Consider the following 230686-nt stretch of genomic DNA (forward strand, 5'->3'; position numbering starts at 1 on the left):
GGGGGGGGAGAGAAGAGAGTTGCTTTTAAGTCTAAAAATGATAGGGATTCTATTTGGATGATCTTTACGATTATTAGGACCTTGTGGGTTATGGTATCGCGAAAAAAAAAGGATTCAACTTTAATTAAAAAGTCAAATCCTATTATTCTTTTTAGCCTAGTCTCTTTTAGGGCTATTTTTCTTGTCTCTTTTCTCTTCTTTCTTTTCTTTTGCAGTTTTAAGAGGTTCTTTTTTTTGCGTTTTCTTCGCGTCTTGACTCTTTGCCATGATATGTTGCTTTAATTAGTATCCTGTTTAATTACAAGTAAATATAGGAACTATTTTTGGATCATTACCATGGTAGGGTATAAACCTTCCATTAGATTGTTATAGAGGTTTATTTAGAGGCTTGTTTGTACACTTCTATAGAATCTTTAACTAAGCGAATTTTGAGCCAGGATTTTAATTTTTTGTCCATTTCACGATCCAATTCTTTTTTGCTTTGGTATAAAACAACTGGAATTATTTTAGTGTTTTGAGCACTTTTATAGGAGTAGTTTCCAATGGTTAATGATGAAATAAAAGGGAATAGTACTTTTGATTCTTTTGTAATTTGCTCATTATTAAATTCATAATCTGCTAACTGGTGGCGAAGACTATTGATAATGATATCTTTTTTGTCGACTACATCTTTAGTGGAGTTGATTTTATTGAGTACGTCTTTACTTAGATTAAACGTGTCTTGTTGGATGATCAGTGTCGTGTTTAATAAGTTATAGTCAGCTAGTTTTTTGTTTAGAGCAACGATTTCTTGCTGGTTGAATTTTTTGGATAAAAAGGCTAGTTTTATTTTTTTTGGTCTTGAGTTATACTCGATTTTTTCATAGATGATTGGGTAATCATGGTCAGTGAATTCCTTTTTGATGAAATTTTCGGTTCTTTGAGTGTAGCTTTTTTCAATAAAGAGCTGATAAGCAAAATAAACACTAGGAACTATCATCAGCATAATAAGAATGGAGATGCCATATTTTACCTGTTTTTCGCGTTTGGGGTCTAATTGTTGGGCAATAGGGTATTCCAAGAATTTCACGATAATAAAAGTGGCAATGCAGATAAAAACGCAATTGATCGTGTACAAATACATAGCGCCAAAAAAGTAGCTAAAGTTTCCTAAGGCCAAACCATATCCGGCTGTACATAAAGGAGGCATTAAAGCAGTTGCAATGGCTACACCAGGAATTGGATTTCCTTTTTCAACTCTAGTTACGGCTATCACACCTACCAAACCACCAAAAAACGCGATTAAAATATCGTAGATGTTTGGAGAAGTTCGTGCTAGAAGCTCAGATTGGGCTTCTTTAAAGGGACTTGTGTAAAAATATAAGGTAGAGATCGCTAAACTAACAAAAGTAGCAATAAGGAGGTTTTTGATAGATTTTTTGACTAAATTAAAATCATACATCCCTAATCCAAAACCTGCTCCAACGATAGGGCCCATAAGGGGAGAAATTAACATAGCGCCTATAATAACTGCGGTAGAGTTCACGTTAAGACCTACAGAGGCAATAAGTATAGCACAAGCTAAAATCCATAAATTGGAGCCTCTAAAGGAGATCGCGCCAGTAATGTTCTCGATTACTTTCTTTTTGTTTTCTTCTCCTTTGTGAAGGTCGATGAAGTTGAGGACTTTATTGATGTTTTGTCTCATAAGAAAACGGTATTTATTTAGAGTTAAAGTACGATTTTATATCGTAAAGAAGGGTTTTAGGTATAAAAAAAATCCTCAGCTAATTTGGGTAGTGAGGATTTCGTTTTGGTAATATAAAGAGATTATTTTTTCTTTAGTATTTTGTATTGTTCATAACAACCGCTAATGGCGTCCATGATCTGTAAATCATTGGCAGATTGTATAAAAGAATCAGAATAGTTACAGCGCTGTAAGATCTCCGGAATTTCGTCTTTGCTAACTCCTAAAAGGACAGAAACGGTTTCACGATCATATTTGGATTCAAGTAAATTTCGCACCGTATCATCTTTTCTCATTTCCTTGAGTTTCTTGAGTTCTCGTCCTTTGTTTCCAAAGAAGTTATAGAGCATGTCTGCCGGATTGAAAATAGAGCCCAAGACTTTTCCAAAAGCATTTGGCGAGTATTCACCAGCCTCATAGCCTTGAGTAAGTCCAGATATGCTGTAACGGTAGTTTTCTTTGGTTGGAATTAATTTGGAATCAATTTCCAGATAGCCTGTTAGGCTGAAAGGTGCAATGACTACTTCTTCAAGTGCAATGGCTTTTTCGGTAAGCTGAATACGTGTGATTTTATTTTTGATCCAGTCATTGGTTACTCTAATACGTAATGATTGAAAACCTAGAATGGTGAAGTGTATCGTGTCATTCAACTGAACATCAATTTCAAAGTATCCTTTTGCATCAGATTTAGCACCGCGAACTTTGTTAGTGTTGATGATGTTTACATTGGCAAGAGGTTGCTTGCTGTTGTCGTTGATGATGTAACCAGAAACTCTTTGGGGAGTTGTAGATTCTGTGTCTTGTGCAAATACAATACTAGAAAGTAGTGTAAAAAAGAAAACTGCGAAATATTTCATATCCTGATTTAAAGTTCTAAAAGTACTAAATCGGGATTAAATATTTCGCAGTCTTCGAATATAATTATAAGAAAATTAACAAAGAGAATTAATCTCTTCTTGGTCTTCTTGGTCTTGGTGAATCACCAAAGCTTTCAGAACGTCTTGGAGCTCTATCTGAACCACCTTCTGTTCTTGGAGCAGAATTTCTAAATCCGCCTTCTCTTGGAGCTGAATTTCTATCGCTTCTGAAACCACCTTCTCTTGGAGCTGAGCTTCTGTCGCTTCTGAATCCACCACCACCAGAACCTTCGCGTCTTGGTGCGAAACTTCCTTCACGTCTTGGTCCAGCACTACGTCCACCACCACTACTACGTCCGTTATGGTCACGTCTACCACCACCGTCATTTTTAGAAATTTCAACATTAATACGACGTCCTTCTAATTGAACATTGTTTAATACTTCCATAACTTTATCAGTGTGTTCTGGATCAGTGTTAAAGAAAGAGAAACCTTCTTTTACATCTACTTTGAAAACGTCATCACGACCTAAGTCTAATGTTTCTTTCAAGTAATCTTTAAGGGACATCCAATCGAAATTGTCTCTAGAACCAATGTTTACGAAATAACGAACTGCTCCGTTATTGTTGAATTCTCTTGGTTCAGAATCACTTCTTTCACGTTTTTCACCTGAAGTTTGATTTGAAATATCTCTGTTCTTTTTGTAGTAAGCAATAAAACGGTTAAATTCTACTGAAACCATTTTCTTAATCAATTCTTCTTTAGTTAAACCTTCAAGAACATTGTTAATAGCTGGTAAGTAGTTGTCAATTTCGTGATCAACTTCAGTATCTTTAATTTTGTTTGCTAAGTGCAATAATTGAATTTCGCAAATTTCGATACCAGACGGGATTGTTTTTTCTTCAAACTTTTGTTTGATGATTCTTTCGATAGAAGAAATTTTACGCAACTCACTTTTTGTAACAATTACAATAGAAGTTCCTAATTTTCCAGCTCTACCAGTACGTCCAGAACGGTGATTGTATGTTTCAATTTCGTCAGGAAGTTGGTAATTTACTACGTGAGTAATATTATCAACGTCAATTCCACGTGCAGCAACGTCAGTTGCAACAAGCATTTGAATTTGTCTTCCACGGAAAGATTTCATTACACCATCACGTTGCGCTTGAGATAAATCTCCGTGCAATGCAGCAGCGCTGTATCCATCTTCAACTAATTTTTCGGCAACAGCCTGTGTATCTCTTTTAGTACGACAGAAAACCACAGAGAAAATGTCTGGATTTGCATCGGCTAAACGTTTTAAAGCTTCGTAACGATCACGTGCATTTACTAAGTAAAATTCGTGAGAAACGGTAGCTGAACCTGAGTTCTTAGCACCTACTGTAATTTCTACTGGATCGCTCATGAATTGTTTTGCAATTCTAGCAACCTCTTGTGGCATAGTTGCAGAGAACAACCATGTACTTTTTTGATCTGGAGTATCTGATAAAATAGATACGATGTCTTCATAGAATCCCATGTTCAACATCTCATCAGCCTCATCCAAAATACAGTAATCTATATTTTTAATGTTAACCAATCCTCTGTTGATCATATCTTGCATTCTTCCCGGAGTAGCCACAATAATTTGTGCTCCTCTTTTAATGTCTCTAGCTTGCTCTGTAATACTAGCCCCGCCGTAAACTGCTACCACGTTAATACCTTTTTCGTATTTTGAGTAGTTTTTAAGTTCGTTGGTAATCTGTAAACAAAGTTCTCGTGTTGGCGATAAAACTAATGCTTGTGTATTTCTGTTGTCAGCATCAATTTTTTGAATTAGCGGAAAACCGAAAGCTGCCGTTTTCCCTGTCCCTGTCTGAGCCAACGCAACCATATCTGTGTCTTTTTCCAATAATAGGGGAATCGCCTTTTCCTGTACCTCTGACGGATTTTCAAATCCTAGATCTAAAATCGCCTTCAGTAACGATTCATTCAATCCTAATTGTTCAAATTTATTCATATGTGTTTTTAAAATAGGGTGCAAAATTACTGTTAATTATTCAGATAAACTAATCGTATTTTAAGAATTATGTATTTGTTATGATTTGATTATCAAAAAGTTATGTTTAATGTAAAATGATTTTGATTACAAATTGAAGAATTTTGGCAAAAAAAACGTCTTGAAATATCAAGTTTGTGCTCTAAAATGTTGTATTTTAAACAATTATTTAGTTAGGTTCAGAAAATCAATTAGTTGCTCGGTTGCTTTTGCACGATGGCTAATTTTATTTTTCACCTCTGAGGATAAGGCTGCAAAGGTCTGCGTGTAATTTTCAGGTTGAAAAATGGGATCATATCCAAATCCATGTTCTCCTGTTTTATCTAAAGTGATGCTGCCTTTGGCAATTCCGGTAAAAAGATGCTGTTTTCCAGCCAAATTTAAAGCAATAACGGTTTTAAACTGTGCGCTGCGGTCTGATTGCTCACTTAAGGCTACTAAGAGTTTATCCATATTGTCATCCGAATTACGTTGCTCTCCGGCATATCTTGCTGAGTATACGCCTGGTTCTCCGTTTAAGGCTGTAACTTCTAAACCGGTATCATCAGCAAAACAATCGTAACCGTATTTCTGAGTTACATAATCAGCTTTTAAAATCGCATTTCCTTCAATGGTATCGGCTGTTTCAGGAATTTCTTCGTGGCAACCAATATCTTCTAAGCTTAATAATTGTATGGATCCCTTTAGGATGTTTTGTATTTCTTTTATCTTATTGAGGTTGTTGGAGGCGAAAACGAGTTGCATAATCGTATATTTAAAAGGTGTATGGTTCTGAGTGTTTTATAAATACAAATTTAGAATTCTTATATTTGATATGCGATCAAAAATTAAAATAAATGAAGATAGCACTACTGTATAAAAAAATCACCCCTTTTGTTAGGCCTTATAAAAAAATGGTAATGGCTACTTTGCTGTTGACTTTTCTAGGTTCCTTTGCCGCGCAAGTCAATGCCTTAATATTAAAGTATACGGTAGATTCCATTAGCGATTTAATGGTGGCTCATGAGCCTTTGTCGAAAGGATTTCATCTATTAGGGATTATCAGTATTGTTTTACTCTCCAAAGAATTGATTTATTCGGTGGTGCAATTTGGACAAAAATTTTATGGAGAAAAACTGCGTATTTTTATAACTCGTGATATTTCGCAAGCCATAGTGGAAAAAATATTGAGTTATCGCATGGAGTTTTACACTTCTAGCGATAATGAAAGTGGGAAACTTCAAACGAGGATTGATTTGGGGATTAGTAGTTTGACTCGATTGGTTCAGAACTTTTTTATTGATATTTTACCTTTGTTCGCTAATGCTTTTGTTGCCTTGGTGATTATGTTCTATGCTAATGTATATGTAGGACTAGTGAGTTTGTGTATTATTCCGATTTATTTTTACATCAGTCAGTTGCAAGCAAGCAAGTTGAGTGGTTTTAGAAGAAGAATGCGTCATTACCGTGAAACGAAGAACAATGGAATTATCGGTTTGATTGAATCGATAACGGTAATTAAATCCTTTGTCAGAGAGCCTATGGAGGCGGAGCGCCATCAGCAGATTCAGTTTGACATGACTGAAAATCAATTGGAAACTAGAAAGACGAGTTTTATATTTGAAAGTGTAAAAGGTTTTGTTGAGCAAATTGGAGTGGTGGTCATTATTATACTGACGGCTTATTTTGTTTTGAATAATACAATGACCATTGGAGCGATTATGTTTCATATCATGCTGTTTAATAATGTTTCTGCTCCCATTAGACAACTACATCGTATATATGATGAAGTAAATGATGCTTTGGTGTATTCCGAGGGTTTCTTTGATATATTAGAGGCTGAAAAAGAAAAAGAAATTAGCGGTAGTTATATACCTGAAAAAATTACAGGGTTAATAGAGATTAAAAATGTTGATTTTATTTATCCCAATGGAACTAAGGCGCTCTCGAATGTTGATTTTACCATAAAACCAAACGAAACAACGGCTTTGGTGGGGCTTAGTGGGGCTGGAAAGAGTACAGTGATTAACTTGTTGGATAAATTTTACTTGCCTTCATCGGGACATATTTATTTAGATGGAGTAGATTTAAAAGAGTACGATACCGATTTTCTGCGCAAAAATATAGGGTTGGTCTTGCAGAAAAACCACATTTTTAATGGCACTATTGCTGAGAATATTTTATATGGAAATCCGGCTGCTACTGTAGAGGAAATAAAAGCTGCGGCCAAGCAGGCCTATATTCATGAGCAAGTAATGCAGCTTCCGAAAGCATATGATTCAGACGCACATTTGCTTTCTGGAGGACAGCAACAACGAATAGCCATTGCGAGATTGTTTTTGAAAAATCCACCCATCATCTTCTTAGATGAACCCACAGCAAGTTTAGACGCCATTGCAACCGAGCAAATTAAAAAATCGCTAGACGCTATAAAAAAGGATCGAACTGTTATTATGATTTCGCATAGTATTTCTCAAATCATTGATGCGTCAAACATAGTGGTTTTAGAGGCTGGAAAATGCGTGGAGAAGGGAACTCATGATCAGTTGTACGAGCATAAATCAGCTTATTATCGCATATTTACCGCCATGGCTAATAGTTTGAATATTGATAAGATTACCCGAACAATGGATTAGATGTAGAGCAGAAGCCGATCACAAACGGATAAACCAAATAGGTTTGGTGGTACTGTTTGGGAGTATTTTTATATCTTAGTGGCGCTTTTAAAATGGGACATACTCAGCTAAAATTTAAACTAAATAAAGATCATGATTAAAAAAATAAGCAAGCTTGCCTTCACCATTGTGGTGTTATTGCTGTTGGTAGGGTGTAAAAATACCAAACAGAAACTTCAGGAGTATGTTACAACTTATAATAAAACGGCCGTGAATTTTAAAAGCGAGGCTGTGACGTTGACCACTGCTAGAGGGTATGTAAATGATAATAAAATTGAATTGCGTTTTGAAACCAACTTAGCACAAAATGAGGCGAATAAAGCCGCTGCCCTTGCTGCATTTCCTAAATTGCTTGTGGAGATGATGGAAAAAGAGCAGATTCCTAAGGAACTAGTAAGTGAGGGAGTACAATTTGATGCCTATTTTCTAGCCGATGATAATACTGTGTTGATGAAACAGATTATTAACAAGGAGGAAATGGCAGACTTATTGAAAAAGTAAATCTAGTTTTGATACAAATGAAAAGCCTCTTTGTTATGGGACAAAGAGGCTTTTTGTAGTTTTAGTGTCTAGTAACGTTCGTTAAGTTATCAGGAAAATAAAGGTCTGATAAATGAACAAATTCATCACCGCGCATAAAAATATTGATATCGACATCGGCAAAGTTTTTCTTGCCAGCTGCCGCTAAAAGTTCGTTAGCGGCATGTAAGGTATTTTTGTGGAAATGATAAACACGATCTGATTTATCAGTGACCACTAAGCCTTTAATGAGCATTTTGTTTTGGGTGGCTACTCCTGTTGGGCATTCGTTATTATGACAACGCAAGGCTTGAATGCAGCCTAAGGAGAACATAAAACCTCTAGCGCTATTGCACATGTCAGCTCCTAAGGCTACGGCATGTAAAATAGAGTATCCAGAGATGATTTTTCCACTGCCAATAATGCGAATTTTGTCCCGAATATTCAAACCAACTAAAGTTTTGTTTACAAAGATTAAAGCGGGCTGGAAAGGCATTCCAACGCCATCGGAAAACTCTAGTGGAGCAGCTCCAGTTCCGCCTTCAGCTCCGTCAACGGTTATGAAGTCTGGGTAGATATCTTCGGCAATCATTTCGTGGCAGATGGCTTCAAACTCTGCAGTATTACCGATGCATAATTTAAAACCAATGGGTTTTCCATTAGATAATTCGCGTAATCTTGCAATAAAGTGAACCAATCCTTTTGGATCGGAGAAAGCGCTGTGATTAGGAGGAGAAAGTATGGTGGTATGCGGTTCAACTCCTCTGATTTGTGCAATTTGAACCGTGTTTTTTCTTGCTGGAAGTACCCCACCATGGCCTGGTTTTGCGCCTTGAGAAAGTTTGATCTCAATCATTTTTACATTTGGATGATTGGCTTTTTCTGCAAATTTTTCTCCATCAAAATTTCCTTCGAGAGTTCGACAGCCAAAATAACCCGTTCCAATTTGCCAGGTAATATCACCTCCGCCCTCAAGATGGTAAGCGGTTAAGCCTCCTTCGCCAGTATTTTGATAAAAGTTTCCTTTTTGTGCTCCAATGTTTAAGGCGCGAACTGCATTTTCACTCAAGGAGCCAAAACTCATAGCTGAAATATTAAATAGAGAGGCCGAGTAGGGTTGTTTGCACTCGCTTCCCCCAACCAGTACACGAGGTAATTCTTCGTTAACTTTTGCTGGAAAGATAGAGTGTTTAATTCCTTCGTAACTATCGTGATTAAGATTTAGTTGTGTTCCGAAAGGAGAATTTGAATCGATATTTTTTGCTCTCTGGTATACTAAAGAACGTTGGTTTCTCGAAAAAGGCCTTCCATCGGTAGATCTTTCGATGAAATATTGCTGAATTTCGGGCGCAATCATTTCAAATAAATATCTGAAATAGCCTAAAACTGGAAAGTTTCTTAAAATGGCATGTTTCTTTTGGATGGAATTATAATAACCAATAACGAGTAATATAGGTAAAATGATCACCAGTAAAAAACCACGACCTGAATAATAGTAAACAGCAGCAACAAGTAGAAATAACAAGATTCCGTAGATGAAGAATTTTTTTCTCATGTTTTCAAAAGTTTAAAGGGGGTAATTGGTGATTAATTGAATCGTAAGCGTACGTATACGTGTTTGATGTTTTCCTTATCTGATTTTCTTTCGTCAATTTCAAGAATATCGGTTAGGGATTTTAACATTGGAGTTAGTTTTGAAAACCCATAGTTTCTAGGGTCAAATTCCGGTTTTTTCTTCACAATTAAGTTTCCGACATCCCCTAGAAAGGCCCAGCCATCGTCATCTTCAATATCTTCAATGGTCGCTTCGATGAGTTCAATGGTTTGTTTGTCTATTTTGTGTAAGGCTTTCTCTGCTGGTTTTTCTACTGGCTTTTTAGTATCGGTAGTAGTGGTGGTGTTTACTTTGGGTTTTTTCTTTTGAATGGCGCCATCTAGAACTTCTATGTAAATAAAACGATCGCAGGCTACAATAAAGGAGTTTGGGGTTTTCTTTTCTCCAATACCAATTACTTTCATGCCGGATTCTCTTAAGCGAATAGCCAGACGAGTAAAGTCACTATCACTAGATACGATGCAAAATCCGTCTAATTTTCCGGAATACAGTAGGTCCATAGCGTCAATGATCAACGCAGAATCTGAAGAGTTTTTTCCAACGGTATAGCTGTATTGTTGTATCGGGGTTATTGCGTGTTCCAATAAGACACCTTTCCATCCATTGGCGTTAGGTTTGGTCCAATCGGCATATATGCGTTTTGTGGTGGGCGTTCCAAATTTTGTTATTTCTTCCATCATACCTTTTACATTGCTGTAGGGTACATTATCAGCATCAATTAGAACAGCTAATTTTAATTCTTTTGAGTTGCTTAAAGCCATTATTTAGGTGTTAGAATTTGTAAGTCATCGGTTTAAAATGCTTTTAAAATTACTAAAAAATAAAACAAATATGACTTTTCTTATCGAATTTATAACAGGTATAAATTATCAATTCATTTGTTTTTAAGTTTATTTTGTCAAGTAATTAAAGGCCAGGCAGAATGTTTTTGTTTAAAAAGTGTAAGAAAGTGAGATTTTACATTCGAATCATTTTTAAATTATTATGATACCATCGAATAAATATTTATTTTTGCACGCTGATAAAATTAAATATAATACTTCAAATATATTATGGTAAAAGATTTATTCGAAAGAATGCAGGACAATAAAGGACCGTTAGGAAAATGGGCTTCTCAAGCTGAGGGGTACTATGTTTTTCCTAAATTAGAAGGTGAATTAGGTCCAAGAATGACGTTTCATGGAAAAAATATTCTAAACTGGAGTTTAAATGATTATTTAGGTTTAGCCAATCATCCAGAGGTTCGTCAGGCAGATACTGATGCAGCAATTCAATTTGGTGCAGCATATCCAATGGGAGCTCGTATGATGTCAGGTCATACCAAATACCACGAACAATTAGAAGAGGAATTGGCTGCTTTTGTGATGAAAGAATCAGCTTATTTGCTTAATTTCGGTTATCAAGGTATGGTATCTATTATTGATGCATTGGTTACTAAAAATGATATTATTGTTTATGATGTAGATTCACATGCTTGTATTATTGATGGTGTTCGTTTACACATGGGTAAACGTTTTACCTACAAACACAATGATCTTGAAAGTATGGAGAAAAACCTGCAACGTGCTACCAAAATGGCACTTGAAACAGGTGGTGGTATTTTATTTATTACCGAAGGTGTTTTTGGAATGCGTGGGCAACAAGGGAAATTGAAAGAAATTGTTGCAATGAAACAAAAATACAATTTCCGTTTATTAGTGGATGATGCGCATGGTTTTGGTACTCTAGGTAAAACTGGAGCTGGAGCAGGTGAGGAGCAAGGAGTACAAGACGATATCGATGTGTATTTCTCAACTTTTGCAAAATCTATGGCTAATATCGGAGCTTTCGTAGCAGCTGATAAAAACATTATTGACTATTTAAAATACAATTTACGTTCGCAAATGTTTGCTAAAGCGTTGCCGATGATTCAAGTACTTGGTTCATTGAAACGTTTAGAATTGTTGCGTAATTCATCTGAGATTAAAGACAAACTTTGGGTGAATGTAAATGCATTGCAAAATGGTTTAAAAGAAAAAGGGTTTAACATTGGAGATACCAATACTTGTATTACGCCTGTTTATTTAGAAGGAAGTATTCCTGAGGCTATGGTGATGGTAAATGATTTGAGAGAGAATTACGGCATTTTCCTTTCTATTGTAGTGTATCCAGTTATTCCAAAGGGTATTATTTTATTAAGAATGATCCCAACAGCTTCTCATACTTTAGCGGATATTGATGAAACTTTAACTGCTTTTGAAGCCATTCGTGAGAAATTGGTTAGCGGAACTTATAAAGAAATTGCTGAACGTACGACTATTGACGTTTCGTAATTGATTTTAAAAATAAATAAATTTCCGTAATGGGAATTATGTAAAAGAATCCACTTGTTAAACGAGTGGATTTTTTTTTATTTTGGCTACATTTATAATTGCTAATCACTAATAATAAGCATTATGAAAAAAGTACTAGTAATAACGATGATTATGTTAACTGTTTTTATTTCTTGTAAAAAAGCTGACACGAAACCCGTAGAAATGACACCAGGAGCTCCAAAAGAGGCGGAACTAGTTGAACCTGCAGGAGAGCAGTGTTATGTCTCTAGTGTAGATAATAATAGGGTCAGTCTGAGTTTTACTGTAAATTCTCATCAGGATTTTATTGGGAAACTAAGTTATGATTTAGTGGGTAAAGATAAAAGTGAAGGTATGATAGCGGGAAGTGTAGAAGGAGACACCTTGATCGCGGATTATACTTTTAAATCTGAAGGTATTGAATCGGTTAGAGAAGTAGCTTTTTTGCAAAAAGACGGTGCTTATATAGAAGGTTATGGGGATGTAATAGAGACAAACGGAAAGGTGAGTTTTAAAGATAAAAAGAAATTAAAATTTGATTCCAGTAGACCGTTGACAAAAGTAGATTGTGAAGTTAAATAGTATAAAAAAGAGAACAAACAAAAAGAGGTGCCTAAGCACCTCTTTTTGTTTGTTATTAAAGTTCTTTTCTATAGGTTTTTCTTTGGCAATGTACTTTGGGATCAAAGTTTTTCCAAAGCAAATGGATAGCTGTGTTTTCAGCTAGTTCTGGTGTTCGAATACAATTTTGAATTCCTTTTTCTGAAAAAGTTTTAAAGTACTCATCAAAAATAATGGCAGTAACACCTTTGTTTTGATAGTCGGGATGCACGCCGATAAGGTAAAAAACAACGTCTTTACTTTGTTTTCTAGCTTTTAATAAATGAAGGAAACCAAAGGGAAATAGTTTTCCTCTGGCTTTTTGTAAGGCTTCTGAAAAACTAGGCATTACAATGCTGAAAGCTACTAGATTATCCTCTTTGTCTACAACGAATTTGATGTATTCAGGATTGATAAAGCTGATGTATTTCTTTTTGAAATACTCTTTCTGAACATCTGAAATAGCAACAAAGGAAGCTAAATTGGCATAAGAGTCGTTAAATAAATCAAACATTTTGTCCACATGTGGCATAATGTCCTTTGTTTTGGTAAAAGTCAAGGATCGTAAGCTGTATCTTTTTTTAATTAGTTCCTGTGCTTTGACGAAAAATTCAGGTTTAACATTCGAAAACGGAAAAATACTCTCGATGTATTCTTTCTCAACTTGAAAACCTAATTGTTCAAAATGAGTAACATAATAAGGGTTGTTGTACCAAGTAATCATGGTTCCCATTTGGTCGTAACCCTCTGTTAGTACTCCTACTTTATCTAAATTCGAAAATCCCATTGGACCTTCTGCGTATTCTAGATTGTGCTGTTTCCCTAATTCGAATACTTTTTCTAGTAAAGCTTTGGTTACTTCAATATCATCCACAACATCGAACCAGCCGAAACGAACTTTTCTTTTGTGTTGATTATTGACCTCAGACCAATTAATAATAGCAGTAATCCTCCCTACAATTTCATTGTTTTTATAGGCCAAATAAAAGTATGCTTCTGCATTATCAAAAGCAGGGTTTTTTGTTTTGTCAAAGGATTCAAGTTCGTCTGCGATTATAGGGGGAACCCAATAAGGATTGTCTTTGTATAATGAAAACGGAAATTTAATATAGTCGGTTAATTCTTTTTTTGTTTTAGCTTCTTTAATTGTAATCATTAAGATTGGTATTGAAAAACATCTCTTTGTTTAGAGAAGTGGGGTTATTAATTATTATTCATATTTAGCTTTACGCTTTCTTTCTTTTGCTTGGTAATCAATGTCTTTTAGGTTGTCTTTGTTCTTGCTCGCTCTTTGATCGTGCTTAGCCTCTTCTTGTTTTTCTTTGTACCTTCCATCGTAACGCCAAGAAAGACCAACACCACCGTATAACATCGAAGGTGTATCTTTAAGGCTGGTACCTATAGAGGCGTCCACTTGAAGATTTGAGTTGAGTAAATAAGCAGCACCGCCGCGAACAATAGCGTCACTATAAAGGTCACTTTTATACCCTTGATTTTCGACAAAACCAGACCATTTGTTATTGAAGCCGTGTGTTAAGGTGACTACATATCCATAGTTTGGATAATCGGTAGTGATATAATCGGCGATAATATTGGTGACAAAAACCCATTTTCCACCTCCAAAAAGATTTTGAGTGATCAGGACCACTTTAGGTGAAATTGTAGCCTCTAAAGAGGAAAATTGCAAATTGTTAGAACCAAAGGCATAAGGGTTATTTGCGGCGGTAAAATTGGCCCCAGCAAATATCGAAACAGCTGGAATTAAGGAGTGCCAGTCAAAAGCATGATTGGCTTTATAGCTGTAGATGTTTTCTGTTCTTTGATAATTTTTATACGGATCGAAAATTAGATATTTAGCACCTAAGACCGTTTGTCTGAAATTATTTTTTTTAAAACTGCTGATCGGGGTGGTAAAGTTTTCCATTTGATATTGCAGATCAAGGACGAATTCTAATTTTTCCATGAAAGCACCATATCTCAGGGTTACATCTGTTCCCAAACCTTTGGCGTCATAATTTAATAAATCGTGTTTTTCTTTAACTCCATAAATCCCCATTTCAGCTTGAAAAACTGATTTTCCAACCGCATACGCAGACATGGTTTCACCAGGACGATTCGAGTTAATGATGTCCGTATATTGTGCAAAAAATAATTGAGGCGCTAAGAAAAGGGCTGTGAAGAATAAGTTTTTATTTTTTAACATAGATGTGTTTTTGGATTAAAAAGTAATAACGCATTTCAAATGTACTATATTTTATTATTTATTTAAGATTGATATTTTAATTTTGAACAACGGATTTATTATTTTTGAGCAAAAATTATATAATTATGCAAGAAGCATCTTTTTCAGGTTTAATAAAAGCGATCTTTTATATGATAGCATTTTATTATATTTTTAAATTTTTAGCTAGAATCTTTTTGCCAGTATTGGTTAAAAAGGCGGTTGAGAAGGCTGGGGAGAATTTTCAGAGACAACAACAACAGTATAGTCAGGATCGTTCATGGCAAAAAACACATACTTCAAAAGAGGAGATCATCATCGATTCGGCTAATGTAAAAAATCCTCGTGAAACCAAAAAGGTTGGCGACTATGTTGATTACGAAGAAATAGATTAAATTTGTGACCTAATTAGTAGGATTCATCATTTAACCCAAACCAACCTAAATTGAAAATAGTAAATAAGTTCTATCCACATGCCCTTGTTATACTGGGCTTTATTGTCGTTTCTTTGATTTATTTTTATCCTGTTTTACAGGGAAAACAAATTTTCCAGTCGGATATTGCTCAATATACCGGAATGGCAAAAGAGCAAAATGATTTTAGAGCAACTGAACATGCTGAACCTTATTGGACCAATTCTGCTTTTGGAGGTATGCCAACCTATCAACTTGGTGCTAATTATCCCAACGATTATATAGGCAAAATAGATGATATGCTGCGTTTTTTACCACGTCCTGCAGATTATTTATTTCTTTATTTCTTAGGTTTTTATGGCTTATTATTGGTTTTAAAAACGGATCCCTTAAAAGCTTTTATTGGTGCGCTAGCGTTTGGTTTTTCGACCTATTTAGTTATAATTTTGGGTGTAGGTCATAATGCAAAAGCCCATGCTATTGGGTATATGCCACTGGTTATTGCTGGATTTATACTGGTTTTTCAAAAAAAATATATTTGGGGAGGTTTGCTCACCATGTTTGCGGTGGCTTTAGAAATTAATGCCAACCACTTTCAAATGACCTATTATTTATTGATTTTCTTATTGATACTTTCGGGTTATTTTGCTTTTAATTATATTAAAGCCAAAGAATATAAGCCACTTTTGCTAGCAATGGGGGTTTTGGCAGTAGCTGGAATTTTTGCTATTGGAGCCAATGCCACTAATTTGATGGCAACGAGCGAGTATGCTAAATTTAGTACACGTAGCAATAGCGAATTGACTTTTAATCCGGACGGCTCTAAAAAGACCAATGAAAATGCGCTAAGCCGCGAATACATTACGGAATACAGTTACGGAATTCCAGAGAGTTTTAACTTAATTGCACCAAGACTTTTTGGTGGGTCGAACCATGAAAATGTAGGGACAGATAGCCGTATGTATTCTTTTATGATTGAACAAGGAGTACCCTCAGGACAGGCCCAGGATTTTGTATCGGGTATGCCTACCTACTGGGGAGATCAGCCTATAGTGGCCGCTCCAGCTTATATCGGTGTAGTGGTCTTCTTTTTAGGTGTTTTGGCCTTATTTATTGACGATCGAAAAATAAAATATGTATTTCTTTCCGGTGCACTAGTTGCTCTAGTGCTTTCATGGGGAAAAAACTTCGCAGTATTGACCGACTTTTTCATCGATTATGTACCGATGTACGATAAGTTTAGAGCTGTTTCATCGATTCAGGTAATTCTTGAACTGTGTTTCCCTGTTTTGGCAGTTATGGGATTACAGTCGTTTTTTAAAGCGAAAGAAGAGCCTAAAGTACAGCAAAAAGCCCTAATGCAAACGGGTGTTTTTGGCTTGGGAATCATCGTAATTTTAGTATTGGCTAAAGGTATGTTTCATTTCACAGGAAGCAGTGATAATTATTTCTTAGAATCTTACGGACCAGCTTTTGTTGATGCTTTGAAAGAAGACAGAAAGAGTTTGTACTCCGCTGATTTACTTCGATCAGGATTTTTTATCGTATTGACTTTTGGTATTTTATGGTTGTTTATTAAAAATAAATTATCTCAAAATACGACTTTGATTGTAGTAGGTCTTTTGATGATTTTTGATTTGTTTTTCGTGGATAAAAAATACGTTTCGGCAAAAGATTTTGTGAGCCCAGTGCAAATTGCAGCCCCATTTCAAGAAACCCCTTCTGATGCTCAAATTTTAAAAGATACTACACATTATAGAGTTTTTGAAGTAAATGGAAATATGTCTAGTGCTCGCGCGTCTTATTTTCATCATTCTTTAGGAGGATACCATGCTGCAAAACCAAGAAGAATGCAGCAGTTATTTGATTATCAGATTGCCAAAAACAATATGGAAGTTTTGGATATGTTGAATGTAAAATACATCATCCAAACCGATAAAGAAGGAAAAGAGTTTCCAACGGTAAATCCAAATGCTAATGGAAATGCTTGGTTTGTAAGGACTGTAAAATTGGTCAATAAACCAGATGATGTGATGAAAGCTTTAGATCATATTGAAACCAAGAAGGTAGCTGTTTTTAACGTTCGTGAACACGAAGGTAAATTTAGAAGTGCTCGATTAAAGAAACAATGGGATACAACAGGAACCATTAAGGTGGTAACCTATAAGCCTAATTATATTAAATATCAATCAGAGACTGAAAAAGAAGCCTTGGCTGTATTTTCTGAGATTTATTATAAAAAAGGATGGAATGCTTATGTAGATGGGCAATTAACAGATCACTTTCCTGTAAATTATGTTTTAAGAGCGATGGAAGTTCCAGGTGGAAAGCACACGATTGAATTTAAGTTTGAACCTGAGGTAGTAAAAACGGGAAGTACAATTGCTTTAGCGAGTTCAATTGGTATGTTATTACTTTTGATTGGAGGTATTTATTTCGAAAGAAAGAAAACGGCTGTTCAGTAATTTATTTTTAGGCGCAGTTTTAAAATATTAAACCCATTATTCTTGGAACCAAAAAAACTCTTAATCATTACCTATTATTTTCCACCAGCTGGAGGTCCAGGCGTGCAACGTTGGTTGAAATTTGTAAAGTATTTGCCCGAATTTGGCGTTCAGCCCATAGTCTATGTTCCAGAAAATCCTACCTATCCGATACTGGATGAAGGTTTGGTGAGTGAAATTTCAGATCAGGTAATAGTACTGAAGAATAAAATAATGGAGCCTTATCAATTGGCGGCTATTTTTTCGAAGAATAAAACAAAAAAAATCAGTTCGGGGATTTTTCCTCAAAAGAAAAAGCAGACTTTTTTAGATAAGGCATTTCTGTGGATTCGTGGTAATCTATTTATTCCAGATGCTCGTGTTTTATGGGTAAAGCCTTCCGTGTCTTATTTGGAAAAATACATCAGAGAAAATAATATTGATACTATAGTTACTTCGGGACCTCCCCATAGTTTGCATTTAATTGGTTTAGCTTTAAAAGAAAAATTGAATGTGAAATGGTATGCTGATTTTCGTGATCCTTGGACTACAATTGGCTATCACAAAGCCTTGCGATTGTCTAATTATGCCGCAAAAAAGCATAAAAGATTAGAGCACCAAGTGCTCAATACAGCCGATACCATTATCGTAACGAGTAAAACAACCAAAGCAGAGTTTGAGCTTATTACCAATAAGCCCATTTCAGTGATTACCAACGGTTATGATCTTGAAAATGTGGACAAGCAAACACTAGACACTAAATTTACTTTAGCCCATATAGGCTCGTTTTTATCCGATAGAAATCCTCCTTTTCTGTGGGAGTGTTTGGTTGAATTATTACAGGAGATCCCTGATTTTAAATCTCATTTAGAAATCAAGTTAATTGGTGCGGTAAGTCAAGAAGTTTTGGAAGCTATTTCGGAGTATAAGCTTCAAGATTATTTGAATTTGTTAGGTTATGTTTCGCATCATGAGGCGATTGCTCATCAAAAAAAATCACAAGTTTTGCTCTTAATTGAGATCAATTCTGAAGATACCAAAAGTATTATTCCAGGTAAGTTGTTTGAATATATGGTGTCCAACCGTCCGATCATCGCCATTGGCCCCCAAGGTTCTGATTTTGCCGATATTATAAAAGAAACCAATACGGGAGTATTTTTTGATTATTCTGAAAAAGCGAAGTTAAAAAGTGTAATTTTGGACTTTTATAATCAATTTCTGGAAGGGAAATTACAAGCGAATGGTGTTGGTTTACAGCAATATTCAAGGAAAAGCCTCACCAAACAATTAGCACAATTGATTAAGGAATCATAGCTTGCTAAAAACTAAAATCTAAATTCAGAAATCCAAAAATGGGTATTGTCTTAAATCAATCGTTCAAAAATACAATTATAACCTATATTGGCTTTGCCATTGGGGGGATCAATACACTTTATTTATATCCAATTTATCTAGGGGCAACCTATTACGCTTTAACGAACTATATTTTGTCCGCTGCCAATGTGATCATGCCTTTGTTTGCCATTGGAATGCAAAACACTTTGGTTAAGTTTTACTCTCAGTATAAAACGGAAGAAGAAAGAGAACGTTTTTTATCCTTTACGGCTTTATTTCCGATCTTAATGTGTATTCCCTTAGGGATTATCGGGATCTTTTTCTTTGATGATATAACGGCCTTTGTCGCCAAGAAAAATCCCGTTGTTAGAGAGTTTATGTACCTGATTCCCTTTATTGGGATTTGTATGGCTTATTTTGAAATTTTCTATGCTTGGGCAAGAGTTCATATGCATTCGGTTTTTGGGAATTTTATCAAGGAGGTTGGTTTGCGTTTGGTTTCTACGATCGCTTTGATAGGTTTGTATTTTAATTGGATCAGTCTTATTGGTTTTGTATACTTTACGGCAGGAATTTATTTTATCGCCTTTATAGTGACGATGTTTTATGCCTTCTACATCAAAAGGCCAAATTTTCAGATTAGCATTCCTAAAAATGTGAAAAGCGTTATGGAATATACCTTTTACATTATTTTGTCAGGAAGTGTAGCGAATTTGCTTTTAGATGGAGATAAATTGATGTTGAATCAATATATGAAAATAGAGAACATTGCGTATTACTCTGTGGCTACCTATATTGCATTAGTGATTTCGGTTCCGAGTCGTGCGATGCATCAAATTGTGTATCCGATTACGGCCAAATTAATGCACGAAAACAAACATGATGAATTGAACGTTTTGTATAAAAAAACGTCCATCAACCTTCAGATTGTAGGTGGGTTTGTGATGTTGTGCATTTTTGTGAACATCAACCAGCTGTATGAGATAGTTCCTAAAGAATACCGTGGTGGTATTCCAGTTGTTTTTATGATTGGTTTATCTAAGTATTTTGATTTGATTTTAGGAAATAACAATGCGATTATTTTTAATACAAAATATTACCGAACTGTACTGTTTTTAGGATTGGCCTTAGTGGTGTTGACCTTTGTTTTAAATGTGATTTTTATACCGCTTTTTGGTATTATGGGTTCTGCGTTTGCGACCTTATTATCCATTACATTCTATAGTTTGGCTAAGTTGCTTTTTGTGGTCAAGAAGCTGGATTTATATCCCTTTACGATACAAAATTTATATTCGCTAGGGGTTACAGCGGCGCTATTCTTATTGTTTTATTTCTGGGAGTTTCCAGTATATCCATTAGTAGGGATTACGTTGAAGTCTATTTTAGTAACGATTCTCTACGTGTATCTTAATTATAAATTTGCCATTTCATCAGATATTAATCAGGTCATAAACAATTTTGCTAGAAAATTAGGAATTAAAATTTAGTACGATTTTATTGAGAAATTTGCGTTAAGATCATTTCGAATCTATTTTGTTTTTATATTTGTTTCAAAGGATAATCTATTTAGTCCTGTTACAATATGAAAAAGAAATTTACTTGTTTTTTAGTCCTCTTTATCGTTTTATGTAGTCCAATTGCCCTAGCCCAAAACGAGAATCAACAAAAGGTAACAGCAGATCTTACCGTAGTAGCAAAAGTAAAAGGCTATCCCGTAGCTCCTTTTAAAGATACACTTTTTTATGTCTATAATAAAGTGGGTTCTTTTTCTGCTCCAAGTAGGGCTAAAGCCATTACAGAGAAGATTAGGAAGCTTTATGAAGATTCCTTTTTTGAGAAAGATTCCATTCATGTTGTTCCTTCTGATATTTCTGAGGATATCATGTATAAAGATGATTTTGTGATCATGTCTATTTTAGATGTTGATGGAAAAGCCGAAAATCAAACAAAGGCTTTTATTGCCAAAAGAAATCTCAATTATATAAAAAGAGCGATTCTGTATCAGAATGAAAATTATTCGTTGCTACCCAAAAGAATAGGGTATACGGTATTGCTTATTTTGATTATTGGATTGGTTTTGTATTTTGTTGGAAAAATTTTCAACCGAGTAAAATTACACCTCTTAAAGAACAGTGATACCTACTTTAAAGGTTTCGTCTATAATAATATCAGTATCCTTTCTCCTCAAAAGCAGCAATTTTTATTGATGCGATTGTTCAGCTTTTTAAAGGGGATTACCTTAATGTTAATCGTCTATCTTTCCTTACCTCTATTATTTAGTATTTTTCCGCAGACAGAAGCCTATACCACCACTTTGTTGAGTTGGATTCTCTCACCAGCAAAAAAAGCGCTGATGGGCTTTGTCAGCTTTTTGCCTAGTTTGGTGACTATAGTGGTGATTTTCTTAATTTTTAAGTACACCATAAGAGTGATTAAGTTCTTTTTTGATGAAATAAAAAAGGAGAACATTAAGATTGATGGTTTTTACAGTGATTGGGCGATGCCTACATTTAATATTGTCCGATTTTTGATGTTGGCTTTTATGGTAGTGGTTCTTTTTCCTTATTTGCCAGGATCAGACTCCGCTGTTTTTAAAGGTGTTTCCGTGTTTGTTGGGATTTTATTTTCTTTAGGTTCTTCCAATGCTATTGCTAATATGGTAGCCGGTCTCGTTATTACGTATATGCGCCCGTTTAAAATGGGAGATTTTATTAAAATTGGTGATGTCAGTGGGGTTGTTATTGAAAAAACGGCGCTAGTGACCCGAGTACAAACCTCAAAATTCGAAAGTATTACCATTCCCAATGCCACTGTTTTGTCTAGTACGTCAACGAATTACTCGGCCAATACTCAAGAGCCAACCAACGGCTTATTAATTCATAGTACCGTAACCATTGGTTATGATGTACCGTGGAAGGATGTTTACAAAGTCTTGATCGAAGCGGCTCTAAAAACAGACATGGTGGAACAAAACCCACCACCATTTGTTTTGCAAACCAGCTTGGAAGATTTTTATGCATCCTATCAGATCAATGCATATACGAAAGAACCTACAAAACAACCTTTAATTTATTCCTCGCTGCATCAAAATATTCAAGATGCCTTTAATTCGGCTGGAATTGAAATTATGTCCCCTCATTACAGTGCGTTACGCGACGGAAATATGACAACTATTCCGAGTAATTATTTAAAAGACGACTATCAAGTGCCGCCTTTTAATGTGAAAAACAATGGTTAATAGCACACTTGAGCGTTGTTGTGGGAAATTTTAACAGTGGTTTATTTTGAATTTAGGGCTATAAAATATAATTTTATCGTGAAACAGCCAGATCCTCTTGTAAGAATAGGGTGGAAAATAGTTGGTCATTTAGGCCAAAAGGGAGGGTAGTGTTTGTTCCGATTAGATTGCTTTACTGAAAATGTAAAATTAGTATAGTGGTATTCCAGTTATTTTTTAATTTACGATTATGAAGAACAATCAACTCAGTCAAGAACAAAGTTTACAAGCATTTTCCAATATGATATCCAATAAGATTCATAACGGATTTACCTTAGAGGAGCGAAACGATGAATTGCTTTTCGCCGTACTTTCCAAAGGAGGAAAAGTAGTGAATCATGGTTTAAATTTTACCATTTTTTGCTTGACCTTAGGTTTGTGGTCGTTTGCATGGTTGTATCTTACTTTAGAAGCCTCCAAACAAAAAAAAGTACTAGTAGCCATTGATGAAGACGGTTTTCCTTTTGAGGAAAGATGTCTAGTAGCCGAATAAAGAAAGCCATAAAGTAACATCTTAGATTTGGATGTCGTTTATGGCTTATTCTATAGGATTCGTTAGAAAGGCTTATAGTTTGTCTTTGAGATAAATTCCAGTAATGGATTTTTTAACCTTTACAATATCTTCAGGAGTTCCAACTGCGAGTAAATGACCGCCATTTTCTCCACCTTCCGGGCCTAAATCAATGATCCAATCGGCACATTTTATAAGATCAAGATTGTGTTCGATTACGATGATGGAATGTCCCTTATCAAGTAAGGCATCAAATGAAGCTAATAATTTCTTGATATCATGAAAATGCAATCCTGTAGTAGGCTCATCAAATACAAATAAAGCTTTGTCTTTAGTGGCGCCCTTCACTAAAAAGGAGGCTAGTTTAATACGTTGTGCTTCACCTCCAGAAAGTGTGGATGAGGATTGTCCTAATTGTACGTACCCCAAACCAACGTCTTGTAGAGGTTGTAGTTTTTGCGTGATTTTGGTTTGCTTATTTTTTTCGAAAAAAGCAATAGCATCATCGATAGTCATCGTTAAAATATCGTTGATGTTGTGATCGTCAAAAGTAATCTCTAAAACTTCTTTTTTAAATCGTTTTCCGTTGCAGGTTTCACAAGGTAGAGAAACATCGGCCATAAAGACCATTTCAACGTTTATAGAGCCTTCTCCTTTACAAGTTTCACAGCGACCGCCATCTACGTTAAAAGAAAAATGTTTAGGCTGATAACCTCTTATTTTAGATAATTTTTCTTTAGCATACACATCACGAATATCATCATAGGCTTTGATGTAGGTAACAGGATTAGATCTTGAACTTCTACCAATAGGATTCTGATCGACATATTCGATATGTTTTATTTGAGAAAAAGAACCTTTTATTTCACTGAACTGACCTGCTTTTTCAGCGGCATTCTCCAGTTTTTTTTGCATAGCAGGAAATAAAATTTTCTTAATCAAAGTACTTTTTCCACTTCCTGAAACCCCGGTAATTACGGTTAAAACATCTAAAGGGAAGGTCACATCAATGTTTTTTAGATTGTTTTCTCGGGCGCCCACTATATCGATGTGATTTTTGAATTTTCGTCTCTTTTTCGGAACCGAAATTTCTAAATCTCCATTGAGGTATTTGGCTGTAAGGGATTCGGATTTTAAGATTTCCTCATAAGTACCTTGTGCTACTAAGTTTCCACCAAAAGTTCCAGCCTCAGGACCAATGTCAATAATCATATCGGCCGCTTTCATAATGTCTTCATCGTGTTCAACTACGATAACGGTATTGCCTAAATCACGAAGGGAAAGCAAAACTTTAATCAAACGCTCCGAGTCTTTAGGGTGTAAACCAATGCTGGGTTCATCCAAAATATACATGGAGCCCACTAAACTACTTCCTAGGGAAGTGGCTAAATTAATACGTTGTGATTCTCCTCCTGAGAGGGTAGCGGAGTTTCGATTAAGTGTAAGATAATCTAAGCCCACCTCTGTCAAGAAAGACAGACGATTGTTGATTTCGACCATCAAACGTTTGGCGATTTGTTGCTCGTATACATCTAGATCGATGTTTTTGAAAAATGTCACCAAATGTTTAATCGGTAGATCCACTAGATCAGAAACCGTTTTACCGTTGATTTTTACGTATGAAGCTTCTTCGCGCAAGCGTTTTCCACGACAGGCATGACATTTTGTTTTTCCGCGATAACGCGAAAGCATGACACGATTTTGAATTTTATAATTTTTTTCTTCTAATTCTTTAAAGAAGTCATTTAGACCTTGAAAATATTGGTTTCCTTTCCATAATAAATCCCTTTGCTCTTCTGTTAATTCAAAGAAAGGCTTGTGAATAGGGAAATCAAATTTATAGGCATGTTTTACAAATTCATCTTTGTACCAGCCCATGCTTTCCCCTCTCCAGGGATAAATGGCGTTTTCAAAAACAGATAAAGAAGTGTTGGGAACCACCAAATCAGCATCAATGCCAATAATGTTTCCATAACCTTCACAGACCGGACAAGCACCATAAGGATTATTAAAGCTAAATAAATGGACGTTGGGTTCTAAGAAGGTAATGCCGTCAAGTTCAAAATTATTCGAATAGGTAAATCTTTTATCTGAATTTAATTCTTGTAGATAACATATGCCTTTTCCTTCAAAAAATGCCGTTTGTACGGCATCGGCCAAACGATTATAGAATTCTTCTTCTTCCTTAACTACTATACGGTCAATAATCAATAAAATATCTTTATTGTCTAGTTGATGTACGTCTGTAGGAGAGAATTCATCTAAACGCACCATTTCATTTTGCGCCAGTATACGAGCAAAACCTTGCTGTAAAAGAACTTTTAATTTGTCTTCTAGTTGTCTTCCTTCTTCTAGGTGAATAGGAGCTAGCAATAACCATTTGCTGTCGAGTGCTAAGTTTTTTACATCAGCAACAACATCGGTAACGGTATTTTTTTTGACTTCTATTCCCGAAATTGGAGAATAGGTACGACCTATTCTGGCAAACAAAAGTTTGACGTAATCGTAGATTTCAGTTGAAGTTCCAACGGTGGAGCGTGCATTGGTTGTGTTTACTTTTTGCTCAATGGCAATAGCAGGGGCAATACCTTTAATGTACTCTACTTTAGGTTTGTCCAATCGTCCCAAAAATTGACGTGCATAGGAGGAGAGACTTTCCACATAGCGACGTTGTCCTTCCGCATATAAAGTATCAAAGGCCAGGCTTGATTTACCTGATCCTGAAAGCCCTGTGATGACCACCAGTTTATTTCGAGGTATCGCCACATCTACATTTTTTAGATTGTGGACCTGTGCTCCTTTAATTATAATATTGTGTTTAGGGTCGAGTGTTGAAAGATCGATTTGCATAAAAAAAATCAGTTTTTACAAAAGTAATCAATTTTGATTGGAGTTTTGTTAAGGAGTTAGCTTCAATTTTTAACAGCTTCTTCGAGTGTGATTTTGTTTGGTACTCTTGTTTTTAGCCTTTTAAAAACAGCTTGTAAATTGGGAAATAAAGTAGTTAGGTAATGGTATTTTGGTAAAATAAAAAGGGCATTAGATTGGAAAACTAGAGTAGAGGTAAGGGTAAATAGCCAGAGGATTTTGCCCTAGTAACGAAAAACACGCTTAATTATTTTGTTTATCAGAATAAAAAGAGAGATTTTTATATCTAAGTATTTAATAATAAGGGGATTGCGTGTATTTTTTCTTTGTGAAAAAATTAAGCTGTTTTGAGCATTATGGGGCTTTTCGCAGTAAATCTTAACTTTTATTTAGTAAATTTGAGTTTTAAGTGTTAATTATTACACATTTAATTTGCTTTTTAAACTATTTATTTGTTAAATTTGGTCCATACTTATTAACATAACTCAAAAAGATACGCCTATACAATAAAATTACTTTTTAGAAAAAATTCCCGAAATTTTATATTAAAACTAAAAAAGTAGTTATTATGGCTGATCTGCATATTCCAGACGCTCTATTGGTAAAAAATTATATCGAAGGCAACGAAACTGCTCTTTCGATACTAATTAGAAGACACGAGTCTAAGATATATGGATTTATATATTCTAAGATTGCCGATAGAGATATTTCAAATGATATTTTTCAAGATACTTTTATAAAGGTAATCAAAACCCTAAAGGGTAATTCCTATAATGAAGAAGGTAAGTTTTTACCTTGGGTTATGCGTATTTCTCATAATTTGATTGTGGATCATTTCCGTAAAAGTAAAAAAATGCCGATGTATAGAGAAACCGAAGAGTTTTCGATTTTTTCTATTATGTCCGACGAATCATTAACTATTGAAAATAGAATGATAGTGGATCAAATCGAAATCGACTTAAAAAAGTTAATTCAAGAGCTTCCTGATGATCAAAAAGAAGTCTTAGTTATGCGTATGTATCAAGACATGAGTTTTAAAGAAATCTCAGAACTAACCGATGTTAGCATCAATACAGCATTGGGAAGAATGCGTTATGCATTGATGAATTTGAGAAAAATTATTGATAAACATCAAATTGTTTTGACTGATTAATACTATTTTGATTAATAGCTCGTTATACTATAATAAATCATTTTTCATAGTATGGCGAAAATTTACTCTAAAAAGGCATTAGCTTGTCAGAACTTAAAACCTAAGAAAGAAGTTATTTCTTTTTTATTAAGTTATTCACAAGCGCTAACAATTGTGAAAATTGATAATAAAAATTTTGAAATTGTGGCGAATTAAACAAGTCGGTAGTTTTATCGGATGTTTGATTAGAAAGAAAACCAAATGGTCGTTTTGGTAGAGAGCTCACTATTTGTATGGAAATACAAATAGTGAGTTTTTTTTTGTGCTCTTTTTATTTATGGGATGCCTTATGGTATTGTACGATTAGTTTTATTTATTTTAAATAGGGATACTGAGTGGGTGCTTTTACTTTCGAGGATTTTGTTATTATATTCTCATATTTTGTTGTTTTTTGTTTATTTATTCAATATTTAGTTTTATTTTGGTTAAAAAATAGTGTTTTGTTTAAGTAAATGTAGGATTTTTTAGATATGTATGTATTTTAAATCTATCATTATTTAGCAATAGAAGCCCTTTGTTTAACCCAACTAACGAACTAGTTAATGAAGAAAAAATTACTTTCTGTTTGTAATGTGTCTTAAGTCTCCCAAAGATGATTAAGATAAAGAGTGATGTTGCCGTGCGGTGGTATTAAGCGAGAATGTAATTTTTAGCTTGGCCATTTATGCTTAATACCTCAGTCCCGAAAAAGCCATTTAACAACCAAACCTACCAAAAAATGAAAAAGAACCTCAAGATAATAGCCTGGCTATTATTGATGACTACTAGTGCAATTGCGCAAAAAGACGAAATAAAAGATGCCCAATCTTACTATCAAAAAGGGAAATTTCAAGAGTCACTGACTATTTTAAAAAAAATCGAATATCTTATTATTAATGCCCCTAGCGAGATAAAGTCTGATTTCTTTTATCTAAAAGGGAATGTGTACAAGGATCTAGCTATTGCTAATATAGATGCTGTTAATAATTTTGCCTTGGCAGGTGCTGCTTATCAAGATGTGTTGTTGTATGAAAATGATTCTCGTATTTATAAATACGCCTTCAAAGCCAATTTGGCATTGAAAGATATGAAATCCAAGTTAGTGGATGGCGCCTATAATGATTTTAAAATAGGGAAGTTTAAAGAAAGCGCAGCTAAGAGTTATGAAGTCTATTTATTCGATAAAAAAGATACGTTGAATTTGCTCAATGCCGCTACTTCATCCTTAACTGCTAAAGATTATAGTACAGCAATTGTCTATTACGAAGAACTTAAAAAAATAAAGTATACCGGAAAAGGGGTTATTTTTTACGCGACCAATAAAAAAACAAAAGCAGAAGAGTCCTTTATTTCCATGAGCGCCAGAGAGTCTAGCATTGATGAGGGGTTTTATGAAAAACCTAGAAATGTGTTTCCACCTTCTAAAAAAGAAGAAATTTTGGTTTCCTTGGCTTTTTCTTATTTAGAGTCAAATGATTATACTAAGGCTGGAAAATATTTTGAGGAGGGCTTGCAAATCAATTCAAAATGTATGGACTGCTGTGTCAATCTGGCTTATATTAAAATGCAATTAAAAAAAGGATTAGTGGATCAGATGGCTGAGTTAGGAAACAGTCCGAAGGATATGCAGCAATATGAAAAACTGAGTATACAAAAAGACGAAGTGGTCAAAAGTGCCATTCCGTTTCTTAAAAAGGCATTGCTTATTGATCCCAATAATGAAAGTGCTTTTAAGTCTCTCTTAGGGATTTATAGATCGCTGGGGATGACAAATGAATACAATGCCTTAAAAGGCATCTAAAAAAAAAACAGATTGAAGCTACTAGATTTTCTTTTTAGTAGCTTCTTCAATTACTGATTTTTTACCCACTGTTCGGGTAATAATATCGTTATCCAGACTCCAACCTCTTGCTGGGGAATATTCTCGTCCGTACCAAATAATCTGAAGATGTAAATCATTCCATATTGCTCTGGGGAATAATCGTTTAGCATCTTTTTCAGTCTGTGTTACATTTTTGCCATTGGAAAGATTCCATCGATACATCAGTCGATGGATATGGGTATCTACTGGAAAAGCAGGGACACCAAAGGCTTGTGACATGACCACGCTGGCAGTTTTATGTCCAACGGCAGGTAATTCTTCAAGGGCTTCAAAACTCTGAGGAACTTTACCGTCGTGTTTGTCAATTAAGATATGAGATAAACCATGAATACCTTTAGATTTCATAGGTGATAAACCGCAAGGGCGAATGATTTCTTTGATTTCTTCTACCGACATTTTGATCATATCATACGGATTATCGGCTTTTGCAAAAAGTAAGGGCGTAATCTGGTTCACGCGCACATCGGTGCATTGGGCTGAAAGTAAAACCGCAATCAATAAGGTGTACGGATCCTTATGATCTAGTGGTATTGGTATAGTAGGGTAGAGTTCTTTTAACGTATTTATAACAAATTCTACGCGTGCTTCTTTATTCATTTCCGTATTTTTAATTCCGTAAAAATAGCATAATTTTGACGATGTGCCTAATCTAAGCATTAGCTTTATGTCCTTATGTTCCTAGGATTATTTGGTAATACTTAAAATGGATTCTCTGGTGGTAGGGCTAAGAAGACGAATCTAAAAGGATTCTCTCTGGGAAGAGATAGGAAACAAAACTAAGATCAACAATATAAAAAACAGATACATGACAACGTTACAAAAAGGAGATCAAGCGCCGAATTTCTCAGGTGTGGATCAAGACGGAAAAACGCATCAATTGGCGGATTACGCAGGAAAAAAACTAGTGGTTTTCTTTTATCCAAAAGCCAGTACGCCGGGTTGTACGGCTGAAGCTTGTGATTTGAGAGATAATTTCGAGCGTTTTAAAGCTAATAATTATGAATTGTTGGGTGTAAGTGCTGATAGTCAAAAAGCACAGGCTAAATTTAAGGATAAATATGAATTTCCTTTTCCTTTATTAGCAGATGAAGATAAATCAGTGATCCAAGCGTTTGGTGTTTGGGGGCCTAAGAAATTTATGGGAAGAGAATACGATGGTATTCATCGAACCACTTTTGTCATTGATGAAAAAGGAATCATAGAAGAGGTTATTGAAAAAGTAAAAACGAAGGAGCACGCCGCGCAGATTTTGAAGTAGTTTTGAACTTTGATAAATAACTAGGCGGCGGTAGTGAGCTGTTGGGCTCAAATAAAAAAAGCTCCAAAAAGAAATTTTTCTTTTTGGAGCTTTTTTAAATCGTATGGTTACTAGGTGTTTTTTTCGAGTTCTTTATGAGGATGATACCCAAAAAGGTGGTGTTCTTTTATAATTTCTGCAATACCAGCAGGAAGCATATGTTCCCAACCAGATTGTCCTTGATTGATCATTTTCAGGACCTCACGAGAGAATACTTCCAAGTTATTCGGGTCGTAATCTGCGATGTCTACTACTTTTCCATTGAATTTGAAGAATTTGTATAATTCTTTCATTCTAGGATGAACTTTCAAGTTGTTTGAGTTCATTAGGACTCCTTGATCATCTAACATTGGATATAAGAAAACTTTCATGTCTCTGTAGAATAATTTTCCAAATGCCTCTAGAATTCCTCCACTTAAATGACGGTAGTATTTCTCATCAAAAATGTCCACTAAGTTGTTGACTCCCATTGCCAATCCCATACGGGCTTTGGTATAATTAGCAAAATATTCTACTACTTTATAATATTCCTGAAAGTTCGAGATCATAACGGTTTGGCCTAAAGAACAAAGCAATTCAGCTCTGTCCATAAAATCGCGCTCATCAATTTCACCATCAGAACGTAAATTAGAAAGTGTAATTTCAAAAACGACCAATGTATTGTCTTTTTCTACTTTATTTTCTTCTAGGAACATCTTAAGGGATTTCTCGTACATGTCCATATTTACTTTCGTAACCGGACGAAAACTTCCTCTTAAGGCTAATAAGTTCTTTTTGTATAAAATTGCTGCCGGTAATATGTTTTTCCCTTCAGGGTTAAACATTACGGCGTCTGTCATTCCGTTTTTAACCAATTGCAAACTCATTAAACGATTATCAACATCTGCAAAACGAGGTCCTGAGAAGTTAATGGTGTCAATTTCGAGTTGGTCTTTATCTAAGTGGTCGTATAGATAACGAAGTAATCGTTTTGGGTCGTTGTACTTGTAAAAAGCTCCGTAAATTAAGTTTACACCTAAGATACCTAATGTTTCTTGTTGTAGTCTGGCATCAGTTTCTTTAAAACGAATGTGCAGAATGATTTCGTTATACGCCTCGTCAGGTTCAATTTGGTATCGAATTCCAACCCAACCATGTCCTTTAAATTGTTTTGCGAAATCTATAGTGGCCACGGTATTGGCATAACTAAAGAAGAGTTTAGTTGGATGTTTTTCTCTGCTTAAACGTTCTTCAATGATTTGCCCTTCAAGGGTTAACATTTTTTTTAAACGCTCTTCTGTTACATAGCGACCATCTCTTTCAACGCCATAAACGGCGTCACTAAAATCTTTATCATAGGCAGACATGGCTTTTGCAATTGTTCCCGATGAACCTCCGGATCTGAAAAAATGCCTAACGGTTTCTTGTCCAGCACCTATTTCAGCAAATGTTCCGTAAATATTCTCGTTTAAATTAATGCGTAGCGCTTTGTCTTTTATAGAAGGAATCTGTTCGATGACCTTGTCACCTTTGAGTTTTATTTCTGTACCCATTTTATTTTAAATAGATTTGTTACAAAGTTAGCAAATAAGGCTTCTAATGAAAGAGAAATAATCCTATTTTTGTAAAAAAAATTAAGTTCAATTGAAGGTTTATTTTTTAGGTACTGGTACTTCTCAAGGTATCCCAATTATTGGGGTCGATCATCCCGTTTGTAAAAGCACTGATGCTAAGGACAAAAGGCTACGTGTGGCCATTTGGATTACTTGGGATGAGTATTCATATGTGGTGGATTGTGGGCCTGATTTTAGGCAGCAGATGCTTTCTTGCGGCTGTAGACATGTTGACGCTATTTTGTTTACACACGAACATGCTGATCATACAGCTGGTTTAGACGATATTCGTCCGTTTAATTTTAGACAGGGTGAAATTCCTGTTTATGCACATCAACGTGTCATTGCTAATTTAAAACGTCGTTTTGACTATGTTTTTGAAACGGTAAACAAATATCCTGGAGCTCCAAGTGTTAAAACGATTGAAGTAATCAATAATGAACCTTTTGCAGTAGGCAATAAAAAGGCCATTCCGGTCAATGTCATGCACGGAGATTTGCAGGTTTTTGGGTATCGCATTGATGATTTTGCTTATTTGACCGATGTTAAAACGGTAGAGGAAGCTGAAATCGAGAAATTAAAGGGACTGAAAGTTTTGGTGGTGAATGCGTTGCGTATAGAGCCTCATGATACTCATTTTAATTTGCAGGAAGCGCTGGATTTTATAAATTTGGTTCAACCTAAAGTAGCGTATTTAACGCATATTAGCCACGTCTTAGGTTTTCATGAAGAAGTGCAGAAACAACTTCCTGAAAATGTTTTTCTGGCCTACGATAATTTAGAAATTACAATTTAATTATAGCTCAAAAATGAAAAAAACCTTAATGCTTTACCTTTTTATCCTAGCGATATTAATGAATGTTTTTACTTATATGTTTTATAGTAGGGAAGTTAAATTTGAGCAAGAAAGATATGTTAAAACCACTAAGAAGCTTAGAGATAGTATTAGTTTGGTCAAAACAAAATTAACCGAGGCGGATTATTTCTCTTTGGCAAATAATGAAAATGCACAAAACTATTTTGATAATAGCGCCTCAGGTGGCAAAATGATTCAATATGAAAAATTGATTCCTGTAGTCACAGAAAAATTATTGGATCTTAATTCGAATCCAAATGGGAATCCCTACACTGGTCAGGATAAAATTGGTCCCAATAAATTTGTAATCAATAAAGTGAAAATCTTAAACCACAGATGGATTATTGCGGACTATAGCAATGGTGAGCTTTGGGGAGAGGTATTGCTGAAGTATTTTGTGAACCCAGATGAGACGATTTCTTTTGAAGTGAATCAATCGCTGCTGTATCAAAAATAGATAAGGTATAGCCCTTGGGTGTTTTTTGTAACATAATAAGAGAACAGATGAAAAAAGTATTTTTATTTTCGATGATAATTGGTCTTTCCTTTTCCTGTGCTAAAAAAGTAAACAAAGAGCCTGAAGTGCCAAAACAACAAGAATCAGAACCTGCAATTGTGGTGGGAGGAGATGAGGATACGCATGGTTGTAAAGCTTCTGCTGGTTATACATGGTCTGTACTCAAGAAAGAATGTGTGCGTATTTTTGAAGTGGGCACAAAGTTAACAGCTGTCAAAGACGGGGAGGACTATACTACAGCGGCCTATGTTATTTTTAATGGCAATAAGGCCGAACTTTTTTTAGATACCCAAAAAGAATCGATTATACTGCAACGAAAATCCGAAGGAGAACCTTGGATTAAGGATGATTATCGCCTAATTCCCTGGAAAGGCTATGTGCTTAAAAAGGGAGAGAATATCATCTATACAGGGCAATAGCATTTATATTCCGTTGCGGTTTAGTTGAAAAACCGCAACTGGATATATATAAATTATTGTTCTAACCAATTTTTAAAATCAAAGAAGTTCTGCGGCGCTACACCGTGTCCAACAGGGTATTCCTTATAGACAACTGGAATGTTTAGGTTTTCTAAAATTGCAGGTGTTTTTCTAGCCCATTCAACTGGTATAACTTGATCTACAGTACCGTGTGAAGCAAAAATTTTCAGGTTTTTGAAGTCGTTATTTTCATAGCCATCCTTCATGATTTCATCGTTGAAATAACCACTCATAGCCACTACTCGCTGTACTTTTTCAGGATAAGAAAGGGCAACAGAATAACTCAAAATTGACCCTTGACTAAAGCCAATCAACGTGACGTTGTCGGCATCAATTGGGTAGTTTACTACTAATTCATCTATAAAAGAAGCAATGGCATCGCGTGAAGTTTTGGCTTGCTCGTTGTCCGAAAATTTATTTTGATCGGCATCAAAATTGATGGCGTACCAAGCATAAGCTCCATATTGCAAGTCATAAGGCGCCCTGGCTGAAATAATGTAATAGTGGTCAGGAAGTTCAGTGGCAAACGAAAACAAATCGGCTTCGTTGCTACCATATCCATGTAATAAAACTAAAACAGGATTTTTATCCAGGATCACTTTGGGCTCTTGTATTTTATATTCTAAAGATAGCGTCATTTGTGTTGTATTCATATTTTTGGGTATTGTTGCTTGTCTTACTTTTGGCCTTTGATAAGCGCTAAAGGGATTTGCTATTTTGAAAAATCGGAATTTTTAACCGATATTTTTAAACCATTTTTGAAAAAGTTCTCCCACTAAAGGAATAGGTCTTGTTTGTCCTTGAATAGCGCTAAAGATACCATAAGTCCACAGTATAGTGATGCAGATCCACATAGGGAAAGTGATCATAAAGGTGTCAAAGTTACTTATAATAGCACCAAAGGAAATAAAAGTTAGGGATAGACCTAAGGCTTGACGAATATGAAATGAAGCAAATTTGTTCTTGTTTTCAGAGTTCATAGACATGGCAATCAAAACACCAATAATTAAAATGTAACTGGTAATGGCGATTGATTTTCCTTCTTCGATTGAATTGTTCATTTAAATTATTTTGAGATAACGAGTTGATTTTGATTTACGATTCCGTAGACTGTACCTTTGATTGTCGCGCCTAAGAAAGCAGAATTTTTAGATTTAGAAAGAATGTTCGCTTTGGTGAAAGTGGATTGTCCTTCAGGAGTGAAAAGGGTTAAATTCGCTTTGGCGCCTTCAACGATGCTATTGCTTTCAATGCCGAAGAGCGTTTTCCCTAAAGTTAATTTGTTAATTATAGTCTCTAGAGGTAAAACGGTTAATAAGGCTCCAAAAACACTTTCAAGACCAATAGTTCCGTTTTTTGCGGTATCAAATTCCATTTTTTTGAATTCAATATCTATTGGGTTGTGGTCTGAAGTAATCATATCAATGGTTCCGTCTAAAACAGCATTGACAAGAGCTGTTCTGTCGGCTTCGTTTCTTAAGGGAGGTGTTACTTTATAGCGCGTATCAAAACCTTCTAATTTTTCATCGGTAAGGACCAAATGATGTACAGCAACACTACAACTTACTTGTAAACCTTTTGCTTTGGCTTCTTTGATTAAGGCCACAGTTTTGGCTGTAGAAACCGTTGGAATATGTAATTTTCCTCCAGTATATTCAAGTAAGAACAAGTTTCTAGCAATTTGTAACTCCTCGGCTAAATTCGGAATACCTTTTAAACCTAAGCCAGTAGAAACAATACCTTCGTTTACGACTCCATTTCCTTTGATGTTTGTGTCTTGTGCATAAGCGATAACTAAACCATCAAAATCCTGTACATATTGCAGGGCTATTTTTAGCAAATTGGCGTTGTCTATGCTTTTGTTGTAATCACCAAAAGCGACAGCTCCAGTATTTTTCATGTCAAACAATTCGGCCATGTCTTTTCCTTCACTGGCTTTTGTTAAAGCTCCAATAGGGAAGAGTGCTGTAGCAAAACCATTGGCTTTGTTTTTAACAAAATTTACTTGTGATTGGTTGTCGATAATAGGGAAGGAGTTCGGTTGTAAGGCAATAGCAGTAAAGCCGCTCTTTGCAGCAACAAAGAGTCCATTTGCAATGGTTTCTCTGTCTTCATAACCAGGCTCTCCAAAGGAAACACTACTGTCAAACCAACCTTGAGAAAGATGTAAATGATCAAATTTCACCTCGGTTGCATCATCAATTTTAGGAAGCGAAGTTCCTATTTTTTCTATTAAACCATCTGAAATTAAAAGATCAACAGTCTGATGGTGAAACGGACTCGTTGAATCAATAATTTTGGCGTCTCTGATGATTATTCTCATATGTAGATAAATTTATTTTAAATTGAAATCGTAATTTTAAACCGAACCTATCGCTTTGTTTAGTCTCCGCTAAATCTAAAAACAGCTGCTCATTTGCTTTTTACTTCGCTAATTGAATTTCAGATTCTGAAACACTTTAGTTTTCGTATTTGATTTTTTGCTGTTTTTATTTAGGCTGCGAAGCCTACGGTATTTCTTGGCTCAAAAAAACTGATTTTTATTTCACGAATTTGATGATCGCCATTTCTAATGCTAAAAATAACAGTGCAAAGATAACAAACCATTTCCAAATTTGACTGTCTGTTCGCTCTGTTTGTAAGCTGTTAAAAATAGTAGAAATGGTGTCTGCCGTTTTAAAATCGGAAACAAGATTGCTGTTGACTTGACTCAAATCACTTTCACTTCGTTTGTAATTGAAACTCAGGTTTTCAATGGATTCTTTTTTCTCGTAAATGGCGTAATTTCCAGCTGTATCAGGGAAATTACCAAACATTAATTTGACTTTATTGCTCAATAGTTGTTGCATGGGAATGAAGGAATCCTCGTTTCCCTTTACTTCTAAAATAGCATCTTTAGATAGCAATACTTCTACAAGATAAGGTTGATTGTCGCCAATGGTGAGTGCATTTACCCCTGTTTTTTGATTGTTTTGTGCCATTTTGTAAAAAAGTGGTACAATTAGAGGAGACTGCTGAAAGTTTGAATTGACTGTATTGATAGGTGCGGCAAAAAGACTTACTGCCGAAATCGGATTTTGAATCATAGTGATAAAAACACTTTGGTCTTCATACGATAAAACCGCTGGATAGGGACTAGATATCGCATAAGAAAGAGCCGTTTTTGGATATTGAAAATTCGTGATTTTGTTCTCAAAAACACCTGAAAATAAAGGATGGTCGAAGTTGATTTTGGTAATTAACTTGCTTTTGTTTTCCAGATTTTTAAATTCAATACTGCCAAAGGTGCGTAAAAATGAATTCAGGTTTGCAAGAGCGACTTTCGCAGAAGGAATGATCACTAGGTTTCCCCCTTTTAAGACAAAGGATTTTAATGTAGTTTGTAAAGCCTGTGGAACATCTTCTAACTCATTTAAAATGATGGTATTTTGGTTTTCTAGTGTATTGTAGTCTAGACTGCCAAGGGGATAATTGGTGTAATTGAATTCAGTTGGAGTATAAATTCGAGTTAAAAAGTTGCTTTTTTCGGCTGCTCCAATACTTATGACGTTGGTTTTCTTGGCTTTTGAAATACTGAAATAAAGCGTATTGTCGTAGGGTAATCCATTATCCTCAATAGCCACATAACCTTGAAAAGCCTCTTTTGGAATGGTAAAGTTGATACTCTTTTTTGGGGCATCAAAAGTAATAATGGTTTTGGCAATCAGTTTGTTCTGATTGTATAAGGCCATAGAAACGGGTTTGAAATCTGCTCCATAAGCAGATAATGTAACGCTGATTTCGTAAAAATTTTCTAAAGTTTGGTGGATAAAAACACTGTCTATCGCAATATTGTTTTTTTGTTCGGCTTCCGGTATGATAAAATAGGGCTTTTCATCAGTATCTAGGTTTAGGATGTCCTTTTGGGCTAAACCAACGGCGTCCGTAATAATGACAATATCCTTTTTATGAGCCGATTGATGTGCTTTTATTTTAGCCATAATAGCAGAGAGTTCAAAGGGAGTAGCGCTATAGTTTATGTTTTGTAAAGCAGCTCTAGAAGATTTAATATCGGTATTCCAGTAGTTTTCAGTATTGGTTAATAAAGAAAAGGTGGTGTTCTCAGGAGTGTTTTCAAGTAATTCTTGAACGGCACGTTTTAGTAATTCTCCTTTTTTGCCTTTGGCTTGCATACTGAAGGAATTGTCCAAGATGATGTACATTTCGTTTGCTGCATTTTTGCTGTCTTTGGCTTCAAAATAAGGTTGCGCGAAGGCAAGTATGATACAACTCAGTAAAAGTAAGCGCGTGGCTAATAGTAATCTTTTTTTGATTTTTGAACTTTTTCGAGTCTGAACGACTAGTTCTTTTAAGAAACGAACATTTGTAAAATAGGAGGATTTAAAACGACGTAATTGAAACAAATGAACCAAAATTGGCACAATCAATAAGAACAGAAAGTATAAAATTTCGGGCTGTTTAAAATGCATTCTGGCTTTGATTTACTTCACTACGTTTTGTTTTTCGTGAAGGTACTGGTCAAAAATACAAATTTTTAGTGAAAACCAAGAGTAGTAATTTAAGAGATTAGAGGGAAATTGTCCTTTGAAAAATAAATAAATGTAACCGTAGCACTTATAGTACTTAATAGGGGGGATAAAGTAAAATTTGAAATTTAACTTTTAGGGAAGCATTTGTCTTGAAACAAGGGCTTGTGGAAGATAATATTGTTTATTTTAGCGCATTATAAATACAAATAAAGAAAATATGAGAAGATTATATATAGCTTTTTTTTCCACTTTAGCTTTTAGTGCATTACAAGCTCAAAGTAAATTTAATTTATTAGTGGGGACCTATACCAATACCTGCAAAAGCGATGGGATTTATGTATACGAATTCGATGCTAAGACAGCTGATTTAAAATTAAAGGCTTCCTCAGAAAATGTAGTAAGTCCAAGTTACTTATCCGTTTCAGTTGATAATAAATTTGTTTATGCGGTGAACGAAAATGCAGATCAAAGTGCAGTGAGTGCGTTTGGGTATGATGCGGTAAGCGGAAAGCTTCATTTTTTAAATAAAAATAAGGCTTTGGGAGCGGATCCTTGTCATTTAATCAATGACGATAAAAATGTCATTATAGCCAATTATTCTGGGGGAAATATAGCGGTTTTTAAGAAAAAAACAGACGGTAGTATTTCTGAAGCTCAACAGCTAATTCAGCATGAAGGAAAGGGACCTAATGTGGCACGTCAGGAAAAGGCCCACGTTCATATGGTTGCTTTTTCCCCAGATAAAAAGTTTGTTTTGTCGAACGATTTAGGTTTGGATAAAGTGTTTGTGTACCGATACAATCCGAATTCTAAAAACGAAGTATTAACACTTAAAGAAGCTGTTGCGGTTAAATTGGGAAGTGGACCAAGGCATTTGACTTTTAGTAAAGATGGTAAATTTGTATACCTAATTCAGGAATTAGATGCTACTTTGACCACTTTTAGTTTTGATAAAAACGGAAGCTTAAAAGTGATAGCGGAAACGAGTATCCTTCCTAAAGATTTTGTAGGAGCGACGGGTTCAGCAGCGATAAAAATTTCTCCTGATGGAAACTTTTTATATGTGTCCGATCGTGGCGATGCGAACACTATAGCGGTTTTTAAAATCGGAAAAGAAGGGCGTATCACTCAAGTGGAGCAAATAAGTACTTTGGGTAAAGGACCTAGGGATTTTGCAATTGATCCAACGGGGAACTACCTTCTAGTAGGGCATCAATACACCAATGATATCGTAATTTTTAAAAGAGATAAAACCACAGGAAAACTTGTTGATACTGGAAAAAAAGTAGAATTGTGTTCGCCGGTAGGCTTACTTTTTACTAAAATATAAGGTTTCTAAAAGAAGCAAAAAAAAAATCCAAATTCCAGTTTTATAATTGGAATTTGGATTTTTACGTTTTAGGATTTTAACTCCTATTTGTTTTTGTTTTTATCTTTTCTTTTCTTGTCTCTCGTTTTTAACATGTTTCGATTGACAGATCCGTGAGTTTTCTTTTTCGTTACAGAGGGTCCTCCTAAATTGACTTTTTTATTCTTTTTATCTTTTTCATGAAAAGCACCATCTCCAGAAAGTTTTTGTTTTTTCATTAAAAACTTAATCGGTTGTTTGTCTTTTTCAGGTTCAATCAATTTCGTTGAGATTTCCACTTCTTCTGGGAATTCAGCTATCTCTAGTTCTTGATTCATCAATACTTCTACTTCTACTTTAAATTCTTCTTCACGAGGAGTGATGAAGCTTATAGCAGTTCCAGTAGCATCTGCACGACCAGTACGTCCAATACGGTGCATATACAATTCAGGAAGTTCAGGAAGTTCAAAGTTGATAACATGGGTGATGTTCGAAATATCTAAACCTCTGGCCATAATATCGGTCGTAATCAAACCACGAAGATTTCCTTCTTGAAATTCAGCCATCGTACTCAAACGGTAATTTTGAGATTTATTCGAGTGAATAACACCAAATTGACCTTCAAAATCTTCTTCGATACGGGTATGAAGCATATCTGAGATCTTTTTGTTATTAACAAAAACCAGCACACGACTCATGTCCTCGTTGTTTTCTAATAAGTGTTTCAGTAAGTTTACTTTGGTATTAAAGTTAGGAACATTGTAGGTGATTTGCTCAATGTTTTCTAAGGGTGTTCCTGAGGCTGCAAGGGTAACTTCTTCTGGAAAATCAAAAAAGTCATTTAAAACCGCATCCACTTCATCGGTCATAGTAGCCGAAAATAAAATGTTTTGACGTTTGGTTTTCATCATCGCCAAAAGCGCTGTTAATTGCGTACGGAAACCTAAGTTTAGCATTTCATCAAACTCATCAATGACTAATTTTTGAGTTTCATCAAAACGGATCACAGCATCTAAAGCCAAATCCATTGTTCTACCAGGTGTTCCTACTAGAATGTCTACACCTTCGTAAACTGCCTTTTTTTGTGTATTGATGTTTACTCCACCAAAAATACCAAGAGTACTAACCGACATGTATTTGGTTAGTTTTTCTACTTCTTCTACCACTTGAACGACTAATTCACGAGTAGGAACCAGTATAACAATTTTTGGGGTATTGGTTGGGGTAAATTTGTATAATTTTAAAAGAGGTAATAGGTAGGCAAAAGTTTTACCAGTACCCGTTTGGGCAATTCCCATCATATCTCGACCAGACATAATCACGGCAAAAGATTTTTCCTGAATAGGAGTAGGCGTAACAAAGCCTAATTCGTCGATTGCTTTTTGTACTGATTTTGGAAGATTGAATTTTTCGAAAGTGCTCATTTGCATTAAATTTTGTGCAAATGTACGTTAAATTCATGGTTTTTTCGTTGTATTTGTATTTTGATCGTATAGGGCAGGCTTGGTCTAGGGGAAAAGCGCTGCTTTTTAGCTGGGTTTGACTGAACAAATGTCAAGATTTAAGAAAATCTTTGATCGGCCTAATGGTACCCAATTGAAGCTTAAAAACCTTCAAAAACACCCAGTCCGAAAAGGGCAAAATCATACTTTACAGGATCTTGAGGATCCATTTCTCTTAATTTTCCATCTAATTCAGCTAAGGCTTTGGCGTCGTTTTGTTTCCGGCTCAGCAAGCCTAATTTTCGGGCTACATTACCCGAATGGACATCGAGTGGGCAAGATAGAGCAGCTGGTGAAATGGTTTTCCAAATTCCTAAATCAACTCCTTTTGTGTCCTGACGGACCATCCAACGCAGGTACATGTAGACAAGGGTAATTAAGGTAGTATGTTTTTTGAAATGATAAATAACTATATTTGCGTAAATATAAAGCCTTAAAACCAATAAAACATGGTCATCCCTGAAAATGAGTTGAAAGATTTCCTTGATTCAAAAGTACTTCAGTATAATACAATTGACTTTATTGAACCTGACCCAATTAGCGTAGCTCATCGTTATTCATTAAAAGAAGATATAGAGATTGCTGGATTCCTTGCTTCAACTATTGCATGGGGTAACAGAAAAATGATTACTAAAAATGGACATCGTATGATGGATATATTAGGTAATTCGCCTTATGATTTTGTTATGAATCACGATGACTCTCAATTGGAAAGATTAGAGGGCTTTGTTCACAGGACTTTTAATTCAGATGATTTTAAATATTTTATTAAAGCTTTGCACAACATCTATAGCAATCATAACGGTTTAGAATCTGTTTTTTTAAAACATCAAACGGAGGATTCTCTTCAACCAGCAATTCATGCTCTTAATAAAGTTTTCTTTGAAATTCCCCATTTAAGCAGAACAAGAAAACACGTTGCTGACCCTTACAAAGGTTCAGTTGCAAAACGAATTAATATGTGCCTAAGGTGGTTTGTAAGAAACGATAATTCAGGAGTAGATTTAGGTATTTGGAAAAGTATTTCTCCTTCAAAATTATCTTGTCCTCTAGATGTACATTCGGGAAATGTAGCACGTAAATTAGGGCTTCTAGAAAGAAAACAAAATGATGGAAAAGCGTTACTGGAATTAGATACTAATTTAAGATTACTTGACCCTCTAGACCCTGTGAAATATGATTTTGCTTTGTTTGGCTTAGGTATATTTGAAGGATTTTAATATTTAAATTACTTTTTAATACGGTAGCTTTTTTTATTTAGTTCGCAATCTAAATCTAACAAAAAAAGCCACTTCAATAACGGAGTAGCTTTTAGTTAATAAGAAGAAATGATATTATTACGGAATAGCCGTAAATGTCCCTGTGGTGATATTGAATCTTTTTTCTACTATTTTAGTACCGTCACAGTAACCTAATGGAAAACCATTATCATTGGTTAAGTTACTAATATTGAATTCCCCTTTTAAGGTTTTTCCATTAAAACTAGTGATTTTTATTGTTCCTGATGTTTCATCTGTATCCCAAAGACCTACTTCTTTATAACAAAGTGAGGAGTCATTCAGAGGTAAAAAATAATAGGTGTTTTTTGTGTACAAATTGTATGTTTTATTTACAACTAAGACATTATCAGTTGTCCTGATTGTCAAACTAAATATTTCTAATATATCAGAAGTTTTTCCTTTTACTTTTGGAGATGCAGTTATTTCAAACTCATTGGTACTAATTGTTGTATCATCGTTTTTTATCCAATTTACTTCAGACATCAAGTAGTTTTGTTCGTACTCGATTTGGTTTATTGTGAAATTTATTGCGGATATTTTTTCGGAGTTGTTGGTATCATCATTAGAGTCATCAGAATTTGAGCAATTGACAAAAAGAAAGCTGACTAATAACAGCGATAAAATTTTTTTCATAAAAGTTTCTTTAAATTTGATATTAAGAGTTAAAATGTTTTATCAATATTCCCAACCTCTGTCCAGCTTACCAGTATGAAAATCATTTTCACTAGTAGTAATGTCCTTAAAAACTAGCATGTTTCCTAAACCTTCGCTATATTCAAACGTATATGTTCCGTAACTGCAATTTCCCAGTGTTCTGATTGTTTTATCATATTTACTTGAACTTCCCGCTTGCATTTGGACACTTCCAATTGATAAAGGAACAGGAGTCTGTTCAGTCCAATCGCTAGTTATGTTATCTGATGAACGTCCATTATCAGACAAGATAAGGTTTGATTTCCAGCATCTTATTTCTGTATTGGTTATCTCAAATCTGTAATATGTTATCAAACCACCTCGACTAACAATTTCATCATGCCATTTTCCTTGAATGAAGTCCTTTACTTGTTCTGGTGATTCAATGGCTTTCTCACAGCTGGTCAGTCCAATAGCTAGGAAAAGAAGAAAGAATAGATTTTTTTTCATTTTTTTGGTTTTTAGTTTGATTTAAAATTCTGGCAAATTTAATACTAAATACTCAAATCGGCAAATATGCCGATGATTTAAAGTGTCATTATTCGACTTTTGAATGATGTCAGAAGAATTTTTAATAAAACTAGGTCAGAATATAAATGTAAGAGCAAAAGCTAAATTCAAAACTAATTTAGAATTTGCTGATGCATGTGATATAGATGAAACTAGTATTAGGAGGATTTTAAAAGGAAGGCAAAACTTTTCAATTAAAATCTTTTTAAAAATCTGTAATGCACTAGAAATTAAAATGTCGGAATTACTTTCAGAGTTGAATCTTTAATATTCAATACTTAATCTATTTTTTTCATAATCATAATAATTCGAGAACATTCACTTATCAGAGCAGAATCATTAATCTGTGATGTGGTGTATGGCTTTACTGATGAAAGACTAGGTTTAAGTCTATCAACTTCTCGCCCAGATTGTTTTTTTGTAGATGCTCCAGTTGGATGGTCTGTATTTGCTCTTATTTTATTAGAAAATTCCTTTTTCGTGTTTTCATGTTTTGTCCAGTTCTTTGCAAACACTATCATTTTATCTAAAATCTCAATTTTTTCTTTGTCTTCATCATTAGATAACGAATGATTATTTGAAAATGAATTAAGTTTTGCTAATTGTGATTTTGTTGCTTTTTCAAGTGCAACATACCTAAGAGCCTCTTCAAATCCTTCAGGTTTTTTGTCTTTTAAAATATACTTATCAATGTTCTTTTTAAGTTGGTCTAATACACTTGGTGGTATTGTGATTAATTCATTTTGTTCCATGTTTCTCTTTGATTATAAATATCTAAGAAAAGTTGATAAGCCATTTTTTTTAAGTCAAAAAAAATCCAAAAAATATTTTTGATTTTGGATTCTTTTTCTTGAATTTTGGAAAATTCTGGAAAAAATTAATTTCTCAAAATTTAGATATAAAAAATAAAAATATTTTCGCACACCTAATCGTTGGTGTACACTTTTTAAATACTCGTTGAAAAAGTGGAGTCATGGATTCTCTGGAGAATCATACTTTTAGTAGAGTTATTTTGAAGAGAGTATTGAAGGACTTTTCTTTTTTCTAAAATTAGTAATTAACATAAATGAATTTAATTTAGACTCATCTTTATTATATTTAGTACGAATACATACCTAGAGGAAGTATTCTAAAGGTTTACGGAGTTCGTATTGATTTTTCGTTTATGGATTAAGAAGAATAGATTTTGTAAAAAATTAACCCTTTTGTAAATTATAATACTTGCCATTTACAAAAAGGGCTTTAACCCACATTTTAATACATATCCGATTTACATCAGCAGATGTAAGCTTATCAGCATCCTTCACTTTAAAAGTATAGTGAATTTTATCCTCTTGATGTTGAATTTTAATTTGCATAGCTTCTAATTTTGCTTTTGAAGAACACAAATGACTTTTTTAACAGTATTGGGAGAAACATTAGTTAGGGTTCCAATTTTTCTTAATGATAAATTTGGATTTGCTTTTAACTCCTTTACCACCTTTTTATGCTTAGCTAAAATTACATCATCCGATTCAAAGGTGTCTTTTTGACGCCCTTTATATGCCCCCCTCAAACGAGCTTGAATTATCCCTTCAGCCTGTCTTTCAAGAAGGGACGATTTTTCCAAACTCGAAAGCTCAGAAAGGATAGTCGTAATTAGGTTAAATACTGGATTGGCTTTACCGTTAATCATAGATTCAAGACCTAAATTATCAATCTTAACAATCACACCCTTATCAAAGAAAAATTTTAGTGTTTGTAACACGTTTATGGTTGACCTTCCAGCTCTATCTATTGCGTGGAATGAAACGTAATTCACTTCTCCAGCCTCAACAGCCTCAATAAGTTTTTTCCCAGCGGGTCTTTCACTAAATGGAACAGAACCACTAACAATATCAATAAATAATTTTTCTTCTGGGTGGGCTATTGCCAATTGGCGATAATTTTTTTGCCCACTAGTACTTTGTCTGACATACCTACCTTTAATCATAATTTATTCTTTTTATGTGCAATATTAGGATGGTATATTTTGCACGGTTTTTTTAATGAATTTATTGAGCTTAAGTTTTACAGTGCCATTCAAGTATAAAGTATAACCTAATTTTGCACAGGATTGAAGATTACTTACCTTCAATCCAATCTATAACAGGAACCAACATATCACAGTAAGCACCTTCAAAAGTTTTAACGACCTCACGATTTTTGTTGATGAATATTATTGTGTAATCATCAACCCATCTTAAACAAATTTTTACCCAGCCTTGGTGAAGTAAACCATTGATTTGGAAAGCCAACCCACCTTCATAATCTTTACTTTCGTTAATTGCTGAAAAGTTTTTAGCTCCCCAAGCCATTAAAGCACTTCTATCAGCATATTTAATTTGGTCTAAAATTGTTTGAGCTATTTCCATTGTTCTTGATGTAGTTTCCATGTTTTCTTTTTTTAATTGTTAATCTAATGCTCCAAAGCTTCTAATGTATTCTTCTGTTGTACTGCAATTGAAAAAACTTTCAAATTGTATAGCAGTTACTGATTCTGTTTTGATTAATTCAGTAAGAGCTTTAATTGATTTCGCTCCAACGATTCCTGCTTTAGTCCAAACTTGATTAATTCTGAAATCATTTCCTTTTTTCTCTTCTTCTAAGATTGCATTACCAAATTCTTTCAAGTTAAAATATGGTCTATAACCATTTCTAGTAACCAACTGAAGAGTTAAACCTCTCAAATTTTCTTTGATGTCTTTAATTTCAGATTTAAATTCAGTTGCTTTCATAAATCAAGTTTTACTTTATTAATACAATGCAAAGTAAAGCATAGCTTGATTAAAAAGCAAATAATACTTCATTTATTTTATAAAAATTAAGTGACACTTTATTTTTGTTATATTTGTAAAAAATATAAGTATGGAAATTTTAAGATTAAAGGAATTGATGGCTCAAAAAGGAGTGAGCCGTGAAGAATTAGCAAAAAAAGTTGGGGTCTCGATGACTACGATAAGTAATATAAATTCGGAAAAGAATTTACCGACAATACATTTGCTATTGCAAATAGCTGAAGGCTTAGATGTGGATATACGAGAAATGTTTGTTCCAACTAAAGGAAATTTAGTTGTACAAAGTGAAATTGATGAAGCTAGAGACCTAATTAAGAAAGGACTTGAAAAATTGAGTGCTAAAGAAAATTAATCCAAGTTAATAGTAATCGATTTTAAACTACCGTTAACAAATTTACCTACTCCTAAAAAGTCAAAAGGAAGTCGTTCATGTAAACTTTGTGTTAGAGTGGTATTTTTGTAATTTTCTCTCCCCCTTGCATATACAGAAATTTTATGAATACTATCATTAGGTTCTACAAAATAAGCTTTTCCATTTCCTGTATCAGTATTGAATAAAAAAACTTGGAAAGTATAATCTTTAGGTTTTTCATCTATAAGAATTATATCTTCCGCTTTGAATTCGTCTAAATTGAAAAGTCTTTCATCAATGGTAAAGACCAATTCATCATTAATTGATGCAAAAGGTATTTCGTCTCCATTATCAGATATGTTAATAAATTGAATGTTTTCAAAATCACTATTATATTCGATGTTTTTTAAACCATCTATGGAATAATTAATTAAATCAATTAATTTATGTTCTACACCAGCTTCTGGAGTAATTCCTTTTCGGTCATACAATTCTTTAAGCTCATTTTCCAGTGTTTTAAATTTTTCCGAATCAACATTATCTTTTTGAAATATATCAACATTTTCGTTAGGAAGTTGATTGAAAACATAGTTAAAGTAATTATTAAGAAATAAATTTATTTCTTCTTTTGGAAAGTCTAAAAGACTTGTTTGTATTGGTTCTGAAACTTCTATTTTAAAATTTATTTTAAAACTACCTGTTTTTAAAGCTTCAACATACACAACTCTCTCGAAGTCCAATTCATTAATAAACTCTGTTGAGGATTTTAAAAAATCATTAAACGAGGAACTTACCGAAATTAAGCTTTTTGTAGAAATTTTATGTTCATCAGCTAAACCACCTTGCATGCTAACAGAGTAATTAAAAGAAGGTTCAAATATGATATCAGGACAGAAAGAATTTTCTAGAGGATGGAACTCTTTAGGTATTTCATCCAAATTAACTAGATTACTGCTCAGTTCTCTCAATCCATAATCATAATCAACAATAAAAAAACTATCGTTTGTTTGTAGAATGTTTAGAAGCGATAATTTTTTATTCATAAACTCTTCATACTGAATTTCAGTAATTAAAGCATTTATAAATCTCAGAAATCCTTCGTCATCATCATCAAACATTATGCAACATAAAATCCTATTACCAAAACTATTGGTTCCAGTGTAAATTATATCATATTCTCCATCATTATAAAGCACAAGTTTGTTATTTACAATTTTATGTAAATCCTTAATAAGCGTTTTATGTCCTTCTATTTTAAACATTATTCATTAAGAGGAATTGAACCTATATAATTTATTTTACTTATATCAAATGCATCACATTTGTAAAAATCATGATGGAACATATTATTTTGGCTTGGAGTACTTTTCACTAAGCCATTTTTGTCCCCTAAAGTTACAATTGAACAAACAGGTTTATATCCAGGAGCAAGAGGGAATATTTTTTTATAAATATCGACAACATCATTTAAATTACTATCATCTGGATGAATGGCACTAAGCGAAACGCCTTTTTTTGAACAAACTTTTTTACATTCGGTATGATTATCATCCCCCTTTTCCCATTTACTTTGAAAATTTGCTTCAGCGATTTTAGCCTTATTTGTTTTCAAAGCGAATTTGGAAGTACTGTCTTCAATAGCATCTTCTAGACAATTACAGTTTGGATTTTTAATTATTTTATCGAATGTCATTTATTGAATTTTCCTATTTATGTTTTTTAGTGCTGTCCAAATCTATGAATTAAATATTAATTTATAAGAATTTATTTCTAGTTTAGAGCATAATCTTCAATATCTGCCAATTCAGTAGCAACAATCATTTTACTTCCAATGGCATTAAAATGTCTTTCTCCGCATTTTATTTTTCCAGCTTCTTTTGGTCTTAAGTCAAATAGCCCTGTACTACCTTTTGATTCTACAACAAAATATAGCTTTTCATCATCTTGGTCTTTCCACATGATAGCCCAATCAGGATTGTATGTTCCAAGTGGGGTATCAATCTTAAACCAATCTGGAAGTTTCGCATATACAGATATGTTATCACTATTTTCAAACTGCTTTGCCAGATTTGATTCTACATTGGAATCATAAACAACATAATTGTAAGGAGATTTTGAACTCTCCTTTAAATTGCTTTTTAGATAACCAAAAAGCTCTTTGTTTTCAAACATTTCTTGACTGTAATATTCTGCATCCCCAATTTTTTTATAGCTAATTCCATCAATGATGTGCAAGTTCATTTGTTCGTTGATGATGTCAATACAGCCTTCAATAAATTTTTGAGGATTGATTTTGAAGTAATCCAATTTATTGATTTTAGTCAAAATCGTTACAATTGACTTTCTGGTCAGTTGTGTTTCATTCTGAAGGTAGCTTACGATATCTGGTAATCTTTCTACCTCATCTTTGATACTTGTAGTCTCGCTATTAGGGCTTATTTGTGCATCAACTCCACCAGCATTAATTGAGATAGAAGCTTTAGTATAAATTAGTTTACCTCTAGTAATTTTTAAACGGTCATTGATAGCATTAATACATTCTTTAACCAAAGAATCAGAATCAAAGTTTACCGAAAATGTAGTTTTAAATTTTACCTTTTCCCATAGTTCTCTAAACTCTGGACTGTCTAAAATTCTTTTATTTACGGTCACTAATTTTTTATCTGCTTGGTTTTTTATTTCAAGTCTTCCAGCAGTTTCTTTTAATGTGTTGATGATTTGATTTAGTACGTGTTCCTTAAATTCTTCAGGAATAACAACAGTTTCATCCCTTAAATCAATTTTCAGCTTGTCTAGAACTTTTCCCTTTTCATCAATATAACCTTGGCTTATAAGATGTTTGAAGAGTTCTTCTGATTTTTCTTGACCTAGATAAACTGTGTCCTCGTCATTAATTTCCACTACAATATTTCCGAAACTATGTTTCTCAAGGATACCAAATTTGATACCTGTTTCTTTTTCAATCTCTTTCTGGAAATTATCTACAAATTCAGCATAGGTTTCCGTTGCCATAACCGTTAAAGTATTCACTTCATGTCCATATACACGTTCTCCTAATTGGTTTACACACAAACGTAATCCACGACCTATTTCTTGTCTTCTTCTAATTTCGGAACCACCAGCATCTTTTAAAGTACAAATCTGGAATACATTTGGATTATCCCATCCTTCTTTTAAGGCAGAATGCGAAAAAATGAAACGTAATTTTGAATCGAAACTCAAAAGCATTTCTTTGTCACGCATGATAAGATTGTAGGTGTCCTCATCTGCATTGGTGTTTCCTTTTGTATCCTTAAAGTATTCGTATTTATCTTTAGAACTGCTTTTTTTAGATTTTTTATCAATAGAGAAATAACCGTTGTGAACTTGATTTACCTCAACATCAACGTCATTTATCTCTCCAAATAAACTAGCGTATTTTGGTTTAGCTATTAACTTCAAATACTCTTTTTCGAAAATTTCAGCATATTCACCATTGGCAACATTTCCATCTTCATCATATTGACGGTATTTGCTAACAGAATCGATAAAAAACAATGATAGTACTTTGATTCCTTGAGGGTTCAATACTAATTCCTTGTTTAAATGCTCCTCAATTGTCTTGCGAATTAAAGCGGTTTTTATTTGCTTATCATCCACATTTCCTATGGCTTCACCTAGCTTTATAACTTCGTCTTTACTGGTAAAATCGATATATTCATTTAAAGCTACGGCATAAATATCTTTCACAATGTAGCCTTCGTATTCAGCTCTATCAGTAATTTGTTCTAAATCTTCATTTTGTTTTACCAGAACCATTTTTCTCGAAATACTTCCGTTTTTAAAAATATCCAGTTCCAACTTTGCTACTGGAAAACCTTTTGAGACTTTTACCTCAACCAATCTGATGTAAGCATTGTTGTTGATTCCTTCAGTTTGTACCGAACCAACTTCAATTTGTTTAACCAACTTCTTTTCATAAGCATCTACAGCATCAAGCTTGTACATCATGTTAATTTTCTCGTCTTTGCGGTGAGTTGCTGAGTATTTTACTACTGCTAACGGGTTTAGCCCTTGAATTGCTCTTTTTCGAGTTTCTGTACTTGTTGTAGTTTGGGGTTCATCAATATAAACGACTGGATTAGTATTTCTAATTAAATCCAAAGGTTTATATCCTAATGAGTCGTTGTATCTGTGAATTATGTTTGCGGTTTTCTTTTCGTCTTCTGGTTTGTCAAAACTTTTTGCGAAAGCATCAATATTGATGACCATAATTTCTAAACGGTCATTGGTTGCAAAATCCCTCACTTCATTTAATTTACTGGAATCGTAAACAAAGAAATTGTAGTTGATGTTATCATACAATTCTCTTAAATGCTCCTTGGTAATTTGTAGTGATTTATAAACCCCTTCTTTAATTGGGATTGAAGGAACTACAATGATATGCTTAGAAAAACCATATTTTTTATACAGTTCAACTATGCTTCTCAGGTAAACATAAGTTTTACCTGTACCAGTTTCCATTTCAATGGTAAAATCTAATTTTTTTCTATCTATTTCAGCTCTAGTTGAAGGTTTTAATCCATTGGACAATTGAATTCTCTGCGTATTTTCAAGAATTTGTCCTTCTGTTAAAAGTAATCGGTTTCCATAACCAATTTCGGTAAATTCCAGATTCTGCTGTTTTGCTAAAAATTCTGGGGAATATACCGTAAAATTAGATTCACATTTTTCTTGTCCACTGAAAATATCAACGATAGCTTCAATGGCTTCTTGCTGGTAGTTTAACGTACTATCAAATTGTATTTTCATTCTTAAATACTCTTAATTTCGTTAATACCAAAGCGCTTCAAAGTTTGAACTGAATTTGTTTTCTCAACATCACCGAAACCTGAGTCCTTAAAGATAACTCTACATACTTCTGGTTTTAAGACTTCTTTCCAAGCTCCAATTCCTTCTGCTACTTTACTAGTAATTCCATCGGAAAGGCAAATAAACAAGGCTCCAAAACCAACACTAAATACTTTTTTACTTTCGATGATTTTTACTTCGATTGGTAAGGTCAAATCCAGGCCGTATTTTAATAATATTTCAAACAATACATCTTCTTCTGTGCGACCTGCTTTAATATTGTCTTGAGAATCAAATAAATTATCTACTAGATTATCTGGATTGCCATCCCAACCCTTAATATTAGAACTATCTAATTTAAAAACTTTGAAACCTAAGTCTAAATCTCTTGCTTTTTCAGGATTTTCTTTTGCAATTTTTATTCCAGCTTTACGAATACGTTCTTTGCCAATCTCAGCTATTGTTTTATATCCAGCATTATTGGCTTCACTTTTTTCATCGGTTAATTCTGGAAGTTGAACCTGAATAAATCTTAAATTATTTAGTTCTTCATTATTTAATTCAAAAGTAGCATGTGCCGATGCACTTGACCCTGAAAAAAAATCAAGAACAATATCATTTTTAATACAAATTAACTTTATTAATCTTTTTAATAAATTAGTTGGTTTAGGAGTATCAAAAACATTAACACCTTCAAATAATTCCAGTATTTGTTTTTTTCCTTGTTTATTAGTTGCGGTGTTATCCCAATAGTTAGTAGTAGGTTGACCTTTGCTTTGATGGGCATAGATTACTCTTTGTGGAACACCACAACCATCTGCTCCATAATAAACCAACTTTTTACTAACTAGTTCATTAAAACTATTTTCTGGATATGCCCATAATCGGTTATGTGTCGTGCCATTAGGATTTGTAATTTGATAAGAGTATCCGCCTCCAGAAAGCCCCATAGAAACTGTAATAGGTACTGGTCTCCATTTGCCTTCAATAAATTCTTTTGTTGGTTCTTTATAACTTTTATCAATGTAATCCTGTGATAGAGACTCACTATTTAATGAAGTTAAACTTGACTTTCCATATGCTAATATATATTCTCCTTGTATAGCTACATTTTTAGAATCACTTGATATTTCCTTTTTTCGTTTCCATTGAATACAAGTGATGAAATTTTCTTCTCCAAAAATCTCATGTCCTATTTTTTTTAAATTTTCTACTTCATTATCATCGATACTTATAAAAATCATCCCATCATCTTTTAAAATATTGCGTGCCAATCGCAAACGAGGATACATCATATTTAGCCAATTGGAATGATAACGTCCGTCACTTTCTGAATTGGTAGTAAGCTTATTACCTTCACTATCTACTTGACCTGAAATCTGTTGATAATTTTTGAGATTGTCTTTATAATTGTCTTTATATACAAAGTCTTTTCCTGTATTATAAGGAGGGTCTATATAAATCATCTTCACTTTACTAGCATAACTTTTTTGAAGTAGTTTCAAGACTTCTAAATTATCACCTTCGATGTATAAATTTTCGGTTGTATCCCAATTTACACTTTCTTCTTTTGCAGGTCGTAATGTTCCTGTACTGGGTTTATGGGCTTCTCTACGAGCTTGAGCTTTACCAGCCCATGTAAAACGGTAATATTCATCTTCGTCTTCTATCTCATTGCCTAAAATATCTTGTAGCACTTTAAAATCAATTTTACCTTCAGTAAGTACTTCAGGGAAAAGTTCCTTTAATCGTGCAATATTCTCATTTACTATATCTAAACTTTGAGTCAGATGGTCTCCTTTTTTTATCTTTTGCATCTTCATTATTTTTTCCAAATTGTTATTGATAAAGATGATAAATCCTTAGCTCTATCCTCAATACTTATTTCATTCCAACTATCAAAAGAAGTATATTTTGTTGTGATTGGCAAAGTCGAAAATTGATTTAAAATAGTTTTTTTATTTAACCATGCTGAATTACGCAATTTACTATTCAAATTTTTTGTGATAATTGTTAGATTTCCAAGTGTCAACAATTTGAAGTTTCTATGATTTATTTCATCTCTAGTTGATACATCGTTCCAGTTTTGTTTCCATTGTTTTGGCATCATATGCTCAACAGAAAAAGCTTGTGAAGACAAAGCGGTCAAATCATTCAAAACGGTATTAATTTGAAATAAGGTTATAACAAACAAAATTTCTTTAGCATGTTGATTACTCAAAACTGAATTAGCAAAACCCGTTTTGAATTCCTCATCATCTGGAAATTTGCTCGTATCTTCATTGTAACCGTGTAAAATACCAGAAAGTCTTTCCGTGATTGACATTTCATCAGTCTCTTTTAATTGCTTAATAAGTGATATAAATAGATTATTATAATTTTTAGTCGTGAATCTACAAACTGCTCTGCGTACTAAATAGCTTTCTAATAAAGCTAAGCATTTTTCACGTTCAAATAAATCGGTTATATTATTGTAAACAAATAAAATCAGCGGATAAATCGTTGTTATATTTAGATTTTCTATTACATGAAAAAACCTTTTTTCATTATCGCTAAAACGCATGTTATTTAACTCAGTACCTGAAGGTAAATTAATATAAATTTCAGCATAATTTTTTAAGGTTTCTAAAAACAGTTTTTTCTCTTCAAAATTCTTTGAGCTTAGCCATCCCTTATAATCTTTGAACAAATGTTCTAACGAAACATCTTTTTCTTTTTCTATAAGTAAATAACAGTAAAGCAATACATCTATGTTTTCTCTATAAACTCTACCAGCTGTTTTTTTAGTGTTCCAAAATTTTACCGTTTCTTCATCAGCTTCAAATACATCTTCCCAATATTCTTTATATAAGTTTTTAGTTTCAGTATCATTAAAAATGTAATTTTTCAATAGTTCTGAAGTTGTTAATTTTACGCCTAAAGAATTAATCGTGTCAAAAATTTCTTGCTCATCATCATGTAATTCTAAAACCATGTTGATTGCTGGAAATTTATGGAGCAATGTGAAATTCAGATTAAGAATTTCTTCATTTGTCAACGGGCTAAATTTTTCTCTAAAATATAAATAAGTATCTACAATTTTACTGTTAGTAGTATCTAAAATATCATCATTATTTCCGTCAGATTGCATTATTAAATCAAAAGATTTCCTGTCCAATCTGTTATGAATTATTCTATAATGAATCTTTCCATACGCATCTTTAAAAAACAGTGTGCTATTTAAATTTTCGAAAAGATTTTGAGCGTTTTCTTGACTCATGTCAACGCTATTAGCTAAAGCTTTAATTAATATTGAAAATGTTGTCATTCTCTGTTGACCATCAACTAAATCATATTGAGCAGTCATTTGCGTACTTGAAAGACTATTTTTTGTTATAATTGTTCCAATAAAGTGTTCTTTTTGTGGATTTACTTTATTTTCTTCTCTAGTCTCAATTAAATCTTCATAAAGAGTTTCGCAATCTTCTTTTTTCCATACATATGGTCTTTGAAAAAAAGGTATTAAATATTGGTTTGTACCTGTATTAAATAGTTTAATTAGATTTTCTTTACTAATATTCATTTCTTGAGATGTTTATTTTAATTTTTTCAATTTCGTTTCTTTTTTTCTGGATTTCAACATTTAAGGAAACTCTAGTGTTGAGTTGTGTCTCCTTTTTAATTTGGTTTGACAAAGTAATGATTTCTTTTTCGATTCTTTGTATTGTTTCCAGATGTTTTAAGTCATCTTCGGTTCTTGTTGAACTTCGTTTGTTGAAGGTTCCCGTAACCATTGCTGCTTGAAATTGCACAATAGTACTGGTGTAATTTTTATAGGTTGTTTCTAAGTTAGTTTTGTCTAATACTGCAAAATCCAACCCTTTAAAAAAAGCATCGACTAACTCATTTTTGTATAATTTTGAAACAATGGGTGAGTTGATAAATGCCTCAATAGTTCGTTTTGATTTATCATTTTGATTTATTTTTTTGTCGCAAACGTTTACTACAAATTCATCAGCATTTTCAATCACCAAAACAATTGGATATGGAATATGTTTCTGGAATAAATTAGTCACTTTATCAATAGTACCTTTTAAAATACTTCCTGATAGTGTACAAATCATTACTTGAATTTCTTCGAAAATATAGATTTCATTTTGGAATAAAGCAATATTAGAGTTGGATGGTTTAATAGTTGCTAACCATTCCATCATGATAATTTCATTCAATATTTTTTTGTCAGCAGAACTCAATTCAAAGTTTCTTATAAAGAACGCTTTGCTTATTTTCTTGCTGATAATTGCTCTATCAGGTATGTTTAGTATTTTATTGTAACTAAAACTCATCGCTTATTTAATAATCAGATAGCTGATTAATTCTAAATTTTCTTCCTGATTAATAACTGAACTCACTAAACTAGTTCCACCAGCAGTAGCCAATGAATCCAGTCCTACTTCTTCCTGTACACCAATCACTTCTTGAATAGCGGTTTTTAGAAGATTGGCATAAACCTCCATTTTTTTACTTGATTTGGTTTCTTTGTCAAATTCGGCAATTAATTCTGGAATGATTCTATCATTACCCATTGCTAATTTTCTAAAATAGTCTAAAGCGATTTTGGTTTGGGAAGCTTTGATGATTTCGGTACCATCAACACTAATATAAACCAAAAAGAAAGGGTATAAGATATTATTTTTAAGTTTAGAAGCAAAGTCTTCACTATTGCCTTTTAAACAGAAAACAACACCTTGTTTAACATGTTCAAGATTTGACTTAACTATTGCGTATGATGCTTTTGGTATGTGTTTCAATTCTTCTAATTCAGAATCGGTGCTTTTCTCTAAATCTATTTTAAAATCATTAAAGGTTAAATCCGTAATTGATATGTTTCCGTGAACATCCTCAAGGTCTATAACCTGATTTTGTAGTTGTTTCAATTGTTGCTTGCGATAATCTAAATCTTGCATTTCACGACTATTTTGAGAAATAATATTATCTTCTCCAGTAGCAGAAACATCTAGCATAACCATTCTTCCCTGAACACGAGCCACCAAATCTATAAAACTATCTAGCTCCATACTTGGGAAAAAATTCACCAATTGGATATTATCATTTTTGGAACCTATACGGTCAATACGTCCAAAACGTTGAATGATACGAACTGGATTCCAGTGTATATCGTAATTGACTAAATAATCACAATCCTGAAGGTTTTGACCTTCAGAAATACAATCGGTACAAAACAAAATATCTATTTGATTTTTCTCATCAGGATAAATTTCAGCTCTCTTTTTTGACAACGGAGAAAAGTTAGTCAAAATGGTATTCAAATCGGTTTTGCACTTTGGCATATTGGTCTTATTAGTACCAGAACCAGTAACCAAAGCAGAATTTAAACCGTGTTCCTTTTTTAACCAATCGTGTAATTCGTTATATAAGTAATTTGCAGTATCAGCAAAAGCCGTAAATACAATTACTTTCTTGTTATTATCATTGATTGGGTTATGTAGTTTTTCTTCAATTATATTTTTAAGCTCTAGTAATTTAGCATCTCGTTCCACATCAATCAACTTGATGTTTCCCATTAATTTAACCAGAACAGCCTTGTCTTGTTTCAGGTCTTGCTTCCATGCAATATTGTCTAAATCCTGAATCAATACTTTGGTCTTACCTCCAACCAATAGGTCTTCTAAATCAGTATCATCAATATCAATATTGTTGATATCTAAATCAAAATCCAAAGTTCCAGATTGATGATTCTCTATTTGTTTTAAGTTGGAATCTATAAAATTAATTAATTTCTCAACCGTTAATCCAAAGGAATGAATGGAACTTTCCAAACGTTTTAAAAGATTTACACGCATCAAATAAATTAAACTCTGCTCACGGTCAACTTGCTTAAAAACGCTTCCAGTACCTGTTTCCATGTCATATCTGGCTTCGTATTCCTCTCTTTTATCAGCTCTTACATAAGCTAGAGGTGTATAAGATGCTAAAGTAAGGGTACTAATTTCATCATAGATTTGCCCTATATCGCTAAATTGATTTTTAGTATCAATTTCGGGAGTTAGAGTTATTGGCATTAATCTATTTGGAAAATTACCAATATCTGACATGTCATAGTATTTCTCAATATGTTTACGAGACCTCGCAATGGTTAACATGTCTAATATTCTAAAGTAGGAACCATCCAAGCTTTCCATTAATCCATTGACATCAAGATTGTTTGGGTCTCCATTTCTATACCATAAGGTGAATTTTCTTTGGGCATCCTTCATTACCTGACTGATACTATCAATACCATATTGACTAAAATAGCGGTCATTCCCTTCCGTAATAAAAGCGACTTGATTTTTCAAATCGTTCATTTTATTATTTACAGGAGTAGCCGATAACATCAATACTTTTGTTCTGATATTCGCTTTTATCACCTGATTCATTAAACGCTTGTAACGAGTCATTCCATCCCTTTTATTGGGATTATTTCTGAAGTTATGGGATTCATCGATAACAACTAAATCGTAATTTCCCCAATGGATAGTCTCTAAATCAATATCACCTGATTTCCCTCTTTCTCTGGTCAAATCGGTATGATTTAAAACATCAAAATTTAAACGGTCTTCAGCAAGTATATTCCTCTTGTCGTTGAGGGTATAAACCGTCCAGTTTTCTCTTAGTTTTTTAGGTGCAAGAAGTAAAACCCTTTGGTCATTCCTCAAAAGGTAATATTTTATTACTGCCAAAGCTTCAAAAGTTTTTCCTAAACCAACAGAATCAGCAATGATACAACCACCATAAGTTTCTATTTTATCAATGGCACCAATTACGGCATCCTTCTGGAAATTGTAAAGTAAACTCCAAATTTTAGAATTTTTAAATCCTGTTTTTTCTAACTTTTCATCGGCTCTTTCATTTACTGTTGAGTAATGAAATATTTCACGAATACTGTACTTGTAAATTGCTTCTGCTGAAATAGTATTGGTTCCTTTCTCTAATAATGCTTTTACTGCATCATTTAAGACAATCTTGCTACTGTTCCACGCTCCATTAAAATAATTCAGATATTGATTTTGAATGTCTTCAATGTTATTTATAAAAATTAAATTCTCATCATTGATAGTTCCCAAACATACTGAATCAAGGTCTAAAGGTGTTAAGAAGAAACAATTAGATATCCCATCATTTTCCACAATCAGAATGTTTTGATTACCAATTCCACCTTTTCTAATTTGAATTTTATCATCAATTAGCCCAAGCACTTGGTTTATTCGGTACTTTCGGTCTAATAAAAGGTTTAATTTATTTTCCTTTTCATTTTGAATAAATCGAAAATCATCTTCAGCATCAAAATTATTACTCAACAGTAAATGAATTTGATTTGACTTCGAGAACATGTCAACTAATTCAAATAAGGCAAATGCTGTAAAATGGTTGCAACTTATATAAATATTTGAATTTGGAGTGATTAAAGTCTGAAGTTCTTCAAGTAGTAATCTACTTTTGTTGTCTATAATATTCATTATCAAGGTTAAAATTGAGAATAATTTTTTGGATGTAAGCATATAAATGTAGTGTGTTTTGTATGTTTTTTTGAATTTTTCTCTGTTTTTTTTGGAAACAAACCATTAAGTTATTAAAATTCAGAGTTTTAATTAAATAGTATATTCATTTAAAAATTCACAAATGGAAAACGCAATCATGTTACATAATTTGGCTCCCAGTGATTTGGAGGAATTGATTAGGAAAGTTGTAGATGAACAATTGGAAGCATTTAGAAAAAATAACTCTATTGAAAAGCCTGATGAGTTATTGACCAGAGAGGAAGCTTGTTTACTACTTAAAATTAGCCTGACTAGTCTTTGGAATTGGACAAAAAAAGGAAAAATTATAGCCTATGGAATTGGCAACAGGGTTTTATATAAAAAATCTGAGTTGATGGAGAGTTTGGTTAGGATTAACTAATTGGGTAAGTGATATTATAGGTTAAATAATTTCAAATGTAAAAAAATATAGGGAGTTTGAACACAGTTTCATAATATTAGATTGAGAATTGACTAAAAAGGGCAGTTGAAGGGCTAGAATCGATGATTTGTATCAATCGATGACTCGCTTTTACAGGAGTGTGTGAGGGAATAAGGGAGGTATATAACGGCTTAATTGTTTAGTTTGGTACAAATAAATAATAGTTTTTTTTTAAAAGTATTGACAATTCTTTTCATGTTTAGTATATTTATTAATAATGGTAGTAATACCGTTAGCTGGGTTCCAAATGGTAGCTCCATTTGGTTCTCTCCCCAGCCTAAACAATGAGAGAGAGAAATAACAAAGAGAGAATACTATATTTATGAGTGTTAAATACACAAAATACAGAAGTTTTTTACTTCCTAAAGAAGTAGTTGAAGTACTATTTTTAACAGCACATCACATACCATTACAAGACAATAAAGAATCTGAAATCATTGTTGGATTGTCAATCATTAATGAAATACTATCAAAATCTAATCAAAACAGAAATTTAGATGATGATTATGGTTTTCATTGCATTCCAATGGATTCAAGATTCCTTAAACCAAAATATGGAAATGATTACAATAATTATATTACATGGTTAATAATTCATAATGTAATTTGGAAAGACTTTTATTTTGACAATAGAACCACACACTACTATCTACAATCAAATGAAACCTACATTTCTAAAATCAATTCCTTATGTAGGGAAAATGATATTCCAGTAGAATCTATAGGAGAGGTTATAGATACCTATTGTTTACGAGATAACATTGAAATATCGCTGGAGAGCCATGCTATTAAAGGAATTAGTGTCAATCAAAAAAATAGGATTTTCAATACATGGTACCGAATTAAAGTACCGATTACAAAAACAAATAAGAAGTTTTTGACCAAGGATTATGAGGTGGACTCTACCTATATCAATAATGCTCCAAAGCATATAAAAAAAATGGGGAGCCATTATCGAAAAGGATTGAAAATACAATATGAAGAAGCAATTGAACATAGTGAAAATCGTTATTTAAAGGAGTTATCTGAAGCTAAAAACAGTAAAGAAGAAGTTTCTGCATTCAAACGCTATTCTTCCCGTATTTCAAGCATAAATGCAATTCACAATGGGAGTCTAAATAAAACGCTCCGTTTCAAACGTAATTCTAAAAACAAAAGATTGGATACCAATCTAACTAACATGGCTTCAGATTTGAGACCTTTCCTTGTTGGTTACGATGCTATGAGCTATTTAGACCTTTCTAATTCCCAACCTGTATTATTTAATATTTTACTTCAATCATATCGTAAAAATGCTTCAGAAGCTTTATTGAACGAAATTGACAATTATTTCTCAATTACCACATCTGGAAAGTGGTATGAATGGTTGCAAGGTCTTTATGGTCTAAGTAGAAATGAATGTAAAGAAATTTGGATGAAAATTGCCTATTCTGAAAATCCTCATAATAAAGAAGTAAAGAAAATATTTCAACAAGAATTCCCTCTTATTTATGCTCATATAGCAGAGATAAAAAAAGAAAATCATGCAAATTTTGCTATAGAACTTCAGAAAATAGAAAGTAAAATTTTTATTGATGAAATTTGTAAAGAGTTGGTTTTTAATAATATTGTACCTTACACATTGCATGATGGACTATTGGTTCCAAGTGAACATGAGAAGGCAACACTGAAAATTATGCAATCAATATTAAAAGAACGACTTGGAGCCATACCACTTATAAAAATTGAATAAATAAGTAATATTTTTTGCTACCTTAATTACCCTTTTTAAACATTTTATTATCTTCGTTAAAAAATATTTATATGCTTGCTATTTATTGTCGTACATCCAAAAATAAAGTCGATGGAACCGATTATTCAATAGAAACCCAGCAACAGGGTGGTCTAAAATTGGCTAATCAATTGGGTTTGGAATATAGATTTTATGTGGATGAAGGAATGAGCGGAACTTTGGCTATTGAGGATAGACCATCATTAGCTGATATGATGTCTGACTTAAAAAAAGGAACCATAACAAATATTTATTGTATTGACCAGTCAAGAATTGAGCGTAATTCAATAGTTTGGGATATTTTTTCAGCTGAATGCATAACTCATCAATGTAAATATTATCCAAATGGAATCGAATTTGACTTGACTAATGATGAGAGTGTTTTTAATTCAAAATTGATGTCGTTAGTCAATTCGTACTATGCTAAAATTACATCTAGAAAAGTAAAACTAGCCAATCATAACAAAACATTAAAAGGTAAAACACATGGTATGAAGCCGTACGGCTATAAACGTGATGAAGAAAACAATTTTAAAATTTTTGAAGAAGAAGCTCAGTACGTCCGTAAAATGTTCGATTTATCACTTCAAGGAATTGGTAGCTATACGATAGCCAATATCCTAAACGATGAAGGAGCACCAACAAAATTTAATAGATTTAAAGGAAAAATAAACAGGAAAAATAAATTCACAAAAAATATTACAGAATTTGAAAAAAGCAATGTAAAATGGAGAGGAAATGTAATTCATGACATGCTAAGAAATCCTATATATAAAGGGATAAGAGTATGGAATAAGGGCGATATTGATAGACGAATTGATGTGAAAATAAATGTAAAAATAATTGAAGATGAATTATGGGATAAAGTAAACGAGAATCTCCCTAAAAACATTAAAAATGTTGGGAAGAGAGCAGAGTATAATTATTTATTAAATGGAATAATTATATGTGGACATTGTGGCAATGAAGTTCTGGGAAAAAAAAGACCTAAAGGAAATGACAACTCATATAAATGTAAAGGAAAAAGACCGCCACACAAAAATTGTAATGAAAGTCGAGCAATTTCGCTTCCTAAACTTGAAAATTTTATTATTCATCATCTATTTAAAACAAAAAACTTAAAAGATTTATTGATTGAAGCTCCAAAAAGTAACTTATCTATTCCGCTTAGACAAAAATTAGAACAAAAAAAGAACGAACTAATTGGACTTGATAAACAAATTGACCGTTTAGCAAAATTACTAAAAGACCCTGAATTAGAAGATGATGAAACTTTCATAAATGACTATAAATCATCTAAAGCAAAAAGAATAAAAATAAATTCTGAAATTGAAGACTTACAGATGAAAGTTTTAGAGATTGAAAACGAAACAAGAAATTCAAGAACTAAAACTTTAATAGAAACATATACTGATGATATTCAATTTGCTGAAATAAAGCGTTTAGTACATTCACTAATTGAAACTATTGTAATAAAGCATACTAAAGAAGAAAAATCTGGATATTACTCTATAGAAATAAAATATAAAAACTATTCTGAGAAATCTTTGTTTATGACAAATTGGAAAGCTCTAGATTGGATATGGCGTTTTTATTATAGAGAAAAAGCTCTTTCAGAAGAACAACTTACTCAAGACATTGAAGATTTAAAAGCTACTTATGAATTTAAAGGAATTCCTTTTGATGAAAATGTAGATTTAGTAGATTATGAAGGAGCCAATGTCGTATCCTCTATGCTTGGAGATGATGGTATCCAGCTAAATCCAAGTGAACTAATTTTATTTGATTAATTAAACATCCTAATTACCTGTATCTACATATTGATTCTCTTGGCTGCCGAATTATTCAAAGGGTCTGAAATGTGTTTCTGTGTTCGGGCTAAATGATCGATTTCAAAGAAGGCCTTTTTGAATTCGTGTATGCTTTTTTGCAAGCTGTGTTGTTCTTGGTTTTTGGCAAAAAGAGCTTCTAAACCCTGATGATTTGTATAAATGTGCTGTAGGCCTTTGATAAAACCAGCAAAATCATTTCCATTAAAGGTGCGATGAACAAAATTTTCAAGTCGTGCTAAATCCTCCTCCGTATGAGACATCACAAAGTCGTAGGGTGTATTACCCATTAAATCCATCATCTGAAGCGAATTCTTGATAATCATTTTGCGATTACCCCAAGCAATAGTAGCACTTAAGAAACCAGCTATTTCAATGTCTTCTTTGTGAGTGTATAAGTGAGGGATTTGAACAGGGTCACTCTCAATAAAATCAAGATTGTTGTATTGAGTGACTTTTTCGTCAAGAAATTCTTTAAGCTCTGATGGGGTCATTTGGGTAAAATTTTTAGTGTAAAAGAGAACTTTTACGTGTAAGCCATGAGGAGTAATGTGACTGTCTTAAAAATATTAAGAGAGAATTTGTCCATCGGACATGACTAATTTCCTGTCGGCCATGTTGGCTAACTCTTCATTATGGGTTACAATGACAAAAGTTTGTCCAAATTCATCGCGAAGTTGAAAAAACAATTGATGTAGATTTTCGGCAGAATGGGTGTCTAAATTTCCAGAAGGTTCATCGGCGAAGATGACGTCTGGTTTGTTGATTAAGGCTCTTGCTACGGCCACACGTTGCTGTTCACCGCCCGAAAGTTCATTAGGTTTGTGATCAATACGATGTGATAAGCCTAAAAAGTCTAATAATTTTTTGGCTTCTGCTTCAGTTTCTGCTTGTTTTTTACCTGCGATATAAGCAGGAATACATACGTTTTCCAGAGCGGTAAACTCAGGTAAGAGCTGGTGAAATTGAAAAATAAAACCTAAATTGAGATTTCTGAATTTTGACAAGCCTTTATCATTGAGGTCTAAGATATTTTCTCCGTTTATAATCAACGAGCTATCCATTTTTGATTTTGACGGTTTGTCGAGTGTTCCTAAGATATGCAATAAAGTTGTTTTTCCTGCACCAGAAGCGCCCACTATTGAAACAATTTCTCCTTTTTTAATGTGCAAATCAACTCCTTTTAAAACCTCAAGTTGATCGTAGAATTTATGTATGTTTTTTGCGTGTATCATTTTGAAACTGTTTCTACAAAGAAACAAAGATTAAATCGATATTAAAATGAGTTATAACAGAATTTTGGGAACATTTTTTGGGATAAACTGCCAGGAAGCAAAAGTAAATCATTAAAATGAAACGGCTTAAAAGGAGGTGTTCTACTGGTTATACAATTTAGGAACGAAATTTGATTTGTGAGTCCTACATCGCTGAAATAGTGATAAGAATATAAGTAAATAGCTTATAATGCCTTATATTTGAAGTAACTCAAATTTTAATAGTAGCTAAAATGGAAGATAAATTGTTAGTAAGAGACGATAAAATGAAAAAGCTTCTTTTGGGGTTGCTTTTTGATGGTATAGGGATGCTTTCGTTTACGATTCCTTTTCTGGGTGAGTTTTCGGATGTGGTTTGGGCACCTGTTGGGGCTTTTTTAATGACCAGAATGTATAAAGGAAGAGTAGGGAAGATAGCAGGAATTTTAACCTTTGTGGAAGAGATAATACCTTTTACCGATGTGATTCCTTCTTTTACCCTAACCTGGATTTATACCTATTATTTTCAAAAAGAAAATAAAGAAATTTAGTCTTTGAATAAAAAGCCAAGCCCCATACTGTTGAGCATTTTCTTTTCGAAGTTCCAAAAGAATCGAAATTGTCCAAAAAGGGTTCCGATGGCCACTAATAACACCTGGTAAATTGGAAAAATGACAACCAAACGAATCAGAGTGAACCAAAATCCGAAATCTTCTTTGGTTATACCTAACCAAACGCAAAACGGTTTCGATAACCAAGCTGAAGTGGAACCGGTGACGGCAAATACAATAAATATGAGGGTGAGTTGTAGATTAGAAGTAATTCCCCAGCGCTGTTTTAATTTATTCATTTCTATTTATAATGATTACAAATATAAGAACATTATCTCAAAGGGACATAGCCAGCAAGCTTTTGTTTGTAGGTGTTTTGAAAGTAAATCATATAATTATAAATGAGATAATTGACCTCATAGCCATAATTGATGTTGGGGCTATAGTCGATAGTCATCTCGTATAAACTAGGATTGAAACGTTGTGGTTGTGCCACACGACTGTTCCATTCTGTTACAAACATTTGATTTTTGCTTTCCAAGTAGGATTGGGTATAGTAGTTTCTAGGAAGTGCTCTTGAAGCCAACCAAGTGCTAAAGCCATTGTCTATAATAATCACTTCATATTGTAAGGAATCATTTTTAATTCGTACGGTATCGTTTACCCCTAGAGATGATTTAGGATCAGTAAATCCTGTAGTTTTGGTGCTTTTTGAGGCAGTTGAACAGGCGACTATCGTCAACAATAGGACTAATATGCAAATGATTTTTTTCATGGTACTTTGAATTCAAACTTAAATTTACGAATAAATCAGGAGAATCTTTTACTATTTAACAATAGCTTTAAGAGTGTTGATTGAAGCGTTTTTTTTAGTTTAGTTGAATTAAAGAATAGCAAAAGCTTTGCCATTTTAGCTTTTTTGAGAAAAAACAAAGCCGTTTACCGATATACAGTAAACAGCTTTTTCTATTTTGTGTTGTAGTAAACTCCTTGTTTAGCAGTTTAATTTGATTGCCTTTTTCTTGTTGTTTATTTGCCAAATAGTTTACCTAGTAAGCCACCTAATCCTCCGCTTTTGGTCAAAGCCATGGCGTCACTGATGTCTACTTTTCCATCTGCATTTTGGTCCAATCCAAATTGCATACCGTATTTTGAAATGGTGTCCATAATACCTGAAGCTTGTCCGCTGTTTCCTGCAATGGCGCCTATGATATCTGAAATTTGAAAACTACTATCGTTTGGATCTTTAGCTTTATTTACTAAAGAGTTTAATATTTGTGGAATGGCACTGGCTGCTAAGCCTGAAGTGGTATCGCTGCTTAATCCAAATTTTTCACCAAGACTTCCTGTTACTTGTTGTGTAAGCTGTTGTACTACTGGGTTAGAACTGTCGATAGGTGTTTTTCCACTAAAAAGACCAGCTAGTTGTTCTGCTCCGCCTTCTGAAGCAATTTTTTGCAGTCCAGCGAATATAGAAGAGCTTGTTTCGTTTACTACAGCTTCATTGTCTTCATTTGGGATCGCACTGTTATTGGTAACCGCATCACCTGCGTATTGCTGTACTAATTGTGTTAATTGATCAAACATGATGTAGAGTTTTTTAAGATTAGATGTATCAAATTTAATAAAAAAAAGAGAGGTATTTATTACCCTTGTAATAAATACCTCTCCTTAATTATTTAAGACTGTTTTGATTAGCTCAAAAGGGTGATAATTTGTTGTGCTAATTCAGTTCCAATTCTATCTTGTGCTTCACCAGTAGCGGCTCCAATGTGTGGAGTTAATGAGATTTTAGTATGCATTAAAATCGCCATTTCTGGTTTTGGTTCGTTTTCAAAAACGTCTAATCCTGCAAAAGAAACTTTTCCTGAATCCAATGCTTTTACTAAAGCTACTTCATCAATAACACCACCACGAGCGCAGTTTACGATTCCAACTCCGTCTTTCATGATTTCTAGTTCTTTCTCTCCAATGATATAACCATCTTGAGCAGGAACGTGTAAAGTAATGAAATCTGCTTCTTTGAATAAAGATTCTAATGATTGAGAAACGATAGTAGTAGTGATAGATTGACCATCAAAAAATTCTACTTTTACGTCTACTGTAGGGATAAAGCTATCGGCAGCGATTACTTTCATACCTAAACCTAAAGCCATTTTTGCTGTAGCTTGACCAATACGACCAATACCTACAATTCCTAAAGTTTTACCTCTTAATTCAGTACCATTTGCATAGGCTTTTTTCAAACCATCAAAGTTAGTATCTCCTTCTAAAGGCATATTTCTGTTAGAATCATGTAAAAAACGAACACCATTAAATAAGTGTCCAAACACCAATTCTGCTACAGACTCTGAAGAAGAAGCTGGAGTGTTGATCACATGGATCCCTTTGCTTTTAGCGTAATCAACATCGATATTATCCATACCAACACCACCACGACCAATAACTTTTAATCCAGGGCAAGCATCAATAATATCTTTACGTACTTTAGTTGCGCTACGAACCAAAACTACGCTTACGTTGTTTTCGTTAACAAAATTAGCTACTTGTTCTTGAGCTACTTTTGTAGTTATAACTTCAAATCCACCTTTTTCTAAAGCTAGAATTCCACTTTTAGAAATTCCATCATTGGCTAATACTTTCATTTTGTGTTGTGTGTTTATGTGTTTCATCCTGCAATGGCAAAGATTAGAGGATGAACATATGTTATCATTTTTTCTTTTTTAATACAAAGTAGTATTGCTTATACTTTGCTCTCTAGTGCTTTCATTACGTCAACTAAAACCTGAACACTTTCGATTGGCATAGCATTGTAGATAGAAGCTCTGTAACCACCAACTGAACGGTGACCTGGCAATCCTGAAATTCCAGCTTCTTTCCACATCGCATCAAAAGTAGCAGTATGATCTGCATTGTTCAATAAGAAGGTTACATTCATATTCGAACGATCCTCAGTAGCAGCTGCTCCTTTGAATAAAGGGTTTCTGTCAATTTCAGCATAAAGTAAAGCTGCTTTTGCGTTGTTTAATTTTTCAACAGCAGCAACTCCACCTTTATTTTTGATCCATTGTAGGGTTAATAACGAAACATATACAGCGAAAACAGGAGGAGTATTGTACATACTTTCTGCTTTAATATGTTTAGCGTAGTCTAACATACTAGGAATTGTTTTTCCGTTTTTTCCTAAAATATCTTCTTTGATTACTACCAAGGTAGTTCCAGCAGGACCCATGTTTTTTTGAGCGCCAGCATAGATTAAATCAAATTGAGAGAAATCTAGGTCACGAGAGAAAATATCAGAACTCATATCGCAAACAACAGGAATGTTCGTTGCAGGGAATTCTTTCATTTGAGTTCCAAAAATCGTGTTGTTACTTGTACAGTGAAAATAATCAGCATCACTAGGTATTGCGTATCCTTTTGGAATATGGTTGTAATTTTCTTCTTTTGAAGATCCTACGATAACAGTTTCTCCAAAAAACTTAGCCTCTTTTATGGCAGCAGTTGCCCAAGTTCCTGAATCTAAATAAGCGGCTTTTCCGTTTTCTTTCATCAAGTTGTAAGGAGCCATTAAGAATGCTGTACTGGCACCACCTTGTAAAAATAGAGCTTGGTATCCTTTTCCTGTAAGGCCTAATAATTCTAGAGCAAGGGAACGAGCTTCGTCCATAACGGCAACGAAATCTTTACTTCGGTGCGAAATCTCCAAAATAGATAGTCCTGAATCATTAAAGTTTAAAATAGCTTTTGATGCTTGCTCAAAAACTTCTTGAGGTAAAATACTTGGTCCTGCGCTGTAGTTGTGTTTTTTCATGGTTGTTGTTAATAGTCCAAAAAATTAAAGATGCAAATTTCGGCAATAGGAGCTGAAAAACCGATAAATTATTCGAAATAATTGAACATATTTTTACTTTGTTGTTAACAAAAACGTTATAGTATCTATGTTGTCTGCATAATCCCATAATTGAGGATTTTGAGTTTGCCCAAAAGAAATGCTGTTTTGGATTAAATCCTTACTCACAATGCATTGAATTTGTTCGGTATCCTTTTCAAGACGTGTTTGTAAATCGTCGATGTTTTCATAAAATTCATAAAAGACACTTGAAATGGGAGAGGCGTAACTCGGATCTTCTTTTAAAGTCAAAAAGCCATTGTCTAATAATTTGAAATTACTCATTAGAAAAACCGCTTTGTTGTAATCGTAATTATTGGCGTATTTCTCGTAGTGAATTACCTCTTGGTATTTAAAAATAGCTTGAAAAAAAGCGTCAAAAGTATAGCCTTTGGGAACAAAAAGTTTAGAGACATTACGGCAACCCAATCCAAAATACCTAAAAATATCTTCGCCCAAAGCTTCTAACTCTTCGTGGGTTTCTTTTCCATTTAAAACCGCTACAGAGTTTCTGTTTTTGCGAATAATCGACGGTTTGTCTTTAAAATAATATTCAAAATAGCGCGCTGTATTGTTACTTCCAGTGGCAATTACGGTGTCGAAGTTTTCTAATTTACCTTCCGCAAAACTGATGTACTCTTTTAAGCTTTCGTTGGTGAAAATTAAATATTTGGCTAGAAAAGGCAATAAATGTTGATCGTTTGAAGAGGTTTTTATCAAGGCCTTGTTCCCTGTGATTAAAACGCTGAGGAAATCATGGAATCCAACTAAAGGAATGTTTCCTGCTAAGATTAAAGCAACCGTTTTGGTGTTTTTCTGCTCTTGAGCAGCGTCGAATGAATAGGCGCAAAGCCATTTGTCAATGTTTTCTTCTGTTAAGGCAGTGGCCCATGATTTTATAGCAAAATACACTTGTTCAGGTGTATACCATCCATTGTGTGATTGTGATAAATGTATCAGTTTGATAAAATCTTCAAAAAACAAGTCATTCCCTAAAACCGATTCATTTTTAGTGTTTTCTTCTTCAGAAAATTGACTTAAAAATCGACCTAGTGCTATAAAAGATTGTTTTTTTTCGTTTTGTAACATAAGTAATTTGTTTATGAAAGGTTTTGATTGTAATTTTGCACAAAAATAAGCTATATTAAGTTATAAGGCAAAGCAGAATAAGATGTTTGACATTTTTAACGTAAATCCTGTAACTTTTAACTCATAACCAAGAATAAAATGGCAATAATTATAACTGACGAATGCATAAACTGTGGGGCTTGTGAACCAGAGTGCCCAAATACAGCAATTTATGAAGGAGCTGATGATTGGAGATATAAAGATGGAACTAGGCTTTCAGGTAAAGTAATTTTACCAGACGGAACAGAAGTGGATGCAGAGGATGCTCAAACACCTATTTCAGACGAAGTCTATTATATTGTTCCAGGAAAATGTACAGAATGTAAAGGATTCCACGATGAGCCTCAATGTGCTGCTGTGTGTCCTGTAGACTGTTGTGTTCCTGATGAAAATCATGTAGAAGATGAAGAGACTTTATTAAATAGACAAGCGTTTTTACATAACGAATAGTCTTTTTAAAGAAAATAATAAAATCCTGAGTGTTGAGCTCAGGATTTTTTTTGCTTTATATCAAACGGGTTAAAGTTTTTTTTTGGATTTAAAAAGTAAAGCCTAGACGTGCATAATAATAAGCTCCGCTGAAGCCCATTTGAACAGCATCCCAATAACCACCAGCTTCGGTATTGCCTTGTTCGTCTTGTTTGCTTGGGTATACATTGAAAAGGTTGTTGCTTCCAACACTTAGTTTTAAATGCTCGCTCAATTTATAACCTAGGGTTAGGTCTGTCACCAATCTAGGGTTGTAAATATCCTCTTCGTCTGCATAATCCACTAAAACAACTTTGCTGAAACGAGTAAAGGCCAGACCAGCATCGAACTTATTGATACTGTAGTTTAAGTTTAAGCCCAGTTTGCTATCAGGGGCAGAGGATAATAAAAAGGCTTTTTCACGGTTTCCAAAAAAGGTAGCTTCATCAAGGGCGCCACTTTTTACGCGGTCAATTTTCATATCATTAATGTTTCCTACGAAGGTGGCTCCCAATTGTGAGGCTCCGAATCTTTTCTTCCAGGCAAAAACTAAATCTAAACCATGTGTTTTGGTATCCACACCATTAACGAAAAACTGTGCTTCAGAAACACCAAGATTTAAGGCACTGGCATCGAAGTAACCCGTTAAAACGATACGGTCTTTTACTTTGATGTAATAACCATCAACTGTTGCGGTGAAATCGCCGAAGGTAGCAGTGAATCCTAAAGAAGCGTTTACCGCTTTCTCTTCGTTTAATTTTTGAATACCAAAAGCTTTGGTAACCGGGCTGTTGTTAGGGGCCAGTAAAACTTCGGTAGCGCCACTAGCATTGAAATTTGTAAAACGTAAGTTATAATAAATTTGAGCCAAAGATGGGGCGCGGAAACCTGTGCTTACAGAGCCTCTAAAATTAATATGATCGCCGGCTTTAATTCTAGCAGCTAATTTTCCGTTTACCGTACTACCAAAATCGCTGTAGTTTTCAAAACGCACGGCACCGCTTAGTAAAAAGGCTTCTGTTACGTCTAATTCAGCATCGGCATATAAGGATAAGTTGGTACGGCTTTTGTCTACTGTATTGGCAGGACTGTATCCAGGAAAACCTTGCGAGCCACCCGGTCTAGGGATTGTTGGGGACGAAGTAGGGTCTGTTGGATCGTAGTCAGGATTTGGAACGCTAGGCGCGCTTTGGTTAGCGGGATCAGTTATGGGTCTTCCGCTGGTATCATAAGTGGCATAAGAACCTTCTTCTCCAGAAAAAATAGTAAACTTTTCTGTTCTGAATTCTGCTCCAAAGGCTAGATTTAAACCGCTTAATACGGTGTCGTAGTTTTTAGAGAGATCAAAATTGGTGGTATTTTGTGCTAAACTATGTCCTCCAGCGTCAAATTCAGTTGGAGATTTATCTTCTAATGAAGCATTGATAGTCCCTTTTATAAAATAATGAAACAAATTTTTTCCAAAAGTGTTGCTTAGGTCAATGTTCCATCCGCTATTGGTTTTGGTTCTAAATCCAGCCGCAACAGAATTGTCTATAATATTAGAAGTTATTCGGGGCGTGTAACCGCCTGGATATACCGATTCTACCACTCTTTCTCCATCATTTCGAGTAAAAGCATAAGCATCGGTATCCCTGTAATTTCTGCCTCCAAAGGCATAAAACTCCGTTTTGTCGGATATCGGAATAGCCATATTGGCAAAAAGGTTGAAACTTTGGATCTCGGCATCTCCAAATCCTTTTCTGAAGTCATAGGCAGGACGAAGTGTTTTGTTTTTGTTGATGTATTCTGTAGTGAAATTAACAAAACCTCCTTTGTCGCCAAGGGCAACACCGTAATTGGCGGCTACTTTTACAGAACCACCGTCAAGAGATTTGTTTTTTCCATAAGAGTTTCCATTGCCATTTTGGTCCAATCTAAAATCGGTTGTATTGGGTGTTCCAGGTAAAAAATCTCCTTTGGCATGACTGTTAAAAACACCATAGGTAACCGATCCAGTTAATTCATCAACTGTGTCATTTAAAACAATATTGATAACCCCAGCAATGGCATCAGAACCATATTGTGCGGCTGCACCATCTCTTAAAATCTCAATGCGTTTGATGGATGAAGCAGGAATTGCATTCAAGTCTGTTCCTGTATTTCCTCTCCCACGGGTGCCAAATAAATTGATCAGGGAGGATTGATGTCTTCTTTTACCGTTGATCAAAACCAATGTTTGATCAGGACCTAAGCCTCTTAGAGAAGCCGGATCTACGTGGTCAGCGCCATCTGAACCAGATTGTTTGTTGGCATTAAAAGAAGGTGCCACATATTGGAGTAATTGGTTGATTTCTAATTTACCACTTTGGGTAGTGACGTCTTTGACATTAATAACGTCAATGGGTACTGCTGAATTGACCACGGTTCGTTTGCTGTTTCTGGAACCGACCACCACGACGTCGTTTAAAACTTGTCCACCACTTTGGTCTAAAGTGATGTCGGTTTGGCTGTTTGTGGCTTGTTTTTCTTGGGAGGTATAACCTACATAGCTAAAGATTAAGATGGCTCCCTCTTGTACTTTGATGATGTAACCGCCTTCAAAATCGGTAGATACGCCATTTTTGGTTCCTTTTTCCAGAATGTTTACACCGGGTATCGGTGCTCCTGATTTGTCTTTTACCACACCAGTGATTTGTTTTTGAGCAAAAAGAAAGACTGTGTTGAGTAGAAATAATAATAACGTAATCTTTTTCATGGTTGTTTGAATTTGGTTTAATGTTTCGTTGGCTATAGTGTTAAAAGTAATTATTTTTAACAAAATATTAGTAAAAAGTTTTATTTTTTTTAAGAGATCGGATAAAAATAGATTAATCGTCAATTTTACTTCGCTTACGAGCTATTAAATCTTATATTTGCAAAATTTTAAAGCCAAAATTTTTCATTTTGGAGAAAAAAACAAATACAAGAAATAAATCATAATCCATTAAAGCTATGCTTGATATATTCGAGTAATAGGATCGATGGAGAAACCTGAGTAATTCAGGATCACATATAAATAAATAGTAACTACATATGAAAGCAGGAATTGTAGGATTGCCAAATGTTGGAAAATCAACATTATTTAATTGTTTATCTAATGCAAAAGCGCAAAGTGCTAACTTTCCGTTTTGTACTATTGAGCCTAATATTGGTGTTGTAAACGTTCCAGATCCAAGAATCAACAAATTAGAAGAATTGGTAAAACCAGAGCGTGTTCAAATGGCTACTGTGGATATCGTAGATATTGCAGGTTTGGTAAAAGGAGCAAGTAAAGGGGAAGGACTTGGGAACCAATTTTTAGGGAACATTAGAGAGTGTAATGCTATCATTCACGTGTTGCGTTGTTTTGATAACGATAATATTGTTCACGTTGATGGGAATGTAAATCCAATTCGTGACAAAGAAACTATTGATATTGAATTACAGTTAAAAGATTTGGAAACGGTTGAAAAACGTTTAGAAAAAGTAAATCGTGCCGCTAAAACTGGAAATAAAGAAGCGCAAACTGAAAAAGCGCTTTTAGATAGAATCAGAGAATCCTTATTGCAAGCTAAATCGGCTCGTACAATTACACCTCAAGGTCTTGATGAAGAAGTGTTGATGGAATCTTTTCAATTAATTACGGCTAAACCCGTTTTATACGTTTGTAATGTGGATGAAAATTCTGCAGTAAACGGAAATAAATATGTAGATCAGGTTCGTGAACTAGTAAAAGACGAAGAAGCTGAAGTGATTATCCTTTCAGTAGGAGCAGAGGCTGATATTACAGAATTAGAAAGTTATGAAGAACGTCAGGTTTTCCTTGAAGATATGGGATTAACTGAGCCAGGAGCATCTGTTTTAATTCGTGCCGCTTACAAATTACTAAAACAACAAACTTATTTTACTGCAGGAGTAAAAGAAGTTCGTGCTTGGACGATCAATATTGGATCAACAGCGCCACAAGCCGCTGGAGTTATCCATACTGATTTCGAAAAAGGTTTTATTCGTGCAGAGGTAATTTCATACGAAGATTACGTGCATTACGGTTCAGAAGCAAAAGCGAAAGAAGCGGGTAAATTTAAAGTAGAAGGAAAAGAATATATCGTAAAAGATGGTGATGTAATGCACTTCCGTTTTAACGTATAGTTTTTTAATCGATTATAAAATACAAGAAACTGCTAAAGAAATTTAGCAGTTTTTTTTATGCTCAAAAGAAATGGATGACTCATTTGTAGTAGTAAGGTTTGGAAAGGAGTCTGCGATTAGGTTTTAAATCTTTTGGTGGGCAACGATCCTTTTTAAAAGAGGATTGATGGTAAAAATGTAAGACTTGTCTAAAATGTAAGAAGCTAATCGATATATTAATCCGTAAATTTGATAGAACTTCAAAAGTCAAATTCATGGAACATCGTACTGTTTTATCTTCAGCTTGGTATTTGCTAAAAACAACTTTCTTTGAGTTTAATGAGGATAATGCCATTAAGTTAAGTGCTGCATTATCATACTACACCATATTTGCATTACCGCCATTATTGATTATCATCATCACGATTTGTGGTTTCTTTTTTGGAGAAGAAGCGGTAACAGGGCAGTTATATGGACAAATAAACCGCTTAGTAGGTCATGATGCTGCCATTCAGATACAAGAAGCTATTAAAAATGTGCAACTATCGGATAGCAATGCTTTTGTAACGGTGTTTGGGGTGCTGATGTTGTTGATTGGAGCTTCGGGCGTTTTTGCTGAAATTCAGAGTTCAATTAACTTTATTTGGGGACTTCGAGCCAAGCCCGACAAAGGGTTTAAGAAATTCATTCAAAATCGAGTGATGTCTTTTTCTATGATTGTTACGGTCGGTTTTTTAATGCTGGTGAGTTTAATGATGAATGCGACTTTAGATATTTTGAACGATCAACTAGAATTGTACCTGCCTCAAAGTACGGTGTATCTTTTTTATGTGATCAATATCGTTATCGTTTTACTGAGTATTACTTTACTCTTTGCGCTTATTTTTAGAACACTTCCTGATGGAGTTATAAAGTGGAAAGATGCTTTTATTGGTGCGGGCTTTACGGCTGTCCTTTTTATGATGGGTAAATTTGCTATTGGATTTTATTTAGGGAATTCAACAATAGCGAGTGTTTACGGAGCAGCGGGATCGGTGATTATTATTTTAGTTTGGGTGTATTATTCGGCTATTATTTTGTATTTCGGGGCCGAGTTTACTAAAGTATATGCCAAATCATACGGAGGGAAAATTGCACCAAACGAGTACTCGGTAGAAATAAAAAAAGCCATTTTTGAAATTAAGCAATAATTAGGATTACCGCAATTTTTTATGGAGTTCACTGATTTCTTTAAAAAAACGTAAATTTAAGGCATGTAATTTGTCCTTGATAAACACCTAGTTTTAGATCTAACACAAAAAAAATAGAAAATATGAAAATTATAGCCTTTGGAGCAAGCCCTAGCCAACATTCGATCAATAGACATTTTGCTACTTATGCAGCTAGTTTATTTGAAAAAGCGGATGTGGAAGTTTTAGATTTAAATGATTATGAGATGCCTTTGTTTAGCGTCGATCTTGAAAAGCAAATCGGTCAGCATCAACTGGCTAAGGCTTTTTTAGCTAAATTAGGTACTGCAGATATTTTAGTGGTTTCTATGGCGGAGAATAATGGAAATTATTCAGCTGCTTTTAAAAACTTGTTCGACTGGTGTTCCAGAATAACTAAGGAGATTTTTCAACAGAAAACAATGTTGTTACTGGCTACTTCTCCAGGGGCTAGAGGGGGCGCTTCTGTCTTGGAAATTGCCCATACTGCCTTTCCTAGATTTGGCGCGCAAATAAAAGCCACTTTTTCGTTGCCAAGTTTTGAGGCTAATTTTGACTTGGAGGAAAATAAAATCTCGAATACGGAGTTAGATAAAGAACTCAAAGCTATTATTAAGTCTAGTTTTTAACTCATGAACCTAAGAAGGATCGTTTTTGTCTTGTTTTTGCTGACTATTTTTTGTCGTGAGGGGCTTTATGCGCAAAAATACAATGCCATTGATAAGGTGGTGCTGACGTATCCTAAACATTTTAATTCCACTGAAGATCTAGCGCAAAGAATTCAAAAAGATTTTAGATCGGATTATGATAAAGCCAGAGCGATTTATAGTTGGATTGCACTCAATATAAAATATGATTACCAGGCCTATTTGAAACCGCCAGAAGTGGTTAGTTTTAGTTATCGAACGGAAGCCGAAAAGCAAAATCAAATCGCTTTAATAAAGGAGAAAACCTGGCAAAAGGCTTTTAATTCTGATAAAGCGGTTTGTGAAGGATTTACCCTGTTGTATCAGCGTTTAGCTGCGCTAGTGGGTTTGAAATCTCAGGTAATTCGCGGTGATTCCAAACGAGCATTAAGTGATATTGGTCGGGAAAAATCATATTCCAATCATGCTTGGAATATTGTTGAGGTAGATGGGAAATGGTTATTGCTGGATGTGACTTGGGGGCAGGGGTATTACGATACCAATAGAAAAACAATGGTGAATCATTTTACTTCTGTTTATTTTGATACAGACCCGAAGTACTTTTTTGCCAAACATTTTCCAGATTCAGGTACCTACTTAAACAGGAAACTAAATAAGGACGATTTTCTCAATGGACCACTTATTTTTGATCAAACCATTGCAGGCGACTATGAAATCATGAAGCCTAAATCTGGAGTAATTCAAGCTCAGGTAGGGGATAGATTATTTTTTAAAATTAAAAATATATCAAAATCGGATCGATTGTATTATGTCAATAAAAAGCATCAAGGGGTTAAAATAGACAAGGCAAAAGAAGTGAATGGTGCTTTAGAATTTGAACTTACTTATGATCGAAACATGGGCAGTTTTATCACTTTTTTTCTCAATCAGAACAGCATAGCCGCTTTTAAAATCGTTTCCAAATAGGTTATATTGCTGAGGGTTTGCCTTTGCTAGTGTGCTTCTTTTGTCGAATTGCCGTATCTTAGGCCTTTGAAGATAAATAAACGATATAGCCATTAGTATATGGAAACAACTTTGCTGAAATCAATTTTAGATAATGATTTCTATAAATTCACAATGCAACATGCTGTCATAAAGCTTTTTCCTAAAGCGAAAGTGCGTTATGCTTTTATCAATAGGGGAAAACATGCTTTTCCTGCTGGTTTTGCCCATTTATTGCGTCAAGCTGTTAACGCCATGGCTGATTTGCGATTGACCAAGGAAGAAAAAGAATATTTAGCCAAGCATTGTGCGTATCTAGATCCCACTTATTTGGATTTTTTACAAGGTTATAGTTATGATCCGACAGAGGTTGAGATTTCGCAAGAAGGGGCTGATATAAAAGTGACTATTGAAGGATTCTGGTATCGTACTATTTTATGGGAAGTACCCTTGATGGCACTGATTTCAGAACTCTATTATAAATCGAATGCTTTAATTCGATTAAATGACCAAGCCATAATTCAGCTGACCAAAGACAAAATTGATAATTACAATAAATTAGGGGTTGCCGTTTTAGAATTTGGCACCAGACGACGTCATTCTTATGATGTTCATGTTTTGGTGAATGAAACCTTGCGCACTTTTGGAGCGGAAAGTTTTATAGGGACGAGTAATGTGCATTTTGCCATGACTAATAATAAGCGTCCTTTAGGGACACATGCTCATGAATGGTTTATGTTTCATGCAGGGCAATATGGGTTTAAAATGGCTAATTTGATTAGTTTAGAGCATTGGACCCAGGTGTATGGTGGCGATCTCGGTATTGCCTTAACCGACACCTATACCACGGCTGTATTTTTCGATCAATTTGATAAAAAGTATTCTAAACTTTTTGATGGTGTTCGACACGATAGTGGAGACCCTGTAGAATTTGCCCAAAAAGTAATCGATCATTATAACAGAATGGCGATCGATCCAAAGTATAAAACGATTGTTTTTTCGGATTCACTCAATTATGATAAAGTAAAAATCATTGCGGATTTTTGTAGAGATAAAATTAAAATGTTATTTGGTATCGGAACGAATTTTACCAATGATGTAGGTTTGCCATCGATGAATATGGTGGTTAAATTAACCGAAACTATGCCTGATAATTCGCATTGGCAAGGGGTTGTAAAACTGTCCGACGAAAAAAATAAGACTACGGGAACGCCCGAAATGATTGCTTTAGCGAAAGAAGTACTCGGAATTAAATAAGATTATTTTGATCAAAAGCTGATTTTTTTTATTTTTAACGCTTGTTTTTTTTGATAATCAATTTAAATGGGTTTTAAAGCTGTTTTTATTGATAACTTTAAAATGATACGCTTTTATTTTTTACCTAGAAATGGTACATTAGCCAAAAATCCAAGTCATTTATGCTAGAGCAAAATCAATATACCGAAGATAACATTCGATCACTCGATTGGAAAGAACATATTCGTATGCGTCCCGGAATGTATATCGGGAAATTGGGAGATGGATCTTCGCCAGATGATGGTATTTATATCCTTTTAAAAGAGGTTTTAGACAACTGTATCGATGAGTTTGTAATGGGGTCAGGAAAGACGATCGAAGTGACCATTAGAGACAAAACGGTTACCGTTCGTGATTATGGACGTGGAATTCCGTTAGGAAAAGTAGTCGATGTTGTTTCTAAAATGAATACAGGAGGAAAATACGATTCTAAAGCCTTCCAGAAATCGGTAGGTTTGAATGGAGTCGGAACAAAAGCGGTGAATGCATTGTCTAATTATTTCCGAGTAGAATCGGTTCGTGATGACAAACAAAAAGCGGCAGAATTTTCAGCAGGAAATCTAGTTTTAGAAGAAGATGTAATTGATACAACCAAGCGAAAAGGGACAAAAGTAACTTTTACGCCTGATGAATCGATCTTTAAAAACTACAAATTCCGTATGGAATATGTGATCAAAATGGTTAAAAATTATTGTTATCTAAACAATGGTTTGACCATCATATTCAACGGAGAAAAATACCTTTCGGAAAATGGTCTTAGAGATTTATTAGAAGAGACCATTAGTGAAGAAGATTTAGAATACCCAATCATTCATTTGAAAGACAACGATATTGAGATTGCTTTAACACACAGCAAAACACAATATAGTGAAGAATACCATTCTTTTGTCAATGGACAGAATACAACACAGGGAGGAACGCATTTAGCAGCCTACAGGGAAGCGATCGTTAAAACCATCCGTGAGTTTTACAACAAAAGTTTTGAAGCCTCAGACGTTCGTAAATCGATCGTGAGTGCGATCAGCATCAAGGTAATGGAGCCGGTTTTTGAATCGCAAACCAAAACCAAATTGGGTTCTATGGATATGGGATCCGATGATGGAACGCCAGCAGTATCTGTACGTACTTTTGTTAATGATTTTGTGAAAAATAAATTAGATAATTATTTACATAAAAACCCTCCGACAGCAGAAGCCTTATTGCGTAAAATTTTGCAAGCGGAAAGAGAGCGTAAAGAATTGTCAGGTATTCGAAAACTGGCAACAGATCGAGCTAAGAAAGCCAATTTACACAATAAGAAATTAAGAGATTGTCGTGCACATCTACCCGATACCAAGAATCCTAGGAATTTAGAAAGCACCCTTTTCATTACCGAGGGGGATTCGGCTTCTGGATCTATTACCAAATCGCGTGATGTGAATACTCAGGCCGTATTTAGTTTACGTGGTAAGCCTTTGAATTCTTATGGGATGAGTAAGAAAATTGTGTACGAAAATGAAGAATTCAACTTACTTCAAGCTGCTTTAGATATTGAAGACGGATTGGAAAAATTACGCTACAACAATATCGTAATTGCAACCGATGCCGATGTCGATGGAATGCACATTCGTTTGTTATTGATTACTTTTTTCTTGCAGTTTTTTCCTGAATTAATCAAAGAAGGGCATTTGTATATTTTGCAAACCCCGCTTTTTAGGGTTCGAAATAAAAAAGAAACCATCTATTGTTATTCGGATGAAGAAAGAAGAGAGGCCATTGAGAAATTAAAACCAAAACCAGAAATCACCCGATTTAAAGGTTTGGGAGAGATTTCACCAGATGAGTTCAAGAATTTCATTGGAGAAACCATTCGATTAGATCCAATTATGATGGACAAACACACCTCGATTGAGCAATTATTGTCTTTTTATATGGGTAAAAATACACCAGACCGACAAGAATTTATCATTAAGAATTTGAAGGTCGAATTGGATGCTGTAGAAGAAGTTTAAAGATTAAATAAAAATAATATTGGCAAACGATCTTCAAAATAAGGTTATATTTCAACTATGACGCGTACTTATTTTGAAATTGGAAAAATAATTGTTGAAGAAGAGCAAAACGGAAAGAATCGTGCTGAATACGGAAGGAAACTATTAAAAGGTCTTTCTCAACAATTAACAGGAGAATTTGGGAAAGGTTTTTCGGTTGATAATTTACAGAATATGAGGAAGTTGTACTTGGCTTATTCAATTTCTGAGACGATGTCTAGTATTTCTGAAAATCAAGACAAAATAGAATTACTTTTGATGATAAACATTTCAGAATCGATTTAGTTTTTTACAATGGAATATTAAGATGTTTTGTTCTTATTGATTTGAAGATTGGGGAATTAAAACATCAGGATTTGGGGCAGATGCAAATGTATGTCAATTATTATGATAGAGAAATGCGTTTAGACGATGAAAACAAGACTATAGGAATTGTTCTTTGTCAAAATAAAAGCGAAGCTTTAGTAAGATATACTTTACCAGAAAACAATGAGCAAATTTTTGCGAGTAAATATAAAACCGTTTTACCGAGTGAGGAAGCTTTAAAAGAGCTAATTCAAAAATAGATAATATCAAATTTATAATTTCTACTATAAATAAATGAAAGACGAAGAAGACGATAACATAATTCCAAACAACGAAAAACATAATTCAGATGAAAATCCGCTTGATGAAAATGAAGAAGGAGAGGATGATGAAATTATTGAAGTAGAGGCTAAACATTTTGAAGGGCAGCATTTTTACGAAAATACGGAAGAGGAAGGTCAGGATACCATTACCAAGGTAACCGGTATGTACAAAGACTGGTTCTTAGATTATGCTTCGTATGTTATTTTAGAACGTGCGGTTCCGGCCATTGAAGATGGTTTTAAACCGGTTCAGCGTCGTATTATGCACTCTTTGAAAGAATTAGATGATGGTCGTTATAATAAAGTAGCTAATGTTGTCGGACACACCATGCAGTATCACCCACACGGAGATGCGAGTATTGGGGATGCGATGGTACAAATTGGTCAAAAAGATTTATTAATTGATTGCCAGGGAAACTGGGGTAACATACTAACAGGGGATGGGGCTGCAGCTTCTCGTTATATTGAGGCACGTTTGTCTAAATTCGCCTTAGAGGTTTTGTATTCTCCAAAGATTACTGATTGGGGTGTTTCCTATGATGGTCGTCGTGCAGAGCCTAACAATCTGCCTGTAAAGTTTCCATTGCTTTTGGCCCAAGGAGCAGAAGGAATTGCTGTTGGTCTTTCCACTAAAGTTTTACCACACAATTTCAATGAATTAATTGATGCTTCTATTAAGATATTAAAAGGAAAAGCCTTTACCTTATATCCGGATTTTATGACACAGGGTGTTGCCGATGTGTCCAATTATAGTGATGGTTTACGTGGTGGACGTGTCCGTGTACGTGCTAAAATCGCCCAATTAGATAAAAATACCTTGGTCATTACGCAAATCCCGTTTTCGACCAATACCACTACTTTGATTGATAGTATTTTGAAAGCCAATGATAAAGGTAAAATCAAAATCAAGAAAATTGAAGACAATACAGCGGCAGATGTTGAGATTTTAATTCACCTTTTTCCAGGGGTTTCTCCAGACAAAACCATTGATGCTTTGTTTGCTTTTACGGCTTGTGAAACTTCGGTGGCCCCTTTAGGTTGCGTGATTGAAGACAACAAACCGTTGTTTATCGGTGTTTCGGAAATGTTGAAAATTTCCACACATCGTACTGTTGATTTACTTCGACAAGAATTAGAAATTCAATTAGAGGAATTAAAGAACAAATGGCATTTCTCTACTTTAGAGAAAATCTTTATTCGTGAGGAAATGTACATTGAGTTCAAACTGTATTCCGATAGAGAATCCCTTTATAAATATTTATACGATCGTTTTGAGCCTTTCAAAAAATCATTCGTTAGAGAAATCAACGATGAGGATTTACAACGATTGACACAGATTCCAATGATCCGTATTACGCGTTTCGATTCTGATAAAGCGGATGATGTCATCGCCAAGTTAGAAGATGAAATGAAAGAAGTACAACATCATTTGGAAAACTTAACCGACTTTGCCATTGCTTATTTTAGCAAGTTAAAAGAGAAATATGGTAAAGGTCGTGAACGTCAGACGGAACTTCGCGTTTTTGATAATGTGGAAGCTACCAAAGTCGTTTTAAGAAATACAAAATTATATGTAAACCGCGAAGAAGGTTTCGTAGGAACCAGTTTGAAAAAAGACGAGTATTTGACCGACTGTTCGGATATTGATGATGTGATCGTGTTTTTGCGAGATGGTAAAATGCTAGTGACCAAAGTGGATACCAAGACCTTTGTTGGAAAAGACATTATCCACGTGGCCATTTTTGACAAAAGTGATAAACGTACCATTTACAATATGATTTATCGCGATGGTAAGTCAGGGCCATCTTATATCAAACGATTTAATGTCTCTGGGGTTACACGTGATAAACCTTATGATTTGACCAATGAGACCAATGGTTCACAAGTGGTTTATTTCTCGCATAATCCTAATGGAGAAGCTGAGGTAATTACGATATTATTGCGTCAGATAGGAACGATCAAGAAATTGAAATTTGATATTGATTTTGCCAATTTAGCCATTAAGGGAAGAGCATCAAAAGGAAATTTAGTAACGAAGTACCCAATCAAGAAAATCGAATTAAAAGAGAAAGGAATTTCTACTTTATTGCCAAGAAAGGTGTGGTTTGATGATACCGTGAAGCGTTTGAATGTAGATGGAAGAGGGGAGTTGTTAGGAGAATTTAAACCAAGTGATAAAATCTTGATCATCAGCCAAAGCGGTAGATTAAAGGTAATCATTCCAGAATTATCGACGCATTTCGATGAGGATATGATTGTATTGGAGAAATGGAAGCCTAAGAAACCGATTTCAGCTATTTATTTTGATGGAGAAAAAGAACGTTATTATTTGAAACGTTTCTTGGTAGAAACAGAAAAAGAAGAAAGTTTTATAACCGAACATGCTAATTCACAATTGGAAATTGTTTCTACTGATTATCGCCCTCTGGCGCAGTTAGTATTTGCAAAAGTAAAAGGTGTTCAGAAAGAAGACTTACATATCGATGTGGAGGATTTTATTGCCATAAAAGGAATTAAAGCACTCGGGAATCAACTGACGGCCGATAAATTAAAACAAGTTAATTTACTAGAGCCTCTGCCTTATGAAGAGCCTATAGAGGAAGTAAAAGTCAGGACGATCAGTGATGATGGAGATCCAGTAGAAACAGAACTAGACGACGATGGACAAATCGGACTGGTTCTAGACTAATGTACAAAAAACGCTAAGAGTAATAATCTTAGCGTTTTTTTATTTTATTGGAATAAAGTGTTTAGATTCACCATTTTCTTCTCTTTTAGCTTTTTTACAATTTTTAAAAAAGCAATCGCCGTGATATAAGCATCTCCCAAAGCCGTATGGCGGTCTTTCTTTGAAATATCAAATTTATCCGCTAGATCATCTAAGGTATAATGATCCTTGCGCTCAAAGAGATGTGATTTGATTAAGGTTTTTTTATATAAACTGGCCGTGTCTAAAGTTTTGTTGGTTAACTCCGGTAAACCATTTCTTTTTAAGGCTTCATTGATCATCGTGATATCAAAGATGGTGTGATGGGCGATAATGATCGAATCCCCTAAAAAGCTTAAAAACTGCTGTAACGCTTCTAATTCAGTGGGTCTTTTTAGAATGAAATCTTTTAGAATTCCATGAATTTGTGCCGTTGCGGTATCGTAATGTTCCTGTTCAATATAGATCTCAAAGCTGTCTTCTAGACGGATTACTCCATTTTGTAAGACCAATGCGCCTATACACAATATTCGATCCTGAGTATAGTCTAAACCTGTGGTTTCGGTATCTAAAACCACAAATCGAGTTTCTTCTATTGTAATGGTTTCATCGAACAGATTTTCTTCTTTTTTCCAAAAATTAAATAGGCTCATTACTAGACGATATTAGAAATGTTAAATCGGATACTAATCAATTCCTGAAGCTCTTTAATGGTTTTAAAGGTTCTTTTGAGTTTTATTTTTTCCATTTTAGACAAAGACTCTAAAGCAATAAATTGGCCTGAATCATGATGTAAAAGACCTTGTTTGGTTCTAAATTTTAATAAGGCTTTAAAGGAGTAGGAACAGGACAAATATAATTCGCTATTGGTAGGTTCTAATTCCGCTAATTTTTCAAATCGCTCCGCGGTATTGCTAATTGATTTTACGGAATGCGATAAAATCAAAACACGAGCCGCATCGGTTAACGGCATTAAGGCTCTTCTTTTAATGTCAAAATGATCTTTGTTGGCACCGTCTTGCTCGACTAAAAATTGTCTAAAGAAACCTGTTGGGGAGGGACTTTGCAAGGCACCGCTAACCAAGTGGTGATAAAATATAGGATTGGCTTTTACATTTTCGAAAATAGATTCGGAAAGTTCATTGACGATTTCAGCATCACCATAGGTGAGACTGTAGTCGAAGAAAATAAAAGACAATAACACCTCATTTTTACCAGGATTGGTGATCCAATGGTGGACTTGGCTTTTCCATTGGTCCAGACTCAAACACCATTTTGGGTTCGAAGCCATCATTTCGGCAGGACAATAATCATATCCTATTTCAAAAAGTCCTTTATTGACCAGGGCAGCAAATTTTAAAAAATAGATTCTGGTTTCCTCTTGGAAAACCTCAGAGACATTTTCATAAACAAGGGCGTTGTCCTGATCGGTATGCAACATTTGTTCATTTCTCCCTTGGCTGCCTAAGGCTAACCAAGCAAACTTTACTGGAGGCGGACTGCTCATTTTCTCCAGTGACATTTCGATAACCCGGGTGATACAAGCATCATTTAGTTGGGTGATGATCTTAGCAATTAAGGTCATCGGTATGTTTTGATCTAAATACCCTTGAAGTAATTGCATTATTCGCGCGCGAATAGGCTTGATCTCTTTGACTTTTTTGGTTCTCTTTAGGGCTTTTATTAAAACCGCTGGATTGTTCCCTAGAGCCACCATAAGATCATGTTTAGACAAGATACCAACAGCTTTGGTATTAATCGTTCCGTCTTTAGTGAGACATAGATAACTAATATTGTTTTTGATCATGGCCATTTGCGCCTCGGTTACCGTCATTTTTTTACGACAGGTAATAACGGGTTTGGTCATAATGGTTTCTGCTGTTGTGAGTATCGGAAAATCTCCAGTGACAATTTTATTGCGCAAATCCTTATCGGTAATGATACCAATGGGAAGCATTTCATCTACGATTAAGATGGCGCCTACTTTTTTCTTGGACATGATTTTGGCAATATCTCTAACGGTGGTAGAGGGACTGCAGGTGACTAATTTTTTAGAATATTGTATGGGCTGTAAATCGAAGGAATCTTTATGGGAGTGCAGGGGTTCATAGCCTAGATCATCACCGTACAACTTGTCCTTATGAAGGTCAGAGTATGGATTTCGGGTGTTGGAGGCGTAACTTTCTATTAAAAAATTACCTACTGTTCTGTTTTCAAGTGCATAAGGTTTAAAAACAGCTATAGGGATAGCATATAGTATCGTTTCTTCATGAGCAACGGCATCCATGATATAGTTTTCTTGCGCCAAAAGAGGACGTAATCCAAAAATATCTCCTTCATCACATAAATCTAAAACGGTATTGTTTTGACCTTTTTTAAGCGTGACTGCACCTTTATGAACAACATAAAAAGAGTCATGTGTTTTTTCATTTTCAGAAAACACTACAGCATCTTTGTCTTTGTAAACAATAGAGATTTGTTCCGATAACTTTTCGAGATCTTTTTGAAGCAAAAAACTAAAAGGGGGATAGTTTTTTAAAAAGTCAGCTACTCTATGTGAAATGGTGTTTTTCATGGATAAAATTTAGGTTCTAATGTACTATTTAAAATAGAAACGTAAAAGGAACACCTTTAACTTTTGGTTGTTTTTGTTGAAAAAGCTTGTTTTAAACACTAAGGCAAAAAAAAGCTCCGCGAGGGAGCTTTTGATATCGTATTAGGAATGTTTTTTTCGAATTTTCATATTGATGAATTCTACCGCCAATGAAAAGGAAATGGCAAAATACAAATACCCTTTCGGTACGGCGCCTATATGTTCACCGGCCAATGCAGCATTGGATAAGTGCATGCTTTCGGTGATCAACATGAAGCCAATTAAGATTAGAAACGAAAGTCCTAATATTTGAATTGATGGATTTTTGTTGACGAAGTTGCCAACTGGTACAGCAAAGAGCATCATAACACCTACGGAAATAATAACCGCTGTGATCATAATAGTTAAGGCGCCATGTACACCATTTGTCATCCCGACAGCCGTTAAAATCGAATCAACAGAAAAGATCAAATCAATTAATAAGATTTGAACAATAACATTAGAGAATGATTTTTTGGCAGCGGTTTTTAGCGTTTGTTCGTGTTCTTTTTCATGGTCTACTTTTTCGCTGATTTCTTTGGTGCTTTTATAAATTAAAAATAAGCCCCCTAAGAGTAAAATCACAGCTTGTCCTGTAAAATCAGCGTTTAACCAGCCCCAATTAATGCTGAATAAAATGGCTTTCATAGCGATTAAATACGAAATACCCATCAACAAGGCAATACGCATAAACATGGCTAAAAACAGACCAATTTGGGTCGCTTTTTTACGTTTTTCTTCGGGTAATTTCCCGGTAACGATAGAGATAAAGATGATGTTGTCTATTCCTAAAATAATTTCAAGAAAAGTTAGTGTTAATAGGGCAATCCATGCATCAGGATTTAAAAATACTTCCATTTTTTAAGGCTTTATATGTTTTGTTTAATCCAACTTAGTTACTGTCCCACGTTGCTTTTGATCAGAACCAACCATTCCAAATTCAAAAGTATAGGAATCTTTAGAGGTGGTTAGAATTTTCATTCCAATGGCTTTTTCTTCGGCCATGTTCTTTGGGTGTTTCTTTTGTAAAATATACTCACAATCACTTACCCAACGTACCGTCGAAGTATCTGTTTTACCCTCAAAAGTTTCAATTTCAATATTGTCTTTGCGTTCAAAAAGGGTTGTTTTTTTTACGCCATTTACTTCAAACTCAAATTTGAATTTTCCGTTTTTAAAATCTTTGCAATTGTGCTGGGTTTCATAACAAGAAACTAAAGCCAGTAAGGGAAGAAAGAATAGTATTTTTTTCATTTTTTTATTTAGGTTGTTTACAGGTGCTATTTCCTGAATTTTATTGCAGTTTTTTTAGCTCGTCATCGGTAAAGTTCTTGATTTCTTTTTCCTTGGCAAACTTTTCGGCATTGTAGTTTGTGGACTTGTTTTTTGGAATTGATAGACTATTCCAACTACTGTCTTTTAATTGTTTGGCATAAAATACAATTTGCCCCACATGGTAAGGATAATGTGCTAATTGGCGGTTAATGGCTTCAATAACGGTATGTCCTTCATTACGGATATAAATAATAGTAGAAAGTTGCGCTGGCTTCAAGCTGTTTAAAGCTTCTAGGAAACAATCCCAGCCTTTGTTCCAAGCGATTAAAACTTCTTCTTTTGAGGTTAGATCATTTTCGAATTCGGCATCACGATTGCGCCACTCTTTCTCGCCATCGGTAGTTAAGAAATCGGTCCAACGCGATAACATATTACCCGATATATGTTTTATAATGGTAGAAATGCTGTTCGTGTCTTCGTTTAATGTAACAAAGAGTTGCTCAGGTTCTAATTGATCCATCGCTTTTTCACCTAACATTTTATAGTAGAGAAATTGTTTTTTAACACTGTCTAAATAAGATTCAGTCGCTTCCATAATTATACAATTTTAATGTCATATTTATCTAAAAGTCCCACTATACCCTGAGTCGAAAATTGTGCTTTTCTCATCGGATTAAATTCGGGATCAATTTTGTAATTGTAAGCTGTTCTAAAATCAACACTGGCTAATTGTGTATCGTTAAAAATAGCACCTTCCAAATTGCAGTTATCAAACAAAGAACTTGTTAAGTTAGATCCAATAAAGGTGACTTCTCGTAAAGAGGAGTTGATAAACTTTGTTTTAGGCATTTTTTTGTTGGAAAAAATAGCATAATCTAAAGCGCATTCTTCAAAATAGACCTGAAATAAAAAATCGTCACATTCGTTAAAAGCGATGCCTAAGAGTTTGCAATTTTTAAACGTCACATTTTTTAAACTAGTACCGGCTAAACTGGTCATTGATAAATTACAATCGATAAATTCGCAATCCAAAAAAGTATTATAAGCAAAATTGCTATTAGAGAAATCACAGTTTTTAAACACACAATCTTCAAACTCGCGATTGTTTATCTTTTTATCAATGTAAATGACTTTATCGAAGGTTTTTTGAATGTGAATTAGACTTTCCATATTGTTGTTTTGAGGGGTGTTTTTAAAGAAAAAGCTTAGTCGTTAAATAAACCTTTCATGATTGTTTTTAATCCGTAAAAAATTAAAAACATGGAGCTGATACAGGCTACAATTCCAATTCCTAATACCAAATAATGCCAATTGGTGTGTTGGTTCATAAAAGCATTATAAATCAAAGTAGGGCCAATAAATAGAAGAGGTAAAGCCCCTGATAGATATTTAATTCCCTTTCCTAGTAATTCTTTATTTGTTGCCATTTTATATGTTTGCTATTTGAGGTGCTGCTTTTGACAAAGCTTGTGCACAAAATGTAAAAGCCGTTATTTTCGATATGCTTTTTGCTGCCTATTTTGAATTATAATGATCAACAGCATTTCTTACACTGCCATATTCTTTTAATAATTCTGAAGCTACTTCATAAGAAACTGGAATTTCTTCCATGATCATTTTTACACCACGATCGACCAATTTGATATTACTCAACTGCATATCGACCATTTTGTTTCCTTTTACTTTTCCAAGTTGAATCATTACAGCAGTCGAAACCATGTTTAAAACTAATTTTTGAGCTGTTCCTGCTTTCATTCTCGAGCTTCCGGTAATAAATTCTGGACCTACAACCACCTCAATTGGAAATTGAGCAGTAATTGCTAATGGACTTCCTGCATTGTTGGTGATACAACCTGTGAGGATATTGTTTTCATTACAAGTTTCTAGACCGCCAATGACATAGGGTGTTGTTCCTGAAGCCGCTATACCGATTACGGCATCATTGGAGCCAATGTTATGGGCTTGCAAATCAATCCAGGCTTGTTTGGCATCGTCTTCAGCATTTTCTACGGCGCGGCGAATGGCTTTATCGCCACCAGCGATGATGCCGTTTACTAAGTCAAAAGGCACTCCAAAAGTAGGAGGGCATTCAGAAGCATCAAGTACGCCTAAACGTCCAGAGGTTCCAGCACCGATATAAAATAGACGTCCCCCTAATTTTAATTTAGCCACCACCTGTTCTACTAAAGCTTCAATTTGAGGTATGGCTTTTTCGACAGCACTGGGAACTGTTTTGTCTTCTTGATTAATATTGATCAGTAAGTCTTGAACAGACATTTTTTCTAAATGTTCGTACTTTGAACTTTGTTCTGTAGTTTTAGTAAAGGTCATTTTTGTGTGTTAATTGTGCTAGGCCAAAAATAATCTTTTTTATGGCAATCCCGAAATTTAGAGCTTAAAGTAACAAAGATTTAGAACTTTTTTGTGTTGTAAATTCTTATGTAACGATTGCTTTATGGAATCGGTGTTAAAAGAACTAAAATATTATATTTGTTAAATAAAAATAAAAGGAATGGATATAGAAAGCTTTGTAAGCGGTACGGCCAGGATGTCAGTTTTTGTTTCCTTGTTGCTGGCCTTCTTTTTGCTGAGGGTTAAAACAAAAAATAAATTGGCAAATAGACTATTTGCTTGTTATTTGCTTTTTCTTGCAATTGACAATAGCGGTATTTTTATTGCGAATAGCTTCATAGAAGACCATTTTAATTTAGAATTTTTCAGATGGACTACTTGCACTTTTATGCTACCGGTTTACTATCTGTATGTAATGTCGGTTTGTTTTGCAGATTTCAGATTAAAGACAAAACATTTTTTACATGGTCTTCCATTTGTAATTATCAATCTGTTTTATTTCTATAGGCTCTACTTTTTAAATGATGTGGAACAAGGGCTGTTTTATGTACATCGAGGTCAATCGCCGGAAATGTTTTGCTTATTTATTGTTTTGGGACTGCAGATTATCTTTTATAGTATAGCGGTATTTTTGGTTTTAAAAAGATATAGAAAAATATATCAGGAAAACTATACGAATCCTAGGGCTTCTGTTTTCAAGTGGTTGTTTCAAATAAGCATAATGTTTTTTGTGTTGTATTATTTATCAATAGCGAAGAATGTTATACGATATGCAGAATTTGATTTACTATGGGTTTGGTCCAATATCATATTGCAATTGATGGCATTGTGGATAATGTGTTGGGTGGTACTAAAAGCCTTGAATTATCCCGAGCTTTTTCGTGGTATCGATTCTAAAATGGAATTGGCAAAAGATCTCATTACTAAGGAAAATGAAAAAGTGGCTACAATTGCCAATAGGCAAGAGCAAGGAATCACAGACCAAATTATGGCACTGAAACACTATATGATGGAAAAAGAACCCTTTCTTGATCCGTCATTGACCATTTTGGAACTCGCTAATCAAATTAACATTCCGGTTCGGGATTTATCGGTATTGATTAATCATCATATCGATCAGCATTTTTTTGATTTTGTAAATGAATACCGGATAAAAAAAGCGATGAATATTTTGAAAGACGACTCTAAAAGTCAGCTTACGGTATTGGAAATTTTATATGAAGTAGGTTTTAATTCCAAATCGTCTTTTAATACTTCTTTTAAGAAATATACTAATCTAACACCTACAGCGTATAGAAATGCTTTATAATGAGTAGTTTGTAAAAAGTCGTACTTCAGATTTAATAAAGTCGAACCAATTTCTTAAATAGAAATGGGTTCGACTTTTTTTTGTCGGTCGTGTATCAAAAAATTCTAAGACAACTTTGCTTGAAATTAATCAAACAAGTTTAAAATTAGAAATTATGAAAAAAGCAGACCTCCTTATTTTTTTACTATTGCCTTTGTTTTGCTTGGCACAAACATCCTATAAATTAAATGGAAAAATTGCCAATGAAAAAACACCAATAGCTTGGACCGTTGTCGTAATCTTAAACCAAGAAGGGAAAACTATAAACGGAGCAACAACAAATGAAGAAGGGAGTTTTGAAGTGATTTTGACTAAAGGACATTATAAAGTAAAAATCAGTCCAGAGGGATATACCGAGGTTAATAAAGAAATTACGATCGAAAAAGATACTAATTTGGGTTTGCTAATGGTAAAGGAAAATGTAACCAATTTGGGGGAAGTGGTCATTCAATCTAGAAAAAATACGATTGAACAGAAAACAGATCGTTTGGTTTATAATTTTGAAAACAATGTAACAAACGTTGGTGGAGATGCTTTGAGCGCCATAAATTCATCACCAGGAGTGGTGGTACAACATAATCAGATTACGATTTTAGGAAAAGGAGCTTCTCGTGTTATGATTGATGGCAGAATGATTGAATTAACGGGCGAAGAACTGAATAATTTCTTAAAATCCATTTCGGCAAGTGATATTAAAAATATCGAAATTATCAGTAATCCTGCGTCAAAATACGAAGCCGAAGGAACTGGCGGATTGATCAATATTATTATGAAAAAAGGGGCTATTGATTCGTGGAAAAATTCAACCACAGCTTCCTATGATCAAAGTAAGTATGGAATTTATGGGGTAAGGAACAATTTCTTTTATAATAAAAATAAGTTTAGGTTTTCGGCTAGTGTTAATGGAAAAAAGGGGTTTAGAAATAGTAAGGAAGCTCTGGATATGTATTTCGTTCAAGGACCTACCAAAATGGATGTCACAACAAAATTAAGTGAGGAAAGTGGATCTGGAAAAGTAGCTTTGGATTATGATTTTTCAGAAAAAACCAGCATAGGTTTTCAATTTTTAAAAGACAAAGGCAATCCGGATTTTGACTCGTACATTAGGATTGATAAATACAACGCTCAGAATGAACTAGATAGTTATGTGGTTAACAAGAGTTTTTTAGATAGGAAAGCAGGCAATGAAACCTATAATATGCATTTGATCACAAAGCTCGATTCTCTAAATCGAAAAGTATCATTTGATGTCGATTATTTTATACACGATTCAAAATTTGACAGAGATTTTAAAGCGAACAATTTTTCGTCGGACGGAACCTTTGTCGACGTAAATCAATCAGGACGAAATATTTCGAATCAGGCTGTTGATAATGTAAGCTTCAAGGCTGATATGGAACATCCGATTGAAGCATTAAACTTGTCTTATGGAGCAAAAGTGAGTTTTACAAAAAGTAATAGTGATGTTGTTTTTTTTAATACAATTAGTGGAACTCCGGTATTAGATACAAATCAATCAAACCAATTTAAGTATATTGAAAATAATCAGGCGATCTATATGAGTGCTACTAAAAAAATCAATGAAAAATGGAATTTTCAGTTAGGATTACGGTTAGAGAATACACAAACAATAGGTTATTCGAAAAACTTGAATCAGGAAAATAGAAACAATTATCTTAAGCTATTTCCAACCTTTTATACTTCTTATAAGAAAAATGAAAATAATAATTTTAGCTTAAATTATGGAAGGAGAATCCGTAGACCAAGTTTTAGCTTGTTAAACCCGTTTCGAGTTTATATAAGTAGCAACAGTTATTCGGAAGGGAATCCGTTTTTAAAACCTTCTTTTAGCGACAATTTTGAATGGGCACATTCATATAAAAAAATATTGAGAACGAGTGTTTTCCTAAATGCCATTACAGCTGGTTATGGGGTAATATTTACTGCTAATCCAGAAACATTGACGCAAGTGGTATCAAGAGAAAATTATTACAAAGGAACAGAATATGGAATCGGTGAAACATATTCTGCTAATTTTACCAATTGGTGGCAGAGTGAGAACTCCCTGTATTTTTTAGGATCTAAAATTAAATTCATAAAAGAGATCAACGCAATCCCTGCAAATAACCTCAGAGTCGATTTTTCTACAAACAATACATTTTCATTAGGTAAAGCAACTAAATTGCAAATTGATCTAAGTTATACTACACCTTATAAAAGTGGCTTGTATGCAACAGGATATACCTCTAGTTTGAATATTGGTTTTAAACAAGATTTGTTGAACAAAACAATGCAGATTGCCTTTTTAGTAAATGACGTTTTTAATACGTCTTATTTAAAAGATGATGTTTCAATTGTGAACGGCGTAAAACAAAACTATAGCCAAAATGCAAGCAACCGATTTGCCCGTTTGTCTTTAGTTTATAATTTCGGAAATAAAAAAATAGAGGAGAAGCAACGTGATTTTGGAAATCAAGAAGAAAAAAATAGAACTGGAAGTTAGAAAGTAAAGACTAAGAAGCAGTAGCTAAAGGCATTGCCTGCTTCTTAGATTTTGAAATTATACTAAAAAGGCCAATAATATACCCAATACAATCATGGATATTTTGGCTACATTGAATTTGTGTCCTTCACTGCTTTCGAAAATAATGGTAGAGGAAATGTGGAATAAAATTCCAATCACTATGGCTGTTATTTCGGTATAGTAGTCGTTTAAGAAGGGTAAATATTCAGAAGCAATTGTTCCTAGAGGTGTCATGATCGCAAAAGTAAGCATGAAGCCAAAAATGGCTTTTTTGTCTAGACTTGCATTGACGAAAAAAGTGGTCAAAATCACGGCAATTGGCAAATGGTGAATGGCTATTCCTAGGGCTAAATCATGATGATGACTTACAGGAAAACCTTCTAAAAAGGCGTGAATACACAAACTGATAAAAAGCAACCAGGGAATTTGGTACATTTTAGCATGTCCGTGAACGTGTCCGTGTTCTGCTCCTTTAGAGAAAAATTCCAGCACGATCTGGAATAAGATCCCAACCATGATAAACAAACCAATATTATGGTGGTGTGATTCGTAAACTTCGGGCAACAGATGCATTACTGTTAATGACAATAAAAACGAACCGCTAAAAGCAAGTAATAGTTTTAGATTGGTTTTGTCTTTTGGTTTTAAAAACAAAGCCACCAAATAACCTAAAAGTACAGAGAATAGAGGTAATAGATAATTCATTATTTTATTGAATCGTTTATTTAGTTGAACCGCTTAATTGTTTAATCGTTTGTTATCAGTAACGGAATTTTAATTCCCATTAAAGATGAAACGATGACGCAATAAAGCTACTACTTAAAAATCATGATTAATCGTTCACTTTCGGTTTTGTGGAATTTTTTGAGCTTATAATCACCAAAGGTATCTAATAAAAAGATCCCAGCCTGTTCCATTAATTCTTCAAAATCTTTCAGTGTTAAAGCCTTTACTTTTTCAGTAAAATGATATTGATGGCCTTGATCTTCAAAATCTATTTCTTTAAAAATATGACCGTCTTGTACATATCTTTTGATTTTAAAATCAATACCATCTACTGTTTTTACTTCTTCAGGGACTAGTGTTTCAATAACTTGATTGACATTCATGAAATCAATGACCGCAAAACCATATTCAGATAAACTTTCTTTAATCGCTTTTAAAGTGGTTAAATTATCGTCATCACTTTCGAAATAGCCAAAACTGGTAAACAAATTAAAAATGGCATCAAATTTTTCCTCGAAAGGCTCCCGCATATCGTGCACTTTAAAATGCAAGGTATCATTACTGTTTTTGCTGGCTTCGGCAATACTGTTTTCTGATAAATCAGCTCCTAAGACATTAAATCCCAATTGATTCAAATAGATAGAATGACGCCCCTTTCCACAGGCTAAGTCTAAAACCGTTGCTTTTTCAGGCAAGTTGAGATAATGCGTTAGATTATCCATGAAAATCTGCGCTTCTCTGTAATTTCTATCTTTATAAAGGATGTGATAATAAGGTGTATCAAACCACGAAGTAAACCAGTTTTCGGTATTACGTTCCTGATTTGGTGTTGATGAGTTAGGTGCTTCAGACATTTATTCTATTTCAATTAATTCAAAGTACCGCAAATTTAGTGTATTTTTGCCGAAAAATAACTATTTCGCGCTGATACCTATAGAATCATTTTAAGGTAGAGAGGGGCACTTGGGTGCGTTTGTGATTGGAGTTGTTTTTTAATACAAAAGTAAAGATGGAAGAAAATTTTAGAATGATTGCCAAATGTTTTTTTGGTTTTGAAGAGATATTAGAAAAAGAATTGAAAGATCTTGGTGCACAAGATGTGGAAAAAGGAGTAAGAATGGTCAGCTTTAAAGGGGACAAAGGTTTTATGTATAAAGCCAATTTGTCTTTGCGTACGGCCCTTAAAGTATTAAAACCGATTTATTCGTTTAGAGCCAACAACGAACAAGCCTTGTATAAGGGGATTTCAGGTGTAAACTGGTCTAAATTATTAAATGCTAATCAGACCTTTGTGATTGATGCTACTGTGCATTCCACTTATTTTAATCACTCTGAGTTTGTTTCGCAAAAATGTAAAGATGCTATAGTCGATCAATTTAGAGAACGAACTGGACAACGTCCAAGTATTGATAAACAGTATCCCGATTTACGAATCAATGTGCATATTGACAAAGATCAGGTTTCAGTTGCGTTAGATACTTCAGGAAACTCATTACACCAACGTGGGTATAGAACCGCTACCAATATTGCACCTATCAATGAAGTTTTGGCAGCAGGAATTTTATTGTTATCAGGTTGGGAAGGACAAAGCCATTTTTTAGATCCAATGTGTGGTTCTGGAACATTTTTGGCAGAAGCTGCTATGATTGCTTGTAATATACCGGCTAATATCAATAGAAAAGAATTTGCTTTTGAAAAATGGAAAGACTGGGATAATGATTTGTTTGAACAAATTATAAACAGTTTAATGAAGAAGACCAAAGAGTTTCATTATACGATCAAAGGTTTTGATAAGGCACCAAGTGCGGTTAATAAAGCCAAAGATAATATCAAAAATGCCAACTTAGAGGATTATGTAAGTATTGAAGAGAGCAATTTTTTCGATACAGAAAAAGCCGTTGAAGGAAAGCTGCATATGGTTTTCAATCCACCTTATGATGAAAGATTGGATATTCATATGGAAGAGTTTTACAAAAGTATTGGGGATACTTTAAAGAAAAGTTATCCAGGAACCAATGCATGGTTTATTACCGCGAACCTAGAAGCTTTGAAATTTGTTGGATTAAAACCATCCCGTAAGATCAAGCTTTTTAACGCTAGTTTAGAAGCGCGTTTGGTGAAATACGAAATGTACGAGGGAAGTAAAAGAACGAAGTTTCAAATTACGGAATAAAGAGACCTAGGTAAAGACTCTAAGAGGCAAAGGCTTGTTTTTTTGAATAACATTAAAAAAACGATTTGGCTCTGAAGCTTTAGGATTATGAATCTAAAAAAATAAGAACAATGACAAAATTACAAATAAGAGCTTTTTTATACCAATTAGGATGTTTTGCTATCCTGTTTGTTTTAGGAAGATTCATCGTGGCACGTTTTACTGAATTAAGTGGTTTGTGGATTCCGATGACTGCTTTTATAGTAGCTACTTTAATATCACCTAAATTTCAAGCGGTAAAAACTAAAGATGGAGAAAAGCTTTTTATGAAATGGATTTTTATAAAAGGAATTAAAGAAATCGGATAGTTTACCTCTATTTGCTTTAGAAGTAGCGTTAGAACGATACAAAAAAAGCCACCCATTCCAGATTAAATAATCTTGTGAATGGGTGGCTTTTATAATTTGCTTGAGGCTATAGAGTCTAAGGTGCTACTTTTTAGGAGCTGCTTTGGTTATTTCAGGTATAATTACTTTTTTCTTGTAAATAGGAAGGAAGTACGATACGGTGTAATTGAAACCAACTCCAAAATTACCATTGTAAGTGCGATTAAATCCGGGGATGTATAGGTTGTCAAAGTTATCCGGTTTTTTGTTGCTTGCTAAAAGTTTTAGCTGAACGCCAAAACCTACAAAGATATTATTAAAAACCTTTGCTTTAAGTCCCATTGCCACTTCCAACCAGGTAGCGGTAAGTCCATCGTATTTTTCGCCACTGACAACAGGAGGTTTTTCTCCCCAGTAGGGATTCGAGTTGTAGATTTTATAGCTATTTATTTGTTGACTAAAAGTGCTGAATCCCCCTCGTAAACCAATGGTGATTAGGTTTTCCATATCCAGCCAGTTTTCATACAGATTGTAGTCAAAACCCGCTTTAATATACGTTCCCGTTGCCGTAGAATTTAATCGGTCATCGTCTGTGGTTTTGTCTTCAAAACCAAGTTCAGCGGCTATATAGTAATTTTTGTTGAAACGAAAATCACCAACAAACTCGATTCCTTTATAGTCTTTGTCATAAAAACCACGAGTTAATTTATACAAATCAACACCCACGCGCAAACCATAGCGATCCATTTTTGGCGGAATGCTGTCTGTCTGTGTTTTCTCCACAGACGGTTTGTTTGTTTCAGGTTTTGGTTTTTCCTGAACGATCTCTTTTGTTACTGTTGTAGTTGGTGTTTCTTGCGCTTGAACCAAAAACATTGAAAGCAATAAAGAATAACTAAAAATATACTTTAATGTGTGTTTCATTTTCTTTTTCAATGTTAGCATTTTTTACTTCAACAACTTGCATCCATAAACCATCAGCGTCAGGATTTGTTTGTTCAAAAGGTTTTTGGGTATCTAGTTTGTATACGGTTTTGAAACCACAAGCTCTAGAGACGTAAACATTTTGACGTGTATAATTAAATTTGATGACGTCCGTATTGATCAAGGCAGCATTAGAGTTCCCTGAGTTTAAAACAAAACTATAGGTGGTACTGTCTAGGTCTGTTTGCAAAGGTATTGCAATGGAATCACCGCTTGTTAAATATTTGTCATCCTCTAAAGTAGCACTTTTGTTAAAAATAATACCATTTGGTTGTCCTTCACCAATTACTTTTAATCGCGTCACACTTTTCTTAGTCGATGGAATATTAATATCGTAAAACGAAATAATTAATCGAGGAGTAGTAGGGGTATTTGCGTCACAAATATCATCCTTCTCGCAACTGGATAAGCCAAAAGTAAACAGTAGTAAAAAACAGATTATTTTTTTCATAGCTTGATTATCGAAGTTCTAAAAGTACAACATTTTCAACGTGATGTGTTTGTGGAAACATATCCACTGGACGAACACGTGTTACTTTGTATTTTTCATCCATTAAAGCTAAATCTCTTGCTTGTGTAGCTGAGTTACAACTTACATAAACTACTTTTTTAGGAGCAATTTTTAGGATCTGATCAATAACGGCAGCATGCATACCATCTCTAGGTGGATCAGTAATGATCACATCAGGTTTTCCGTGTTGTGCAATGAAGTCTTCATTGAAAACGACTTTCATGTCTCCTACAAAAAACTCACAATTGGTTATATTATTGCGCTCGGCATTTGCTTTAGCATCTAGTATAGCTTCAGGAACACTTTCTACCCCAATTACCTTTTTTGCTTTTTTAGAGACAAATTGTGCAATAGTTCCAGTTCCAGTATATAAATCATAAACCGTTTCATCCCCAGTAAGTCCTGCGAAATCACGTGTTATTTTATACAATTCATACGCTTGATCCGAGTTGGTTTGGTAGAATGATTTAGCATTGATGCTAAATTTCAAACCTTCCATCTCTTCTAAAATATAATCTCTACCCTTGTATAACTTTATGTTTTGATCGTAGATGGTGTCATTTTGTTTGGCATTTACCACATATTGCAAAGAAGTAATTTGTGGAAACTTCTCATAAAGATGATCTAGTAGTAACTCGCGATTGGCTTTGTCATTTTCGAAAAACTGAATTAAAACCATGATCTCACCAGTAGAAGCAGTACGAATCATTAAGGTTCTCAATAAACCAGAGTGTTCTCTTGGATTAAAGAAGGTTAAACCATGCTGGTTAGCAAAATCTCTAACTTCGTTTCTAATGGCATTTGATGGATCCTCTTGTAAATGACATTTGTTAATGTCAAGAATTTTGTCCCACATTTTTGGAATATGAAATCCTAACGCATTTCTATTTCCTAAGTCTTCTGTGCTTTCAATTTCTTTTTCAGTTAACCAACGACTGTTAGAAAACGAAAATTCCATTTTATTTCTGTAAAAAAACTGTTTTTCTGAACCCAATATATTTTCGAATTCAGGAAGCTCAACTTTTCCAATACGTTGCAAGTGATTCTTTACTTCGTTTTGTTTGTAATAAAGTTGTTGGCTGTATTTCATGTTTTGCCATTTACACCCTCCGCAAACGCCAAAATGCTCGCAAATTGGCTCGATACGATGTTCTGATAATTCATGAAATTTTACGGCTTTTCCTTCGTAATATGCTTTTCGCTTTTTAAAAGTTTGTACATCAACTACATCGCCAGGAACGACATTCGGAATAAAGATTACTTTACCGTCAGGAGCCTTCGCTACTGATACTCCCTTTGCTCCAGCATCAAGAACCTGAATTTGATGAAAGACAACTTTGTCTGTATTTTTTCTTCCCATAGGGCAAAAATAAGGGTTTGTAAACTTTTATAAATTCAATTTTCAAAATATTTTATGAAATTTTTTAAATAATTAGTTTAATTCCCTTTATAAGTTAACTTTGTTTTTGGCAATACCTTATAGATTGCATTTATAACCTAGTAGTATTGATAATTTTTTATGAAGTTGTATCATAATCTTTCACGAATAAGTTTTTTAAAAAAAAGTTATGCATTCAAATTTTTGTTTGTGGCTTTTATTGGTATTCATATTCCTTTAATCGGGATTCTGTTTTTTGTTCTGTATTACAATCACAATATTTCCCCTACCTCTATTTTAGTTTTCTCTTTGATCATGACCTTGTTGGCCACCTTGGTGACCTTGTTAGTTTTGAATCAGTTGATTAAGCCAATTTCAAAAGCTTCAAAGGCATTGGATGAGTATAGGAATAGTCGTAAACTGTCGGTTTTACCTGTGGAATACAAAGATGAAGCGGGTTTGTTAATGGGAAATATTCAAGAATCGATTTATGAGGCTGAAAGCTTTATCAATGAAAAACAAGATTTGATTTATATGCTCTCGCATGATTTGAAAAATTTTGCTGGAAACCCTCAAGGTTTGGCTAAATTAATATTAAGTGAGAATCCTTCTGAATCAGTAAAACATTTAGCGGAATTAATTTGTGAGTCAACGGATTTGCAATTTCGCTATATAGAGAACTTTATAAAACTGTTAAAAGAGCAGGATCAAGTTACCAAAGGGAGCTTGGAAGATAAAATTATTTTGTTTCCAAGTGTTTTGGATTTTGTCAACGAGCAGGTGGAGCAGCGTTTGGTCGATAAGAACATAAAGTTAAGCTTGGATGTACAAACAGTAGAGGCTAAGCTAAGGATTGATGAAGGTTTGTTAATTCAGGTTTTGGTGAATCTTATTAGCAATGCAGTGAAGTTTTCTTATTTTGACAGCGAAATCAAACTTAAAGTTTTTACTGAAAATGCAAATGTGATCATCAGTGTTACTGATCGAGGAATTGGTTTTGATAAAAATCAGATTGAGGAACTGTTTAAAAAATTCACTAAGATGAGTCGTTTAGGAACGGCCAATGAATCATCAACAGGGATTGGTTTGTATTTGTGTAAAGAAATTATCGAAAGAAACAAAGGAAAACTTACAGCTAGCAGCGAAGGTAGGAACAAAGGAGCTGAATTTAGAATTGAGTTCGACTAGTTGTTAAAAAAGAAAAAGGTTCAAAAAGAACAGCAGCGGAAAGTAAAACTTAGCCACAGTGCCTCTTTGAACCTCTGTTGTGTTTCTCTTTATTTTTTAATCGAATAAATCAGAGGATAGGTAACGATCTCCACGATCGCAAATAACCGCTACGATAACGCCAGATTCTAATTGCTCGGCAATTTTTAAAGCTACGGCTACGGATCCGCCACTACTCATTCCTGCAAAAACACCTTCTTCAAGGGCTAGTCTTTTGGTCATGGCTCGCGCTTCTTCTTCACTTACATCTACTACGGTATCCACTTTGGAAGGATCGAAAATTTTAGGTAAATATTCTTGTGGCCATTTGCGGATGCCTGGAATTTGGGACCCATCGCTTGGCTGTGCGCCTATAATCTGAATGGCTGGATTTTTTTCTTTTAAATAAGTTGAAGTACCAATAATGGTTCCCGTTGTTCCCATAGCCGAAACGAAATGGGTTATAGTGCCCTGAGTGTCGTTCCAGATTTCAGGACCAGTGGTTTTATAATGTGCTTTCCAGTTGTCCTCGTTTGCAAATTGATTTAACATCAAATAACCGCCTTCTTCTACTTTTTTGTCGGCATAGTTACGTGAACCAATAATTCCTTCGTTAGCGGGCGTTAAAATGACTGTAGCGCCATATGCTCGCATGGTTTGGGTTCTCTCTTTTGTAGAATCTTCAGGTAAAACCAATTCGATCTCTATTTGAAACAATTGAGCGATCATCGCTAAAGCAATTCCAGTGTTGCCACTAGTGGCTTCAATTAACTTATCTCCCTTCTTGATATCGCCTCTTTCTAGAGCCGAAGCAATCATGTTGTATGCCGCTCTATCTTTTACGCTTCCTCCCGGATTGTTTCCTTCGAGTTTAAGTAAAAGTTTGACGTTTTTATTTTTAACCAAGTTCACCGTTTCCATCAAAGGAGTGTTGCCAATTAGGTTTAGCAATTTCTGTGGGCCCATATTATTTCTTTTCTTTTATTTTAACTTCAGTAGTGGTGGTGTTGGTCACGATCGAATCCTCGGGAATTGATTTGGTGATCCAGGCGTTTCCGCCAATAATACTGTTTTTTCCAATAATCGTTTCGCCTCCCAAAATAGTAGCGTTGGCATAAATGCAAACATGCGCCTCTACTGTTGGGTGTCTTTTGGCATTTTTCATTTCTTTGCTTACGCTCAAAGCACCTAAGGTAACCCCTTGGTAAATTTTTACATGTTTTTTAATTACTGTGGTTTCACCAATTACAATTCCAGTAGCGTGATCGATAAAAAATGGCGAAGCAATATGAGCACCAGCGTGAATGTCTGTTCCGGTGATGCGATGTGCATATTCGCTCATCAATCTCGAAAACAGCAACAAATCGAGTTGGTATAATTCATGGCTTAATCTGTAAATGGCAATGGCATAAAAACCAGGGTAGCCCAAATAAACTTCATCTATGCTGTTGGATGCTGGATCGTTCTCTAAAATGTATTCAGCGTCTTGATTTAGTTTTTCTAAAACACCAGGTAGTTTTTCTAGGAAACGCTCCCAAATGGATTCGCACGAATGTTTTGGTTTATGACAAGCCAAAACGGCAATTTCCTTAAATCTAATTTCGAGTTCGTCGATACTCTGATCTAAGGGGGCATTTGAATCAAAAAGGGTGTAGAAGAGTTTTTCTGTAAAGTCTTCTGTCTTAGTCTTGATTCCGTAATTTATAGTGGAATGGCTTTTTAAAGCTTTTATATTTTGTATGATACTCTCTTTTGACACAATTATAAAATTGAATGAATGATTTAAAAGGCTAAAAGTAAGGTGTTTTTGCAAATAAAGGCACGATTTAGACAAAGAAATTTTGTTTAGAGCCTTCTGTAGGGGATAGGTAGGAAAAAAGAAAAGCTTTGTGAATTATATGATTATTAAGGGGTTAAATGTGTAAATTAGCTTGTAAAATATATTTAAATGAAAAAAAACGCAACTTTCAAAAGTGCTATTTCTAATCTTTCTTTTCCAGAAAGTGAGAAAATTTACGGAAAATCGATTCACAACCCGATTTTAGGATTGATTATGAGGGATCATCCATCGTTTAACGAGAATGAGTGTATCGCCATCAAAGAGTTGAATAGTTATCGTGAGCAATACATATCGGGCTATTTGTCTACTGAGATTGGTACACTCTCTACTTTGGAGAATAGTGTTATAGATGCTCTTAAAGAAGATAAGTCCATAGTAAGTATCGCCGAAGATGAGCAGGAGCCCAGAAATTTTGGACAGAAGGTAGCTGATCAAGTGGCGGACTTTGGAGGGAGTTGGACGTTTATTATTTCCTTTTTGTTTTTTATACTGATTTGGATTTTGGCCAATGTCTATATTTTGCTTAATAAAGGATTCGATCCCTATCCCTTTATTTTGCTAAATTTAATTTTATCCTGTATTGCAGCTTTGCAAGCTCCAGTGATTATGATGAGTCAAAATCGTCAAGAAGAAAAAGATCGAAAAAGGGCTAAAAAGGATTATATGATTAATCTAAAATCGGAATTAGAAATTAGAATGATTCACGATAAAATTGATCATTTAATTATGCATCAACAACAAGAATTAATCGAAATTCAGAAAGTGCAAATAGAGATGATGAACGATATTTTGAACCAGATTAAAAAATAATTTCACTTGAGAAAAATCAAATTAAAAAGTGTTTATAGTAATATCCGGCTAGCATAAAAATTACATTTATAGTTGCGGATATCCAAAGCATTTTTTGATATTTTTTAGACTTGTCTAAAAAATAAAACAAAGCAAACCCCAAAAATAAAAGAGTAGAATAGAGGGCTGGAAACATTTTAAAAGCGGCTAAAAAATCACCTTCAAAAAGTAAGAATAGAGCACGTTGGAATCCACAGCCTAAACACTCAATTCCAAAGAGTGTTTTGAATAAACAAGGCAACATATATTGTTCTAAATTCAAGGCTTTTGTTTTTTACAATTTTACAAAAAAATACCCAACGATAGTAAAAGAGGTGAGAAGTGCTATTTTAAAGTTTCTTACTTTTACAATCTTATACTTTGAAATATGAAAATTTTTAAAATTTTAATAATGATCCTTGCCATTTCAGTTGCATTATATGAGCAAGTTTCCGCAGAAAAAAACGTCTATATAATGGTGATTGCTATGGTGGTTTTCATGTATGGAATGATGCAGTTAAGTGCAAAAACACCCAGTAAAAATAAAGAAAAAGAAGAGCAAGATGTTGACTAAAGGAGATAAGGTTTCAGTTTTAGACGAAGCCATAAACGGAGTAGTAGTTTCGGTGAAAAACCAAGAGGTTTTGATAGAAACTGAGGACGGATTCATGATGACATTTTTTGTCAATGAATTACTTAAAATGCAGGAATCCAGTAATTTAATGAATTCTATTAAAAGAATTAATTTAGATGAGATTTCTAAAGAGAAAGAAGAGCCAAAAGCAAGAAGTTTTGTGAAAGAACGCAAAGATAAACGTGAAATTTCAGCTCCAGAATTTGATTTACACATCGAAAAATTGGTCCCAAATAAACGAGGTCTGTCCAATTACGATATCTTAACTTTGCAAACCGAAACAGCAAAAAGGCACATCGAGTTTGCTATTCGAAATCGCATTCCAAAGATTGTTTTTATTCATGGTGTTGGCGAGGGAATTCTAAAGGCAGAACTTGATTTTTTATTGGGTCGTTATGATGGAGTTGATTTTCAAGACGCCAATTATCAAAAATATGGACTAGGTGCTACCGAAGTTTATTTTAGACAAAACAATAAGTAGTTCGTTTTTTAAGTTTAAAAATGCTCGAATTAAGGCATAAAAAAACATCCATTTTCTTTCTCTTTCCTCGAAGGAATTAGAGTAGAAAATGGATGTTTGTTTTGTAGGAAAGTGATAAGCTTTTTAAATGATGTAAAAGCGACTATTCAAACTGGTTTTCTTATTTAATTAACTCACCTAACAAGAAAGTGTTTCCTAAATTGAAGACGTTATTTCCTTTTTGAAGCTTGACATTTTTAAGTACGATAGTGTGTTTAAATGTGCTCCCAACATAGGTGGTTGAGGTCACTTCTATGATACCGCTGATCTTGTCTTCTCCGGGTTGACCGACCCAAGTTTCTTTTAATGTTGGGGTAGTTGGAACAGGTGAAGTACAGAAATATCCTTCGGTAAGAAGGCCATTATAAACGCGTAATAAAAGCTTGTTTTTCGTCGCGCTAAGTAATCCTCTTCGAGGGTCATTTGCAGGAGTAGAAGCGTTTAAAAGTAGAGCAGGATCTATGTCATCGATGGTTAAAGATGTGCTCGAATTAAAGTTGTAAACTTGCCCTGATGTGCTGCATTGATTTGCAGATTCATCAAATACTAAGTCCAATTTGTCTTCTGCTTTTATAGCTGTTTTAAAGTTTCCAATGATTACTTCTGGCACTGTAACCTTAACGGTGGAACCAGGTGCAGGGTAGGTAACATTTTTGATTGTAATGTAGTGGTTGTATCCATCAATTCTAGTGCTACCATCGCCAGTGTTGTTTGGTGCATAGGTTGCTGTGGTAGTAATTTCAATTTGTCCTTCTTCCGCATTCCATTGTTGGATAACTGAGGGTGTGGTTGGTGGAATAAGACTGCAAATGTTCGTGCTTTCTACCGTTCCGTTGTAACTTCTATAGGCTAATCTATAGCTGCTATCGTCAATAAAAATTGGGGTTGGACTAACTCCATTGCCTGTAGGTTCATTTTTAAGCGTATTTATCGGCATTTGCAATAGCAATGATTCTTGATTTTTAAGTTTGTATATTAACTCATAAGTATCAGTGCAACTTTGTGCTTGTACTGCATCAAAATCTATGGAATCAACCGTGATATCTCCGTCATCGCAACCGTTTAATAAAAAGGCTAATAACAGTAGGCTTGCATATTTTTTCATCGTAATTTTATTTGGGTCAAAAATAGTGAAAAATTTGGCAAATGATATTTAAGATTAGACAATTGATATTTCATAACTTTGCCACAATGAAAAAAGTATACCTCGACAACGCCTCTACAACTGCCATGCGCGCTGAAGTTATTCAAGAAATGACTAAAGTTATGGCAGAAGATTTTGGTAATGCGTCTTCTACACATAGTTTTGGACGCAATGGAAAAACCATTTTAGAACTTTCCAGAAAAAGTATCGCCAAACACTTCAATTGCTCTGCTCAAGAAATTATTTTTACCTCAGGGGGTACAGAAGCGGACAATTGGATTCTTCGTTCTGCTGTAAAAGATCGTAAAATAGAACGTATTATTACCTCTAAAGTGGAGCATCATGCGGTACTGCATACTGCTATGGCCTTGCAATTGGAATACAATATTGAGGTAGATTACGTGAAGATACATCCTGATGGGAGTATTGATTTAACCCATTTATCGAATTTATTAGCCCAAGAAAAGAAGACTTTAGTGAGTTTGATGCATGTCAATAATGAGACAGGGACTATTTTAGATCTCGATAGAGTGAGTGTGATTTGTAAGCAATATGGTGTTTTGTTTCATTCTGATACAGTACAATCAGTGGGGAAAACCGAGATTGATTTGCAAAAAACAACAGTTGATTTTATAGTGGCGAGTGCCCATAAATTTCATGGGCCAAAAGGAGTAGGCTTTGCTTTTATTCGTAAAAATTCAGGATTACAGCCTTTGTTTTTTGGCGGTGAACAGGAAAAAGGCCTGCGTGCTGGAACTGAAGCTGTGCATCAAATTGCTGGAATGGCCAAAGCGTTGACTCTTTCTTGTGAGCATTTACAAGAGGAGAGAGTCTATATATTAGACTTAAAAATGTATTTGATTGAACAGTTACAAAGCCATTTCCCAGGCTTTAGAATCAACGGTAAAAAAGAAGATTTTTACAATATCATCAATGTTATTTTGCCTTTTCCGGAAGCAAAAACGGCGATGTTGTTGTTTACTTTAGATATGAAGGGAATAGCAGTTTCTAGAGGGAGTGCATGCCAATCGGGAAGTGTAAAACCTTCTCATGTTTTAAAAGAAATGCTGTCTGAAGCAGATTTAAAATTGCCTAATCTTAGAATTTCTCTTAGCCATTATAATACCAAAGAAGATATCGATTGGCTAATAGAGAGTTTGAAAACGGTTTAGTTTAGGCAATTATAGAATGCTGAATGGTCATTAGCGAAGCTTTTTTTAATCGTTTCAGCATTATATTTCCAGATTGAATATCCTTCGGCTTCGCTCAAAAGACCGTTTTTCGTCCGTTTGAGCGAAGTAGAAGTCACTCTTTTCTTATTTACGAATCACTTTTACTTGTGAATCCTTTGTTAATTTGATAATCGTTGAGGGTTTTCCAGCCACTCTGTCTTGATACAAATTGACCACATAGTCAACTCCTTTGATGATTTCAGGATTGATATCTTTGAAAGCAATAGGAGTAGGTTGACCTGAAATATTAGCTGAAGTGGAGACCAAAGGTTTTTTCATTCGCTCTAATAATTTAAAGCAGAAAGGTTCTTTTACCACACGAATTCCCAGTGAATTATCTGCTGCAATAATATTTGGAGCGACATTTCTAGGTTCATCCAGAATCAATGTGGTGGGTTTTTCAGATAAATCTAATATTTGCCAAGCTACTTCAGGGATGTTTTTAAATACATTGTACATCATTTTTTCCCCATTCATCAGCACAATCATGGATTGCGTTTCAGCGCGTTGTTTGAGTTTGTAGATTTTGGCAACAGCTTCTGGATTTGTTGCATCACAGCCGATTCCCCAAACGGTATCTGTAGGGTAAAGAATGATTCCGCCTTCTTTGATGACTTCGTAAGCTTTTAATATTTCTTCGTTCATTCTATAAATTATAACAATTGTTTTATTTGATCAATTACGATTGCAAAGGTATAAATAAAAAGAAGATGTTGTTTGAATCATATTTCGGCTCTCGTTTTGTCAGTTAGCAATTGATTTATCTTTTTCTTTGGTATGATTGTCTTTTTTGATAAAGGTATCATAGGTAATTCGGTCTATTTCAAAAAGAGTTGGCGCAAGAGTGTTGAAGGAAGAGCCCTTAGAAGTGTTAGTCGTTTTACTTCCCTATTTTAGGTGGAAGAGAGGGGATAGATCGTGTTGAACTTTGCAAAGCTGCTGCCGGTTTGGTTACAATTTAAAAGGATAGTTTTGAGAAAAATGAACTTTTAGAGTCAAAAGCAGGGTTAATTGCGTCAGAATAGGGAGTGAGTGAGAGTCTTCTTGTTATTATGTTCTGGACATAATAACAAGAGAGGATTCTGGCGAAATAGGCATAAAAAAGGTAGCTTATTTCAAGTGTGATTTATTTTTGGCTGAGAGAATTTACTGGTTTTTGTTTAAGAAAACCGTGTCGATCCAATGTTCTAAAGTGTATTTATCGTAGATCTCGTCGGGTATTTTTTCGTAGTCCGTTTCAAAAAAAGATTTCGGTATGATTGGATTTTTCTCATCAATTACCAGAATATTGTTGGGGTTGTAAAAAACGTAATCAACGATATTGTGGTTGGTCGTAATTAATTTTTTTTGTAATCCAATGCTTTCAAATACTCTAAAACTTAATCCGTTTTGCTCTGCCCGATGAATATCTAAAAGAATTTTGGACTGATGGATATATTCTTCAACCTCTTTAATCTGAATGTATTTCGAGATGAATTCTATATTCTTACTTTTATGTTTGTTTTTTTTGTCATAAACGATAATTTTAGAAGAGATGTCGTTGGCTTTTAAAATATCGGCTATTTTTGAAATGGTTTTAAAGCGATTGTCTTTTGAACTGATATTGAATACTTCGTATTTAAAATTCCCAGTTCGGTTTATCTCGGCTTCAGTATAAATGTAATTGGTTATAAAGTTGAGACGGTACTTGTCTACATCTTCTTTTTCAAAGGAATATACTTCATCAAAATTCCCAAGAGTAGGAACTATTTTAGGACATCTATAGATGTTGTCGTTAAAATAACCAATGGATTTTTTAGTGTATTTTTTAAATTCTAGAATCTTCTCAGGGTCAATAAAGTCTCCCTTGATCGTTAATATAACGTCTTGAATTTCGCCTAGGGCTTTTAAACGTCGGATTATTTCATTTCCAAAATGAATATTTTTGATGTTCTTTTTTAGAAAAGCTTTTGAAAAAAAGTTGTAGATACGATAGGAAAAGTTGGGGTATTGATACTTAAAAGTATTAAAATCAATATGGTTCACAATGTGCCCTCTTTTTTCTAGAGCTGTAACAATATGGTGATTGTATCCCCAATTGTCATGGCTAATTATAGTGATCCGCATAATGTGAATATTTTTATATTATAAGTTAGCAAAACTAACTAAATTTGCGGAAACAACTTTTATGATTTTTAGATTAAATAAGGAATATGAGAAATTTAGATCTATTCTTTTAGATGATATCAATTCTTTTGAGTCAAAAGGAAGGGATTTTGTTATTGGGCAGAGAAATCAAATAAAATTATTTGATTTAGAAGATAAAGTAGTCAATATTAAGTCTTTTAAAATACCGCATCTTATCAATAAAATTGCCTATAAATATTTTAGGAAATCAAAAGCAAGACGTTCTTTCGAGTTTGCTAACCGATTGACTGAGCTAGGTGTAGGAACTCCAAGTGCAATTGCTTTTGTTGAATTCTATTCCTTTTTAGGATTGGAAAAAAGTTATTATATCAGTGAACAAATTAGCTGTGATTTAACTTATAGAGAATTGATAGAGGTAGTTGATTATCCAGATCATATGGAGATCTTAAGACAGTTTACTCGATTCAGTTTTGATTTGCATCAAAAAGGTATTGAGTTTTTAGATCATTCGCCAGGGAATACTCTAATTAAGAAAAACAGCAATGGAAATTATGATTTTTTCTTGGTTGATTTAAATCGAATGGAGTTTCATAAGAGCATGACTTTTGAAATGCGTATGAAAAACCTTTGCCGATTGACTCCTTTAAAGGAGATGGTGGAGATCATGAGTAACGAGTATGCTAAGTTGTACAAAGCAGAGTCTGAGCAGAAAATTTTCACTACGCTGTGGAAGTACACAACAGACTTTCAAGAGCAATTTTATAGAAAGAAAAGGTTGAAGAAAAAGCTTAAATTTTGGAAGAAATAAGGAAGGAGCATTGTTTTTAATTCGCGAGTAAGGACGAGTTGAATTAAAGGTGTCTATTTGAAAGAAATAAAAAAGGACAAGAAACATGATTTTAAAGTGTTTTTTTGTCCTTTTTCTTTATTCACTGATCTAGGGTTTAAAGACCGTAATGAGGATGTGGTCGGCCTAAGGTCGAAGCTGTTTAGTACATTGGTTTTTTTTCTCATGGGATGGAGGGTTGTTTTTTTATTTGAATAAGGTGTAATGGAAGTGCTATTTGATCAGGCGAGCAATCTGCTGGTGTGAATGCGACTGAATTAATCAAAAAAGTTATATTTTTGCGGGGAATAAATTAAAATTGACAATGAAAATTAGCGGTCTGGTTATTACTTTCAATGAAGAGAAAAATATTGGAAAATGCATCGATGCTCTATTAAAAGTTTGTGACGAAGTAATCGTAGTAGATTCTTTTAGCAAGGATAATACGGTTGAAATTGCAAAAGGAAAAGGGGCAACAGTGATCCAGCAGGCTTTTTTAGGAGACGGACCACAACGCACACATGGTTTGCCTTATTGTAAAAATGATTGGATTTTGAATCTTGATGCGGATGAATTTCTGGATAAAGATGCAGAAGAGTTTATACGTAATCAAAAATATCTAGAAGGAAACTACGATGCTTTTAGTTTTAGGGTAAAAAACTTTTTAGGTGATCAACTGATTGATTTTTCAGGATGGTATCCTGATCATAAAGTTCGTTTTTTTAATAAAAAAACAGCACATCCTTCGGATTCAATAGTACATCAATCCATTGTTACTCAAAATGAGAAAAGAGTAGCTGTGCATATTTTGCACTATGGATGGGAATCTTTAGATCAAATCATTGCTAAAAAGAATCAATATTCAGGTTGGCATGCGCAACAATTGTTTGATCAAGGCAAAAGGGTAGGTTCGTTTAAACCTGTTTTAAATGGTACGGTAGCTTTTGTACGTTGTTACTTCTTTAAAAAGGGAATCTTTAATGGTATAGATGGTTTATCCATAGCCATGATTCAAGCTTTCTTCTCTTATATGAAGTATGCGAAGCTGTTAAAACTGCAGAGAAAGCAATAAAAAAGGACATAAAAAAGGACATAAAAAAAGGAATGAGTTTATTAAATTCATTCCTTTTTCTTATTTATTTAAATCTTAAATTATACCGCTACATTGTATTCACGAAGCGCATTATTTAATGAAGTTTTTAAATCAGTTGATGGTTTACGAGTACCAATAATTAAGGCACATGGTACTTGAAACTCACCAGCAGGGAATTTTTTAGTATAACTTCCTGGTATTACTACAGAGCGAGCAGGAACAAAACCTTTTATTTCAACAGGCTCATCACCAGTTACGTCAATAATTTTTGTTGAAGCAGTCAAACAAACATTAGCACCAAGCACAGCTTCTTTACCAACGTGAACTCCTTCTACAACGATACAACGAGAACCGATAAAAGCACCATCTTCAATGATAACAGGAGCTGCTTGTAAAGGCTCTAGAACCCCTCCAATACCAACACCACCGCTTAAGTGAACGTTTTTACCAATTTGAGCACAACTACCTACTGTTGCCCAAGTATCCACCATAGTTCCTTCATCAACATAAGCTCCAATATTTACATAACTAGGCATCAAAATAACACCACTAGAGATATAAGCTCCGTAACGGGCTACAGCATTTGGTACTACACGAATTCCTTTTTCAGCATATCCTCTTTTTAGCAACATTTTGTCGTGATATTCGAAAATACCAGACTCCCATGTTTCCATTTTTTGAATTGGGAAATACATTACAACTGCTTTCTTAACCCATTCGTTTACTTGCCACTTGTCACCAACTGGTTCAGCACAACGTAATTTTCCTGCATCAACTAGTTCGATAACTTCTCTAATAGCATCAGTTGTAGTTGTTTCTTGTAATAAAGCTCTGTTTTCCCAAGCTTGTTCAATTATAGTTTGTAAAGAATTCATAAGTTTTAATTTTTTGCAAAGATAGGGTATTTGGGGAGAAGCAAAAAGGGAAAAGCTTTTGAAAATGTTATGAATATAACTTTTTGTTTTTAATTTGATAATTAAAGTAGGTTGTTGAAAATCTCGCGAAGCTAGTGGTAGTAGGGGGTTTAGGTGTTATGTTGTGATTAATAAATGATAAATGTCAGGTTTTTTACTTTTTGTTCGCGCTAATTTTGCACTATTAATTTTTTTAGGCATTTCCATGTTAGAAAATTTAAAATTAATGTTCCAAAACAAATTATTATAAGCAATAAAAGATGAATCAAGAAAATCAGCTTTAAAACCAAATTATCGTTATTGATAAAGAAGTCTCCTGGGATAAAACACAAGTCATTATGAGTAAAACAAATGCTTTTGGTATCATTGAATATGTCAATGAAGTGTTTGTTGATGTTTCAGGTTATGAAGATTATGAGTTAATGGGACAGCCACACAATATCATTCGTCATCCTGATATGCCTAAGGTTATTTTTAAAGTGCTGTGGGAAAACCTTAAGAAAGGTAAAAACTTTCATGCCATTGTAAAAAATTTAGCCAAGTCAGGTAGGTACTATTGGGTGATTACGGATTTTGAAATAGCCAAAGATGAGCAGGGAGCGGTGGCTAATATTTTTGGACGACGTCAATCTGTTCCTCAGGAAGTTATTTCACTGCATATAGAGCCTTTGTATAAAAAACTTTTGCAGATTGAGACCGTAAGTGGACTGGAGTTTAGTGAGAAATATTTAATTGGTTTCTTGGAAGAAAGAAAGAGAACCTATGTGGAATACATCAAGGAGTTGATCTTTGAGCATGAAAAAACACAGCTGAAATTTTCTCAGTATCAAGCGCAATATGAAACGCGAACGGAAGATGATGAAGAAGAGGAAGAAAGAGGTTTTTTTAGACGTTTATTTAATAGATAATTTTAATAGATTTTTTTTTTTTTTTAAGTTTTGCCCCCTGTTGGGATTGATCCGTTTCGAGTTTTTGAAACGGATCTTTCTTTTTAAAAACAAATTTTAGTACAAAAGATAGAATAGGACGCAATGGAATTCAATAAAGGGAAGCGAGGCTACAGAAAAGGATTCTCTATTTAGATTTGTTTTGTGGTTGAGCATAGAGAAATTAAAATACTTATCTTTGATAAAAATTACAAAATGCCAAGAATTCTCTCTATTGACTACGGACAAAAGCGCACTGGAATAGCAGTTACTGATGAAATGCAAATTATCGCCTCAGGTTTAACGACTATTCCAACCAATACTTTAATAGATTTTTTAAAAGACTATTTTGCTAAAGAAAAGGTAGAAGCTGTTTTAGTGGGTGAGCCTAAACAAATGAATGGTGAGCCATCCGAAAGTGCTTCTATAATTAAAGGTTTTGTAACCCATTTTTCTAATATTTTCCCCGATATGAAAGTCATCCGCGTAGATGAGCGTTTTACGTCAAAAATGGCCTTTCAAACGATGATCGATAGTGGATTGAGTAAAAAACAGCGTCAAAACAAAGGATTAATAGATGAAATTTCGGCGACCATTATGCTTCAAGATTATCTTTCTTCTAAAAGATTTTAGTATTTTAGTTTATTCCACTAAGAATCATGCTGCTTTTTGTAGTTTCATAACTTATATCATGTGAAATTAGTTTTTTTTTGCAATTATAAAAAGTACCTTTGCATTTTAAAAATAATACTGTTATGTCTGACGAAACAATACGTTCCCATAGTGAAGTAGTACTCATTGGAGCGGGAATTATGAGTGCCACTCTTGGCGTAATTTTGAAAGAATTACAACCGGATTTAAAAATTGAAATTTACGAAAGATTAGATGTTGCTGCAGCCGAAAGTTCAGATGCTTGGAATAATGCAGGAACTGGACATTCTGCTTTTTGTGAGCTAAATTACACTCCAGAGAAAGCAGACGGAAGTATTGATCCTAAAAAAGCAATAAGTATAGCGGAATCTTTTGAGATTTCACGCCAGTTTTGGTCGTATTTAGTGCAAGAAAAGAAAGTTCCATCCCCAGAGAATTTTATTAAAAGTGTTCCTCACATGAGTTTTGTTTGGGGCGATAAAAACGTGGAATATCTAAAAACGCGTTTTGAAGCTTTACAACAAAATCCTATTTTCTCTCAAATGGAATTTAGTGCTGATTTTGAAAAATTGAAGCAATGGATGCCACTAGTGATGGAGGGCAGAGAAACTACTGAAAAATTAGCGGCTACACACATGGAAATTGGAACCGATGTGAATTTTGGTGCCCTAACCAGAAGCATGTTTGATTATTTAGAAAAACTTGACGGTGTTAGTTTATTTTTTAACTGTGAGGTTAAAAAATTAAGACAGCGTGAGGATAAAACATGGAGAATTAAAATTACAGACTTAACAACGGGTAAAATAAGAAAAGCGTATACCAAATTTGTCTTTATTGGTGCAGGTGGTGGTTCATTGCCTTTACTAGAAAAAGCGAATGTTCCTGAAGGGGATGGTTATGGTGGTTTTCCTGTGAGCGGTCAATGGTTGAAATGTACCAATCCTGAAGTGATTGCCAAACATCAAGCTAAAGTATATGGAAAGGCGAGTGTTGGAGCTCCTCCAATGTCAGTTCCTCATATTGATACACGTGTAATTGATGGTGAAAAAGCATTGCTTTTTGGACCTTTTGCTGGATTTTCGACTCGTTTCTTGAAAAATGGATCTTATCTTGATTTACCATTGTCGATAAAACCAAACAATTTAATTCCAATGTTATCAGCGGGATATCATAATATACCTTTGACGAAATATTTAATAGAGCAAGTACGTCAATCTCCAAAAGATCGAATGACAGCACTTCGTGAATATTTGCCGACAGCACGTTCTAAGGACTGGAAACTTGAAAAAGCAGGACAACGTGTTCAGGTGATTAAAAAAGATGAAAAAGAAGGTGGTGTTTTAGAGTTTGGTACTGAGGTTATCAATACCAAAGACGGAAGTTTAGCGGTTTTATTAGGAGCTTCTCCAGGAGCTTCAACAGCAGTGGCGATCATGGTAGACTTGATTAGCAGATGTTTTAAGGATCAAATTAAAACAGCAGACTGGCAAGAAAAAATGAAAAACATGATTCCATCTTATGGACAGACTTTAAATGATAAACCAGCGCTTTTGGCAGAATTAAGAAAACAAACTGCAGAGGTTTTACATCTTAAAAATTAAAAGATTACGATCTTATTTTCTATAGTATAAAAAATGAGGCTACCTTTTGAGATAGCCTCATTTTTATTTGTCCATAGTTTTCCTAATTGTGCGTTTTAAACAATTCACAGGGATTTTTTTTTTTTTTGAATTATTTATATCTTCTATACTAAAGTAGAAAGAATCATATCAATATAGGTTTTTACTGTTTTTACAAAACATTATCTAGTATATACTATTTTTCAATTTCTATGGGAATAGAATAAACAATTGGTACTTCCTTTTGAATATGCTTTTGATTAGGTCAATGGTCTGTTCCCTGTTTTTTCGATCTTTTTTCCGCACATTTACATTAAGATGAACCAGTACCCTTTCGCTACCGATATACATGGTTTTTAAATCCTTAATTTCGTCAACTTGGCGAAGTATATTTCTGCTTATCAAGCAACTTGAAATTGATCTAATAAAAACTAAACAGATCTTAGAAACCCGTAAAAAATTAGCAATTCGTATTTAAAAACAAAACTGTGTAATGATATAGATCCTTTGAATGTAATTGTTTGAAGTAAAAAAAAACGTTACAAAAATTTGTTAATATATTAAAATTCAGTACCTTGAAGTTAGTATTGCATAACATTATGATGATAGCAGTCGTTTATTATGATTCTGGTTATTGCTGATTCTTTGATTATAATCTAATTAATACTTCGATATTAGAAAACAGATTAAAACTGAAAACATGTATAAGCTATCTGGAAATTTTTTATTAAGATCCGTACTCTTCATATTTATTGGGAGTTTGTTATTGCATTTAGGTGCAATACTATTTGTGCCTATGTTGTTTGGTTTATTAATAGCATTTGTAATGTATCCGATTTGCTTATGGCTGGAAAACCAACGTATACCAAGATACTTGGCAATAGCCTTGTGTTTAAGTCTGATTTTGATTTTGTTTTCTTTATTGATTTTCCTGTTGATTTGGCAATTACAGATGTTTAGAGATGAGCTACCTCGAATTGTTGAAAAGTTAAAAATTACGCTTATACAAACTCAAAGGTGGTTGCAAGAAGATTTAAATGTGACCATAAAAATGCAGAATGAATGGATCAATAGTTCTATCGCAAATAGCGGCAAGACCACAAGTATTGTTAGTGACCTATTTTCGGCTACTTCAAATGTATTGCTTATGCTTTTTCTTACTCCTGTCCATGCAGTATTGTTTCTTTATCATCGGTCCATATTTGTCAATTTTATGATCATAGTTTTAGGGAAAAGAAATGAAAAAAAAATCACAGCAGTACTTCAAGAAGTAATCTTTACTTATGCAAGATTTATTAAAGGAATGATATTGGTCTATATTATTGTGGGCATATTAAACACTATTGGTTTATTTGCATTAGGTATTCAACATGCTATACTATTTGGTATGCTTACGGCAATTATGACTATTATTCCATACGTCGGAATAATTTTAAGTTCATTGTTACCCATAGCTATTGCCTTTATAACTAAAGATTCAATATGGTATCCTATAGGAGTTATTCTAATCTTTGCCTTCATACAATATTTGGAAGCTAATGTTATTTTTCCAAAGGTCGTGGGTAAGCAGCTTAATTTAAGTACATGGGCCACGTTGCTTGCAATCGTTACCGGTGGAATTATTTGGGGTGTTCCAGGTATGATATTATTCATCCCGATGATGGCTATCTTAAAAATTGTAGCACAGAATATCCCTGAATGGGAAGCCATATACCTACTGCTGAAACGAGATGAATAAACTTATTATCATTATCATGACAATGCAGACTCTTGATCAAAGCATCAATCAATTTATTATAAAATGAACGAATCTAAATATGGTGCGTAAATTGATAAGATTGACCTCATTGTTCGCTTAAGTGCATATACAAGCTATGGTTGCTCGAGTTATCCATCCAAAGTTGTTGCATGAACTATTGGTTTATGGGTAGATTAGATGTTTTTAAAACGGAATGCCGTCCGTCTTGGTTTAGAATACTGGAGTATCTGTCTGAGTTAATTCCTTACTCCTCAGGTCTAGTTGTTTTGTATTCTTTGGTAATTTTTAGAATTTTTTCGGCTAGATTACTCATCCAGATTAATTGTTCAATAACCATTTGCGCTTCCTGCATTTTGATCTGACGTGTTTCTTTGTCCAGTTCGTCATCCTGAGCCAAACGGCTAAAGTGTCTTCGTTTAAGTTCTTCAAATTGCAAGGTCACGTCTTCTTTGTCGAAAAAAGTATCCTCTATGATGGTTTCGTTTTTTAAAACAGCAATAGCGTGATCTAAGTTCGCGAGTATCGTTTTGATGATGTAATTAAATGACTCGGAAGCTGATGTGGTTTGATGTGACTGGATGTAGGTGGATAAGGAAGCCAAGGCTGAAAGCGTAGAGTGATTTAAAACCACTAGTTTGTTAACCAATGGAAGTGTTTTTTGCTTTGATTTTGGTTCCTGCATCATACGTTGAAAAGAGGTCATTAGATTGCCAATTTCAACAAAGGCATGTTTTCTGGCTAGTTTATAGGAGGTAGGGATTTCTCCTTTTTTATTGTAATAGTCCGCAATTTCTCTTAGGTAATTCCTGTTGGCGCGAATTGAATTTTCAATATGCGATGGTGTGTTAAAAAATTCCCAGGCTGGCCACAAGAACTGATTGGCTAAGAAAGCTAATATCGCTCCAGCTAATGAGTCTAATATTCTATACTGAATGACTTCCACCACATTTGGGGTAAGGATTCCATAGATAAAAACCACATACATAGTGACAAAAGTGGCGCTTATTTTGTAGTTGATATTGGTAAACGAGAGGCCTAGCAACATAAAAACAATCGAAAAGATGCTCAATACGATGTGATTTTGAACAAGCGAAACAATGCCAAAGGCAAGTAGTCCCCCTAGTAGCGTTCCAAAAATTCGATTATAGGAGCGTTCCTTGGTTAGGCCATAGCCCGGACGCATAATCACTACGATAGTCAGTAAGATCCAATAGACGTTCTGAAAAGGCAGTATTTTTCCAATTATAAAGCCAATGAGGATGGTAATGGTAAGGCGCAGTGAATGTCTGAAAATAGAGGAAGAGAAACTTAAGTTTTCTATTAAGGTAGACAGGGGGTAGTATTGTGGTGTTAAAAACTTTTCGAGTTCTTTCTCCTTGTCTTTGAGTTTGAAAGTCTGTACTGCAAGTGAGAAGGCCCTTTGAATAATTTTGATTTTCCCGACCTGATTCTTAGCGTACTTAAGCATGTTGGTTAACATCAGTACCCCTTCATCTGCAGCATCCTTACCTAGGGTTTTTTCATAATCAAAGATGGCAAATTCCAAGGCGTCAAGCTCGTTTTTTAAATCATTTTTGTCTACATAAACCGCAATATGATGTACATTTTTAGAGAGTTTTTTTAAGGTAGAAGCCAGTTTATAGGCTACATTTTGATAAGTTCTAAGGACCTCTGGATGTTGGGCAAATTTTTCATGAAGTTTGCTGTGGTCAAACGAGGTGTATAAGGCGAGTTCTTGAATTTCCACTAAGGTGATAAAAACCAAGAGCATTTTTCGGTTTTGACTGCTGGCTCCAGCCGTACTTTGGTTACCAATAAGCCCTTTTCTCAAGTCTTCATGAATTAAATTCAGTTCCACTTGAACGGCCAATTGTTTTTCAATTATGGCTTTTCTGTTGGCTTCAGGGCTCCATAAATCACCTCTTAGTTTTAGGTATTTAGCGGTTAGTTTTATGCCTTCGGCAATTTGTAATTCGACGTATTTATAGGGTTGTACAAAATGAAATACAAGTGCTACTACTAGGTATAAAATCCCTCCAATGAAAATAAAACTAGAATACTCAAAAGCTTCCCAACCTGTGTGTAAATGTCCAAAGGATAACGAAATGGACAATAAGGCAGAGAAGGAAACCAAAGTAGCGCGCTGTCCATAAACGGAAATCATAGAGCATATAAAGAGGAGTAGGGTTAAAAAAGGGTAGAATAGGTAGGGAAAGGGATAAGCTAAATTGACTAATAAGTTGACTCCTGAGACGATAAAGGAGGCTGCTAAAAGGCCTTTTATTTTATGACTTAAACTGCTCGGGATATCGCTGGGATAGGTGTAAAATGCTCCCAAAGCTATCGTGAAACCAACTTCAAAATAACCTAAAAAGTTTAAAACTAAAACAGGAACAACCGAAGCTATAGTTACTTTTGAGGCATTTAAAAAAGAGGTACTGTTGATGAATTTGGAGATACGATCGAGCATATATAGAGGTTTACAAGCAAAGGTAAGAATTGTACGAATTATTTTGGCATAATTATCGCTGAGATTTAACTAGGCAAGTTAAAAATACGATATAATATGCGGTTTCGAATTATTCATTGACTATTTTTTACTATTTTTGCCAGCTGAATTATAGGAACTAAATTTAGCGTTTTTAGTAGATAATACATAAATTAATACAAATGATTTTACCAATTGTTGGATATGGTGATCCAGTCTTAAGAAAAGTGAGTGAGGCAATTACGCCAGAATATCCAAACTTAAAAGAAATAATTGCAAACATGTATGAAACCATGTACAATGCATACGGAGTAGGACTTGCTGCACCGCAGGTTGGTATTGCGATTCGTTTGTTTGTGATTGATACTACTCCTTTTAGCGATGATGAAGATTTACCATCAGAGGAGCAAAAAGATTTAAAAGGCTTTAAAAAGACTTTTATCAATGCTAAGATTGTTAAAGAAGAGGGGGAAGAGTGGAGTTTTAATGAAGGTTGTTTGAGTATTCCTGATGTTCGTGAGGATGTTTACAGAAAACCTACCATTACTATCGAATACTGTGAAGAAGATTTTGTGATGAAAACCGAAGTTTTTGATGGTTTGATTGCCAGAGTAATTCAACACGAATACGATCATATAGAAGGTGTTTTATTTACCGATAAAATCTCTTCATTGAAAAAACGTTTGATTCAAAAGAAATTAAAAAACATTACCGAAGGCAAGACTTTTCAAGATTACAGAATGAAATTTGCTGCCGCTAAAAAAGGGAGGTAATTGGTTCTAGAATAATGTAGAACACAATAAAAGATTATAAGTCAAATTCTTAATACTAATTTTAATAAACATGAATTTAGAGAAAATTTTAGCCATTTCTGGGAAACCAGGTTTATATGTATTGAAAGTGCAAACTCGTACAGGTTTTGTGGCAGAATCATTATTAGACGGAAAAAAAATTACCGTAAACTTAAAAAGTAACGTAAGTTTATTATCAGAGATTTCAATTTACACTTATGATGGTGAAAAACCATTAACAGAGGTAATGCAACGAATTGCGACTAAAGAAAATAAAGGTAAAGCTATTTCTCACAAAGAGGATAATGCTACTTTGATTGCTTATTTTAAAGAAATTTTACCTGATTATGATGAAGAGAGAGTATATCCTTCAGATATTAAAAAAGTATTAAACTGGTACAATATGCTTGAGGGTAAAGGTCTGGTTACAGATTTAGCTCCTGTTCCTGTTGAAACTACAGAAGCAGCTCCAGTTGAAGAAAAAGCAAAAAAAGCTCCAGCTAAAAAAGCAAAAGCAGTAAAAGAAGAAGAATAGTCATTACTATACTTAAATATATTGATCCTGTTGAGATGTTTCTTGACAGGATTTTTTACTTTTACACCATCGGTCACCATCAAAAAAACTTCATAAAATGAGCAAAGAACTTCAACTTAAGGCTTTCGAAAGATTATTAATTATTATGGATGAATTGCGTGAGCAATGTCCTTGGGATAAAAAGCAAACTTTGCAGACCCTTAGGCATCTTACTATTGAAGAGACCTATGAGTTAGGGGATGCGATCTTGGATAATAATCTAAATGAAGTTAAGAAAGAACTAGGTGATTTATTGCTACATATCGTTTTTTACGCTAAAATCGGCAGCGAGTCCAACGACTTTGATATGGCGGATGTCTGTAATGAAATTTGTGATAAACTCATTCATCGTCATCCTCATATTTACAGCGATACGGTGGTAAAAGATGAGGAAGAGGTTAAGCAAAATTGGGAAAAACTGAAATTAAAAGAAGGAAAAAAATCCGTTTTAGAAGGGGTTCCTAGAAGTTTACCAGCTTTGGTGAAAGCCAGCCGAATTCAAGACAAAGTAAAAGGGGTTGGTTTTGATTGGGAAGAACCACATCAGGTCTGGGATAAGGTTCAAGAAGAATTAGAAGAATTGCAGGTAGAAGTAAAAGCAGGTGATCAAGACAAAATAGAGGCAGAGTTTGGCGATGTGCTATTTTCGATGATTAATTATGCACGCTTTTTAAATGTCAATCCAGAGGACGCTTTGGAACGTACCAATAAAAAATTTATTAAGCGTTTTCAATACTTAGAGAGCAAAGCAACTGAAATGGGAAAACCCTTAATGGATATGACTTTAGCTGAAATGGATGTGTTTTGGAATGAAGCTAAAAAACATTAATTAGTCAGCGATCTTTTTTAAGGCTTTAGCATTCTTGATGATTATTTTTTTACCGACTAATTCAATGATTTCGAGTTTGTTAAAATCGGATAATAAGCGGATACAGCTTTCTGTAGCCGTTCCTATCATGCCAGCTAATTCTTCTCTACTAAGTTGAACTTTTAAGGTTTTATCTGGCTGCTCGCCAAAAACATCCTGTAAATACAAGAGGGTCTCAGCTAATCGCTGTTTGACCGTTTTTTGAACCAAGGCAATTTTATCGTTTTCAGATTCTTTTAAATCCTCACAAACCGATTGCATGAGGTTCATGGAGAACTGATTGTTGTTGTTGAAGAAATGAATAATTTCACTTTTCGGAATAAAGCAGACCTCCATATTGGCTACGGCTGTTGCAGATAAGTTGGCGGGTTCGTTGCTAATCATAGAGCGTTGCCCTAAGAGTTCTCCCGATTTTACCAGTTTTATAATTTGATCTTTTCCGTTGGCACTCAATTTAGAGAGTTTGCCAACACCATCTTTTACACAAAATACACCGTTAGTTATATCACCTTCCTCAAAAATAGGTTCCCCTTTCTTGATTTTAAAAGTGGTTTTGCTTTTTGCCAGTTGAATGACTTCGTCTTTGTTAAGCGCTTTTAATGAAGTCAGTTGACGTACGATACATTGATCACATTTGTTCATGGCAATTAGGTTTGTTGCAAAATTAACTATTATTCGCATGTTTGGCGTTTTTTTTTAACTTAAAAGTGCTACAAAAAAACGGAGCTCAGTATTTAGTTCTTTTATTGGACTGTATTAGTATTCGTTTGGAGGTCGTATGATAAATGTCATTTTTTTAATCTGCTGTTCTCTGCATATTTGTAAGCAAAAAAAGCAAGGTTATGAGTGAGCAGGATTGTTTTCATTGTGGAGCAGGCATTGTGAAAAATGAAGAGATCAATTTTGATGAAAAAAAATTTTGTTGTGCGGGCTGCAAAACTGTTTATGAAATCTTCAGTCTTCATGACTTGACCCGCTATTATGATTTTGAGCAGGCGCCAGGGACCACACCAAAAGTGATTCAAGGTAAATATGATTTTTTAGACAATGATTCTATTTTGTCCAAAATAGTGGAGTTTCAAGAGGGGAATACCGCTATTGTCTCGTTGAAGGTACCCCATATTCATTGTAGTTCTTGTATTTGGATTCTGGAAAATTTGCACCGAATCCAACCTGGAATACGAGTTTCACAAGTTAATTTTCTTGAAAAAACAGTTCGAGTTAGCTATGATTCAGCTCTAGTTTCTCTTAAAACAATTGTTTATATGCTTAGTTCCATAGGATATGAACCTTATATCAGTTTAGAAAATTACGAAACAGTAAAAGAGAAAGTAGATAGAAGTTTAACCTATAAATTGGGTGTGGCTTTTTTTTGTTTTGGAAATATAATGTTGTTATCGTTTCCAGAATACTTCGAAATCAAAGAATTTTGGTTGGACCATTACAAGCCTTTTTTTAGAATTTTAATTTTTGTTTTGGCATTGCCTAGTTTCTTGTATTCAGCAAGTGGTTATTATGTTTCGGCTTATAAAAGTATAAAATCAGGAATGTTAAACATTGATATTCCCATAGCCTTAGGAATTATTGTGATGTTTGTTCGTAGTACCTTCGATATGGTAATGAATTACGGCTCTGGTTTCTTCGATAGTTTAACGGGCTTGGTTTTTTTTATGTTATTAGGGAAAATGTTTCAAACTAAAACCTATAGTTTTTTAAGTTTTGAGAGAGATTTTAAGTCGTATTTTCCCATTGCTGTAACCCGTATTAACTTGGATGGGTCCGAAGTAAGTATTCCTGTTTATGAGGTAGTAAAAGGCAATAGGTTGTTAATCAGAAACCAAGAATTAATTCCTGTTGATGGTATTTTGATCAGTGCAGAAGCTGAAATTGATTATAGTTTTGTCACCGGTGAAGCGGTTTCAATTGCTAAAAGCTCTGGTGATAAAGTGTTTGCTGGTGGCAAACAAATTGGAAAAGTAATCGAAATGGAAGTACTCTATTCGGTTTCTCAGAGTTATTTGACAAAGTTGTGGAGTAATGAAATTTTTCAGAAGCAGGTGCATCAAAAGCATAAAACCATTACCGATACCATCAGTCGTTATTTTACTCCTGTATTGCTATTAATAGCCTTTGTCTCTTATTTTTATTGGGTTTTTATAGATGCCAAGATTGCTTTTAATGTTTTTACCGCAGTTTTAATTGTAGCCTGTCCTTGTGCACTTGCCTTAACGGCACCCTTTACTTTTGGTAATATTTTGAGAATTTTAGGCAAACAGAAATTTTATCTAAAAAACGCTTTAGTGATCGAACAATTGGCAAAAGTAGACAGCATTGTCTTTGATAAGACGGGGACGATCACCACCAATAAAAAATCAAACATTGTGTACGAAGGAGGAGTTGTTTCCAGGGATACGTATGTCCTTATAAAAAACGTGCTTCGCGCATCGAATCATCCTCTTAGCAGGATGTTATATGATTTTTTACCCCAAACTAAAACGATTCCCATTACTTCCTTTGCGGAAATTACAGGCAAAGGTATTGAGGCTACTGCTGAAAACAGGACCATTCGGATAGGTTCCGCGGCTTTTGTCGGATGCAGCACTTCAAGTTCTGGAGAAAGTGAAAAAACGGCCCTACACATTACAATTGATTCTGTTTATTTAGGAAAGTTTACTTTTCAAAATCAATATCGAGAAGGATTGGAGAAATTGTTTTTTAATCTAAGTAAAACCTATCAATTGAAAGTGCTCTCAGGGGATAATGATGGGGAAAGAGCCCGTTTAGAGGCCATTTTGCCAGAAGGGACAGAACTTATTTTTAATCAAAAGCCAGAGCAAAAACTTGAATTTATAAAAAAACTCCAAGAAAGGGGGTACAATGTTATGATGGTGGGGGATGGTTTAAACGATGCGGGTGCATTAGCCCAAAGCAATGTAGGGATTTCTATTTCAGAGAATGTCAATGTTTTTTCTCCAGCTTGTGACGCTATTTTGGACGCTGCCCAATTTTCCCGATTGGATGATTTCCTTAAATTATCTAAGAAATCCATGACGATTATTAAAATGAGTTTTGTATTGTCACTACTCTACAATGGAGTTGGGCTTTCTTTTGCGATCACGGGTCATTTACTTCCTTTAGTGGCGGCAATCATCATGCCTTTAAGTACGATTACCATTGTGGGATTTGTAACGCTAATGTCTAAGTACTTTAGCAGACAGGCTTAGCCCTTTTTTTGGCACTATTAAAGTTATTTTGTCTATAAAAGATAAAAGAGGGATGATGATAATTGTCATATTTTAATCCCTACTAACGAATTAATTTTGGTCACATAAATATAAGGTATGAGTGTGATTTATCTATTAATTACGGTGAGCATTTTCGTGGCCATCGGATTCTTTATTGCTTTTATTATCGCGGTCAGATCTGGACAATACGACGATGATTATACTCCCTCAGTGAGAATGCTTTTCGATGACGAAACCAAAATTACTCCCCAAAACAAGAAGACACCAACCCAAGAAAAACAAGTATAATTATGGAAATGGAACAGTTTTATTACGACAACAAAATTGTAAAAAAATTCATTTACGCCACCATCCTTTTCGGGGTAGTGGGTATGTTAGTGGGGCTAACCCTAGCGGTTATGTACCTTTTTCCCAATCTGACAGATGGGATCTCTTGGCTTAGTTACGGTCGATTGCGACCTTTGCATACTAATGCCGTTATTTTTGCCTTTGTAGGAAATGCATTTTTTGCCGGTATGTATTATTCCCTGCAGCGTTTACTAAAAGCCAGAATGTATAGTGATTTTTTAAGTAAACTGCATTTTTGGGGTTGGCAACTTATCATTGTCGCCGCTGCAATTACTTTACCGTTAGGCTATAGTTCGTCAAAAGAATATGCGGAGCTGGAATGGCCTATCGATATTGCCATTGCAGTGATCTGGGTAGTGATGGGGATCAACATGATCGGTACGATGTTGCGTCGTAGGGAACGACATTTATATGTAGCCATCTGGTTCTATTTGGCCACTTTTGTAACCGTTGCGGTTTTGCATATTTTTAATAATATCGAATTACCTGTTTCGGCCTTAAAGAGCTATTCCGTGTATGCTGGAGTACAAGATGCTTTAGTGCAGTGGTGGTATGGACATAATGCAGTGGCCTTCTTCTTAACGACTCCCTTTTTAGGTTTGATGTATTACTTTGTACCTAAGGTTGCCAATCGTCCTGTGTACTCATATCGTTTGTCTATTATTCACTTTTGGTCTTTAATTTTTATTTACATCTGGGCTGGGCCACACCATTTATTGTATTCTGCTTTGCCTAATTGGGCTCAAAATTTAGGTGTTGCTTTTTCGATCATGTTAATCGCTCCTTCTTGGGGAGGTATGATCAATGGATTGTTGACCCTAAGAGGCGCTTGGGATAAAGTGCGAGAAGAACCAGTATTGAAATTTTTTGTTGTGGCCATTACGGGTTATGGTATGGCTACTTTTGAAGGTCCAATGCTTTCGTTGAAAAATGTTAATGCTATTGCGCATTATACGGATTGGATTATTGCCCACGTGCACGTAGGGGCTTTAGCCTGGAATGGATTTATGTCCTTTGGTATCATTTATTGGTTGATTCCTCGAATGACCAAAAGTAGCTTGTTCTCTAAAAAATTAGCCAATTGGCATTTTTGGATTGGTACTTTAGGGATTATCTTATATACGGTGCCGATGTATGTGGCGGGCTTTTTACAAGCCTCTATGTGGAAACAATTTAATCCAGATGGTACCTTGACTTATGGGAATTTTTTAGAAACAGTTACCCAAATTATGCCTATGTATTGGATGAGAGCCATTGGAGGTACTCTGTACTTAATAGGGATGCTGATTTTGGTTTACAATATCATTATGACCATAAGAGTAGGCGCGCCTATTGAAGATGAATTAGCCCAGGCTCCAGCTTTACAACGCATTAGTAAGAGTAGAATGGGGGGAGAAAAATTCCATAGTTGGTTGGAAAGAAAACCCATACAGTTGACCATTTTAGCTACAATTGCTATTTTAATTGGAGGGATTATTCAAATTGTACCTACCCTTATGGTCAAATCGAACATCCCAACCATTTCAAGCGTAAAACCCTATTCCCCTTTAGAACTTGAAGGACGTGATTTATACATTCGTGAGGGCTGTGTAGGCTGTCATTCACAATCGGTGCGCCCTTTTAGAAGTGAAGTAGAGCGTTATGGACCACAATCCAAGGCAGGAGAATATGTATACGATCATCCTTTTCTTTGGGGATCAAAACGAACTGGTCCTGATTTATTAAGAGTAGGTGGCAAGTACAACGATAATTGGCATTTTAATCATTTCTGGAATCCACAAAGCACTTCCGCAGGTTCGATCATGCCAGGCTATAAATGGTTGTTTGACAATACAGCAATGGATATTTCCTTAACGCAAAAGAAAATGAAAGCAATGGTTACCCTTGGCGTTCCTTATACGGACCAGGAAGTAGCAAATGCTCAAAAAATGCTTAGAACACAAGCTATGGCTATTGAGAAAAGCCTTTCGAACGATCCTGATTTTGTAAAAAGTTATGAGGATAGTAAGCAAAAAGCCGCCGCAAAAGGGGAGCCATTTGTTCCGATGCACCAAAGAGAAATTGTGGCCTTGATTGCGTATATACAAAGATTAGGAACTGATATCAAAGTAAAAGAAACCGCTAAATAACACCAATATGTTTGAACAAATAAAACACAATATGGAAACCATAGCCGGCATCGAGATTTATCCGATACTGTCGTTGTTAATCTTCTTTTTCTTTTTTATAGGTCTAGGCTTTTGGGTGTTTTCTTATAAAAATGAAAAAATTAAAGAGTTGAGTGAGATTCCTTTAGACCAAGGATTTAGTGTAACTTCAAAAGATAAATAAAATGGAAAAAGTATTTCCAGTGTACCTAAGAGTACCCGTAATTTTCTTCACTGTTTTTGGTCTGATTGAATATGGTATCGATTCAGGTGATCGACCTGCTTTTGTCAAGTTCCCAATGGTGTCCTTATTCTTGCTCGTATTTCTTTTTATTTTGATTGCCATTGAGATTACGATCTCAGCGATAAATCGCATTACGTATCAATTGATGACTGCCGAGGAAAAAGCCCAATTGGAATATGAAAATAGTTTGAGTTTAAAAGAAAAAACCTGGTATAAAAACCTAGTACAAAGACTCACTAAAACACAACCTATTGAAAAAGAAGGGGAACTGCTTATGGATCACGATTACGATGGTATTAAAGAATTAGATAATAATTTGCCTCCTTGGTGGGTATATCTCTTTTATATCTGTGTGATTTTTGGAGTAGTTTATGTAGCTCGATATGAGGTATTCGGTGGAGATGATCAAGAAATGGAATTGAAAAAAGAGATGGCTCAAGCCAAAATTGAGGTGGAGGAATATCTTAAAACGGCTCCAGATTTAATGGATGAGAAATCGGTGGTTTTGTTGACCGATGCGCCAAGTTTGGAGGCTGGTAAGGAAATTTACATGACCAATTGCGCTGCTTGTCATAGGGCAGATGCAGGAGGTCAAATTGGTCCAAACTTGACCGATGATCATTGGATTTTAGGGGGCGGAATTAAAAAAGTATTCCATACCATCACCTATGGAGGACGAGATGGTAAGGGAATGGTTTCTTGGAAAACCAACGGTTTAAAACCAAAAGAAATTCAAAAAGTAGCCAGTTATATTTTGTCCTTGCAAGGGAGTAATCCAAAAGATGCCAAAGCGCCAGAAGGTGAGATTTGGGTAGATGAGGCCGCTCAAAAAGAAGTGAGCGCAAGCCAAGCAAATGATAGTACCGTAGTTAAAAAATAGAAATAAAAATCATGTCAAATTTACCAGACGAAACATTTAGAGATACCATTGGAACGATCGACCAAGGGGGGAAACGCAAGTTTATTTTTCCAAAGAAACCGTCTGGTAAGTTCTATGCGTATAGAAAAATAGTGAGTTATGTTTTGTTAGTGATCTTAATTGCTAATCCATTTATTAAAGTAAACGGCAATCCATTTATGATGTTTAATGTACTTGAGCGTCGTTTTGTACTTTTTGGGATGCCATTTTGGCCTCAGGATTTTTATCTTTTTGTCATCTCGATGCTCGTGGGTATTGTGTTCATTATTTTGTTTACGGTCGTCTTTGGAAGAATTTTTTGTGGATGGATTTGTCCACAAACTATTTTTTTAGAAATGGTCTTTCGTCGGATTGAATATTGGATTGATGGTGATCGTGGGGCGCAGTTGCGATTGTCGAAACAGGAATGGAATGCGGATAAAATTAGAAAAAGGGTGCTTAAATGGAGTCTCTTTTTCTTGATTTCTTTTGGAATAGCCAACGTTTTTCTAGCGTATTTGGTGGGTAGTGACACTCTTTTTTTGATGATAGAGGAAGGACCGGTGGCACAGACTAGTAATTTTATAGCCTTGCTTATTTTTACCAGTGTGTTTTATTTTGTTTTTGTTTGGTTTCGGGAGCAAGTATGTATTATTGCTTGTCCTTATGGCAGATTGCAAGGGGTTCTTTTGGATGCTAAATCCATCAATGTAGCTTATGATTTTGTTCGAGGAGAAAAAGAAATAGGCCGCGCTAAATTTAATAAAAGAGAAGACAGAGTAACCAGTGGTAAAGGGGATTGTATTGATTGTCATCAATGTGTTCAGGTATGTCCAATGGGTATTGATATTAGAAATGGAACCCAGTTGGAATGCACCAATTGCACAGCCTGCATTGATCAATGTGATGCCATTATGCAAACCGTGGGTTTGCCGAAAGGTTTGATTAGGTATGCATCGGAAGAAGAGATTGAGAAAAAAGCGCCTTTTAAATTTACAGCAAGAATGAAAGCGTATAGCGCCGTTTTGTTGATTTTATTGAGCGTTTTTATAGGAATGCTTTTTTTGAGAACAGCAGTTGAAACTACTATTTTGCGTTTACCAGGACAACTTTTTGAGCACAAGGGCAATACCATTAGCAATGTATACACCTATAAGATTGTTAATAAAACAACGAAAGACTATAGTGATATTCATTTTGAATTAGTGGATCCAAAGGGTGTTCTTAAAAAGGTCGGAAGTCAACATTTTAAAGTGGAAAGAGAAGGAATGTCACAAGGAACTTTATTTATTGAAATGGATGAAGCTCTTTTAGAGAGTGATAAAACTAAAGTTAAAATAGGGGTGTACAATGGCAAAGAGCTGCTTGAAACCACTACCACTAATTTTCTAGGACCACGAAGTTTTAATTAAAAAAGAATAATATGAAAATCAATTGGGGAACGGGGATAGTCATGGCCTTTGGCTTGTTTATGACTTTTATTTTATATTTTGTTTTTGAAGTGCAATCCAATAGTAAGTACGACAACGATTTGGTTGTGGAGGAATATTACAAACATGATTCGCATTTCCAAGACGAAATGAGTCGGATTCAAAACGCTCATGATTTAAAAGAAAAACCCTTGATTAGCTATACGGATCAAGGAGTGGAAATTGTTTTTCCCAGCGCATTAGACCGTACTAAAGTTATGGGAAATGTATTGTTGTACCGTCCATCTAATAAGAAATTTGATTTTACTACCCCTCTTACTTTGGCAAATTCATCCTCGTTGCTTATTGCGAAAAATAAACTGATAAAAGGGCGTTGGGATGTGCAAATGGAATGGCAGTATGAGGGATTGAAATACTTATCGAAAGAGGTTATTTATGTCAAGTAATAACGATATGATCTATTTTGGGATGTGATTTTTAAAGGGGTAAATAAGAATAGGTGACGAACTTGTAAAAATCTCTTTTGTTGGCATAAATTCCTTTTCGAAAATCAAAGTCACAGAGGGATCGTCTTATTGAAAAAAAAACAAAATGTTATATTCTGCTTTCATATTCGGATTAATCAGTAGTTTTCATTGCATAGGTATGTGTGGGCCGATAGCCATGATGTTGCCTGTAGATTATACGAATCAAGTCAAAAGAGCCACACAGCTTTTAACCTATCATTTGGGAAGATTAATGGCTTATGCTACGATTGGCTTAATTTTCGGATGCTTAGGGAAAGGCTTTTTTCTGGCAGGACTGCAACAGAAAATGTCTGTATTTGTTGGGATAGCCATGATTTTGGTAGTTTTGATTCCTGAAAAACTATTCTCTAGATGCAATTTTTCAAAACCAGTTTATCGACTCATTTCTAAAATAAAAACAAGCTTAGGAAGTCATTTTAAGAACAAAAGCTACCACTCACTTTTTATTATTGGGTTGCTAAATGGTTTTTTGCCTTGTGCCATGGTTTATGTCGCTTTATTTGGTGCCATTGCGATGCAAAGTGCCAGTTTTGGCATTTTATATATGATTTTATTTGGGCTAGGAACAATTCCTTTAATGACCATGGTAGTGTATTTGAATGCGATGATCAGACTACCTTTTAAAACAAAAATTCAAAAGTGGATTCCGTATGTAGCGGTCGTTATAGGTTGTTTGTTTATTCTAAGAGGCTTAGGTTTAGGAATTCCTTACATTTCCCCCTCAAATATGAGTTTGTTTGTGCAAGAAACTCCTAATTGCCATTAGATAGTCATTGAAAATAGTGGTGTTTGAGGGGCCTTTCTTTTTAAACGCAAATCAAAGGCCATGCAGATATTGCGGACAAATGGTCTTCCAGCTGGGGTAATTTTAAGGCTGTTTTTTTCGATGCATATTAGATGATCATTTTCCATTTCTTTTAAATCCGATACGACATGGGGAAGTTCCTCAAAATTGAGGGCTTCATTGGACCAAGAAGTTTCAAATTCACAAGTTAAATTTAAAATATGTCTGCGGATAATTAAATCTTCGTCCTGTAAATGATGGCCTTTAGCGATCGGTAATTTATCCCATTCTAACAATTGGTAATAATCTTCTAAATTTTTGGTGTTTTGAGCAAAACTATACCAACTATCACTAATGGAGGAAACTCCTAAACCAATTAAGAGTTGTGTTTTTGAAGCACTGTAGCCCATAAAACTTCTGTGTAGCTCGTTCTTTTGTGCTGCTTGGTATAAGCTATCGGTATCTAAAGCAAAATGGTCCATACCAATTTCGTGGTAGCCATTCTTGGAGAGTAATTGTTTCCCTATTTCGTAGAGTTTTCTTTTTTCTACGTCTTTGGGTAAGTTTTCTTCGTTGAATCCACGTTGCCCATTTCCTTTTATCCAAGGGACATGTGCGTAACTATAAAAGGCTAGACGGTCTGGCTTTAAGGAATTTGTTTTTTCAATGGTATCGACTATATGCTCAATGGTTTGGAAAGGCAATCCAAATATGATATCATGACCTATGGAAGTATAGCCAATTTGTTTGGCCCAAAGAGTTACTTTGGCAACATTATGAAAGGGTTGGATGCGATGAATGGCTTTTTGCACTTTATGAGCATAATCTTGAACGCCAAAACTTACACGACGAAAGCCTAAATCATATAGTTTTTGAAGTTGCTCATAAGTGGTATTATTGGGATGTCCCTCAAAACTAAATTCGAAGTTTTCAGCTTTACTAGCAAAACAAAACAGACCGTTTATAAGACTCTCTAGGTTGTTTTTGGAAAAAAAGGTGGGAGTGCCTCCTCCGAGATGTATTTCTTTTATCCTTGGTCGGTCCGCTAGTAGTTGACAGTACAATCGCCATTCTTTTAAAAGCGCTTGGATGTAGGTTTCTTCAACTGTATGGTTTTTGGTGATGCGTTTGTTACAGCCACAGAAAGTACACATGCTTTCGCAAAAGGGTAAATGAATGTAGAGGCTTATCCCGTTTTGCGAATTGCTTTGGGAGAATGATTTTTGAAAAGATTCGATCCATTTTTGTTCGGTAAAAAGGGTATCGTCCCAATAGGGCACCGTTGGGTAGCTGGTGTATCGTGGACCTGGAACATTGTATTTTTGAGTCAGTGAAATTTTCATATAAAGCACATTTAGTATGGCTCAAAAATAGGAGCAAAGGCGTGGATTTAAAATGATAAATGTCATGTTGAGTACAAAAAAAAGAGGCTCAAAAATGAGCCTCTTAATTGAATTGAATAACTAACACTAAATAGAATCTTGAATGATTTTAAGCCATTTTTTCGCAAACAAATGATCTTGATAAGCACTTATTTGTTTAATACGATCATCATCGAAATCGTAAAAAGGTATGGTGATTTTGTTGGATGAAGCTCTTTCTTGAAATTCAAAATCAATTTTTAGTATACTATCTGAATGAGATTCAGTAGTCAAAATCAATTTGCAGGACGAAACTGTCTTTAGGTCTACAAAGGATACTTCTTGTTGATTAGGATTGAAATTCATTAGAATAAATTGCCTGTGTTTTTGATCTATAGTAAGCGTTTTGTTGCTTTGAGATTCTGTTAGGTCAAAATATTCAGGATTCGTTGGATTGAATTTCTTTTTTAGACTTAAAATTTTTGATTTGTTTGCTGCAGAAGTTCTTGCTGAAAAATATACCGGTACGGCTACTATGATCGCAATCACAATGCCAATTATAGTTACACTTGTATCCATAGTTTTTTTTAAAATTTGATAAATTAATGAAATTATAAACTCTTTCCAAAAATGGAAATAGTTCAAGTACTGTTGAAGAAAAGAATTCTTCGGACTAAATTTTCATTGATTTAACTACCAGAAATTATGGAAGGGGTAGAGCAACAATAATACTTTTTTGCTCTGAGCGTGGAATTGATTGGCAAAGTTTGATGTAGATCGGGCTTCTTGATTCGAAGGAACTACCAATAATAAAGTATCAAACCATTTAACTATGCTAGGATGGTTTGTTTTAATACTTGCCGTTAATTGATAAATTTCTTGAGGTTGTATAAAAGCCGATGAAAGGGTATTCTCTACAGAAAAAGTGGGATCCGTTTTTGGATTTTCGATTTTTTGCACATCCAACTGATTCGCTTGACAAGCAAAAAAGGTGATGATCAAAAATGATACAAAAATAAAGGTCTTACGAATCCAATTCATGGTGGCGAATTTAATCCATAAAAGACAATTAAAGAAATTTTAAAGAATTTTTTAACTTTAAAAGTAAAGTTATTATTTTATCCTCAACATTTTACTGTTCGAGTTGAGGATAAAATAAGGTTATTGCTGCATTTTGAAATAATAATCTGCCGTATGTTTTCCGCCTCCATAAATTAGGAAAAAGATACTAACTAATAAGACGACTATGGCCAAAATTAGACTTTCAGAGTGCATATGTCCCATGAAATTAATAAGAATTGCACCAAATAGTATCGGAAGTTGTGCTGCAATTGCCCAACGGGTGAGTAGCCCAAAAACAATCATAATACCTCCAATCATGTGGGCAGGCGCGATATAATGCAAAAGAAACATGCCGCCTCCAAATTTGTCAATTGGTGAAATTAAATCATGTAAATACTGCGCATTCGTTACAAATGAAACTCCTTTCATAAATAGAAAAACACCCAATACAATACGTACTAAATCTACTGGTAAATAAGTGTGCGAATTGGCCCATTTATTTAAATTTTTTACATTTTCCATGATACTACTTGATTAAAAATAATATACTAAGTTACTAAATTTTCATTAGATATTTATTTTTAAACCGTTGGAAATAAGTTTTTTACTGTTTGTTTAACTAATTTTAGTTGTTCCCAATACCTTATACTTGTATAACGCCTAAATTAAATGGTTTTTGAATGGGTGCGTGGTTTGCGGCTTCGATCCCCATAGAAATCCAAGTACGCGTGTCTAAAGGATCAATAATGGCATCTGTCCATAATCTGGAAGCGGCATAATAAGGTGAAGTTTGTTCGTCATAACGCGCTTTAATTTTATCGAATAGTTCGGCTTCCTTCTCCTGATCAACGATTTCTCCTTTAGCTTTTAGTGAAGAAGCTTCAATTTGAGCCAAAACTTTTGCAGCTTGTGTTCCACCCATTACGGCTAATTCTGCACTTGGCCAAGCAAAAATTAATCTTGGATCATAGGCTTTTCCACACATCGCATAATTTCCTGCTCCATAAGAATTCCCAACGATTACGGTAAATTTAGGAACCACTGAATTACTCACAGCGTTAACCATTTTAGCACCATCTTTGATGATACCGCCATGTTCGGACTTGGATCCGACCATAAAGCCCGTTACGTCCTGCACAAATACTAAGGGAATTTTCTTTTGATTGCAGTTGGCTATAAAGCGAGTGGCTTTGTCTGCACTATCGGAGTAAATTACCCCTCCAAATTGCATTTCTCCTTTGGTTGTTTTGACTACTTTGCGCTGATTGGCCACAATACCTACCGCCCAACCATCGATACGAGCATAACCGGTAATGATCGTTTTACCGTATCCTTCTTTATAGGCTTCAAACTCAGAATTATCAACCAAACGATGAATGATTTCCATCATGTCGTATTGCTCATTTCTGGCTTTTGGAAGAATTCCGTAGATATCTTTGGGGTCTAAAGTGGGCTGTTCGGCTTTGATGCGGCTAAAGCCTGCTTTGTCGTAATCGCCTATTTTGTCCACAATATTTTTTATTTTGTCTAATGCATCAGCATCATCTTTTGCTTTGTAATCCGTCACACCTGAAATTTCACAATGGGTGGTCGCGCCACCTAAAGTTTCATTGTCTATGGTTTCACCGATAGCCGCTTTTACCAAATAACTTCCGGCCAGGAAAATACTTCCTGTTTTTTCTACAATTAATGCTTCATCACTCATAATGGGTAAATAGGCTCCACCAGCTACGCAGCTACCCATTACGGCAGAGATTTGGGTGATTCCCATGCTGCTCATTTGGGCGTTGTTTCTGAAAATACGACCAAAGTGTTCTTTATCTGGGAAAATTTCGTCTTGGAGCGGTAAGAACACCCCAGCGCTATCGACTAAATAGATGATGGGAATTCTGTTTTCCATTGCGATTTCTTGTGCGCGCAGGTTCTTTTTAGCGGTAATGGGAAACCAAGCACCTGCTTTTACAGTTGCATCATTGGCAACCACTATACATTGTTTGCCTTTAATATATCCTATTTTTACAATCACTCCACCTGAAGGACAGCCTCCGTGTTCGGCATACATACCCTCCCCAACAAAGGCCCCAATTTCAATACTTTTAGCATTTTCATCCAATAAATAATCAATGCGTTCGCGGGCGGTCATTTTGCCCTCAGCATGTAATTTTTTTATGCGTTTTTCGCCTCCACCTAGTTTTACTTTGGAAAATTTCTGTTTTAGGTCGGAAAGTAACAGTTTATTGTGATCTTCGTTTTTATTGAAGTTTAAATCCATAAGATAGTAGTGTTTTTTCAAAATAGTGTTGGCTAATTTACGAAATCAATTGAAACCCACATCAAAAAAAAGCATGCACTAAAATAAAAAAAGAGCTAGGGAGACTTTAATTCTAAAGTATTTTCTGTGTACAAAGAAGAAGAAGTAGTACATCATGGTTTTACTGTTGCGCAGACCGAGTATTAGAAACTGTTGTAAACAAAAAAAAACAGAAGCAAGCTTCTGTTTTTAGGATCTATTTTGTACTAAATTATTTTTTTGAATCGCCAACCATTCTCTTTAAAAGGGCCCATTGTTTGAGGGCGTCACGTGCTTCGACTGCTGGATATCCTAACATTGTTTTTCCTGCAGGAACATCACCTGTTACACCTGAACCGGCTCCAATAATAGCACCATCACCAATAGAGGTATGGTCTTTTATCGAGGCACTGCCACCAATAATGACACCATTTCCTAAGGTTACAGAACCAGCTAGTCCACTGTTTCCGGCCATAATACAAAACTTACCTAGTTTGCTATTGTGTCCAATCTGTACTAAATTATCAATTTTACAGCCGTCTCCAAGTACAGTCGAGCTAAATTTCCCACGGTCCACGCAAGTATTGGCGCCGATTTCGACTCCATTACCAATAATAACATTTCCGATTTGGGGAATTTTAACTAAACCTTTTTCTTTACAAGGACGGAATCCGAAACCATCTGCACCAATGGTAGCATTAGGGTGGATAATACAATCGTTACCAATATGACAACGTTCACGAACCACCGTTCCAGACCAGATAATCGTATTTTTACCAATAGTACATTCATCTAAAATGGTGACATTAGGATAAATGGTAGTGTATGAACCAATCTTTACGTTGGGTCCAATATAACAACCTGCGCCAATACGGGCACCATCTTCGATTATGGCCGTTTCGTCTACTGTTGCTGTTTTGTGGATGTTTGTGTGAAATATGGGAGTAGGTGGGGCAAAGAGTGCTAAAATTTGAGACATGGCTAGATCTGCATTCTTTACTTTAATAAAGGCGCGATTCTCACCAGGCTCTATAGAAATATCTTCATTAACCACTGCTACAGAAGCATTTGAAGAGGACCAAAATTTTTCGTATTTTTTATTGCCTATAAATGAAATTTCTGAAGTTGTCGCTTTTTCTAATTGTTCTGTTGCTGTTATGTTTTGCGAAGTACTGCCGTAAATTACGCCATTGATAACTTCATTAATTTCTTGAATGGAATAGGATTTCATTGAAATGAATTTAATTGCTTGAGGGGTTATTTCTAGCCAAATAAAATCAATTAGATTTAAATTACCTAATATTTTTTAGAGGTTTTGCAAAGACTGCTAGCTCTAATGGTTTAAAAGTTGTAAAATTAACATAAAAAGTATTAATTTATTGCTGTTTTTCTAAATTGCGAAACTTTCTTAAGTACTGATTATGAAGGTTGTTTTGAAATGTAGATCGTGGTATTTTTAACTGGATTTTACCTGGAGAATAGGTGTCAGTTTGTTGATTATCACGATAATGACTTTGGTTGGAAAGATGAAATTAAAAGGAGTAAGCCTTGAATTTACTGCAAGTTAGATAAGGAAATAAGAAAAAAATATTTAAAGGATCTATTTTTTTGGTGGATTCAGCTGTGGATTTTGTGCTGCTCTTTTTTAGAGAAGTTTGCGGCAAAAGGAGGAAAAGAAGTAGAGACCGTTTGATGTAATTTGACTGGTTTTGTTGATTTTTTTTCGGCAGTCAAAATATTAGTAAGAGAACTTTTAGGGATAATAGAGAGGCTAGCTGTTTTTTTTTGGGAATTGGCCGAAAGTGTATGGCCTTTTTTTGGTGTAAATTGAAGTGTCAGTGGTGGTCTAATTTCTTCTGAACATAGAGCGGATTGGAGATGTTGTAAAAAGATCCCGGCTCCGTTCTATGCATAGAAGATACTATTGTTATTCTTTGATTTTGGTTAAGGATATGGCGTTGATGCAGTAACGCAAGCCACTTGGTTCGGGTCCGTCTGGAAAAACATGACCTAAATGAGCATCGCAACTATTGCAAACCACTTCTACGCGAATCATCCCGTATGATTTGTCCGCATTGTAGGCGATGGCATTTTCTTGAATGGGTTGAGTGAAAGAAGGCCAACCTGTTCCTGACTCGAACTTTTCTCTGGCATCAAAAAGTAAGGTGTTGCAGCACTTACAAGCATAAATCCCAGGTTCAAATAAACTACAGAGTTCGGAGCTAAAGGATCTTTCGGTACCTTTTAGACGCGTTACCTGATATTCATCAGCTGTTAGAAGTTGTTTCCATTCTTCTGCTGTTTTTTCTACTTTTTTGTCCGGAGTTGGATTGCCTTTCATTGAAAAATGAAGGATGTCTGCCCATTTAATCATAACCAATAGCTTTAGTTTAATTTAGTTTTCAATAGTAGCCTCTATTTTCAGTCTGGGTTTTTTGTAAAACGAAGACTGAAAATGAGAGTCTAAAAATGTTATTCTTCTTCTTTTTGGCCCATCATCATTAAAAAGGCTTTTAGGAAAGGGTCAATGTTTCCGTTCATCACGCCATCTACATCACTGGTTTCGTATCCGGTACGAACGTCTTTTACTAATTTATAAGGTTGCATCACATAATTGCGTATTTGCGAACCCCATTCAATTTTCATTTTTCCAGCTTCAATATCGGCACGCTGGGCTTGTTGTTTCTTTAACTCAATTTCGTATAATTGAGAACGTAACATTTGCATAGCACGCTGTCTATTGTCTTGTTGCGATCGTGTTTCAGAACATTGAATCTGAATTCCAGTTGGTTTGTGAACCAATTGAACTTTTGTTTCTACCTTATTTACATTTTGTCCTCCAGCTCCACTAGAGCGAGAAGTGGTAATTTCGATATCAGCAGGATTGATGTCAATTTCGATACTGTCATCCACAAGGGGGTATACATAAACAGAGGCAAATGAGGTATGACGTTTGGCATTACTGTCAAAAGGTGAAATTCGAACCAGACGATGCACGCCGTTTTCTCCTTTTAAATAGCCAAAAGAATAATCGCCTTCAAACTCTAAGGTAACGGTTTTAATACCTGCAACCTCACCAGCTTGAAAGTTTAACTCTTTTATTTTAAAGCCGTAACTCTCCCCCCACATCATGTACATACGCATTAGCATACCTGCCCAATCACAACTTTCAGTTCCACCAGCACCAGCGGTGATCTGTACTACAGCGCTTAAGCTATCCCCTTCGTCAGAGAGCATATTTTTGAACTCGATGTTTTCAATATGCGCTTGCGTGGTATGATAGTGCTCGTCCAATTCTTCTGCAGAAAGTTCTCCTTCTTTATAAAAATCGTAGGCTAGTTGTAACTCATCAGTAAGCTCGATGGCTTTGTTGTAATCTTCGATCCATTTTTTCTTGTTTCGCAGATTTTTTACAATGATTTCGGCCTCTTTAGGATTGTTCCAAAAGTCGGGTGCAAAGGTTTTTTCTTCCTCGTTAGCAATTTCGATTAGTTTGGCATCAACGTCAAAGATACCTCCTCAACGCACCAAGGCGCTCCACAATACCTTTTATTTGTTCGGTAGTTGTCATAAATTAATAATAGTTTTATATGTTTTTTGTAAATATTACGTTAATTTGGTTCTAAGGTTATATACAAGTTAAAATTTATTAAAACTTGCTCAGAATAACTATTTGTAATACGTAATTTTGTTGTACAAAAATAAGATATAGTTTTTAGAATATGGAAATAAATTTAATTAGCGATACCATTACCAAACCCACCTATGAAATGCTACAATATATGTTTAATGCCCAAGTGGGTGATGACGTATACAAGCAAGATCCAACAGTTATTGAGTTAGAAACGAGAGTGGCTGAATTTTTTGGTATGGAAGCGGGACTTTTTTTTCCGTCGGGAACTATGGCTAACCAAACGGCTATCAAATTGCATACGCAACCTGGTGAGCAATTAATTGCCGACAAGTATGCACACGTTTATCATTATGAAGGAGGTGGGGTTTCTTTTAATAGTGGGGTTTCTTGCTGTTTGATCGATGGGAATAGAGGAATGATAACTGCTAGTCAAGTAGCTGCCGCCATTAATAATCCAGAGTTCTACCATAGTCCGCTAACGAGTTTGGTTTGTGTGGAAAACACAACCAATAAAGGAGGGGGAGCTTGTTATGAATTAGAAGATCTAAAAGAAATAAAGAAAGTTTGCGATGCTAATAATTTGAAATTTCATTTAGATGGAGCTCGAATTTGGAATGCATTGGTAGCGAAAAGACAAAATCCGAAAGAATTTGGTGCTATTTTCGATACAATTTCAGTTTGTTTGTCAAAAGGATTAGGGGCGCCAATCGGTTCTATTTTGCTTGGAAGTGAAGTAGATATCCGTAGAGCGTTGAGAATCAGAAAGATATTGGGTGGAGGGATGCGTCAAGTTGGCTATTTGGCCGCTGCAGGTTTGTACGCCTTGGCTAATAATATCGAAAGATTGGCTGAAGATCATCGCAGAGCCAAAGAAATTGCGCTAATGTTGAGTAAAAAGCCATGGATAGCCTCGATAGAGCCTGTAGAAACTAATATTTTGATTTTCTCACTAGCTGAAAATTATAGTGATCAACTCTTGATTGAAAAATTAAAACAAAAAAATATCCTAATCAGTTCAATGGGACCTAATAAATTGCGTATCGTAACGCATTTGGATTACAAAGAAGTCATGCACACCTATGTATTGGAGACGCTTTCTAAGTTTTAAAGGTTGAAAAAAGACAAGGTTCAGAGTCTTAAAATTCAAAGGTTCAAAGTTTTTGCCATAAGCGTAAACTTTGAACCTTTTTAGTATTCTTTAAGTGGACTATTTGAACAAGTCGTCCATTCCTGGAATCATTGGCATATCCATTTTGGCAACAGCGTCCAATTCTCTTTCGTTCACGTTTGTTGCTTTTTCGATTGCTTTATTTAGGGTTACAATTAAGTAATCTTCTAGTTGTTCTTTGTCCTCTAATAATGCATCGTCAATCGAAATTGAGGTTACTTTTCTATTAGCTGTTAATGTCACTTTCAATAACCCATCAGCGCTTTGTTCGTCAATTAGAACGGTATCTAAGCGCTTTTTTGTATCTTCAATTTTTTGTTGGGTTTCTTTAAGTTTGCCCATCATTCCCATTAAATCCATTTTGTTGATTTTTAAATTATTTCATACAAAATTAGTGTATTGCTGTAGTATAACAATACAATATTTTATGAAAAAATTAATTCTCTTCTGTTGTGTTTGTGTTATTTTTGCTGCTTCTTATATAAAAATTAATGCTCAATCAATGCAAAACGATATCATTGCTCCACAAGCGAAAATAATTCCGAAATCATTAAAAAAACATAAAGAAACCCGAATTGATAACTACTTTTGGTTGAACGACCGCGAAAACCCTGAGGTTATTGATTATCTGAATCAAGAAAATGCCTATTATGAAAGCATGACTGCTCATACTAAAGGACTTCAAGAATCTTTATTTCAAGAAATGAAGGGCAGGATAAAAGAGGATGATTCGTCGGTTCCTTATTTTTATAATGGGTACTTTTATATAACGCGTTTTGAAACAGGGCAAGATTATCCCATTTTCGCCAGAAAAAAAGGAAGTCTTACAGCAGATGAGGAAGTTTTATTCAACTGTAACGAGATGGCTGTCGGGCATGCCTATTTTAAACTAGGAGGTTTAAGTGTAAGTCCGGATAATAAGTTTGCTAGTTTTGGAGTGGATATAGTAGGGAGGAGAATTTATACCATTCAAATAAAAAATCTGGAAACAGGAGAGATACTGTCGGATAAAATTGAGAATGCTACTGGAGGCTCAGTTTGGGCAAATGATAATCATACTATTTTTTATACCAGACAAGACGAGGTTACGCTAAGAGCAGACAAAGTTTTTAGGCATAAATTGAATACAGAGACTACTGCTGATGTTTTGGTTTTTAATGAAACGGACGATACTTTTAATGTTTCGATCAGTAAAGAAAAATCAAGAAAATATATTGTTATCGGTTCAGGAAGTACCTTAACAACAGAATATAGAATTTTGAATTCGGATACTCCAGACGGGGAGTTTGTAGTGTTTCAGCCTCGTGTTCGTGGCTTGGAATACAGTATTTCCCATTTTGAAGATTCGTTTTATATCTTAACCAATAAAGATAAAGCAACTAATTTTAAGTTGATGAAAACCCCTGAGAATAAAACAGGGAAAAGAAATTGGGTAGATGTTATTGCACATAGAGAAGAGGTTTTGTTAGAGGATATAGAGATCTTTAAAAATTATTTGGTTGTGGAAGAACGCTCAAATGGTTTGAATCATATTCGAATCATGCCTTGGAATGAGGAGCCAGATTATTATTTGCCTTTTGGAAGTGAGACCTATAGTGCTTATACCACCACTAATATTGATTTTGATACGGATGTTTTACGCTATAGCTATCAATCCCTTGCAACTCCTTCGTCGGTGATTGATTTTAATATGAAAACTAAAGCCAAAGAAGTCTTAAAAGAGCAACAGGTTTTAGGGGGGAAATTTGATAAAAATAATTATACGGAAGAACGTGTTTGGGCTACGGCTACCGACGGAACTAAAGTGCCGATTTCGATGATTTATCGCAAAGGCTTGCAGAAAAACGGTAAAAATCCACTGTTACTTTACGCATATGGTTCTTATGGAATTACTATGGATGCTTATTTTTCATCCACTAGGCTCTCGCTGTTAGATCGCGGATTTGTTTACGCAATCGCCCATATACGAGGGGGTGAGGACTTAGGAAGGCAATGGTATGAGGATGGAAAACTGTTAAAAAAGAAAAATACCTTTACAGATTTCATTGATTGCTCTAAATTTGTCATCAATGAAAAATATACTTCCCCGGAACATTTGTATGCAGAAGGTGGATCCGCAGGAGGACTTTTGATGGGCGTTATTGTAAATGAAGCTCCACAATTGTATAACGGAGTTATTGCTCAGGTGGCTTTTGTGGATGTGATTACAACAATGCTTGATGATAGTATTCCGTTGACCACTGGAGAGTATGACGAATGGGGAAATCCAAATAATAAAAAATATTACGATTATATGTTGTCCTACTCACCCTATGACAATGTAAAAGCTCAAAATTATCCAAATATGTATGTGTCTACAGGATTGCACGATTCTCAGGTACAGTATTGGGAGCCAGCTAAATGGGTAGCCAAGTTAAGGAATATGAAGACAGATCAGAATCTTTTGTTTTTAGATACTAACATGGATGCAGGACATGGTGGCGCCTCTGGACGCTTTGAGGCTTTAAAAGACTTAGCAAAAGAATTTAGTTTTTTATTAGATTTAGAAAAAATTAAAAGCTAATTAGAAAATTTTTGTTAAATTTGCAACCTATCGAGGTTATTTTAAAATGCCTTTGATTAACTATTTTTTTATGAAAGAAGAAATAAATGCTTATAATAATGTTTTAGAATTAATAGGTAACACCCCACTTATTAAGCTAAATAAAATCACCGAAGAGTTAGAGGGAAATTTCTACGCAAAGGTAGAAGCTTTTAATCCGGGTCATTCCTCAAAAGATAGAATAGCGTTATATATTATTGAAGAGGCGGAGAAAAAAGGAATATTATCTCCAGGGGATACCATCATCGAAACTACATCTGGTAATACAGGTTTTAGTTTGGCAATGGTCAGCATTATAAAAGGCTACAATTGTATATTGGCTGTAAGTTCAAAATCATCGAAAGATAAAATTGACATGCTGAGGAGCTTAGGAGCAAAAGTATATGTTTGTCCTGCTCATGTTTCTGCAGATGATGAAAGATCATACTATAATGTCGCTAAACGTCTGCACGAAGAAACGAAAGGGTCGGTTTATATCAATCAATATTTTAATCAATTAAATGTTGATGCGCATTATAACAGTACAGGTCCTGAAATTTGGGAACAAACTAAAGGACAAATTACGCACCTTGTCGCGTGTAGCGGAACTGGAGGGACAATCTCTGGAACAGCAAAATTCTTAAAAGAGCAAAATCCAAATATTAGAATTCTAGGTGTGGATGCTTTTGGATCTGTATTGAAAAAATACCACGAAACAAAAGAATTTGATAGTAAAGAAATTTATCCATACCGTATTGAAGGTTTAGGTAAAAATTTGATTCCATCAGCTACAGACTTCGATATTATCGATAAATTCATGAAAGTAACCGATGAAGAGAGTGCTCATTCTGCTAGAGAGGTTACTCGTAAAGAAGGTTTATTCGTAGGATATACATCGGGTGCTGTAATGCAAGCAATTAAGCAGTATGCGGAAGAAGGTGAGTTTACTAAAGAGAGTAATGTGATTGCTATTTTTCCTGATCATGGTTCTCGTTATATGAGTAAAGTATTTAGCGATGATTGGATGAATGAACAAGGATTTTTTGATAGTATCAATGAAGAAGAAGTTCAAAAAATTGAATTTGTAAAATAAGTAGAAATACTTTTCAGTTATAAGTAACTCCAGGCAATTTTGTCTGGAGTTTTTTTTTCTTTTTTAAGAGGGTTCAACTAAACTGTTTAAACATTCAAAACTGTTTTATTGAAATCGCATATATTGTTAGTTTGTGTGTAAAAAAACGTAGTTATACGTAGGAATTTTTTATTTTGGTTGTGATATGTTTAGTTTTTTAAGAATAATATAGAATCCATACAGCTGTTTTTTTTCGTTTAGAATGATGATTTTGGTTATTTAAACGATTATTTAGGTAAGTTGACGGGAATATTTTTACTCACTAGCATAATAATATAGTTTAGTAGTGTTAAAATAACGCCTTGTTTTTTTAGTGCCCGCTAAACCTACCATTATGAAAAGAATACTACTCACATTACTGTTTGTAAGTTATTGGCTTGTTAATGCTCAAAAGCCTATTCAGGAGTTTACCTTCGACGGATCCTTAAATAATACCCAGAACACCACTTCCTTCATGGGTACAAATAATTTTGTTAATGATCGAATGGGGAATTCCAAGTCGGCTCAACGACTCTCTAATAAGGCAATGGAGGCTGTTATGGCTAATCTTCCTCAAGAGAATAAGGCAAGATCCGTGTCTATTTGGGTTAAATTTAATGCTATTGCTTCACCAAATTATATTTGGGGATATGGAACTGCATACAATGCACAATATTTTGGTTTATTGCAACAGGGGACGAGTTCGTCAAAATCAGACTTAAGTCTTGCTAGTTGGGGCGCTTCTAATGATGTAATTGTTATGACTCCCTTAGCCAAAGAAACCTGGTATAACTATACTGTAACGTTTGATGGAACTGTTTCTAAAATGTATCGCAACGGAGAATTATTAAAAGCTGTAGACGGAATTAAGCGCTTTACCAAAGGGAATATTTTTAGATTGGGTGAAGTAAACACCACTGTTGGTATTGATGCTGATGTGGATGATCTAAAAATATATGATGTTGCTTTGACAGAGCAGCAAGTTAAGGAACTCTATCAAAGTTCAAAATCGATCAATAGCATTGCCGTAGCACCTATACAAGTTGCTGTAACGGATCAATCAGTGAAAAAAGGCGTAACTGCTTCTCAGGGGAAAGCCATGTCTTCAGATGGCGGAAATGAAATCCGTTCAGGAAAAAAAGTTGAGGTATTTTCTCAAGGTCAAAAAATAACGACTGATGTGTCTAGTATTGGTGATTTGCCAGCCGGGACGTACTTATTGAAAATAACAGCTGCCTCGTCAAAAACAACGGCGACAAACTAAGACGATATTCTGGTTCAATATAAATTGTTGTTTTTTTTGCTTTAGTATAAATTATTTCGTTAGAATAATTTTAAGCCTTCTTAAATCTAATTTGAGAAGGCTTTTTTAGTGTACTGCCAGTTCGATTTGTGGTTAGCTGATAACGCTAAGAACCACAAATAAAACGACCAAAACAATAACCGCGTATCGAGTGTATTTTGATGTTCTCATAAAATGCTTTTTTAAATTTAATTGTAATAGGTGATAGACAAATATAAGAGTTTATTTGAATTGGCCTCAATGGAGATGCTTTTTTAAGATGCTTTATAAAAAAAAAGCCCTGAAAAAATCCAGAGCTTTGATCTATAAAAAAAGAGAATGTTATTCCTCTTTCATGGTATGATAAACGTTCATCACGTCATCGTCTTCTTCGATTTTTTCGATTAATTTCTCAACATCAGCTATTTGAGCTTCGGTAAGTTCTTTGGTGATTTGTGGAATACGTTCAAAACCAGAAGATAAGATTTCTAGTCCTCTATTTTCTAATTCTTTTTGTATGGCTCCAAAGCTTCCAAAAGGGGCATAGATTAAGATTCCGTCTTCATCTTCAAAAACTTCTTCTGCACCAAAATCAATTAATTCAAGTTCTAATTCTTCAGGATCAAGATTCCCTTTAGCAATTCTAAAATTACAGGTATGGTCAAACATGAACTCAACAGAACCTTGCGTTCCCATTGTTCCGTTGCATTTGTTGAAATAGCTACGGATATTGGCTACAGTTCTATTATTGTTATCAGAGGCAGTTTCAATCAAAATTGCAATTCCGTGAGGAGCATATCCTTCAAACAAAATTTCTTTATAGTTGGCAGTATCTTTATTACTTGCATTTTTTATAGCGCGCTCCACATTGTCCTTAGGCATGTTGGCCGCTTTTGCATTTTGTATAACGGCTCTTAGTCTAGAGTTGGCATCTGGGTTAGGACCACCTTCTTTAACGGCCATAACGATATCTTTACCAATTCGGGTAAATGTTTTAGCCATTGCTGACCAACGTTTCATTTTTCTTCCTTTTCTAAATTCGAACGCTCTTCCCATTACTAATTTTTTATTTTGAGATGCAAAAATACGGTTATTCCTTATTTTTGCAAAATCAAATTCTATTCTTTTTTAAATTAAGTTGTAGTACTTGTTGCTGTGACTGTTTAATCCCAAAGTGTTTACGGACTAATTAACCTGAGATTCGGTTCTGTTTTGGGCTAATGTTCAAAAAAATGGCAAACTAGCGAAGACTCCTCTTATTTTGAGGCATTAAATTCATTGATAATATTTACGGCTTCATTCAAATAAGGATTGGTCTTTAGATTGTCCATTTGGTATTGATTGATGGTTTTTTCTGAAGGATATACGCCCAATAAAAATTGATTTACGGTAGTATTGTACACATCTAAGGGGTTATCTTCTTTATTGAAGTTATTAATTTCGATCCAAAGGGAATTGATGTCTTTTTGTTGTTTAAAAACGGCCTCTAAAGTCACTGGAATTTCAGCTTTGGGTGTATTGGCCAATTGGTCAATTTTCACATTGATTTTCTTAATATTATTAAAGTAATCATTATTAGACAATCGTTGGGTGCTGCTTTTAGCTAACGTATTGATGAGATTTCTTTTTACATACGGTTTGTATCTTAAAAAGGGACTAAGGCTGTCGTTTTTAATGGCTGTCGGGAAATCACTTTCTTTTTGATACACATTTTCATAAAACTCAGGAAGAATTACATCGGGAGTAACTCCTATATATTGATGACTTTTACCGGTAATTCGATAAAATTTATTAATAGTAATTTTTAAAAAATCGGTGGATTTGTCCTCGTCAAGAGGAACTATAGTTTGCATAGTGGCTTTCCCAAGTGTAGTGCTGCCTAGTAGTAAGGCGCGGTTATAGTCTTGTAGTATAGCCGAAAAAAACTCGCTTGCAGAAGCGGTATTGCTATTTATTAGAATGACAATTGGCCCCTTGTAGATCATGCCTTTATAAGGATCGTTTACAACAGCTTGGTTTTTCTTGTTATCGACAACAATGGAAATCGGACCATAGTCGACAAACATACCGGCTAATCTGATCGCTTCTTCCATCGATCCTCCACCATTATCGATTAAGTCAATCACCAAGCCTTTCATATTATCTCTTTCTAGTTTAATCACTTCTCGAGCAACATCATCTGCGCAGCCTTTTCTGTTGTTTTGGTCTAAATCGGCATAGAAACTTGGGATTTTTATGTACCCAATTTTACTATCCTTTCCCACCATAAAACTAAAAACAGAATTCTCTTCGTCTTTCATGACCTGTTTTTCGATAAAAACATCAAAATTCTTTCCTGAGTTACGCTTTAGGGTCAGGGTAATACTTTTGTTGGCTTCAGATAAAATCATGGTTGAAATGGATTCTAAGGAAGAACAAGAAACGTGTAGGGTATCTTTTTGATTGGAGATGGAAACAATTTGGTCGCCTTTTTTAATTTGCCCAGTTTGATAAGCAGGACCATTTGGATCAATCTCTGCTATAATAATTTCATTTTTCTCATTCAGATTAACCGTCATTCCAAGTGACAAATGCTCTTTAGATAAGGAAGCGACAAAACTGGATTTAGAGTCATCACTAAAATAAGCGGTATGCGGATCGAAATAGGTGCAAAAAAAGTCATAAAGCTTTTCTTCTTGGGAAATTTTAGTTTCTAATAGTGTATTTATTCTGCAAATTTCATTGGTCAAAATGGCTTTTTTAGCATTGGCCTCCATCGAGGGAAAATGGGTTCTGATCGAATCTAGATTGCCACTTGTTTCCACCATATCATCTAAAATTTGATACCGAAGTTTTTTCAGCCAAGCTTTCTCGAGATCTTCTTTCTTAAGATAGAACGGAAATGATTTTTTATAAAATCTAATGGTGTCTTTAACGGTATAATCGATGGATTCACTTTGTATTTTTTCTAATATGGCTTTGGTTCTGATCAGGTTGTTTTTGTATTGAGAAGTGATATCTGTTAAAAAACTGCAATCATTTTGCAATACAAAATCATCTAATTGATAACGATATTTTTGGGACAGCTGGTCATACTCACTTTTAAGAAAAATATTTCTAGAGGGATCTAATTCATTGATGAGGTGATCAAAAACAAAAACCGATAAACTATCGTCTACCGGTTTTGGTCTAATGTGTTCACTTTGAATAAGTGTATTTATTTTGTTTAGTATTTCACATGTTTTGTCGCTATTTTGACTAAATAGAACACTTGTAGTCAGTAAAAATACTAGTGAAATTTTTTTCATAAATCAAGAAATAGTGATGTACACTAAAATTACGTTTATTTTTTTGATATTGTGTCATATTTTGCTTTAAAAATAGGAGGAAGCAACGGATTTGTCTGGTCGATAGAAATACCCCTTTTAAATGGAAATAAAGTATTTTAGGTGGAGGATTGATTTCTGAAATCGTTTTACTATAAGGACAAAAAAAATGCATCACAACTTGTAGTGCAATGCATTTTTGAGGTATTTAAAGAACCACAAGGGTGGTTTTTAAAATTTATTTTTTGTAAAAAGGTAGTTTTACGATTTTAGCAGGAACATCATTTTTTCTAATTCGGATAAAAATGTCGCTATCCACAGCGCTATTGTTTATCGTAACATATCCTAAACCAATTCCTTTATTTAAAGATGGAGACATAGTACCGGAAGTTACCACTCCTATCACAGTACCAGCAGCATCAACAATTTCGTAATCATGTCTTGGTACAGCACGCTCTTGCATTTCAAAAGCGATTAATTTTTTAGTAACTCCTTCTTCTTTTTGTTTTTTAAGGTTTTCTGAATTCGTAAATTCCTTAGTGAATTTTGTAATCCATCCCAAACCAGCTTCTAATGGTGAAGTGGTATCGTTAATATCATTTCCGTATAAACAGAATCCCATTTCTAAACGTAAAGTGTCACGAGCAGCTAATCCAATTGGTTTAATACCGTAAGGAGCTCCAGCTTCAAAAACTTTGTTCCAAATCGCTTCAGCGTCAGCATTTTTACAGTAGATTTCAAATCCACCTGAACCAGTATATCCTGTCGCAGAGATAATCACATCGTTAAAACCGGCAAAATCAGCTACTTCAAAATGATAGTAGGCAATTGCAGCTAAATCTATAGAAGACAAAGGCTGCATGGCCTCAACCGCTTTAGGTCCCTGAATAGCCAATAAGGAATAATCATCTGAAAGATTTTTCATTTCAACTCCCAAATCGTTGTGCGAAGAAATCCAATTCCAGTCTTTTTCAATATTTGAAGCATTTACAACAAGTAAATACTCTTCTTCTTTCATTTTATAAACGATCAAATCATCCACAAGTCCACCTTCATTATTTGGCAAACAAGAGTATTGTGCTCTTCCAATTGTCAAAGTAGAAGCATCGTTTGAAGTTACTTTTTGTATCAATGCCAAAGCATTTGGCCCAGTTAACAAAAATTCCCCCATATGCGAAACGTCAAAAACGCCTACACCAGTACGAACTGTTTCATGTTCAGCATTAATACCTTCGTAAGTGATTGGCATATTATAACCAGCAAAAGGTAGCATTTTAGCTCCTAAACTCTCATGTATGTGCGTAAGTGCAGTATTTTTCATTGTGTTGTTTTATAAAATTGTGTCGCAAATTTATTTAAAAAATATCGAAAAGAGATACTCTAAATTATAAATTTCGCAATGATAAGGAGGTCTTTCTTGCTATTTGCTAGATCTTTTGTTCAATATCTGTATTAGAAAAGGGATGTTGTGGCAAATGAAGCTGAGCAAACGCCATAAATATAGGGACATAGGTCCATAATCAAAGTAAGTGCTTTAAGAGCAAGTGTAAGACTTTCTTCTTTGTTTTTTATGTAACTTTAGGGCAGATATCACTGCAATGAAAGAGCCGCTTTTAATTACAAAAGAAGAAGTACTGAAATTTTATCAGCCAGTAAATCCTTTAACTCATAAAGGTCTTCAAGGTCATGCAGTGATTATTGCCGGAAGTTATGGAAAAATAGGAGCAGCTGTTTTAGCATCCAAAGCCTGTTTGAAATCAGGTTGTGGATTAGTTACTACTTTTGTGCCAAAATGCGGTTATCAAATCCTTCAAATCTCGATTCCCGAAGTAATGGTGGTCACCGATGAGAATGTCAACACGATCACTCATATTCATCTACCCATAATCCCTCAGGCAATCGGAATTGGTCCCGGCATAGGAAAGGAACTAGCTACTCAAAAAGCCTTGTTTGAGTTTTTTAGAATCAATACAGTAGCCTTAGTTTTAGATGCCGATGCTCTCAATATCTTAGCTGAAAATCAATCGTGGTTAAGTTTAGTTCCGGAAGACTCCATCTTAACGCCACATCCAAAAGAATTAGAACGTTTGATCGGTAAATGGAATACAGAATCAGAGAAGTTTCAAAAAACGGTAGCCTTCTCCGAAAAGTATAAAGTGATTGTCGTGATGAAAGGGGCACCAACTTATATTATTAATAGAACCGCCATTTATGAAAACAGTACCGGAAATGCAGCTTTAGCCACTGCAGGAAGTGGTGACACCCTAACGGGAATACTGACAGGTTTATTAGCGCAAGGCTATGAGCCTAAATATGCGGTGAAAATGGGGGTCTTCCTACATGGATTAACCGCCGATATTGCCTTGCCAGAAACAGGATATCAATCTTTCATCGCTTCGGATATTATAGCTAATTTAGGTAAAGCCTTTTTGGAATTAGGAAAATAAGAGTTGGTGATCCGTAGCGTTTGAGGCTTTGCTAGCTTTGTGTTTTTAGCAAAAAGGCGATCCTATTTGCTCGTAGAGCTAGAGAAAGGGTGTGAATCTAAAAGTAGCATTACACATTCTACAATCAAAAATCGTAAGTTTGTAGCTCAGTAAATACTGCTTATGAAAAACAATTTCGATCTCAGAACGGTAAATGTTACACGTTACATTACGCCTTTGCGCGAAGGGGGTTCTTTACCTGCCTTGGCAGAAGCCGACGATGATTTTAAATATGTCTTAAAATTCAAAGGAGCCGGTCATGGTGTAAAAGCTTTGATAGCCGAGTTAGTTGGGGGACAGATTGCCAAAGCTTTAAAATTGCAACTTCCAGAATTGGTTTTCGCTCATCTAGACGAAGCGTTTGGACGAAGTGAAGGTGATGAAGAAATTCAGGATTTACTACAAGGCAGTCAAGGATTAAATCTAGCCCTGCATTTCTTATCGGGAGCCATTACCTTTGATCCGGTTGTAACAACAGTGGATGCTAAATTAGCCTCACAAATCGTTTGGTTAGACGCTTATATCACCAATGTAGATCGAACATTTAGAAATACCAATATGTTGATTTGGCATAAAGAATTATGGCTAATCGACCACGGTGCCTGTTTGTATTTTCATCATTCATGGAACAATTGGGAGCAACATGCTAAGAGTCCGTTTGCCTTGATTAAGGATCATGTTTTGTTGCCACAAGCGACACTTCTAAACGAGGTTGATATCGAATTCAAAGCGCTTTTGACACCTGAAATTCTAGTAGAAATTGTAGATTCGATTCCAGAGGACTGGCTTCAATGGGAAGATACCGATGAAGCGCCTGAAACATTGCGACAGGTGTATTTACAATTTTTGCAGACCCGATTAAACCATTCAGAAATCTTTGTAAACCAGGCCCAAAATGCAAGATAGTCACTTATATGAGTATGCCGTAATTCGTGTAGTACCAAGGGTAGAACGCGAAGAATTCCTTAATATAGGAATCATTTTATTTTGCAAAAAAGCCAAATTTATAAAAGTACTTTTTCATATTGATCAAGCCAGAATTCAGGCCCTTTCAAACGATTTTGATATTGAACAATTGGAGTGCAATTTAACTTCTTTAGAAAAAATAGTCAACGGTGCCAAAGATGGTGGTCCAATAGGGGAGATGGACATTCCTTCTCGTTTTCGTTGGTTGACAGCCATTCGTAGCTCAGCCATACAAACTTCAAGACCACATCCTGGATTGTGTCAGGATTTAGAGAAAACAGTTCAGCGATTGTTTACTGAACTAGTGCTGTAAAAAAGGGGCTAGTGTTGTAAATTTCGATGAAGATAAATAGCATTAGAGTAAAACAAGGTAAAAAGTCGTCAAGGGAAAGAGTCAAGTAGACTTTGTGCCTTGATGACTTTGTTTTTGTATTTCATTTCAACAAGAAATCTTGTAATTTTTCAGGTTAATGACTAGACTTGTTTCTCCAAATAAATAAATTCCAAGGGTTCTTCTGCGATGGTAACATGAATATCACTTTGTGGAAAGGCTTCTCTTTTGCCTGTGTCCACGTAGCCGTGGCGTTTGTACCACGCAATAAGCTCTTCACGAACCGAAATAACGGTCATAATAATACTCGACAAGCCCAATGCTTTGGCTTGATTTTCGGCTTCAGCCAATAGTTTTTTTCCAATTCCACTATTTTGCAATTCTGGGGAAACCGTTAGCATTCCCAAATACAATTGATTTTCTTTCTCAACAAGCAAAACCGAACCAATGATTTGATTGTTCTGGCTATATTTCAGAATCGTATTTTTTGGATCTAGTAGGGTTTGGGTCAACTCTTCTTCGTTGGTTCTCTTTCCTGCTAACAAATTAGCTTCCGTAGTCCAGCCTTTTTTAGAGGTTTCCCCCCTATAAGCCGAATTGATTAATACGTTTAATGCGGAAATATCATGTAAAGTTGCTTTTGTAATCATGGTATGCGATGTTGTAATAATTGAAGTACGTTGAATGATCTAAGAGGAGTAAAATTACAAATTGTTGATAAGGATTAAAACAGTCATTTCATTAATTTGTAAAAATTTGTTCACTTTTTTAGGCTCGATTTGGCTGTTTACTCCATTGGAGTGAAAAGTGCAGGATCGGAGAGTACCTAAATCGTTTTAGGCTCTGCTGGTTTGCTGTTTTTTTGGTTTTATGAATATTAGCATAAAATTAACATTAGGTATTATTGACCGAATTTTCTTCGCCCTTTACTTCAAAAAAACGAGCCATTATTTGGTCTTATCTCTTTACTGTACTAGCATAGCCTAATTTGGTTGTTGCCTATTTTTACGAGGCTTAATTGTAAGATTTTTAAATCAAATTTAGGATAATTTTTGTAATGTAAAGCTGGCTTTAGTAATGTTAATGTAACAATTAAATAACGAATCTGTTAATCGCGGAAAGTAAATAAAATAAATATTTGCCCGATCAAAATAATGACTGATTTAGCTTTTTCGACAACGATTTTTTTGTAATTAAAAACTTATTAACTAAAAACCGAGATTAAAATTTACAATTACTTATGAAACAGAAAATGAAAACTTACTTTTCAGTAAGAATGTTAACCAAAACCATCTTTAGTCTGGTTTTTGTAATGCTTATCAACCATGCTGGTTGGGCACAAGAAAAGTCACTTTCGGGTGTTGTGGTAGATGCGGAGGGAAAACAGACCTTACCAGGTGCTACTATTGCAGTAAAAGGAACTTCCAAGGGAGTTGTGGCCGATCTTGATGGGAAATTTGAAATTAAAGGATCAAAGGGGGATGTATTGTTGGTTTCCTATGTGGGATATAAAACAAAAGAGATCACTATTGGGGATCAAACACAATTGAGTATAGGACTGAGTTCAACCAATAACCTAAATGAAGTTGTAGTGGTTGGATACGGTACTCAGAAAAAACAAAACCTATCAGGATCTGTGGCTACAGTAGACATGAAAAAATTAGAAAGCCGTCCAACGGCAAATATTTCACAAAGTCTTCAAGGAACAGTAGCCAATTTGAATATTACATTTGCTAGTGGTGCTCCAGGAGGAAGTGCAAAAATCAACATTCGTGGTTATACGTCTATAAATGGAGGTAGTCCATTAATTTTGATTGATGGTGTTCCGTCTTCAGAGGGAGATCTAACTCGAATGAATCCTGATGACGTTAAGTCTATATCGGTATTAAAAGACGCCTCTTCTGCGGCTATTTATGGTGCCAGAGCAGCCTTTGGGGTGTTATTGATTACTACTAAAACAGGAGGTAAAAATAAAATTACCTATTCGAACTCTTTTATTTGGTCCAAACCAACCATTACACCAAAACCGATCACGGATCCGTATATTTTTTCAAGATTATTGGATACGGCTACCAATAATACTCCTTGGGATTATGTGAATTTTTCTGATGAGACTTATGCTTGGGCCAGAGATCGATCAAATGATCCTTCCCTGCCAAGTGTACGATTGGATCCTCAGAATCCTGATAAATGGCAGTATATGGGAAATACAAACTGGAATAAATTTTTCTTTAATGATGTTGCTTTTTCAGAAAATCATAATGTTTCTATAAGTGGACAAAAGGAGAATTTTAATTATTATTTATCAGGTAACCATACACTTGAAAATGGATTAAATAAGTTAGCGACGGATTCTTGGACGCGTAATGCTTTACGTTCAAAAATGCAACTTACTCCTTATGAGTGGATGAAATTAGAAAACAATACTTTCTTAACATTTGCGGACAGAGAAAATCCTACTTATAATCTTACTAGAGTTTACAACTTAAAACCAACAGATGTGGCGAAAAATCCAGACGGTACTTGGGCCAATACAGATGCAGGTAGAGCTGCAGCGAGTATGATTGATGGAGGGAATTCAAGAAGTAATACCACTAATTTGCAGACGACAAATAAAATTGATTTAACGTTTTTTGATAAAGCATTAAAATTGACAGGAGAACATACTTATCAGAAAAATTATCTTAGATCTCATTCTGATGGTACTAAATATAAAATTGGTTATGGTCCTAAAGACATAAGGGAGGTGACAGATTCAGATTTTGCCTATGAATCATTAGCAGAGAATAAATACAGTGTTTTAAATCTTTATGCTACCTATACTAAATCGTTTAACCAACATAGTTTCAATGTGGTGATGGGGTATAATAAAGAGGTGAATAAATTTGAGAATTTTTCAGCCAACAGAGATAAACTGATTTCGTCATCTCTTCCTAACTTAGGATTGGCAACTGGAGAACAAACGGTAGGTTGGGGCTATTCAGATTGGGCTGTAACAGGTGTGTTTGGGCGATTAAATTATATTTTTAACGAAAAGTATATTGTAGAATTTAATGGAAGACGCGATGGTTCATCAAGATTCCCAAGCGGAAAAAGATATGGTTTTTTTCCTTCGGTATCCGCTGCCTGGATTGCTAGTAAAGAGGAATTTTTACAACCGTATATTGGATTTATGAGTAATTTAAAATTCAGGGTTTCTTCTGGTTCTTTAGGAAACCAAAGTGTTGGAGATTATGGGTATATCAATTCAATGTCAACAGGACAATCCGGATATCTTATTAATGGGGAATATCCTAAGACGGTTTATTCTCCAGGATTGAATGTGGATCAAAATAATTACACTTGGGAAAAAGTAAACAACACGAACTTCGGAGTGGATTTAGGTTTTTTCAAAGGGGCTTTAAATGCTTCATTTGATTATTATGTCAGAAAGACGATGGGAATGTTAATTCCAGGTCAAGAATTACCTGGGGTATTGGGAACAACTGTACCTAAGAGTAATTCTGCGGATCTTCAAAACAAAGGATGGGATCTTAGTATAGCGTACAATGGCAGTGCAGATTTAGGAGGAAGTCCATTAGGTTTTGGAGCATCGCTAGTACTGTCTGATAGCCAAACGACCATCACCAAATATAAAAATGATGACTTACTTTTTACAGGTTATAGAGAAGGAGCAAAAATTGGTGAAATATGGGGATTGGAAAACGACGGATTTTTTGCCAATGCAGAGGAAATTAAAAAATTAGATGAATCAGCTATAATTCCATGGGGAGCTTTGTCAATTGTTCCGGGATGGCCAAAATATGTGGATCAAAATGGAGATGGAAAAATCACAAAAGGACAATCGTCTAAAGATCCAAAAGACTTAAAATTGATTGGGAATTCAGAAGCGAGATACCAATTTGGAGTAAATATGAATGTAAATTATAAAGGTTTTGATTTAAGTACCTTTTTACAAGGGGTAGGAAAAAGAGATTATTACCCAAGTAATTACCTTTTCTGGGGACCTTACCAACAGCCTTATGCCAATATGTACCCACATCTATTAGATTTCTATAGAGGTGCAGCCGACAGTGATGCCCTAAGAGCACAACATTCACAATCGTATATCAATGCTGGTTTAGCGGATGCGAATTTAAATCCGCAGTATCCTGTATTACAAAGTTGGTTGGCTGATGCAAATTATGGTGCTGGACTTGCCATTCCACAAACCAAATACTTGTTGAATGCAGCATATTTAAGAGTGAAAAATATTACCCTAGGGTATACAATCCCAAGTGAATTAGTACGTAAAGTAAGGATTTCTCAACTTCGTTTTTATGTTACGGGTGAAAATATATACGAATGGTCAGCAATCAAAAAATTCATTGATCCAGAAGCAACAGGAGACAGTGGATATGCTTATCCATTTAACCGTAAGTTATCAGTGGGTATGAATGCAACTTTTTAAATTATACAATAGATTACAAGACAACACAATAATAATTAAACTAATGAAATATACTTCCTTATTATTAGCCGTTTGCTCCCTTTTTATGGTGAGCTGTTCAGACGATTTTTTGGATACCAATCCACAATCGTCTATAGCTAAAGAAAATTTCTTTAACTCTGAAAGCGATTTGCAATTGTACATTAATGGATTGCATTCCGTGGCAGGAACGGGTCTTTTTTCAGGGGATCAGGGAACTGACAATACAGCAACAACAGCAGCTGTTGAAATCAAAACCATTACTACAGGAACGCCAAATGCAGAGAACATAACAAGTGGTTGGACTTGGACGAGATTAAGAGATATTAATTTTTTCTTGGAAAACTATTCTAAAGCGAGTATTACTCCAGAATTAAAAAATCATTTTAAAGGATTGGCTAAATATTATAGAGCGGAGTTCTATTATTCAAAAGTAAAACGCTATTCAGATGTACCATGGTATTCTAGTACTTTGGGTGTAACGGATGAGGCTTTATTTAAGCCGAGAGATCCTCGAGCGATGGTAGTAGACAGTATCATTAGTGATATCCAGTTTGCATCAAAAAACATTAAAACAGATGTTGCTTTGGGGAATATTAATAAATGGTCAGCCTTAGTGTTACAAGCGAGAATAGCCTTGCACGAAGGGACGTACAGAAAATACCATCCAGAATTAAAATTAGAAGGTACTGCTAATCGCTTTTTAGAAATTGCAAGAGATGCTGCCAAAGAGATCATGGATTCCGGAAAATTTAAAATCTACAATACAGGTCATCCAAAAACGGATTATGCTGCCTTGTATCAAACGGATGTTTTGGCCACGATTTCAGAAGCGATACTGGTAAATGTATACGATGATAAGCTAAGAAAACCAGGAGGAGATAGCTATGTATTTGGTGACTATGAACAAAGTCCTTCCAAATCTCTTCTAGATTCTTATCTAATGGCTGATGGAACTAAATTTTTGGATCAAGCAGGATCGAATACTTTTACTTATGTAAAAGAGTTCGAAAACAGAGATCCAAGACTTGCTCAAACTTTTGCTTACCCAGGTTTTATTAAGGCGGGAAGTACAACTCCTTATATCCAAAATCTAAATAAAAATTTCACAGGGTACCACCAGTTAAAAGGATTTAACAATAGTGTAGTGAATTCCAGTACGGATGTTGCCGTCTATCGATATGCTGAGGTATTATTGATTTATGCTGAAGCCTTAGCAGAATTGGGAGCCTTATCTCAAAATGACCTGGATATAACAGTAAATCAATTGCGACAAAGAGTAGGGCTTCCTAACTTGAATATGACTTTGGCCAATAGCAATATTGATTCAAGTTTAGCGGCAGATTTTCCGAATGTAGCGGGTGCAAATAAAGGGGTTATTTTAGAGATCAGAAGAGAAAGAAGAGTAGAATATGCTATGGAGGCACTAAGATTTGACGATTTGATGAGATGGCAGGCGGGTAAAATTTTAGAAAAAAATCCTATAGGGATGTATTTCCCAGGTCTTGGAAAATACGATATGACAGGAGATGGAGTTGAAGATATTAAAATTATTTCCAGCAGTGAAAGTATTCCTTCTCCAAAAGAAGTAAATTCACTAGGTATTGCATTGATCTATTACAAAGCGGGTCTTATTGGAGACCAATCGGCGAGCCTTTTCTTATCCAATGGAACTTCAGGTAATATGGTGACTTCTGCTGTTGTTCCCAATTTTGTGGAGCCTAAATATTATTACCGACCAATACCGGCACACGAAGTGTTCTTGAATAAAAATTTGACGCAAATATTTGGGTGGTAATATTGGCTGTATCTAATGTGAATTAAAAAGAAATAAGTATAAAAGAGCCCAATGAAAAATGTTATAAAACAAAAATAAAAGGATTTTCGTTGGTCTCGAATTAAGAATATAAATAATATGAAAAGAAGAGAATTGTTGAAATGCCTTGGATTGGGTGTTGGTGCAGTAGCCCTAGGGGCAACTTCTGTAGTGTCTGCTGCAGAAAAGAAAGTGGAGAAAAAAGGAAAAAGAGTGTTGCGTATAGCGCATATTACCGATGTGCATCTTCCGGCGGAGGGTGATGCTTCTAATCGCTTTACAGCATGTTTGAAACACATAAAAACACTTAACGTTGACTTTTTTCTTAATGGAGGTGATTCTATAATGGCAGCTGATTACGGGGATATAACACGTGAAAAAGTAAATCAGCAATGGAAAGCATGGAATGAAACCATTAAGACCATAAGTGAATATGAACTGCATAGTTGTCTTGGTAATCATGATATGTGGTGGGCTGCTCCGAACAAACAAGATCCTATGTATGGGAAAGACCATGTGGTGAAGCAATTAGGGATTCCTAATCGTTACTACAGTTTTGATAAAAAGGGTTGGCATTTTGTAATATTGGACAGTAATAATAGTGGGACTACCTTAGATGAAGAACAGCGCAAATGGTTCGAAAAAGATTTGGCGTCGATTCCAAATGGAACGCCCGTTATTTGTATGAGTCATTTTCCTATCCTTGCGGTATGTACACATGTTGAAGGTGGCAATCACTCGGATTCCAAATATATAAGTGATATTTTTTACAAACACAAGGACAAAAGAATCCATTGTTTTAGTGGGCATATGCATTTGTTAGATAATGCTGTTTATAACAATGTGCATTATTACTGTAATGGTGCCATGAGTGGTTATTGGTGGGGCGAAGGAGATAAAGATTCTGCTGGTAAAACCTATTACAAGCAAACACCTCCAGGTTATGCCATTCTGGATTTATACGAAGACGGAACATTGGTGAACGAATATATACCTCATACCTATTAAGGAGGTAACTGAATCAAGGGGTGAGCTGTTTTTGATTAAAATATTTTTGTTAAATTGCATCGATTGATTTCTATTAATCGATGCAATTTTTTGTATTAAATTTTGGGCTTGATAGGAATATGTACTATAACCAACTAATCAGTACTTAACAAAAAAAATATTAAGATATTCAATGAAAAAAAAAATAGTATGCCTTGCTTCTTTGCTGTTTTTTGGAACAACTATTAGTTGTTCAGCGGCTATTAGTCCAACACCGCCAATTAAGTACTCAACGGAAATCAATTTTAATGGACAATTAAAAGTACTCTCTCTAAATACTTGGCACGAAGGGAGCTCGGTAAAAGGAGGATTTGAGGCTATCGTAGAGGTAATTCTTCAATCGAAAGCAAATATCATTTTGATGAGTGAAATACGAAATTATAAAGGGGTGGTATTTACAGAACATATTCTAGAAGCGTTAAAAGCCAAAGGTGTATCGTTTTATAGCTCTAACTTACTGAGTGATGCTGTTGTTTTATCAAAATTTCCTATCGAAGCTACATCATCGATAAGTTCAGGCTCGTTAACCAAATGCATGATCAGACTAAGTAAGAAAACCAGTATTGCCATATATTCCGCTCATTTGGATTATACACATTATGCCTGTTACTTGCCAAGAGGTTACGATGGAATTGATTGGAAAAAATTACCGGAGCCTATAGTGGATACGGAAAAAATCCTAAAACAAAACATAGATTCTGGGCGTGATGAAGCCATTGAGCTCTTTTTAAAGGATGCTCAAGAAGAATGTCAAAAAGGAAATCTGGTGCTTTTAGGAGGAGATTTTAATGAACCATCACATTTGGATTGGACCGTAGCAACAAAAGATTTATTTGATCATAATGGAACTGTGGTACCCTGGCACAATAGTGTGACACTTCTTAATAATGGTTTTTTGGATGCCTATAGGGTAAAATATCCGGATCCCGTAAAAAATCCAGGAACCACTTGGCCAGCTTATAATACAGATGTGGAGTTGTCAAAACTATTATGGGCAAGAGATGCTGATGAAAGAGATCGTATTGATTTTATTTATTTTTACCCCAATAAGAGACTCTCCCTAAAGGAGGCTGTCATTGTAGGACCTATTGCTAGTGTGGTAAGAGGGAAAGGAATGGAGACTCAGGAGCAGGACCAATTTTTAAAACCGGACGGTATATGGCCCTCAGATCATAAAGGGGTTTTAGCCACGTTTAAGATTGCTATTTAATCATTTGAATGTTATTGATTGATTGATTGATTGATTGATTGATTGATTGATTGATTGATTGATTGATTGATTGATTGATTGATTGATTGATTGATTGTCATCTGTTAACGAAAATTTTTGGATCGATATTAAAGACGCAATCATTAATCTTAAAGGAGGGATTCTAAGAGAACAAAACACACGTAGTTTTTGAAATCAATCTATAGTTTAAATGTAGAATTATGTTTTTCAAGAAAAGCAAAATGGTTTTTTGCTTTTCTTTATGTTCACGATATGGATACTGGTACTATGGGAACAGTATTTAAAATTACGATTAATTTTTGATTTTGATATTCACTACTTTTTCAATGTTTTTTTTCAAGAATATTATATCGTCGTCATCACTTTTAATATTGTCAAATAAACTTTTATAAAGACTAAATTCGGGATCTTTTAATAGAAATAGCTCTCTAGTTAAGTTTATTATTGCTAAATTATAGTAGTAGTTATTTTTTAAATTTTTTGCATTTTCAATTGAAGTTTTATACAATTCTTTACCGTATTCTATATCTTTTTTTCTTAAATAATATAAACCCAAAGTAGCTTGAATTGTTATTTTTTCCTCATTATTAAGGTCTGATAAGGTGTTTTTATTGATAAACTCAAGGTACTTTGGAACTTCATCTAATTGGTTATTTAAACAAAGTGCATATATAATATTATTCAAAAAACTAATTTCATAATTATTAAGTCTCAGCCCTGCTAAGCACATGATGATTGAAGCATTATAGTCTTCTAAAATTGAAGCAATATATGATCCAAAAACTAATGGTCTTTTTGAATAAGGAAAATCTAAATACCAGTTAATACAATTATAAAAAGCTTCATGGAAATTTCCTTTTTGAAAATTTTCGTACGCAAAAGCTTCAAAGGGATTTTTAACTTGCTGGAAAAAGTCAGAATTGAAAAGTAATCTATTATCTTTTTTACTTAACCATTCGAATTGGGCCAAACTATTATCGTTAGGATTCTTCAGAGATAAGTCTAATAAAGGTTTTGATTTTTTAAAAGAACCATGTTCAAGTTCCAAAGTTCCAAGTGAACTAGATAGTTCGGTTAGGTCGAAATCGGAAAATTTTTTTGATACAATTGCTTTCTCTCCATGTTTAATGAAAGGAGAGTATCTATCGATTAATTTAGAAGTAGCAATATGCGCGGAAATTAGCCAAGGATCATCTTTTGTTGCCTCGGATTTTTTTAAATAATAGATTGCTTTCTCTTCTTGATAAGTGTGTATAAAAAATCTTACAGCTGATCTTAGTACAAATCTATTATTTGGAGATAAATTTAAAGCAATTATAATGCATTTGTTAGCCTTTTTAATTTGATTTTTAATTGTGTATAATCGTGCTAATTCAACCCAATTTATGGAGTTAGATTCTTGGTTTTTTGTTAGATTTTTAGTTTTATTGATAATTCTATTGAATAAATCATCATTAATTAGCGAATTAAATTCATTAATTGTGTCTATGTTTTTCTCTAAAATTTTATTGGAGTTTTCACTTTTCGGGTTTATTTCAGATTTTATTTTGTTAATCAATGATATTAATGATAATGAAGCGTCATTCGAGTTTACTTCTACAAATTTTATTGCTTCATCAAGTTCTTTAGAAAATAAATCATTTGAAATGAAAGAATTGTTAATTAAATCTGCTGCAACTCCTATAGTTTTAGAGTTGTTCCAATCTAATTTTATTTTAGAATTATCAATTTCTAATGTTTTTACATCATTGTGTAAACCTAATTCACCGAGTTTAGTTGTTCTTTTAAAATCTCTCCAATTTGGAATTAATAATCTATTTTTTAATTCATAAATATTAGTCATTTCCGTATATTTTTAATTCTGTCCTTCTTTTGATTAAATCCAATTTCGCTATTGCTCGACGGAAATTAAATTGATTCCCATGCTCTTTAATACTTTTTTGATGCCCTCTTTTATTAGGGATTGGATAACAGCAATATTCAATGATCTCTAATAAATCTTTTGAAAAATGATTGTTCCCTAAAGACAATTTAATTTCATCTAAAGATTTATAATATGCATCTACAAGATAATCATTTACTTGATTAAAATTGCCTCCAAAGACAGTCCATCTAAATCTTATATCTAGATGTTTAAATAATAAAGCGGTCATATTGATACCTAAAAAATAATACGTTATTAAGCTTCCAAATAGATACATATCAGTAGATTTTACTCTTTGATCCCAATCAGGTTGTATATATCCATATAAAAATTCGGGAGGAGAATAATTCATTTGACCAGTAAAAGATATTCCATCATCATGCGGTGCTTTTATCGATGAACATAATGATCTTCCTAAATCACCTATTTTAGATAGAGTTGAGTCATTATATAATAATACATTTGAAGGTTTTAAATCTTGATGGCTTATTTCAACATTATGTAATTGATTTAGCCCAACTGCGATATCGTGAAGAGATTTTATTTTCCATGCTAAATTAATATTATTAGTAAATTTTATATTGGATCTAACATCTCCTTCTGCAATTTCAAAAATTAAATATGGTACGTTAGGAATAGTAAAGCTATCAATATATTCCTCACCTTCATCAATTATCATTGATACTTTTGTTAATCTATTATCTCTGCATTTTAAAAGTAAATTTTTTTCAAATTCAAAGGCATTGGTTTGTTCTTGAAGAATCTTAACAATACTTTGTCCTGGAAACATTTGAAAAAAAGCATTAAAATTTAATGCTTTTAAAAAAGCATTTTCTTTTCCGTTACTTACTATATAACAAACACTAAAAAAACCACCAGTAGAGCCATCAGTAGGTTCTATTTTTTCAATTACTTTCCAATTGTTTTTTAAACTTTTACCTAGTAATGCATGTGCAGCTATATCACTTTGACTCATAAATTCGTGGTATTAATTTTAACTTATAGTTATTGATAAGATGTTTCCCCTAAAACCAAAATCAATAAGTTTTGATTTTGTTTAAGTTATCCCAAACTTAAGAAATTTACTTACAAAAAACTAATAAATTTAAATTAAGAAAACCACAGATTAGACTAAAAATTAATCTGTGTAATCTGTGGTTTTAAATTTTCTAGGGTAGATAATTACCCCAAAAACGCCTTCAATTGGTCATAACTACCAATTTTTACACTTACCTTCTCTTTATCCATCACACTTTCAATTTGTGCTGGAATTGGTAATGTAATGCCTAAAGCAGGTTCAACTACATCTAAAAATTTGATAGGATGTGCCGTCTCTAAGAAAACGCCAATGGCATTTTGATGTTTTTGTAATTCTTTTTTCAGACCTAAATAGCCAACAGCACCATGTGGTTCTGCAATGTAACCATCGGTGTTGTAAATCTGCTTCATGGCTACAAGTGTTTCTTCATCGGTATAACTGTAGGAGGAGAAATCTTTTTCGAACGCTTTCAAATCATTGTTGTACAATTCTTGAATGCGAATAAAGTTACTTGGGTTTCCAACATCCATTGCGTTAGAAATCGTCGCCTTAGAGGGTTTAGGATCATATTTTCCATTTTCCAAGAATCTCGGTACGGTATCATTGACGTTTGTAGAAGCTACAAAATGTTCGATAGGTAACCCTAATCTTTTTGCCATAATTCCAGCGCAGATATTTCCAAAGTTGCCACTTGGGCAAGAGAAAACCAATGGTTTGTTTTGGCTCTTCAATGCTTTATAAGCAAAGAAGAAATAGAACATTTGAGGTAACCAACGGGCGATATTAATGGAATTTGCTGATGTCAGATTTTTATGCGCCAAAGTTTCATCTAAAAACGCTTTTTTGACCATATCCTGACAATCATCAAAAACACCATCTACTTCAAGGGCTTTAATGTTCTGTCCTAAAGTGGTCAACTGCTTCTCTTGAATATCGCTCACCTTACCTGATGGATATAGAATGACAACATCAACTCCATCAACACCTAAAAAACCACTCGCTACAGCGCCTCCGGTATCTCCGGAAGTAGCAACCAAAACCGTATTTTTTGAATCTTTTTTGTCTTTATTGAAATAGGCTAAACAACGGGACATAAAGCGCGCTCCAACGTCTTTAAAGGCCATGGTTGGTCCGTGATATAATTCCAAGGAATAAATGCCGTCTTCGACTTTAACCACTGGGAAATCAAAACATAAAGTGTCGGCTATAATTTCTTTTAATTTATCTACTGGAATTTCATCTCCTACAAATTGATGAATCGCTTCAAAAGCAATTTCCTGATGACTTAAACTTTCAATTCGATCAAAAAACGCAGGCTCTAAAGCGGTAATATGCTCTGGAAAGTATAATCCTTTGTCGCTAGCTAGTCCTTGTATTACAGCTTCTTGAAACGAAACTTTTGGGGCATTATGATTTAAACTATAGTATTTCATTATTTGTCTTATTTGAAGGTGTATTAGAGTACTTGTAACTAAGTTGTGTGCTTAAGTCGCAGGGTATACCTAATTCACTTGAATTCGTATTATAGGATTCTAACTCCATCAGGATTAATTTTTGAAACGTGAATTTCATAAGGTAAATTCATGTTTTCATATACCTGACTCATGGCTTTAGCAATTTGATCTGCGGTGTCTTTTCCTCTGCTTAAAGCAAAAATGGATGGGCCAGAACCTGAAATCCCCGAACCTAAAGCACCATTTTCTAGAGCCGTTTGTTTGATCTGATCAAAACCTGGAATCAAAACGCTACGCAAAGGTTCTACGATTTCATCATGAAGTGATCTTCCGATCAAGTCGTAATCTTTGGTATATAATCCGGCGATTAATCCACCTACATTTCCCCATTGCATGATGGCGCTTTTTAGGGAAACATTTTGCTTTAATACCGAGCGCGCATCGGATGTTTTCAACTCAATTTGAGGATGAACTACCGTAGCGAACAGTTCTTCTGGACTATCAATTCGGATAATATCTAGCGGACTGTAACTTCTTACCAAAGTAAAGCCCCCTAAAAGGGCAGGGGCTACGTTATCCGCATGAGCATTTCCACTGGCTAGTTTTTCACCTTGCATAGCAAACTGTACCAATTCTTTTCGGGAATAAGGTCTGCCTAATAATTCATTAATTCCGAAAACGGCTCCAGCAGAACTGGCAGCACTGCTTCCAATTCCACTTCCTGCTTTAATATGTTTGTAGATTTCAATTTCAAATCCGCAATCTACCTCGAGGGTTGCTAACATGGCAACAGCGGCAACACCTGAGACATTTTTTTCAGTTTCTAAAGGTAAATCAGCACCTTCAATTTTGATAATGCGAACTCCTTTTTGTGCTACTTTTCGAATAATCATTTCATCGCCTGCATTGTCCAAGCAAAGTCCAAGTACGTCAAATCCACATGAAAGGTTGGCAATGGTTGCTGGGCAAAATAGTTTTATTTCAGTCATTTTGTTTCAATTTCTAAGGCTTTTGGGCAGCTCAATACTAATTTTGATAAAGCAGTATGGAAGCAGCTTGTTTCCTTCTTCTAGTTATTTCCAATTCTAATTACATCTGCAAAAATTCCTGAGGCCGTAACGGCTGCTCCGGCTCCGGCGCCTTTTATCAAGAGAGGTTGGTCCACATAACGATCTGTATAGAACAAAACGATGTTGTCTTTACCCTCCAAATTGTAAAAAGGATGCTCTTTTGGAATAAATTGCAGTCCAACACTAGCTTTACCGTTTTCAAATTGTGCAACATACTTCAAACGTGAATCTTTACTAATGGCTTCCTCATAGATTTTTCCAAAATGTGGGGCATGTTTGGTTAAGGAGGCAAAAAAGTCATCATTGTTGGTCGTGGCCAAACATTCGGCAGGTAAGAACGATTCGTTGGCAATGGCGTCAATATCCATTTCGTAACCGCTTTCGCGAATTAAGATTAGAATTTTTCGAGCCACATCAACTCCGCTTAAGTCAATCTTAGGGTCAGGTTCTGTAAAACCTTGAACTCCGGCTTCTTTTACGACATCGTGAAAAGAGTTGTTTTGGTCAAAATTATTGAAAATGAAGTTCAAACTTCCTGATAAAACAGCTTGAATTTTATGTACTTTATCGCCAGAAGCAATTAAGTTTTTCACGGTATCTATAATTGGTAATCCAGCGCCAACATTGGTTTCAAACAAAAAGGGTGCATTGTATTGTCTGGATAAGTTTTTTAATTTTTTGTAATTGTCATAGGCCGATGAACAAGCAATTTTGTTACAGGTAACCACGGCAATACTTTGTTTTAAAAAGTGTTCATAGGTTTCAGAAACGCTGGCATTTGCCGTAATATCAACAAAAATACTGTTACGTAAATTCATCTCTTTAGCACGCTGGATAAAGGCTTCCTTATCAGCTGTTTCTCCTTTGTCCAAATTCAATTGCCATTCTTTCAGAGAGATTCCGTCTTCATCGAAAAGCATTTTTCTTGAGTTCGATAAGGCGATAACCCGTACATTTATTTTAAGGTTGTCTTTTAAGAATTTCTTTTGACTGTGAATTTGCTCAATGAATTTCTCTCCTACATTCCCAACACCCATTACAAACAAATTGAGTTGTTTGCTGTTTTCTTCAAAGAAATTCTCGTGTAAAGTGTTCAAGGCTTTTTTGACGTCTCTTTCGTTAATAACAGTAGAGATATTTCGTTCAGAAGCACCTTGGGCTATAGCACGAATATTGACATTGTTTTTTCCTAAAGTGCTAAACATCCTTCCACTAAGTCCTTGGTGATTTTTCATGTTTTCCCCCACCAATGCAATAATACACAGGTCTTTTTCTACCATACAAGGATCTATTTTGTTTTGCGAAATCTCCACAGCAAAAGCTTTGTTGATTTCATCTTCGGCCTTTTCGGCATCAGCATTTAAGATTCCGATACAAATAGAATGTTCAGAAGAAGCTTGTGTAATAAAAATAACATTGATTTTTTCTTGCGATAATACTTCAAACAAACGCTTTGATGAACCCGAAACTCCTATCATTCCAGGGCCTTCTAGTGTTAACAAGGAAATATGATCGATATGACTGATTCCCTTTACAACACTATCTTTTGAAGAAAGCTGGTTAGAGATCAGAGTTCCCTCCGCCTCAGGCTCAAAAGTATTTTTGATAACAATCGGAATGTTTTTTCTTAAAACGGGTTGGATAGTGGGTGGATACAACACTTTTGCCCCAAAATGAGATAATTCCATCGCTTCTTGGTAGGAAATCTTCGCTATAGGACGTGCCTGTTTTACAATTTTTGGATTCGCGGTAAACATTCCGTTTACATCAGTCCAAATTTCTAATTGTTTAGCCTGTAGTGCTCCGGCTATAATAGCCGCAGTATAATCCGAGCCTCCACGGCCTAAAGTAGTGGTGATTCCGTCAAGAGTTGACGCAATAAAACCTGGTAGTATATTGATTTGTGATTGATTGTTGGCAAAATATTCCTGAATCAATCGGTTGGATTCCTCAAAATTAACCACTGCTTTTCCAAAGTTATGATCTGTCTTGATTAATTCTCGGCTGTCTTTATAAATAACATTTTTATCAATTTGCTGGTAGGCTTGCGCAATAATGTACGACGAGAGTAATTCACCAAAACTCAAAATGATATCTGAAGTTCTAGGGGATAATTCTCCCAATAAAAAACAACCATCCAACAAGGTTTCTAAATGATTGATGATTCTCTTTACGTGACTTAGTAAGCTACTTTGTTCACTAACGGGAATTAAATCTTTTAAGGTGTCAAGGTGTTTTTTTTCGATTTCGACAACGATGTCTCTGAAACTTTCATCATTTGCAGCCGCTTTAGCAGCTGCCAATTGCAGTAGATCAGTTACTTTACTTAAAGCAGACACTACTACAACCAATTGGTCTTTTTTGGAATTTTGATTTATAATTTCGAGAACGAGTTTTATATTTTTAGCATTGGCTACCGAAGTTCCGCCAAATTTTAATACTTTCATTTTGATGATTTTTTTTCTTTTGATGCAAATATTTATACCTGTCCATCGCCTTTCTCCTTTAAAAGAAAAAAGTATGGATAACCTGGATTATATGTAAAAATGTATACCCCTAAGGGGTAGTAGTTGTAGTAATAGTTGTGGTAGCAGCAATCGCAACTCGAGTTTGAGTTGTCATTGTAGATTGATATTTTGTGCTGTTACTTTTCATTATTGATTTTTCAAAATTACAGTTTTTTATAAAACGTAAAAAGGCTAAGGTGTTTTTTACGAATATTTTAATATTTCGAAGAAGAGAAATTGAATATTGAGTATTTGTCAGAATTGGATCTATAAAGATATCATATTCGTATGTTTAGCATTCTTTTGCGGGGGTAGTAAAAAGAGTAGTAGGCTGATTTTCTATGAAATAGGGTTGAATAAAAGCGAGGTTAGTCTATATGTTAAGTAGGATTTTATTTTTTGGATGGCTCTTTTGTCTAGTATTAGAGGATGTTACTGGGATAATGGCTTCTTTTCGTGTAATTTGGATTGTGGAATACCTAAAAGTGAGGGTTTTGCATTATTCAAATTTTAATTATTGTGAATAAATGTTGCTTTTTAATATTGATTTGCTGAATTTTGATGCTTTAAAATCAAAAAAGACATGAGAGAGATCCATTATATAAGTACTGAAATCTTAAGTTTAGAAGCTTTACAAGAAATCATAGGCAATCAAAAAACACTTGAGTTATCTGAGGAAGCTAAGGTGAACGTTCAGAAATGCCGCGATTATTTAGATAAAAAAATGGCTTCTCATTCGGAACCTATATATGGTATCAATACAGGATTTGGATCACTTTGTAATGTGAAGATATCCAATGAGAATCTATCACAACTTCAGGAGAATTTAGTAAAATCCCACGCTTGCGGGACTGGCGAAGAAGTACCTTCAGAGATTGTCAAATTGATGTTGTTGCTTAAAATTCAATCGTTAAGTTATGGGCATTCTGGAATCCAATTGCAAACAGTGGATCGTCTAGTTGATTTTTACAATAATGATATTCTACCGGTTATCTATACGCAGGGGTCTTTAGGTGCCTCCGGTGATTTAGCGCCTTTGGCTCATTTATCTTTGCCTTTATTAGGAGAAGGGGAAGTGTATTTTGAAGGGAAAAAAGTGCCGGCTGCTGAAGTTTTAAAACACTTTAGCTGGGAACCAATCGTTTTGCAATCAAAAGAAGGTTTGGCTTTGCTAAATGGGACACAGTTCATGAGTGCTTATGGAGCTCATATCTTATTAAAAGCATACAAATACTCTTATTTAGCGGATTTGATCGGAGCCATTTCTTTGGAAGGTTTTGATGGAAGGATAGAACCTTTTAATGAATTGATTCACTTTATTCGTCCTCATAAAGGTCAGATTGTTACGGCCCAACGTATCAATGAGTTTTTAGAAGGAAGTGAAATTATTGCTCAGGAGAAAAAACACGTTCAGGATCCGTATTCTTTCCGTTGTATGCCACAGGTTCACGGGGCCTCTAAAGATGCTATTGATTATGTGAGAAAGGTATTCAAAACAGAAATCAATTCGGTAACAGATAATCCTAATATATTTATAGAAGCCGATCAGATTATCTCTGGTGGAAATTTCCATGGACAACCTTTGGCATTGGCCTTAGATTTTATGGCTATTGCACTGGCAGAGTTAGGTAGTATTTCAGAGAGAAGAACGTATCAATTAATTTCAGGCTTGCGTAATCTTCCTGCCTTTTTGGTGGATAATCCAGGATTGAATTCTGGTCTGATGATTCCACAGTACACTGCGGCGAGCATTGCGAGTCAAAACAAGCAATTAGCGACTCCATCGAGTGTTGATAGTATTGTTTCGAGTAATGGACAAGAAGATCACGTGAGTATGGGAGCTAATGGCGCTACAAAAGCCTTGCGTGTTATGGATAATTTAGAGCGTATTTTAGCTATTGAATTATTAAATGCCTCTCAAGCTATTGCTTATAGAAAGCCATTGAAGTCAAGTGACTTTATTGAGATGTTCTTAAATAGCTATAGAGAAGTGGTTCCTTTGGTCAAAGAAGATCGAATTTTGCATTATGACATCGAAAAAACGGTGTTGTTCTTAGATAGTTTCCAAATTGAAAACGATTTGTTAACACTGGCTTAACATTGTAAAATAATATTGAAGTAATTTTGCACTATCAAAAACATAAAAATGTCAATAAACAGTATTTTCCAATTTTTAGTGCCGAAAGACAAGAAATTCTTTCCACTTTTCGAAGAGGCTTCAAGCAATTTAATCGAATTAGCGTCTAATTTACACGAAGCTGTAAACCTTCCATTGAAAGAAAGAGAAGTTCTTTTTCAAAAAATTGATGAATTAGAACAAAAAGGAGAAGACATTACACGTCAAACCAATCTTGAATTGAGTAGAAATTTCATTACTCCGTTTGACAGAGAGGATATTCATACCTTGATTACTTCAATTGATAACGTAGCGGATTATTTGCACGGTGCTGCAAGTAGAATGAGATTGTATCAGGTTGATAAGATTACAAAATCAATCAGAAAGATGACGGAAATCAACCTTGAAGCATGTCAAAATATTGACAGTGCAGTAAAAGAGTTGAGAAATTTACAGAATTTTAAAGTGATTAAAGATGCTTGTGCTAGAATTAATAAACTAGAAAACAAGTCAGACAACGTATATAACAAAGCAGTTTTTGAAATTTTTGAAAACGAAACAGACGCTAAAAATATTATTAAATATAAAGAAGTGTTATCTGTTTTAGAATCTGCAACAGATAAATGTAAGAGTGTTGCGAACATACTAGAATCTATTTCTGTAAAACATTCTTAATTCAATTTATTTCATTCTGAAGTTATAATTTATGACGCTACTTATAATTATTATAGTATTAGCTTTAATTTTTGATTACATCAATGGTTTTCATGATGCGGCAAATGCTATAGCTACAGTTGTTGCTACAAAGGTCTTGACGCCTTTTCAGGCCGTTCTTTGGGCAGCATTTTTTAACTTTTTAGCCTATTGGGTTTTTGGATTTGGTGTTGCGGATACGGTTGCTAAAACAGCCAATACCATGGATATAAACCTAGTGGTAATTCTTGCGGGAGTTATTGCAGCGATTATTTGGAATTTATTGACTTGGTGGTTAGGAATTCCTTCTAGTTCTTCTCATACCTTAATCGGTGGTTTTGCTGGTGCTGCTATTGCTCATGCTATTGCAGTACACGGATTCTCAGGTTACATTGGGGAAGATGGAACTACACAATATTGGTATCAAATTGTCAGTTGGTATAAGGCAGGGAAAGATGGGGGCATGCCCTCGGGAGTTCTTATTATCGTTGCTTTTATTGTGCTAGCACCTTTATTGGGAGCCTTGGCTTCTTATTTAATCTCGATTTGGTTATTGAATTCGTCTAAGAAAAGTATTTTTCCAAAACTCTTTACAGTTGCTTTGATGATCTTTACAGGGATTTTTATCTATTGTCAGATGATTCCGTATGAAAAGATTATAGAAAATGGTGGGCAACCTCGTTTTGAATCTTCTGTTTTTTGGAGTGTTGTTTTAGAAGCGCACAATATTAAATGGTTTTTAGTAGGTTTTATTATCTACTCGATTTCAGCTTTTGCTTTAATCTTTAGTAGCTTGAATCTACATCAAGCCGATGGAGCCTTAAAAAAAATGCAATTGTTATCTTCTGCGGCTTTTAGTTTAGGTCATGGTGGAAACGATTCTCAAAAAGTAATGGGTATTATTGCGGCAGCAGTTGCTGTGTATATTAATGCACATCCTGGTATTCATATGGATGCTTGGTTGGATGTAGTGCTTCCATCTGATGATGGGGCTTTTAAAATGCCAGCTTGGATTCCATTAGCTTGTTATTCTGCTATTGCGGCAGGAACCTTAAGTGGTGGTTGGAAAATTGTGAAAACAATGGGTTCTAAGATTACTAAAGTAACTTCATTTGAAGGGGTAGCTGCGGAAACTGCAGGAGCATTGACTTTGTATTTTACAGAGCATTTTAAAGTGCCAGTAAGTACAACGCATACCATCACAGGTTCTATTATTGGAGTTGGTTTGACTAAGCGTGTCTCTGCGGTTCGCTGGGGAGTAACGGTAAGTTTATTATGGGCTTGGGTTTTAACTATTCCTGTTTCAGCGGTTTTGGCTGGAATTATATATTACATTTTGTCTATTTTTGTTTAGAATATAAAAGTAGATCGCTATAAAAAAAAAAGCTAGTTTCATTGTGAAACTAGCTTTTTTGCTTTGTAGAGGTTTTTAAGATGTTTATTGTCTTAAGTTTTTGTGATTGTGTTTTCTTTTGTAGTGGGTTTGTTTAAGATGGTCTTTGTCTTGGGATATAATGCTTATTGTACCGTCTATTTCTAGCATAGCGAGCTTTACATCGGAAAAGTGTAAAATCCCATGTTCGCGCATGGCTTCTTTTAATTCGTCGTTAGAGATGTCTAATTTGCTTAAGGCACCAAAATCTAAATTTCCATGATGGATCAAAATCTGTGGTTTGTCCAATAGTAAATCGTTTATTATTTTGTATTTGTGGGTCAGTTTTTTGATGGCAAAGTTGATAACGAATAAAACTAAAGCGGCAATTAGACCTCCTAAAAGACTGGTGTCTGGCCCGACCATAGCGTTTTGAACGGAATTGCTAATCAATAAGATTAAAATAATGTCAGCCGTATTGAGTTGGGAAAGTTCCTTTTTTCCAAAGAGGCGCAAGGCAATGGTCATGAAAAAATAGACTGCTGCGCTTCGTACGATGATATCCAGATAGGGGAATAACGTCATTATTTTATGGTTTAGATTAAAAAAAAACTTTGCCAAAGCTTATAACATTGACAAAGTTGATAAATTAGTGAGTAGACAGTAAATCTAAATGAACAGCTATGATGGAATTAAGGTCTTATAATTTGAAATTCTTTTCGATGGCTTTGATCATTTCTCCAGCCACGTCCTTATTGGTTGCGCCTTCGATTCCTTCTAAACCTGGAGAAGAATTAACCTCTAGTAATAATGGGCCTTTTGAAGATCGAATAATGTCAACACCCGCCACTTTTAAGTCCATTGCTTTGGCTGCTTTGATGGCAATTTTTTTCTCCTCAGCAGTTACTTTGATAACTGAAGCAGTTCCTCCAAGGTGGATGTTGGCTCTAAATTCGCCTGGCATGGCTTCTCGTTGAATGGCCGCCACTACTTTTCCATCAATTACAAAACAACGAATGTCTTTTCCGTTGGCTTCTTTGATGAACTCTTGAACGAGTATGTTGGCATTTAAGCTTTTGAAGGCGTTGATTACGCTTTCTGCGGCTTTTTTGGTTTCGGCTAATACAACTCCTTTTCCTTGGGTTCCTTCTAATAGTTTAACGATTAAAGGAGAGCCTCCAACCATTTTAATTAAATTGTCTGTATCTAATGGGGAATTGGCAAAACCGGTTGTTGGAATGTCAATACCGCTATTTAAAAGCAATTGTAAGGAGTATAGTTTATCGCGTGATTGTGTAATGGCTGTTGCTGAATTTAAGCAAAAGACTTTTAAGGCTTCAAATTGACGTGTTAAGGCACAGCCGTAAAAAGTGATACTTGGTCGGATTCTAGGAATAATAGCGTCAAATTGATTCAGTATTTTTCCACCGCGATAATGAATTTCGGGTGTCTTGGCATCCAATTTCATATAACATTCCTTGATGTTTAAAAAATGCATTTCGTGACCACGCATTTCACCAGCTTCCATGATTCTTTTGTTACTGTACAATTCAGGATTACTCGCTAAAAGACCTATTCTTAGTCCAGAGCTTGCTTTTTCAGAGTTTTGGTATAAGTCTTTTAAGGCCTCTGGTGTAGGTTGTCCTAATAGGTATTTTTCTTCCGGGTCTACTAGTACACGACCGCTCATGGCCTCACGGCCTAAAAGCATACGGAATCCCATGGAGTCACGGTTGGTTAAAGTCATTTCTATAGGCCATTTGGCATCGCCAATTTTAATGTGGGTTTGAATCACATAGCGGTGTTCTCTGAAGCCACTTGAGCTTTTTACAATTCTTTTATCAACCAACGGCGCTTCACAATGAATGATGGTTTTGATATTGTTTTGAATTGGATTGATATCAAATTTCACCCAATTGGTATCATTTTTTATGAAAGGCGCTATGTTTATAGCGTGCATGGCAGAAGTTTTAGCACCTGAATCTACACGAGCCTTTATGGTTGGGATTCCAAGTTCTGGAAATGAGCACCATTCTTCGCTACCTAAAATGACTTTGTTTTGAAGCATACGTTGTATTTATTATAGAATTGATTAGTCAAAAATAACTATTTGCTTTTAATAAATAAGGGATTTGACTTAAAGAATAAACCCGTTATGTTATAAAAACGTAACGGGCTTGTTATTGGTGTTATAAAGTGAAATTATTTTATGGATTTGTAGGTTCTTCGGCTTGGTGTATTTCTACAGAAAGTTCTTGAGAATCGTCTTTTATGTCCATTAAAATCTCATCACCTGAATGAATTTTTGAAGTGATAATTTCTTCAGCTAAAAGATCTTCAACGTATTTTTGAATTGCTCTTTTTAGTGGTCTTGCACCAAATTGTCTATCAAAACCTTTGTCGGCAATAAAGGCTTTTGCTTTGTCAGTTAGACTTAGTTTGTATCCTAGTTCGGCTACACGTAAGTATAATTTTTTAAGCTCGATTTCGATAATTAAATCAATATCGTGTTTCTCTAGAGCATTGAATACAATAACATCGTCAATTCTGTTTAAGAACTCAGGAGCAAAAGTTTTCTTCAAAGCATTTTCGATGATGCTTTTTGAATTATCATCGGCTTGGGCCACTTTTGCAGCAGTTCCAAATCCGACTCCTTGTCCGAAGTCTTTTAACTGTCTAGCTCCAACATTAGAGGTCATGATGATGATGGTGTTTCTAAAGTCGATTTTTCGACCTAAGCTATCTGTTAAGTAACCGTCATCAAGAACTTGAAGCATCATATTGAATACATCTGGATGTGCTTTTTCGATTTCATCTAAAAGGACAACGCAATATGGTTTTCTACGAACCTTTTCCGTTAATTGACCCCCTTCTTCGTATCCTACATATCCTGGAGGCGCTCCTACTAAACGTGAGATGGCGAATTTCTCCATGTATTCACTCATGTCGATACGTACCAAAGCGTCTTCAGAGTCAAATAACTCTTTGGCTAAAACTTTGGCTAATTGTGTTTTTCCAACTCCAGTTTGACCTAAGAAGATAAACGAACCAATAGGTTTGTTAGGGTCTTTTAGACCAGCTCTGTTACGTTGAATAGAACGGGCAATTTTTAATACCGCTTCGTTTTGACCAATTACTTTGTTCTGGATTAGCTCCGGTAATTTGGCTAGCTTGTTACTTTCTGTTTGGGCAATTCTGTTTACAGGTATTCCAGTCATCATCGAAACAACGTCAGCGACATTGTCTTCAGTGACTTCGATTCTATTGTTTTTAGAGTCTTCTTCCCATTGTTCTTGGGCAACAGCTAGATCTTTTTCAATGCGTTTTTCGTCATCGCGAAGTTTAGCAGCCTCTTCGTATTTTTGTTTTTTAACGACCAAGTTTTTCATTTCACGCACTTCTTCTAACTGACGTTCTAGGTCTAAGATTTGCTTAGGAACGTCAATATTGGTGATGTGTACGCGAGAACCTGCTTCGTCAAGAGCATCAATAGCTTTGTCTGGTAAAAAACGCTCTGACATATAACGATTGGTTAACTTAACACAGGCTTCAATAGCTTCTTGTGTGTAGGTTACGTTATGGTGGTCTTCGTATTTGTCTTTTACATTATTTAAGATGGCAATGGTTTCTTCAACAGAGGTTGGTTCTACGATTACTTTTTGAAAACGTCTCTCTAAGGCACCATCTTTCTCAATGTACTGACGATATTCGTCAAGAGTGGTAGCTCCAATACATTGGATTTCACCTCTTGCTAAGGCCGGTTTAAACATATTAGATGCGTCCAGTGAGCCTGTAGCGCCGCCAGCACCTACGATAGTGTGAATCTCATCGATGAAAAGGATGATGTCATCATTTTTTTCAAGTTCGTTCATCACCGCCTTCATTCTTTCTTCAAACTGACCGCGGTATTTTGTTCCAGCGACTAAACTCGCTAGGTCAAGAGTAACCACACGTTTGTGAAAAAGAATACGAGATACTTTTTTCTGAATGATTCGTAGCGCTAGTCCTTCTGCAATAGCAGATTTACCAACTCCAGGTTCTCCAATAAGAAGTGGGTTGTTCTTTTTTCTACGGCTAAGAATTTGTGAGACACGTTCGATTTCTTTCTCACGGCCCACTACTGGATCTAGTTTTCCTTCTTCAGCCATTTCTGTTAAATCTCTCCCAAAATTATCGAGTACTGGGGTTTTTGATTTTTTGTTTGACTTATTGGCTGGATTATTAAAACTACTTTCTTTAAGACTGTCATCTTGTCCTGAATCGTCATTATACGATTCGTTTCTTGGCAAGTTTTCTAAGAATTCTTCTTCGCTTGGAGTCATATTTAAATATTGTTCTTTAGCTATATCGTAATCTATTTTTAGTTTATTCAATAGCTTGGTTGTTGGATCGTTTTCGTTTCGTAAGATACACAATAGCAAGTGCGCCGTACTAATGGACGAGCTTTGAAATACTTTTGCCTCAAGAAAGGTGGTCTTCAGTGCCCTCTCTGCTTGACGAGTAAGGTGAAGATTTTTCTTCTCGGCATTGATTTCAATGCTTTGGTTAGCTGGACTCAGTATTTCTACTTTCCTGCGTAAATGATCTAAATCGACTGCAAGGTTATTAAGTATATGAATAGCTTTTCCGTTACCATCTCTTAAAATGCCTAGCATTAGATGCTCAGTACCAATAAAGTCGTGACCCAAACGTAGGGCTTCCTCTTTACTGTAGGTAATAACATCTTTTACTCTTGGTGAAAAATTATCATCCATAATATATAATTGGTATTGTAAATTTAGTGAATTAGTGATTGAAAAACAAAAACCATACCCTTCAGAATCTCCTGACAGCTAAGAGACAAAAAAAATAACTATAAAAGAGTTAAAAAACGCTTAATTTATTAACTAAAGTCCGTAATAAAGTTGTTAATAAATCATTGAAATAAGTGTGTGAATATAGTTATAAAAATATCAAAAAAACGTATCTTGGCACGCTTTGAAACTAATATAATTATTTAATATAACAACTTATGTCTGAAGGAGAAAAGTTAATTCCTATTAACATAGAAGATGAAATGAAATCAGCTTACATCGATTATTCGATGTCAGTAATCGTATCGAGAGCACTTCCTGATGTTAGAGATGGCTTGAAACCAGTTCATCGAAGAGTTCTTTACGGAATGTATGACTTAGGAGTTTTTTCAAATAAAGCTCATAAAAAATCGGCTAGAATCGTAGGAGAGGTTCTAGGAAAGTATCACCCACACGGAGATACCTCTGTTTATGATGCGATGGTTCGTATGGCTCAGGAATGGAGTATGCGTTATTTATTAGTGGATGGTCAAGGTAACTTTGGTTCTGTTGATGGGGATAGCCCGGCAGCAATGCGTTATACTGAGGCTAGAATGCGCAAAATCTCGGAAGACATTATGGCGGATATCGAAAAAGAAACAGTTGATTTTCAACTGAATTTTGACGATACGTTATATGAACCGAAAGTAATGCCTACTAGAGTTCCTACTTTATTAGTCAATGGAGCAACAGGTATTGCAGTGGGTATGGCAACCAATATGCCACCACATAACTTAACAGAAGTGATCAATGGTACCCTAGCGTACTTGGATAATAACGATATTGAGATAGACGAATTAATGACGCATATTAAGGCGCCGGATTTTCCAACCGGTGGTACAATATATGGGTATGAAGGAGTTCGCGAAGCATTTAAAACCGGTAGAGGACGTATTGTAATGCGTGCCAAAGTTGGTTTTGAAGAAGTAGACGGAAGAGAATGTATTATCGTTACTGAGATCCCGTATCAGGTAAATAAAGCGGATATGATCAAGCGTACTGCTGATTTGGTAAACGATAAAAAAATAGAGGGTATTGCCAATATTCGTGACGAATCGGATAGAAATGGTATGCGTATCGTTTATATTTTGAAGCGTGATGCAACACCAAACGTAGTATTAAATACGTTATATAAATTTACGCAACTGCAATCTTCATTTAGTGTCAATAATATTGCACTGGTAAAAGGGCGTCCTCAAATGTTGAATCTAAAAGATATGATTCATTATTTTATTGAGCACCGTCATGATGTAGTGGTTCGTAGAACGCGTTTTGAATTGCGTAAGGCTGAAGAGAGAGCACATATTTTAGAAGGTTTAATCATTGCTTCTGACAATATTGATGAAGTAATTGCGTTAATCAGAGGGTCAAAGAATACAGAAGAAGCTCGTGAGAAATTAATCGAAAGATTTAAATTGTCAGACATTCAAGCTCGTGCGATTGTAGAGATGCGTTTGCGTCAGTTAACAGGTCTGGAGCAAGACAAGTTAAGAGCGGAGTACGAAGAGTTGATGAAATTGATCGAACATTTGAAAGCTTTATTAGAGGATGTTAATTTAAGAACAAATTTAATTAAAGAAGAGCTTGAGGAAATACGTGAAAAATACGGAGATGCTCGTCGTTCGATAATTGAGTATTCAGGAGGAGATGTAAGTATTGAAGATTTAATTGCAGATGAGAATGTGGTGATTACCATTTCGCATGCAGGTTATATCAAACGTACTAATCTTACCGAGTATAAAACACAAAATAGAGGAGGAGTTGGACAAAAAAGTGCAGGAACAAGAGATCAGGATTTCCTTGAGCATATGTTCGTAGCGACCAACCACCAATATATGATGTTCTTTACACAAAAAGGAAAATGTTTCTGGATGCGTGTGTATGAAATTCCAGAAGGAAGTAAAACCGCGAAAGGTAGAGCGATACAAAACTTGGTTAATATAGAAAGTGACGATAAGGTTAAAGCCTTCATTTGTACACAAGACTTAAAAGACAAAGAGTATATCAATAGCCATAACTTGGTCATGGTAACTAAAAAAGGTCAGGTGAAGAAAACGTCCCTAGAGAAGTATTCTAAACCTAGAGTAAATGGAGTTGCTGCTATTACTATTAAAGAAGGTGATGAGTTGTTAGAAGCTAAATTAACCAATGGAGAGAGTCAGATTATTTTGGCTGTTAAATCGGGTAAATTAGTTCGATTTGAAGAAACTAAAACCCGTCCAATGGGAAGAACTGCTTCAGGAGTACGTGGAATTACATTGAAAGACGATACTGATGAAGTAATTGGTATGGTTACTGTAAATGATATGAGTAGCGAGATTCTTGTTGTGGCTGAGAATGGTTACGGTAAACGTTCAAGCCTTGATGAATATAGAATTACCAATAGAGGAGGTAAAGGTGTTAAAACGCTTAATATCACAGAAAAAACAGGTAAGTTAATTTCTATAAACGCGGTTACAGATGCTGATGATTTAATGATCATTAATAAATCTGGTTTAACGATCCGAATGGCAGTAGAAGATTTAAGAGTTATGGGACGCGCGACGCAAGGAGTGAAGTTGATTAACATTAAAGGAAAAGATTCTATTGCAGCGGTTACCAAAGTAATGAAAGACGATGTTGCAGAAGTGGAACTTGACGAAGATGGTAATGTGATCGAAGGGGATGCTATTGAAAGAGTGAAACCTGTTTTAGAAGTTCTTGAAGACGAAGGTGGAGAGGAAGATGAGGATGAAGACGAGTCGGAAGAGGAGTTAGAAGACGAAGATGATGCGGAAGACGAAGAGTCTGAAGAATAAGAAAATTTAACCATTGATAATAAAACTAAATCACAAATTGAATATTATGAAAAGTAAATATGTAATACTTGCGTCAGCTTTAATGATTTCGGTAGCTACTTTTGCTCAAAAAGATCAAATCAAAAGTGCTGAAAAGGCGTTAAAAGGCGGAGATGCTCAGGGAGCTATTGCCCTTTTAAAAGATGCTGAGAACTTAATAGTAAATGCTAAAGACGTTGAACAAGCACAATATTATTTTATAAAAGGTAATGCTTATCTAGATTTGGCAAATAAAAAAGTAGAGGAAAGTAAAAACTTAACTCTTGCTGCTGATACGTACAAAAAATTAATAGAGGTTGAAAAAACATCTGGAAAATTAAAGTATTCTACTCAGGCTGCTGCTTCAATCACAGAGATTAAAGGAAAATTAATTAATTCGGCTATTGCAGATACGCAAGCTAGCAAACATGCAGAGGGTGCAAAAAAATTGTACGATGCTTATTTGTTGGATAAAAATGATACAATCAATTTGTACTATGCTGCTTCTACAGCTGCAAATTCACAAGATTACGATCTAGCTTTACCAATGTATGAAGAATTGAAAAAAATCAATTTCTCAGGAAAAGGGACTAGTTATACTGCTGTGAATAAGATCTCAAGTAATGAGGATGTTTTCAACAATGCTAAAGAAAGAGATTTAGCGGTAAAATTGGGAACTCATGAAAAACCAAAAACTGAAGCAATTCCTTCTAAAAGAGGAGAGGTATACAAAAATTTAGCTTTAATTTTAGTTCAAAAAGGACGTACGGAAGATGCTAAAAAAGCGATCGCTGATGCAAGAAAAACAAATCCAGAGGATAGTTCTTTATTGTTAACGGAAGCTAATTTATACTTGGAGACAAAAGACTTCGATATGTATAAGAAATTAGTGGGAGAGGCTTTGCAAAAAGAACCGAACAATGCTGATTTAGTTTTTAACTTAGGGGTACTTAGTGCTAATGCTAAGAATAATGCAGATGCTGAGAAGTATTACTTGAAAGCGATTGAAATCAATCCAAAGTATACAAATGCTTACCTTAACTTGGCTGCATTAAAATTAGAAGCGGAAAGACCAATCATTGATGAAATGAATAAATTAGGTACTTCTGCTAAAGATATGAAGCGTTACGATGTATTAAAAGCACAAAGAGAAAACGTTTTTAGAGGAGTGATTCCTTACCTTAAAAAAGCAAATGAATTGGATCCTAAGAACGAAGATGTTTCTAAAACATTATTAGGTGTTTACAAAGCGTTAGAAATGACTGCTGAAGCAAAAGCTTTAAAAGCGACTATGTAATTCTAAATGCATTATTATAATAAAAAAGCCATTCACAAGTGAATGGCTTTTTTTGGTCTTAAAAGTGCCTTATTACGTAATTAACGATGCTGTTAAGGTGATAGTCGTGTTTAATAGTTTACTGATGGGACAAATTTCTTTTGCTTTTGTCGCTGTTTTGATAAATTCTTCTTCAGATATAGAGGGAACTTTTCCTTTTAAGTCCAGATGAATCAAAGTGATGGAGCCGTCCTCAAAGCTTACGGTAGCTTCTGTGGTTAAATCATCGGCTACAAATCCTCCCTCGTTAAGTAAAAAGCTTAATTGCATCGTAAAACAGCCTGAATGAGCTGCAGCTATTAGTTCTTCAGGATTGGTACCTACACCATCGGCAAATCTTGTTTTAAAGGATAGCTGAGCATGGTCTAATGTGGTGCTTTGTGTGCTGATAGTACCTTTTCCTTCCATACCGGTTCCTTTCCAGTTGGCATTCGCTTTTCTAGTAAATTTCATCTTGATAACGATTAGAATTAATAATTAAAGTGATTAATGTATTGATTTTTGTTGAAAACAGATATCCAAATATAAACAATAAAAGGCAATCTAGTTGGCTTAATTGGTTAGTGGTTAGGGAGATTCAAAAAAAAAGGTGTAATGAAAATATTCATTACACCTTAAAGTGAATTGTATGTCGCTAAATCTTATTCTTGATTTAGGTTGCGTAATTGTTTTAATTTTTCTTTCCAAACTTCTAGACTTTCTTTGTGAAGTGCAATATTTTTGCGAACTTCAAGAACGATTGAGTTTTCTTTTTTTGCATTTTTTGTGTTGGCGAAAAATTGAATATTATTCTCTAATTGAAAAATTTCATGTTTTACCTCTTCGATCTTACGCATTAAGAAAATCTTTTCGTTGTCTAATTTTCGCGTATCATTGCTATCGGATAAAGAGTCAATTCTATTGGAGAAACGCATCATTTCAGAATCTTTTTTACTCAAGCTTAATTTTTCAAAAAGCGCATCTAAAATTTTATTGAATTTTCCTTCAATGTGTCTTCTAGAGAAAGGTACTTTACCAAATCCTTTCCAGGTTTCGATATGTAATTTTATAGCATCTAGATCCGTTTTGTGATCACCAGTAAGTTGGTAAGCTCTCAAGATATCTAAGTAGGATTTTTTGTTGTCAAAAGCGGCTACTTCGTCAACGTTTTCTTCCGATTTATGCTCTTTTAATTTGTCGAAATAATGATTACAAGCATCTTTGAACTCTTTCCAGATTTTATCGGAATATTTTTTAGGAACATGCCCAATTTGTTTCCACTCTTCCTGAATTTGTTTCATTACAGGAGTAGTAGCGCCAAAGTCAGTACTTTCTTGTAATTCTTTAGCTTTGGCAACAAGCGCCATTTTTTTATTTAAGTTGTCGTTTTGATCTTTTTTAATGTCTTTGTAAAAAGAATTTTTAAAAGAATTAAAATTTCTAACGGCAGTTTTAAAGGCAGCCCATGTTTCTTCATTTACTTCTGTAGGTACTTTTCCAGCAGCGAAAAACTCATTTCTAAGCGTTTCTACTTTTTGTATCTGCACCAGCCATTGTGAATGAGAGTTTACTTTTTCAGTACCTAAAACCGCAATTTTGGCAATGATCTCTTTTTTGGCCTCTAGATTGTTTTGTTCGTTCGCTCTTTGACTTTCGAATAAAAGTTCTCTTTTATCGTGAATTTTTTTAGTCAATTCGCTAAACTTATTCCAGATGGTATCACGGTGTTCCTTAGAAACAGGCCCGATATCTTCTTTCCATATTCTGTGTAAGTCTTGTAATTCACGGAATGATTTGCTGATATCTGCTTCGTTTACCAATTCCTCGACACGCGCAATGATTTTCTGCTTTTGTTCTAAATTGTATTTAAAATCTAGATCTCTAGCTTCGCGGTCTAAATGCAGGTAATCGTAGAAGTTTTCTACATGAAAATGGTAATTGTTCCAAACGTGATTGTATTTATCTTTTGGAATGGCCCCAGCATTTTTCCATCTTTCTCTTAAATCATTAAAATGCTTAAGAGTGTCTTTGATGTTTTCTTGTGGGTTTATAAGTTCTTTTAGTTCCTCTACTATAGCTAGTCGATTTTCTAAATTCGATTTTAAATTGGTTTGTAAATGCTTAAAATGAGCATTTCTTTTTTCTCTAAAAACATTATAATATTCATCAAATTTAGATTTTAATGGAGAATGGTATTCAAATTCTTCATTTGGATCTTGATTAGAAGCATTAAATTCTTCTTTTTTCTCCTCTATAAGATGATTGTATTGTAGTAAAAATGATTTTTTAATCTCTTCAATATGATCTTTTACAGACATAGCTTTGTCTGTATTGACTAATTTTTTTAATTCATCAACAAGAGCATCCAATGAAAAAGTGTCATAATCCTGCATAGGGATATCGTGACGCTCTTTTAATGTTTCATCTTCACTTTCTGCAGCATTCGAATCGGTTATCGCATCTAGCGCAGTTTGGTGAGTGGGCTCAGTAGCTTCAGTGGTGTTTTCTGACTCACTTTCACTAGCTGAAGCGACCTCTTCAATAGCTGGTTCTGAACTTGAAGTTTCAATTGCATCATCTTGTATAGAATCACTTAAATCGATTCCTAATTTTCCGTCTGCTTCTTGCAGGTTATCATTCTTTTCTTCTAACATTTTAAATGTATAAGGTTTTTATTTTAAGAGAGCGAAAGATAGTAAAGGAGTTTCTAAATACAAAATAAATCACTTGTTTATACCGTATTTCCCGATGAAATTCTTATTTAATGTGGGGTTTTAGAAATATGATGGCTGCTTTTTTGTGGATTTTTTAAAGTAAATTTAAATTTGGAAAGCATAATGTTTTAAGAAAAACGTTTATAAAATTGCATTTTAATCAAAAGAGATTTGATTTTTTCGAAATAAGAAAGAAATTCGTAGCTAATGGAGTCGATTTTTTTTCAGGGAAGGGCGGTAGTAGAAAAATTTCACAGGGTTGAGAAAAAATACGAAATCTATAAGAGCACCTAAAAGGAATGGTTGATTGTCTTACAAATGTTTTTCAAGGAGGGAAAATGAAAAGAGTAAAGTAATCTCAAATGAGTAGTTTAGATTCACTAAATTACTCATTTGAGGTTTTATTGGGTTGTAGTATTTTATTTATTCCATATTTTCCAAGCTTTCTCCGCTTGAAAAATAAGCATGTCGTAGCCATTTTTTATGGTTGCACCGTTTGCTTTGGCATTTTTTAAAAATTGTGTTTCTTCAGGATTGTAGATCAGATCGTATGCAATATGTTTGTCTGTAAAGAAAGCATACGGAAGCTCTGGACAAGCCTCGATATTTGGACTTGTACCCACTGGGGTACAGTTGATAATAATCTGGTAATTATCAAAAGTGGTCGCGTTGATTAAACTGTAATCGATAATGTTCTCTTTGGCTTCTCTAGAAACAAAAGTATAGGCAATATCTAGTTCGTCAAGAGCGAAAGCAACTCCTTTTGAAGCTCCACCAGTCCCTAGGATAAGGGCCTTTTTGTGATGAGGCTTCAATAATGGTTTTAGCGATTTTTTAAAGCCATAATAATCTGTGTTGTACCCTTTTAGTTTACCTTTTTTGGTAAATTTAATGGTATTGACAGCTCCAATTAAGCTTGCTTTTTTAGAAAGTTTATCTAAAAAGGGAATGACTTGTTCTTTGTAAGGAATGGTAACATTTAGACCTTTTAAGTCGGGATTGTTTTTAACCAATTCGGTGAAATAATTAATTTCAGAGATGTCAAAGTTTTCATAGCTGTTGCCTACAAAAACTTCATCACTAAATTTTTCGGTAAAATATCCTTTCGAGAAAGAGTAACTAATATTACGTCCTAATAAGCCAAAACGTCTTTTTAAAATATCAATCATTGTTGTTTTTATGTTTTGTAATATAATTTTGTACCATTTTTTTTGTCCAAACTACTGGAAATAAATCTTCTATTAAGATGTAATTGTCAAAGTTTAAACGCAAGGCATTGCTTAAATGAAATTTTGCTTTTGTATTGTCTTGAATCATGAAATAGAGTCCAGCCAATCGGTATTCCACTTCGTTTTCTTCAGGGAAGTATTCTGTGGCTTGTAACAAGGTTTGAATGGCACTTTCGAATTCGCCTAAAAATTGAAGGATATCTACCCAAAACAACCAAGTGTCTAAAGCGAAATCACCAAATTCAACAGCTTTTCTATAGCCAAATTCGGCTTCTTCAAAAAAGTTCATTTGTTTGTTTATCGTAGCGTAGCGTTTCCAGTACAAGCGATTTTGATTGTCGATGGCTAGGGCTTTGTTGACGAAAAACAAGGCTTTTTGAAAGTTTTTTTGACGAACATAAAAGTCCGTTATGGCAATCCAACCTTTGTCTAAAAGTGGATCTTCATGAACTGTTTGATTGTAATATTGTAAGGCCTTAATCGAGTTGCCTAGTTTTTCATAACATTTTCCAATACGCAATAAAGCATAGGAAGTCGCATCGTCTAACTCGATGGTGCGGTTATAGCTTTCAATGGCTTCGGTGTATTTTTTAAGACGCTCATTTGCTTTTGCTTTTTCCATGAACGCGCCTAAAAATTCATCATCGATTAGGGTCGCATAGTCAAAAGCACGAATGGCGCTTTCGTATTCTTTAACTCCATAATGTAGTCGTCCTAGCTGATGCCAAGCGATTTCGCTATAAGGGTTTTTATTGATATAATTGTTTAAATACAGTATGGCTTCTTGGTTTTGATCTAAAAATTCAAAACAATATACCACATTGTACAAGGCAGATTGATCTTCTAAATCTTCTTCAAGACATTTGATGAAGTTCTCTTTTGCCAGCTCGAGGTTATCCATAAACAGATATTCCATTCCGATTAAGTTGTATACGTCAGCATAATCGTCTGTATATTGCAAAGCAATTTTAAGTAATTCTACTGCTTTTTCGTGTTGGTCTCTCTTAGAGCAGATATTGGCTTTTTGGATGTAAATTTCCTCGTTGTTAGGTTCGATTGCATATAACTCGTTTAAAAGCTTTTCAGCGATTTCAAGTTTGTCGTCGTACACCAACATTTCTACTTGTACTAATTTTAAGCCTGTAGATTTAGGGTGTTGATCTAATGCAAGTTTTAAGGCCTTTTTTGCTAAATTAGCCTTACCTATGTCTAAGTAGTGAAGAATAATTTCTTCAAATTCTTCAGAATCAAAAAAGAGTACTTTGTTGGTTTTCAACATGGACTCAAATTTGGATAGGGATAGGTTATAATCTTCTTCTTCGTTGCTTAATTGCATACTGTGTTTATTTGAAATTAGCCTGTTATAAAATTAGGCAACCATATTCTTGTTGAGTGGGAAGAGAATTAATTGTTTTGAACAATTTAATTAACAATATGGACAGCATTTACGCGCTGTTTTAAGTTGTAATCTTTTGATATTGAAAAGATTAATTGGGTTTGTGTTCTGTTGTTTTGGCGAACTGGGCTTTTGAACCCAATGACGCACCGCATTGTTTTGTTATTGAGTAAATAAAAACGAAAGTAGATCGGTGAAATTAGCCTCTCTTTATATGTTTTGTTTTCTTTTCATTATTTCATCCATAACCGTTAAAATTATGGTACAACCTTCTTTTATTTCTTCTTCGGAAATAGTCAAGGGAGGTGTTATTCGTATGGCGCATCCTTCAAAGAGCAACCAGAATAAAATGAGCCCTTTTTCCTGGCAGTTTAGAATGACTTCATTGGTTATCTCAGCTGTCTGGGTCATTGCGGCAAGCATTAATCCTTTTCCTCTAACTTCCTTTATCAAAGGGTGTACCAAAAGTGATCTGAAAAGTTTTTCTTTGTCTAATGCTTCCTGCATTAAATTAGTCTCAGTTATTTCTTGCAAGGTTGCCAGACATGCTGACGCAATGACAGGGTGACCTCCAAAAGTGGTAATATGACCTAATTTTGGATTTTCGGTTAATAGATCCATTTTTTCAGCGGCAGCAGTAAAAGCACCAACGGGCATTCCACCACCCATACCTTTTCCCATGACTACGATATCGGGTACGACATCATAGTTTTGAAAACCAAAAAGTTTTCCCGTTCTACCAAAGCCAGGTTGGATTTCATCGACGATCATCAGAGCGCCCACTTCGTCACAACGTTTGCGCACTTTTTGAAGAAAATTATCCTCTGGTTCAATAAATCCAGCGCCACCTTGAATGGTCTCTAAAAGAATGGCTGCCGTTCGGGTGGTTATTTTTTCTAGATCCGCTACATTGTTAAAGGTAATGAAATCGACATCAGGAAGCAAGGGACGAAAGGCGCGTTTGCGTTCTTCAAAACCCATGACACTCATGGATCCCATGGTATTGCCATGATAGGCATTGTGGCACGATATAAGCTGGCTTCGACCTGTTGTTCTTCTGGCCAATTTAAGTGCTCCTTCGATGGCTTCGGTACCTGAATTAACTAAATAGGTTTTATTTAAAGATTCCGGTAGCAGTGAAGCTAGTAATTTGCAATATTGTACGGCTGGACTTTGTGAATATTCACCATAAACCATCACGTGAGAGTATTTGTCTAATTGGTCTTTTATGGCTTGGTTGACTCTGGGATGTTGATGTCCAAGAGTACAAGCGGAAACACCCGCTACAAAATCCAAATAGGCTTTGTTGCTAGTATCGTAAATATAAGAGCCAATGGCATGTGAAACTTCCATTCCTAGAGGATAGGGGGAGGTTTGTGCTTGATATTTTATAAAATCGGGATTCATTTTTTTGTATTTAGAAAGGGCTAAGCTTTTTTAAGATCCAGTGTTTTTAAGTGTAGCATTTTCGCCTTATAAAGCTCAAAAGCGGTCGTTATAACTAAAACTACTTTTTGGTCTTTGAGCTTGCTGTAGGTGTAGTGGCTTTTGCAGCCGGTTTCTTTTTGTCGTAATTCAAGGTCTCTTTTCGAACTTTCATCGGTACATTCTCTTTGGCTTCTTCGTCTTTACCCTCTTGAATTAATTTGTCGTTCATCTCATTATCTTCAGCAGAAAAAATATCGTCTTTAGATTTTATTCTTTCATCGCCACGCCAGACAAAACCTCGTAGTTTACGCGCGTTCTCTGGTAAGTCTACTTCAGGGTAAATATCACCGTCTACCTTATTGAAGAAGGTAATGGTTTCTACGGCATTATTCTCTAAAATTAAATTGATTTTACTGCTGACATTTTTGTTAATTCCGATAAGTTCATGAGCATCGTTACGCATGAAGTAAATCACTTCGGTATTTTTGATTACGTCGACATCGTGTAATTTTCCATTTAGGAATTTCCCATATAAATTGAGTCCTTTTACTTGATTGTAGCCCGTGCCGAGCGTGTCCCGCGAGACCAGAAAGGTGTTGTTGAGTACTTTTAACGAGTCTAGTTTTTTGGTGTGATTATCGCCAATTAAATGCATCACATCGCCTGTGATTTGGTTATCGCCGTTCCATAAAATAGGATGTCCAATTAATTTGGTCAAGGCTGTTTTTGAATTGGAATGTATGGAATCACATTTTCCACTCATGTCTATTTTGAAAAAACGAACATTATTGTAGGCTCTTAGGATTCTTTCTCCTTCTTTACCGGTAACCATTAGTTTTTTTCCGTGAATATAAACAGAGTCTTTCTCTACTAAGTTAATGGCTACTGCTCTTTTAGTGACAAACATCGAATCTTTTAGTTTGTAAATCTCAGCATAATGGCCCTTTACGATGCCGCGATTAATTGAATCCGTAATTTTAACATTGCGGGTGGCGGAGGCAAATTCATTATTTCGATTGTAGAATAAACTATCGCCTTCAATGAGACGGTCATCGTATTTTATATACGATTTCCTCAGGAAATGGGCTAGGTTTTTCTTGGTGTCATAAAATCCTTTCTCGGTATAAATATAATTGGACTTACTGGTAATTGTAGAAGGGCCTAGTAAATAGGTATGTCCTGAATTGCTGTAATAATCCAAATGATTGGATTTGATCACATATTTAGGATTGGTAATGGTAACCTGGGTTAAAAATTGAAATTTTTTCTCGGCTACATAATAACGCCCCGAGTTGCTTACCAAGGTATTGTCTTTGTTGACAATAGTTCCTTTAGTATTGTAAAAAACCTGTTGAATGTTACGGTCAAAATTAATGGTGTCCGTTTGTAAAGTAGCATCAGGGGAAGTCATAACGGGATTTCCAGTGGCAAAAGCTTTTTTTAGATTTCCATTGTATTCGGCATATTTACTATTGAGAAATAAGGTATCTCCTTGTACTAATTGCACATCACCAAAGGCTTTTAGGTAGTTTTCTTTTTGAAAGAAGTAGGCTTTGTTACACGTTAGAACGACACCATCATGATTTACTTTTACGTTTCCGGTTAGTAAAATCGCATCAGGCATTAATGCTTGGTTGACCTCAGAGTAATCCGCATTTTCAACAATGATTTTTTTTGGTGCTTGCGCAAGAATATTTTGAACACCTATTAGGAGTAAACAATACGTGATGAAAAAGAGTGATTTCTTCAATGGATTAATTTTTTGTCAAATTTATGAAAAAGGTTAGAACCTTTAAGGATATTAGGATTAATTTATAATTCAAAATAAATAGTTCAAATTGAAACGGGCTATAGGGTTTAAGTTATCAACAATTAGGGAAGCTCTTACGTTGTAGTGGGGTTTTTTAGGGGGGGCACTAAAACAAAAAGAAGATGGTTTCTTTTTGGTGTTTAAAATTTAGACTATTTTTAGTAGATAGTTTCTGAAGTATTGATCTAGTTTTCAAATTCAGGAAAGAATTAGTTCCCACATTAATTATGATAAATAAGAGAGTTTTTGTTGCTACTATGGTAGCAACAGCGTTGTTTTCAGGATGCAAAACAAAAGATTTGAAAATGAGTACAGTAAAAGAAGAGGGTGCTAAAGATAAGAAAATTGTCGTTTATCAGGTTTTCACCCGTTTGTTTGGAAACAAAAACACTACGAATAAACCTTGGGGAACCATTGAGGAAAATGGGGTCGGGAAATTCAATGATTTTAGTCCTAAAGCACTGGAGGAGATTAAGGCTTTAGGGGTGACTTATGTTTGGTATACTGGAGTTCCACATCATGCTTTGGTTCGAGATTACACTGCTATTGGTATCTCCAATGATGATCCTGAGGTGGTAAAGGGGCGTGCAGGCTCGCCTTATGCTGTAAAGGACTATTATAATGTAAATCCAGATTTAGCCGTGAATCCGGCCAACAGGTTGCAAGAGTTTGAGGCTTTGATTGCCCGAACACATCAAGCAGGATTAAAAGTGCTTATTGATATAGTACCGAATCATCTGGCGCGAAAATATGAGGGGAAAACCAATCCTGAAGGGGTTGTTGATTTTGGTGCTAATGATGATGTAAATTTGGAATACCGTAGAGATAATAACTTTTATTATATTCCTAAAGCCCATTTTGAGATTCCAACTGAAGCGATACCTTTAAATGGAGAGCGCCACAGTCTTGTGGATGGTTTATTTGATGAGAACCCTGCAAAATGGACAGGGAATGGGTCTCGAAAAGCCAAACCAGATCAAAATGATTGGTACGAAACGGTGAAGGTAAATTATGGTATTGGTCCTGATGGTTCCAAAGATTTTGCAGAACTTCCAGCGGGTTTTGATCAAAAATCATATGGAGAACATTTTGCCTTTTGGCAAGACAAGCAGGTGCCGGATTCTTGGAAAAAGTTCAAGTCGATCGCTTTGTATTGGACGGCAAAGGGAGTGGATGGCTTTCGTTTTGATATGGCCGAGATGGTGCCTTATGAATTTTGGAGTTATATGAACTCCGCGATCAAGATGAAAAATCCAAAAGCCTTTTTATTGGCTGAAGTATACAATCCTAAAGAATACCGAAATTATATCCGCTTAGGTAAAATGGATTATTTGTATGATAAGGTGGAAACCTATGATAAACTGAAAGATATTATTAGAGGAAAATCATCGCCAGATGGATTGTCAGATATTCAAAAGAGCCTATCCGATATTGAGCACCATATGCTTCACTTTTTAGATAATCATGATGAGCAACGTTTAGCGAGCCCTGAATTTGCTGGAACGCCAGAGCGGGGAAAACCTTTGATGGTGTTTTCAACGACCATTAGTTCATCGCCAACCATGGTGTATTTTGGACAAGAAGTGGGTGAGGCGGCGAATGAAAATGCGGGTTTTGGAACACGTTCAAGAACATCTATTTTTGACTATGTTGGTGTTCCGAATCACCAACGATGGATGAATGATGGGAAATTTGATGGAGGAAAACTAACAGCAGCAGAAGCAAGTTTGCGTGATTTTTATAAGCGATTATTGAATTTCTCTATTAATAGTGAGGCTTTAATGGGAAGTTTTCAGGATATTCAAGAGGTAAACCGTCAAGAGAATTCGGCTTATGATAAAGAGGTTTATTCCTATGTACGCTGGTCTGCTGGTCAAAAACTGATCATTGTGGTGAATTTCTCATCTGAAAAAACGAGCGAATTTGAATTAAAAATTCCAGCGGATCTTATTTTGAAATGGCAGTTGAAAGAAGGAGAGTATAGTTTGGCGGATCAGCTGTATCAGAAGAGCCAGGTTCAATTAAAGATATATAACGGCGTTGGAGTAGCTAGAATTAAAATAGCTCCCTCAGAGTCTTTTATTTACGAATTGCAATAGAGTTAGATGGAGCTGATAATGTTTCATTCGATACGAATGGAGCTGACAATGGAGTATAAAAAAAGCTGATTGAAAAATCAGCTTTTTTTGTGTGTTATACTTTTTTGACTTTCTTTAAAGCCGCTATATAATATTCATTTACTTTTTCCCAATTGATGATTTGATAAAAGGCATCGATATAACTTCCTTTTCTGTTTTGGTAATCTAAATAATAAGCATGCTCCCAAAGATCAATTCCTAAAATTGGCGTTCCGGGAATAGGGGCGTTTTTCATTAAGGGATTGTCTTGGTTTTCGGTAGTGGTAATTTGTAGTTTACCATAACGGTCCACCACTAGCCAAACCCAACCCGAACCAAACTGTTTTGCTGCTTGACCTTTGAATTGAGAGGTTAAATTCTCAAAAGAGCCAAACTCTTTGTTGATCGAGCTTGCTAAAGTATCTTTTGGCGTTTGTTCTTGCGGTGTTAAAATATTAAAATACAAAGTGTGATTGTAATAGCCACCTGCATCTTGACGCAGTTTAGTATTGGTTAGATCTAATTTTTTTAAGATGTCTTCAATAGGCAGATTTTCATACTCTGTATTTAGTATTTCTTTATTTAGATTATTAGTATGTGTTAAATAATGTTTAGAATAATGCGATTCTAACGTTAGTGTTCGTATCGCTGGGGCTAAAGCATTGTATGAAAAAGGCAGTTTAGTGAGTTCAAAAGAACCGGGATCTGCTTTTACATCATTGGGAGAGCCTATAACCACTTTTTCGTCTTTAGTAGGTAAGGGTACTTCTACAACTTCAGTTAACTTGTTATCATTACATGAAAATAATAGAAATAATGAAGGCAAAATACTATAAAGAGCAATGTTTTTCTTCATAATCAAGATTATTTTTTAGTGAGTGAATTGATGATTTCAATATAGCTTTCTTTGGCTTCCTCTTTGGAGATGTGGCTAATTTGTATCCATGCATTTGTTTTAAAAGCATTTCGTAAATCAAAATGTTCGGATTGATTGTATACTGCTGTGCCAAAAGTAGCCTGTTTGTAATAGGCGTACAGTCTTAACTGCACGTCTTGCGGCAATGAGGCTTGAGTCATTTGTGAAGCAGTTTCTACGGCCTCTAAAAAGCGGGTATCTAAATCTTTTTTGGTCATTTAAGCTTTTGTAGCAATAATGGTTTTTCCGCCGATTGCTTTTTGGTTGAGTACTACGTTAATTGGAGTACCTAAAGGTAAGAATAAATCGACTCTTGAACCAAATTTAATAAAACCAGCATCAGTACCTTGAATAACTTGCATTCCTTCTTGAGCGTAGTTTACGATTCGACGAGCTAGTGCACCAGCAATTTGTCTGTATAATATCTGTCCAAAAGTGTCATTTTCGATAACCACAGTTGTTCTTTCGTTTTCTTCACTTGCTTTTGGGTGCCAAGCAACTAAAAACTTACCTGGGTGGTATTTACTGAATTTGATAATACCGTCCATAGCGTAACGCGTAACATGCACATTGATTGGAGACATAAAGATAGAAACTTGCAGACGTTTGTCTTTGAAGAATTCACCTTCATAAACTTCTTCAATTACCACTACTTTTCCATCAACAGGTGCAAGGATGTGATCACTGTTTCTAATTGCTATTCTTTTAGGGTTTCTAAAAAATTGCAAAATAATAATCAAAACCAATAAGCCTGCCAGTTGAACTAGCATTTTTAGCCAATTGATATCAATAAATTTTTCAGCTAATAAAAGTACGGCAACTGTAAATACAGTACCTAATAAAATGGATGGGCCTCCTTCTTTATGAAACATAATATAAAATTTGATAAAATAAAAATATAATTGGTGCTACAAAGATAACACTATCTAGTCGATCTAAAACACCTCCGTGTCCTGGCATAATGGCTCCACTGTCTTTTACTCCAGCGATTCGTTTGAACTTCGATTCAATCAAATCTCCAATGGTGCCAAAAATGCTTACAATTAAAGCAATGATCGTCCATATTAAGATCGATTTATCGCTAAAGTCAGGATTAGGTTTAATGTATAATTTTGAAATTAAAAAGCCCGCAAAAGCGGCAAAAACAACACCACCTAGAAAACCTTCTATTGTTTTTTTAGGAGATATGCGTTCGAATAATTTGCGCTTGCCTATCGATTTACCTACTAGGTACGCAAATGTATCATTAGTCCATATCAAAACGAATAATCCGATGATGATCTTAGGATTGTAATCTTTAATCCCGAAAGAAATTTTAGTGATAAAAATAAAAGGCAATAGGATATAGCCTAATAGATAGCTGTATTTAGAAACTTTGCTTATGGTTTGGGAATCATCAAAAAGAAAAACAAGGCACTTTACCGATACGATCAAGGCAATGACAAGCAATACGGTATAGAGTTGATCTGTATCAATTGTAATTTGGATGTCTTCTTTTAGGTATTTATTGATGTAATTCTCGGTTTCGGCTCTATAAAAGCTGATTAAGGCAATAATAGAATAAAAGGTTGATACAAATAAAATCGAGAAGACTTTAGGGATATTGACTAGATTACAGAACTCGTAGGTCGCAATAATTAGAAAAATGCCAAAAAGGATAATAAAGCTTTCGGTCGAAAACAAAATTGAAGTAAGTAGTAAAGCGATATAAACAGCACCAGAAATGGTTCTCTTGAGTGTTTCATTCATCTTAAAGATCTTCTAAGAGCAATAAATAAAGGTTTTTAGCAACACTTCCGTATTGTGTAAAATCTTCTTCTTTAGCTTTTTCGAAATATTTTATAGTGGTGATATTGGTAGGGTAGTCCTTTTCGTATTTGCGTTTAATAGCACTTAAGCCATCGCTTTTAATCATGAGAATTTGACTAGTAGTCGCAATGATCACAATGTTAGCAGGTAATTCGTTAGGTTTGTTCTGTTTGATTTGCTTAGATGAGAAAAGGATAGAACCTTCATCAGCAATCAGATTTTCACAGCTAGCCAATAAGAATTTTGGTTTTACTGTTGTACCGTAAACTAATTTGTTTTCTTCTAGTAAATGAAAGAGCCCTGGCTCATAACATAAGACTTCGCTTTCGAACCAATCGTTTTCTTCTAGAATGTTTTCAAATTGTTCAGCTACTTCTTGTTTGTTCTCACAATACAAAAATTTACCGCCATTTTTCTTGAAATTAAAAATGAACCTTTCGTCGATAGACAAATGACTATCTGCAGTATGGTTTGCTCCATACTCACTTTCATTTTCTTCGTCGGAAGCGGCATCGCTGGAACCAAATATTTTTTTGAAAAAATTCATTATATATGAAATAGTTTACATGTTAATTGAAAACGTTCAAAGATAAAAAAATCTTAATTCAAAAGGCTATTTTGAATTAAGATTTTAAAAAACATTAAATATTTCGTTAAATTTTAGGAAACCACTTCTTCTAAATTTTTATCAAAAGTACGTTTTCCGAAAATTGTTTCTAAGTCATCTTTAAAAATAACTTCTTTTTCGATTAAAATATCGGCAAGTTGATTTAGCTTGTCTTTGTTTTCTTCTAAAATTTGAATCGCTCTTTTGTATTGACCTTCAATTAATTCTGAAATTTCACGATCAATAACTTTCGCTGTTTCATCAGAATAAGGTTTTGAAAAGTTGTATTCACTTTGTCCGCTTGAATCGTAATAGGTAACATTTCCGATTTTATCATTCAAACCATAAATCGTTACCATAGCACGAGCTTGACGCGTTACTTTTTCTAAATCGCTTAAAGCCCCTGTAGAAATTCGGTCAAAAGTTACTTTTTCAGCCGCTCTTCCGCCCATAGTTGCACACATTTCGTCTAACATTTGATCTGTTCTTACGATTTGTCGCTCTTCTGGTAAGTACCAAGCCGCTCCTAAACTTTGTCCACGAGGAACAATAGTTACTTTAATAAGAGGCGCAGCATGCTCTAACATCCAGCTTACTGTTGCGTGACCTGCTTCGTGAATGGCGATTGCTCTTTTCTCCTCTGGAGTGATAATTTTATTTTTCTTTTCTAAACCTCCAATGATTCTGTCCACAGCATCAAGGAAATCTTGTTTGTCTACAGCCGTTTTGTTGTGACGTGCAGCAATTAAAGCAGCTTCATTACAAACGTTGGCAATATCAGCACCAGAGAAACCTGGTGTTTGTTTGGCTAAGAAATCTAAATCAAGACCTTCGACCTTTTTAATAGGAGCTAAGTGTACTTGAAAGATTTCAGCTCTTTCGCGAATATCTGGTAAGTCAACAAATATTTGTCTGTCAAAACGACCAGCACGCATTAGGGCTTTATCTAAAACATCCGCTCTGTTGGTTGCAGCCAAAACAATTACGTTTGAGTTGGTACCAAAACCATCCATTTCAGTTAATAATTGGTTCAAGGTATTTTCTCTCTCATCATTACCACCTGACATATTGCTTTTTCCTCTAGCTCTACCTACAGCATCAATTTCATCAATGAAAATGATAGCAGGAGATTTTTCTTTGGCTTGTTTAAACAAGTCACGTACACGGGAAGCACCAACTCCAACAAACATCTCCACAAAATCAGAACCTGATAAAGAGAAGAAGGGTACTTGAGCTTCACCAGCAACCGCTTTTGCTAATAAGGTTTTACCGGTTCCCGGAGGCCCTACAAGTAGAGCACCCTTAGGAATTTTACCTCCTAAGTTGGTGTATTTTTCAGGGTTTTTCAAGAATTCTACAATTTCTTGTATTTCTTCTTTAGCTCCCTCTAAACCGGCTACGTCTTTAAACGTAGTTTTGATGTCTGTTTTCTCATCAAAAAGTTTAGCTTTTGATTTTCCAATGTTAAAGATTTGTCCGCCACCGCCACCAGCACCACCAGACATTCTTCTCATAATAAAGATCCAAACACCAATAATGATGATAATTGGAAGTAAACTGATTAGGATATCGGTCCAGTTATTTTTTTGTAGAAAATTAAAATCTTTCAATTTGCCTTCGCCAACTGCTTTCTCTAATTTCGTTTGAAATATCTGGTCGTTACCAATTTCTAAAGTATAATGAGGACCTTTGTTAGGTCTGTCAAAAATATCTTTAGCTACTTTTTTATTGGCAGCATCTTTAAGAGCTGCTTGGGTTAGATATACTTCGGCTTCAGCTTTGTTGAATACAATAACTTTTTCAATCTGACCTTTTTCTAATAAATTATTGAATTTAGAAGAGGTAAGTTGAGCTGGTTCTTGTAAGCTTGATCCTCCTGTTGCAAAACTTATAAATAAAAAAACTAAAAGTATTGCGGTATAAATTAACCAGGGACTTATTTTAAATTTATTCGGATTTGGATTATTATCTTTAGCCATTAGAAGAAAATTTCTTTAGTATTTGTTTTCGATTGTCGTTATTTTGGCATCACCCCAAAGGCTTTCGATATTATAGTATTCACGGATGTGTTTTTGGAAAACGTGTACCACAATGTGCACATAGTCCATTAGAACCCATTCCGCGTTATCGGTTCCTTCTACATGCCAAGGTTTGTCTTTTAAATCTTTTGATACAACTTTTTGGATTGAGCCTACAATGGCATTAACTTGGGTGTTAGAGTTACCGTTGCAAATAACGAAATAGTCGCAAACTGCCGTGTCTATTTCTCTTAAGTCAAGAATACTAATATCATTTCCTTTTACTTCTTCAATTCCTTTGATTATGTTCGCCAATAGAACATCATTATTAATAGTCTTTTTCGCCATGAATTATTTTATATGATTTTGTAAAGTTACCAAAATTTGTGATTATTTTTGAACCTTAACAAAATATTAAATTAAGTTAATTAAAATTCTTTTAATGAAACTAATCAAACTCGATGCCATAGATTCAACAAATGATTTCCTTAAGTCATTAGCGAGCCAAGATGAACTAGATAATTTTACTGTAGTAACTGCTGAAAATCAGACGAAAGGCAAGGGGCAAATGGGAGCTAAATGGCAATCTGAGTCGGGTAAAAACTTAGTTATGAGTGTCTTGGTGAAGGAATTTCTTTTTGATAATACAGCTGTTTTTAATCTTAGTGTTGTGGTTTCATTGGCCGTGATTGAGGTCTTAAAATCGCTAAATATTCCTGAATTAAGTATAAAGTGGCCAAACGACATTATGTCATACAATAAGAAGATTGGTGGCATTTTGATAGAAAATACCCTAAAAAGTGATGGCAGGATCGTGTCAGTAGTTGGATTAGGCTTGAATGTGAACCAGACGAATTTTGATGAATTGCCAAAAGCGTCTTCTTTGGCGGTCATTTCGGGCGCTAGATTTGATAAAAATGAACTGCCTATTTTGATTACAGAAAAAATACAAGAGAAAATCGAAGCTTGGGAAGCCAATGCTGCTGTTTTTTGGGAGGACTATTTTAATAGTTTGTTTAAAAAAGGGATTCCGATGCCCTTTAAAAATCTTGATGACAAAGTCTCCAGACCTAACTTTATGGGGATTATCCAAGGGGTCTCTGCACTTGGGAAAATTCAAATACGCATAGAAGATGACTCCGTTTTGGAATTTGATCTTAAAGAAGTTCAGCTGCTTTATTAAACCTATATAGGACAAGTAATTTTAAAGTTTCTACTTTTAGTTTGTCTATTGATAGAGGATATTTTTTTATTCTGTTTTTTTTGCTGCTAACTTGTGATCACAATCCGAAATTAATGGAATCAGCTTCTTTTAGGTACTAATAACGGCTTTAGGTTTTAATGAGTAGTTCTTTTTTTGGTGCTATTTTTCTGTTCCAATACACTATGTATATCGTTCCTAAAATGGAGGGCATCATCCAGGCGATGATATTGCCTAATCCTATACCCGCTACTATAAAGGCAGTTACGGAGGCAATCAGGGCTCCGATCATTTTTCCAATGTGTTTGGAGAGCCACTTTTTCTTCATCTCTGCGGTGTTTTTAAAAAAAAGGAAATCTTTTACCGTCATATACAGGCCAAATCCGCCGAAGAAGGTGAACAATATGCCGTTTTCAATGCCGTTGAATTGGCAATAGAGACCAATACTGATCATGATGATGGAAAAGAACAACATGCTTCCTGAAATTAATTTATCGGTAAAATCAGCCTTGGTCTTCTGTTTAAATGAGATGGCTCTGTTTCCAGATAGAACCAGATATAGCGTGAATAATCCGATCAGGAATAAAAAGATGTTTTGGTGTTTGGGAAGCCAGCAAATTGGTAGCGAAAGCAAAGTACTGCTGATCATTCCGATGGAGAATAACTTGCCCAACCTTTTATGGAGTAAACTTCCTTTTTTGACTAAGATACTGGCGATTCCGGTGGTTAATCCGATGGCGCCAAAGAAGGCGTGAATGTAAATTAAAATTTGAATAGTGGTTTCCATTTCGATTGCTTTTGGTTTGATAGGACAAACTTCGGTCAATGATTTAGATGGTCATAATTAAGAATACTGAACTGTAGTTTTTTAAGGATGAACTGATTTTTTCATGTTGGGTAGTGTATAAAGGAGAATTTCAGAGGGTAATGAAGTAGGTTAAATCTTATATAGATCTAATAATAGAAAAAAAATAGCCCGATCGTGAAATCGGGCTATAGGTTATATGTTATTTTTAAATCTAAAGCTTAGTCATGTTATTGGCTAAAGTTTCGATGAATTTACCAATAGGTCCTTTGATCATCATAGCCATCATTGGATTGAATTCTCCTTCGAAATCTAGTTTTACAGCGCTTTGTGAATCTGAAATGCTATCAATGTTGGAAACTAAAGTAAAAGGAAGTTTATCACTTGCAGCTCCTAGGACAATTTTGCTTGGTGCTGTTTTCTCTTTCATTTTAAGTTTTATTTCTGGCATACCTTTTAACCCAAAAATAAAAGCATCTTCGCCAATTACTTCAAATTTAGCAATGTTATCCGGCATTAATTTTTCAAAATTCTTAACATCAGACAATAAATCAAATAAATCTTGTGCTGATTTTTGAACAGTAACTTTTGGACTCTCTAAGTTCATATTTTATTTTCTTTATTAATTTAAATGATTTCAAATGGCCAGGTTTCCCTTTTAATCTGATTGTTTTATTGTAAAAGTCCAAAGCGGCATCAGGGATTTACTCCTGAAAGCATTGATTTAAATTACTCTTGTCCCCAAGTTGATGGACTAACGCTCCATTCTTGTAGAGTGGTTTGTTGATCCTCAGTGATGTATTGTTTTTGAACGGCTAAGTCTAATAAGTTTTCGTAATTACTAAGTGTATACAAATCAATATTAGCGCTTTTAAAGTTCTCTTCAGCTACATTAAACCCGTAAGTAAAAATAGCGGCCATTCCTTTGATATTAGCTCCTTCATTGCGTAAGGCTTCTACAGCCATTAAACTACTGTTTCCAGTGCTAATTAAATCTTCAACAACAATCACATTCTGACCTTTTTGTAAAAAGCCCTCTACTTGATTCTGTCTTCCATGTTTTTTTGCTTCTGGACGCACATAAACGAAAGGTAATCCAAGGCTTTCGGCAACAAGTATTCCTACACCAATGGCTCCAGTGGCAACACCAGCAATAACATCTGGCTTTCCAAATTGTTTTTCAATATTTTTCGCAAACTCATCACGAATGTAATTTCTGATGGGCGGAAATGAGAGAATTAACCTATTATCACAATAAATAGGCGATTTCCATCCTGAAGCCCATGTAAAAGGATTTTCGGGATTCAATTTAATTGCATTTATTTGCAAAAGCAATTCGGCTGTTTTTTCGGCTGTATCTTTATTAAAAATCATAGTACAAATGTATAAAGTTTTTGTGAACGACAAACCACTTTTTTTGACAAATGAAATCTCAAGGGAGACTAATTTTCAATTATTCTTGTTAGAGAGTATTGATATCGAGCAACTTATAGTCAAAATTTTTCAAAATAAAATTCAAAAAGCTTATTTGTATCATCCTGATGAAAAGGAGATAATGAAGACGCTGAAGGCTAAAATCCCTGTAAATAAGGCTGGTGGAGGCTTTGTGTACAATAAAAAAGGAGAAGTTTTATTTATCTTCAGAAATGGAAAATGGGATTTACCAAAAGGTGGAATCGAAAAAGGGGAAGAAATTGAAGCCACTGCCATGCGAGAAGTGGAAGAAGAAACAGGTGTGAACCAACTCCGAATTACAAAAAAACTGCAAAAAACCTATCACGTTTTTAAACGTAACGGTAAATACAAACTCAAAATCACGCATTGGTTTGAAATGCATACTGATTTTGAGGGCACTCCTCAAGGCCAACTAGAAGAAGGAATCGAAAAAGTGGCCTGGTTAAATCCAGAACAAATTAAAGAGGCTTTAAAAAACTCCTACGAGAATATTAAATTATTATTCGAAGAAGAGAAAAAGATAAAAGTAGAATAAAGAAGTTAGGAGCTTAAAAGAAGCTGGATTTGACACTATTAAAAAGGTTGAATTCAGCTTCTTTTAGATGCTATCGTTGCTAGGTCGGCAGTTTGTACTTCTGTTATAAATTCGTTTACATTATCGACGTATAATAGTATGGATTTGGCGTTTTTTACGATTCCAAATGGCAAACTAATAGCTCTTTTATCTTTAAATTCGATCGCTAGATTATGCGGTTCTAAATTGCCTAATAAGGCAAACTTCACTAAGTTTTTGCTTTTTTGGTAGTCACCTTCAAATTTGTTTATTTTTTCAATTGTGTGTAATGGGATTTCTAATGAATTGAAAAGGCCATAGCGAATAATAATTTTTTGAGAAACAATAAGGTGTCTTCTTAAAATAATGGCTTTTAAATGGCCTACTAAGTTTACCAACAAATACAGGTGTAACATCAGGAATACTATCGCGATGTTTTTGTTCCATGAGATAAGTAAAATATGTATGGCTACGGCTTCTACAATTGAAATAAACATCAGGCCTATATATAGGGCACTTACACCGCTATTCTTAAATCCAGTGTATTGGTGATCAGAAGGATTTTCAGGAGACCATTTAAAAAAGCAATAATAAAAAGAGCAAATTTCAAAGGCGATCATTTTTCCTAATTTTTTAAACTTAAATGCTTTTTGCAAAGCAGTAGAGATTAGAGTGTGTTCGTCTTGAATCTCCATGTTATGCTGTTTGGTGTTTTTTTTAAAGTTGACGATGAAATGAAAAGCGGCTACTATCAAAAATAAGAGAAAAGCAATGTTAAAGTAAATTTTCCAATCAAAAATGATCTTAAAAAAGTTTTCTTTCATTGGGAACAAGTAGGGAGTAGCCTTAAAAGTCAGATAAAAAACAGACCAAAAAGTAAATTCAGTTTGTGATTTCCTGCTTAACAAGTAATAAACGAAGGGGCTCACTATAAAAAATAGTGCGGTTAATATCGAAAAGGAGATAGTGCTGTTTTGGGGTACAATAAAGGTACTGATGGCTAGTAAAACAGATTCAATAATGCCAAAGATGAGTAAGGAAAGGTATTTTTTGTTCATGTTTTGCCAAGGAGTAATAGAGTTGGTTTTTTGGTTAGTGAAAGCAAAGCGGGTGTAAGTTCTTTGAAGTTACAAGATACGATAAACAGGATATTGCAAATGGGCCTTTTCATAATAAACAGAATGTTTGTAAATCCAGTCTAATTGTGCCTGAGCATTTTTAGCGAACGCTGTATCTGTTTGTTTTTTTGTTTCTAATTGGGCTTTTAGGGCAGGATTGTCTTGCAGTAATTTTGCTGCTGTGTCTTCAAAAACATAATCAGAATAGCCTTCTTTTTGCTGTAGAATAGTGTCGAAGAAATTCCAGTTAAAGAAGGAATCTACCGCTTCGGGTTCAAAAGCTTCCAGTATATATTTTACTCCTTTTTGGCTGGTATAGACCAAATAGTCACCTTTGAAAAAGGATTGTTTTACGATTTGAGAACTGACCGTTGTATTGCGATGAAGATAATGACCTTCATAGGCATTTGGAACCGTTTTGAAGTCAGTAATTTTATAACTTTCCACTTCTATTAGGGTGTCATTTTTTAGTGGAGTATAGGAAATAGTATTGTTTTTCAGTAGTTCAATCACATTCCAATAGGCACGGGGAATAATATAAGCCGTGGGAATCACTACATCTTTAACTGATTTGAATTCTTTGATGTAGGGAACTTCTTTTTTATAGGGTTTGCTTCGGTCGTAATACAAACGATTTCCGATTGTGGCTTCGCTTTTTTTGTAAGTCGCTTCATATCCCAAAAAGGAAAAGGTAGTTGCTTTTGTACTGTCCAATTCCCATTTTAGGGTATAGGGTTTTCTAGGCTGGTATTGCTGGAGATTTTTTACGCGAAGATCTTTGATTTTTTGATAATGAGTATCGGTAAAATCCAGGGTTGATTTCATGTACTCGTAAGTCATTTTTACGCGCTGGTCATACTTTTTTAACATATGCGTTTCTACCACAAAGCCAATGGTATTAAACAAAGAAGTATAACCAGTTGTATATCGTGGACTATCAACAAACTGCCCGAAGCCCTTGTCTGGTGTATCTTTAAAGGAGTCTACGTAGGGTGTTGTTTCGATTTTCTTTTTCTGAAGACCTTTCACCAAAGCAGGCATCATCTCGTTATTCATAAAATCCCCTAGTAGAGTCCCTAATTTGTTGTGTTGGGTCATGATATAGGTCAGTTTGTATTGATAATCGGATCCATTACTCACGTGATTATCAATAAAAACATCCGCATTTATTTTTTGAAAAATCTCGACGAAACTTTTGGTATTTCGAGTATCAGATTTCATTAAATCTCGATTTAAATCATAGTTTCTACCATTTCCTCTAAAACCATAAATTTCTGGACCATCCTGATTGGCTCTCGTAGTGGAATTGCGATTTAAAGCACCTCCAATATTGTAGACCGGAATGGTAACAAGAACGGTGTTTTTAGGGGCTTTTATTTTTCCGATGGCTAAATCCCTGTAAAATTGCATACTTGCATCGATACCATCGGGTTCTCCGGCATGAATGCCATTGTTGATAAAAAGAACCGCTTTATTTTTTTGAATCTTCTCAAAATCAAATTGTTTTTCAGGATTGTAAACGACCATATGTAAAGGTTCTCCAGAATCGGTCAGGCCCATTTCTTTGATTTGAATGCTCGGAAAATCAGTTGCTAATAGTTTATAGTATGCGATAGTTTCGGCGTAAGAGGCAGATTGGTTTCCGTTTCCTTTCTCAAAAAAAGTAGCATATTTGGTATGGTTTTGACCGAAAATAACAACAGAAAATAGTAGCAATAGGAGGGTTGAAAATCTCATGATTTGGTTTTTAGAAGCATGATTCAAATATAAACATTTTGAGTTTTGTTTAAAAAACTTTGAAGTTTTGAGTGCTTTTTTGCTAAATATTCCACTTATTTGAAAGAAGTAGCTATAAACAAACAAAATCAGAAGCCGTAAAGAAGGAGTTTTTAACTACTTTTGCAAAATGAATAAGAAACACCATTCCAACAATATACTTTTGAATTTAGGTATTGAGAGCCTAAACGAAATGCAAGAGGTAGCACAGGATGCTATTTTGAACGATAATAACGTTTTATTACTTTCTCCAACAGGTTCGGGAAAGACATTGGCTTTTTTACTTCCTGTTTTAGAATTATTGCAGCCAGAGATTCTTTCTGTTCAATGTTTAATATTAGTGCCTTCGCGCGAATTAGGTTTGCAAATTGAGCAGGTATGGAAAAAGATGGGGACGCAGTACAAAGTAAACATTTGCTACGGAGGCCACTCCATTGATACAGAAATCAAAAATTTAAGTAATCCACCAGCGGTTTTAATTGGTACGCCAGGAAGGATTGCGGATCATATCGACAGAGAAACTTTCAGAACAGATAAAGTTCAGACCTTAATTTTAGATGAGTTTGATAAATCATTGCAATTGGGTTTCCATGAGCAAATGTCTTATATCATTGGGAAATTAACAAAAATCAACAAACGCGTTTTGGTTTCGGCTACTTCGGATATCGAAATTCCTCGTTATACACGAGTAGTGAATCCGACCGTTTTGGATTTTATCCCTGAGGAAGAAGAAAAATCGAATCTTTCCATGAAAATGATTGTATCGCCTGCCAAAGATAAATTAGGAAGTTTATTCAACTTGATTTGTTCTTTGAAATCACAATCGGCTATTGTTTTTTGTAACCATCGTGATGCGGCAGAACGTATCAGCGATACCTTGAATGAAAAAGGAATCTACGCCACTTATTATCATGGAGGGATGGATCAGGACGAACGTGAGCGTGCACTAATTCAATTTAGAAACGGTAGTGTGAGTTATTTAATTACGACTGATTTAGCGGCTAGAGGATTGGATATTCCAGAAATGAAACACGTAATTCATTATCATTTGCCTTTAAAAGAGGATGAATTTACACATCGTAATGGTCGTACTGCACGTATGCAAGCATCAGGAACGGCTTATGTGATCATCCATGAAAGTGAAAAGCAATTGGATTATATTGATTATGGTATGGACGTGTTAAAAGTGGAGAATACCACAACTTTACCAAAACCTCCCGAATATCAAACCATCTACATTAGTGGTGGAAAGAAAACAAAACTGAATAAAATTGACATTGTTGGGTTCTTTTCTCAAAAAGGTAAATTGGAAAAAGGAGATTTAGGTTTGATTGAGGTGAAAGATTTTATATCGTTTGCAGCTGTGAAATTTAATAAAGTGAAGGACTTGCTTAAAAATATTCAGGACGAAAAAATGAAAGGCAAGAAGTTTAAAATTGAAGTAGCCCGTAAAGTGGTAAAAAAAGAAGAGGAGAACTAGTTTTTTTGCTTTGAACTTGAGGTTTTGTTTATTTTAATTAGCCTGTTGGTGTTCAGTAAATTGAATGGAGGAATCTTTGGTTTTATGACTATTCTGAACTGAAAAATTGAGTGAATGTTAATAAATTAACGATTAAGGTTTTAATTTTTCATTAATTCTGCGTTTATTGTACCGTTAAATAATAAACCCCAAATTTAATTATGAAAAGAATTATTACCATGGCCGTAGTGCTGTTAAGTTGTGTCACCTACGCACAAATTAAAGTGATTGAAACCGTTCCAGTGGAACGATTAGGAAAAGTAAATAACAACTATATTCAGAAGATAGGAGATGAATATACGGTGTATTATACCAGTATTCAGAATGAAGAGGAGGAATCTTCAAGTTTGAGAAAGTTTACTTTTAAAAACGTGAACAACGATTACAACAGTCTTTACAGTATAATTGTAAATGGTTTTGCAGCAAATCCTTTGTATGATATCAAATTAGAATTACCTAACAATTATATTTGGTTGCATTACACAGGAAGCGTTCTTCCAGAGAAAGCTACTGTTCAGTTTATGGTTTCTGGTAAAGATTCTGCTGCAGCAAGCAACGTTTCTGAACCATTTTTGAAAGATCAGATCACTAAATTATTTCAAAAATAATTTAGTTTACATACCCACATTAAAAAAGGCTATTCAATTTGAATAGCCTTTTTAGTTGATAATGTCTTTCAAGTTATAAAACCACTAGGATTTCACAATTTGAAAATTATATTTTCTTCACGTATTGGGTGATGATTACGATTTGTTGACCGTCTACTTTTCCTTCAATGTATTCGGCATTTTCATGATCCAAACGAATGTTACGTACTGCAGTTCCTTGTTTGGCTACCATACTAGATCCTTTTACTTTTAGGTCTTTAATAAGGACCACTGAATCTCCATGTTCTAAAATGACCCCGTTGCTATCGCGGTGAATAATTTTGTTTTCATCTTCTTCACCTTCTCCTGTTGCTTGTGCCCATGCTAAGGTGTCTTCGTCTAAATACAACATATCAAGCAATTCTTGAGGCCAGCCAGCTGCGCGTAAACGACTCAACATTCTCCAAGCAACTACTTGCACGGCAACATTTTCATTCCACATACTTTCGTTTAGACATCTCCAGTGATTTAAATCTACGTTATCTGGGTTTTCAATTTGGTCAATGCAGGTGCTACAAGCCATTACGCTTTCGTCAATACCCCCTTTTTGAGTTGGTAATACTTGATATGCTTTTAGGTTTTCTTCAGCGCCACAAAGTTCGCATTTAGATCCGCTACGTTTGTTTAATTCTCTTTCGATGCTCATTGTTTGATGTTTATTTTATAATGCGAAATTAGGCCTAATTGGCTTGGCTTACAAATTTATATTTTAGTGTGTTTTTTTATTTCTGTACCCTCACGGCTTTTGGAACCAACATTTCGTATTCACCACCATTACGGAGTACATCACGAACAATACTGGAACTGATATACGATGTTTTGGCCGCGGTTAATAAAAACACGGTTTCTATTTTAGAAAGTCGTCTGTTGGTGTGAGCAATGGCCTTTTCGAATTCGAAATCAGCAGGGTTACGCAAGCCTCTTAGGATGAAATTGGCTTTTAATTTATGGCACAAATCAATGGTAAGCCCTTCGTAAGTGATCACACTTATTTTGGGTTCATCTTTGAAGGTTTCTTCAATGAAACGTTTTCTTTCTTCTAGTGAAAACATGTATTTTTTTTCAGCATTGACACCAATGGCAATCACAATTTCATCAAAGAGAGAAATTCCTCTTTTGATAATGTCCTCATGACCTAGTGTAATAGGGTCAAATGATCCTGGAAATATGGCTTTTCGCATTTCTTTTGAGTTTCTAAGGTTGTTGCGTTTTAAAAAATAAGGTTCCAAGATTTTAATGTCTCAGAACCTTAGTTTGTATAGGCTTTATGCAAGGGCCAACTCAATGGCGTTAGTGAACAAATCTTCTAAAGAGATTCCAGCAGCTCTAGCTTGTTGTGGAATCAAACTTTCGGTGGTTAGACCTGGAATGGTATTCATTTCAAGCATATACGGTTCGTTGTCAACAATGATGAATTCACTTCTTGAGAATCCTTTCATTTTTAAGACTTCGTAAGCACGTTTGGCTACTTCACTTACTTTTTGAGTTAACTCATCAGAGATTCTCGCTGGTGTGATCTCTTGTGATTTTCCTTCGTATTTGGCTTCGTAGTCAAAGAAATCATTATCTGAAACAATCTCAGTAATAGGTAAAACTTTAATTTCTCCTTGATAATTAATTACCCCTACAGAAACTTCGGTTCCGTCAAGGAAGCTTTCAATGATAATTTCATTGTCTTCTTTATAGGCTACTTCAATAGCAATTGGTAATTCAGCTTCTGATTTTACTTTTGATATTCCAAAACTTGAACCGGCTTTATTTGGTTTTACAAAACAAGGTAGTCCAACTTTTTTAACGATTTCAGCTGTATTAATAACATCACCTTTGTTTAGGTAATACGAAATCGCAGTTTTGATGCCGTAAGGTTTTAAAACCGATAATAAATCGCGTTTGTTGAAAGTAAGAGCGGCTTGATAATAATCGCAAGAAGATTGCGGTATGTTTAATAATTCAAAATAAGCCTGCATTAAACCATCTTCACCTGGTGTTCCGTGAATAGCATTGAATACACAATCAAAAGTGATTTTTTGATCGTTTACCGTTACAGAGAAATCGTTTTTATCGATGGCATATTCAGCATTGTTTTCATCTACATAGACCCATTTTTCTTTAAAAATATGAATGCGGAATCCGTTGTATTTTGTTTTGTTCAGATATTGATGAACAACGTTTCCGCTGATAAGAGAAATTTTATATTCACTTGAATATCCGCCCATGATGATGGCTATGTTTTTCATTTTTTTTTATTTTTTTTTTATATTTTATTACAAGTTAAAACTTGCCAACTACAAATTAAAAAGGATAGTCCTTTAGTATTTTGGTAAACCCAAAGAGTCCGACCACTTTTACTAAAGCCTTTTTTTGCAAACAATAGGGCTTGTCTTGACGGCAATCATATCCTTTATAGGAGGGTTTTGCCTTAAAAGAGATGCTCATATTGCGCGAATTAGCTTCTGCTGTTAAGTCGTAGGACTCGCTTTCTTGTTTTAAACAAAATTATCATTTTTTTTGAAAATAAATAGCTTTATCTTTGCCCCTAATAAAAATAAATTTATGAGTTTACGTAAGTATTTAACAAGCCGAGTTTTTTTTGGACAAATATTGATGGCGATTGCTATTATTGCGGTTTTGGGTTATTTGTTTATGCATTGGTTGACTTTTACAACTGATCACGGACATGAAATTGCGGTTCCGAATTTATCTAAATTAACGGAAGAACAAGTAGAGCAGAAACTAGACGAATTGGACTTGGATTATGTACTATTGGATAGTGTTGATTACCGAAGTGAATTTCCGAAATACAGTGTTGTAGAGCAAGATCCATTGCCTGGAACGATGGTTAAAGTAGGTAGAAAAATATATATTAAAATTAATGCATCTGGATTTTCATCGGTTAGAATTCCGGATTTAATCGAGAAAACATATCGTGAGGCAGTTCCGACATTAAAAGCTTTAGGGCTTGAGGCTGGAACAATTACCTATATTCCGAATTTAGGAAAAGATATGGTTTTAGAGATGCGTTATAAAGGTAGAAATTTAAAAGTAGGAGATCGAGTGCTAAAAGCCTCTAAAATTGATTTGGTTTTAGGAGACGGAAAAGCAACTTATGAAGATGAAGGTCAGGCTGTAGATAGTTTAGCCGCACCCACTACTGAAACCCCAACAGATGAACAATAATATTGAAAATTTAGATCTAGAAGACGAATTATACGAACATTTTAGATTTGAAGTCCCTAAAGGTCAAGCGTTCTTACGTATTGACAAATATTTAATGGGTTTGATTCAGAATGCGACTCGAAATAAGATTCAGAACGCCGCAACTGAAGGAAACATTTTCGTAAATGATATTCCCGTAAAATCAAACTATAAAGTAAAACCATTTGATGTGGTAACGGTGATGTTAACGCATCCACCGTATGAAAACCATATTCTTCCAGAAGACCTTCCGTTGAATATAGTGTATGAAGATGAGGCTTTGTTGTTGATTAACAAAGAGCCAGGAATGGTCGTACACCCAGGTCACGGAAATTATACAGGAACTTTAGTGAATGCGTTGGCACATCATTTTGATAATTTGCCAATGAATAGCAGCGAGCGTCCAGGTTTGGTACACCGAATCGATAAGGATACTTCTGGACTTTTGGTAGTGGCTAAAACGGAAGCGGCTATGACGCATTTGGCCAAACAATTCGAAGCTAAAACTTCTGAACGTGAGTATTATGCTCTTGTTTGGGGGAATGTAGCTCAGGAAGAAGGTACTATTGAAGGTAACCTAGCGAGACATTTAAAAGACCGTATGCAAATGGCTGTTTTTGCTGATCCAGAGATTGGAAAACCAGCGATTACACATTATAAAGTACTAGAGCGTTTTGGTTATGTAACTTTAATTTCATGTCGATTAGAAACGGGAAGAACACACCAGATTCGTGCGCATTTGAAACATATTGGACATCCATTATTTAATGACGAACGTTATGGAGGTCATTTGATTTTGAAGGGAACTACCTTTACTAAATACAAACAATTTATAGACAATTGTTTCAAAGCATTGCCACGTCAGGCTCTGCATGCCAAAACACTTGGTTTTGTGCATCCGACAACGGGAGAAATGATGCGTTTTGATACGGAACTTCCTCAGGATTTTCAAGATTGTATTGAGAAATGGCGTAATTATTCGAAATCTCATCATGTAGAGGAAGAAGAAGAATAACCTTCAGATATCAAAAAAATAGAATAAACAAAAAGCTCCAACTGGAGCTTTTTGTTGTTTTAGAGGTAGAGGGACTTAAAGGCTTTTAATGCTTAAGTCGCTTATTTTGACTTCTCCATTGGTTAAGAATCCCAATTTTCCTTGTGGACTTAAATGGCTCTTCTCAATCGAACAGGCTAAGAAGGTATCGTTGTTGACCGAAAAGTATAATTGATTGTCTAAAACCTTAATTTTGACCAAGTACCATTGGTTAAGCTCCAGTTTTATTGGTTTTTTAAATAAAGTAGGACCGCCACGTTTGTTGTATTCATAGCTGTTTTTATGATAAACTCCTGTTCCGATTACTATATTTTGATCAATTTGGTAGAGATAGGTTCGGATGTATTGTTCTTTATCAATGTGGAGCATGATCTCAAACAAGGATTCTTTGGTCATGTTGACCTTAAACTCAATTTCATAATTTTTGGGGAGTTTCTTTTTAGATTCGATAACCCCCCAATGCATAGGTCCGCCCTTTCCAATTAAAGTATCTTTTTGTAGCGACCATTCTTTTGAATGATAGTTCCACTGTGATTTTAAAGGAGTAGCTTTTGTTATTTTGTATTCTTTTCTCGAGGTGGAGAGGGTGCTAGAGCACGAAATCAGTATTAGAAATAATGCCAATAGCGCAAACGGTTTGCAATGCATGAGTAAGGAGCTTAATTTGATTTTTAATGGTGTTTGATTTGACCAGTTGATCCTGTAAGGCTCGGTACAAGTTCAAAAACTGAAGTAGGAGCAAGGCCAGCTTCAATGCGGTGTGAAACAAATAAAATACTGACGCTGGTTTCTTGTTTGATGGTATTGATTAACTGAATGACCAAATCAACATTTTCATCGTCTAGGCCTTCTACCGGTTCGTCTAGAATTAACAAGGGAGGATGTTTTAGCATAGCTCTGACAATGAGTGCTACTCTTTGTTGTCCTATAGAAAGATCGATAAAACGCTTCTTTCTTAAGCTAGTCATTTCAACTACTTTAAGCCACTGGGTGACGATTTGTTTTTGTAGCGTAGTAGGTTCGATATACAGACCAATAGAATCAAAGAAACCCGATAGGATCATTTGCTCTAAAGTGTGTCCTTTTTGAAATAAATCGGTCATAGATGTAGCAAAGATTCCAATTTGCTTTTTGATATCCCAAACGCTTTCACCGCTTCCTTTTTTTCTGCCAAACAAATAAAGATCCTGTCCAAAACCTTTGGGGTTATCTCCAGTGATTAAGGATAAAATGGTGCTTTTTCCAGAACCGTTCGGGCCAATTAGTTGCCAAAACTCACCTTGTTTTATGGTCCAAGAGATGTTGTCTATAATTTTGCGCTCCTGGTAACTTACCGAGACTTTATCCATTTTAATTAAAACACTTTCGTGGGCAGTAAAGGGTTCTAAAGCCTTTGGAATAGCCGCTGTGTTTAATGTTTTAAAATGCTGATCGCTTTTTAAAAGGGGATGTAAGACAAATGAATTGTCGTTGATTTGCGCTTTGTTTGGAACAAAATCCAATACATCACCAGTACGGTTTACCAATTGAATTATGGCAACGGTATCGGTTAGTTTTTCCAGTGATTGGGCTAGTGTAACTCGTGAAGCCTGATCTAAATGATCGAATGGATTATCAAAAATGATAAAGTCTGGATTTTGGTTGATGCAGTATTTTAGGAACTCCTTTTTACGTTCACCTGAAGAAAAAGTACGTAATTGTCTGTGTGATTCAGGAGAGGCTTCTACGGAGTCGTATTGGTATTCTTTTTCGATGAATTTCTCAATGGAAATATCAGAAAATAGTATTCCTTTTTGATTGTTAAAAACGGCTAATTCATTTTTTGCTTCTCCAGCCAGTATGCTGTCTATGAAAGCTTTTTTGTTTACCTGATTTGATAAAAGTACATCCCAGTGTTGCATTGTTATATCTTAAAAATAATTATTTTGTTTCTTTGGTGGCCATCACCCGATTTTGACGTGACCATTCACTCCAGGATCCTACGTAGAGTTTGGGAATCGGAATTCCTGCATAATCCATCGCTAGTAAAGTGTGACAGGCTGTAACTCCTGAACCACAATGTACAATGACATGTTCAGGGTTTTTATCTCCTATGATTTGGGAATATTTTTCATGTAAAGCTGCAGCGGATTTAAAAAAGCCATTTTCATTTAAATTTTCATTAAAGGGAACGTTTACGGCTCCAGGAATATGGCCAGCAATTAAATCCAGAGGCTCTGTCAGTCCTTCAAAACGATTGGCATCTCTAACGTCAATGATTAGGTGTTGATGGCTATTTCGGGCTGTGTCGACTTCATCTATCTCCGCTAAAGCCAAATTCCATCCGGAAAGAGGGTTATTGGCAGTGCTTTCAAAAGGTGCGCTTACTGAACTTGTTGGATAGCCAGCTTTTATAGCCGCTTGGAGACCTCCATTTAGAACCTGTGTTTTTTCATGACCAATGGCACGCAACATCCACCAAAAGCGAGCCGCAGCATTGGAGCCATTTTTATCGTCATAAATGAGGATATGACTTGAGGGTGAAATGCCTATTTTTGAAAGGACCGTAGCGAATTGCGTTAAAGAAGGTAAAGGGTGTCTTCCTCCCTTTGCGGGATTGGTATGGGCAGCGGCGAGATCCCGGTTCAAATCGACAAACCGAGCATTTTCTAAATGTTCCTTTTGATAATTTTCCTCTGCATTGACTCCTGCTCTAGCATCAATAAGTATGATGTCAGTAGCCTCTTTTAATTGGAGTAATTCTTCAGGATTTATGATCGGAGAAAGGGAGTGTATCATCTTGAGTCATTTTTCTTTTTTGATTGTACGAACTACGTTATTTAGGCATGCATGTATTGATTGGCGATACAAAACGAAACGGTGCTTGAGCATTCCTTGCCGTATAATTAGCAATAGCGTTGCATTTTAAAAGACCATTTTGTTACTCTTTGAATTGCTTACATAGCAATCTTTTCGATTACGATTTCATTTCCTGCTTGATCATAGTAGGTGCAGGTCATTTCAATAATATCAACACGCCATTGGGCAATTCCAGATTGTGCCGCTTGCTTGCAGAAAGTTAAATAATCGGTTTGACCGTCTTGATGTTGGACTAAAAACTCAATAAAACGCTCTTTGTTGACCACTGGGGCAACATTGATTTCAGGATAGGTTTCGTTGGAAGCTATTTTGTAATTGTTCACACCATAATATTCGACATTCCCATTGCTGACAGCAGTGTCATACCCTTTTACACCCAAAATAATTAAGTCTTGTATGTAGTTCGGGAAATCAGCACCACTTTGTACTTTGGCATGTGCCTCTTTTATTTGTTCGATTGTAAACATGGAATTTGTGTGTTAGGGTTAAAAAAAAATAGTATTCAAAAATACGATTAATGCTTTTATATTTTGGTCTTCTGATAGACAAAAACGCAGAAATCAAGCAAATGAATGTAAGGACTGTGAAATTAGCCTTACGTATTTGGATCGGTGCGTTAAAGAGCTAGGTAGCGAGAGGTCGTACGAAAGTGGGGATGTATAGTATTTACTTGATTTTGGAAATCGCTCGTTAGTATTTGTTAGAATTATGATTGAATTGAAGAAGTAAGTGTAGGAAAAAGTGCATTTAAACGAGTAATAAGGTACTTCAAGGATGTTCTTTTATTAACAAGAAATTTGTCTCTAATTTTGGGATAGAATCTAGTTTAGATAAGCATATCATGAAAAAAACTGTACTTTTATTATTGTTCACTGTGGCTACTTTTGCTCAAGAAGTCAATACATTTGATTTCGCAGTGATCAATTCTACCATAATCTCTCCCAATATCGATCTTGACAAAGGACGTAGCCTTGTTTCGGCCAATAAAGATCAATATTCGGCTTATTTTCAATATGCCATTAATATGTGTGAAGATGATCTTATTTTGGGGGCAGGAATCGATAAATCTGCCATAGATCGTACTTATATAGGGTATATTGGTAAAATATGCGAAAACTTTAGGGCGACCATTGCCATTGGTTATGTGGATTCCCGCAGCGATTATCAGGGAACCTTTACCGGATTTAGCGTTTCGTACCATTTTGCAGAAAATACTTTTATCGGGGGAAGTTTAGAAAATCTGCATTCTTCAAGTGTGGACTATAAAACGGATGAAAGTTTTGATTACTATAAAAAATTAGTCCCAAAGCTTTATGCTAGTTATGAAATTGTGCCTCATATAATTGCTTTTGGCCAACTCAGCAGCAGAGTCAATGATATTGCTTTGAAATATCAGGTGGAACGTTTCTCTGCAGGAGGGTTTTATTCAGGACATGGAGTAGAGGGGATTTTCGCTAGCCTTACTTTGGATCGATTTGCTGTTTCGTGTAGTACTACTTTTGACAGAGTAAACTTTGGGTTGAAGTTTGAGTAAAGTCTAATGAGGTTGTTTGTTGCTGTTATTGGTTGCTTTTTTTAAGAATTAGGGATCTCTTTTTTTATGGTGATTACCCGTTGCGGATACGGAATGTCGATGTTCGCTTCATCAAAACGTTTTTTGATGCTTTGCAATAAATCGCAATACATAACAAAGCCATCGGTACTATTTTTTGCCCAGGCCCAAGATTTTAGACTGACACTGGAGTCACCAAGGGCGACCACTCTTGCCACGACCAAAGGGGTGTTTTGTTTTTTACTTTCCACAGTACGAATGTCAATAAAAAGAGGGTGTTTGGCTATTTCTTCCTGCATGATTTCTAAAGCTTTTTCGATATTGGATTCGTAGCCAATGCCGATTTCGATTATTTTACAGCAGTTGGTATCGTGCATATTGGTATTGATAATGATTTGATTGCTGATCACGGAATTCGGAATGATGATGCGATTGTTTTCAGCATCTTTTAAAACCACTTGTCTCAAATTAATGTCTTCCACCGTGCCTACAAAATTATTGATGGTAATTTTGTCATTTATTCTAAACGGCTTGAAAATAACCAAAAAGACCCCGCTAACAATATTACTCAAGGCCTGCTGAGAAGCAAGACCAGCCACTATGGAAAGCACTCCGGCTCCGGCTAAAAAGGAATGACCTATGATTTTGAACTCGGGAATTTGTATAAGAGCAAAGGCAAAGCCTAGGATGTATATAACGGTGATGATTAAATGTTTTAAAAATTTAAATCCAGTGGCATCATATTCTTTATTAGTTTGTTTTCGATACAGAAAATAGCGAAGTAATTTGTCCGTTATGGCGCCTAAAACGATGGTGGTAACGCCTATTATGGCGATGAATACACCAATTCTAAAATCTTTTACGTAATCAATCATAAGTTAGGAGATTAAAAAAAATCCAAGAAACAATCCCTAATGGGACTGCTTTTTGGATGGTTTAAGGATTGTCAAATAGCCGTTGGTTTACAGTCCAACAAAGTCGTCGCTTTTAGGGAAAATGCTCAAAGCTTCAATGGCAATTGCTGGAGTTGGAGAAGCTAATTTACGTAATTTGGTATCCATCCAAGCTCCATCAACAGTAATAACAGCGCAAAGCGTATCATCTTCTTTTCTGAATTCATGAATAATAGACCAACGCGAAGCATCCGCTTTCATTTTGGATGTTTTGGTATGAATGAATATTTTATCAGACAGTTTTAATTCTTTTCTAAAAATACATTCTTCTCGAAATAGAACTGGGCCAAAACCCTGTGTTTGCATTACTCTCAACGTTAATCCTAATTGCTCTAGGATTTCAATACGATGTTGTGCGCCAAAATCGTAATAAGCACTGTGACGAACGTGAAAATTGGGGTCAAGATCAGACCAACGAAAAGATAATTCTTTAGTAAATGAAACCATTTTGTTTGTGTTTATAGTATTGGGGTTGTTGCTGTGACACCTATTTTTTATGAAAACAGCCGTTTTTAAAAAATCGAAATTACAAATAAAAAATGAAAGTAAGGAGGGTGAACAGGCAAAGTATTGGCAAGGAAAAAGCCAAGAAGAGCAGTGAAGACTGTATTTAAGGAGTCATTTTCGATAGCTCTGTTTCCAATTTGTCAAAGTTCTCTTCATTTTTATCTACTACAAAAGCTTTGAGTTTATGACATTCTTCTACTGTGGCAAAAAGCATTTTAAAAATCACTTTAGTTTGAAAATCCGATAGAGCTTCAAATGTGGTTAACACCTGAAAAAGTGGTTTGGAGAACCGTTTCCAAGCGATAAGATTAGGAACATCTATTTTGATAAATTCACATTCATTAGGATAGTGGCCTTTGTCAGGGCCATGCATAACAAAACTCCATTTTCCACCAACCCGAAAGTCAAAGACATTAAAAGTGTTGGTAAAACCTTTGGGTCCCCACCAGTTTTTTAAATGAGTGGGATTACTCCATGCCTCAAAAACAAGTTCTTGGGGGAAATTCAGAATTCGAGTGGTCACAATCTCGGAGTCTGGGGTAGTGGTTATTATTTCGCAAGCCATGGGCTATTTTTTAGAAATATAAAGTTAGTTTTTTTTCTCTTCAATTAAAAGCGCCTTTTTTCTCTTTTAAAAGTGATAATTGTGGCATTTTCTGAGTCCTTGCTTTTTTGATACTAGGTCGTAGAGGAGATTTTTGGAGCGAAATAGGGATAGCGTAGTTCGTTTCGTGTGAAAAGAAGTGTATAGAGAATGTTTGGGTATAACATACTGTCATGAAGTGGTTTAGAAAAGCAGATATGCTGGTTTAGGAAGTGGTTTTGTCTGACCAATAGCCGGATAATGACAGCTAAAGTGCTGCTATGCCACGGATGTCAGTTTTTTAAAATGTCATGTTGTCAGCTATTTTTTGATGTCTCGACAGGAAAACTGACAATTTACTTTGGTTTTTTATATTGGCACAAAGATTGACTTATGCCACCTTGAGTTATAAAATTAGTATATCAAAAATAAATTATATAAAAATGGGTAAAATAATCGGAATTGACTTAGGTACGACGAACTCTTGTGTTTCTGTAATGGAAGGTAACGAAGCAGTTGTTATTCCTAACGCAGAAGGAAAAAGAACAACACCATCTATCATCGCTTTTGTTGAAGGTGGAGAAATTAAAGTGGGTGATCCTGCAAAAAGACAAGCGGTAACGAATCCTACAAAAACGATTGCTTCTATTAAACGTTTTATGGGACACACTTTTGCTGAAACTACAAATGAAGCAAAAAGAGTTTCTTACAAAGTAGTAAAAGGTGACAACAATACTCCACGTGTGGATATTGATGGTCGTTTATATACTGCTCAAGAATTGTCTGCAATGACACTTCAAAAAATGAAAAAAACTGCTGAAGACTATTTAGGCCAAACAGTAACTGAAGCGGTTATTACTGTTCCTGCTTACTTTAATGATGCACAACGTCAAGCTACGAAAGAAGCTGGTGAAATTGCAGGTCTTAAAGTTATGCGTATCATCAACGAGCCAACTGCTGCGGCATTAGCTTACGGATTAGATAAAAAAGGAACTGATCAAAAAATTGCTGTTTACGATTTAGGTGGTGGTACATTTGATATTTCTGTTCTTGAATTAGGAGACGGAGTTTTCGAAGTATTGTCTACAAACGGTGATACTCACTTAGGTGGAGATGACTTTGACCACGAAATTATTGACTGGTTAGCTAATGAATTTTTAGCTGAAGAAGGAATTGACTTACGTCTTGACCCAATGTCATTACAACGTTTGAAAGAAGCTGCTGAAAAAGCAAAAATTGAGTTGTCTTCTTCTTCTGAGACTGAAATCAACTTGCCATACGTTACAGCTACTGCTTCTGGACCAAAACACTTAGTGAAAAAATTAACTAGAGCTCAATTTGAAAAATTAACTGACGCATTAGTAAAACGTTCTATGGAGCCTGTTGCTAAAGCATTAAAAGATGCAGGTTTATCTACATCTGATATTGATGAAGTTATTCTTGTTGGAGGTTCTACTCGTATGCCAAGAATTGCTGACGAAGTTGAAAAATTCTTTGGTAAAAAAGCGTCTAAAGGAGTTAATCCTGATGAGGTTGTTGCTATTGGAGCAGCTATTCAAGGTGGAGTTTTATCTGGAGATGTAAAAGATGTATTGTTACTTGACGTTACTCCTTTATCTTTAGGTATCGAAACTATGGGTGGTGTTATGACTATCTTAATTGAGGCTAACACAACTATCCCAACTAAAAAATCTCAAGTATTCTCTACTGCTTCTGATTCTCAACCATCTGTTGAGCTTCACGTATTACAAGGAGCTAGAGCAATGGCTGTTGATAACAAAACTATTGGTCGTTTCCATTTAGATGGTATTCCACCAGCACCAAGAGGAGTTCCTCAAATTGAAGTTGCTTTTGATATTGATGCTAATGGTATCATCAAAGTAACTGCTACTGATAAAGGAACTGGAAAATCTCACGATATTCGTATCGAAGCTTCTTCTGGATTAACTTCTGAAGAAATCGAAAAAATGAAACAAGATGCTGAAGCTAATGCTGAGTCTGATAAAATCGCAAGAGAAAGAGCTGAGAAATTGAACGAAGCAGACGGTATGATCTTCCAAACTGAAACTCAATTGAAAGAGTTAGGAAGTAAATTAGCTGACGATCATAAAGTAGCTGTTGAGTACGCTTTAACTGAATTGAGAATGGCTCACCAATCTCAAGACATTCCAGCTATTCAAACTGCTCTTGACAACATTAATGCAGCTTGGAAAACAGCTACAGAAGCAATGTACGCTCAAGGTGAACAAGGTCAACAAGCAGCTCCACAACAAGAGCAAGCTCAAGGAGACAATGTTGAAGACGTTGAATTCGAAGAAGTAAAATAATTCTTCTTTAACAAGTATAAAAACCGGATTAGCAATAATCCGGTTTTTTTGTGCCCTAATGGAACGGATTAAAGCTAAAGACGTACCGTTGAGGCTTTTATTTTACCTTATAAGGATAAATAACCGAGTCAGCAATGATTCGGTTTTTTCTTTAGTGATAGGGGCTAGGAGATGCAGAATAATGGTATTGCAGCTTCAAGCATGGAGGATTATAAAATGACAATTGTCATTTACTGTTCGGAATCTTTTTTGTAATATTACTATATAAATCATTTTGAATGAGAAAGATAAAATACAAAAAAGGCCGCAAGGTACAACATACTAGTTTAGAGTATACTGGCTCGCATAAAGACCATAAATCAGAAATGCAGCTTTTTGTATATGATGATGACGATATTATTGAGTATGAAAAACTCAATATTTTGGCATTAAATAACTGTATTGATTATACCAAAAGTAATTGGCTGAACATTCATGGATTAAATGATATTAATTTAATAAAGACCATAGGAGCGCATTTTAGCTTAGATGATTTTTTATTGGCTGATATTTTAAATACGACCAAAAGAACCAAATTAGAGGAGCAGAAGAACGTATTGTTTTTTAATATAAAATCACTCTTACCTTCGGAGTATTCCGATAATATTAGTGTGGAACAAATTAGTTTCATATTGAAAGACGGAATTTTGATTTCCTTTCAAGAAAAGCGAAGTGATTTTTTTACCCACATTCGCGAGCGACTGCGTACCCATGGAGGCATTGTCAGAACAAAAAAAGTGGATTACTTACTCTATTTATTGTTGGATGCTGTAATGGAAAACTTTTACATTACCATAGAAGACGAGGAAGAGAAAATAGAAGAATTAATTAACTTGACTAAAAAAGGGGCTGATCCCATCATTTTAGAAAAGATAGAAAACCATCGAGATAACTTTAATTTTCTAAAACGGGCGATAACACCACTTCGGGATTCGTTGTATTATTTAAAAACGATTAAAGATGATGATACCTATAATGGGATTGAAAAAGAGACTTTTAATTTTTTCATTCGATTGCATCAAAAAAGTTTGGAACTTCTCGAACAAATTGAGTCGGATATGAGTTCCTTAGAGAGCGCTTCCAATTTCTATTTTTCTGAACAAAGTCGGAAAATGAATGAGATCATGAAGACCCTAACCATTATTTCGGCCGTGTTTATTCCACTTACTTTTATTGTGGGAGTCTATGGTATGAATTTCGAAAACATGCCTGAACTTCGCTATAGATATGGCTATCATACGGTCATGATTGCCATGTTTTTTTTGGTGATTGCTTTGATCATTTATTTCAAAAAGAGACGTTGGTTTTAACGTTTTGTTCCAAGTAGAAAATAACAATTTACAGTACATTTGTTAAGATTCAATATATAAATTATGAGTAAAGCAATATATATAGCCACCAGTGATCAGAATAGCGGAAAGTCAATTGTCACACTTGGACTAATGAGTATCTTGATTGGTAAAACAGCCAAAGTAGGGTATTTTAGGCCCATAGTAGAGGATTTTGTGGAGGGTGAATTAGACAATCATATTGAGACCGTGATTTCGCATTTTAATCTTGATATTCCATTTGAAGATGCCTTTGCCATTACCAAAAGCAAATTGATCAAGAAGAAAAATAATGGGAAAATAGGGGAGGTTCTCGATTTAATTATTGAAAAGTACAAACGTCTAGAAGAGCGTTTTGATTTTGTCTTAGTGGAAGGGACAAGTTTTACAGGAGAAGGCACATCAATCGAATTGGATCTGAATGTTTTAATTGCTAAAAATCTTGGAATCCCTAGCATTATCATCGGTTCAGGAGTAGGGAAAACCCTAGATGAATTGGTAGACAGTCTGTATTTGGTGTACGATTCTTTTAAAGTAAAAGAAGTAGAGGTTTTAGCCGTTATAGCCAATAAAGTTCAGATAGAGAATATAGACTTGGTAACCAAAGGCTTGCAAAAAAGTTTACCCGCGAGTGTGTTGGTCAACGCCATTCCGTTGATTTCGAGTTTAAACAACCCAACGATGCAAGAAATTGTTCACGAGCTTGATGCCAAAGTATTGTTTGGTGGTGCTTATTTGAACAATGAAATCGGGCATTTTAGTGTGGGAGCCATGCAGCTTCATAATTATTTGGTGCATTTGCACGAGAATGCTTTGGTGATTACCCCAGGAGATCGTTCGGATATTATTTTAGGTGCTTTGCAGGCCAATGAATCGGCCAATTATCCGACGGTGTCAGGAATTATACTCACGGGGAACATTGTGCCTGAGGAAAGTATTTTAAAACTTATTGAAGGACTATCGTCCATTGTTCCCATTATAGCAGTGGATGGTGGTACGTATGGGATTACCAATAAGATTGGATCTATAAAATCAAAAATCTATGCCAACAATACCAACAAAATTGAAACCTCGATCAATACTTTTGAAAAGTATGTCGAAGTGGAAACTTTGTCGGAGCGATTGATCACTTTTGTAGCAGAAGGCATGACGCCTAAAATGTTTCAATACAATATGGTGAAAAGGGCAAAACAGCATCGCAAACATATCGTTTTACCAGAGGGGAACGACGAAAGAATCATTATAGCCGCTTCAAGGCTTTTAGCGATGGACGTGGTGGATATTTCGATTCTAGGAGATAAAAAGCAAATTGAAAATAAGATCGCTGAATTAGGGATTGTCTTGGATTTCTCAAAAGTGAATATCATTAATCCAAAAGAATCTGAAAATTATGAGGATTATGCCAATACCTACTACGAACTTCGTAAAGCCAAGAATGTAACCATTACGATGGCCAAAGATTTGATGGAGGATGTATCGTACTTTGGTACCATGATGGTGTATAAAGGACATGCAGACGGTATGGTTTCTGGTGCTGCCCATACGACTCAACATACCATTTTACCAGCCTTACAATTCATTAAAACCAAACCCAACTCAAGTGTGGTTTCCTCAGTGTTTTTTATGTGTTTAGAAGATCGTGTTTCGGTTTTTGGAGATTGTGCCATTAATCCCAATCCAACAGCAGAGCAATTGGCTGAAATAGCGATTTCATCTGCGGAATCAAGTTCCGCTTTCGGAATAGAACCTAAGATCGCCATGCTTTCTTACTCTTCTGGAGCCTCAGGAAAAGGGGATGAAGTGGATAAGGTAAGAGCGGCCACCGAAATTGTAAAACAAAAACGCCCCGATTTAAAAATAGAAGGCCCGATCCAATACGATGCGGCAGTGGATCGAAATGTGGGAAAAAGTAAGATGCCGGATTCTGAAGTAGCAGGGCAGGCTAGTGTACTTATTTTTCCAGATTTAAATACAGGAAATAATACCTACAAAGCGGTTCAGAGAGAAACTGGAGCTTTGGCAATTGGTCCGATGTTACAAGGTTTGAATAAACCAGTAAACGATTTAAGTCGTGGTTGTACAGTAGATGATATCATCAATACAGTAGTGATAACGGCCATTCAAGCACAAGGATTGTAGAATAGAATAAGCTTTGAAGTGAAAGTTGTAACTACAGCAGTACTGTCAGCTTCTTCTGGGCATTGAAAAAAAGATAAAACAGATATGAAAATATTAATTATAAATTCAGGAAGTTCCTCCATTAAATACCAATTAACCGTAATGCCATCCAACGAAGTAATTTGTTCGGGTATGATTGATCGAATTGGTTTGGAAACCTCTAATATTAGCTTTAAAACGGCAACGGTCTCGAGGGAGGAAATGTTGCCTATTCCCACACATAAAGTTGGATTGCAAAAAGTAGCTCAAATGCTTTTGGATCCGGAAAAAGGAGTTATTAAATCCACCTCAGAAATTACAGCCGTAGGGCATCGTGTCGTTCATGGAGGAAATGATTTCAGCGATACGGTCAAGATCGATGAAAAAGTAAAATTAAAAATTAAATCACTATTTGAACTAGCACCTTTACACAATCCAGCGAATTTAGAAGGTATCAATGTGGCTGAAGAGATCTTTAGCGGTGCGGAGCAAATTGCTGTTTTTGACACTGCCTTTCATCAAAGTATGCCAGAGGTAGCGTATAAGTATGCTATTCCTAATTACCTCTTAACAGAGAATAAAGTGCGTGTTTATGGCTTTCATGGTACCTCTCATAAATATGTTTCAGAAAAAGCTAGGGCTTTTTTAAGCGCTAAAGGAAAAATCATTACCATTCATTTAGGAAACGGCTGCAGTATGGCCGCCATTAAAGACGGAAAATGCATCGATACGACCATGGGGTTTTCACCAGCAAATGGTTTGATTATGGGAACTCGTGCAGGAGATATCGATCAATCGGTGGTTTTTTATATGGTGAAGAGTTTAGGGTATACGATAGACGAAGCAAACGCCATATTGTTAAAGCAAAGTGGAATGTTGGGACTTACAGGGTATAGTGATTTACGGGATATCGAAGGAGAAGCCGAAAAAGGAAATAAAGAATGTCAGTTGGCTTTGGTGATGAATGCCTATCGTATTAAAAAGTATATTGGTTCCTATGCCGCTGCTTTAAATGGGTTGGACGCGATTGTGTTTACCGCTGGAATAGGAGAAAACTCTTCTTATATACGAAATTTGGTTTGTACCGATATGGATTACTTTGGGATTGAATTGGATCAAGAAGCGAATCAGATTCGTTCTAAAGCCATTAGAGAAATTAACACGCCAAATTCCAAAACAAAAATTTTGGTCGTCCCAACGGACGAAGAATACGAAATTGCCCATCAGGTTTATCAGTTGCTTGAAAATTAAGAACTATATTTTGTACTAAAAGACTCCTCCATCGAGGAGTTTTTTTATGCTTTAGGATTAAATATTTGTCCTTATCTTTGGGTATAAAACCGACCATTTTGAAATCTATACTACCAAAACTACTTTTCTTCTTTTTCATAGCTTTTCAAATTCAAGCGCAAGAATTACTTCCATTCGTTGAAAATTATAATAAATCAAATTATCAAGGGGACAATCAAATTTGGAGTGTAGCCCAAGGAAAGGATAATGCGATGTATTTTGCCAATAATCATTATTTGTTGCGATACGATGGTGTGGTCTGGGAGAAATACACCCTGCCCAATAAAACCATTATTCGTTCGATTATGATTGAAGGGGATAAAATTTATTCGGGTTCCTATAAAGAATTTGGTTATTGGTATCGAAAAGGGGGTAAAATGCACTACGTTTCGATTACCAAAAAATTGCGTTTATTCGATGAAAGAGACAATGAAGAGATCTGGAAAATTTTCAGATTCAACGGTGCAATCTATTTTCAATCGTTTAACGATGTTTTTATTTACAATGGGAAACAGATTAAAAAAATTAAATTCCCCTTTCTAATTTCCTACTGTTTTGCCGTAGGTAAAAATCTTTATGTGGCATCGGTTGAAAAAGGAGTGTTTAAAATGGATGGCGAAAGAATCGCCAATCCAAAAGGCTGGGGAGCTTTACAAAAGTGTGTGGTTCATGCTATAGAGACCTATCAAAATAAAGAATACATTTTCACGCAAAAAAAAGGCATTTTCATAGTTGAAAAAGACGGTCTGAAAGCTTGGGACCATCCCTTAAATGAAATTTTGAAATCAGCAACCATTAATGTGGCGAAGTTCATCAAAAACAATAAGTTAGTGGTTGGGACGGGAAACCGAGGTGTTTTTATCTATGATTTTAAGGCCAATACCTACAAAAACATCGATCGTAATAATGTGTTGATGAACAATTCTATTTTGAATATTGGTTTGGATAAGGAAGATGATTTATGGCTTGGTTTAGACAATGGTATTGCCCATGTGGAAGTGAATTCCCCGATCTCTTTTTTCTATGACAATTCGGGAGTTTTGGGTTCTGTTTATTCCGTGGCCACGATAAAAGAGGGCTATCTGATTGCTTCCAACCATGGTGTTTTTGAATTTGATTCGGGTAAGTTTAAAATGCTGCCCAATACACAGGGTCAAGCCTGGAATATTACCAAAATTGGCAAGGAGTATATCATTGGACATAACGATGGAACCTTTTCTTATGATAATGGGGCTTTGGTTAAAATTAACGGTATTAGTGGCGGTTGGAATTTATCCAAAAGCAGCATCAACAATACTTATTTCCAATCGACCTATAGTGGTGTTTTAGTCTATGATGATGTTTCAAATTTAGCAAAGTATATAAAGATTCAGGATCTTTCCAAACCCATAAAATATGTAGCTCAGAATAAGAAAAATGAAATTTGGGCTGCAGACAATTATCGAGGATTGTATCGGGTTTTGTACAATGATGACTATACGACTAAAAAAGTAGAGAACATTACCCAACAAAGTAAAATAAAGAACGATTTTGGAATTAAAATCTTTGAATTCAGAAGCGATATTCTTTTTCTGATCAACAATTCGTGGTACACCTATAATTCAATTACCAATAAATTGGAAGCCAATGAATTGTTCAATACTAACTTTAAAAACATTAGCGATATAGTCGCCATTGATGAAGATCATTTTGTGGTGCTGCAGCATGGAGTATTGTACCATATCTATGCAGAGGGAAATAAATTTGTATGGAACATCATTCAAGAAAAATACTATAAGGGGAAATTGATCAACGATAATCTGCGAATTTTTAAAACGCAAGATCATTATTTATTGAATCTTGATGATGGCTTTATTTCTCTTCATCTGAAATACGAAAACAAACAAAATTCAAATATTAAAATAGAAGCCTATAATGATGAAAATTTAGTTCTCAATGAGTCAAAAATAAAATTCAATACCGAGCTAAAAATCAACGTGATATCTGGGATTTTTGGAGCCAGTAAGCCTAATTTATTTTATAGCCTAAATAAGGGTAAAGATTTTATTCCCATTACAGATGGACTAATTGTACTAAATAATTTGAGTAGTGGTCATCATAGCATTACTGTGTTTAAACATGATGGTGCTAACTATGAAAAGGTTTCTGATTTTGAGTTTAAAGTAGCTCAACCTTGGTATTTTTCATTCTGGATGATTTTGTTGTATTTGTTAATAGTAGGAGCAGTGTTGTTTTTCTATTATAAATGGAACAAATTTCGTTATGTGCAAAAATTAAAACTGCAGGCAGAAGAATTAAAACATCAGCGTGAAATTCTGGAAATGGAATTAAAGGCCGAGAATGAATTGAATGTTCAGGAATATGAGAAACATATTCTAGAACTTGAATTGCAAACCAAATCGTCCGAAGTAGCTGGGAAATCATTATCCATTGCCAAACAAAGCGAAATGATTGAAAACATTCAAAGAATCTTAGAGTCAGAAAAGGATTTCAATAAATTGAAAAGTGAAATTAAAAAGGCCATTAAGATCAATGAGGTGAACAAACACGAATGGGAAATTTTCGAGACTAACTTGAATCAAATTCACAATGAGTTTATTATTAACCTTTCTAAGAAATTTACAAGCTTGACTCCGAAGGATATTAAACTCTGCGTTTACCTAAAAATGAACTTGTCTTCTAAGGAAATTGCTCCGTTAATGAATATCTCTTTTAGGGGGGTAGAACTTCACCGTTATCGCCTAAGAAAGAAGCTGAACCTCTCTCAGGAGGAAAACCTCTCAAAATTTTTACTAAGTATATAATATTTTTACTTCTTTTTTATAGATATTCTATTTTTTTACCAGTTTCATTATGTAATTGCATTACATCATTACTACATCATAACGATATGTTAAATAAAAATAATTAACATTTAAATCGTTGTTTGTCATGGTTTTATGATGTGTTTTTAACATAATGATGTATCTATGTAGTAGTGGTATTTGATGTACTACAACGTTGTAATTGTTTAATTTGGCTCAACTAACTTAAACGATTATAAACTGTATGAAAAATTTTATTTTTAGCTTTTTAGCGCTTTTGCTACTTCCAGCTTATATGTCTGGACAAGCAATTAAAGGAAAAGTAGTAGACAGTAAAGGAATGGGAATTCCTGGAGCAATTGTGAGCGCTTCAGATTCTAGAACTACTGCTGATACTGATTTCGACGGGAACTTTGCAATTAACGCCAAAGAGGGTGAGATTTTAAAAATCTCTATGTTGGGTTTTGAGGCTGTTTCTGTGGCAGCCACTTCGGGTGCTATGACTATAACCTTAAAAGAAGCCGAGGATACAGTTCTAAAAGATGTTGTGGTAATTGGGTACGGTACCAGAAAGAAAGTTGATAATACTTCTGCAATTACTTCTATTAAAGCAGAAGAAATTACAAAAACAAAAGTATTAAACGCCTCTCAGGCTATTCAGGGTAAAGCTGCTGGTGTTCAGGTTATCTCATCTGATTTACCAGGAAGTACTCCTTCGGTAGTCATTAGAGGTTTAGGGACTGCACTAGGGGGTAGAAATCCCTTGTATATCGTTGACGGAATGCCTACTGAGAATATCAACAATATCAATACAAATGATATTACTTCGTATGAAATCTTAAAAGACGCCTCATCATTAGCAATTTACGGTACAAGGGCTGCAAATGGAGTTATCATTATTACCACTAAAAAAGGTAAAGGTGATAAAGTATCTGTAGAAATTGAAAGTTTTGCCGGTGTTAGAGAGCCTCTTAAAAAGATGAAAATGGCTAATAGTAGTCAATATGCTGCTTATTCTAACGCAGCGTTAGGAAAAAACACTTTTGCTGCAAATCAACCCTATAATACTGATTGGTTTGATGCAATTACAAGAACTGGATCTTATACACAAAACAATGTATCTGTTTCTGGAGCTTCAGAAAATATAAAGTACTTTTTTAGTGCTGGAAATTATGAAGAAAAAGCAATTTTGAATGGCTTAAATTATAGCCGTACTAGTTTTAGAAATAATAACGAATATAAAATTTCTAAAAAATTGACCTTAAACCAAAACTTTAGTTTTACGTCAGCTAATTCAGCTCCTAAACCATTAGGTGCCTTTACAAATGCCTACAAACAATCTCCATTAGTACCTGTTCGTTTTGCTGATGGACAATATGGCGTTTCTCGTGTAGATGGAAACGGTGTCGCTAATCAAATAGGTTCTTCTTTTAACAATGTTGGAAATCCTGTTGCTCAATTAGACTTTTATAATGAACAACAAAGAAGTATTACACTACAAGGTGGTTTAAAACTGGATTATGAAATTATTAAAGGATTGAAGTTTACTTCGCAATTTAACGGAGAATATTACTCTTGGAAACAATACAATTACGAGGATAAACAAGGAATCTGGATGGCAGCTAATCCAAATAAAACGGCTGCTGATTATGTAGATACTCATAAATCTGATCCTGTAAATTTATTAACAAGAGGTAGAGAACAATACTTTAATTGGAACTTATCGAACTACTTTACTTACAATAAAGTTTTTGGAACTATTCATGATCTTGAATTAACTGCTGGTATGGAGACTTCTGTAAAAGGGCCACGAGAAGCCTTAACCATTGCCAGAAAAAATGTAAGCCCAAATTCGAACTACTGGTCTTTGTATAATGCTAAAGATTCACATGGTGTAGAATATGTAGGTGACATAACTAGTTTATATGATGTAACTTATAACGAAAGTAAATTAGCCTCTTATTTTGGTCGTTTTCAATATAAATTGATGGACAGATACTTAATAACGGGTACTGTCAGACGTGATGGATCTTCAAATTTTGCCAAAGATTACCGTTGGGGAACTTTTCCTTCTTTTGGTATAGGT

199 protein-coding genes and 2 pseudogenes (1 of these 201 cut by a window edge) are annotated in these 230686 nt (G+C 34.9%); 90 read left to right on the forward strand and 111 right to left on the reverse strand.

Features of this window, described 5'->3' with window-relative positions:
• Nucleotides 1-376 precede the first annotated feature (376 nt).
• The 4 genes from AC51AA_RS00005 to AC51AA_RS00020 form a co-directional block, all read right to left on the reverse strand.
• Nucleotides 377-1687 carry a DUF389 domain-containing protein gene (locus tag AC51AA_RS00005; RefSeq protein ID WP_500703692.1) on the reverse strand — a complete coding sequence of 437 codons (1311 nt, stop codon included), beginning with the start codon at nt 1685-1687 and terminating at the stop codon, nt 377-379.
• Between the two features lie 122 nt (nt 1688-1809).
• On the reverse strand, nt 1810-2583 hold the full coding sequence (locus AC51AA_RS00010; protein WP_500703693.1) for a carboxypeptidase-like regulatory domain-containing protein: 774 nt from the start codon (nt 2581-2583) through the stop codon (nt 1810-1812).
• A gap of 88 nt (nt 2584-2671) precedes the next feature.
• Nucleotides 2672-4582: a DEAD/DEAH box helicase gene (locus AC51AA_RS00015; protein WP_500703694.1), complete on the reverse strand. Its 1911-nt coding sequence runs from the start codon at nt 4580-4582 to the stop codon at nt 2672-2674.
• A gap of 204 nt (nt 4583-4786) precedes the next feature.
• On the reverse strand, nt 4787-5365 hold the full coding sequence (locus AC51AA_RS00020; RefSeq protein WP_500703695.1) for a non-canonical purine NTP diphosphatase: 579 nt from the start codon (nt 5363-5365) through the stop codon (nt 4787-4789).
• Between the two features lie 92 nt (nt 5366-5457).
• Between AC51AA_RS00020 and AC51AA_RS00025 the strand changes: the two genes are divergently transcribed.
• Nucleotides 5458-7236 (forward strand): ABC transporter ATP-binding protein, encoded by a 1779-nt coding sequence (locus AC51AA_RS00025; RefSeq protein WP_500703696.1) that lies wholly within the window; start codon nt 5458-5460, stop codon nt 7234-7236.
• Nucleotides 7237-7368: 132 nt separating this feature from the next.
• A complete protein-coding gene (locus AC51AA_RS00030; protein WP_500703697.1) occupies nt 7369-7776 on the forward strand; it encodes a hypothetical protein in 408 nt (135 codons plus the stop codon).
• 61 nt (nt 7777-7837) lie between these two features.
• Here the strand turns inward: AC51AA_RS00030 and AC51AA_RS00035 are convergent, their stop codons facing one another.
• Nucleotides 7838-9349: an FMN-binding glutamate synthase family protein gene (locus AC51AA_RS00035; RefSeq protein WP_500703698.1), complete on the reverse strand. Its 1512-nt coding sequence runs from the start codon at nt 9347-9349 to the stop codon at nt 7838-7840.
• 32 nt (nt 9350-9381) lie between these two features.
• Complete coding sequence (locus AC51AA_RS00040) at nt 9382-10170, reverse strand: NYN domain-containing protein (protein WP_500703699.1); 789 nt, start codon at nt 10168-10170, stop codon at nt 9382-9384.
• Nucleotides 10171-10461: 291 nt separating this feature from the next.
• On the opposite strand from AC51AA_RS00040, the gene capB reads away from it, so the two are divergent.
• Both capB and AC51AA_RS00050 read left to right on the forward strand, forming a co-directional pair.
• A complete protein-coding gene (gene capB / locus AC51AA_RS00045) occupies nt 10462-11721 on the forward strand; it encodes a cysteate-C-fatty acyltransferase (RefSeq protein ID WP_500703700.1) in 1260 nt (419 codons plus the stop codon).
• Between the two features lie 123 nt (nt 11722-11844).
• Nucleotides 11845-12324 (forward strand): hypothetical protein, encoded by a 480-nt coding sequence (locus tag AC51AA_RS00050; protein ID WP_500703701.1) that lies wholly within the window; start codon nt 11845-11847, stop codon nt 12322-12324.
• 55 nt (nt 12325-12379) lie between these two features.
• Here the strand turns inward: AC51AA_RS00050 and AC51AA_RS00055 are convergent, their stop codons facing one another.
• On the reverse strand, nt 12380-13498 hold the full coding sequence (locus AC51AA_RS00055) for a GTP cyclohydrolase (RefSeq protein WP_500703702.1): 1119 nt from the start codon (nt 13496-13498) through the stop codon (nt 12380-12382).
• Nucleotides 13499-13552: 54 nt separating this feature from the next.
• On the reverse strand, nt 13553-14545 hold the full coding sequence (locus tag AC51AA_RS00060) for a transporter (RefSeq protein ID WP_500703703.1): 993 nt from the start codon (nt 14543-14545) through the stop codon (nt 13553-13555).
• A gap of 125 nt (nt 14546-14670) precedes the next feature.
• On the opposite strand from AC51AA_RS00060, the gene AC51AA_RS00065 reads away from it, so the two are divergent.
• The 6 genes from AC51AA_RS00065 (at nt 14671) to AC51AA_RS00090 (ending at nt 22564) form a co-directional block, all read left to right on the forward strand.
• On the forward strand, nt 14671-14958 hold the full coding sequence (locus AC51AA_RS00065; protein WP_500703704.1) for a DUF4834 family protein: 288 nt from the start codon (nt 14671-14673) through the stop codon (nt 14956-14958).
• A 50-nt stretch (nt 14959-15008) separates the two neighbouring features.
• Nucleotides 15009-17441, forward strand: coding sequence for a YfhO family protein (locus AC51AA_RS00070; protein WP_500703705.1), 2433 nt, complete (start codon nt 15009-15011; stop codon nt 17439-17441).
• 42 nt (nt 17442-17483) lie between these two features.
• Nucleotides 17484-18773, forward strand: coding sequence for a glycosyltransferase family 4 protein (locus tag AC51AA_RS00075; protein WP_500703706.1), 1290 nt, complete (start codon nt 17484-17486; stop codon nt 18771-18773).
• A 38-nt stretch (nt 18774-18811) separates the two neighbouring features.
• On the forward strand, nt 18812-20281 hold the full coding sequence (locus AC51AA_RS00080) for a lipopolysaccharide biosynthesis protein (protein WP_500703707.1): 1470 nt from the start codon (nt 18812-18814) through the stop codon (nt 20279-20281).
• A 95-nt stretch (nt 20282-20376) separates the two neighbouring features.
• A complete protein-coding gene (locus AC51AA_RS00085) occupies nt 20377-22032 on the forward strand; it encodes a mechanosensitive ion channel family protein (protein WP_500703708.1) in 1656 nt (551 codons plus the stop codon).
• Nucleotides 22033-22261: 229 nt separating this feature from the next.
• Complete coding sequence (locus tag AC51AA_RS00090; RefSeq protein WP_500703709.1) at nt 22262-22564, forward strand: hypothetical protein; 303 nt, start codon at nt 22262-22264, stop codon at nt 22562-22564.
• 72 nt (nt 22565-22636) lie between these two features.
• Here AC51AA_RS00090 and uvrA read toward each other — a convergent pair whose 3' ends face one another.
• On the reverse strand, nt 22637-25432 hold the full coding sequence (gene uvrA / locus AC51AA_RS00095; protein ID WP_500703710.1) for an excinuclease ABC subunit UvrA: 2796 nt from the start codon (nt 25430-25432) through the stop codon (nt 22637-22639).
• 586 nt (nt 25433-26018) lie between these two features.
• Here uvrA and AC51AA_RS00100 point away from each other — a divergent pair.
• Nucleotides 26019-26603, forward strand: a complete 585-nt coding sequence (locus AC51AA_RS00100; protein ID WP_500703711.1) for an RNA polymerase sigma factor — start codon at nt 26019-26021, stop codon at nt 26601-26603.
• A gap of 757 nt (nt 26604-27360) precedes the next feature.
• Nucleotides 27361-28422: a tetratricopeptide repeat protein gene (locus AC51AA_RS00105; protein ID WP_500703712.1), complete on the forward strand. Its 1062-nt coding sequence runs from the start codon at nt 27361-27363 to the stop codon at nt 28420-28422.
• Between the two features lie 21 nt (nt 28423-28443).
• Here AC51AA_RS00105 and AC51AA_RS00110 read toward each other — a convergent pair whose 3' ends face one another.
• Complete coding sequence (locus AC51AA_RS00110) at nt 28444-29100, reverse strand: endonuclease III domain-containing protein (protein WP_500703713.1); 657 nt, start codon at nt 29098-29100, stop codon at nt 28444-28446.
• Between the two features lie 208 nt (nt 29101-29308).
• Between AC51AA_RS00110 and bcp the strand changes: the two genes are divergently transcribed.
• A complete protein-coding gene (gene bcp, locus AC51AA_RS00115) occupies nt 29309-29761 on the forward strand; it encodes a thioredoxin-dependent thiol peroxidase (protein ID WP_500703714.1) in 453 nt (150 codons plus the stop codon).
• Between the two features lie 110 nt (nt 29762-29871).
• Here bcp and AC51AA_RS00120 read toward each other — a convergent pair whose 3' ends face one another.
• Nucleotides 29872-31332 (reverse strand): TonB-dependent receptor, encoded by a 1461-nt coding sequence (locus tag AC51AA_RS00120; RefSeq protein ID WP_500703715.1) that lies wholly within the window; start codon nt 31330-31332, stop codon nt 29872-29874.
• Between the two features lie 91 nt (nt 31333-31423).
• Here AC51AA_RS00120 and AC51AA_RS00125 point away from each other — a divergent pair, with 91 nt between their 5' ends.
• The 3 genes from AC51AA_RS00125 to AC51AA_RS00135 are packed head-to-tail and all read left to right on the forward strand — an operon-like array spanning nt 31424 to nt 33184.
• The gene (locus tag AC51AA_RS00125; protein WP_500703716.1) at nt 31424-32188 is read left to right on the forward strand and encodes an MBL fold metallo-hydrolase; all 765 of its coding nucleotides are present in this window, start codon (nt 31424-31426) and stop codon (nt 32186-32188) included.
• Between the two features lie 13 nt (nt 32189-32201).
• Complete coding sequence (locus tag AC51AA_RS00130; protein WP_500703717.1) at nt 32202-32705, forward strand: hypothetical protein; 504 nt, start codon at nt 32202-32204, stop codon at nt 32703-32705.
• A gap of 47 nt (nt 32706-32752) precedes the next feature.
• Nucleotides 32753-33184, forward strand: a complete 432-nt coding sequence (locus AC51AA_RS00135) for a hypothetical protein (RefSeq protein ID WP_500703718.1) — start codon at nt 32753-32755, stop codon at nt 33182-33184.
• 53 nt (nt 33185-33237) lie between these two features.
• Here AC51AA_RS00135 and AC51AA_RS00140 read toward each other — a convergent pair whose 3' ends face one another.
• The 4 genes from AC51AA_RS00140 to AC51AA_RS00155 form a co-directional block, all read right to left on the reverse strand.
• On the reverse strand, nt 33238-33882 hold the full coding sequence (locus AC51AA_RS00140) for an alpha/beta hydrolase (RefSeq protein ID WP_500705660.1): 645 nt from the start codon (nt 33880-33882) through the stop codon (nt 33238-33240).
• Between the two features lie 96 nt (nt 33883-33978).
• Nucleotides 33979-34305, reverse strand: coding sequence for a hypothetical protein (locus tag AC51AA_RS00145; RefSeq protein WP_500703719.1), 327 nt, complete (start codon nt 34303-34305; stop codon nt 33979-33981).
• A 5-nt stretch (nt 34306-34310) separates the two neighbouring features.
• Nucleotides 34311-35567, reverse strand: a complete 1257-nt coding sequence (locus tag AC51AA_RS00150) for a dihydroorotase (protein WP_500703720.1) — start codon at nt 35565-35567, stop codon at nt 34311-34313.
• A 217-nt stretch (nt 35568-35784) separates the two neighbouring features.
• Nucleotides 35785-37713, reverse strand: a complete 1929-nt coding sequence (locus AC51AA_RS00155) for a BatA domain-containing protein (RefSeq protein ID WP_500703721.1) — start codon at nt 37711-37713, stop codon at nt 35785-35787.
• A gap of 277 nt (nt 37714-37990) precedes the next feature.
• Here AC51AA_RS00155 and AC51AA_RS00160 point away from each other — a divergent pair, with 277 nt between their 5' ends.
• Complete coding sequence (locus AC51AA_RS00160; RefSeq protein WP_500703722.1) at nt 37991-39103, forward strand: lactonase family protein; 1113 nt, start codon at nt 37991-37993, stop codon at nt 39101-39103.
• An 83-nt stretch (nt 39104-39186) separates the two neighbouring features.
• Here AC51AA_RS00160 and AC51AA_RS00165 read toward each other — a convergent pair whose 3' ends face one another.
• Together AC51AA_RS00165 and AC51AA_RS00170 are read right to left on the reverse strand one after the other, a co-directional pair.
• Nucleotides 39187-40545 carry a DEAD/DEAH box helicase gene (locus AC51AA_RS00165; RefSeq protein WP_500703723.1) on the reverse strand — a complete coding sequence of 453 codons (1359 nt, stop codon included), beginning with the start codon at nt 40543-40545 and terminating at the stop codon, nt 39187-39189.
• 179 nt (nt 40546-40724) lie between these two features.
• Nucleotides 40725-40991, reverse strand: a pseudogene (locus AC51AA_RS00170) (DUF2400 family protein); the annotation flags it as partial.
• A gap of 87 nt (nt 40992-41078) precedes the next feature.
• On the opposite strand from AC51AA_RS00170, the gene AC51AA_RS00175 reads away from it, so the two are divergent.
• Complete coding sequence (locus tag AC51AA_RS00175; RefSeq protein WP_500705661.1) at nt 41079-41843, forward strand: TIGR02757 family protein; 765 nt, start codon at nt 41079-41081, stop codon at nt 41841-41843.
• A 117-nt stretch (nt 41844-41960) separates the two neighbouring features.
• Here the strand turns inward: AC51AA_RS00175 and AC51AA_RS00180 are convergent, their stop codons facing one another.
• The gene (locus tag AC51AA_RS00180; RefSeq protein ID WP_500703724.1) at nt 41961-42536 is read right to left on the reverse strand and encodes a hypothetical protein; all 576 of its coding nucleotides are present in this window, start codon (nt 42534-42536) and stop codon (nt 41961-41963) included.
• 42 nt (nt 42537-42578) lie between these two features.
• Entirely contained in the window at nt 42579-43046 is a 468-nt protein-coding gene (locus tag AC51AA_RS00185; RefSeq protein WP_500703725.1) for a hypothetical protein, read from the reverse strand.
• 103 nt (nt 43047-43149) lie between these two features.
• On the opposite strand from AC51AA_RS00185, the gene AC51AA_RS00190 reads away from it, so the two are divergent.
• Nucleotides 43150-43374, forward strand: coding sequence for a helix-turn-helix domain-containing protein (locus AC51AA_RS00190; protein WP_500703726.1), 225 nt, complete (start codon nt 43150-43152; stop codon nt 43372-43374).
• A gap of 10 nt (nt 43375-43384) precedes the next feature.
• Here AC51AA_RS00190 and AC51AA_RS00195 read toward each other — a convergent pair whose 3' ends face one another.
• From AC51AA_RS00195 to AC51AA_RS00215, 5 genes are all read right to left on the reverse strand, one after another.
• Nucleotides 43385-43858, reverse strand: a complete 474-nt coding sequence (locus AC51AA_RS00195) for a hypothetical protein (protein ID WP_500703727.1) — start codon at nt 43856-43858, stop codon at nt 43385-43387.
• A 444-nt stretch (nt 43859-44302) separates the two neighbouring features.
• Nucleotides 44303-44464, reverse strand: coding sequence for a hypothetical protein (locus tag AC51AA_RS00200; protein ID WP_500703728.1), 162 nt, complete (start codon nt 44462-44464; stop codon nt 44303-44305).
• 5 nt (nt 44465-44469) lie between these two features.
• Entirely contained in the window at nt 44470-45078 is a 609-nt protein-coding gene (locus AC51AA_RS00205; protein WP_500703729.1) for a recombinase family protein, read from the reverse strand.
• Between the two features lie 130 nt (nt 45079-45208).
• Nucleotides 45209-45520 (reverse strand): hypothetical protein, encoded by a 312-nt coding sequence (locus AC51AA_RS00210; RefSeq protein ID WP_500703730.1) that lies wholly within the window; start codon nt 45518-45520, stop codon nt 45209-45211.
• 18 nt (nt 45521-45538) lie between these two features.
• On the reverse strand, nt 45539-45862 hold the full coding sequence (locus AC51AA_RS00215; RefSeq protein WP_500703731.1) for a hypothetical protein: 324 nt from the start codon (nt 45860-45862) through the stop codon (nt 45539-45541).
• A 130-nt stretch (nt 45863-45992) separates the two neighbouring features.
• On the opposite strand from AC51AA_RS00215, the gene AC51AA_RS00220 reads away from it, so the two are divergent.
• Nucleotides 45993-46274 carry a helix-turn-helix transcriptional regulator gene (locus AC51AA_RS00220; RefSeq protein WP_500703732.1) on the forward strand — a complete coding sequence of 94 codons (282 nt, stop codon included), beginning with the start codon at nt 45993-45995 and terminating at the stop codon, nt 46272-46274.
• Here the strand turns inward: AC51AA_RS00220 and AC51AA_RS00225 are convergent.
• From AC51AA_RS00225 to AC51AA_RS00255, 7 genes are all read right to left on the reverse strand, one after another.
• Nucleotides 46271-47536, reverse strand: coding sequence for a hypothetical protein (locus AC51AA_RS00225; RefSeq protein WP_500703733.1), 1266 nt, complete (start codon nt 47534-47536; stop codon nt 46271-46273). The genes AC51AA_RS00220 and AC51AA_RS00225 overlap by 4 nt on opposite strands.
• Complete coding sequence (locus AC51AA_RS00230) at nt 47536-47967, reverse strand: hypothetical protein (protein WP_500703734.1); 432 nt, start codon at nt 47965-47967, stop codon at nt 47536-47538. The genes AC51AA_RS00225 and AC51AA_RS00230 overlap by 1 nt, the downstream gene beginning before the upstream one ends.
• A 77-nt stretch (nt 47968-48044) precedes the next feature.
• Nucleotides 48045-51065 (reverse strand): type III restriction-modification system endonuclease, encoded by a 3021-nt coding sequence (locus tag AC51AA_RS00235; protein WP_500703735.1) that lies wholly within the window; start codon nt 51063-51065, stop codon nt 48045-48047.
• A 2-nt stretch (nt 51066-51067) separates the two neighbouring features.
• Nucleotides 51068-52921, reverse strand: a complete 1854-nt coding sequence (locus tag AC51AA_RS00240; protein WP_500703736.1) for a site-specific DNA-methyltransferase — start codon at nt 52919-52921, stop codon at nt 51068-51070.
• A 5-nt stretch (nt 52922-52926) separates the two neighbouring features.
• Entirely contained in the window at nt 52927-54666 is a 1740-nt protein-coding gene (locus tag AC51AA_RS00245; RefSeq protein ID WP_500703737.1) for a DUF262 domain-containing protein, read from the reverse strand.
• Nucleotides 54656-55429 (reverse strand): DUF4391 domain-containing protein, encoded by a 774-nt coding sequence (locus AC51AA_RS00250; RefSeq protein ID WP_500703738.1) that lies wholly within the window; start codon nt 55427-55429, stop codon nt 54656-54658. Before AC51AA_RS00250 ends, AC51AA_RS00245 begins: the two co-directional genes overlap by 11 nt.
• Before the next feature lie 3 nt (nt 55430-55432).
• The gene (locus AC51AA_RS00255; protein ID WP_500703739.1) at nt 55433-58603 is read right to left on the reverse strand and encodes a helicase-related protein; all 3171 of its coding nucleotides are present in this window, start codon (nt 58601-58603) and stop codon (nt 55433-55435) included.
• Between the two features lie 163 nt (nt 58604-58766).
• Here AC51AA_RS00255 and AC51AA_RS00260 point away from each other — a divergent pair, with 163 nt between their 5' ends.
• The 3 genes from AC51AA_RS00260 (at nt 58767) to AC51AA_RS00270 (ending at nt 62666) form a co-directional block, all read left to right on the forward strand.
• The gene (locus AC51AA_RS00260) at nt 58767-59045 is read left to right on the forward strand and encodes a helix-turn-helix domain-containing protein (protein ID WP_500703740.1); all 279 of its coding nucleotides are present in this window, start codon (nt 58767-58769) and stop codon (nt 59043-59045) included.
• Between the two features lie 382 nt (nt 59046-59427).
• Nucleotides 59428-60837: a hypothetical protein gene (locus tag AC51AA_RS00265; protein WP_500703741.1), complete on the forward strand. Its 1410-nt coding sequence runs from the start codon at nt 59428-59430 to the stop codon at nt 60835-60837.
• A gap of 71 nt (nt 60838-60908) precedes the next feature.
• Entirely contained in the window at nt 60909-62666 is a 1758-nt protein-coding gene (locus AC51AA_RS00270) for a recombinase family protein (RefSeq protein WP_500703742.1), read from the forward strand.
• A 26-nt stretch (nt 62667-62692) separates the two neighbouring features.
• On the opposite strand, the pseudogene AC51AA_RS00275 reads toward AC51AA_RS00270, so the two are convergent.
• Together AC51AA_RS00275 and AC51AA_RS00280 are read right to left on the reverse strand one after the other, a co-directional pair.
• Nucleotides 62693-63199: pseudogene (locus tag AC51AA_RS00275) on the reverse strand (DUF2400 domain-containing protein); the annotation flags it as partial.
• 75 nt (nt 63200-63274) lie between these two features.
• Complete coding sequence (locus AC51AA_RS00280) at nt 63275-63940, reverse strand: ABC transporter ATP-binding protein (protein ID WP_500703743.1); 666 nt, start codon at nt 63938-63940, stop codon at nt 63275-63277.
• 272 nt (nt 63941-64212) lie between these two features.
• On the opposite strand from AC51AA_RS00280, the gene AC51AA_RS00285 reads away from it, so the two are divergent.
• On the forward strand, nt 64213-64509 hold the full coding sequence (locus AC51AA_RS00285) for a hypothetical protein (protein ID WP_500703744.1): 297 nt from the start codon (nt 64213-64215) through the stop codon (nt 64507-64509).
• Here AC51AA_RS00285 and AC51AA_RS00290 read toward each other — a convergent pair.
• The 6 genes from AC51AA_RS00290 to AC51AA_RS00315 all read right to left on the reverse strand — a co-directional run bounded on the left by AC51AA_RS00290 (nt 64506) and on the right by AC51AA_RS00315 (nt 69490).
• Nucleotides 64506-64808: a DUF6787 family protein gene (locus AC51AA_RS00290; protein WP_500703745.1), complete on the reverse strand. Its 303-nt coding sequence runs from the start codon at nt 64806-64808 to the stop codon at nt 64506-64508. The two genes, AC51AA_RS00285 and AC51AA_RS00290, sit on opposite strands and share 4 nt — an antisense overlap.
• Nucleotides 64809-64840: 32 nt before the next feature.
• Entirely contained in the window at nt 64841-65284 is a 444-nt protein-coding gene (locus AC51AA_RS00295; RefSeq protein WP_500703746.1) for a DUF6146 family protein, read from the reverse strand.
• A gap of 254 nt (nt 65285-65538) precedes the next feature.
• Nucleotides 65539-66096, reverse strand: a complete 558-nt coding sequence (locus tag AC51AA_RS00300; RefSeq protein WP_500703747.1) for a DUF937 domain-containing protein — start codon at nt 66094-66096, stop codon at nt 65539-65541.
• 107 nt (nt 66097-66203) lie between these two features.
• Nucleotides 66204-67154, reverse strand: a complete 951-nt coding sequence (locus AC51AA_RS00305) for a D-2-hydroxyacid dehydrogenase (RefSeq protein WP_500703748.1) — start codon at nt 67152-67154, stop codon at nt 66204-66206.
• A 98-nt stretch (nt 67155-67252) separates the two neighbouring features.
• Nucleotides 67253-68323: a 3-phosphoserine/phosphohydroxythreonine transaminase gene (gene serC / locus AC51AA_RS00310; protein ID WP_500703749.1), complete on the reverse strand. Its 1071-nt coding sequence runs from the start codon at nt 68321-68323 to the stop codon at nt 67253-67255.
• A gap of 93 nt (nt 68324-68416) precedes the next feature.
• Complete coding sequence (locus AC51AA_RS00315; protein ID WP_500703750.1) at nt 68417-69490, reverse strand: acyl-CoA reductase; 1074 nt, start codon at nt 69488-69490, stop codon at nt 68417-68419.
• A 138-nt stretch (nt 69491-69628) separates the two neighbouring features.
• Between AC51AA_RS00315 and AC51AA_RS00320 the strand changes: the two genes are divergently transcribed.
• Nucleotides 69629-69979, forward strand: coding sequence for a 4Fe-4S dicluster domain-containing protein (locus AC51AA_RS00320; protein ID WP_500703751.1), 351 nt, complete (start codon nt 69629-69631; stop codon nt 69977-69979).
• 88 nt (nt 69980-70067) lie between these two features.
• Here AC51AA_RS00320 and AC51AA_RS00325 read toward each other — a convergent pair whose 3' ends face one another.
• Nucleotides 70068-72734, reverse strand: a complete 2667-nt coding sequence (locus tag AC51AA_RS00325; RefSeq protein ID WP_500703752.1) for a TonB-dependent receptor — start codon at nt 72732-72734, stop codon at nt 70068-70070.
• Nucleotides 72735-73051: 317 nt separating this feature from the next.
• Between AC51AA_RS00325 and ychF the strand changes: the two genes are divergently transcribed.
• From ychF to AC51AA_RS00370, 9 genes are all read left to right on the forward strand, one after another.
• Complete coding sequence (ychF, locus tag AC51AA_RS00330; protein ID WP_500703753.1) at nt 73052-74146, forward strand: redox-regulated ATPase YchF; 1095 nt, start codon at nt 73052-73054, stop codon at nt 74144-74146.
• 254 nt (nt 74147-74400) lie between these two features.
• Entirely contained in the window at nt 74401-75315 is a 915-nt protein-coding gene (locus AC51AA_RS00335; protein ID WP_500703754.1) for a YihY/virulence factor BrkB family protein, read from the forward strand.
• Nucleotides 75316-75437: 122 nt separating this feature from the next.
• Entirely contained in the window at nt 75438-75962 is a 525-nt protein-coding gene (locus AC51AA_RS00340) for an NADPH-dependent FMN reductase (RefSeq protein ID WP_500703755.1), read from the forward strand.
• A 3-nt stretch (nt 75963-75965) separates the two neighbouring features.
• Nucleotides 75966-76946, forward strand: coding sequence for a transglutaminase domain-containing protein (locus AC51AA_RS00345; protein WP_500703756.1), 981 nt, complete (start codon nt 75966-75968; stop codon nt 76944-76946).
• A gap of 99 nt (nt 76947-77045) precedes the next feature.
• A complete protein-coding gene (gene pncB, locus AC51AA_RS00350) occupies nt 77046-78221 on the forward strand; it encodes a nicotinate phosphoribosyltransferase (RefSeq protein ID WP_500703757.1) in 1176 nt (391 codons plus the stop codon).
• A 161-nt stretch (nt 78222-78382) separates the two neighbouring features.
• Nucleotides 78383-80251 (forward strand): DNA topoisomerase IV subunit B, encoded by a 1869-nt coding sequence (locus tag AC51AA_RS00355; RefSeq protein ID WP_500703758.1) that lies wholly within the window; start codon nt 78383-78385, stop codon nt 80249-80251.
• A 57-nt stretch (nt 80252-80308) separates the two neighbouring features.
• The gene (locus AC51AA_RS00360) at nt 80309-80575 is read left to right on the forward strand and encodes a DUF1016 N-terminal domain-containing protein (RefSeq protein ID WP_500703759.1); all 267 of its coding nucleotides are present in this window, start codon (nt 80309-80311) and stop codon (nt 80573-80575) included.
• A complete protein-coding gene (locus tag AC51AA_RS00365) occupies nt 80566-80856 on the forward strand; it encodes a PDDEXK nuclease domain-containing protein (protein ID WP_500705662.1) in 291 nt (96 codons plus the stop codon). The genes AC51AA_RS00360 and AC51AA_RS00365 overlap by 10 nt, the downstream gene beginning before the upstream one ends.
• 34 nt (nt 80857-80890) lie before the next feature.
• Entirely contained in the window at nt 80891-83608 is a 2718-nt protein-coding gene (locus tag AC51AA_RS00370) for a DNA gyrase/topoisomerase IV subunit A (RefSeq protein ID WP_500703760.1), read from the forward strand.
• Between the two features lie 44 nt (nt 83609-83652).
• Here the strand turns inward: AC51AA_RS00370 and AC51AA_RS00375 are convergent, their stop codons facing one another.
• From AC51AA_RS00375 to murQ, 8 genes are all read right to left on the reverse strand, one after another.
• The gene (locus AC51AA_RS00375) at nt 83653-84279 is read right to left on the reverse strand and encodes a 3'-5' exonuclease (protein WP_500703761.1); all 627 of its coding nucleotides are present in this window, start codon (nt 84277-84279) and stop codon (nt 83653-83655) included.
• Nucleotides 84280-84281: 2 nt separating this feature from the next.
• Nucleotides 84282-86201: a DUF294 nucleotidyltransferase-like domain-containing protein gene (locus AC51AA_RS00380; RefSeq protein WP_500703762.1), complete on the reverse strand. Its 1920-nt coding sequence runs from the start codon at nt 86199-86201 to the stop codon at nt 84282-84284.
• 141 nt (nt 86202-86342) lie between these two features.
• Nucleotides 86343-87116 carry a TerC family protein gene (locus AC51AA_RS00385; protein ID WP_500703763.1) on the reverse strand — a complete coding sequence of 258 codons (774 nt, stop codon included), beginning with the start codon at nt 87114-87116 and terminating at the stop codon, nt 86343-86345.
• Nucleotides 87117-87140: 24 nt separating this feature from the next.
• Nucleotides 87141-87512, reverse strand: coding sequence for a DNA topoisomerase IV (locus AC51AA_RS00390; RefSeq protein ID WP_500703764.1), 372 nt, complete (start codon nt 87510-87512; stop codon nt 87141-87143).
• 40 nt (nt 87513-87552) lie between these two features.
• Nucleotides 87553-88128 (reverse strand): DUF1572 family protein, encoded by a 576-nt coding sequence (locus AC51AA_RS00395; RefSeq protein ID WP_500703765.1) that lies wholly within the window; start codon nt 88126-88128, stop codon nt 87553-87555.
• 2 nt (nt 88129-88130) lie between these two features.
• A complete protein-coding gene (locus AC51AA_RS00400) occupies nt 88131-88703 on the reverse strand; it encodes a pentapeptide repeat-containing protein (RefSeq protein ID WP_500703766.1) in 573 nt (190 codons plus the stop codon).
• Nucleotides 88704-88738: 35 nt separating this feature from the next.
• Nucleotides 88739-88960, reverse strand: a complete 222-nt coding sequence (locus tag AC51AA_RS00405; RefSeq protein WP_500703767.1) for a DUF6095 family protein — start codon at nt 88958-88960, stop codon at nt 88739-88741.
• An 88-nt stretch (nt 88961-89048) separates the two neighbouring features.
• Nucleotides 89049-89864: an N-acetylmuramic acid 6-phosphate etherase gene (gene murQ / locus AC51AA_RS00410; protein WP_500703768.1), complete on the reverse strand. Its 816-nt coding sequence runs from the start codon at nt 89862-89864 to the stop codon at nt 89049-89051.
• Between the two features lie 280 nt (nt 89865-90144).
• Between murQ and AC51AA_RS00415 the strand changes: the two genes are divergently transcribed.
• Nucleotides 90145-91194, forward strand: coding sequence for a helix-turn-helix domain-containing protein (locus tag AC51AA_RS00415; RefSeq protein WP_500703769.1), 1050 nt, complete (start codon nt 90145-90147; stop codon nt 91192-91194).
• 154 nt (nt 91195-91348) lie between these two features.
• A complete protein-coding gene (locus AC51AA_RS00420) occupies nt 91349-93736 on the forward strand; it encodes a TonB-dependent receptor (RefSeq protein WP_500703770.1) in 2388 nt (795 codons plus the stop codon).
• Nucleotides 93737-93793: 57 nt separating this feature from the next.
• Here the strand turns inward: AC51AA_RS00420 and AC51AA_RS00425 are convergent, their stop codons facing one another.
• Nucleotides 93794-94462, reverse strand: coding sequence for a ZIP family metal transporter (locus tag AC51AA_RS00425; protein WP_500703771.1), 669 nt, complete (start codon nt 94460-94462; stop codon nt 93794-93796).
• A 110-nt stretch (nt 94463-94572) separates the two neighbouring features.
• Nucleotides 94573-95337, reverse strand: a complete 765-nt coding sequence (locus AC51AA_RS00430) for a class I SAM-dependent DNA methyltransferase (protein ID WP_500703772.1) — start codon at nt 95335-95337, stop codon at nt 94573-94575.
• A gap of 155 nt (nt 95338-95492) precedes the next feature.
• Between AC51AA_RS00430 and AC51AA_RS00435 the strand changes: the two genes are divergently transcribed.
• Together AC51AA_RS00435 and AC51AA_RS00440 are read left to right on the forward strand one after the other, a co-directional pair.
• Nucleotides 95493-96656 carry a THUMP domain-containing class I SAM-dependent RNA methyltransferase gene (locus tag AC51AA_RS00435; protein ID WP_500703773.1) on the forward strand — a complete coding sequence of 388 codons (1164 nt, stop codon included), beginning with the start codon at nt 95493-95495 and terminating at the stop codon, nt 96654-96656.
• A 110-nt stretch (nt 96657-96766) separates the two neighbouring features.
• Nucleotides 96767-97003: a hypothetical protein gene (locus tag AC51AA_RS00440; protein ID WP_500703774.1), complete on the forward strand. Its 237-nt coding sequence runs from the start codon at nt 96767-96769 to the stop codon at nt 97001-97003.
• A 123-nt stretch (nt 97004-97126) separates the two neighbouring features.
• Here AC51AA_RS00440 and AC51AA_RS00445 read toward each other — a convergent pair whose 3' ends face one another.
• The 3 genes from AC51AA_RS00445 to rlmD are packed head-to-tail and all read right to left on the reverse strand — an operon-like array spanning nt 97127 to nt 99876.
• The gene (locus AC51AA_RS00445) at nt 97127-97945 is read right to left on the reverse strand and encodes a DUF6048 family protein (protein WP_500703775.1); all 819 of its coding nucleotides are present in this window, start codon (nt 97943-97945) and stop codon (nt 97127-97129) included.
• A complete protein-coding gene (locus AC51AA_RS00450; RefSeq protein ID WP_500703776.1) occupies nt 97917-98456 on the reverse strand; it encodes a DUF6452 family protein in 540 nt (179 codons plus the stop codon). The genes AC51AA_RS00445 and AC51AA_RS00450 overlap by 29 nt, the downstream gene beginning before the upstream one ends.
• Nucleotides 98457-98463: 7 nt before the next feature.
• Entirely contained in the window at nt 98464-99876 is a 1413-nt protein-coding gene (rlmD, locus tag AC51AA_RS00455) for a 23S rRNA (uracil(1939)-C(5))-methyltransferase RlmD (protein ID WP_500703777.1), read from the reverse strand.
• Between the two features lie 228 nt (nt 99877-100104).
• Here rlmD and AC51AA_RS00460 point away from each other — a divergent pair, with 228 nt between their 5' ends.
• The gene (locus AC51AA_RS00460) at nt 100105-101082 is read left to right on the forward strand and encodes a sensor histidine kinase (RefSeq protein WP_500703778.1); all 978 of its coding nucleotides are present in this window, start codon (nt 100105-100107) and stop codon (nt 101080-101082) included.
• Nucleotides 101083-101178: 96 nt separating this feature from the next.
• On the opposite strand, the gene cysM is transcribed toward AC51AA_RS00460, so the two are convergent.
• Together cysM and AC51AA_RS00470 are read right to left on the reverse strand one after the other, a co-directional pair.
• Nucleotides 101179-102066, reverse strand: a complete 888-nt coding sequence (cysM, locus tag AC51AA_RS00465; protein WP_500703779.1) for a cysteine synthase CysM — start codon at nt 102064-102066, stop codon at nt 101179-101181.
• 1 nt (nt 102067) lies between these two features.
• Nucleotides 102068-102859 carry a serine O-acetyltransferase gene (locus tag AC51AA_RS00470; RefSeq protein WP_500703780.1) on the reverse strand — a complete coding sequence of 264 codons (792 nt, stop codon included), beginning with the start codon at nt 102857-102859 and terminating at the stop codon, nt 102068-102070.
• A gap of 189 nt (nt 102860-103048) precedes the next feature.
• On the opposite strand from AC51AA_RS00470, the gene AC51AA_RS00475 reads away from it, so the two are divergent.
• A complete protein-coding gene (locus tag AC51AA_RS00475; protein ID WP_500703781.1) occupies nt 103049-103750 on the forward strand; it encodes a DUF1003 domain-containing protein in 702 nt (233 codons plus the stop codon).
• A 16-nt stretch (nt 103751-103766) separates the two neighbouring features.
• Here the strand turns inward: AC51AA_RS00475 and AC51AA_RS00480 are convergent, their stop codons facing one another.
• The gene (locus AC51AA_RS00480; RefSeq protein WP_500703782.1) at nt 103767-104051 is read right to left on the reverse strand and encodes a DUF2752 domain-containing protein; all 285 of its coding nucleotides are present in this window, start codon (nt 104049-104051) and stop codon (nt 103767-103769) included.
• Between the two features lie 105 nt (nt 104052-104156).
• On the opposite strand from AC51AA_RS00480, the gene AC51AA_RS00485 reads away from it, so the two are divergent.
• Entirely contained in the window at nt 104157-104342 is a 186-nt protein-coding gene (locus AC51AA_RS00485; protein WP_500703783.1) for a hypothetical protein, read from the forward strand.
• Nucleotides 104332-104883, forward strand: a complete 552-nt coding sequence (locus tag AC51AA_RS00490) for a DUF8465 domain-containing protein (protein ID WP_500703784.1) — start codon at nt 104332-104334, stop codon at nt 104881-104883. Before AC51AA_RS00485 ends, AC51AA_RS00490 begins: the two co-directional genes overlap by 11 nt.
• Nucleotides 104884-105043: 160 nt before the next feature.
• Here the strand turns inward: AC51AA_RS00490 and AC51AA_RS00495 are convergent, their stop codons facing one another.
• A complete protein-coding gene (locus AC51AA_RS00495) occupies nt 105044-106027 on the reverse strand; it encodes a hypothetical protein (RefSeq protein WP_500703785.1) in 984 nt (327 codons plus the stop codon).
• Nucleotides 106028-106113: 86 nt separating this feature from the next.
• Between AC51AA_RS00495 and AC51AA_RS00500 the strand changes: the two genes are divergently transcribed.
• On the forward strand, nt 106114-107238 hold the full coding sequence (locus tag AC51AA_RS00500; protein WP_500703786.1) for a cysteine desulfurase family protein: 1125 nt from the start codon (nt 106114-106116) through the stop codon (nt 107236-107238).
• 144 nt (nt 107239-107382) lie between these two features.
• Here the strand turns inward: AC51AA_RS00500 and AC51AA_RS00505 are convergent, their stop codons facing one another.
• Together AC51AA_RS00505 and AC51AA_RS00510 are read right to left on the reverse strand one after the other, a co-directional pair.
• Nucleotides 107383-107943: an L-threonylcarbamoyladenylate synthase gene (locus AC51AA_RS00505; RefSeq protein ID WP_500703787.1), complete on the reverse strand. Its 561-nt coding sequence runs from the start codon at nt 107941-107943 to the stop codon at nt 107383-107385.
• 501 nt (nt 107944-108444) lie between these two features.
• Nucleotides 108445-109404 carry a WaaS/CpsH family glycosyltransferase gene (locus tag AC51AA_RS00510; protein ID WP_500703788.1) on the reverse strand — a complete coding sequence of 320 codons (960 nt, stop codon included), beginning with the start codon at nt 109402-109404 and terminating at the stop codon, nt 108445-108447.
• 61 nt (nt 109405-109465) lie between these two features.
• Here AC51AA_RS00510 and AC51AA_RS00515 point away from each other — a divergent pair, with 61 nt between their 5' ends.
• Nucleotides 109466-110233: a lipopolysaccharide kinase InaA family protein gene (locus AC51AA_RS00515; protein ID WP_500703789.1), complete on the forward strand. Its 768-nt coding sequence runs from the start codon at nt 109466-109468 to the stop codon at nt 110231-110233.
• A 343-nt stretch (nt 110234-110576) separates the two neighbouring features.
• Nucleotides 110577-111323 carry a glycosyltransferase family 2 protein gene (locus AC51AA_RS00520; protein ID WP_500703790.1) on the forward strand — a complete coding sequence of 249 codons (747 nt, stop codon included), beginning with the start codon at nt 110577-110579 and terminating at the stop codon, nt 111321-111323.
• A gap of 80 nt (nt 111324-111403) precedes the next feature.
• Here AC51AA_RS00520 and AC51AA_RS00525 read toward each other — a convergent pair whose 3' ends face one another.
• The gene (locus AC51AA_RS00525; protein WP_500703791.1) at nt 111404-112219 is read right to left on the reverse strand and encodes a 2,3,4,5-tetrahydropyridine-2,6-dicarboxylate N-succinyltransferase; all 816 of its coding nucleotides are present in this window, start codon (nt 112217-112219) and stop codon (nt 111404-111406) included.
• Nucleotides 112220-112548: 329 nt separating this feature from the next.
• Between AC51AA_RS00525 and AC51AA_RS00530 the strand changes: the two genes are divergently transcribed.
• The 4 genes from AC51AA_RS00530 to AC51AA_RS00545 all read left to right on the forward strand — a co-directional run bounded on the left by AC51AA_RS00530 (nt 112549) and on the right by AC51AA_RS00545 (nt 117192).
• Nucleotides 112549-113166 (forward strand): PAS domain-containing protein, encoded by a 618-nt coding sequence (locus AC51AA_RS00530; protein ID WP_500705663.1) that lies wholly within the window; start codon nt 112549-112551, stop codon nt 113164-113166.
• Nucleotides 113167-113400: 234 nt separating this feature from the next.
• Nucleotides 113401-113817: a Holliday junction resolvase RuvX gene (ruvX, locus tag AC51AA_RS00535; protein ID WP_500703792.1), complete on the forward strand. Its 417-nt coding sequence runs from the start codon at nt 113401-113403 to the stop codon at nt 113815-113817.
• 122 nt (nt 113818-113939) lie between these two features.
• Nucleotides 113940-115436, forward strand: coding sequence for a malate:quinone oxidoreductase (locus AC51AA_RS00540; RefSeq protein ID WP_500703793.1), 1497 nt, complete (start codon nt 113940-113942; stop codon nt 115434-115436).
• Between the two features lie 718 nt (nt 115437-116154).
• Nucleotides 116155-117192, forward strand: a complete 1038-nt coding sequence (locus AC51AA_RS00545) for an AI-2E family transporter (protein ID WP_500703794.1) — start codon at nt 116155-116157, stop codon at nt 117190-117192.
• Nucleotides 117193-117457: 265 nt separating this feature from the next.
• On the opposite strand, the gene AC51AA_RS00550 is transcribed toward AC51AA_RS00545, so the two are convergent.
• Nucleotides 117458-119683 (reverse strand): FUSC family protein, encoded by a 2226-nt coding sequence (locus AC51AA_RS00550; protein ID WP_500703795.1) that lies wholly within the window; start codon nt 119681-119683, stop codon nt 117458-117460.
• Nucleotides 119684-119883: 200 nt separating this feature from the next.
• Between AC51AA_RS00550 and def the strand changes: the two genes are divergently transcribed.
• The 3 genes from def (at nt 119884) to mazG (ending at nt 121895) form a co-directional block, all read left to right on the forward strand.
• A complete protein-coding gene (gene def, locus AC51AA_RS00555) occupies nt 119884-120474 on the forward strand; it encodes a peptide deformylase (protein WP_500703796.1) in 591 nt (196 codons plus the stop codon).
• A 70-nt stretch (nt 120475-120544) separates the two neighbouring features.
• The gene (locus AC51AA_RS00560; protein ID WP_500703797.1) at nt 120545-121027 is read left to right on the forward strand and encodes a DUF5606 family protein; all 483 of its coding nucleotides are present in this window, start codon (nt 120545-120547) and stop codon (nt 121025-121027) included.
• 97 nt (nt 121028-121124) lie between these two features.
• Nucleotides 121125-121895, forward strand: a complete 771-nt coding sequence (gene mazG / locus AC51AA_RS00565) for a nucleoside triphosphate pyrophosphohydrolase (RefSeq protein ID WP_500703798.1) — start codon at nt 121125-121127, stop codon at nt 121893-121895.
• Here mazG and AC51AA_RS00570 read toward each other — a convergent pair whose 3' ends face one another.
• A complete protein-coding gene (locus tag AC51AA_RS00570; protein ID WP_500705664.1) occupies nt 121896-122576 on the reverse strand; it encodes a Crp/Fnr family transcriptional regulator in 681 nt (226 codons plus the stop codon).
• A 200-nt stretch (nt 122577-122776) separates the two neighbouring features.
• On the opposite strand from AC51AA_RS00570, the gene AC51AA_RS00575 reads away from it, so the two are divergent.
• From AC51AA_RS00575 to AC51AA_RS00610, 8 genes are all read left to right on the forward strand, one after another.
• Nucleotides 122777-125158: a heavy metal translocating P-type ATPase gene (locus AC51AA_RS00575; protein ID WP_500703799.1), complete on the forward strand. Its 2382-nt coding sequence runs from the start codon at nt 122777-122779 to the stop codon at nt 125156-125158.
• 117 nt (nt 125159-125275) lie between these two features.
• Complete coding sequence (gene ccoS / locus AC51AA_RS00580) at nt 125276-125467, forward strand: cbb3-type cytochrome oxidase assembly protein CcoS (RefSeq protein ID WP_500703800.1); 192 nt, start codon at nt 125276-125278, stop codon at nt 125465-125467.
• A 2-nt stretch (nt 125468-125469) separates the two neighbouring features.
• Nucleotides 125470-127656 (forward strand): cytochrome-c oxidase, cbb3-type subunit I, encoded by a 2187-nt coding sequence (gene ccoN, locus AC51AA_RS00585; RefSeq protein ID WP_500703801.1) that lies wholly within the window; start codon nt 125470-125472, stop codon nt 127654-127656.
• A gap of 7 nt (nt 127657-127663) precedes the next feature.
• On the forward strand, nt 127664-127858 hold the full coding sequence (locus tag AC51AA_RS00590; protein WP_500703802.1) for a CcoQ/FixQ family Cbb3-type cytochrome c oxidase assembly chaperone: 195 nt from the start codon (nt 127664-127666) through the stop codon (nt 127856-127858).
• Between the two features lies 1 nt (nt 127859).
• Nucleotides 127860-128798, forward strand: a complete 939-nt coding sequence (locus AC51AA_RS00595; protein ID WP_500703803.1) for a cbb3-type cytochrome c oxidase N-terminal domain-containing protein — start codon at nt 127860-127862, stop codon at nt 128796-128798.
• An 11-nt stretch (nt 128799-128809) separates the two neighbouring features.
• A complete protein-coding gene (ccoG, locus tag AC51AA_RS00600; RefSeq protein WP_500703804.1) occupies nt 128810-130228 on the forward strand; it encodes a cytochrome c oxidase accessory protein CcoG in 1419 nt (472 codons plus the stop codon).
• A gap of 11 nt (nt 130229-130239) precedes the next feature.
• Nucleotides 130240-130692, forward strand: a complete 453-nt coding sequence (locus tag AC51AA_RS00605; protein WP_500703805.1) for a FixH family protein — start codon at nt 130240-130242, stop codon at nt 130690-130692.
• Nucleotides 130693-130837: 145 nt separating this feature from the next.
• Nucleotides 130838-131539 carry a sulfite exporter TauE/SafE family protein gene (locus AC51AA_RS00610; protein WP_500703806.1) on the forward strand — a complete coding sequence of 234 codons (702 nt, stop codon included), beginning with the start codon at nt 130838-130840 and terminating at the stop codon, nt 131537-131539.
• On the opposite strand, the gene hemN is transcribed toward AC51AA_RS00610, so the two are convergent.
• The 8 genes from hemN to prfB form a co-directional block, all read right to left on the reverse strand.
• The gene (hemN, locus tag AC51AA_RS00615; protein WP_500703807.1) at nt 131536-132900 is read right to left on the reverse strand and encodes an oxygen-independent coproporphyrinogen III oxidase; all 1365 of its coding nucleotides are present in this window, start codon (nt 132898-132900) and stop codon (nt 131536-131538) included. The genes AC51AA_RS00610 and hemN overlap by 4 nt on opposite strands.
• A 126-nt stretch (nt 132901-133026) precedes the next feature.
• Nucleotides 133027-133497 (reverse strand): hypothetical protein, encoded by a 471-nt coding sequence (locus tag AC51AA_RS00620; RefSeq protein WP_500703808.1) that lies wholly within the window; start codon nt 133495-133497, stop codon nt 133027-133029.
• 114 nt (nt 133498-133611) lie between these two features.
• On the reverse strand, nt 133612-133959 hold the full coding sequence (locus AC51AA_RS00625) for a hypothetical protein (protein WP_500703809.1): 348 nt from the start codon (nt 133957-133959) through the stop codon (nt 133612-133614).
• A 120-nt stretch (nt 133960-134079) separates the two neighbouring features.
• Nucleotides 134080-134502 carry a DoxX family protein gene (locus AC51AA_RS00630; RefSeq protein ID WP_500703810.1) on the reverse strand — a complete coding sequence of 141 codons (423 nt, stop codon included), beginning with the start codon at nt 134500-134502 and terminating at the stop codon, nt 134080-134082.
• A gap of 121 nt (nt 134503-134623) precedes the next feature.
• On the reverse strand, nt 134624-136252 hold the full coding sequence (locus tag AC51AA_RS00635; RefSeq protein WP_500703811.1) for an acyl-CoA carboxylase subunit beta: 1629 nt from the start codon (nt 136250-136252) through the stop codon (nt 134624-134626).
• 250 nt (nt 136253-136502) lie between these two features.
• Entirely contained in the window at nt 136503-137501 is a 999-nt protein-coding gene (gene lpxD / locus AC51AA_RS00640) for a UDP-3-O-(3-hydroxymyristoyl)glucosamine N-acyltransferase (protein WP_500703812.1), read from the reverse strand.
• A 696-nt stretch (nt 137502-138197) separates the two neighbouring features.
• Complete coding sequence (gene msrB, locus AC51AA_RS00645) at nt 138198-138644, reverse strand: peptide-methionine (R)-S-oxide reductase MsrB (protein WP_500703813.1); 447 nt, start codon at nt 138642-138644, stop codon at nt 138198-138200.
• A gap of 98 nt (nt 138645-138742) precedes the next feature.
• Nucleotides 138743-139841 (reverse strand): peptide chain release factor 2 gene (gene prfB / locus AC51AA_RS00650; protein WP_500703814.1). Its coding sequence is split into 2 segments (ribosomal slippage): nt 138743-139777 and nt 139779-139841, totalling 1098 coding nucleotides; the frame shifts between segments, so codons are not numbered across the junction.
• Nucleotides 139842-139992: 151 nt separating this feature from the next.
• Here prfB and AC51AA_RS00655 point away from each other — a divergent pair.
• A complete protein-coding gene (locus AC51AA_RS00655) occupies nt 139993-141012 on the forward strand; it encodes a threonine aldolase family protein (protein ID WP_500703815.1) in 1020 nt (339 codons plus the stop codon).
• A 99-nt stretch (nt 141013-141111) separates the two neighbouring features.
• Here AC51AA_RS00655 and AC51AA_RS00660 read toward each other — a convergent pair whose 3' ends face one another.
• Nucleotides 141112-141432: a YbaB/EbfC family nucleoid-associated protein gene (locus AC51AA_RS00660; protein ID WP_500703816.1), complete on the reverse strand. Its 321-nt coding sequence runs from the start codon at nt 141430-141432 to the stop codon at nt 141112-141114.
• A 67-nt stretch (nt 141433-141499) separates the two neighbouring features.
• On the opposite strand from AC51AA_RS00660, the gene AC51AA_RS00665 reads away from it, so the two are divergent.
• The 3 genes from AC51AA_RS00665 to AC51AA_RS00675 all read left to right on the forward strand — a co-directional run bounded on the left by AC51AA_RS00665 (nt 141500) and on the right by AC51AA_RS00675 (nt 146028).
• Nucleotides 141500-143635 carry a S9 family peptidase gene (locus tag AC51AA_RS00665; protein WP_500703817.1) on the forward strand — a complete coding sequence of 712 codons (2136 nt, stop codon included), beginning with the start codon at nt 141500-141502 and terminating at the stop codon, nt 143633-143635.
• Between the two features lie 70 nt (nt 143636-143705).
• Nucleotides 143706-144746: a cysteate synthase gene (capA, locus tag AC51AA_RS00670; protein WP_500703818.1), complete on the forward strand. Its 1041-nt coding sequence runs from the start codon at nt 143706-143708 to the stop codon at nt 144744-144746.
• A gap of 373 nt (nt 144747-145119) precedes the next feature.
• Nucleotides 145120-146028 carry a LamG domain-containing protein gene (locus AC51AA_RS00675; protein ID WP_500703819.1) on the forward strand — a complete coding sequence of 303 codons (909 nt, stop codon included), beginning with the start codon at nt 145120-145122 and terminating at the stop codon, nt 146026-146028.
• 360 nt (nt 146029-146388) lie between these two features.
• On the opposite strand, the gene AC51AA_RS00680 is transcribed toward AC51AA_RS00675, so the two are convergent.
• From AC51AA_RS00680 to gcvT, 3 genes are all read right to left on the reverse strand, one after another.
• The gene (locus AC51AA_RS00680) at nt 146389-147102 is read right to left on the reverse strand and encodes a YebC/PmpR family DNA-binding transcriptional regulator (RefSeq protein ID WP_500703820.1); all 714 of its coding nucleotides are present in this window, start codon (nt 147100-147102) and stop codon (nt 146389-146391) included.
• A 200-nt stretch (nt 147103-147302) separates the two neighbouring features.
• The gene (locus AC51AA_RS00685) at nt 147303-149333 is read right to left on the reverse strand and encodes a S41 family peptidase (RefSeq protein ID WP_500703821.1); all 2031 of its coding nucleotides are present in this window, start codon (nt 149331-149333) and stop codon (nt 147303-147305) included.
• Nucleotides 149334-149589: 256 nt separating this feature from the next.
• Complete coding sequence (gcvT, locus tag AC51AA_RS00690) at nt 149590-150672, reverse strand: glycine cleavage system aminomethyltransferase GcvT (RefSeq protein WP_500703822.1); 1083 nt, start codon at nt 150670-150672, stop codon at nt 149590-149592.
• Nucleotides 150673-150949: 277 nt separating this feature from the next.
• Here gcvT and AC51AA_RS00695 point away from each other — a divergent pair, with 277 nt between their 5' ends.
• The 3 genes from AC51AA_RS00695 to AC51AA_RS00705 all read left to right on the forward strand — a co-directional run bounded on the left by AC51AA_RS00695 (nt 150950) and on the right by AC51AA_RS00705 (nt 153116).
• Nucleotides 150950-151798: an NAD(P)H-hydrate dehydratase gene (locus AC51AA_RS00695; RefSeq protein WP_500703823.1), complete on the forward strand. Its 849-nt coding sequence runs from the start codon at nt 150950-150952 to the stop codon at nt 151796-151798.
• Between the two features lie 162 nt (nt 151799-151960).
• On the forward strand, nt 151961-152743 hold the full coding sequence (locus tag AC51AA_RS00700; RefSeq protein WP_500703824.1) for a HipA family kinase: 783 nt from the start codon (nt 151961-151963) through the stop codon (nt 152741-152743).
• A complete protein-coding gene (locus AC51AA_RS00705) occupies nt 152733-153116 on the forward strand; it encodes a DUF3037 domain-containing protein (protein ID WP_500703825.1) in 384 nt (127 codons plus the stop codon). The genes AC51AA_RS00700 and AC51AA_RS00705 overlap by 11 nt, the downstream gene beginning before the upstream one ends.
• Before the next feature lie 161 nt (nt 153117-153277).
• On the opposite strand, the gene AC51AA_RS00710 is transcribed toward AC51AA_RS00705, so the two are convergent.
• On the reverse strand, nt 153278-153784 hold the full coding sequence (locus AC51AA_RS00710) for a GNAT family N-acetyltransferase (RefSeq protein ID WP_500703826.1): 507 nt from the start codon (nt 153782-153784) through the stop codon (nt 153278-153280).
• A gap of 590 nt (nt 153785-154374) precedes the next feature.
• Between AC51AA_RS00710 and AC51AA_RS00715 the strand changes: the two genes are divergently transcribed.
• The 4 genes from AC51AA_RS00715 (at nt 154375) to AC51AA_RS00730 (ending at nt 161675) form a co-directional block, all read left to right on the forward strand.
• Complete coding sequence (locus AC51AA_RS00715) at nt 154375-157584, forward strand: SusC/RagA family TonB-linked outer membrane protein (protein WP_500703827.1); 3210 nt, start codon at nt 154375-154377, stop codon at nt 157582-157584.
• Between the two features lie 43 nt (nt 157585-157627).
• A complete protein-coding gene (locus tag AC51AA_RS00720; protein WP_500703828.1) occupies nt 157628-159400 on the forward strand; it encodes a RagB/SusD family nutrient uptake outer membrane protein in 1773 nt (590 codons plus the stop codon).
• A gap of 117 nt (nt 159401-159517) precedes the next feature.
• Nucleotides 159518-160426: a metallophosphoesterase family protein gene (locus tag AC51AA_RS00725; protein ID WP_500703829.1), complete on the forward strand. Its 909-nt coding sequence runs from the start codon at nt 159518-159520 to the stop codon at nt 160424-160426.
• Between the two features lie 172 nt (nt 160427-160598).
• Nucleotides 160599-161675 (forward strand): endonuclease/exonuclease/phosphatase family protein, encoded by a 1077-nt coding sequence (locus tag AC51AA_RS00730; RefSeq protein WP_500703830.1) that lies wholly within the window; start codon nt 160599-160601, stop codon nt 161673-161675.
• A gap of 313 nt (nt 161676-161988) precedes the next feature.
• Here AC51AA_RS00730 and AC51AA_RS00735 read toward each other — a convergent pair whose 3' ends face one another.
• The 5 genes from AC51AA_RS00735 to thrA all read right to left on the reverse strand — a co-directional run bounded on the left by AC51AA_RS00735 (nt 161989) and on the right by thrA (nt 169630).
• Entirely contained in the window at nt 161989-163539 is a 1551-nt protein-coding gene (locus AC51AA_RS00735; RefSeq protein WP_500703831.1) for a hypothetical protein, read from the reverse strand.
• Nucleotides 163532-164596 carry a protein kinase domain-containing protein gene (locus AC51AA_RS00740; protein ID WP_500703832.1) on the reverse strand — a complete coding sequence of 355 codons (1065 nt, stop codon included), beginning with the start codon at nt 164594-164596 and terminating at the stop codon, nt 163532-163534. Before AC51AA_RS00740 ends, AC51AA_RS00735 begins: the two co-directional genes overlap by 8 nt.
• A 206-nt stretch (nt 164597-164802) precedes the next feature.
• A complete protein-coding gene (gene thrC / locus AC51AA_RS00745) occupies nt 164803-166092 on the reverse strand; it encodes a threonine synthase (protein WP_500703833.1) in 1290 nt (429 codons plus the stop codon).
• Nucleotides 166093-166181: 89 nt separating this feature from the next.
• Complete coding sequence (locus AC51AA_RS00750) at nt 166182-167102, reverse strand: homoserine kinase (protein WP_500703834.1); 921 nt, start codon at nt 167100-167102, stop codon at nt 166182-166184.
• An 80-nt stretch (nt 167103-167182) separates the two neighbouring features.
• Nucleotides 167183-169630, reverse strand: coding sequence for a bifunctional aspartate kinase/homoserine dehydrogenase I (gene thrA, locus AC51AA_RS00755; protein ID WP_500703835.1), 2448 nt, complete (start codon nt 169628-169630; stop codon nt 167183-167185).
• Between the two features lie 643 nt (nt 169631-170273).
• On the opposite strand from thrA, the gene hutH reads away from it, so the two are divergent.
• From hutH to AC51AA_RS00770, 3 genes are read left to right on the forward strand one after another with little or no spacing between them, the layout of a single operon-like run.
• Nucleotides 170274-171788, forward strand: a complete 1515-nt coding sequence (hutH, locus tag AC51AA_RS00760; protein ID WP_500703836.1) for a histidine ammonia-lyase — start codon at nt 170274-170276, stop codon at nt 171786-171788.
• Between the two features lie 48 nt (nt 171789-171836).
• Entirely contained in the window at nt 171837-172481 is a 645-nt protein-coding gene (locus AC51AA_RS00765) for a DUF47 domain-containing protein (RefSeq protein ID WP_173966668.1), read from the forward strand.
• 31 nt (nt 172482-172512) lie between these two features.
• The gene (locus AC51AA_RS00770) at nt 172513-173853 is read left to right on the forward strand and encodes an inorganic phosphate transporter (RefSeq protein ID WP_500703837.1); all 1341 of its coding nucleotides are present in this window, start codon (nt 172513-172515) and stop codon (nt 173851-173853) included.
• An 84-nt stretch (nt 173854-173937) separates the two neighbouring features.
• Here the strand turns inward: AC51AA_RS00770 and AC51AA_RS00775 are convergent, their stop codons facing one another.
• The 3 genes from AC51AA_RS00775 to AC51AA_RS00785 form a co-directional block, all read right to left on the reverse strand.
• Nucleotides 173938-174456, reverse strand: a complete 519-nt coding sequence (locus AC51AA_RS00775; protein WP_500703838.1) for a DUF421 domain-containing protein — start codon at nt 174454-174456, stop codon at nt 173938-173940.
• 115 nt (nt 174457-174571) lie between these two features.
• Nucleotides 174572-175939: a 30S ribosomal protein S6--L-glutamate ligase gene (gene rimK / locus AC51AA_RS00780; protein ID WP_500703839.1), complete on the reverse strand. Its 1368-nt coding sequence runs from the start codon at nt 175937-175939 to the stop codon at nt 174572-174574.
• 139 nt (nt 175940-176078) lie between these two features.
• Nucleotides 176079-178625, reverse strand: a complete 2547-nt coding sequence (locus AC51AA_RS00785; RefSeq protein WP_500703840.1) for an ATP-dependent Clp protease ATP-binding subunit — start codon at nt 178623-178625, stop codon at nt 176079-176081.
• 257 nt (nt 178626-178882) lie between these two features.
• Between AC51AA_RS00785 and gyrA the strand changes: the two genes are divergently transcribed.
• Together gyrA and AC51AA_RS00795 are read left to right on the forward strand one after the other, a co-directional pair.
• Nucleotides 178883-181501: a DNA gyrase subunit A gene (gene gyrA / locus AC51AA_RS00790; RefSeq protein WP_500703841.1), complete on the forward strand. Its 2619-nt coding sequence runs from the start codon at nt 178883-178885 to the stop codon at nt 181499-181501.
• A 46-nt stretch (nt 181502-181547) separates the two neighbouring features.
• A complete protein-coding gene (locus AC51AA_RS00795) occupies nt 181548-182816 on the forward strand; it encodes a tetratricopeptide repeat protein (protein WP_500703842.1) in 1269 nt (422 codons plus the stop codon).
• Nucleotides 182817-182888: 72 nt separating this feature from the next.
• Here AC51AA_RS00795 and AC51AA_RS00800 read toward each other — a convergent pair whose 3' ends face one another.
• From AC51AA_RS00800 to AC51AA_RS00825, 6 genes are all read right to left on the reverse strand, one after another.
• Nucleotides 182889-183308, reverse strand: a complete 420-nt coding sequence (locus tag AC51AA_RS00800; RefSeq protein ID WP_500703843.1) for an OsmC family protein — start codon at nt 183306-183308, stop codon at nt 182889-182891.
• Between the two features lie 188 nt (nt 183309-183496).
• Nucleotides 183497-185488, reverse strand: coding sequence for a DUF349 domain-containing protein (locus tag AC51AA_RS00805; protein ID WP_500703844.1), 1992 nt, complete (start codon nt 185486-185488; stop codon nt 183497-183499).
• A gap of 479 nt (nt 185489-185967) precedes the next feature.
• Nucleotides 185968-186717 (reverse strand): shikimate dehydrogenase family protein, encoded by a 750-nt coding sequence (locus AC51AA_RS00810; RefSeq protein WP_500703845.1) that lies wholly within the window; start codon nt 186715-186717, stop codon nt 185968-185970.
• Entirely contained in the window at nt 186710-188113 is a 1404-nt protein-coding gene (locus tag AC51AA_RS00815; protein ID WP_500703846.1) for a tetratricopeptide repeat protein, read from the reverse strand. The genes AC51AA_RS00810 and AC51AA_RS00815 overlap by 8 nt, the downstream gene beginning before the upstream one ends.
• A gap of 270 nt (nt 188114-188383) precedes the next feature.
• Entirely contained in the window at nt 188384-189580 is a 1197-nt protein-coding gene (locus tag AC51AA_RS00820) for an aspartate aminotransferase family protein (RefSeq protein ID WP_500703847.1), read from the reverse strand.
• 100 nt (nt 189581-189680) lie between these two features.
• Complete coding sequence (locus AC51AA_RS00825; protein WP_500703848.1) at nt 189681-191351, reverse strand: OstA-like protein; 1671 nt, start codon at nt 191349-191351, stop codon at nt 189681-189683.
• Between the two features lie 287 nt (nt 191352-191638).
• Here AC51AA_RS00825 and AC51AA_RS00830 point away from each other — a divergent pair, with 287 nt between their 5' ends.
• Nucleotides 191639-193510 (forward strand): alpha-amylase family protein, encoded by a 1872-nt coding sequence (locus tag AC51AA_RS00830; RefSeq protein WP_500703849.1) that lies wholly within the window; start codon nt 191639-191641, stop codon nt 193508-193510.
• Between the two features lie 94 nt (nt 193511-193604).
• Here AC51AA_RS00830 and AC51AA_RS00835 read toward each other — a convergent pair whose 3' ends face one another.
• The 7 genes from AC51AA_RS00835 to rsfS all read right to left on the reverse strand — a co-directional run bounded on the left by AC51AA_RS00835 (nt 193605) and on the right by rsfS (nt 199226).
• Entirely contained in the window at nt 193605-194384 is a 780-nt protein-coding gene (locus tag AC51AA_RS00835; protein ID WP_500703850.1) for a superoxide dismutase, read from the reverse strand.
• An 8-nt stretch (nt 194385-194392) separates the two neighbouring features.
• Entirely contained in the window at nt 194393-194662 is a 270-nt protein-coding gene (locus tag AC51AA_RS00840) for an acyl-CoA-binding protein (RefSeq protein WP_500703851.1), read from the reverse strand.
• Nucleotides 194663-195316 carry a phosphatidylserine decarboxylase family protein gene (locus AC51AA_RS00845; RefSeq protein ID WP_500703852.1) on the reverse strand — a complete coding sequence of 218 codons (654 nt, stop codon included), beginning with the start codon at nt 195314-195316 and terminating at the stop codon, nt 194663-194665.
• Nucleotides 195306-196193 carry a phosphatidate cytidylyltransferase gene (locus AC51AA_RS00850; RefSeq protein ID WP_500703853.1) on the reverse strand — a complete coding sequence of 296 codons (888 nt, stop codon included), beginning with the start codon at nt 196191-196193 and terminating at the stop codon, nt 195306-195308. Before AC51AA_RS00850 ends, AC51AA_RS00845 begins: the two co-directional genes overlap by 11 nt.
• Nucleotide 196194: 1 nt before the next feature.
• Nucleotides 196195-196800 (reverse strand): lactate utilization protein B/C, encoded by a 606-nt coding sequence (locus tag AC51AA_RS00855; RefSeq protein ID WP_500703854.1) that lies wholly within the window; start codon nt 196798-196800, stop codon nt 196195-196197.
• Nucleotides 196801-196913: 113 nt separating this feature from the next.
• Nucleotides 196914-198839 (reverse strand): ATP-dependent zinc metalloprotease FtsH, encoded by a 1926-nt coding sequence (ftsH, locus tag AC51AA_RS00860; protein WP_500703855.1) that lies wholly within the window; start codon nt 198837-198839, stop codon nt 196914-196916.
• 15 nt (nt 198840-198854) lie between these two features.
• The gene (gene rsfS, locus AC51AA_RS00865; RefSeq protein WP_500703856.1) at nt 198855-199226 is read right to left on the reverse strand and encodes a ribosome silencing factor; all 372 of its coding nucleotides are present in this window, start codon (nt 199224-199226) and stop codon (nt 198855-198857) included.
• A gap of 94 nt (nt 199227-199320) precedes the next feature.
• On the opposite strand from rsfS, the gene AC51AA_RS00870 reads away from it, so the two are divergent.
• On the forward strand, nt 199321-200061 hold the full coding sequence (locus tag AC51AA_RS00870; protein WP_500703857.1) for a biotin--[acetyl-CoA-carboxylase] ligase: 741 nt from the start codon (nt 199321-199323) through the stop codon (nt 200059-200061).
• A 148-nt stretch (nt 200062-200209) separates the two neighbouring features.
• On the opposite strand, the gene AC51AA_RS00875 is transcribed toward AC51AA_RS00870, so the two are convergent.
• The 3 genes from AC51AA_RS00875 to pyrE form a co-directional block, all read right to left on the reverse strand.
• A complete protein-coding gene (locus AC51AA_RS00875; protein ID WP_500703858.1) occupies nt 200210-200866 on the reverse strand; it encodes a hypothetical protein in 657 nt (218 codons plus the stop codon).
• Between the two features lie 232 nt (nt 200867-201098).
• Nucleotides 201099-201491: an SRPBCC family protein gene (locus tag AC51AA_RS00880; RefSeq protein WP_500703859.1), complete on the reverse strand. Its 393-nt coding sequence runs from the start codon at nt 201489-201491 to the stop codon at nt 201099-201101.
• Nucleotides 201492-201613: 122 nt separating this feature from the next.
• Nucleotides 201614-202258, reverse strand: coding sequence for an orotate phosphoribosyltransferase (gene pyrE / locus AC51AA_RS00885; protein WP_500703860.1), 645 nt, complete (start codon nt 202256-202258; stop codon nt 201614-201616).
• A gap of 7 nt (nt 202259-202265) precedes the next feature.
• Between pyrE and AC51AA_RS00890 the strand changes: the two genes are divergently transcribed.
• The gene (locus AC51AA_RS00890; protein ID WP_500703861.1) at nt 202266-202874 is read left to right on the forward strand and encodes an NUDIX hydrolase; all 609 of its coding nucleotides are present in this window, start codon (nt 202266-202268) and stop codon (nt 202872-202874) included.
• A gap of 53 nt (nt 202875-202927) precedes the next feature.
• Here the strand turns inward: AC51AA_RS00890 and AC51AA_RS00895 are convergent, their stop codons facing one another.
• Together AC51AA_RS00895 and AC51AA_RS00900 are read right to left on the reverse strand one after the other, a co-directional pair.
• Nucleotides 202928-203716, reverse strand: a complete 789-nt coding sequence (locus AC51AA_RS00895; protein ID WP_500703862.1) for a hypothetical protein — start codon at nt 203714-203716, stop codon at nt 202928-202930.
• 303 nt (nt 203717-204019) lie between these two features.
• The gene (locus tag AC51AA_RS00900) at nt 204020-205747 is read right to left on the reverse strand and encodes a M14 family metallopeptidase (RefSeq protein ID WP_500703863.1); all 1728 of its coding nucleotides are present in this window, start codon (nt 205745-205747) and stop codon (nt 204020-204022) included.
• Nucleotides 205748-205916: 169 nt separating this feature from the next.
• On the opposite strand from AC51AA_RS00900, the gene AC51AA_RS00905 reads away from it, so the two are divergent.
• Complete coding sequence (locus AC51AA_RS00905) at nt 205917-207266, forward strand: DEAD/DEAH box helicase (RefSeq protein WP_500703864.1); 1350 nt, start codon at nt 205917-205919, stop codon at nt 207264-207266.
• 200 nt (nt 207267-207466) lie between these two features.
• Nucleotides 207467-207913: a hypothetical protein gene (locus tag AC51AA_RS00910; RefSeq protein ID WP_500703865.1), complete on the forward strand. Its 447-nt coding sequence runs from the start codon at nt 207467-207469 to the stop codon at nt 207911-207913.
• A 106-nt stretch (nt 207914-208019) separates the two neighbouring features.
• Here the strand turns inward: AC51AA_RS00910 and AC51AA_RS00915 are convergent, their stop codons facing one another.
• The 3 genes from AC51AA_RS00915 to AC51AA_RS00925 all read right to left on the reverse strand — a co-directional run bounded on the left by AC51AA_RS00915 (nt 208020) and on the right by AC51AA_RS00925 (nt 210189).
• Entirely contained in the window at nt 208020-208598 is a 579-nt protein-coding gene (locus AC51AA_RS00915; protein WP_500703866.1) for a PhnA domain-containing protein, read from the reverse strand.
• A 76-nt stretch (nt 208599-208674) separates the two neighbouring features.
• Nucleotides 208675-209133: a pantetheine-phosphate adenylyltransferase gene (gene coaD, locus AC51AA_RS00920; protein WP_500703867.1), complete on the reverse strand. Its 459-nt coding sequence runs from the start codon at nt 209131-209133 to the stop codon at nt 208675-208677.
• Nucleotides 209134-209217: 84 nt separating this feature from the next.
• Nucleotides 209218-210189, reverse strand: coding sequence for a D-alanine--D-alanine ligase (locus AC51AA_RS00925; RefSeq protein WP_500703868.1), 972 nt, complete (start codon nt 210187-210189; stop codon nt 209218-209220).
• A 316-nt stretch (nt 210190-210505) separates the two neighbouring features.
• On the opposite strand from AC51AA_RS00925, the gene AC51AA_RS00930 reads away from it, so the two are divergent.
• Together AC51AA_RS00930 and AC51AA_RS00935 are read left to right on the forward strand one after the other, a co-directional pair.
• A complete protein-coding gene (locus AC51AA_RS00930) occupies nt 210506-211129 on the forward strand; it encodes a PASTA domain-containing protein (protein WP_500703869.1) in 624 nt (207 codons plus the stop codon).
• Entirely contained in the window at nt 211119-212162 is a 1044-nt protein-coding gene (locus AC51AA_RS00935) for an RluA family pseudouridine synthase (protein ID WP_500703870.1), read from the forward strand. Before AC51AA_RS00930 ends, AC51AA_RS00935 begins: the two co-directional genes overlap by 11 nt.
• A gap of 75 nt (nt 212163-212237) precedes the next feature.
• Here AC51AA_RS00935 and AC51AA_RS00940 read toward each other — a convergent pair whose 3' ends face one another.
• The 4 genes from AC51AA_RS00940 to AC51AA_RS00955 form a co-directional block, all read right to left on the reverse strand.
• Complete coding sequence (locus AC51AA_RS00940; RefSeq protein ID WP_500703871.1) at nt 212238-212849, reverse strand: hypothetical protein; 612 nt, start codon at nt 212847-212849, stop codon at nt 212238-212240.
• A gap of 23 nt (nt 212850-212872) precedes the next feature.
• On the reverse strand, nt 212873-214102 hold the full coding sequence (locus AC51AA_RS00945) for an ATP-binding cassette domain-containing protein (protein ID WP_500703872.1): 1230 nt from the start codon (nt 214100-214102) through the stop codon (nt 212873-212875).
• A gap of 19 nt (nt 214103-214121) precedes the next feature.
• Nucleotides 214122-214979 (reverse strand): sulfurtransferase, encoded by an 858-nt coding sequence (locus AC51AA_RS00950; protein ID WP_500703873.1) that lies wholly within the window; start codon nt 214977-214979, stop codon nt 214122-214124.
• A 158-nt stretch (nt 214980-215137) separates the two neighbouring features.
• Nucleotides 215138-215527, reverse strand: a complete 390-nt coding sequence (locus tag AC51AA_RS00955; protein WP_500703874.1) for a DUF1398 domain-containing protein — start codon at nt 215525-215527, stop codon at nt 215138-215140.
• A gap of 374 nt (nt 215528-215901) precedes the next feature.
• Between AC51AA_RS00955 and AC51AA_RS00960 the strand changes: the two genes are divergently transcribed.
• Nucleotides 215902-216594, forward strand: coding sequence for a hypothetical protein (locus AC51AA_RS00960; RefSeq protein ID WP_500703875.1), 693 nt, complete (start codon nt 215902-215904; stop codon nt 216592-216594).
• Nucleotides 216595-216635: 41 nt separating this feature from the next.
• Here the strand turns inward: AC51AA_RS00960 and AC51AA_RS00965 are convergent, their stop codons facing one another.
• The 3 genes from AC51AA_RS00965 to AC51AA_RS00975 all read right to left on the reverse strand — a co-directional run bounded on the left by AC51AA_RS00965 (nt 216636) and on the right by AC51AA_RS00975 (nt 218637).
• The gene (locus tag AC51AA_RS00965) at nt 216636-217487 is read right to left on the reverse strand and encodes a mechanosensitive ion channel family protein (protein ID WP_500703876.1); all 852 of its coding nucleotides are present in this window, start codon (nt 217485-217487) and stop codon (nt 216636-216638) included.
• 87 nt (nt 217488-217574) lie between these two features.
• Nucleotides 217575-218012: an acyl-CoA thioesterase gene (locus AC51AA_RS00970; protein ID WP_500703877.1), complete on the reverse strand. Its 438-nt coding sequence runs from the start codon at nt 218010-218012 to the stop codon at nt 217575-217577.
• 163 nt (nt 218013-218175) lie between these two features.
• Nucleotides 218176-218637: an SRPBCC family protein gene (locus AC51AA_RS00975; RefSeq protein WP_500703878.1), complete on the reverse strand. Its 462-nt coding sequence runs from the start codon at nt 218635-218637 to the stop codon at nt 218176-218178.
• Between the two features lie 461 nt (nt 218638-219098).
• Between AC51AA_RS00975 and dnaK the strand changes: the two genes are divergently transcribed.
• The 6 genes from dnaK to AC51AA_RS01005 all read left to right on the forward strand — a co-directional run.
• Nucleotides 219099-220982: a molecular chaperone DnaK gene (gene dnaK, locus AC51AA_RS00980; RefSeq protein ID WP_500703879.1), complete on the forward strand. Its 1884-nt coding sequence runs from the start codon at nt 219099-219101 to the stop codon at nt 220980-220982.
• A 278-nt stretch (nt 220983-221260) separates the two neighbouring features.
• Nucleotides 221261-222331: a magnesium/cobalt transporter CorA gene (gene corA, locus AC51AA_RS00985; RefSeq protein WP_500703880.1), complete on the forward strand. Its 1071-nt coding sequence runs from the start codon at nt 221261-221263 to the stop codon at nt 222329-222331.
• A 63-nt stretch (nt 222332-222394) separates the two neighbouring features.
• The gene (gene pta / locus AC51AA_RS00990) at nt 222395-224488 is read left to right on the forward strand and encodes a phosphate acetyltransferase (protein ID WP_500703881.1); all 2094 of its coding nucleotides are present in this window, start codon (nt 222395-222397) and stop codon (nt 224486-224488) included.
• 84 nt (nt 224489-224572) lie between these two features.
• A complete protein-coding gene (locus AC51AA_RS00995; protein WP_500703882.1) occupies nt 224573-225757 on the forward strand; it encodes an acetate/propionate family kinase in 1185 nt (394 codons plus the stop codon).
• A 98-nt stretch (nt 225758-225855) separates the two neighbouring features.
• On the forward strand, nt 225856-228600 hold the full coding sequence (locus AC51AA_RS01000) for a helix-turn-helix and ligand-binding sensor domain-containing protein (RefSeq protein WP_500703883.1): 2745 nt from the start codon (nt 225856-225858) through the stop codon (nt 228598-228600).
• A gap of 244 nt (nt 228601-228844) precedes the next feature.
• Nucleotides 228845-230686: the 5' portion of a SusC/RagA family TonB-linked outer membrane protein gene (locus AC51AA_RS01005; RefSeq protein WP_500703884.1), read on the forward strand. The gene runs 1188 nt beyond the window's last position; the window shows 1842 of its 3030 coding nt (coding positions 1-1842); it begins with the start codon at nt 228845-228847; the stop codon falls past the right edge of the window.

It is taken from the genome of Flavobacterium sp. OHVDL-2026-0007, assembly GCF_059882335.1.

What these genes read in the sequence shown, in the direction of transcription:
- AC51AA_RS00005 (WP_500703692.1), bottom strand. Translation starts at nt 1,687, where the DNA reads ATGAGACAAAACATCAATAAAGTCCTCAACTTCATCGACCTTCACAAA.
- AC51AA_RS00010 (WP_500703693.1), bottom strand. Translation starts at nt 2,583, where the DNA reads ATGAAATATTTCGCAGTTTTCTTTTTTACACTACTTTCTAGTATTGTA.
- AC51AA_RS00015 (WP_500703694.1), bottom strand. Translation starts at nt 4,582, where the DNA reads ATGAATAAATTTGAACAATTAGGATTGAATGAATCGTTACTGAAGGCG.
- AC51AA_RS00020 (WP_500703695.1), bottom strand. Translation starts at nt 5,365, where the DNA reads ATGCAACTCGTTTTCGCCTCCAACAACCTCAATAAGATAAAAGAAATA.
- AC51AA_RS00025 (WP_500703696.1), top strand. Translation starts at nt 5,458, where the DNA reads ATGAAGATAGCACTACTGTATAAAAAAATCACCCCTTTTGTTAGGCCT.
- AC51AA_RS00030 (WP_500703697.1), top strand. Translation starts at nt 7,369, where the DNA reads ATGATTAAAAAAATAAGCAAGCTTGCCTTCACCATTGTGGTGTTATTG.
- AC51AA_RS00035 (WP_500703698.1), bottom strand. Translation starts at nt 9,349, where the DNA reads ATGAGAAAAAAATTCTTCATCTACGGAATCTTGTTATTTCTACTTGTT.
- AC51AA_RS00040 (WP_500703699.1), bottom strand. Translation starts at nt 10,170, where the DNA reads ATGGCTTTAAGCAACTCAAAAGAATTAAAATTAGCTGTTCTAATTGAT.
- capB (WP_500703700.1), top strand. Translation starts at nt 10,462, where the DNA reads ATGGTAAAAGATTTATTCGAAAGAATGCAGGACAATAAAGGACCGTTA.
- AC51AA_RS00050 (WP_500703701.1), top strand. Translation starts at nt 11,845, where the DNA reads ATGAAAAAAGTACTAGTAATAACGATGATTATGTTAACTGTTTTTATT.
- AC51AA_RS00055 (WP_500703702.1), bottom strand. Translation starts at nt 13,498, where the DNA reads ATGATTACAATTAAAGAAGCTAAAACAAAAAAAGAATTAACCGACTAT.
- AC51AA_RS00060 (WP_500703703.1), bottom strand. Translation starts at nt 14,545, where the DNA reads ATGTTAAAAAATAAAAACTTATTCTTCACAGCCCTTTTCTTAGCGCCT.
- AC51AA_RS00065 (WP_500703704.1), top strand. Translation starts at nt 14,671, where the DNA reads ATGCAAGAAGCATCTTTTTCAGGTTTAATAAAAGCGATCTTTTATATG.
- AC51AA_RS00080 (WP_500703707.1), top strand. Translation starts at nt 18,812, where the DNA reads ATGGGTATTGTCTTAAATCAATCGTTCAAAAATACAATTATAACCTAT.
- AC51AA_RS00085 (WP_500703708.1), top strand. Translation starts at nt 20,377, where the DNA reads ATGAAAAAGAAATTTACTTGTTTTTTAGTCCTCTTTATCGTTTTATGT.
- AC51AA_RS00090 (WP_500703709.1), top strand. Translation starts at nt 22,262, where the DNA reads ATGAAGAACAATCAACTCAGTCAAGAACAAAGTTTACAAGCATTTTCC.
- uvrA (WP_500703710.1), bottom strand. Translation starts at nt 25,432, where the DNA reads ATGCAAATCGATCTTTCAACACTCGACCCTAAACACAATATTATAATT.
- AC51AA_RS00100 (WP_500703711.1), top strand. Translation starts at nt 26,019, where the DNA reads ATGGCTGATCTGCATATTCCAGACGCTCTATTGGTAAAAAATTATATC.
- AC51AA_RS00105 (WP_500703712.1), top strand. Translation starts at nt 27,361, where the DNA reads ATGAAAAAGAACCTCAAGATAATAGCCTGGCTATTATTGATGACTACT.
- AC51AA_RS00110 (WP_500703713.1), bottom strand. Translation starts at nt 29,100, where the DNA reads ATGAATAAAGAAGCACGCGTAGAATTTGTTATAAATACGTTAAAAGAA.
- bcp (WP_500703714.1), top strand. Translation starts at nt 29,309, where the DNA reads ATGACAACGTTACAAAAAGGAGATCAAGCGCCGAATTTCTCAGGTGTG.
- AC51AA_RS00120 (WP_500703715.1), bottom strand. Translation starts at nt 31,332, where the DNA reads ATGGGTACAGAAATAAAACTCAAAGGTGACAAGGTCATCGAACAGATT.
- AC51AA_RS00130 (WP_500703717.1), top strand. Translation starts at nt 32,202, where the DNA reads ATGAAAAAAACCTTAATGCTTTACCTTTTTATCCTAGCGATATTAATG.
- AC51AA_RS00135 (WP_500703718.1), top strand. Translation starts at nt 32,753, where the DNA reads ATGAAAAAAGTATTTTTATTTTCGATGATAATTGGTCTTTCCTTTTCC.
- AC51AA_RS00140 (WP_500705660.1), bottom strand. Translation starts at nt 33,882, where the DNA reads ATGACGCTATCTTTAGAATATAAAATACAAGAGCCCAAAGTGATCCTG.
- AC51AA_RS00145 (WP_500703719.1), bottom strand. Translation starts at nt 34,305, where the DNA reads ATGAACAATTCAATCGAAGAAGGAAAATCAATCGCCATTACCAGTTAC.
- AC51AA_RS00150 (WP_500703720.1), bottom strand. Translation starts at nt 35,567, where the DNA reads ATGAGAATAATCATCAGAGACGCCAAAATTATTGATTCAACGAGTCCG.
- AC51AA_RS00155 (WP_500703721.1), bottom strand. Translation starts at nt 37,713, where the DNA reads ATGCATTTTAAACAGCCCGAAATTTTATACTTTCTGTTCTTATTGATT.
- AC51AA_RS00160 (WP_500703722.1), top strand. Translation starts at nt 37,991, where the DNA reads ATGAGAAGATTATATATAGCTTTTTTTTCCACTTTAGCTTTTAGTGCA.
- AC51AA_RS00165 (WP_500703723.1), bottom strand. Translation starts at nt 40,545, where the DNA reads ATGAGCACTTTCGAAAAATTCAATCTTCCAAAATCAGTACAAAAAGCA.
- AC51AA_RS00180 (WP_500703724.1), bottom strand. Translation starts at nt 42,536, where the DNA reads ATGAAAAAAATTTTATCGCTGTTATTAGTCAGCTTTCTTTTTGTCAAT.
- AC51AA_RS00185 (WP_500703725.1), bottom strand. Translation starts at nt 43,046, where the DNA reads ATGAAAAAAAATCTATTCTTTCTTCTTTTCCTAGCTATTGGACTGACC.
- AC51AA_RS00190 (WP_500703726.1), top strand. Translation starts at nt 43,150, where the DNA reads ATGATGTCAGAAGAATTTTTAATAAAACTAGGTCAGAATATAAATGTA.
- AC51AA_RS00195 (WP_500703727.1), bottom strand. Translation starts at nt 43,858, where the DNA reads ATGGAACAAAATGAATTAATCACAATACCACCAAGTGTATTAGACCAA.
- AC51AA_RS00200 (WP_500703728.1), bottom strand. Translation starts at nt 44,464, where the DNA reads ATGCAAATTAAAATTCAACATCAAGAGGATAAAATTCACTATACTTTT.
- AC51AA_RS00205 (WP_500703729.1), bottom strand. Translation starts at nt 45,078, where the DNA reads ATGATTAAAGGTAGGTATGTCAGACAAAGTACTAGTGGGCAAAAAAAT.
- AC51AA_RS00210 (WP_500703730.1), bottom strand. Translation starts at nt 45,520, where the DNA reads ATGGAAACTACATCAAGAACAATGGAAATAGCTCAAACAATTTTAGAC.
- AC51AA_RS00215 (WP_500703731.1), bottom strand. Translation starts at nt 45,862, where the DNA reads ATGAAAGCAACTGAATTTAAATCTGAAATTAAAGACATCAAAGAAAAT.
- AC51AA_RS00220 (WP_500703732.1), top strand. Translation starts at nt 45,993, where the DNA reads ATGGAAATTTTAAGATTAAAGGAATTGATGGCTCAAAAAGGAGTGAGC.
- AC51AA_RS00225 (WP_500703733.1), bottom strand. Translation starts at nt 47,536, where the DNA reads ATGTTTAAAATAGAAGGACATAAAACGCTTATTAAGGATTTACATAAA.
- AC51AA_RS00230 (WP_500703734.1), bottom strand. Translation starts at nt 47,967, where the DNA reads ATGACATTCGATAAAATAATTAAAAATCCAAACTGTAATTGTCTAGAA.
- AC51AA_RS00235 (WP_500703735.1), bottom strand. Translation starts at nt 51,065, where the DNA reads ATGAAAATACAATTTGATAGTACGTTAAACTACCAGCAAGAAGCCATT.
- AC51AA_RS00240 (WP_500703736.1), bottom strand. Translation starts at nt 52,921, where the DNA reads ATGCAAAAGATAAAAAAAGGAGACCATCTGACTCAAAGTTTAGATATA.
- AC51AA_RS00245 (WP_500703737.1), bottom strand. Translation starts at nt 54,666, where the DNA reads ATGAATATTAGTAAAGAAAATCTAATTAAACTATTTAATACAGGTACA.
- AC51AA_RS00250 (WP_500703738.1), bottom strand. Translation starts at nt 55,429, where the DNA reads ATGAGTTTTAGTTACAATAAAATACTAAACATACCTGATAGAGCAATT.
- AC51AA_RS00255 (WP_500703739.1), bottom strand. Translation starts at nt 58,603, where the DNA reads ATGAATATTATAGACAACAAAAGTAGATTACTACTTGAAGAACTTCAG.
- AC51AA_RS00260 (WP_500703740.1), top strand. Translation starts at nt 58,767, where the DNA reads ATGGAAAACGCAATCATGTTACATAATTTGGCTCCCAGTGATTTGGAG.
- AC51AA_RS00265 (WP_500703741.1), top strand. Translation starts at nt 59,428, where the DNA reads ATGAGTGTTAAATACACAAAATACAGAAGTTTTTTACTTCCTAAAGAA.
- AC51AA_RS00270 (WP_500703742.1), top strand. Translation starts at nt 60,909, where the DNA reads ATGCTTGCTATTTATTGTCGTACATCCAAAAATAAAGTCGATGGAACC.
- AC51AA_RS00280 (WP_500703743.1), bottom strand. Translation starts at nt 63,940, where the DNA reads ATGATACACGCAAAAAACATACATAAATTCTACGATCAACTTGAGGTT.
- AC51AA_RS00285 (WP_500703744.1), top strand. Translation starts at nt 64,213, where the DNA reads ATGGAAGATAAATTGTTAGTAAGAGACGATAAAATGAAAAAGCTTCTT.
- AC51AA_RS00290 (WP_500703745.1), bottom strand. Translation starts at nt 64,808, where the DNA reads ATGAATAAATTAAAACAGCGCTGGGGAATTACTTCTAATCTACAACTC.
- AC51AA_RS00295 (WP_500703746.1), bottom strand. Translation starts at nt 65,284, where the DNA reads ATGAAAAAAATCATTTGCATATTAGTCCTATTGTTGACGATAGTCGCC.
- AC51AA_RS00300 (WP_500703747.1), bottom strand. Translation starts at nt 66,096, where the DNA reads ATGTTTGATCAATTAACACAATTAGTACAGCAATACGCAGGTGATGCG.
- AC51AA_RS00305 (WP_500703748.1), bottom strand. Translation starts at nt 67,154, where the DNA reads ATGAAAGTATTAGCCAATGATGGAATTTCTAAAAGTGGAATTCTAGCT.
- serC (WP_500703749.1), bottom strand. Translation starts at nt 68,323, where the DNA reads ATGAAAAAACACAACTACAGCGCAGGACCAAGTATTTTACCTCAAGAA.
- AC51AA_RS00315 (WP_500703750.1), bottom strand. Translation starts at nt 69,490, where the DNA reads ATGTTACAAAACGAAAAAAAACAATCTTTTATAGCACTAGGTCGATTT.
- AC51AA_RS00320 (WP_500703751.1), top strand. Translation starts at nt 69,629, where the DNA reads ATGGCAATAATTATAACTGACGAATGCATAAACTGTGGGGCTTGTGAA.
- AC51AA_RS00325 (WP_500703752.1), bottom strand. Translation starts at nt 72,734, where the DNA reads ATGAAAAAGATTACGTTATTATTATTTCTACTCAACACAGTCTTTCTT.
- ychF (WP_500703753.1), top strand. Translation starts at nt 73,052, where the DNA reads ATGAAAGCAGGAATTGTAGGATTGCCAAATGTTGGAAAATCAACATTA.
- AC51AA_RS00335 (WP_500703754.1), top strand. Translation starts at nt 74,401, where the DNA reads ATGGAACATCGTACTGTTTTATCTTCAGCTTGGTATTTGCTAAAAACA.
- AC51AA_RS00340 (WP_500703755.1), top strand. Translation starts at nt 75,438, where the DNA reads ATGAAAATTATAGCCTTTGGAGCAAGCCCTAGCCAACATTCGATCAAT.
- AC51AA_RS00345 (WP_500703756.1), top strand. Translation starts at nt 75,966, where the DNA reads ATGAACCTAAGAAGGATCGTTTTTGTCTTGTTTTTGCTGACTATTTTT.
- pncB (WP_500703757.1), top strand. Translation starts at nt 77,046, where the DNA reads ATGGAAACAACTTTGCTGAAATCAATTTTAGATAATGATTTCTATAAA.
- AC51AA_RS00355 (WP_500703758.1), top strand. Translation starts at nt 78,383, where the DNA reads ATGCTAGAGCAAAATCAATATACCGAAGATAACATTCGATCACTCGAT.
- AC51AA_RS00360 (WP_500703759.1), top strand. Translation starts at nt 80,309, where the DNA reads ATGACGCGTACTTATTTTGAAATTGGAAAAATAATTGTTGAAGAAGAG.
- AC51AA_RS00370 (WP_500703760.1), top strand. Translation starts at nt 80,891, where the DNA reads ATGAAAGACGAAGAAGACGATAACATAATTCCAAACAACGAAAAACAT.
- AC51AA_RS00375 (WP_500703761.1), bottom strand. Translation starts at nt 84,279, where the DNA reads ATGAGCCTATTTAATTTTTGGAAAAAAGAAGAAAATCTGTTCGATGAA.
- AC51AA_RS00380 (WP_500703762.1), bottom strand. Translation starts at nt 86,201, where the DNA reads ATGAAAAACACCATTTCACATAGAGTAGCTGACTTTTTAAAAAACTAT.
- AC51AA_RS00385 (WP_500703763.1), bottom strand. Translation starts at nt 87,116, where the DNA reads ATGGAAGTATTTTTAAATCCTGATGCATGGATTGCCCTATTAACACTA.
- AC51AA_RS00390 (WP_500703764.1), bottom strand. Translation starts at nt 87,512, where the DNA reads ATGAAAAAAATACTATTCTTTCTTCCCTTACTGGCTTTAGTTTCTTGT.
- AC51AA_RS00395 (WP_500703765.1), bottom strand. Translation starts at nt 88,128, where the DNA reads ATGGAAGCGACTGAATCTTATTTAGACAGTGTTAAAAAACAATTTCTC.
- AC51AA_RS00400 (WP_500703766.1), bottom strand. Translation starts at nt 88,703, where the DNA reads ATGGAAAGTCTAATTCACATTCAAAAAACCTTCGATAAAGTCATTTAC.
- AC51AA_RS00405 (WP_500703767.1), bottom strand. Translation starts at nt 88,960, where the DNA reads ATGGCAACAAATAAAGAATTACTAGGAAAGGGAATTAAATATCTATCA.
- murQ (WP_500703768.1), bottom strand. Translation starts at nt 89,864, where the DNA reads ATGACCTTTACTAAAACTACAGAACAAAGTTCAAAGTACGAACATTTA.
- AC51AA_RS00420 (WP_500703770.1), top strand. Translation starts at nt 91,349, where the DNA reads ATGAAAAAAGCAGACCTCCTTATTTTTTTACTATTGCCTTTGTTTTGC.
- AC51AA_RS00425 (WP_500703771.1), bottom strand. Translation starts at nt 94,462, where the DNA reads ATGAATTATCTATTACCTCTATTCTCTGTACTTTTAGGTTATTTGGTG.
- AC51AA_RS00430 (WP_500703772.1), bottom strand. Translation starts at nt 95,337, where the DNA reads ATGTCTGAAGCACCTAACTCATCAACACCAAATCAGGAACGTAATACC.
- AC51AA_RS00435 (WP_500703773.1), top strand. Translation starts at nt 95,493, where the DNA reads ATGGAAGAAAATTTTAGAATGATTGCCAAATGTTTTTTTGGTTTTGAA.
- AC51AA_RS00440 (WP_500703774.1), top strand. Translation starts at nt 96,767, where the DNA reads ATGACAAAATTACAAATAAGAGCTTTTTTATACCAATTAGGATGTTTT.
- AC51AA_RS00445 (WP_500703775.1), bottom strand. Translation starts at nt 97,945, where the DNA reads ATGAAACACACATTAAAGTATATTTTTAGTTATTCTTTATTGCTTTCA.
- AC51AA_RS00450 (WP_500703776.1), bottom strand. Translation starts at nt 98,456, where the DNA reads ATGAAAAAAATAATCTGTTTTTTACTACTGTTTACTTTTGGCTTATCC.
- rlmD (WP_500703777.1), bottom strand. Translation starts at nt 99,876, where the DNA reads ATGGGAAGAAAAAATACAGACAAAGTTGTCTTTCATCAAATTCAGGTT.
- cysM (WP_500703779.1), bottom strand. Translation starts at nt 102,066, where the DNA reads ATGGGCCCACAGAAATTGCTAAACCTAATTGGCAACACTCCTTTGATG.
- AC51AA_RS00475 (WP_500703781.1), top strand. Translation starts at nt 103,049, where the DNA reads ATGAAAAAAAACGCAACTTTCAAAAGTGCTATTTCTAATCTTTCTTTT.
- AC51AA_RS00485 (WP_500703783.1), top strand. Translation starts at nt 104,157, where the DNA reads ATGAAAATTTTTAAAATTTTAATAATGATCCTTGCCATTTCAGTTGCA.
- AC51AA_RS00490 (WP_500703784.1), top strand. Translation starts at nt 104,332, where the DNA reads ATGTTGACTAAAGGAGATAAGGTTTCAGTTTTAGACGAAGCCATAAAC.
- AC51AA_RS00495 (WP_500703785.1), bottom strand. Translation starts at nt 106,027, where the DNA reads ATGAAAAAATATGCAAGCCTACTGTTATTAGCCTTTTTATTAAACGGT.
- AC51AA_RS00500 (WP_500703786.1), top strand. Translation starts at nt 106,114, where the DNA reads ATGAAAAAAGTATACCTCGACAACGCCTCTACAACTGCCATGCGCGCT.
- AC51AA_RS00505 (WP_500703787.1), bottom strand. Translation starts at nt 107,943, where the DNA reads ATGAACGAAGAAATATTAAAAGCTTACGAAGTCATCAAAGAAGGCGGA.
- AC51AA_RS00510 (WP_500703788.1), bottom strand. Translation starts at nt 109,404, where the DNA reads ATGCGGATCACTATAATTAGCCATGACAATTGGGGATACAATCACCAT.
- AC51AA_RS00515 (WP_500703789.1), top strand. Translation starts at nt 109,466, where the DNA reads ATGATTTTTAGATTAAATAAGGAATATGAGAAATTTAGATCTATTCTT.
- AC51AA_RS00520 (WP_500703790.1), top strand. Translation starts at nt 110,577, where the DNA reads ATGAAAATTAGCGGTCTGGTTATTACTTTCAATGAAGAGAAAAATATT.
- AC51AA_RS00525 (WP_500703791.1), bottom strand. Translation starts at nt 112,219, where the DNA reads ATGAATTCTTTACAAACTATAATTGAACAAGCTTGGGAAAACAGAGCT.
- ruvX (WP_500703792.1), top strand. Translation starts at nt 113,401, where the DNA reads ATGCCAAGAATTCTCTCTATTGACTACGGACAAAAGCGCACTGGAATA.
- AC51AA_RS00540 (WP_500703793.1), top strand. Translation starts at nt 113,940, where the DNA reads ATGTCTGACGAAACAATACGTTCCCATAGTGAAGTAGTACTCATTGGA.
- AC51AA_RS00545 (WP_500703794.1), top strand. Translation starts at nt 116,155, where the DNA reads ATGTATAAGCTATCTGGAAATTTTTTATTAAGATCCGTACTCTTCATA.
- AC51AA_RS00550 (WP_500703795.1), bottom strand. Translation starts at nt 119,683, where the DNA reads ATGCTCGATCGTATCTCCAAATTCATCAACAGTACCTCTTTTTTAAAT.
- def (WP_500703796.1), top strand. Translation starts at nt 119,884, where the DNA reads ATGATTTTACCAATTGTTGGATATGGTGATCCAGTCTTAAGAAAAGTG.
- AC51AA_RS00560 (WP_500703797.1), top strand. Translation starts at nt 120,545, where the DNA reads ATGAATTTAGAGAAAATTTTAGCCATTTCTGGGAAACCAGGTTTATAT.
- mazG (WP_500703798.1), top strand. Translation starts at nt 121,125, where the DNA reads ATGAGCAAAGAACTTCAACTTAAGGCTTTCGAAAGATTATTAATTATT.
- AC51AA_RS00570 (WP_500705664.1), bottom strand. Translation starts at nt 122,576, where the DNA reads ATGAACAAATGTGATCAATGTATCGTACGTCAACTGACTTCATTAAAA.
- AC51AA_RS00575 (WP_500703799.1), top strand. Translation starts at nt 122,777, where the DNA reads ATGAGTGAGCAGGATTGTTTTCATTGTGGAGCAGGCATTGTGAAAAAT.
- ccoS (WP_500703800.1), top strand. Translation starts at nt 125,276, where the DNA reads ATGAGTGTGATTTATCTATTAATTACGGTGAGCATTTTCGTGGCCATC.
- ccoN (WP_500703801.1), top strand. Translation starts at nt 125,470, where the DNA reads ATGGAAATGGAACAGTTTTATTACGACAACAAAATTGTAAAAAAATTC.
- AC51AA_RS00590 (WP_500703802.1), top strand. Translation starts at nt 127,664, where the DNA reads ATGTTTGAACAAATAAAACACAATATGGAAACCATAGCCGGCATCGAG.
- AC51AA_RS00595 (WP_500703803.1), top strand. Translation starts at nt 127,860, where the DNA reads ATGGAAAAAGTATTTCCAGTGTACCTAAGAGTACCCGTAATTTTCTTC.
- ccoG (WP_500703804.1), top strand. Translation starts at nt 128,810, where the DNA reads ATGTCAAATTTACCAGACGAAACATTTAGAGATACCATTGGAACGATC.
- AC51AA_RS00605 (WP_500703805.1), top strand. Translation starts at nt 130,240, where the DNA reads ATGAAAATCAATTGGGGAACGGGGATAGTCATGGCCTTTGGCTTGTTT.
- AC51AA_RS00610 (WP_500703806.1), top strand. Translation starts at nt 130,838, where the DNA reads ATGTTATATTCTGCTTTCATATTCGGATTAATCAGTAGTTTTCATTGC.
- hemN (WP_500703807.1), bottom strand. Translation starts at nt 132,900, where the DNA reads ATGAAAATTTCACTGACTCAAAAATACAATGTTCCAGGTCCACGATAC.
- AC51AA_RS00620 (WP_500703808.1), bottom strand. Translation starts at nt 133,497, where the DNA reads ATGGATACAAGTGTAACTATAATTGGCATTGTGATTGCGATCATAGTA.
- AC51AA_RS00625 (WP_500703809.1), bottom strand. Translation starts at nt 133,959, where the DNA reads ATGAATTGGATTCGTAAGACCTTTATTTTTGTATCATTTTTGATCATC.
- AC51AA_RS00630 (WP_500703810.1), bottom strand. Translation starts at nt 134,502, where the DNA reads ATGGAAAATGTAAAAAATTTAAATAAATGGGCCAATTCGCACACTTAT.
- AC51AA_RS00635 (WP_500703811.1), bottom strand. Translation starts at nt 136,252, where the DNA reads ATGGATTTAAACTTCAATAAAAACGAAGATCACAATAAACTGTTACTT.
- lpxD (WP_500703812.1), bottom strand. Translation starts at nt 137,501, where the DNA reads ATGAAATCCTATTCCATTCAAGAAATTAATGAAGTTATCAATGGCGTA.
- msrB (WP_500703813.1), bottom strand. Translation starts at nt 138,644, where the DNA reads ATGATTAAATGGGCAGACATCCTTCATTTTTCAATGAAAGGCAATCCA.
- AC51AA_RS00655 (WP_500703815.1), top strand. Translation starts at nt 139,993, where the DNA reads ATGGAAATAAATTTAATTAGCGATACCATTACCAAACCCACCTATGAA.
- AC51AA_RS00660 (WP_500703816.1), bottom strand. Translation starts at nt 141,432, where the DNA reads ATGGATTTAATGGGAATGATGGGCAAACTTAAAGAAACCCAACAAAAA.
- AC51AA_RS00665 (WP_500703817.1), top strand. Translation starts at nt 141,500, where the DNA reads ATGAAAAAATTAATTCTCTTCTGTTGTGTTTGTGTTATTTTTGCTGCT.
- capA (WP_500703818.1), top strand. Translation starts at nt 143,706, where the DNA reads ATGAAAGAAGAAATAAATGCTTATAATAATGTTTTAGAATTAATAGGT.
- AC51AA_RS00675 (WP_500703819.1), top strand. Translation starts at nt 145,120, where the DNA reads ATGAAAAGAATACTACTCACATTACTGTTTGTAAGTTATTGGCTTGTT.
- AC51AA_RS00680 (WP_500703820.1), bottom strand. Translation starts at nt 147,102, where the DNA reads ATGGGAAGAGCGTTCGAATTTAGAAAAGGAAGAAAAATGAAACGTTGG.
- AC51AA_RS00685 (WP_500703821.1), bottom strand. Translation starts at nt 149,333, where the DNA reads ATGAAAAAAATTTCACTAGTATTTTTACTGACTACAAGTGTTCTATTT.
- gcvT (WP_500703822.1), bottom strand. Translation starts at nt 150,672, where the DNA reads ATGAAAAATACTGCACTTACGCACATACATGAGAGTTTAGGAGCTAAA.
- AC51AA_RS00695 (WP_500703823.1), top strand. Translation starts at nt 150,950, where the DNA reads ATGAAAGAGCCGCTTTTAATTACAAAAGAAGAAGTACTGAAATTTTAT.
- AC51AA_RS00700 (WP_500703824.1), top strand. Translation starts at nt 151,961, where the DNA reads ATGAAAAACAATTTCGATCTCAGAACGGTAAATGTTACACGTTACATT.
- AC51AA_RS00705 (WP_500703825.1), top strand. Translation starts at nt 152,733, where the DNA reads ATGCAAGATAGTCACTTATATGAGTATGCCGTAATTCGTGTAGTACCA.
- AC51AA_RS00710 (WP_500703826.1), bottom strand. Translation starts at nt 153,784, where the DNA reads ATGATTACAAAAGCAACTTTACATGATATTTCCGCATTAAACGTATTA.
- AC51AA_RS00715 (WP_500703827.1), top strand. Translation starts at nt 154,375, where the DNA reads ATGAAACAGAAAATGAAAACTTACTTTTCAGTAAGAATGTTAACCAAA.
- AC51AA_RS00720 (WP_500703828.1), top strand. Translation starts at nt 157,628, where the DNA reads ATGAAATATACTTCCTTATTATTAGCCGTTTGCTCCCTTTTTATGGTG.
- AC51AA_RS00725 (WP_500703829.1), top strand. Translation starts at nt 159,518, where the DNA reads ATGAAAAGAAGAGAATTGTTGAAATGCCTTGGATTGGGTGTTGGTGCA.
- AC51AA_RS00730 (WP_500703830.1), top strand. Translation starts at nt 160,599, where the DNA reads ATGAAAAAAAAAATAGTATGCCTTGCTTCTTTGCTGTTTTTTGGAACA.
- AC51AA_RS00735 (WP_500703831.1), bottom strand. Translation starts at nt 163,539, where the DNA reads ATGACTAATATTTATGAATTAAAAAATAGATTATTAATTCCAAATTGG.
- AC51AA_RS00740 (WP_500703832.1), bottom strand. Translation starts at nt 164,596, where the DNA reads ATGAGTCAAAGTGATATAGCTGCACATGCATTACTAGGTAAAAGTTTA.
- thrC (WP_500703833.1), bottom strand. Translation starts at nt 166,092, where the DNA reads ATGAAATACTATAGTTTAAATCATAATGCCCCAAAAGTTTCGTTTCAA.
- AC51AA_RS00750 (WP_500703834.1), bottom strand. Translation starts at nt 167,102, where the DNA reads ATGACTGAAATAAAACTATTTTGCCCAGCAACCATTGCCAACCTTTCA.
- thrA (WP_500703835.1), bottom strand. Translation starts at nt 169,630, where the DNA reads ATGAAAGTATTAAAATTTGGCGGAACTTCGGTAGCCAATGCTAAAAAT.
- hutH (WP_500703836.1), top strand. Translation starts at nt 170,274, where the DNA reads ATGAGAGAGATCCATTATATAAGTACTGAAATCTTAAGTTTAGAAGCT.
- AC51AA_RS00765 (WP_173966668.1), top strand. Translation starts at nt 171,837, where the DNA reads ATGTCAATAAACAGTATTTTCCAATTTTTAGTGCCGAAAGACAAGAAA.
- AC51AA_RS00770 (WP_500703837.1), top strand. Translation starts at nt 172,513, where the DNA reads ATGACGCTACTTATAATTATTATAGTATTAGCTTTAATTTTTGATTAC.
- AC51AA_RS00775 (WP_500703838.1), bottom strand. Translation starts at nt 174,456, where the DNA reads ATGACGTTATTCCCCTATCTGGATATCATCGTACGAAGCGCAGCAGTC.
- rimK (WP_500703839.1), bottom strand. Translation starts at nt 175,939, where the DNA reads ATGCTTCAAAACAAAGTCATTTTAGGTAGCGAAGAATGGTGCTCATTT.
- AC51AA_RS00785 (WP_500703840.1), bottom strand. Translation starts at nt 178,625, where the DNA reads ATGGATGATAATTTTTCACCAAGAGTAAAAGATGTTATTACCTACAGT.
- gyrA (WP_500703841.1), top strand. Translation starts at nt 178,883, where the DNA reads ATGTCTGAAGGAGAAAAGTTAATTCCTATTAACATAGAAGATGAAATG.
- AC51AA_RS00795 (WP_500703842.1), top strand. Translation starts at nt 181,548, where the DNA reads ATGAAAAGTAAATATGTAATACTTGCGTCAGCTTTAATGATTTCGGTA.
- AC51AA_RS00800 (WP_500703843.1), bottom strand. Translation starts at nt 183,308, where the DNA reads ATGAAATTTACTAGAAAAGCGAATGCCAACTGGAAAGGAACCGGTATG.
- AC51AA_RS00805 (WP_500703844.1), bottom strand. Translation starts at nt 185,488, where the DNA reads ATGTTAGAAGAAAAGAATGATAACCTGCAAGAAGCAGACGGAAAATTA.
- AC51AA_RS00810 (WP_500703845.1), bottom strand. Translation starts at nt 186,717, where the DNA reads ATGATTGATATTTTAAAAAGACGTTTTGGCTTATTAGGACGTAATATT.
- AC51AA_RS00815 (WP_500703846.1), bottom strand. Translation starts at nt 188,113, where the DNA reads ATGCAATTAAGCAACGAAGAAGAAGATTATAACCTATCCCTATCCAAA.
- AC51AA_RS00820 (WP_500703847.1), bottom strand. Translation starts at nt 189,580, where the DNA reads ATGAATCCCGATTTTATAAAATATCAAGCACAAACCTCCCCCTATCCT.
- AC51AA_RS00830 (WP_500703849.1), top strand. Translation starts at nt 191,639, where the DNA reads ATGATAAATAAGAGAGTTTTTGTTGCTACTATGGTAGCAACAGCGTTG.
- AC51AA_RS00835 (WP_500703850.1), bottom strand. Translation starts at nt 194,384, where the DNA reads ATGAAGAAAAACATTGCTCTTTATAGTATTTTGCCTTCATTATTTCTA.
- AC51AA_RS00840 (WP_500703851.1), bottom strand. Translation starts at nt 194,662, where the DNA reads ATGACCAAAAAAGATTTAGATACCCGCTTTTTAGAGGCCGTAGAAACT.
- AC51AA_RS00845 (WP_500703852.1), bottom strand. Translation starts at nt 195,316, where the DNA reads ATGTTTCATAAAGAAGGAGGCCCATCCATTTTATTAGGTACTGTATTT.
- AC51AA_RS00850 (WP_500703853.1), bottom strand. Translation starts at nt 196,193, where the DNA reads ATGAATGAAACACTCAAGAGAACCATTTCTGGTGCTGTTTATATCGCT.
- AC51AA_RS00855 (WP_500703854.1), bottom strand. Translation starts at nt 196,800, where the DNA reads ATGAATTTTTTCAAAAAAATATTTGGTTCCAGCGATGCCGCTTCCGAC.
- ftsH (WP_500703855.1), bottom strand. Translation starts at nt 198,839, where the DNA reads ATGGCTAAAGATAATAATCCAAATCCGAATAAATTTAAAATAAGTCCC.
- rsfS (WP_500703856.1), bottom strand. Translation starts at nt 199,226, where the DNA reads ATGGCGAAAAAGACTATTAATAATGATGTTCTATTGGCGAACATAATC.
- AC51AA_RS00870 (WP_500703857.1), top strand. Translation starts at nt 199,321, where the DNA reads ATGAAACTAATCAAACTCGATGCCATAGATTCAACAAATGATTTCCTT.
- AC51AA_RS00875 (WP_500703858.1), bottom strand. Translation starts at nt 200,866, where the DNA reads ATGGAAACCACTATTCAAATTTTAATTTACATTCACGCCTTCTTTGGC.
- AC51AA_RS00880 (WP_500703859.1), bottom strand. Translation starts at nt 201,491, where the DNA reads ATGAACTTAGAGAGTCCAAAAGTTACTGTTCAAAAATCAGCACAAGAT.
- pyrE (WP_500703860.1), bottom strand. Translation starts at nt 202,258, where the DNA reads ATGATTTTTAATAAAGATACAGCCGAAAAAACAGCCGAATTGCTTTTG.
- AC51AA_RS00890 (WP_500703861.1), top strand. Translation starts at nt 202,266, where the DNA reads ATGTATAAAGTTTTTGTGAACGACAAACCACTTTTTTTGACAAATGAA.
- AC51AA_RS00895 (WP_500703862.1), bottom strand. Translation starts at nt 203,716, where the DNA reads ATGAAAGAAAACTTTTTTAAGATCATTTTTGATTGGAAAATTTACTTT.
- AC51AA_RS00900 (WP_500703863.1), bottom strand. Translation starts at nt 205,747, where the DNA reads ATGAGATTTTCAACCCTCCTATTGCTACTATTTTCTGTTGTTATTTTC.
- AC51AA_RS00905 (WP_500703864.1), top strand. Translation starts at nt 205,917, where the DNA reads ATGAATAAGAAACACCATTCCAACAATATACTTTTGAATTTAGGTATT.
- AC51AA_RS00910 (WP_500703865.1), top strand. Translation starts at nt 207,467, where the DNA reads ATGAAAAGAATTATTACCATGGCCGTAGTGCTGTTAAGTTGTGTCACC.
- AC51AA_RS00915 (WP_500703866.1), bottom strand. Translation starts at nt 208,598, where the DNA reads ATGAGCATCGAAAGAGAATTAAACAAACGTAGCGGATCTAAATGCGAA.
- coaD (WP_500703867.1), bottom strand. Translation starts at nt 209,133, where the DNA reads ATGCGAAAAGCCATATTTCCAGGATCATTTGACCCTATTACACTAGGT.
- AC51AA_RS00925 (WP_500703868.1), bottom strand. Translation starts at nt 210,189, where the DNA reads ATGAAAAACATAGCCATCATCATGGGCGGATATTCAAGTGAATATAAA.
- AC51AA_RS00930 (WP_500703869.1), top strand. Translation starts at nt 210,506, where the DNA reads ATGAGTTTACGTAAGTATTTAACAAGCCGAGTTTTTTTTGGACAAATA.
- AC51AA_RS00935 (WP_500703870.1), top strand. Translation starts at nt 211,119, where the DNA reads ATGAACAATAATATTGAAAATTTAGATCTAGAAGACGAATTATACGAA.
- AC51AA_RS00940 (WP_500703871.1), bottom strand. Translation starts at nt 212,849, where the DNA reads ATGCATTGCAAACCGTTTGCGCTATTGGCATTATTTCTAATACTGATT.
- AC51AA_RS00945 (WP_500703872.1), bottom strand. Translation starts at nt 214,102, where the DNA reads ATGCAACACTGGGATGTACTTTTATCAAATCAGGTAAACAAAAAAGCT.
- AC51AA_RS00950 (WP_500703873.1), bottom strand. Translation starts at nt 214,979, where the DNA reads ATGATACACTCCCTTTCTCCGATCATAAATCCTGAAGAATTACTCCAA.
- AC51AA_RS00955 (WP_500703874.1), bottom strand. Translation starts at nt 215,527, where the DNA reads ATGTTTACAATCGAACAAATAAAAGAGGCACATGCCAAAGTACAAAGT.
- AC51AA_RS00960 (WP_500703875.1), top strand. Translation starts at nt 215,902, where the DNA reads ATGAAAAAAACTGTACTTTTATTATTGTTCACTGTGGCTACTTTTGCT.
- AC51AA_RS00965 (WP_500703876.1), bottom strand. Translation starts at nt 217,487, where the DNA reads ATGATTGATTACGTAAAAGATTTTAGAATTGGTGTATTCATCGCCATA.
- AC51AA_RS00970 (WP_500703877.1), bottom strand. Translation starts at nt 218,012, where the DNA reads ATGGTTTCATTTACTAAAGAATTATCTTTTCGTTGGTCTGATCTTGAC.
- AC51AA_RS00975 (WP_500703878.1), bottom strand. Translation starts at nt 218,637, where the DNA reads ATGGCTTGCGAAATAATAACCACTACCCCAGACTCCGAGATTGTGACC.
- dnaK (WP_500703879.1), top strand. Translation starts at nt 219,099, where the DNA reads ATGGGTAAAATAATCGGAATTGACTTAGGTACGACGAACTCTTGTGTT.
- corA (WP_500703880.1), top strand. Translation starts at nt 221,261, where the DNA reads ATGAGAAAGATAAAATACAAAAAAGGCCGCAAGGTACAACATACTAGT.
- pta (WP_500703881.1), top strand. Translation starts at nt 222,395, where the DNA reads ATGAGTAAAGCAATATATATAGCCACCAGTGATCAGAATAGCGGAAAG.
- AC51AA_RS00995 (WP_500703882.1), top strand. Translation starts at nt 224,573, where the DNA reads ATGAAAATATTAATTATAAATTCAGGAAGTTCCTCCATTAAATACCAA.